This window comes from Micromonospora sp. DT201 (genome assembly GCF_049841575.1).
GTDB lineage: Bacteria > Actinomycetota > Actinomycetes > Mycobacteriales > Micromonosporaceae > Micromonospora.
The window spans coordinates 56,064-280,217 of sequence record NZ_JBNCKP010000002.1 but is presented as its reverse complement, the minus strand read 5'-3'; the positions used below and the strand labels follow the sequence as shown (position 1 = coordinate 280,217).

Here is a 224,154-nt window from a genome sequence, read left to right as displayed (position 1 = left end):
AAGGAACGCTCGGTGGAGTACACATCCGGCGCTACCTCCTGGCAGAAGGTCCTCCGACGGGCCGCCGCCGGGCTGCTGCCCCGGCGACCGCGTCAACGCCGACCGGGCTGGTCGATCGGGGTGCCCCTGATCGCTGCCGCGGCAGGCCTGCTGTTCACCACCAGCGCGACCACCGCCGACGGCACCGCTCTGCGCGAGGACCGACGGCCCCAGCTCAACCAGCTCATCGAGGACCGGCGCGAGCAGGTGGCGGCGAGCGAACGCCGCGCCGCCACGCTGCGCGGCGAGGTCGAGCAACGGACCAACACGCTGGCCGGCTCGGATGCCCCGATCAAGGATCAGCAGAATCGCGCCCAGGGCAGCGTCCAGGCCGCCGGGTTCACCGCCCTCGGCGGGCCGGGGGTCACGGTCGAACTGAACGACGCGCCACAACTCGACCAGACCCAGTCGGACGCCAGCAACGACGACCTGGTGGTGCACCAGGCGGACGTACAGGCGGTGGTCAACGCGCTCTGGGCGGGCGGCGCGGAGGCCATGTCAATCATGAACGTCCGCGTGCTCACGACCAGCGCGGTACGCTGCGTCGGTAACACCCTGCTGCTTCATGGCCGGGTGTACTCCCCACCGTTCAAGATCGTAGCAATCGGCGACCCCGCTGCCCTCCAGCAGGCCCTCGCCAGCTCTGAGGGAGTCCGGTTGTTCAAGGGCGCGGTCGACGACTATCAGCTCGGTTACGAGGAGACAGCTTCCACGGTGCGAGTTCCCGCATTCGAGGACTCGACCGCCCTGCGCTCCGCGACGGTGCTCAAGTGAGCGGCCCGGACGAGCGTCGCGACGGACGACACCGAGACCAGACCGACGATCCGACCACCTTCCTGCCCAAGGTCGACCGACCCGAGTCGGCACCTGGACGGCCCCCGGCCGGCAACTGGCCCGAGCCGGTGCTGCCCTCCCGGCCCGGTGCGTCGCGCCCACCAGCCACGCCTGCCACGCCTGCCACGCCTGAGCCTCCCGGCCCGGCCGACCCGACCCACACCCCGGGCCGCCCAGGTGCCGAAGCCCCGCCGCGCTGGCCGGGCAGCCCCGCCGTCGGGCCGGGCGCGCACGGAGGGTCCGGCCTTCCCCCCGCGGCCGCTCCCGGCCGGCCGACCGCGGCCAACCAGGGCCCGGTTCGGCCCGCTGTCCCCGGCAACGCCCCGACCCGACCCCCCACGCCCAACGGCCCGTCCACCCGACCGGCCGCGCCCGGGGCCGCGTCCACCCGACCAGCCGCGCCCGGGGCCGCGTCCACCCGACCGGCAGCGTCCGCCCGACCGCCGGCCGCCGGTGGCACGCCAGGAGCCTCCCCGACCCCTCCGGGTACGCCCGGTGGGATGCCGACCCGGCCGCCGACCTCCGGCACGTCGAACCAGCCCGCCCCGGCCGGCCCCTCGACGCCGCCGGTTGCCGACGCGCCGACCGCGTTCATCCCGAAGATCGCCGCCAGGCCCGCCCGGCCGACCGGCTCCCCGGCCGCTCCGATCTCACCGGCCGCCCCCGACCCCACCCCGCACTCCGGGCAGGACAGATTGTCGCTCGCCGGACCGGGCCGAGTCCCTCCCACCGGGCCGACCCGGGCCGCCGACCCCGCCGCTACCGCGTTGATTCCGGCTGTGCCCGCCACACCCACCACCCGACCGCCAACCATTGACACGACCGCGCTGATGGGTGCCGTCCCCCGCACATCGGTCCCCGACGAGCCGACCGGTGGCGGGGACAACCCCGCCGAGCCTCCCCGGCCGCGGCGCGGCGAGCGGGTGGTCCAGCTCCGGCCGCACCAGACGGGCGAGGGCTACAAGAGCGTCTACTCCGAGCTCACCCGCCCGTCGTTCGGCTCCCGGCTGCGCACCGGCGTCCGCGTCACCGGCGAGGTCCTGATCACCTTCGGCCTGGTGGTGCTGCTCTTCGCCGGCTACGAGGTCTGGGGCAAGTCGGCCATCGTCGACGCCCACCAGAACGACCTCAACACCCAGTTGAATCAGGCGTGGGGCCCGACCGACGACCCGACGGTCGCCCCGTCGGCCGGCCCGAGCGTCAAACCATCCCCTCCGGTACGCGGCAAGCCGCTCGCAAGCCTCTACATCCCCAAGCTCGACAAGAACTGGGTCGTGGTCGAGGGCGTCACCCAGGCCGACATCCGCTACGCCCCGGGCCACTACCCGGCCAGCGCACTGCCCGGCCAGGTGGGCAACTTCTCCGTCGCCGGCCACCGCAACCGGGCGACCTTCTGGCGGCTGGACGAGCTCGACGAGGGCGACGCGATCGTGGTCGAGAGCAAGACCGACTGGTACGTCTACCGGGTGTCGCGGTCGCGGATCGTCAAGCCGACCCAGGTCGAAGTGGTGGCGCCGGTGCCCGGCGAGCCCGACAAGAAGCCGACCAAGCGAATGCTCACCCTGACCACGTGTAACCCGAAGTTCGACAACTACCAGCGGCTGATCATCCACGCCGAGTTGGACCGCACCCAACCCAAGTCGGCGGGCCGCCCGGCCGAGCTGGGAGGCTGACCCGATGTACTCGTTCATCTGGCGCAAGCTGCCGTTCGGCGTGATCGGAAAGCTGGTCGGCTCCGTGCTGCTCGTGGCCGCCACGGTGGCCCTGCTCTGGTATGTCGCCTTCCCATGGGCCGAGCCTCTGCTGCCGTTCGACGATGTGCAGGTCGAGTCCGGCGTTCCCGCAGAATCGGGCGACGGCGGCCCGGTGACCGGGGACACCCCGGCGGGCGATGAGCACGAGCTGCCGTACGACACCGACCAGAACAATCCCGCGCCGTCCTCCCCGAGCAGGTGACCATGCGCGTCCTGGTGATCGACAACTACGACTCGTTCGTCTTCAACATCGTGCAATATCTTGGCCAACTCGGCGTGGACTGCGAGGTCCGCCGCAACGACGAGATCGACGTCGCCGACGTGGGCAAGGTGGACGCGGCCGGCATCCTGCTCTCGCCGGGGCCGGGCAGCCCCGACCGAGCCGGCATCTGCCTGGACGTCATTCGACAGTACGCGGGCGAGCTGCCGATCTTCGGCGTCTGCCTCGGCCACCAGGCGATCGGTGAGGCGTTCGGGGCGACCGTGACGCGCGCACCCGAGTTGCTGCATGGCAAGACCTCCGAGGTCCAGCACCACTCGGCCGGTGTGCTTGCCGGCCTGCCCGACCCGTTCACCGCCACCCGGTACCACTCGCTCGCGGTGTTGCCCGAGACACTCCCGAGCGAGCTGGAGGTCACCGGCTGGACCGGCTCCGGCGTGGTGATGGCGATGCGGCACCGGACGCTGCCCATCGAGGGCGTCCAGTTCCACCCGGAGTCGGTGCTGACCGAGGGCGGCCATCTGATGCTGGCGAACTGGCTGGCCAGTTGCGGTCACCAGGAGGCGCTGGAGCGTGCACCCGCGCTCGCCGCCGAGGTCGACGCCCGCCGCCGGGCCGCCTTCGCCACCACCTGAGGCTCCGCCGCTCAGTCACGCGCCCGGGACGGCACACCGGCCGGGTCAGCCCCGCAGCGCGTCCTGGACCGCCGGGTTTGCGGGCGAGCGGACCGCTGGCGCGCGGTCCCGGACCGCGTCCCACGCCGCTTTGCCACTGGCGAAGTAGTCCCGCACCGACTTCTCAGCGAGCAGGACGGGTCCGCAACCGTCGCACCGCGCGGTGACTCCGTCGACGTCGAGGCCGAGATGCCGGCACAGCGTCACCGCCCGGGACAGGTGGTAGGACTGGGTCACGATCAGGGCCCGCTCGACGCCGTACACCTCGCGCGCTCGGGCGCAACTGTCGTACGTGTCCAGGCCGAACGGGTCGGCCACCACACGGCGCGCGTCGACACCAAGCTCGGTGAGGTACGACGTCATCACCGTCGGCTCGTCACCCGAGGTGCCGCCACCATCGCCCGACACGAGCACGACCTTGGCCCGCCCGCTCGTCACCAACTCGGCGGCGGTCTCCAGGCGGCCGGCGAGCCGGTCCCCCGGCCGCTGCCGATCGGCCGCCACGGCGGTGCCGAGGACGATCACCACGTCGGCGGCCGGTGCCTCCGCCTCGGCGTACACGTGGTTGCGGGCGGCGAGTGTCGTCCACAACCACGGGAGACTGGCGAGCAGCAGCACGGCGGCTCCCAGAATGGCCACGCGCCTGAGGCGTCGAGGACGGCGGCGGCTTACCGCCGACTCGACACCGGAAGTTTCCGCGTCACGCATGCCGAAGCCCGGGACCGTGGTGTCTGCGCCTAGTCCTCAGGAAGCCTGGTCGGCTGGGGCGGGAACGGCAGACCGATGCCGCCCCCGGTGCCGGGCGTGGTTGGCGTCACCGTCGGCGTGCTGGTCGGCGTGCCGGTGGGCGTCGGGTCGACGACCTTCTCCGGGACGCCGATCTCGATGGTCACGGTCCTGCCCTTGGCCAGCTCGGTGTTCGGACCCGGACTCTGCTTCTGGACCCGGCCGGCCTGGTCGGCCGGCACCTCGTCACCGTCGCGGAACTCGACCTTGTAACCCGCCTCGCGAAGCTCCTGCTCGGCTTCCTCCTGCGTCGAGTTGATCACGTTGGGCACCTTGCTGATGTTGCCCCTGGAGACCTCGACGGTCACCTTGCTGTTCGGCGCGACGGTGGACCCCGACGGAGGGGTCAGCTTGAGGACGATGCCCTTCGGCGCAGCGTTGTCCACCTCCTTCAACTCAACCCTCAAGCCCTTCTCGTCAAGTTGGGGCTTGACGTTCGCGTACTGGGAGTTGATCAGGCCAGCGGGAATCTTCACGTCCGGCTTGCCAGCGCAGAGCTGGATGGTCACCGTGCTGGCCTGCTCCAGCTGAGCGTTCGGCAGAGGATCCTGCTTGGCGACAGTGCCTTCCGTACAGTCGTTGGCGAGGACGGGCTCGCCCACATTCGGCCTGAGCTCGGCGGCTTCGATCTCGGCGACCGCGACGGCCTGGCTCTTGCCGACGAGGGAGGGCACCCGCTTGTTGGCCTCGTCCTGCTGTTGCGCCCAGAGCAGAGCAGCGACCAGGGCGATCACCGCCAGCACGCCGACGGCGCTGAACGTCGCGATCAACCAGGAGGACGCCTTGCGCTGGCGCGGATCGCCCACCCGGGCCATCTGCCCGGTCTGCTGCCCAACGGTGGGCGCCGGGTAGCCGCCCCGGCCGCCGGCCGGGGCCATCGGCACCGTCTCCGCCTCACGCAGCACCGGGGTGGCCAACACCGGCCGGCCGGCGGCAGCGCGGAGCAGGTCGGCCCGCATCTCGCCAGCGCTCTGGTAGCGGTTGAGCGGGTTCTTCGACAGCGCCTTCAAGACGATCGCGTCGATGGCCGGGGTGACGTCCGGGTTGATGTCGCTCGGCGTCGGCGGCGTCTCCCGTACGTGCTGGTAGGCAACGCTGACCGGGCTGTCCCCAACGAACGGGGGGTGCCCGCAGACCAGCTCGAAGAGCACACAGCCGGCCGCGTACACGTCGGAGCGGGCGTCGACGGCCTCGCCGCGCGCCTGCTCCGGGGAGAGGTACTGGGCCGTACCGATCACCGCGCTGGTCTGCGTCATGGTGGTCGCACCACTGGCCAGCGCGCGGGCGATACCGAAGTCCATCACCTTGACCTGGCCGGTCTGGGTGAGCATCACGTTGCCGGGCTTGATGTCCCGGTGGATGATGCCGTGCCGGTGACTGAACTCCAGGGCAGCGCACATGTCGGCGCAGATCTCCAGAGCCCGGCGCGGCTGCAGCCGCCCCTCGGCGCCGAGGACCTCCTTCAAGGTCCGCCCGTTGACGAACTCCATCACGATGAACGGCAGCGTCTCGCCAGTCGGCGCTGTCTCCTCACCGGTGTCGTAGACCGCCACGATCGCCGGGTGGTTGAGTGAGGCGGCGTTCTGCGCCTCCCGACGGAACCGCATCTGGAACGTCGCGTCCCGGGCCAGGTCGGTACGGAGCATCTTGATCGCGACGTCCCGACCGAGCCGGAGATCGCGACCGCGGTGCACCTCGGCCATGCCGCCGTAGCCGAGCAGCTCGCCGACCTGGTACCTGCCACCGAGCAGGCGGGCCTGCGCTGTCATCGCGTCTGTCGTCCTTCGCTCGTCGTCGTCCCGCCGTCGCCCGGCTGGAGTCGTATCTCCCGACGGTACGACGTCCGGGTCGGATCGTCGCGTCTGTCGAGTTGCAGCGCGCTGGACGTCACGGCGCGCGGAGTCGGCCCAGCGGATTGACCGTCCTGCGACTGCTTCCGCAGGTTGTAGGAAATCACGCCGGAGCAGACCAGGACCAGCACAGCCAACAGGATGGCGAGAAGCACCATTCCGGGCCGGGACCGGCGGGGCTCGGTTACCGGCGCCGACGGGCCAGCCTGCCGGGCGTACGCCGACGGTTGAAGCTGGCGGGGTGGTGCCGACGGCACCGCTGCGGCACCGCGCGGGTATCCGTTCGGCGCAACCGGCGGCCGGGCGGACGGAACGGCCGGCGCGACGGCGGTGGGGCGCGGCTGCTGTGCCGGCGCGACCGCGGTCGGTCTCGGCCCGGCGGCCGGCGGGCGGGCACCTGGCGGACGCATTTGGTGCGCCTGCGGCACCTGGGCCCGGCCGGGCGCTGCGGGCGAGGCTGGCGCCGCGGAGACGGGCCCGGAGTTGCCACCAGCCCTGGCCTGCTGGGAGAGCGCGGCCTTGAGCTGGCGGGCGACCCCGGCGAGGGCAGCGGCACTCGGCCAGCGGGCGGTCGGGTCCTTGGCCAACGCCCGTTCCACCAACGCGCGCACCTGCGGGGGGATGTCTGAGGGAAGCGCCCGGGGAGTCTCCCGAACGTGCCGCATCGCAATGTCGAGCGGGTTGTCGCCCTCGAACGGGCGCCGGCCGGCGAGGCACTGGTAGGCGACCACGCCGAGGGCATACACGTCGGACGCCGGGGTGGCCACGCCGCCGGTGGCCTGCTCGGGCGAAATGTACGAGGCGGTGCCGAGCACCGAGCCGGCGGCGGTGAGCTGGCCGACCAGATCGGAGCGGGCGATGCCGAAGTCGGTAAGCACCAGCGTGCCGTTCGGCCGGACCAGCAGGTTGCCCGGCTTCACGTCGCGGTGCACGATGCCCTTCTCGTGCGCGGCGTGCAACGCGTCCGCAGCCTGCGCGACAAGGGCCATCGTCCGGGCCGGGGTGAGCCGGCCGACCCGGCTCAGCGTGGACGACAGGGCGTCGCCCTCGACGTACTCCATGACCAGGAACGCGATCTGCTGGTCGTTGCCGAAGTCGTAGACGTCCACCACGCCGGGGTGGTTGATCGTGGCCATGGTGCGGGCCTCGCCGCGGAACCGCTCGGCGAAGTCCGGGTCGTCGAGCAGCGCGGGGAGCAGGCTCTTCACCGCGACCGTCCGGCCGAGCACCTGGTCGGTGCCGCGCCAGACGTCGCCCATGCCGCCGCTGGCGATCCGCTCGTCGAGACGGTAGCGGTTGCCGAGCTGGACGCCGGGGCTGAGCATGTCAGCGACCCCCGGGGTCGGCGATCGCGGCCCGCATGATCTGGCCGGCGATCCGGGCTGCCTCGCCGCTGCCACCGGGTCCGGCTTGTTCGAGCATCACGCAGACCGCAGAGATCGGGGTGCCGTTCTTGTCCAACGCGAAGCCGATGAACCAGCCGTGGTCGGGCCGGTCCGGAGCGGACTGCGCGGTGCCGGTCTTGCCGCCGACCGTGTAGCCGCTGATCGCGGCCTTCTTGCCGGTGCCGTTCTGGACCACGCTGACCATCATGTCGCGCAGGTCGCCCGCGACCTGCGAGCTGACCGGCTGGCGCAGCTCCCGTGCCTTGGCGGTGTAGTAGCTGGTGGTCCGGTCCGGGGCGAGCAGCTGCCGCACCAGGTACGGCCGCATCTGGCTGCCGCTGTTGGCGACCGAGGCAGCGATCATGGCGCCTTCCAGCGGGGTCATCCGAACGTCCCGCTGCCCGATCGAGGACTGGGCGAGCGCGGCCGGGTCGTCCCCGCCGTCGGCGTTCTGGATGGTGCCGGTCCGGCTGGCCGCCGTGGGCAGGCCGCCCTCACCGAGCTCGCCGACGGTCAGGTCCTCCTGCTCGAAGCCGAACTGTCGGGCCTTCTCCTTGATGGCGTTGGCACCGAGCTGCACGCCGAGCTGGGCGAAGCCGGTGTTGCACGAATCGGTGACCGCTGTCAGCAGGGTGACCTTCGGCTGGGGGCAGATCGACGATTCGGCGTTGCGGATCGGGCTGCCCGAGGTGGGCGGGGTCCAACTGGGACCGGCCGGGATCTGGGTCGTCTTGGTGATGCCGGCCTCCAGGGCTGCCGCAGCCACCACGATCTTGAAGGTGGAGCCCGGGGGCAGCGTCTCGGAGAGCGCGCGGTTCTTCAGCGGACCGTCCGGGTCCTGTTCCAACTTGTTGAACGCCGCGGCCGCCTCGCTGGTGGTGTGGCTGGCCAGCGGGTTCGGGTCGAAGCTGGGCATGGAGACCAGCGCCTGCACCGCGCCGGTACGCGGGTCGATGGCGATCGCCGCGCCCTTCTTCGCCCCCACCTGGTTGTTGCGCAGCTGGTTGTACGCCGCGTCCTGAGCCTTCTTGGAGAGCGTGAGCAGCACGTTGCCACCACCGCTGTCGTCACCGGTGAACATGTCCTTCAACCGGTCGCCGATCAACTGGTCGCTGGTGCCGGCCAGGAAGTCGTCTTCCACCCGCTCGATGCCCTGGTCGGCCAGGTTGACCGGCTTGTAGCCGAGCACGTGGGCGTACTCGGCGCCGCCCGGGTAGGTGCGCAGGAACTTCAGCGTGCCGGTGGTCTCCTTGCTGGTGGCCACTGCCGTGCCGCCAGCCTCGATGTTGCCGCGCTTGCGCTTGTAGTCGGCAACCTGGACCCGGCCGTTGTAGTCGCTGGTGCGGTATTCGTCGGCCTTGTAGGCCTGGATCCAGTTGAGGTTCGCGAAGAGCAGGCCGAACAGGACCATGACGACGACGCCGACACGGCGCAGGGGTGCGTTCACGGCTTGATCACCTCCGTGGGAGCACCATGCAGCTGCTCGGGCGGGCCGGCGGAGGGCCGGGGAGCCTTACCACCGGCCCCGGTGACCGGCCGGTGGGCGCCGTCGGAGACCCGCAGCAACACCGCGATGAGCAGCCAGTTCGCCATCAGTGACGAACCACCGGCGGACAGGAACGGGGTGGTCTGACCGGTCAGCGGGATGAGCTTGCTGATCCCGCCGACGATCACGAAGACCTGCAGACCGAGGGTGAACGCGAGACCACCGGCGAGCAGCTTGCCAAACGAGTCCCGCACCGCGAGCGCGGCACGCAGCCCTCGCTCCACGATCAGCAGGTAGACGACCAGCAGCGCGGAGAGCCCGAAGAGGCCGAGCTCCTCACCGATGCCGGCGAAGATGAAGTCGTTCTGCACCTCGGGCAGGATCCCGGGCTGGCCGCCGCCCGGCCCGGCACCGAAGAGGCCGCCGGTGCCGAGCGCGAGCAGCCCCTGCACCAACTGGTAGCCCTTGTCGGTCGGATCGGCGAACGGGTCGAGCCAGATCTCGGCGCGCAGGTAGAAGTTGGCGAACGGGCCGCCGACCGTCTCGCCGAGAACGTAGGCGAGGTACGCGCCGCCGAAGAAGAGCACCAGACCGATCAGCAGCCAACTGACCCGTTCCGTGGCGATGTAGAGCGTCACCACGAACATGCCGAAGTAGAGCAGCGAGGTGCCCAGGTCCTTCTCGAAGACCAGCACCAGGACGCTGATCAGCCAGACCCCGACCACCGGGCCGAGGTCGCGGCCGCGCGGGAAGTCGATGCCGAGGAATCGCCGGCTGGCCAGCGACAGCACCTCGCGCTTGCGGACTAGGTAGTAGGCGAAGAAGACCAGCAGCGCCAACTTGGCGAACTCACCCGGCTGGATGGAGAAGCTCTCGCCGAACTGGATCCACAGCTTGGCGCCGTTGCGCTCGGAGATTTTCGACGGCAGCACCGCCGGGATCATCACCAGCACGATGCCGGCCAACCCCAGGGTGTACGCGTACCGGGAGATCGACCGGTGGTCGCGCATGAGGACGAGCAGGCCGGCGGCGAGGATCACCGCACCGAGCGTCCAGGCCAGCTGGCGCCCGCCCTGCCCCGCGAAGGTCGCCAGACCCTCCCGGTCGGCAACCGGGGCTTCGCCCAGGTCGATCCGGCGGAGGAAGCCCACCCCGAGCCCGTTGAGCAGGGCCACCGCCGGAAGCAGGGCCGGGTCGGCGAACGGGGCCAGGAACCGGATGACCAGGTGCAGACCGAGGAAGACCGCACCGAGCGCGGCGGCGGGCATCCAGAAATCCGGGGTGACAGTGTCCAGCAGGTTCGCCTCGACGGTCGCCCCGTACGCGGCCACCAACGCCATGGCGAGCAGCAGCAGAGATAGCTCGGCGTTCCGGCGCGACCGCGCCAGGCGTACGCCGGACTGCTCGCCCGCGGTTGCGGGCGAGGGTGCCGGTGTGGCCGCTACGGTCACGGGTGGAGTCCTCGGGATCTCAGCCGACGCTTACTCAGGAGACCGGCAACCGGCTGGGTCGAGCGCCGGCGGGGCCGAGTCGGAGGGCGTGACGTCGGGTGTGGTGGTCGGGCCGGTCGCACCGACAGCGGCGGTGGCACCGACAGTCGGGCTCGCGCTGACAACCCCGTTGGGGGTCGGCGGCACTTTGGCACTCGGGCTGCCGTTCGGGGTCGGCGTGGTGCCGGTCGGCGCGGTGCCGGTCGGCGTCGTGCCGGTCGGCGCGGTGCCGGTCGGCGTCGTGCCGGTCGGCGCGGTGCCGGTCGGCGCGGTGCCGGTCGGCGTGGGCGTGGGAGTGCCGCCCACCGCGGCGGTCGGGTCGAGCGGGCAGAGCGGCTTCAGGTTGGGGTTGCTCGGAGTGTCACTGGTCAGCTCGGCGAGCTGGCGCTCGGCGTCCGGCTCGCTCTTGGCCCGGATGCCGACCTTGACAGTGTCCTGCGCAGCGACCGTGAGGTCGTCCAGTCGGGTGCCGCTGCGGCGATGCACGGTGGAGAGATCCATCCCGGCGATCTGACCCTGGACGCCACGGAAGACGGCGACCTGCCCCTCCTCGGTGGCTCCCACGTAGTACTGCCGCTGCGTGTACGTCCAGCCCGCGAAGGACCCTCCGCCGACGATCACCAGCAGGGCCAGTGCCATGGCGGCGGTCCGCACCGGGCGGCGCTTCGGCCGGTCCGGTTCGTCGTCCGAGGCCGCTGGCTCCTCGGGCGCGGCCGGGCGTGGCGCGGCGAGCGCCGAGGCCCGGGCAGCCGGAGTCGAGTCGTCGGCGGAGGTCGCCATACCCCGGTCTCGTGCGGCGGCACCGCCGACGATCGGGCTCGCCTCGACGATGTCCTGATCCGTGGCATCGGCGATGATCACCGTGATGTTGTCCGGTCCACCGCCGCGCAGCGCGAGCTGCACCAGCCGCTCGACGCACTGCTGCGGGTCGGTGTACTCCCGCAGGGTGTCGCCGATGGTTTCGGCGCTGACCACACCCGACAGGCCGTCGCTGCAGATCAGGTACCGGTCGCCGGGCAGCACCTGGCGCACCGAGTACTCCGGGTCGATGTCCCGGCCGTCGAGGGCTCGGGTGAGCAGCGACCGCTGCGGGTGGCTGCTCGCCTCCTCGGCACTGATCCGGCCTTCGTCGACGAGCATCTGGACGTAGGTGTCGTCCTTGGTGATCTGCGCGAACTCGCCGTTGCGCAGCAGGTAGGCCCGCGAGTCGCCGATGTGGACCATCCCCAGCTTGCTGCCGGTGAAGAGGGTCGCCGTCAGCGTGGTGCCCATCCCCTCCAACTGCGGGTTGGCGTCCACCGTGTCGCGGAGTTGTTGGTTGGCGGTGCCCACGGCCGAACGCAACGCATCGACGAGAGCGTCCCCCGGGACGTCCTCGTCGAGCGGCGCCATGGCACCGATGACGATGTTGCTGGCGACGTCACCGGCGGCCATACCGCCCATGCCGTCGGCAACGGCGAGTAGCCGCGGCCCGGCGTAGACGGAGTCTTGATTGCCGTCACGGATCAGACCGCGGTCGCTGTGGGCCGCATAGCGCAGGGTCAGAGTCATGGCCGTAATTCGAGGGAAGTGCGGCCGATCCGGATCGGCACGCCGAGGGGGACGGGGGTTGGTCCGGTGACCTTAGCGCGATCGAGGTACGTGCCGTTAGTCGAGCCGAGGTCCTCGACGTACCACTGCCCGTCGCGCGGCACGAGCCGGGCGTGTCGCGCGGAGGCGTAGTCGTCGGTGATGACCAGGGTGGAGTCCTCAGCACGACCAATGGTGATCTGCGCTTCACCGAGAGTGATCCTGGTGCCGGCAAGCTGACCGGCTGTCACCACCATCTGGTGAGCCGCCCTGCCCCGCTTCACCTTCGCCGGCTTCGCCAACTGCCCGGTCGAGGCGCCCACCGCACGCGGCGCGGCTACCAGGCGACCGGACCGGGCGCCCGCGAAGAGGTCCCGGCGGATCACGCCGACCACCGTGAACACGAAGATCCACAGCAGGATCAGGAACCCGAACCGGGCAACGGTGATGACCAACTCCGGCAAGGCGGGTCAGCCGTCCACGCGGAAGGTCAGCGTCGTCGTGCCGAGCTGGACCATGTCACCAGGGTTGAGAGCGACGGCGGACACCCGCTGCCCGTTGACCATGGTGCCGTTGGTCGAACCCAGATCGGTCAGCACGACCTGCCCCCCGTCGAAATCCAGCCGGGCGTGTCGCCGGGAGATGCCGACGTCGGGCAGGCGCAGATTGGCCTGATCGCCGCGACCGATCACCGTCGACCCCATCTGGAGGGGGTAGGTGCGACCATCGCCGGAGACCAGCCGCACGTTGCGACCGCCACCGTGACCGGGCGGCGGGCCGTAGCCACCACCCTGGTCGTACGCAGGGTAGGCGGGCGGGCCGGCGTCGTAGCCGGGTGCCGACACCGGGGCGACCTCGCCGCCGGTGTAGACCTCGGCCGTGACACGGAACATGCCCGTGTCCAGGCCCTCGCCTCGCTCGATCTCGACGATCACGTCGCCATAGACCGTCCAGGCCTGCTCGCCGATGAACTCCGCCTGCGACTGGGCCAGTTCCTGGGCCAGCGCGGCGGCGTACGGCGCCAGCCGACTGTGGTCGAACGGCGAGAGATCGATCACGTAGCGGTTGGGCACCAACGTGCGCCCACCGGCCAGGATCGCCTTGTGCGCCTCGGCCTCCCGCTGCATGGCGTTGAGGATCTCCACGGGGTGGACCACCCCTTTGAAGACCTTGGCGAAGGCCCCTTCGACCAGGCCTTCCAGACGCTTCTCGAAGCGTTGCAGCACGCTCACCGGCTCCTCCTCGGGTCCCGAGGACATGATGGTATCCGGCCGGCGCGCGCGCAGCTCACACGCCGCTCGGCCGCCTGCTCTCGGCCCATTCGGAAGGGCCCGGACTGTCGTGCTAATCTTTCGTCCGCCACGAACGGTAATCGCTCGTGGCGAGCGGCTGGGACAGCGTAATATTCCCGAGGCCCGTTGGAGACAGCGGGGCCGGGGCGGCTACAGTGTTCCGGGTCGTGCCACGGGGATGTGGCGGAATGGCAGACGCGCACGGTTCAGGTCCGTGTGCCCGAAAGGGCGTGGGGGTTCAACTCCCCCCATCCCCACCAACGACGAGGGCTCCGCGTAATGCGGGGCCCTTCCGTCATATCGGGGCGGGCCGGGCGTCACGCTATGCTGCGATGGATTCTGCCTCCGATGGACCGGGAGTGGCGTGTGAGTGTCGCGTTGGTGACAGGGTCGGGTGGTCTGATCGGCTCCGAGGCGGTCCGGCACTTCGCCGGCCTCGGCCTGGACGTCGTCGGCATCGACAACGACATGCGCCGGTACTTCTTCGGCGAGGACGGCTCCACATCCTGGAGCCTTGAGCGGCTCGGCCGTGACCTGGGCAACGCCTACACCCATTTCGCGGTGGACATCCGGGACCGGGACGGCCTGGAGCAGGTGTTCAAGAAGTACGGCTCGGACATCGCCGTGGTGATCCACAGCGCGGCGCAGCCGAGCCACGACTGGGCGGCCAAGGAGCCCTACACGGACTTCGACGTGAACGCCGGCGGCACGCTCAACATCCTGGAGAACACGCGCCGGCATGCGATCGACGCGCCGTTCATCCACTGCTCGACCAACAAGGTCTACGGCGACCGGCCCAACAGTCTGCCGCTGCTCGAGCAGGAGACACGGTACGAGCTGCCCGAGGACCACCACTGGTACGAGGGCATCACCGAAGAGATGTCGATCGACCACTCGCTGCACTCGGTCTTCGGCGCCTCCAAGGTCGCGGCGGACGTGATGGTCCAGGAGTACGGGCGCTACTTCGACATGAAGACCGCCTGTTTCCGAGGCGGCACGCTGACCGGTCCGGCGCACTCCGCAGCCGAGCTGCACGGGTTCCTGGCCTACCTGATGCGCTGCGTGATGGAGGGCCGGACATACAACCTGTTCGGCTACAAGGGCAAGATGGTCCGGGACGCCATCCACTCACGCGACGTGCTGACCGCGTTCGAGGCGTTCTTCCGGGCCCCGCGATCCGCGGAGGTCTACAACCTCGGTGGCGGCCGGCACTCCAACACCTCCCACATCGAGGCGTTCCGGATCGCCGAGGAGATCACCGGCCGCGAGGCCCGGATCAACTACGTCGAGCAGAACCGCACCGGCGACCACCAGTGGTACGTCAGCAGCATGGCCCGGTTCGAGGCGCAGTACCCGGACTGGAAGATCACCTACGACGTGCCAATGATCTTGCAGGAGATCTACGAGGCTAACGTTGACAAATGGGTGCCCACCGCATGACCACACGGACCAAGCGCAATGTGCTCGGCGTCCTGGTCGACGCCACCGACTACGCGACGGCGACCGATGCGGTGGTGACCGCGGCACACGAGCGACGCCCGCTCGCGCTGACCGCGTTGGCGGTGCACGGTGTCATGACTGGTGTGTTGGACCCGGCGCACAACGCGCGCCTCAACTCCTTCGACGTGGTCACTCCGGATGGGCAGCCGGTGCGCTGGGCGCTCAACCTGCTGCACCACGCCGGGCTCACCGACCGGGTCTACGGGCCGACGCTGACCCTGCACGTGCTGTCGCGCTTCGCCGACGAGGGGCTGCCGGTCTACCTGTACGGCTCGACCGAGGAAACCCTCGCCAGGTTGATCCCGGCGCTGGAGCGGATGTTCCCCGCGCTGAAGATCGCCGGGGTGGAGCCGTCCAAGTTCCGTGCCGTCCAGCCCGGTGAGGACGCCGAGATCGCCGACCGGATCCGCTCCAGCGGTGCCCGGCTGGTCCTGGTCGGGCTCGGCTGCCCGCGCCAGGAGGTCTTCACGTACGCCATGCGACCGTTGCTCGACATGCCGCTGATGGCGGTCGGCGCTGCCTTCGACTATCACGCCGGGCTGCTGCGCCAGCCCCCGCCGTGGATGCAGCGCGCCGGCCTGGAGTGGTTCTGGCGTCTCGGTCTGGAGCCGAAGAGGCTCTGGCGCCGTTACGTCATCCTCAACCCGGCCTACCTGAGCCGGCTCTTCGCTCAGAAGGTCGGCCTGTGGAAGGCCCGTCCGCCAGCCCCGGCCACCGAGCGGCCGGCGACCTTCGCGGTCTGATCCCATTTCCGTACGACACGAGGCCCCACCCGGCGTGCCCGGGGTGGGGCCTCGGTCATGGGAGATCGGTCAGACGGTCAGGGTCCAGGTGTTGATGTAGCCGGTGTCAGCGCCGTACACGTCGCGCACCTGAAGCCGCCAGGTGCCGTTCGCCGCCTCACTGGAGAGGTTGGCCGTGTACGTGGTGTTGACGTTGTCCGCGCTGTCCGAGCTGCTGCTGTTCTTCAGCCGGTACGCGCTGCCATCCGGGGCGAGCAGGTCGATGACCAGGTCACCGCGGTAGGTGTGCACGATGTTCACCGCCACGGTGGAGGCCGACGAGGCGTTGCGGTTGCAGCCGGCGATGGTGATCGAGCTGGTCACCGCCGCGCCGGCGTCCGGGATCGACACGTCGGTGCCGTTGCTGCCGGAGCATCCGCCGCCACCCGAACCGGTCACGGTCAACGTGTAGGTGGCCGTGCGGGTGCCCGCCGCGCCACTGCCGGTGATCGTGACCGGGTAGCTGCCGGCGGGGGTGCTCGCCGAGGTGGCGATGGTGAGGGTGGATGAGCCGCCCGACGTCACCGTCGACGGGCTGAACGACGCGGTCGCGCCGGCCGGCAGGCCGCTGGCGGAGAGGCTTACCGACTGGGCTGAGCCGGCGGTGGTGGCCGTGCCGACGGTGGCCGTCACCGAGCCACCAGGTGCGGTGGAGCCGGAGGTCGGCGACACCGACACGGAGAAGTCGTTGGCCGGCGGCGTGCCGTTCACGACGTAGAGCAGCTTGTTCGGGGTGCCGGTGCCGACGTTTGTCACCACGTTCGGAGTGGAGTTGTTGACCAGGTAGTCCCGCACCTGCTGCGGGCTCCAGGACGGGTTCGCCGACAGCGCCAGCGCCGCCGCGCCAGCGACGTGCGGCGATGCCATCGAGGTGCCACTGATGGTGTTTGTCGCGCTGCTGCTGGTGTACCAGGCCGAGGTGATGTTGACGCCCGGGGCCAGGATGTCCACGCAGGTGCCGTAGTTGGAGAAACTCGCCGCGGCGTCGTTGTTCTGCGTCGCACCCACGGTGATCGCGGAGGCGACTCGCGCCGGGGAGTAGTTGCAGGCGTTCTGCCGGACGCCGAAGGCGTCGCCGTTGCCGGCGGCGACCGCATACGTGATGCCGGAGTTGATCGAGTTGCTGACGGCAGTGTCGATCGAACTGTTGGCGCCACCACCGAGGCTCATGTTCGCCACCGCCGGCTTGACCGCGTTCGCGGTCACCCAGTCGATGCCGGCCACCACCTGGGCGTTGGTGCCGCTGCCCTGGCAGTTGAGCACCCGGACGCCGACGATCTGGACGCCCTTGGCCACACCGTACGAGGAGCCGCCGACCGTGCCCGCCACGTGCGTGCCGTGGCCGTTGCAGTCGTCGGCGGAGCCGCCGTCCACCGCGTCGAAGCCCGAGACGGCCCGGCCGCCGAAGTCGTTGTGCCCGTAGAGCACGCCGGTGTCGATGATGTAGGCGCGGACGTTGGACGCCGTGTTCGGGTAGGTGTACGAGCTGTTCAGGGGCAGATTGCGCTGGTCGATCCGGTCCAGGCCCCAGGAGGGCGGGTTGGTCTGCGTTCCGGAGATGGACACGGTGTGGTTCTGCTCGACGTACGCAACCGCCGGGTCGGCAGCGATCCGCGCCGCCGCGCGCGCGCTCACCGTGACCTCGAAACCGCGCAGTGCCGCGCCGTAGGTGCGGGCCACCTTGCCGCCGTGTCGGCCGGAGAGCCGCTTCGCGGTGTCGACGACCTGGTCGCGGGCCACCGCGCTGTCCTTGAGTACGACGATGTAGCTGTCCGGCACGGCGGTGGCTCCGCCGGCGGCCCTGACCACACCTGTGGGTTCGGCGGCCAGGGCCGGGGTGCCGACGGCCAGCACGGTCGCCGTGACCACCCCGACCATTACGGACCTTCGTGGAAGACCCATTTCCTACCTCCCTCTGACCGGCGGCGGAACGCGTCCGCCAGTCCCAACATCAATCGACACTTGCCGATCTAGCTGAGGGTAAGTCAGCGGTCCGGCAATTGGACATGTCGAAACGTCCATAATCTCGGTGGGATGGCCCCCTACGGGCCTGGCGTCCGGGGCGAACGGGGGACCGGCCCCGATTCGCCCCGCCGCGATTCGGGAAAGACTCTCGAACATGGAGAGTCACCTCACCATCCTGATTCCGATCGCCGCCGTCTGGCTGGCCGCCGGAGTCGTAGCCGACGGGCTTCCCCGGCTGCACAACACCCGCATGCTGCGCCGGCGTACCGGATGGTTGCTGGTGCTGACCCTCACCGGCATGGCGCTCACCGCGGCCGTGCTCGGCGGCGGCCTCCTCAGTGCCGGCACCGCGCCGGTCGACCGCGCCGCAGCCGGGCTCACCCTGGCCGCCGGCCCGGCGCTCGTGACGACGGTCTGCTCCCTGCGGCGGATCCGCCGGTTGTGGGCCGGGGCGGGCGCGTTCGCCAGTGCCCCCACCACGCCTGCGCCGCACGGGCTGCGCGCGGCCGCGGCCCACCCACTCATCGGATTGCCACTGCAGGTGACCGCCTTGGCCACCGTGCCCGCGTTGATCGCGGCGGTCGGCACCGACCTCGGTGCCGAACCCGCTGTCACCGGGCCAGCGATCACCGTGGGTGCGCTCACGGTGCTCGCCATTGGTGTCCGGCACGCGCTACGGCACAACAGGTTCGCCGAGCGGGCCCAACCCGAGGCCCCACGATCAGCGCGGACGGCCAGCCCCCTGCACGTATAGCAACTCCAGGATCGCCCTGGTCGCCTCGAACCACCGGTCCAGCCAGCCTGGCGGTGGCACGCTGCCCCTCGGCGGCAACTCCATCAGCAGCCCGCGCAACAACGGGTGGTCGGCCAGCGACCCACTGGGCTCCATCGGCCAGCCGGTCGGCGGGAACGACGGCTCGACCAGCGGGTTCGGGTCCAGCGAAGGCAGCGAGAGCGGAAGGTCCGCCGACTCGGAGGCGGACGCGTCCCGCCCGCTCATCTCCTGGTCGTTCGACACCACCTCGGTCAGTACGGTGTCCCGACGCGCTCCGCGGTACTTGCCACCGAACCGCTCCGGTTTGCCCGGACCGTTGGTGAGATTGTCTGACCCGATCGTCGTCATCCGTCTCGCCTACCTCGCTCGGTTGCCGATCGGTGCGGCGGTCGTCGACCTGCGAAGCACCGACCAGTTCAACGAGACGGGCCCGCTGTGGCGACGGGAATCCCGGCGGAACCTCGCCGACCGCCGTCGCGGCGCGGGCGCTGAGCCGACCCTCCCCGGACACGGCAAGGTCCCCATCCGGGCTGACCCGGACGGGGATCTCACGTGACCACTCGGTCAGACCTCGCCGAACGCACCACCTCGGGTGCCGCCGACGAAGGCGTGCCAGTCACCTGGTGCGAAGACCAGGGCTGGGCCCGCCTTGTCCTTCGAGTCGCGCACTCCGACCGCCCCCGTCACGTACGCCACCTCGACGCAGTTGTCACAGTTCGGCCCGCTCTTCGAGCTCTTGAACCATGCTGCCTGCGTCAGGTCCACGGGGAACCTTTTGGTCGCCATTTCCACAACGGCTCCTCTGCCAGTTTTGCGATGTGTGCGACGGACTCCTCTGGACGTATGGCCGCAGCGCGGATGTGATCGAAGATGAAGCTGTACTTCTGCAGTTCGTCGCTCTTCTCGAGGAAAAGCCCACCCGTGGCGTTCTCCGCGTACACAACATCCGGATCACCGGGTTCAGGGAAGCTGAGGATCGTGAAAGTGCCGTCCATGCCGGCATGTGCACCTACCTCGAAGGGCAGGATCTGCAGCGTCACGTTCGGCAACTCGGCCACCTCGACCAACCGCTTGAGTTGGCCACGCATCACCTCGTCCCCGCCTACCGGCCGACGTACCACCGCCTCATCGAGTACCACCCACAGATCGACCGGATCGTCCTGGGTCAACAACGACTGACGGCCCAGACGGACACGCACCCTTTGGTGCACCTGATCGGCTGTGAAGTCCGGACGGGCGGCGCGGATCATCGCCCCGGCGTACTCCTCGGTCTCCAATAGGCCCGGCACGACCTGCTGTTCGTACGCCCGGATCGAACTCGCGGCCGCCTCCAGCCCGACGTACGCGCCGACGAGCACCGTGCTGTACGGATGCCACCAGCCCTTCTGCCGGGCCTCCCGGGCGATCTGCACGAGCTCGTCGCTCTCGGCACCGACCACGCCGTAGATCCGCAGCATGTCCCGCACGTCGCGAGGGGTGGCTGTGGTGTGCCCGGTCTCGATCCGGGAGACCTTCGACGCCGAGCACTCCAACTGCTCGGCGACCACTTCGATGGTGATCCCGGCAGACTCCCGCTGGCGGCGCAGCTCGGCACCGAGCCGCCGCCGTCTGATGGTGGGACTGCGCCGCTCACTCATCGCACAACCCGTGAGTCGCTGGTCTCCGCCGCTGGCTGCTCGACCCCACTCGGGCTACCTCCGGTTGACGCGCCACTGGGTGACACCCGCCGGAGGCGCGACCGTCGACCGGCGAGCGTTCGCGACGATGGGGGTGGTGCCGGTCCTCGGCCGGCCGCGACGGGCGAAACCGGCTCTCAGTGTGCCGTCCGTACGCGGAGGGCTTCAATAGGCCTTTCGCGCAACGCGCTCACGTATCGGCAAAAGTCGACATGCAACTTGCATGAAGCACGTCGCTGATGCACTCTGTCCGTATGGCTCGGATCACTCAGCGTCTCCGTCCGCTTCCTTGGAGTGGTGACCCCACCGAACCGGGGAAGCCGGGCAGGGCGCGGGCCCGGCCGACGACACCGAGACCTGCTCCGGGGTAAAGACCCCGCCGCTGGAAGCCGGCAAGCTGCGGCGGCGGGCGCGGTTCCCGGAAGCACCGGGTGGTGGTCGGGTGGCGGCACGCCACCAGCGGGGTACGGCCCGGCCACCACCATCCGCACCACCGGTTCACGAGGCACGACCCCGTCACCGGCCGAGACGTTCCCCCGTTCAGGCACCGCCGGCACAACTGCCGGCCGATCCTCCCCAGGAGCCCATGTGCTTCCCCGCACCGGTGACGTACTGCACGTGACTCGCGCGGCGAGTGTCCAGTTTCTTAGGCCCATCAAGTTCCGGGTGATCCGGGTGCTCGACTGGCCCACCTATGACGGCTGGCTCTGGCTCGACGGCTACGAGTTGAACGCCGCGGGCGACGCGGTCAACCGACGGTCGATCTTCGTCCAACGGGATGGGCTGCAGCAACTGCAGGCAGCCCCCGAACCCCGCCCGCACACCGTACGGGCCCGACGGCCAGTCGCCCGTACTCCGCTCCGCGTCGGCTGACCGACCCGATCCGCCGCCGGTGGGCGTGCCGTCGCCATAGAATTGGTACGCCCACCCCGGCACAGTTCCACCGCGCGTCCAGGACCCTGACCCTGGGATGGTCATGGTCAATCAGCCCGCCCTACGGCGGCACCACCGCTCCCTTATCGCCTACGCATTTGGACTGCTCGCCCTCCTCGGGGCGATGGCCACACTCCTGGTCCTCGTCCGCGACCCGGCGATGTCGTCCACCCGGCTGACCACACCGGTGCCCGCACCGGAGATCACCGTGGTCGACGCCGACCCACCGACGGACGACGGCCCATCGGTGCACGAGGAACCCAGCTGGATCGGCGCCGACGCCCCCAGTAACCACGCCGACGTCACCGACCCGACCGGGGCGGTGGCTGGGCGTGGCGCTGGCGGCCAGGCCGACGGCCGTCAGGAACTCACCGAAGCAGCTCCAGCCGGACACACTGCGACGGACGTCCGCCGCTCCCTGTTCTGGTCCGGCATCTTCGGGCTCGCCGTCGCGCTCGCCGGCCTCGGCCTGGTCGGCAACCGCCGTCGGATGTGGTGACCGCCGATCACGGTGTGCTCGTCGACGTCGGGATCGCCGTGGTCGGGCTCACCCCGGTCGAGGGCCGAGCCTGAGAGACGATCAACAGCACCTCGTCGTCGGTCGACACCGGCGTGCCCGTTCCCGGCTCGGTGCCCACCACAGTCCCCGGTGGCAACTCCGACGGGCGATACACCACCCGGTAGGCAATGCCGAGCCGGCCCAGTAACCCCTCGGCAGTGGCCTGCGGCAGGCCGGCGAGTGGTGGCACCGACACCTCGTCCGGCGTGCTGGTGGTCGCCGGGCTGCTCGGCGTCTCGCTCGGCGTCTCGCTGGTCGGCCCGGCCGTGGTGGGGGATGCGCTGGTCGGTGCGGCGCTGGTGGCGCTGGCCGGCGGGAGCGACGGGGTGGAACCCGGATCGTCCCGGTCGTCATCCCGCTTGGAGAGCCCCAACCAGAGCGCTCCCCCGAGCAGGCCGGCGAGCAGCAGTGCGAGAACACCCCAGAGGATCGGCAGCCACCATCGCCGGCCACCCTGCTCCTCGACGTACCACTCGCCAGCGGGTTCAGCCGGCCGGGAAGGTCGAACCTCGGCCCGCCCGGACCACGACGGCTCCGCTGGTATCCGCGCCGTTTTGTCCGGCTCGGCCGCGGATCGGGCCGGTTGGGTCGGCTCCGGCCGGCCGGCTGCGGGTGGCAGGGGGCGGGTCCGGTCATCGTCGTGCTCGCCGTCGGGTGGCTCCTGGCGGTCGTCGCTCATCGCACGTCCTTTCCCGAACCCGGACGGGCGTCATGGCCCTCGACCGTCAACCTAGCCGCCGACCGCACCATCGGTGGGGATCAGCGTGCCGAGCCGCGCCGGACGCAGTCGCGGACGTGGTGCACCGATCCCTGGCCGATCGCGCCGGCTCCTGCACCAGGCTTGGCCGCGGGGCCTTAAGATCAGGGAGTGGGTTTCGTGGTCGGCTGGTCCGGAGCGCCCGCCCCACACCAGATGCTGACCTCGTCGTTCCAACTGGCAGGGCCGTCCTCCTCCGGCTCCTGCCGGGCGACCTTGCCGCTGCGGCCGCTGATGTAACGCGGATACAGGCCCTCGTCGATCAAATCGTCGACGGCTTTGGCGCAGTCCTTCCCGACCACGTCCGGCACCTCGGCGGATGGCGCTGGCCCAGCCACGTGCAGTTGCACCGTCATACCCCGGGTAACCTCGCTGCCCACGGCCGGTGAGGTGCTCTCGACCGTACGACCGCCGCCGCTGCCGAACACCAGCCGCCAACCCAGCCGCTGCCTGCGCAACGCTTCCCGGGCCTGCTCGAAGTCCATGCCGATCACCGGAGGCACCGTCAGGCCGGCCGCCTTGGTCGCCGTGGCGGAGGTCCGGACGGCCGACGGCGTGGTCCGGCCGGTGCTCGGCCGAGGCGCGGTGGCCCGACCGGTCGGCGAACCGGCCGTGGTCGCGACCGCCAGCGGATCCCCCGAGGGTGTGCCGTCCTCGCCGGCCAGCAGCCAGCCGCCGGTCGCGCCGATCGCGGCGAGCAGCACAGCGGCCAACCCACCACCCAGCAGTACGCTGGCCCGACCTGCACGGCCGCCGTCCCCGCCACCGGCGGCATCCTGCCGACCCGTGTTCGTGTCCGTCATAGCGCCCACCGCCTCATCACCGGCGACCGTACCGCCCGTCGCCCAATCCACTGCGCCGGCGGTTCGAACCGGCGGGTCGTTGCGACTCGCCGCGCCGACGACGGGACGTTACGCTGCCCGGCATGGCCAGACAGGGCTGGGGAGTGTCGATCGTTACCGCGATCGGTGTCGCTGCCGGCGCGGGCGCCGCGCAACTGGGCTTCGGCTACGGGCTCGGCGTCATCACCTGGACGCCAACCGATGCCGGAGCCACCGACACCGCCTGGGCTGACGGCCTCGCCTGGGCCACCTGGCTTGCTGCCAGCTCGACGGTCCTCGGGGCGGTTTGCGCGCAGCGGCTACACAAACGGAACGCACCAGCGACGGCCGAGCCGCAGGCTGCGGAGGCTCCTGACCCCGCGACCTCGCTGGAGCAGGCCTCTCAAGATGGCGGGCGTCCGTCTGCCGCCGACACCACAGGCACCGAGGCGACGGAAACGCGGTCGGCACAGGTGGCCGAGGCCACGTCCCACGACCGCGGCAGCCTGCTGCAACGGGTGGCACTTGCACTCGGCGCCGGGTTCGGCGGGCTGGTCACAGTGCTGCTGATCGCCGTACCGGCGCGGGTTGCGGCCGGAGCCGACACCGACGCACCGCAACGGACCGCCGCGGTGCAGGCGACGCTGGGCATCCTGATTGGCGTGCTCGTCGCGATCTGGGCGCTTCGCTCCCGGGTCGCGGCGATCAACGTGACGGCGACCGCCGCCTGGCTCTGGCTGCTCGCGGTGGTCTCGGTGCTCGACGGGGTACGCGTCGGACGAGGGCTGATCGGCGCTCAACTCGGCACCTGGCAGCTCGACCCGGACCACCCGCACTACTGGATATCCGACCAGCTCTACTGGCCCGGCGCGCTGTTGGCACTCGTGCCCGCGCTGCTGATCGGCGTGCTGGCCGCCCGGCGGACCGCCCGATCGGCCGGGCACCGCGTTGGCGCGGCAGCCTCCGGTGCTGCCGGTCCGGTGCTCGTCGCACTCGCCTACCTGACCACCCTGCCGCACTGGTCGACGCTGGGCCCCGCGCAGTTGTCCACCCAACTGATCGCCCCGTACGCGGTGCTCGCCGGTATCGGCGGCTCGGTGCTGGCCGCCGCCCTCGCCGAGCGGGCCGACCGGAGTCGGGCAGCCGACCGAAATGCGGCTGTCTCGGGTACGAAGACCAACCCAGCCCCGGCAGCGCACGCCGACTCGAACCCGGCCACCGCCGGTGGGCCGACGCCGGCAGCGCACGCCGACTCGAACCCGGCCACCGCCGGTGGGCCGACCCCGACCGCTCGTCCCAACCCGGCTCCGGTCGCCCGGACCGACTCCGAGCCGTCGGCTCTCGGCTCGTCGATCGGCACCGCAGCCCGGCGCGGCAGGGCTGACGCCGCACCGCAGGCAACCAGGACGAGTTCCCTACCGGGCGGGGCCAGCGCCGTACCGCGGGTGCCCGCGCCGCGCACCGAGCCGAACCTCACCGGTCCAGCCCATCCTGGCGAAGCCGGAGCAGCAGAGGATCCGACGCAGAGCGGTCGACGCACCCGCGCATCCCGCCGATCCACCCGCCCCACCACCGACTAACCCATCCCATCCCACCCGCCCCACCCGGCGGTGAGGGTGCCCGGAGGGGGTGGGGGTGGGGTGGGGGTTAGTTGACTGGCCAGGTGTGGACGGGTTCGTTGGCTCGCTGGAGTTCGGCGTAGCGCTGGACCATGTGGTGCAGCGCGGCCGCCCGGTCCATGCCGTGGTGCCGCTCCGCCGCCCACACCGCCTCGGTCTGCCAGACGGCACCGTTACGGCCGGTTCGGCAGCGCTGCTCGATGATGCCGAGCAGCCGGTCCCGCTGCGCCGGGGCGACACCGAACCCGTCCAGGCCGGCCGCGGCGGTGGGCAGCAACTGCTCCAGCACCAGCCTGGTGACCGGCACGTCGCCGAGCCCGGGCCAGTGCAGCACGGCATCGAGGCCACGTCGAGCGGCGGCGTGGAAGTTTTCCTCGGCGGAGCTGAAGGTGAGTTGACTCCAGATCGGACGGTCCGCCTCGGCCAGACCCCGTGCCAGCCCGAAGTAGAAGGCCGCGTTGGCGAGCATGTCCACCACCGTCGGACCGGCCGGCAGCACCCGGTTTTCCACCCGCAGGTGAGGTCGGCCGTTCATGATGTCGTAGACCGGGCGGTTCCACCGGTAGACCGTGCCGTTGTGCAGCCTCAACTCTCCGAGCTGCGGCACCCCGCCGGCGTGCAGCACCTCCACGGGGTCCTCGTCCTCGCACATCGGCAGCAGCGGCGGGAAGTAACGGACGTTCTCCTCGAACAGGTCGAAGATCGAGGTGATCCACCGCTCGCCGAACCACACCCGTGGTCGTACGCCCTGGGCCTTGAGCTCGTCCGGGCGGGTGTCGGTGGCCTGCTGGAACAGGGCGATCCGAGTTTCGGCCCACAGTTGGCGTCCGTAGAGGAAGGGGCTGTTCGCCCCGACCGCCACCTGAACGCCAGCGATGGCCTGGGACGCGTTCCAGTAGTCGGCGAAGCTGTCCGGTGCCACCTGGAGGTGGAACTGGAGGCTGGTGCAGGCGGCCTCGGGGGCGATCGAGTCGGTGTGCGTCCGCAACTGCTCGACGCCACGGATGTCCAGCTCGATGTCCTCGCCTCGGGCGCCAACGATCTGGTCGTTGAGCACCCGGTAGCGCTCGCTGGTGGAGAGATTGTCCTCGACCAGATGCCCCTCGGTGAGGGTGGGCAGGATCCCGACCAGGACGATCTTCGCGTCGGACTTGGCCGCTCGCTCGTCGGCCCGGGACAGGCTGCCGCGCAGGTCGTGCTCGTAGTCGGCGAAGCCGGTGCCCTCGATCAGTCGGGGCTCGGCGTTGAGTTCGAGATTGAACTGCCCCAACTCGGTCTGGAACAGCGGGTCGGCGATGTCGGCGAGGATCTCCTCGTTGCGCATCGCCGGCTCGCCCGCCGAGTCGACCAGGTTGAGCTCGATCTCCAGGCCGGTCATCGGCCGGTCGGCGTCGAACCCGAAGTCGTCCAGCATCAGGGCGAAGACGTCCAGGCACCGCCGCACCTTCTGCCGGTAGCGGACGCGATCATCCCGGGTGAAGGCGCCCTGCGAGACGTCCCTGCCCATGTGTCCTCCCGACGGCCGGCGCGGTCGGGATCCTGCCGTCCCGGAATGCGCATTGTGAACCCTCCACGTTAAGAGCGCCCACCCGAGGGGGGCCAGAGGCCCGCAGCGGTGATCCGACGTCGACCGGAGTGGACGCCCTCGTGGTGCCTTCTGTACCCAATCGTCGACCGACTGGATCCGATGGCGGGCGAACAAGTCGTGACAATTACCACGACGTCGGCGTCGGGTGTGGAGACGACGCAGAGCCCGCGCCTACCTGCGGCGCGGGCTCTGCGTACTGGTGATCTGGGTAGATCAGGCCTGGCGGATGGCCTCGCCCTCGATCTCGATCTTGATCTTGCGGCTGACCAGCACACCCCCGGTCTCGAGGGCGACGTTCCAGGTCAGGCCGAACTCCTCACGGTCGATCTCGGTGCTCGCGGAGAAACCGAAGATGTCCTGGCCGAACGGGCTGCGGCCGACACCCTCGAACTCCACCTCCAGCTCGACCGGCCGGGTGACGCCCAGCATGCTCAGCTCACCGGTGAGCACGAACTCGCTGCCACGACGGGACTTGACCCCGGTGCTGCGGAACTCGATCGTCGGGAACTTCTCGGGGTTCAGGAACTCGGGGCCGCGCAGGTGTGCGTCCCGGTCGGCCTGGGCGGTGTCGATGCTGGCGGCCTGGATGGTGGCGACGACCGACGACTGCAGCGGGTCCTCGGCGACGGTGATGGTGGCGGTCGCCTCCTTGAACTCACCGCGGACCTTGCTGACCATCATGTGCCGGGCAACGAAGCCGACACGCTTGTGCGCCACGTCGAGCGCGTAGGTGCCGGCCGCCGGGATGGTGAGGCCGTCCCAGTCGCGGGTAACCGCATCGGTGCTGCTGGTCATGCTGCTGTCCTCCAGAGGAATGTTTAATAGCCCAACGACTGCTGAAGCAAATACAACTGCAACAACATTCCCCGTGTCAAGTACTGGTAGGGTGAACGAGTGACCAACGTGTTCGACGATCCCCGGATCACCGCCGTCGGCCTGCTCTTCGAGGCACACGCCGGTCTGTCAGCCCGGTTTACCGCTCAACTCGAGGAGCACGGCCTCTCCGCGGTCGAGTTCGAGGTCATCACCCGACTCGCCCGCTCGCCGGGCAACCAACTCCGCATGACCGACCTCGCGGCGCAGACCTCGTTGTCGACCAGCGGCGTGACGCGCGTGGTGGACCGGATGGAACGTGACGGGTTGCTCACCCGCCGGGCCTGCCCGAGCGACCGACGCAGCTCCTACGCGGTCGTCACCGCCGCCGGGATGCACCGACTCAACGAAACGCTACCCGGGCACCTGCAGATGATCGAGCAATGGTTCACCGGCCAACTCGACCCGGAAGCACTGGCGGCTCTTCTCGACGGGCTACGCCGGGTCCGCGATGCCGCGCATCCATGCGCCACCGCCGGCAGCGACGACGTCGGCCCTGAGCAGCAGACCGCCACCACCGGCAGCGGCACACAGCGCTGAGCAGCACCGGCAGAAAGACCGGCAGAACTGACCCAGCCAAGCCGGAGGATTCGGTCTAACCCGACTTCCTACCGCCTTGGCGGTGGCAGGCTTCCTGCACCGGGGATCACCGGGGGGTGACGGCGCGGGCGAAAAGCGAGGGGTAGCACCAAGGGGGCTCTTCGCCCGCGCCACTCTCCCCGACTACGACAGGCCGCGCTCAGGCCACCCAAGCTGTCGTGACTACCGTGCTTCCGGCCCACCCCGTGCGGTGGTCAACGCGTAGAGCAGACCCGACTCATGGGGCAGTAGCCGAATGCCGCTCTCCTGACAGACCCGCTCCAGCCGGTCGAGAACCGCCGGGTTCGAGGTGCTCGCTGCCAGTCCCACCAGCGCCTCCACCACGTCTCTGCGATCCTGACTCACGTCGTCGTCGGCGGCGGCGGCGAACCACTCGGCAGCCAACTCCCGGTCACCCCGGTGCAGGGCCAGATTCCCCTCGATCAGAGCACACAGCCCCGCCTCCGGCCCACCCGACGACAGCGCCGCATTCGCCGAGCGCGGCGGCGGTGCCACGGCCCGCCGAGCCGACGAACGCGCCGATCCGGCCGCCGCAGCCTCGGCGGCCCCCGTGCGCAGCTCAGCGAGCACCTCGGTCGCCTCGGCGCCACGCCCGTCCTGAGCGAGCGCCAACCCGAGTTTCCCGAGCACCCGGCGGCGAAGCCCCGGATCACCCAGCTCGGACAACGCGGTGATCACCCGTCGGCCATGGTCGATGGCGTCCGCGTACCAGCCCTCCAGGCGGGCGACCTCGGCCCGCTTGGCCCAGGTCAGCAACCGAAGTCGCTGCTCCCCACTCTCGGCGGCGAGCCGGTCCGCCGCAGCGAGCCGGCGGCGGGCCGCAGCCAGATCACCAGCCCGGATCTCGTGCCAGGCGAGACTGTTCTGGGCCACCGCCAGGTCCCTGGTCCGTCCGTTGCGGGCCGCCAACCGCAGCGCCGTCTCGGCCTGCTCGCGAGCCTCGTCCTGACGACCGACGGAGATCAGCAGGGTGCCGAGCACGTTCCGCGCCTCCAACTCGCCGGTGACATCGCCGGCCTGCCGGAAGGTGTCCAACGCCGCGCGCGCCGTCGGCAGTTCCTCGGCGCCCGCACGGTGCTCGGCGGAGAGCCGGGCAACCCCGACAGCGGCCCAGCCACGCAGGACCGGATCAGCGCCGGCGGTCCGAGGGTCCGCCAGCAACCGCCGTAGCCACTGCCGCCCGGCGACGTCGTGCCCACGGAACCGCCACCACCGGGTCAGGCAGGCCGCCAGCCGCAGCGCGGTCAGCGGGTCGTCCGTGGCCGCGTGGGCCAGCGACGAGCTGATGTCCCTGCTCACCTCGTCCAGCCGGTGCACCGCGTCCGACGACCGTGGGCCGACCAGGTCGGTTGCGGTCCGCGCCACCAAACGCGCGATCACCTCCGCGTGTCGACGTCGGATGCGGGTCAACTCACCCTCGCCGGTCGCCTGCTCGACGGCATAGTCGCGGACCGCGTCGAGCAGCCGGAACCGGAACGACCCGGTGCCGCGTACGCTCAGCAGCCCGAGCTCGACGAACCGGTCCAACAGCGGAACGGGGTCGATCGCCACCGTGCCGTCCCGGTCGGCCTCGTCGGCGAGCATCTCCTCGGCCAACTCCACCGACCAGCGGTTGCCGAACACGGCGAGCTGCCGCAGCGCTGCCCGCTCGTCCTCTGCCAGCAATCGATAGCTGGCCGCCACCGCGTCCCGCAGGGTGACCGTGCCCGCCACCGCCGCAGGCGTGGTGTCGATCGATCGTCGGGTGGGCGCATCCGGTGCGTCCCAGCCGGGCTGAACCACCGAGTCCGCAGGAGTGGCGAGGTCGAGCACCCGGTCGCCGTACCGGTCAAGCAGTTGGGTGAGGTCGAGCAGCCGGCCCCGGGCGGCCATCAGCTCGATGGCCAGCGGCAGCCCGCCCAGCCGGCGCACCAGCGCGGCAAGCGCTGGCAGCTCGTCCGGGGTCGGCGGCTCCCGACGGACCTGAGCGAGCCGGGAGGTGAACAACGCGACCGCCGGCCACGATTCGAGCGTTGCCGCTCCGGAACGTTCGGCGCCCGGTGGCGGCACGTCGAGCGGCGCGACCGGCCAGACCCTCTCCCCGGACAGCCCGACCGGGTGCCGTCCGGTGACCAACACCCGCAGCGAGGGCAGGGCACCGATCAGCCGGTGCAGCGTCGCGGCCACCGGGCCCGGGGCACGCTCCACGGCGTCCATCACCAGCAGCGCCGGCCGCCCGGCGAGCCGAGCCACGAGTTCCGGCAGGCGCGCCGAGCCGAGCACCGCCATCGAGGCGGCAAGCACGTCCGGCCCATCCAAGCCCTCGCCGACCAGCACCCCGGCCACCCCGGCCGGATGGGCGAAGGCCACCGCGTGCGCCACCGCCGTCGCCAAGGCGGTCTTGCCGACCCCGGCCAACCCGACCAGGCTCACCAGTCGAGGCCCGCGCTCCGCCGTCAGCATCCCGGCCAGCTCCGCGAGGTCGCGGTCCCGGCCGATCAGCGCGACCGGCGGTGGGAGGGCGACCGGCGGGTCGGCGGGCGCGGCCTCCGACGTCGCGCTGCCGTTGAACGCGAGCGCCTTCGAGGTGGCGTCCGGCCGCGACGACTCAGCGCCGGAGGAGCCCCGGGCCGCAGACAGGAACGCCGTCCGGCTGGTGCCGGTCAGCGCCAACGCTTCGGCGAGCAACTCGACAGTGGTGCGCTGCGGCCGGACCGACCGGCCACGCTCCAGGTCACGAACCGTCCGCACACCCACCCCGGCCCGGGACGCCAGCTCGGCCTGGGTCAGGCCCGCGGTGCGGCGATGCGCGCGGAGCAGCTCCGGCAGGGCGGTACGACCAGCCGGGCTCCGCGACCCATCATGATCCGGAGTCATGGGCACGAAGAGTACGGATCGACTACGACCGTCGGCAGCCGAACGTCGGGCTACCGACGCCTGCTCGCCGAAACCCGACAGCCGTACGGTCAGCCCGGCCGGGGCCGGTTGGTCAGCGCGCCCGACTGGGACCTTCAGAGACCCAGATCGCGAGCGATGATCATGCGCTGCACCTCGCTGGTGCCCTCGCCGATCTCCAGGATCTTGGAGTCCCGCCAGAACCGGGCCACCGGGTACTCGTTCATGAAGCCGTAGCCGCCGTGGATCTGGGTGGCCTCCCGGGCGTTGTCCACCGCGATCGTGCTGGCGTGCAGTTTGGCGATGGCGGCCTGCCGCTTGAACGGCTCGCCGGCCAACATCCGGGCGGCAGCGTCGTAGTAGGCCAGCCGGGCGGTGTGTGCCTTCAGCTCCATGTCAGCGATCTTGAACTGGATGGCCTGGTTGGCACCGATCGGCTGGCCGAAGGCGTGCCGCTCCTTCGCGTACTTGATCGACTCGTCGACACACCCTTGAGCGAGGCCGACGGCCAGCGCGGCGATGGCGATCCGGCCCTCGTCGAGGATCCGCAGGAACTGGGCGAAGCCCCGGCCCCGCTTGCCGAGCAGGTTGGCCGCCGGCACCCGGCAGTCGTCGAAGGTCAGCTCGTGGGTGTCCGAGGCGGTCCACCCCACCTTCGAGTAGCCCGGCGCCACGGTGAACCCGGGCGTGCCGGTCGGCACGATGATGGTCGACAACTCCTTGGAGCCGTCCGGGTTCGTGCCGGTCACCGCGGTGACGGTCACCATGACCGTGATGTCGGTCCCCGAGTTGGTGATGAAGGCCTTCGACCCGTTGATCACCCACTCGTCACCGTCGAGCACTGCCCGCGTCTGGGTGCCTGCGGCGTCCGAGCCGGTGCCCGGTTCGGTGAGACCGAAAGCGGCAAGTGCCTCGCCGCTGAGCAGCTTGGGCAGCCACGTCGCCTTCTGCTCCTCGGTGCCGAAGCGGTAGATCGGCATCGCGCCCAGCGAAACCGCCGCCTCCAGCGTGATGGCCACGCTGGAGTCGACCCGGGCCAACTCCTCCAGGGCCAGGCAGAGCGCGAAGTAGTCACCGCCCATGCCGCCGTGCTCCTCACCGAAGGGCAGGCCGAACAGGCCCATCTTGCCCATCTGCCGGATCACCTCGTACGGGAACGTGTGCTGCTCGTAGTGCCCGGCGATGACCGGGGCGACCACGTCACGCGCGAAATCCCGCACGCTCTCCCGCAGCGCCGCATGTTCGTCGGTGAGCCGGAAGTCCATCTCTTCCTCCTGTGTGGACGGTCCGCCAGGCGCTCGTGACGCCGAACGGGTCGCTCTGGCGGCCTGGGTCGAGGATCAGACCGGGGTGACGCCGTGCCGACGGCGGGAGAAGTGCCGATCCTTCGTACGCGCGGCCGCGAAGCGACGGACCAACTCGGTGCGCAGGTCGTGCGGCTCGACGATGGCGTCCACCACCAGCTCGCTGGCAAGCCGGACGACGTCGATGTCCTGCTCGTATTCGGCCCGCTTGGCCGCAACGAAGGCGGCCCGCTCGTCCTCGTCGCCGATTGCGGCGATCTTGTTGGCGTAGACCGCGTTCACGGCGGCCTCGGCCCCCATCACCGCGATCTTGGCGCTGGGCAGCGCGATTGTGGCGTCCGGCTCGAAGCCGGGGCCGGCCATCGCGTAGAGGCCGGCGCCGTACGCCTTGCGGACCACCACGCAGATCTTCGGCACTGTCGCCTCGGAGATCGCGGTGATCATCTTGGCGCCGTGCCGAATGATCCCCTGCTTCTCCACCACGCTGCCGACCATGAAACCGGGTACGTCGCTGAGGAACAGCAGCGGCACGTTGAACGCGTCGCACAGTTGCACGAACCTGGTCGCCTTGTCGGCCGAGTCGACGAAGAGCACGCCGCCCTTGAACATCGAGTTGTTGCCGACGACGCCGACGACCTGGCCGTCGAGGCGACCAAAACCGATTGTCAGCTCCTTGGCCCAGAGCGCCTGGATCTCGAAGAACGAACCCTCGTCGAGCAGGCCCTTGACGTACCGCCGCATGTCGAACGCCTGCCGCTCGCTGGCCGGCACCAGCGCGGCCAGGTCGGCCTTCGCGGGCGCGGCGACCGCCGGCGCGGTCGGCGGCTGCTGCGTCCAGTTCGCCGGCAGGTACGACAGGTAGGTCTTCACCACGTCGAGCGCGTCGGCTTCGGTCTTGCAGAGGAAGTGCCCGACACCGGACTCGGCGGTGTGCACCTTGGCCCCGCCCATGGCCTCCAGGGTGGTCTTCTCGCCGGTGACCATCTCGACCATCCGGTCGGAGCCGAGATACATGCTCGCGTTGCCGTCGACCAGCGCCACCACGTCGCAGAACGCCGGAATGTACGCCCCACCGGCGGCGCTCGGACCGAACAGCGCGCAGACCTGCGGGATCGAACCCGAGGCGCGCACCTGGTTCCAGAAGATCTTTCCGGCGCCACGCCGGCCGGGGAAGAGGTCGACCTGATCGGTGATCCGAGCGCCGGCCGAGTCGACCAGGTAGACCATCGGCACACCGGCGCCGTACGCCCGCTCGATGATGCGGATGATCTTTTCGACGGTGCGAGCGCCCCAGCTGCCGGCCTTGACGGTGGAGTCGTTGGCCATCAGGCAGACCTGGCGACCGTCGATCGTGGCGGTGCCGGTGACCACCCCATCGGCGGGCAGCCCGTCGGCCAGCGCGTTCGCGTAGAGGCCGTCCTCGACGAACGAGCCCTCGTCGACCAGGAGCGCGACCCGCTCACGGACGAAGAGCTTGCCCTTGGCCGCGTTGGCCGCGTGGTACTTGTCCGCGCCGCCGGACCGGGCCCGCTTGCGCAGCTGCTCCAGCGCTTCACCGTCGAGCGTCACGCCGACTCCCTCGCCATACTGACCTGAACGATCGTTAGGCTATCGCACCGACAGGGCTGTCGGCGACCCATGAGCGAACCAGGCGGCGGAACCCAGAGCAAGACATTGAAAAACATGAATGCTTATCGCTAGGCTCCTGGCACCCCCTCCTCCCGGATTGGAGTCAGCGATGACCTCACGACTCAGTCGGCTCGCGGTCACCCTGGTGGTGACGGCAGGTGCCACCCTCGGCGTCACGGTCGCCAACCCCTCGCCCGCGTCCGCCGCCATGACCATCTGCTACAACACCAGCCAGGCGGGAAGCTACGCCGGCACCGCCAACCAGGCCGCCTCGATCTGGAACAACGCCACGTCGAACCTGACGCTCTCCGCCAACTGCGGCTCCAACCTGCGGATCTACCGGATCACCGGCGGCGGCTCGTACGCCGTGCGGACCAGCCTCGGCAACGGCCGCGTCTACATCGACACCCAGCAGGCTGCGCAGTACAGCGTGCTGCGGATCATGACCCACGAAATCGGGCACATCCTCGGCCTGCCGGACAACTACAACGGAAACTGCTCGCTGCTGATGTCCGGTGGCAGCGCCGGCACCAGCTGCACCAACGCGTACCCGAGCACCGCCGAGGCGAACCGGGTGAGCAACCTGTTCGCCGGCACCCGCATCGCCACCGAGCGCAGCACGGACCGCGCCGGGGCTGACATCTTCCGCGACAGCTGGCCGAGCATGCTCACCACCGTGGGCTGATCTACCGGATAAGTCGGAGGGGCCGGCAGCGCGCCGGTCCCTCCCCGCGTTTTCCCCAGCGGTCAGCTCGGCAGCGGTGTCAGCCGGGTCCGCGGGCCCGCGCGCAACACGCCGGACGGGAGATTCTTGCCGAGCAACTCCTCGGCCAACTCCGCCACCTCGATGAGCGCCGCCAGGTCGATGCCGGTGTCGATACCCATGTCGTGCAGCATGTGCACGGCCTCCTCGGTGGCCAGGTTGCCGCTCGCCCCCGGCGCGTACGGGCAGCCGCCGAGGCCACCGACGCTGGCGTCGAACTCGGTCACCCCCAACTCCAGCGCTGTCAACAGGTTGGCCAGCGCCGTACCCCGCGTGTTGTGGAAGTGCAGCAGCACCGGGACGTGCGCGTTGCGGTCGCGTACCGCGCTCAGCAGCTCGCGGACCCGGCGCGGCGTGCCCATGCCTGTGGTGTCGCCGAACGCGACCCGATCCGCGCCGTCGCGGACCACCCGGTCCACGATCCCGGCCACCCGCTGCGGGGCGATGTCCCCCTCGTACGGGCAGCCGAAGCTGGTCGCCACGATCACCTCGACCTGCGCGGAGGCGCCGTGCAGCAGGTCGATCAGCTCGGCGATGTCATCCAGCGACTCGTCGGTGGACCTGTTGACGTTGCGCCGGTTGTGGGTGTCGCTGGCAGAGACGACCACCTCGATCTCGGTGAACCCGGCGGCGAGGGCCCGCTGGGCACCCCGGGTGTTCGGCACCAGCGCCGAGTAACGCACCCCGTCGGCCTGCACCGCTCGCTGCCACACGTCGTCGGCATCGGCCATCTGCGGAATCGCCAACGGATGCACGAACGACACCGCCTCGATCCGGCGTACGCCGGTGCCGGAGAGCGCGTCGAGCAGCCGCACCTTGGCGTCGGTCGGGATCGGGTCCTCGTTCTGCAACCCGTCTCGCGGCCCAACCTCGCGAATGGAGACGAAACTCGGCAGGTCCGCCATAAGGGGTCACCTCACTGTGACGTCACGTCATGGTTGTTTCAGCTCTACTCCGGCAACCGTAGCGGCACCCGCCGATGACCTGTCGCGCCCACTGTGCGGTGGACATCGTGTGCCGACGGTCACGTGTGACTGGCCCTTCTGGCCTACCTCGGGCCAACCTTCGGCGGATCAATCGGGCCGAAAGGGTCCGTTCGCCCTCGCTGCAATGGAATCACGGACACCAGGGTGGCTACGTTGGTGCCGGCATGACGACGGGGCCGGCCATCGGCTCGACCCCATCGTCAGCGCGCCTCCGGTGGTCAGCGCTGCGACGGTCCTTCCAAGAGCTCGGCAGCGCATCGGAGTGTGGTCGAGAGGGCGCCGGCGCACGCGGCGGCGTCCTCTCGACCCACGACCAGGGCCATCACCACGGCACCATCAGTGCCGAGGGACGCCTTTCGCAGAATGCGGACCATAAGCCGACCCTCGTTCGGCCAGCGCACACCATTGCCGATCATCTCTCATCCTCCCGGTAATCGGTCCGCAATAGCGATGGGCCCATCATCGATGGAAGTTCCACGACTTCTCCCGCGAAGAATCCGCATCAGCGCGGGTCATTCCCATCCCGCTACGACAACGACCCGATCCGGCGCACGAGACGATCTTGTGTCCGGGTTGCCGTCGGGCTACCCGGCCAATACAGCGAGCGGCGGCGGTACGGGCCAAAATCGTTGTGCCGTAAAGGTTGGCCAACCGGCCTCGGTGGTCCTACCCGGCCAGCCACCCGGCCAGAATCTGACTGGTGACACAGCCCGAATGCACGGATGCTTGATCAGGGGCGGTACAAATATTGGTCCACGTCATGCGCGCTCTTGGAAGGACCGGCATGACCCAGTTCGAAAGGAACCGAGATGACCACCGAAGCCGACGTGCCGCTTCCGGCGGAGGAGCGCACTCGAAGACACCGGCTGATCCACCGATCGGTGCTCGAAGCGCAATACCTGCAGCGTTATGGCAATCCTGCCGTATCGGTGTACGCGCTGGCGGTCCGCGACGTCGTTGAGCAGTGTCCCGAGATCGGGCCGATCGACACCTGGCAGAAGCTGGCTGACTGGATCTGCCGAGCCCGATCCGATCGCGACCAGGCCAAGCTGTCCCGCCTGCGCAAGAAGCTGTCGCGCCACTTCACCGCCGAGAGCAAGGGCCCACCCTGGCAGACGGTGATGCTCGTCTTGGACCACGTGCTGACGCCAGAATTCCGGCAACAGAAGCAGGCCGAGTTCACCAAGCTGTACAGGCTGGCCCGGGGCGAGGAACCGCCGACCGGACTCCCCGACGAACGAGCTGAGGGTAGGCCCGGGGCGCAGAGCGGCTCGCACATCGAAGACAAGCTTCGCCGGAGGATCGCGGAGTTGGAGCGGGAGGTGCTCGACGGCAGGGTGGAGGTCAGCCAGCTACGGGCCAACCTGTCCGCCCACTCGACCAGCTGCGGCCTGGTGCCAGACACACTTCCCCGACAACGTGAGCCGTTGGGCGACCTGCAGACCGGGACTCCCAACACCAGACCATTCCCGACGAGCCAAGCCAGAGATTCCGCCCAGGGCCACTACCGAGGACCGCGCCTGGACACCAAGTCGGTCGAAATACCTGGGCAGAGCAAGGGGGAGGCGCCTTATCTGGTCGGCGATTCCTGGCCCGGACGCAGGCCAAGCTTGCGTAACCGCCCCTAACTCGCACGCCCCTACCCGCAGCCCGCATGCCGGTCGCGTTGCGCGGTGATCGACTCCATGTCGCCTACTTTGGGGTATCCCAGTGCTGGGAGACCGCATTGTCGGCGATATGGAGTCGATCAAGGACTGCGACGGTTAGCGCATGCGGGGGACTATGCCTGTGTCGTAGGCGCCGGAGCGGAATTCGGCGTTGTCCAGCAGCTCGGCGAAGAAGGGGACGTTGTTCTTTGGACCCACGATCTCGAACTGGGCGACCGCCACCTTCGCGCGCTCGAGCACCTCGTCCCGGGTGGCGCCGCTGATGATCAGCTTGGCCAGCAGACTGTCGTAGAACTGGGTGACGGTGTTGCCCTCGGTGTAGCCGGAGTCCACCCGGACACCCTCACCCGTCGGTTCCACCCAGGTCCTGATCACGCCAGGGCCGGGAAGGAAGCGCTTCGGGTCCTCGGCGTTGATCCGCATCTCGATGGCGTGCCCACGCGGAACCAGCGCGTCCGGGTCGAAGGTCGGGGCCAACCCGGCCGCCACCCGCAACTGCTCCTCGACCAGGTCGACACCGTAGACGTACTCGGTCACCGGGTGCTCCACCTGCAGCCGCGTGTTCATCTCGAGGAAGAAGAACTCACCGGAGGCGGGGTCGAGCAGACACTCCACCGTGCCCGCGTTGCGGTAGCCGACCGCCTCGCCGGCGCGCACCGCCGCCGCCAGGAGGCGAGACCGCAGCTCCGGCGACACCGCCGGTGAAGGGGATTCCTCGACCAACTTCTGGTTGCGGCGCTGCACCGAGCACTCCCGCTCGCCGAGCGCCACCACCCGGCCGTCGGCCAGGCCGAGGATCTGCACCTCGACGTGACGCACCCGGGGGAAGTACCGCTCGATCAGCACCGAGCCGTCGCCGAACATCCGCTCGGCGAACGCGCGCACCTTGTCGTACTCGGTGCGCAGGGCGGCCTCGTCGACGGCCACGCCCATGCCCATGCCGCCGCCACCGGCAGCGGCCTTGACCATCACCGGGTAGCCGATCTCGGCAGCGGCCGTCACCGCCGCATCCAGGTCGGCGGCCGGGTCGGTGGTGCCGGGGGCGACCGGAACGCCGGCCGCTGCCATCAGGTTCCGGGCATTGATCTTGTCGCCCATCGCGGTGATCGCGTCCGCGCCGGGCCCGACCCAGATCAGGCCGCTCGACTCGACGGTACGCGCGAACTCGGCGTTCTCCGACAGGAAGCCGTAGCCGGGGTGGATGGCCTGCGCACCTGTCGACTTCGCGGCGGCGAGGATCGCCTCGGTGTTGCGGTAGCTCTGCGCCGGGTTCGGCGGGCCGATGAGGACCGCCTCGTCCGCCTCGGCGACGAACGGCAGGTCGGCGTCGGCCTCCGAGTACACCGCGATCGCGCGGATGCCGAGCCGCTTGGCGGTACGGATGATCCGGCGGGCGATCTCGCCCCGGTTGGCGACCAGCAGTGACTCGATCATGTTTCCTCCCGGCGTCCGGATGTTGGGACGATGGTTAGGGAATCACGACCGGAGGGCTTCTGACGAGTCGGGCTCAGGCGAGTAGCGCGGCCAGGGTGGCGTCGCGAAGCAACTCGGCTCGGCGTCGCCGGTCAACCTCGCCACCGAGGAACGGGGTCGAGTTCATCAGGCCGAACGCGGCGTGCGCGAGCACCCGCGCCTCGCCGTCGGGCATGCCCGGGTGCAGCGCGGTCAGCACGGTCACCCATTCCTCGACGTAGAGCCGTTGCAGACGACGGATCCGCCGCCGCGGCTCCTCCGGCAGGCGGTCCAACTCGTGCAGGTGCAACGCGATCACCGCCGGGTTGGCCAGTGCGAACTCGACGTGGAAGTCGATCAGCGACTCCAGCACGCCACGCGGGTCATCCGGGTGCCCGGCGGCGCGTTCCCGCCCGCCGGCCAGCAACCCCTCGCTCACCGGGATCAGCGCGGCGGCCAGCATCGCCTCTTTGCCGGCGAAGTGGTGGTAGAGCGCCGGGCCGGTGACGCCGGCCGCTGCGCCGATGTCATCCATCGACACGCCGTGATAACCGCGGGCGGCGAACAGCCCGACCGCGATCTCCAGGATTTCGTCCTTGCGGGACCTGCGCCGGCCCGCACCCGCTGCACCTCGTGCCTGCTGCTCCACCGTCACGGGGCAAGCGTAGACCGCGAACTGCCTGCCATGGAGTGCCGGCTTGACCCTCAACCCGGTCGAACCCGCACGGTCACCGGATGACCTCCTCCGCTCTCGGCCGGGACTATCGGCTGCTCTGGTCCGCCGCCGTCTCGTCGCGGTTCGGCGACACGCTGCGTACGCCGGCATTGGCACTGTTGGCCGCGACGGTGACCCACGATCCCCGGGTAATCGCGGCGATCACCGTGGCCGGCCAGCTGCCGCCGTTGCTCTTCGGACTGCTCGGCGGTGTGTACGCGGACCGCTGGGATCGTCGTCGGACGATGGCCCTGGTCGACGGGATCCGGGCCGCCGTCGTGGCGGCGCTGGCCGTGGCGGTCGCCCTGGACCGGGTCAGCGTCCTGGTGCTGCTGGCGGCGGCGTTTCTGCTCGCCACGCTGGGCACGCTCTTCGACTCCGCCTCGTTCGCACTGCTTCCCGCGTTGGTGCCCCCGGCCGCGCTGCCCCGGGCGAATGGTCGACTTCAGGCGGGGTCCGCGGTGGCGGGTGGCTTCCTCGGCGCGCCCGCCGCCGGTGTCCTCTTCGCCGTCGCCCCGGCTCTCCCGTTCGCCGTCGACGCCGTCACCTTCGCCGTGGCCGCCCTGCTCGTGCTGGCCTTGGCCCCGACTCCCCTCGCGAGCGCGAGCGCGCGGCCCCTCGCGAGCGCGAGCGCAGGGCCCCTCGCGAGCGCGAGCGCAGGGCCCCTCGCGAGCGCGAGCGCAGGGCCCCTCGCGAGCGCGAGCGCACGGCCCCTCGCGAGCGCGAGCGCACGGCCCCTCGCGAGCGCGAGCGCGCGGCCCGGCGTGCGGCGTGCGTCGGTGTGGAGCGAGATCTTCGAGGGGCTGCGCTGGTTGCGCGCGCACCGGACCCTGTGGCGGGTGACCCTGCTCGCCGCCGCGAGCAACCTGGCGATCAGCGGGATCATGGCGGTGCTGGTGCTCTACGCGCTGGACGTGCTGCGGGTGCCGCCCGCCGGGTACGGGCTGTTCGCGGCCGCTGCCATCGTCGGCGGCGTGGCGGGGGCTCTCGGCGCGGGTCGGCTCGCCGCCCGACTCGGCACGGTGCCGGCGCTGCGCGGCGTGCTCGCCGCGCAGACCGTGGCACTGGCTGGGTTCGCGCTTGCCCGGCATCCGGTGCCGGGCGGCTTCGCACTGGCCGTCTTCGCCGCGGGCACTGTGGTGTGGAACAGCCTGTGTGCGTCGTACGGGCAGCGGCACGTGCCGGCCGGGCTGCTCGGCCGGGTGGGTGCAGCCCAGCGGATGGTCGGTCTGCTCACCGCGCCGGTCGGGGCGGTGCTCGCCGGGCTTGCCGCTGCTGCGTACGGCACGGTGCCGGTGGCGGGCGCGGCGGCAGGCACGTTCGCGCTGGTCACCCTGGCCGCGTGGCGGACACTGCGGCCGGCTGCCCCCGGCGTGCTGAGCCCCACCGCGGCCTAGCTCGGTGTCCGTTCCCGATGGGACAGCCCGGACAGGCGCAGCGCGACCTTCCGGCGGGCTGGCGGCAGTGCGCCGAGCAGCCGGAGCAGCACGTCGCGAGCCGGACGGCGAGCCGGGGGGACGGCGGCCAGCCGGGTCAGCCCGGCGGCGAAGCTCAGCACGTCCTCGGCCATCGGCCGCTGCCGGGCGGTGTAGTCGTCGAGCAGCGATTCCGGACCTCCGTCGAGCACGTCCGCCACCGCGGTCCCGAGGGCAACCGCGTCGCAGATGCCGAGGTTCATGCCCTGCCCTCCGGCTGGGCTGTGCACGTGCCCGGCGTCGCCGGCCAGCAGCACCGGCCCGGCTCGGAAGGTGTCGGCGATCCGGTGGTGCACCCGGAACCGGGAGCCCCAGAGCACCTCGGTCACCCGGTCGGGGCGTCGCGCCGGGCCGCGCTCGTCGAGCAGCCTCTGGAGATACTCCACGTCCGGTTCGGCCGGGGCCGTTTCCACGGCGGCTACCAGCCGGACCACCCCGTCCGGGAGCGGCGCCCAGACCAGTGGCCCGGAGCGGGCGAGGAAGAGCGCCACCTCCTCGGTGGGCAGTGCGCTGTCCACCCGTACATCGGCGAGCACGAAGGACTCCGCGTCGCTGAGGCCGTTGAATCCGATGCCGGCCGCCTGCCGCACGGTGCTGTGCAAGCCGTCGGCACCGACCACGTACCTGGCGCGCAGCGGCGCCTCTCCGTCGATCTGTGCGAGCACCCCGTCAGCGGTCACCTCCAGCCCGGTCAGCCGACACGGCCGCCGCACCCGGACGCCGAGGTCGGTCAACCGCTCGGTGAGCACCGTCTCGGTGACCGCCTGGGAGACCAGCAGGGCGTAGGGGAAGCGGGATGGCAACTCGTGGAACGGCACCGACAGCAACAGCCGGTCCCGGTCGCGGACGGTGAAGCGCGGTGACCGCACTCCCTGGGCGACCAGCGGCGCCGCAGCGCCGATCCGGTCCAGCACCTCCAGGGTGTACGCGTGCACCACCGCCGCCCGGGAGGTCGTCGCTGGCTCGGCCTGCTGGTCCAGCACTGTCACGTCGATCCCGCGGCGGGCCAGTGTCAGCGCGGTGGCGAGACCGGTGGGGCCAGCGCCCACCACCAGGACGTCGGTACTCGTGGGCAGCATGCCAACCTCCAGACCTTTGCCAACACCTGTTGGCAAACACTTGTTGGCAACGTTAAGGCGCTGCTGATTGCATGTCAACAGTTGTTGGCATACGGTCGTGGGCATGACAGTGTCCGCTCAGCCGACCCACCCCCGCCGCTCCGATGCGACCCGGGCGGCGATCCTCCGAGCTGCCCGAGAACGATTCGCGGCGGACGGATACGAGCGCGCCACGATCCGGGCCATCGCCGCCGACGCCCAGATCGACCCGTCGATGGTCATGCGCTACTACGGCAGCAAAGAAGGGCTCTTCGCGGCGGCCGCCGAGTTCGACCTACGCCTGCCCGACCTGAGCGCGGTGCCGCCCGCTCGTCTCGGCGAGGTGCTGGTCCGGCATTTCCTCGCCCGCTGGGACGGCGACGAGACGCTCGTGGCGCTGCTTCGCGCCGCCAGCACCAATCCGGGCGCGGCCGAACGTATGCGCGGCATCTTCGCCGACCAGCTCACTGCCGCCGTGGCCGCGTTCGGCAGCGATCCGGCGCTGACCGCCCGACGTGCCGGCCTGGTGGCCAGTCAGATGCTCGGCCTCGCCTTCACCCGATACATCGTCCGCCTGCCACCCATGGTGGACACACCGCCCGAGGAGTTGGTCCCCTGGATCGCACCGACCCTCCAGCGCTACCTGACCGGGATGCCGCAGAACTGACCCAACCTTTTACCCCTACCCGTGCGTCTGCCAGTTGACGCGCAAACGCGACAGCCGGGAGGGGGGCGGATGGCACCGACGGGAAACGACGGCCGAGACGGCTACCTCGCCTTCGTGGAGACCCACCAACACCGGCTGCTCCGCGCGGCCTACCTGATCTGCGGCAATCGACACCAGGCCGAAGACCTTCTCCAGGACGCCCTGCTCAAGCTGGCGCTGCGCTGGACCTCGGTCCGCGACGGCGACCCCTCCGCGTACGTGCGGGCCATCCTCTACCGGGACGCGGTGTCGTGGTGGCGGCGCCGGCGGCGGGAATGGCTCAGCGCAACACCGCCGGAGCAGGTGGCCCACGACCGGGACGGCGCGTTGCGGCTGACGATGCACGACGCGCTGGGCCTGCTGCCGCCCCGACAGCGGGCTGTCCTGGTGCTGCGCTATTACGAGGACCTGACCGAGGTCGCCACCGCCGAGGCACTCGGGGTGACCGTCGGCACCGTGAAGAGCCAGTGTCATGCGGCACTGCGCCGGCTCCGCGAGGTGGCCCCGGATCTCGCCCGCGACGCCCGACCGGGCCAGGGCTCAGCCGATCTGACCGCCGGCGTGGAGGTGAACCCGTGAACGAGCAGGATCTGCGCCAACTGCTGACCGTCAGCGTCGAGGACGTCCTGCCCAGCCAACCGGCAACGGCCGGATGGGAGCGGGCTCGACGGACCCGGCGAACCCGACGGGCCGTCGGCGCGATCGCCCTGGCCGTGGCACTGGTCGGCGTTGGCACGGTGGCGGCTCTGCGACCGCCCGCCAGTTCATTCCCGGACAACCCGGTGGCACCGACCCCGACCGTCGAACCCACCCACGCCGATGCCGTGCAGCGACCCCCTACCGAGCTGACCTTCCCACCCGATCCGCTGGCCCGGCTCAGCAGCCCCGCGACCGTACGGCTGTCCGAGCGACCGGTCGAGCGGGCGCTGGCGCTGTTCCAGCCGATGGACGAGGAGTCCCACGCGAACGGACCAGTTCGCGTGCTCGGCAATGACGGCGTGGTGCGCAGTCTCGATGTGGTGACGCTCGCGCCCACCCAGGACGCGGGCGGCAACCAGGCGGCCGCGGTGAAGCCGGGAGTGCTGTCGCCGGACGGGCGGTCAGCCGCATTCGCGCAGACCAAAGAGCTGGTCATCGTCGACCTCACCACTGCGGCCGTGCGTCGGATCCCCCTCGACGGCTACCTGGAGCTGGTGGTCTGGGCGAACGACCGGGTGCTGGTCGGCGGCGACGATCGGACGTACGCGGTGGACCGGGTCACCGGGGGCGCCAGCACGATCGACGTGTCGACCTGGGCCGTGGTCGCACCCGACCCATCGGCCGGCCGCGAGGCAGCCCTGATCGAGATGGTCGGCGAGCGGAGCGGCCTGAAGCTGCGCAGTCGGGCCGCCCGGGAGGGCACGGTTCGCTCCGAACAACCGATCACCGCCTCGGCGCTGCCCTCGCCGTACCAGATCAACGAGTTCTACGGCCGCGGCTGGCTGCACGGCGGGCGGGTGGCCAGCGCGGCGTGGATCACCAGCAGCGAGATCGACGGTGCCGAAGGGGTGGCAGTGCTGGACGCCCGCACCGGCGCGGTGGCGCACGTGCTCGACCTGGGCCGGGACCGAAGCAAGGGCTGCTGTCCGGTGCTGGGCTGGGACAACAAGGGTGCCGTGCTGATCCAACTGCAACCGGCCGCCGTGGCCAGCTGGAACCCGGAGACTGGCGAGATCACCGGCGTGGTCCGCGACCTGGTCGGCGTGGTCGCGCTCGCCAGCTGAGCACCGTTCCCGCGCGGCCGTCCTGGTCGCGCGGGAACGGTTGGGACTGCTCAGGCGGCGAGGCCGCAGACCGCTCAGGCCGCGAGGCCGCCGGGCTGGTCGCCCTTGACGACGGGGGCCCGGACGAGATTGCCCCACTCGGTCCACGAGCCGTCGTAGTTACGCACCTGCGGGTAGCCCAGCAGGTGCCGCAGCACGAACCAGGTGTGGCTGGACCGCTCACCGATCCGGCAGTACGCGATCACGTCGTCGTCCGGGCTGAGCCCGAGCTGGTCGGCGTAGATCGCGCGCAGCTCGTCGAACGCCTTGAACGTGCCGTCCTCATTTGCGGCGGACTTCCACGGCTTGCTGACCGCACCCGGGATGTGCCCACCACGCAGCGCACCCTCCTGCGGGTAGTCCGGCATGTGCAGCATCTCGCCTGTGTACTCACCCAGCGACCGGACGTCGACCAACGGGCGACCGGCGGCGATGTGCGCCATGACCTGCTCACGGTAGGCGCGCAGCGGCGCGTCGTCCCGCAGTGGCACCGGGTAGTCGGCGCGGGGGCGAGCTGGCTTGTCGCGGGTCACCTCGCGCCCCTCGGCGATCCACTTCTGCCGGCCGCCGTCGAGCAGCCGCACGTCGGCGTGGCCGAAGAGCGAGAACACCCAGAGGGCGTACGCGGCCCACCAGTTGAAGTTGTCACCGTAGAAGACGACGGTGTCGCCCCGGCCGATGCCCTTGGCGGCGCACAGCTCGGCGAAGCTCTCGGCATCCAGGTAGTCCCGGGTCACCTGGTCGTTCAGCTCCAGGTGCCAGTCGACCTTGACAGCACCGGGGATGTGACCGGATTCGTAGAGCAGCACGTCCTCGTCTGACTCGACAACGACGAGGCCCTCGTCGCCCAGGTGCTCGGCCAGCCACTCGGTGGTGACCAGCCGCTGCGGGTCCGCGTACGACTGAAGGCGGGGATCAGGATCGTTCGGCACAGACATGATCCCCAACCTACGCCGCAACTCTGTCCGGTGACCGGCCATCGGGGTGCGACGGAGCGCACGCGAGATGCGCTCAGGCGCGGCGGTGGGCGATTCGACCGGCGACCACGGTCACCAGACATGCCCCGTCGACTCCGTGAACCGCAAGGTCGGCGCGCCCGCCCACAAGCAGCGTCGGCGGGACGGCAGCAGGCAGCACCAGCAGGTCACCCCTCTCGACGGCGGCCCGCAGCGCCGGGTCGACCAGGTGCTCCGCCAGCACCGCAGTCACCCCGTGCCGCAGCAGCGCGTGCACCCGCTCACGCGGGGTCGGCGCCGCCGGAAGCGGGCCGTCGTGCAGCAGACCCGGCCCCAGCGTGCCGGGCCAGCGGCGGACCCGCACACCCGCGTACGCCTCACCCAACTCGACCAACGGGCCGACGGCCTGGACCCGGTCGCCGCCAACCAGCACGGCGCGCTCCGGCAACGGCTCGCCGTCAGGGGTGTGTCGCAGCAGCGGCGCGGTGTGCAGCGTGAGCACGGTCAGTCGACGATCGGCCCGAGCAGCGGACGCTTCGCCGTCACCGTGTCACCGGACGATCGACCGGTCAGCCGCCGCTTCACCCAGGGTGCGAGGTGCTGACCAACCCAACGCACGTCGGCAGCGCGGGCGGCCAACCAGGGCGACGGCGCCGGGTGCGGCGGAACCATCAGCCACTCCTCGTCGCACCCGACCCCGAGGGCGTTCAACACCTGACCCGCGACCCGCCGGTGGCCGGCCGGGGACAGGTGCAACCGGTCGGTGCTCCACAGCATGGGGTTGAGGAACGTGTCGTCGGCGTACAGGTCGACCATGATGGCACCGTGCCGCTTTGCGGTCTCGCCGACCGCCTGGTTGAGCAACTCCACCCTGGGGGCGACGAGGCGCTGGCCGGGCAGTCGGGCCATCACGTCGGCGAAACGGAAGAGCAGCACGTCCGCTCCGCCCGAACGCAGTTGCCGGACCACCTCGTCGAAGCGGGCAACCAGCGCGTCCGGGTCGAAAGTGCGGCGCAACACGTCGTTGCCGCCGGCCGCGAAGCTGATCAGGTCGGGCTTCATCGCCACGGCCGCCGGCACCTGCTCGGCGACCACTCCGGGGAAGAGCCGGCCACGGATGGCCAGGTTCGCGTACCGGAAGTCGGGGCCTGCTTCAGCGGCGAGCCGGGTCGCCACCAGGTCCGCCCAGCCCCGGTAGGTGCCATCCGGGTACGCGTCATCCATGCCCTCGGTGAAACTGTCCCCGACCGCGACAAAACTGCGCCAGCCCACCCGCGCCCCCCTCACGCCGTTCGTTGCCTGCGGCGACCAGTCTGTCACCGTAGGCATCGCGGGCAGTGCCCCGAATGGGAGACGTGGCGGAGGTCATTGACCAGCCACCGAGTTGGCCCCCGCCGCCGGCCGAAGGACGGGTGCTGCGGTTTGGTCGATAGCCCCACAATGGAGGACCAGTCACCAGGTCACGCAGCGGGGAGGTCCCAGTTGAGTCAGGCGAACGAGCCCCGCCCTACCGGGCCAGACACGGCGGCAGTCACGCCATCGCGCACCACCCGAACCCGTCAGATCCGACTCGTGGGGCTGATTGTCGCGCTGGCCGTCCTGGCGGCAGCTTTGGTGCCGATCGTGCTCGCAATGGGTCCACCGACCCGCGACGAGTTGCTGGAACAGGCCGGCCTGAAGGGGAAACAGCAGCTCGTCATCGGGGTAAAGGACGACCAGCCGGGCATCTCCCAGCGATTCTCGAACAACGTCTGGAAGGGCTTCGACGTCGACATCGCCTACATGATCGCGGGCTTTCTCGGGTTCGACCACTCCCAGGTGCGGTTCCTGCCGATCGAGAGCGAGGACCGGGCCCGTCGACAGGCCCGGGACAACGACGGTTTCGTCACCGTCGACCTCGTCATCGCCTCGTACAGCATCAACAAGCAGCGCGAGGAAGAGGGAGCCGTCTTCTCCTCCGCGTACCTGCACACCGAGCAGTCGGTGGTGACGTTGAAGAGCTTCAAAGGGCAGGTCAGCAGCCTGGAAGATCTCGCCGGACGGACCGTCTGCTCCCTCACGACGTCGACGTCCATTCAGCGCCTGGGTCAGGTCGGCGCGAAGCCGGTGGGCCGGAACAGGATCAGCGAGTGCTTCCAGGAGCTGTACGACGGCAAGGCGGACGCCGTAACCACCGACGCGGCGATCCTGGCCGGTTTCGTCAGCGGCGACCAGCCGGACGACGACGGTCAGAGGTTCCCCGTCACCCTCCGCGGCGTCAAACCGCTGCAGCACTGGGACATCGGCTCGTCCCCCCAGGAGCGGTGGGGTGTCAACACCGGCCCCAACAAGGCGCTGCGTGACCTGGTCGATCTCGCTCTCTACGTCTCGGCCACGGACAAGGAGAACTCGACGTGGGAGGACGCGTACAACGCCAACCTCCGTTGGCAGCAGCAGTACAACCTCCCCCAGCCGGTCGCGGAACAGCAGCAACCCGAGGCGAGGAAGGTGGAGGTACGGCAGTGGCCATGGGAGAGGATCGCGCTACCAGCTCCGGCGCACCCCGGATCACCACCAGCCCCGGCGGGGCTGGGCGCCCGCGTCGGATGGCGGGGGCGCGGCAGGCGCAGCAGTGGCTGCTGACTCTTCTCCCCGCATTTCCCGTTCTTCTTCTGGTGCTGCGGCTGTGGCAGCTCAGCCGGCAGGACATGTCCACGATGCTGCTGCTGGTGCAGTACGTCAGCCCACTCGGCCTACTCAGCGCCCTGTTGATCGCACTGGTGTGGGCGTTTCCCGTTGTCGTGCTCACGTTCGGCGTGCTCGGCCGGCTGCTCCGGCTGAGTGCTCCTGATCGGTTCGACCTGGAACGGTCACTTCTCGCCTCCGGGACGGCGCGTACCCCCGGTTGGGTGCTCACCGCGGCGGTCGCGCTGGGGGCGCTCACCTGGCAGCTCCGCTTCCTGCCGTCGCTGTTGATGCTCGGCCTCTGGCTGCTCGCGCTGCGCACCCGCTATCTGCACCCGCACCAGCCGACCCGGATCCTGCTGGTCAGCGTGGCCCTGCCCCTGGCGGCGGCAGTCCTGTCCTACAGCATCCTGGGCCCGGCGATCTGGGCGGCGTTCCAGGAGGGTGAGCTGGCCTTGGCTGCGCTGCTGGCGGTGCCACCCGCCGCCACCGTGCTGCTCACCGGACCGATCCCCGGCTGGATCGCCCCGGCGCTGACCCACGGTTTGGCGTTCACGGTCGCCGCCGTGCTTCCGGTGGTGATGGGTGCGGTCTTCCTCCGGGTGCCGGTGCTGCCCACCGCCGCGATCGAGGTGGTCCCTCCGAAGTCAGCGGTCGAGACAGCCCCGGGAGGCGCGGCCCAGACAGCAGTGACCGACGACGTCACGGTGACTCCGGACGGCGGCGCCGCCCCGGCATCAACCCAGGAGGCCGGACGGGAGGTGGTGGTGGGCTCGCTCATCACGGTCACCGACACGTCGACGATCGTGCTGGACCAGGCTGCGGGTGTGCGGTTCCTGCCGAACGGTCAGGTCCGGTCGCAGGTCCTCTGCCCCCAGCCGGCAGAGGTGCCTTACAGCCTGGTGTCGGTGCGCGGCTGGCCAATCGAGGAGACCGCCCTGAACTGGATGATGCCCCGGCGGGTGGTGGTCGATCCGGACGTGCGCTGTGAGGGCCGATTCCCCGGGTCGGGGTGACCCGGCGAGCGGTGTGGAGACGGCGAAGGGCAGGCCACCCGAAGGTGACCCACCCTTCGCCCGTGCTGGTCGTCAGTCCACGACGGCCAGAATCTGCATGTCCTTCAGGCTCGATGGCTCGACGGTCTCGGAAACCTTCCTGCCGTCCTCATCCACCAGCAGCAGGGCGTATCCGCTGGCGTCCTGGACCCGCACGACCATCGACCCGTCGGCCTGGAAGAACACCTGCCGCAGCCCGCGTCCGCCGAGTGGCAGCCTGATCTCCTTACCTGTCTTTGTGTCCAGCACAACGTTGACCCGCAGGTCGCGAGCGACATCGCCGGCGTCCCCACCCGCCTTCTTCCGCAGCAGGGCGATCTGGGAGCCGTCCGGGGAGAGGCTGGCGACGTCGTTGCTGCGCCAACCGTCCAGGGAGAAGCCGGGGACGACTCGCCTCGTCGTGCCGTCCGTGCCGTAGAGCGTGACCCCGAGGTTGGTGTTCATGGCGATGGTCTGGCCGTCGGCCGACCAGAGGGCGTGGCAGGCGTCAGGTTCAGTGGTCCACCAACGCACAGTCTTCGCCGTCGAGCGCACGTCCAGCACGCCATATCGGCCGGGTCCACCCGCGTCGTTCGCCTTCGTCTCGCGGAACAGCAGTTGCCGCCCGTCCGGCGACCAGACCGCGGTGACGCAGTACGGATCGACATCCGAGCGCACCTTCTGCTTGTTGGAACCGTCGGCGTTGGCGACGAAGAGGTTGTTGCTGTTGCCGTCGCTGTCCACCCAGGCCACCCGTTGGCCGTCCGACGAGACGCTCGCGTTGCCCTTCAGCGCGAGTTCGGGCAGCGCCAGCAGGCGTACCGGAAGGTCGCCCGGACGCCAGGACCGCAGGTTCGCGGTTTTCGCGTTGGTCACCTCGGCGGGACCGTAGAAGAGCTTGCCGATCTTTGCGGTCGGCGTGTTCGCGCTGGATCCGCCACTGGGCGGGGTGCTGGGGGTGCTGGTGGACGGTGTCGGGCTGGGCGATTGCGTCGGCGTCGGCGTCGCGGTGACCGACGGGGTGTCGGCGGGTAGTGGGGGCGGTGACTGGTCCGGGCGGATGGCGAAGGCAGTGCCGGTCACCGCCGCGATCAGCACCAACGCGGCGGCCGACGTGGCCACCGCACGCTGGACACCGAGCCGGCGGGACGTACGCAGGGTCCGGTCCCGAAGGTCCACCACGGTGACCTCCTCAGCCAGGTCGGTCAGGTCGAGCCGAAGGCGCTGGTCGTTCATCGGGTGCTCCCTTCCAGGACGTACAGCTCGGCGAGTTCGGGCGCGACGGCACGCAACTTGGCCAGCGACTTGGCCGTCTGGCTCTTGACGGTGCCGACGGTGACGCCGAGCAGCTCGGCGGCCTCGGCCTCGGTGCGATCCTCGAAGAACCTCAGCACCAGCACGGCCCGTTGCTTCGGGGAGAGCTTCGCCAGCGCGGCCCGGAGGGTGAGTCGCAGGCTGGTCTGCTGCGCGTGGTCTGAGCCCGAGTCGCCTCCGCGTGGCTCGGGCAGGTCGCCCGGCATCGACTCGGGTACACGGCGCCGCCGCCACCAGGACACCTGTAGGTGGTACATGGTCTTACGGGTGTACGCCTCGGCATTGCCGCTGTGGTGCAGCCTGTTCCACGAGCGGTGAGTCCGGGCCAGGGCCGACTGGACCAGGTCCTCGGCCAGGTGCTGATCCCCGGTCAGCAGGTACGCGGAGCGCAGCAGCGCCGCGGTGCGGGTACGGACGAACGAGTCGAACTCACTCAGCGATGGGTCCACACGAGCCGATCCTTCGGGTAGTGGTGCGTGGAGAGCTTGATGCCTTCCCAGACGTCACCTCGGGCAACAGTGGTTGCCGCGAGACCGCTGATTTTCGGCGGCCCGTAGAGACCGCCGTCAACGGGCTGTGGGACGAATTGGTTCGCTCGTGCGCTCGAAGCGGCCCTACGCTGCACCCATGCTGCTGCGCATGTCGACCCTGTTGCTGCGAACCCTGCGCGAGGACCCGGCCGACGCGGAGGTGCCGAGCCACCGGCTCCTCCTGCGCGCCGGTTACATCCGTCGCGCCGCACCGGGCGGCTACACCTGGCTGCCGTTGGGCAAGCTGGTCCTGGACCGGATCACCGAGGTTGTGCGTGGTGAGCTGTTCGCGATCGGCGATCAGGAGGTGCATTTCCCGGCGCTGCTGCCGGCCGATCCCTACCGGACGAGCGGCCGGTGGACGGAGTACGGCGACGACATCTTCACCCTCGCCGACCGGCGTGGTGCCGAGCACCTGTTGGCGCCCACCCATGAGGAGATGGCGGCGCTGCTGGTCAAGGACCTGTTCACCTCTTACCGGGACTTCCCGGTGACGCTTTTCCAGGTGCAGACGAAGTTCCGCGATGAGGCGAGGCCGCGCGCCGGGCTGCTGCGGGGCCGGGAGTTCCTGATGAAGGACGCGTACTCCTTCGACCTGGACGAGGCTGGGCTGCGGGACGCGTACGCACGGCATCGAGCCGCGTACCGGCGGATCTTCGACCGGTTGGGCCTGGACTACACGGTGGTGCAGGCGATGTCCGGCGCGATGGGTGGCTCCGCGTCGGAGGAGTTCCTGGCGGCGACACCGGTCGGCGAGGACACCTTCGTCGGCTGTACCGCCTGCGACTATGCGGCCAACACGGAGGCGGTGGTCACCCGGGCGCCGGATGCCGGTGACCCGGCCACGCGGCCGGCTGCCGAGGTGCACGACACGCCCGAGACTCCGACGATCGCCAGCCTCGTGGAGCTGGCCAACGCCCGTCGTTTGGGCGGTCGGGACGGTTGGACCGCCGCCGACACCTTGAAGAACGTCGTGCTGTCCGTCCGGCAGCCGGGCGCGGACCGCGCCGAGCCTCTGGTGGTCGGGCTTCCGGGTGACCGGGAGGTCGACCTGAAGCGGGTCGGTGCCGCCCTGCACCCGGCCCAGGTGGCCGTCTTCGAGGAGTGGGCCGACCATCCGGAGCTGGTACGCGGGTACATCGGGCCGCAACTGCTCGACAAGCTGGGCATCCGTTACCTGGTCGATCCGCGGGTGGTGGCCGGATCGGCCTGGTTGACCGGGGCGAACGAGCCGGGCCGACACGCGACAGACGTGGTCTGCGGGCGAGACTTCACGCCCGACGGCACCATCGAGGCGGCCGACGTGCGCGCCGGCGACCCCTGCCCCGACTGCGAGGCGGGCGAGCTGACGATCCGGCGGGGCATCGAGATCGGGCACATCTTCCAACTCGGCCGCCGGTTCACCGACGCGTTCGCGGTCGACGTGCTGGGGCCGGCCGGGAAGCCGGTCCGCCCGACCATGGGCTGCTACGGCATCGGGGTGTCCCGGGCGGTGGCGGCGGTCGCCGAGCAGCACCACGACGACCGGGGGCTGATCTGGCCGGCGGCAATCGCGCCGTGCGACGTACACCTGGTGGTTGCGGGCAAGGGCCCGCAGCTCGACGCGGCCCTGGAACTCGGCGGGCGCCTCGACGCTGCCGGCCTGCGGGTGCTCGTCGACGACCGCACGCACGTGTCGGCCGGGGTCAAGTTCACCGACGCCGAGCTGATCGGCATCCCCCGGGCCGTCGTGGTCGGCCGCCGACTCGCCGACGGGTACGTCGAGCTGCGTGAGCGGGCCGGCGACGGGCGCACCGAGCTGCCGCTGGACGGTCTGGTGGACCGACTTGTCCAGGAGGTACGCCAGGAACGCGGAAACGTGGTGTAGTTGCCGCGTCACGGGGTAGTGCAGTCGGATCGACTGGAAACGTTCGCGGAGGGCCTCATGACCGGTTACCGGGTCAGTGACGTGATGACCAAGCAGGTCGTGTACCTGCCGGTGGAGACGACCCTGGACGAGGCGGCCAGGGTGATGAAGGAGGCGGACATCGGCGACGTGGTGGTCACCGACGGCGCCAGCCTCGCCGGCATGCTGACCGACCGAGACATCGTGGTGCGGGCCGTGGCGGAGAACAGCTCCCCTGCGGCCACCACCATCGGCTCGATCGTCACCCGTGAGGTGGTCATGATCGAGCAGCACTGCACGGCTGGTGAGGCGGCGGTGCTCATGCGGGACCGGGGCATCCGGCGGGTGCTGGTCTGTGACACTGACCGCAAGCTGGTCGGGATCGTCTCGCTCGGCGACCTGGCCATGCAGCTCGACCCCACCAGCGCCCTCAGCGAGATCAGCGAGCAGTCGCCCACCGTCTGAGGAGTCCCGAACAGCGGCGGTAGCCTCGACACATGGCTGACATGCCGGCCCGACTGGCCGAGATCGTCGACGAGTTCGCCGCCGCGCCACGCGACCTGGTGCTGGAGCTGCTCCTGGAGTACGCCGATGTCATTCCGGCCCTGCCGGGCGGTGCCGCGGAGCGCGAGGGCATGGAGCAGGTGCCGGAGTGTCAGACGGCGTTCTTCCTGCGCGCCCGGGTGACCCCGGAGGGCACCGTGGAGACGCTCTTCGACTGCCCGCCGGAGGCGCCCACCACCCGGGCGTTCGCCGGGATCCTCGCGGAAGGGCTGGCGGGCGCGAGCGCCGAACAGGTGCTGGCCGTGCCGGACGACCTCTACCAGCGGATGGGTCTGGCGCAGGCGATCAGCCCGCTGCGCGTACGCGGCGGCACGGCGATCCTGGGCCGCCTCAAGCGTCAGATCCGGGAACAACTCGACTGACCGCGAGGTTGGCACCGTTCATGGAGATCGAGATCTACGCGGACGTCATCTGCCCGTGGTGCTACATCGGTAAGCGCCGCCTGGACGAGGCCCTCGCCAACTATGCGGGCGACGTGACGGTCCGCTACCGGCCGTTCCAGCTCGACCCGTCGCCGGTGCCCGAGCCTCTCCCTCTGGTGGAGGCGCTGGCCGCCAAGTTCGGCGGCCCGGAGCGCGCCCGACAGATGGTCGCCCACGTGACCCAGGTCGCGGCGAATGACGGGCTGCGACTGGACTACGGCCGCGCGGTGATCGCCAACACCTTCGACGCGCACCGGCTGGTCTCCTACGCCACCGACCACGGCAAGGCGGCCGAGATGGTAGAGGCGCTGTATCAGGCGCACTTCGTCCAGGGCGTCGACGTCGGCTCCCGGGAAGCTCTGGCCACCCTGGCCGGCACGATCGGCCTGGACGCGGCCGACGCACGCCGATTCCTCGACTCGGACGAGCGCTCCGTCGACGTCGCCGCCCAGTTGGCCACCGCACGGGACCTGGGCATCACCAGCGTGCCGACCTTCATCCTGGCCGGGAAGTACGCGGTTTCCGGCGCACAGGAGACCGGGACGCTGCTCGCGGCGCTTGCCGAGGTCGAGCAGCGCGAGGCGGCAGCTCACTCACACTGAGTCAACGGCCAAACGGCGGCCGGCATCGACGACCACGATGTTTCACGTGCAACAGTATCGATGCCGGTGGTTGCCTATGCAGGCCTGGCCAGGCCTTCCACCACCTGCGCGCCGGGCAGAGCGCCCAACGCCGGCCCCGGCAGTGCGATCTTGCTGTGCCGTACGCCGGACCCGATGATCACGTGCGGTGTGGCGATGACCCGCGCGTCCACCAGGATCGGCCACTGCGCCGGCAGCCCGATCGGGGTGATGCCGCCGTACTCCATGCCGGTCAACTCGACCGCGTCGGTCATCGGGGCGAAGCTCGCCTTGCGTACGTCCAGCGCCCGGCGGGCCACCCCGTTCACGTCTGCCCGGGTGGTGGCCAAGATGATGCAGGCCGCGTAGCGGACCACACCCTCACGCTTGCCGGCGACCACGACACAGTTGGCCGACACGTCCAGCCCCACCTCGTACGCCGCGCAGAACGCCGCGGTGTCGGCAAGGTCGGCGTCGATCGGTGCGACCAGCACATCGTTGACGTCCACCGGCGCATCGGCGGGCCACTGCGCGATGGCTTCCGCCACCGGCGGGGCGAGCAGGTCGAGGCGGGCCCGGGCCGGTTCGGTCTTCAGCGTTCCCATCACGGGTGCGATCCTCGCATCCGCCACGCTGAACCGCCCAACAGCTCCCGGAGCACCCCGAGACGCCACCGGCCCCGGCCGGACCGATCCGGTGCTCAACTGCCTGCGAGGAAGGCGTTGTCGCGCATGAAGGAGCGGTCCCGGGAGGCAGCCACCTCCTCTTCGCGCTGGGCTTTGACCCGTTGCAACTCCAGGTCCTCCATCGCGTGCCGGACACCCAGCCGGATCACGCCATAGAGGAAGACGAAACCGAAGACGTAGAGGATCACCGTGGTGACGACAGCGAACATGGCGTCACCGTAAGACGAACGTGAACCGATGTTGCTCTCATCTCCGACCGGTTCCCCCGTACGTGTCGACGGCCAATCCGTGACGGAGTGTGCGGCGACGGCTCATCCTGAGCGCACCAGGTCCACCACGGTCAGCAGCGCGAAGAACGCGATCACGATCTCGTTGACGATCCAGGCGTGCCCCTCGGCCCATTGCCGCATCCGGGTCAACGCGCGCGCGGCCCGGTCCCCGAGGAGCAGCAACGCCAGCAGGGGCAGGGCAAGCAGGAACACGGTGAGCAGCACGAACGGCGCCAGATGCCACCACGGCAGGTTGTGTCGGGCCACGCTCGCACCGACGGCGGCCATGGTCAGGTCATCGGTGGGCGTCACCACGAAGAGCAGCGCACCCAGGCGCATTGCCTGACGCGGATCGGCGTGCTCGATGCTCCCCAGCCATCGTGGCGGTCCCGAGCGGTCCCGCCGTACCCAGATCAGCACGGCCAGAATCACCAGCAGGGCGAGCACCACCAGGTCGATGGCGGGCCCGCGATCGACCTTGCCCGCGACGGCTTTGGCATCGGCGACCAGGCCCCCCACCAACCGGGTCAGCAGCCAGCCCACCGTCACACCGGCGGCGACCACCAGTCCCGCGCCCGCGAGGAAGCCCAGCGACGCCGCCCGGGGCCGATCCGACGAGGCGAGGAAGACCGCCACCACCAACTGCGTCCCGGCGACCATGACCACGGCGAGCGGCAGGATGGTCAGGAAGTTCATCGCCCGCCATCCTCCCGGCCCAACCAGGTCGAACGCGGCCGAATCCCCGGATCACCCGCCCGGCCGCACCCTGCCGCCAACCGCAACGCTGCCGCCAACCACGACACGGCCGGCCAGCAGCACCCCCAGCAGCGCCAGGCCCGCAGCCACCACCAGAGTCGCCGCGTAGCTGGCCGGGCCAGGCGCGCTTCCCGCAGCCAGCACGGCACCGGTCAGCGCGAGCACGGTCGCCGCGAAGAGCGAGTCGCCCAGTTGCAGCGACGAGCTGTTGCGGCCCTGCTCACCGGGTGCGGACAACTCCAGGGTGAGCACCGACAACGACGGGTAGAGCAGCCCCATGCCGAGGCCTGCGACCGCCCAACCGACCACGGCGACGGTCACCGGCAACTCGGGTCGGATGGCCAGCGCCACCGTGGCGGTGCCCGCCGTGATGCAGCTCAGCCCGACGCGCGGCAGGGTGGCCCGGGAGGCCGGCACCGGAATCCGGCCCTGTACCCAGGAGCCCACCGACCAGGCCAGCGCCCCGACCGTGAGGACCAGCCCGGCAGCGGTCGGCGAGAGGCCCCGCTCCCGGGAGAGCATCAACGGGATGACCACCTCGGCGCCGACGAACGCCGCCGACGCCAGACCGCGCAGCCCGACCACGGTGGGCAGCCCTCGGGCCGCCCGCAGGAACCCGGCCGGCAGCAGGCGCGGGGCACAGACCAGCAGGCCAACCACGGCGAGCACGACCAGCACCAGGGCGGTGGCGCCACGCTGCTGTCCCCCGACGTGCAGCAGTGCGGCGCTCGCCGCGGCCCCGCACGCCCAACCGATCCGGCCTGCCGCGCCGGCTGCCAGCCGGGTCGCCGCGCTTTGCCCCAGCGACCGCAGGCCGGGATGGATCAGCAGCACCGCCGGCACGGCCACCGCCGGTACCGCGAGGAAAACCCACCGCCAGCCCAGGTGCTCCACGATCAGTCCGCCCACCGCCGGCCCGACCAGCGACGGTACGACCCACGCCGCCGCGAACGCCGCGAAGATCTTCCGATGCAGCTCCTGTGGGTACGCCTGCCCGACGATCACGTAGAGCGCCACCGAGAGCAGCCCGGAGCCGAATCCCTGCACCACCCGCCCGACGACCAGCGCACCCATCACCTGGGCCGTCCCGGCGATCAGCAACCCGACCACGAACCAGGCGACCCCGTGCCACATCGGCCCCCGAGGCCCCCGGGCGTCGCACCAGATACCCGAGACCACCATGGCCAGCACGCCCGTTGCGAACGGGCCACCGAATGCGATGCCGTACAGCGCGAGCCCATCCAGGTTCCGGGCGACGGTCGGCATCGCCGTACCGACCGCCAACGCCTCGAACGCGAGCAACGAGATCAGCGCGACGCTGCCCACCGTCATCGCCCGCAGTCGGGGCGCGAACAGACCTGGTGGAGCCGGTACGACGGCGGCGACTGTGCTCGGCATGGACCGAGCATGCGACCTCAACCCTGATTCATGTCAACCGCCCGGTGACCCGGTGCTCGTCAGGCGTCCTGGAGCGCCTGCCCGACCCCGCGCACCAGCCCCGAAAAATGTTGGTCTGCCAGCAGGTGACCGGCGGTGATCACCACAGCGATCGGCCACTCGATGACCTGAAGTGCGGCGAGCACCCCGAGCCCCGCGTAGTAGGCGATTTTGTCCGGTGGCGGCACCGCCACCTCGCCCAGCATCGGCAGCTCCACCCGCCGGCCGTACATCCGGACGTTCTCGTGCGAACCGTTGAGATGTCGCGTCAGTGTGCTCATGCCGGCCTCCCCATGTCCGGTGATGGTCGTCGGGTTCCACAGCTCACTCCGTCCATGCGCCCGCAACGACGGAAAGTTCCGCCAGTCAGGGGGCATAACGGACGGCAGGTCGGGAAGCCAGGCCGCCGGACGTGAAGCGGTGGGAGGGACGAGATGGCCAAGGTCAGGATCAGCAGCAACCGGGAGCCGGGCCAACGTCCGTCCAGCCGTACGCCTCGATGACGGCGGCGGGTCGCGCAGCCGGCCGTTTCCTGCCGTCCTTTGGTGTGAAGCACCTGGTCGGCGAGGCGTCCAAGACCGTCGGCTCGGCCGCGACCCGGCTGGCCCGGACGGCCGGGCTGACGCGGCGTCGGGTCTGGTCCCGACCAGGCCGGCACCACATCGAGGTACACGGCGTCTGCCAGGACGGCGGAAACCAGCTGGCACGTCAGGTGGAGGGCGCGCTGGAGCGAATGCCCGGGGTGGCCTGGGCCCGGGTCAACGCCCCATCCGGTCGGGTGGTGGTTGCCGTCCAGACCCCCGAGCCGCCGCTGCGCGACCTGATTGCCACGATCAGCCGCATCGAGGGGACCTGCGACCACGAACCTGACCCGGAGATCCCGCCGCCGCACCCACCGGAGGAGGGGCCGCGCACCCCGCGCACCCTCGGCGCGCTCGCCTCGGACGCGCTGGGCCTGACCATCTCGGCGGCCACCCGGCTCCTGCCGTTCGCGCCTCTACCCGGCGAGGTGGCCGGTGTGCTCTCGGCGGTGGACCTGCAACCGAAGCTGCACGAGTTCATCGGCAAAAGACTGCGCTCCGACCCACGCGCCGACATCCTCTTTCCCCTGGCCGAGGCGGTGGTGCAGGGCTTGACCGGCCGCTGGACCGGAATCGTCCTGGACGGTGCCCAACGGATCGTGCAGTGGGGCGAGGATCGTGCCCAACTCTCGGCGTGGGAGCGGGCCGAGCCACGGCTGACCGGCGACGCGGAACGAGCAACCGCCCGGTGGCCGGTGATCGAGCGTCCCCGGCCGAAGCCGGACGGCCCGGTCGAGCGGTACATCAACCGCATGCTCGCTGCGGGTGCGGCCGCTGGCGCGGCGGCGATGCCGTTCGCCGGGCCGAAGCGGGCCACCGCGCTGGGCTTGTCCGCGCTGCCCAAGGCTCCTGGAAGTGGACGCGAGGGGTACGCCGCCCAGCTCGGCCGGATGTTGGCCCGGCGCGGAGTGATCGCGATGGACCGCAGCGTGCTGCGGGAGCTGGACCGGATCGACACGCTCGTGCTGGACGCCGCCGTTCTCGGGTCGGACCGGGGCGTGTTGGCCGATCTGGCACCGGTGCCCGGAGCTGACGTCGACCAGGTGGCGGAGCGGGCCTTCGCGTTGTTCGACCCGGACGATCCGGCCGCCTCCCGCTCTGCGGACGGCTGGCAGGTCGGCCCGCTGGATCAGATGCCCGCGAACGACCCGGGCGCCATCCCGGACGGCGACCGGCTGCGGTCCGCCGGCGGCCAGCTACTCGGCCTCGCCCACGGCGACCGGCTCGCCGCACTGCTGCGGGTCGAGCCGGAACCCGCGCCCGGCGTCGATGGCCTGCCGGCCGCCGCCCGACACGCCGGTCTGCGGCTGGTCGTGGCCGGCGGTGACGAGCAGCGGTACGGCTTCGCCGATGCGATGCTGCCCGGTGGGGATCGGCTGGTCGAGTCGGTACGCGCGTTGCAGCACGAGGGCGCGGTGGTGATGCTGGTTTCCGCGGACCGGAAGGCGCTCGGCGCGTCCGACTGCGGTCTCGGGTTTGCCGCGGCGGAGGAACTGCCGCCGTGGGGGGCACATCTGCTGGTCGGTGCCGACCTGCGGGTGGTGGCCTTGGTGATCGAGGCGACCGGGGTTGCCCGGCGAACGGCCCAGCAGAACATCCGCCTGGCCATGGCGGGCACCGGTCTCGGGGCCTTGGGCGCGTTCACCGCCCCACCAACCCAGTTGCCCCACCGGTCGCTCGTCGCGGTCAACGGAGCGGCCGGGTTGGCCTTCGCGAACGGGGTCTGGCAGGCCCGCCGGCTGCACGACCAGTCGGACACTCCGGCACCCGTGGCGACCGCCTGGCACCTGATGCCCGTCAACACCGTGCTCGACCACCTGCGCACCACACCGGACGGTCTGGCCAGCGAGGAAGCGCAGCGCCGACACCACAGCTCCGGAGGGAACGGCGACGCCGGACCCGGACGTGGTGGTCTGCTGCGCGCCTTCGTGGACGAGTTGTCCAACCCGCTGACCCCGGTGCTGGCCGCCGGGGCGGTGCTCTCCGCGTCGTTCGGCTCACTTGTCGACGCCGCGCTGGTGGGCAGCGTGGTTGGTGGGTCCGCCCTGATCGGAGCAGTGCACGAGCGCAACACGGAAAGGTCCCTGGCGGAACTGTTGTCCCGTTCAGCGGTGACCGCGCGGGTCCGTCGGGACAGCGCCGAGCAGGTTCTCGCCGCCGAGGATCTGGTCCTCGGGGACGTCATCACCCTGGAATCAGGTGACTCGGTGCCCGCCGACTGCCGCGTCCTCGAGTCAGTGGGCCTGGAGGCGGACGAATCGTCGCTGACTGGTGAGTCGCTGCCGGTTGCCAAGTCCAACCGGCCGGTGGTGGCTTCCGCCATCGCCGACCGACATTCGATGTTGTACGAGGGCACCACCGTCGCCGCCGGGCATGGCACTGCCGTTGTGGTGGCGACCGGCAACGACACCGAGGCGGGACGCAGCCTTGCGCTGATCCGGCAGGCCCCACCGACAAGCGGGGTGGAAGCCCGGCTCGGTGCGTTGACCAGCGCCGCCATCCCGTTGGCCGCCGGTTCTGCGGTGGCGGTGGCCGGTGCGGGTCTGCTTCGGGGCGTACCCCTTGCCGAAACGGCGGCGACCGCCGCGAACCTCGCCGTGGCGTCGGTGCCGGAGGGGCTGCCGTTCCTGGTCAGCGCGGCGCAGCTGGCCGCCGCCCGGCGGCTGGCCGAGCACGGCGCGTTGGTCCGCAACCCGCGCACCATCGAGGCGCTTGGCCGGGTGGACGTGCTCTGCTTCGACAAGACGGGCACCCTCACCGAGGGAAAGTTGCTGCTCGCCGGAGTCGGCGACAGCATCGGCGACCGGTACGCCCCGGTGGACCGGCTGGACGACCGACTCCAGTTGACGCTGGCTGCCGCGCTGCGGGCCACCCCTGCCGCGGCGAACCCGGAGGAGTTGGCGTTGCAGACCGACCGGGCGGTCCGGCGGGGTGCCGGAGTGGCCGGGGTGGTGGAGCAGAACGGTGCCGCCGGTTGGCGGGCTGCCGGTGGGTTGCCGTTCGAGCCGTCCCGCGGCTATCACGCCAGCATCGGAGAGACCGACGGTCGCCTGTTGTTGAGTGTCAAGGGTGCTCCGGAGACGGTGCTGCCGCGCTGTTCGGCTCGGCGCACGGACGGCAGTCAGGAGCCACTGGACGACGCCGGCCGCGCGGAGTTGGAGCGGATGCTCTCCGACCGGGCCGGGGCAGGAAACCGGATCCTGGCCGTCGCCGAGTGCCAGGTGGACGACCCGAAGGTGACCGACTCCGACGTCCGAGGGCTGACCTTCGTGGGTTTCCTGGCCCTAGCGGACGGAGTCCGGGAGAGCGCCGCCCCAGCGGTACGCCGGATCCGGCAGGCCGGTGTACACACCATCATGATCACCGGCGATCATCCGGCGACTGCCGAGGCGATCGCGGCCACCATCAGCGAGCACGACGAACAGCGGGTGGTCACCGCCGCTCAACTCGACCAACTGGACGACGACGCGCTCGCCGAGCGGTTGGCCAACACCGATGTGGTGGCCCGCTGCACTCCGGCTCACAAGGTGCGGATCATCCAGGCGTTGCAGAAGTGCGGGCGAACCGTGGCGATGACCGGCGATGGTGCCAACGACGCCCCGGCGATCCGGCTGGCCGATGTCGGCATCGCACTCGGTCAACGGGGCACCCCGGCCGCACGCGCCGCAGCCGACCTGGTGGTCACCGACGACCGGTTGGAGACCATCATCGCGACCCTGATCGAAGGGCGGGCGATGTGGTCGTCGGTGCGGCACGCGCTCAGCATCCTGGTCGGCGGCAACCTCGGTGAGATCGCGTTCAGTGTGCTCACCGCCGCGGCGACCGGCCGCTCCGCACTCACCGGGCGGCAACTGCTGCTGGTCAACCTGCTCACCGATCTGGCGCCGGCACTGGCCATCGCGGTCCGGCCGCCCGCGTCGGACCGCGCCGACGGGCTGCTCCGGGAGGGCCCGGACTCGGCGCTCGGAGAAACCCTCACTCGGGAGATCGGGCTGCGGGCGGCAGCCACCACGCTGGGCGCGACCGCAGGCTGGACGTTGGCCCGATACACCGGACGCCGTCAGCGAGCCGGGACAGTCGCCCTGGTCTCCCTGGTCGGCACCCAACTCGGGCAGACCATCCTGGCCGGCGGCACCAGCCCGACCGTGCTGGCGTCCACGGCAGCGTCGCTGGGGGTGCTCGTCGTGGTGGTGCAGACGCCCGGCGTCAGCCAGTTCTTCGGCTGCACCCCGCTCGGGCCGGTCGGCTGGACCATCGGGGCCGGGTCAGCGCTCGGTGCCACCTTCGCCAACGGCGCGCTCACCAAGCTGATGGAACACCTCCCGGAAGCTCGACCCCACGCCGCGGGGTCCGAGGGTTGACGGGCAGCACAGTGCCGGAAGGACGCGGGGCAGTGTGGTGCAGTCCCGGCCGGCGGCGGGCTTACCAGAGAGCGCCCTATACCCCTGAGTCATATTTATACCTGTGAGTCATACCGCTCATGCGAAAGATGGCGTGCTGCGCGGTCTCTCGCTGCTGCGCCCTGTGGCTTGAACCAGTACGTCCCGAACCGTGATCATCGCAAGATGAGCCAATATTTCAACGTGGGCGACCTCGTCGACCGGCATCGGCCCCATGCGCGCCGACGACTATGAGATCGACCTCGACGTGTTCGTCGGCTTCGTGGATGCTCTGGTCGCGCAGTACCTGTCTTCAAGCCACACGATCCTCAGGTCCTTGCTGGAGGGCTTCATCGCCACCGCCCTCGTTATGGTTGACCGCGCCGGCCGAAACGTGGCCCCGCTCCAGACCACTGCCACGCTGGACCCGAGGGACGTCTCCGTAGGCCCAGGAGGGATCCGCCCGCTGGGCGACCCCGCGCGCCTGTACGGGCTCGCCAGCAAGCACGCCGCAGCCATGCCATGTTGACCACAAATGGCATGCCGTATCAGTGAGCTCGTGCTCAACGCCACCGACCGCGATCAGGACGCCGAGCTCGAGCGACTCCTGGCCGCCGGGGCGAAACTCGTCGACATCGGTCAGCCCGCGGAGGCGTCCTGGCACGTCCTCGCCGATCCAGAAGGCAACGAGTTCTGCCTGCTCAAGCGCCGCCTCGACCCACTCTGACGGCCCTCACCCAAACGATCGACGCAGCCGCCATCCCGCGCCGCCGGGCCACACGCTCACTGCCAGGTCGCGGTGTCGGGGTCGATGCTGTGGGCGCGCGCGCTGGCGTCGATGATTCGACGGAACCACGTGGCAAGGCCGGCGCGGATGCCCTCGTAGTGCGCAGCGAATGCCGGATCGGTCTCGAACCTACGGCCGAGACAGACCTGCATCTGCCTGGTGAGGGGAAAGTACGAAGAAGTGAACACTTCGCGGTGCCGCTCGACGAGTTGATTCGCTTCTGGGCTGCCAGCCGTGACGCCGGCGTCCATCGCGTCCCCGAGGGCGCGGTCGAGGGCGGCAATGGTGTCGGCGATGACCTGCCATTCCTCAGCACCGCGAGATGCTGAGCGTTCGGCGTACTGCTGCCATTGCGTCGTGTCTCCGTAGCGCTGACGGGCTTGGGCGTGCCGGTCCGGGTTCCACTCGGGGCCGAAGATCGCGGCCTGCTGCTCGATGGTCAGCAGCAGGCCGCGCTCATGGGCGTCGATCATCCGATCCAGTCCGGCACTGAGCTGCTGGAGGCGCTCGATCCGTTGGGCAACCTGGGTGCGCTGTGCGCGCAATGCGCCGCCCACGTCCACTTCGGAGTCGTTCAGGATGGCCCGAATCCGGTCCAGGCCGAGGCCGATCTCCCGGTAGACGACGATGCGGTGCAGGCGTTCGAGATCGCCAGCGGTGTAGAGCCGGTATCCGCCAGTGGTGCGCAGCGACGGTCGCGCCAGACCGATCTCATCCCAGTGGTGCAGCGCGCGGACTGTCACGCCCAGACGCGCCGAGACCTGACCGACGGTCAGGCCATCGGCGTCAGCGACATCAGGCATGCTCCTGATTGTCGCCACTACCGACACCCGGTGGGGTGATCCCGACGGCTTCAAGGTTCCGCGCCTCCTGACTGGCCGGACCCCAGGGCTTCGCCGCGGTGAAAACGATCCGTGCGTTTTCAGGGGTGATCACTTCCACATCCCGGGTGTTCCAGGGAGTGTCCCGTGGGCCATCGGCAGAGTTCGGGTTCAACGCACGACAGGCCGCGACAAGAGAATCGATCTGGCTGAGCACGCACGCGAAACTGACGCTCATCGCCGGTGTCTGCGCCGGAACGCTCGCCGCCGCGACGAGGAGTACGTCCTGGAACGCCCAACGGCGCATATGCACAAGCGTGCCGGGGATGCTGAACAGCTCGAAGAACCCGAGCCCACGAGTCCAGAAGTCCACCGACGCCGCCAGATCGCTCGTGGGGATCGTCGCGAACGCCGGCATTCCATAGATGCCCCGGAACAACTCCGGCGCAACCGCATCCGCGCCGGGAGCGGGCACGGGGCTCATCTCGAAAGCGTTGTAGTGATCGCTCATACATCCCACCCTCCGGCCTAACGCGGCGTGAGGGTCAAGTCGGGTTCGTGGACCTTGCTCTATCCCAACGATGCGACAAGCGCTGCGACCAGCTACAGCTAGGACACGCTGGAGGTCCAGGCACCGCGCTCGCGCCTCGGTATGGCTCGGCGCGGAGCATCGCGGCGAACCGGTTGAGCCGGTTCTTGATCCAGGAGATTTGGCGGTCCGCTCCAGCGGTTCCCTCGTCGCCATCTTCAACGGGGAGGCTGAGCTGCTCGATCGTCCCAGCCACCGGACCTGGCTGTATTAGCGACCGGGGTCAACCGGGGAAATGCTGGTGGGCCGGAGGTACCACCATGCGAACCACACCGCCACGATCGCGGGCAAACCGTTACCGCTGACTTTGCCCAGCTCACGAACCTCGGACGATGCCCGATGAGCCCGACCCGGCTCGCCCGGTAGCGCAGCATGCCCTGGCTGGGTGGTCGTTCAGGGCGTTGTTCCGCCCGCTCTGCATGGCTCCTGTGGCCCGGTTGTCCAGCTGGCGAGCATGGGCAGAACCTGTGCCGTGGGTGAGTCGGGTTCGACGGTGTAGACAACCAGACGCTGCTCAGGATCGTGCGGCCCGACGACGGACTCGATGCCGAAGCTGAGCGGTCCGGCCGTCGGGTGGACCACGTGCTTGGTCACCGAGGTACGGAAGGTGACCCTCTGGTCGTCCCACCACCGCGCGACCTCGGGGTCGCCGCGGCGCAGTTCCCGCACCAGGTCGACGAGCCGGCGATCGTCGGGGTGGCGTCCCATCTCGTAGCGCAGCGCGCCGACCGCGGCGGCGGCGAAGTCGGCCCAGTTCACAATCCGCGCCCGTGCGCCGGGGTCCAGGAACAGCCAACGCGCGAACGACGACCCTGGCTCCATCGCGTGCCCCAGCACCGCACTGAGCAGCCCGTTGCGGGCCAGCACCTGCGTACGGCGTCCCAGCAGCAGCACCGGGACGTGGCTCAGCACCCCCATCAGGCGCAGCATCCCCGGGTCGGGTCGTTGAGCGACCTCCGGCCCCGCCCACCGCCGGTGCGAGGTCGGGGCGGCCAGATCCCGCAGGTGGGCGCGTTCGATCTCGTCCAACTGAAGCGCCCGCGACAACGCCTGCACCCGTTTGAGGCGGCGTTGACACTCCTATCAAGTCACGACGCCTGGCCGGTGACATGCAGCTCGCGGGGCTACCAGGCCGGCCGACGAATCGGTCATTCTGCGGCGGCCCACCGGGCTTTCCCGCTGTCCGCGCCAGCCGCCCGGGCATCGGGCGTGACGGCCGCAGAGCGACAGCGGCAGCGGCCGGCACGCGCCCAGGCGGCGGCGCGTGCGGCCCATTGCGGGCCGCCTTGATAGATGTACAGAAAGACGTCCGCACCGTCGCACTCGACCGCCGCCGCGCGCCGCCCAGACCACCGCCCGGGACGCAGCCGGTCCGGCCTGGCAGCCCTCCGACCTGATCTTCACCACCCGCTATGGCCGGCCGATGGCCAGCCCCGCTAACGCGCGCCGTCTGAGTGAAGCCGTCGAAGAGCTGCGCAACGGGGGTGGGGAGACGCACGACCTGATCGACCCCGACTCCAGCTCAGGCGAGGCGTCGGCAGCACGAAGGTCCAGCTCGCCGGCCGTGGCTGGGCGGACTACCTGCCCTGGCAACGAGATCGCCAGATGCTCGAACGAGTGAACACCTTGATCGAGGACATCCGACGCAACGGCTATCAAGGCATTGGCAAACCGGAGCAGCTCCGCGGCAACTGGGCGGGATTCTGGTCGAGACGCATCGATCAAGAACACCGCCTTGTATACCGGATCACGGACGACACAGTGCAGATCGCGCAGTGCCGCTATCACTACGAATGAGGTAACCCGGCCGCTGCGGCCATGACCCTGGACGTGCACGCGGACCTGTTCGAGGGCGACCTGGACTAGTCAGACTCTCCGGCTCGGAGGGCGGCGAGCATAAGCGGGTGCAGCTTTGGCCCGGCCACCAAGATGCTCGTCGCTCCCAGGCGCCACGGCGCTCCGGCGGCATCGGTGACCGTCGCGCCGGACTCGCGGGCGAGCAGAACGCCCGGCAGGAGGTTGGCATCGTCGCGTCCGTACTCCCAGAAGGCGTCGATCCGGCCCGCCGCCACGTCGGCCAACTGCCACGACGTCGGGCCGAGATTGCGGACCGCTCCGGCCACGAGCAGGACCGCCGTCAGCGACCGGCCGGCCTCGCGGAGGGCCTCAGGCTGCGCGGCAGCGAACGGCGGCTGGCTGGTAGCCACGAGGGCGGCCTGAGGCTCGGCCTTGGCCGACGGGGTGATCCTCTCGCCGTTGCGGAAGGCCCCGGCCCCTGCCTCCGCGGTGTAAGTCTCCTTGAGCAGGGGGTTGTGCAGGACCACGGCAACCGGTTCGCCGTCGCGGACCAGGGTGAGCGTCACGCACCACTGAGGCAGGCCCTGCAGGTACTGCACGGCTCCGTCGGTCGCGTCGCAGACCCACGCCTCGCCTGCTGCCGATGAAGAATCGTCGAATTCGTCCACCCAGGCCGCCTCCGGGCGTAGCGGCAGGAGACGCTCGCGGAGCAACGCGGCCACCGGAGCATCGATGGCATCGAATCTCGTACGGAAATCTGCGAGGGTCGTAGCGGGCGCGCGGCGTGGCAGTTCGAGTAGGTACTGGCCCGCGCCGTGGGCGGCTTCGGTCATCGCGTCGATCAATTCGGTCATGCGCCAAGTTTCAGCCCTGCGGCGGTCTTCGACCCATCCCGACGGAGGAAGTGAGCGATACTGACCGACGTGACGCCGAAAACGACGGATCTCTTGCTCGATGATGTCGACAGACGGCTGGTGGCCGCCCTGCAGTGCGACGGCCGGGCAAGCGTTGAACAGATCGCCGGCGTGCTTCGACTGACCAGCCGAGTGGTGCGCCGTCGGCTGGCCCGGCTGCTCGGTGACGGCACCGTCCGGGTAGTCATCGCACCGCAGCTCGACCCGTACGAGGCGGTGATGCTGCTGCGGATCCGCGTACTGCGCGGCTCCCTGGATGCGGTCACCAAGGCACTCGCCGAGCGAGACGACATACCGTTCATCGACTTGACCGCCGGCGGAGACGAGATCCTGGCGGTGCTCGCCAGCGGCAAGGACCCGCGGAACAGACTGATCTTCCGGCAACTACCCGCCACCCGTGCCGTGACCTCGGTCGAGGCGCAGACCGCGATGCACGTGTACGCGGACGCCTCCGCGTGGAGACTGGATGCGCTGAGCGCCGCCGAGCGCCGAGAGTTGACGGCACCCGTACGGTCCCACGCTCCTGACGGCCTGGACCGGGAAATTCTGGCCGCGTTGGCCCCGGACGCGCGGCAGTCGGCCGCGGCCCTGGCAGCGAAGCTCGGTCGGCCGGAGTCAACCGTGCGGCGCAGGCTGACGGCAATGCCGCCGGTCACGCAGACCTACGTCGATCCGCACCGGCTCGGACTGCTGGTCGACGCGAACCTCTACCTGCGGCTGCCTCCGGCGGAACTGGACCGGGTCGGTGCAGCCCTGGCCGCCCACCCGTCCGTGCACGGGGTCTTGAGCACCACTGGCCGCGCCAACCTGCACGTGGCGGTCTGGCTGCCGGACCTCGAAGGGCTCCACCGGTTCATCACCGGGGAGCTCGCGGCCCTCGGCGTGACCGACGTCGAGACCGTGTTGGTCGGACGAGCGACCAAACGCCCTGGCCAACCGATTGGCAGCGTGATCCCACGCTCCGGCAGTCTGGCGGCCACCGTCAGGACGCCCGCGCATACCGGCTGAGGGTCGCCACCTCGTCGGCGTCCAGGTCGCCGTTCTCGATCTGGCTCACCCGGCCGGGCGTGACCCCCATCAGCTCGGCCACCTGACGCTGAGTGAGCCCGAGACGCTTCCGCTCCTCGGCGAGGTGCCACGCGCTGACCCACGCCTCCGTCCGAGCACACTCCACATCGAACGCGTCGTCGTCCCCGTCGTGCAGCTCCGCGCGGATGTCGTCCCAGTCATGAGAGTCGCCCACCAGATCGCCCTCCGTTTCCCCTCGAAGGCGAGCCGGCCTCGTCTGCAACCTCGGCGACCGGGACCGCACTCGTATCACCGTGTCCAGTCGCCGGCCTTGTTGCCGGTGACGAAACAGTCCCGGTCATGCGAACCACGAAAGCACAGGTCAACAACGAGATCACGTCATGGAGTGGAGCCCAGGGGACTCGAACCCCTAACCCCTGCCTTGCAAAGATCAAGACTGCTGTCGGCTGGCGTCGGCTACTGCCGCTGACCTGCTCGTCGTGCCGGCTAGCGCCGCTGGCCATCTGTGTCCGTCCGCCGGCTTGGCTGTACGGACGGCTGTACAGCCGTCGTCCCCGCTTCTCATACTCGACCGGTGACTGCTGCGGATCTTCCAGCCCGGTTCCGACTAATCATCGAGCAGGTGGTCGAACGGATTGCCGCCGGTGATTTCGACGGCCTAGCGCGGGACTACTCGCGATCGGACCACGACCTGGGCGTCTGGGCGCGCGAGTACCCGGCAACGTTCATTCCACTGCCGCCCGAGGCATGGCACCACGTCGACGCCTACTTCCTTGCTGACCACGACGCCTGGAAGGTCGACGTCGACCTCTGGTCTCGCGAGGAGGGCAGAAGCGACATGACCTTGCAGGTAACGGTCTGGGAAGAGGCCGGCGCAACCAAGCTGACCATCGATGACCTGCACGCTCTCTAGTTGCGCTTACCCCACGGCACCGCCAGTTTGGAAGAGCGCGCTCAACCGGCCGTGATGCCCGAAACGTCCGCGGGCAGCGGCCAGCCCGGTTGCGTCTCGTGCCCGCTGTGCGCCACGGTTACTGGCCCACGGATGGCCCATGCCGGCCCGGGGGGTAGAAGAAGATCGCGGAAGGCTGGTCGGGTGGCTGCGCACCTGGTCAGCCGTCCGTCGTTGTCAGGTGGCGTCGGTGTCAGCCGGGGGTCTTGGCTGTACGACTGGCTGTACGGCCAAGCCTGGAACCTCAACCCGTACCGTAAAGACGATCTACAGCTCCTCAGGTGCGGGCCGAAGTAGACCTAGCTGCGGGTCGAAGCAGACAAGGTCATGGTCAGCGGCAATTCGTGCGGCACCGGCCGACACCTCCTGACAGCGGCTATACACCATCGGGAAGTAAATGACTGGTCCCGATGCCTCGTTGATCAGTGGCCCCGTCGACCAGGGGCTCCGCTCCTCGTCGTCGTCCTCAGTGAGGTCGATCCACCGTTCAAGAAGGGCCTCGACGTAGGCTCGGATACGCGGCGTCGGCGGTATCTGGCCTTCAGCGATATACCTCTCGTAGAGCGCCTTGAAAGTGGTCAGCGCTGCGGCGTTGTCAGCGGGCCTGTCACCTTCCCACACCGCCAAGTCGTAACTCATGCGCCGGAGTGTGCCAGTCAGCAACGACATGTCGTGCAGCGGCTATGCGGTGAGTGGAAAAGCGGATCTCCTCGTCGGGCAGTCGCCAGACCGTCCAGCCTCCCCGGACGGGGCCAAGGTCGTTCGTCCGGTAGGGCGCTCCACCTTGGCCCCGTCCGGGGAGGCTGGTAGCCCTTGTGGTGCCCGGTGAGGTGATCTGCGGCGGCATCTCTGAGGAGGGTCGGGGTTCGGGGCGGAGCCCCGAGGTCTTCAAGGTCCTAGTGTCCGTCAGTGTGGCCGGCCGGCCCGGCCGATGCCGGCCGGAGGTCGCCAGCAGGCCGGGGCCGGGCCGGCGCGGCCCGCTTGCGGGCCGCCTTGATTCTGTAGAGGGCAATTCGGCAACGAGCTATGCCCAGCATCGTGCCCAGCTATGCCCAGCATCTGTCCCCCGTCGGCTGACGTGCGACAGTCGTCCGCCAACTGATCAGCGACGTCCGCGCGGATCGCGGCATGTCAGTGCGTTCAGCCGAGGGTGGGCCGGCCCTCGGCGATCTGTTCTTCCACCGGCCGACCGGACCAGGACAGCCATGGGTCCGCGCCGGACTTGGGCACAACCACAGGCCCGTTGCCGGCCAACGCGTCGGAGATGCGGCCTGACTCGACGAAGGCGCGGGACTGGTAGCCCACGGACCACGCGGTCTCGTGCTCCCACGCACCGGTGACCACCCATTCACCGGTGCGGATCTCGTCAATGCGCTCAGCGAGGAACGCAGATGCGATCTCGCGAGCCTCTTCATCGGTCATGCTCGCGACCCTAACGCCGGGACGACATGCAGGACCGAGCCGAGGCGCTGTCATGGGGATCACGGGTTGGTGTTCGTGCCACCGAAGACGCACCGATCGGCCCGTCGCTGCCGCTGTCGGCTCTGGCCGTCCGGGCGTTGGAGGCACAGCGTGTGCGCCAGGCCAAGGAACGGCTCGCGGCCGGGGAGGTGTGGTCGGATCTGGGCCTGGTCTTCGCCAGCACCATCGGCACGGCGATGGAACCTCGGAACGTCAACCGGCGCTTCGAGCAGCTCCGCGCGGCGGCCGGGCTGGACTGGCTGCACCTGCACGACCTGCGGCACGCCTTCGCCACGTTCATGCTCGACCAGGGCGAGGAACTGCGGACGGTGATGGAGCTGCTTGGGCACTCCACCATCCGGATGACGGCCGACACTTACGGCCACGTCCTGCCGGCGCGGGCTCGTCAGGCTGCCTCGGCCATTGACCGGATTCTCGGCCAGGAGGGGACGGCGTGACCGGCTTGGCTGTACGGATGGCTGTACTCGGACCGAGATCAACCAAGGAAAGTGCTGGTGGAGCCCAGGGGACTCGAACCCCTAACCCCTGCCTTGCAAAGGCAGTGCTCTGCCAGTTGAGCTAGGGCCCCGTTGGTGGCCGTGGCGTCGATCGCTCGTCGCCGGGCCGGAACGTCAGCGCAGGTCGGGCGCGGTGGTCGCCTCGTGCCACAGGGCACGCTCGTCGTTCGAGGCCTTGATCTTGTTGAACACGACGGCGGCCACACCGACGACGCCAGCCAGAATCAGCAGCTTCTTGAACATGCGGCGACCCCTTGCGCTCGACCAGCGTCGGACGACTTGCGGTGGGGCTAGATGGAATCGAACCATCGACCTCAGAGTTATCAGCTCTGCGCTCTAACCGACTGAGCTATAGCCCCGCGTTGCGACGAGCAAGATTAACCCATCCGCTCTGCCGACCCCAAATCGGGGTCCGGACTCACGGGCCGGGCCGTCGACGCCTGCAAAACCTATCTGAGTACGGGACGCCGGAGCGACCGTTTTTCACGGTGCCCCGGCGTCCCGGTCGTTCAGTCCCGCTCGGCGAGGGTCAGCTCGATCCCGCCGACCAGGTCGGCGCAGACGTTGTAGACGAACGCTCCCAGCGTGGCCAGCGCGGTGAACAGCACCACGTTGACCAGGCCGATGAGCGCCGAGCTGAGGATCACGCCCTTGGCGGTGATCTGGAAGCCGCTGGTGCTCTGCCCACCGCCGGCGTTGACCAGGTCACTCAGGCTTCCGTTGACGCTCTCGAACACACCCATCGCGTCCAGCGCCAGGTAGAGCACCGAGGTGGCGACCACCAGGACGATGAAGAGCACCACCGAGACGGCGAACGCGAACTTCATCACAGACCACGGGTCGATCCGCTTCAGGTTCAGCCGCGCCCGGCGTGGTCCGCGGGACGCGGCCGAGCTGACCGAGGTACGCGCCGCACGTACCGCGTCACCGACGCGGGCAGCCCCGACGGCGGACGCGTTGCCGATGCCCGGCGGTAGGCCACCGCCGCTGGCCGGGCGGCCGGCAGCGGAGGTACGCGCCGCATCCGGCTGCTGCTGGGTCATGCCGGGTGTGATCCGTGGCTGGGTGCCGGTGGTCCCAGTCGACGCCGCCTGGCCAGGCCGGACGGTGATCGGCTGGGTGGTCGCCGGACGGGACGAGGGTGCCGCCGCCGAACCCGGAGGCGTGGCAGCGGCGGACGTCGGCGCCTCGGCGGCGGACGCCTCGGTCTTGTCGCCCTTGTCAGCATCACCGCCGGAGGGCTCCGGCGGGGGTGTCATGCCCGGGGCCCTCGTGAATTTCGGGGCAGGCGCGTCAGCGGGGACCGTCGCCCGGCCCACGGCCGCGCGGCCGGTCGATGGTGTGCCGCCCTTGGCGGCCTCCTCGTCGACCGGGTTGGCCGAGGTCCCCGTGTTCCCCGACTTCGCCTGTGTCTCCGTCATTCAACTAGTCCTGTTCGTCAGGCTCGTCGGCATTGCGAGCAATCGCCACGATAGTCACGCCGTCCGGGAGGTCCATCAGCTTGACCCCCATTGTGTTCCGGTCACGCGTACGCCGTACAGGCTTCACCGGAGTCCGAATGACACCACCGTTGCTGGTGATCGCGAACAGCTCGTCGTCCGGATCGATCACCACCGCGCCAACCAGACCACCGCGCCGTTCGGTGATCTTCGCAGTCAACACGCCCTTACCTCCCCGGCCTTGCACCGGGTATTCCTCGATCGGGGTCCGCTTCGCGTATCCCCCGTTCGTCGCCACCAGAACGTCCAGACCCTCCCGAACGACCTCCATGGCGAGCAGGACATCGTCGTCCGTGAAGCGCATGCCGATCACGCCCGAGGTTGCCCGACCCATCGGCCGCAGCGCCTCGTCCGAGGCGTTGAACCGGATCGCCTGTGCCTTCTCGGAGACCAACAGCAGGTCGTTCTCCGGCGCAACCAGCGCAGCACCGACCAGCTCGTCCTCATCGCGCAAGTTGATCGCGATGATGCCGCCGGAACGGTTGGAGTCGAACTCCTCGAGCCGCGTCTTCTTCACCAGGCCGTTCTTCGTGGCCAGTACCAGATAGGGGGCTACCTGGTAGTTCGGGATTTCGATGATCTGCGCGATCTGCTCGTCAGGTTGGAAGGCGAGCAGGTTGGCCACATGTTGGCCTTTGGCTACCCTACTGGCCTCCGGCAACTCGTACGCCTTGGCCCGGTAGACCCGGCCCTTGTTCGTCAGGAACAAGATCCAGTCGTGGGTCGAGCAGACAAAGAAGTGGCTGACGATGTCGTCCTGCCGCAGCGTAGCGCCACTGACGCCCTTACCGCCGCGCCGCTGCGAGCGGTAGAGATCGACCTTGGTCCGCTTGGCGTACCCCGTCCGGGTGATCGTGACGACCACATCCTCGCGGGCGATGAGGTCCTCCATCGAGACCTCGCCGTCGAACGGGATGATCTGCGTGCGCCGATCGTCGCCCCACTTGGCGACGATCTCACCGAGCTCCTCGGAGACGATCTTCCGCTGCCGCTCCGGCTTGGCCAGGATGTCCTTGAGATCGGCGATCTCGATCTCAAGCTTGGCCAGATCGTCCACGATCCGCTGCCGCTCCAACGCGGCGAGGCGGCGCAGCTGCATGTCCAGGATCGCGGTCGCCTGGATCTCGTCGATCTCCAGCAGCCGGATCAGGCCCTGCCGGGCGTCGTCGACGGTCGGCGAACGCCGGATCAGCGCGATCACCTCGTCCAGCGCGTCCAGGGCCTTACCCAGACCGCGCAGGATGTGCGCCCGCTCCTCGGCCTTGCGCAGCCGGAACGCGGTCCGCCGGCGGATCACGTCGATCTGGTGCTCGACGTAGTAGCGGATGAACTGCGCCAGGTTGAGCGTGCGCGGCACCCCGTCGACCAGGGCCAGCATGTTGGCGCCGAAAGTCTCCTGGAGCTGGGTGTGCTTGTAGAGGTTGTTCAGCACGACCTTCGCGACCGCGTCGCGCTTGAGCACAAGCACGATCCGCATGCCGGTACGCCCGGAGGACTCGTCGCGGATGTCGGCGATCCCGGCGAGCTTGCCCTCCTTGATCAGCTCGGCGATCCGCTCGGCGAGGTTGTCCGGGTTGACCTGGTAGGGCAGCTCGCTGACGACCAGGCAGGGGCGACCCCGCTTGTCCTCCTCGACCTCCACCACGGCGCGCATCCGGATCGAGCCGCGACCCGTGCGGTACGCGTCCTGGATCGCGGTCGTGCCGACGATCAGGCCGTGGGTCGGGAAGTCCGGGCCCTTGACGATGCCGAGCAGCGCCTCAAGGGTGGTCTCCTCGTCCTCTTCCGGGTGCTCCAGGCACCACTGCACCGCCGCGCCGATCTCGCGCAGGTTGTGCGGCGGGATCTTGGTGGCCATGCCGACCGCGATGCCCTCGGAGCCATTCACCAGCAGGTTGGGGATTCGCGACGGCAGGATCGTGGGCTCCTTGGCCCGACCGTCGTAGTTGTCCTGCAGGTCGACGGTGTCCTCGTCGATGTCCCGCAGCATCTCCATGGCCAGCGGGTCGAGCTTGCACTCGGTGTTGTGGCTGACGAAGCCGTCGGAGACGAACGAGTGGTCGTCGGTGTCGACTCGAACGCTGTACACCGACTGGACACCGGCGTCAGTGATCTGCGTCACCTCGGCGTAGTAGAACCGCCCGTCGACCAACGGCTCGACCACGTCGAGCACCTCGGTGTTGGTGATCCGGGCGGCGATCTCGTCGCGGTCCCGCTCCCAGCGCTCCACCCGATCCACGTTGTGCCGGCGCAGCCAGTCCCGCTCGGTCCAGCGCTGTGCGCCGTGCTCGCGAATGAACTCACCGACCAGCGGCACGTGGTCGCTGGACAGCGCGGTGCTGCTCGCCGGCACCTCAGCCAGCTCCGCCTCCAGCTTGGCCTGCTTGCGGCCGAGGAAGCCGACCTGCGCGGCGAAGATCCGGGCGTCGCGGCGGTTGGTCACCACGACCTTGATCTCGCCGTTGTCGTAGCGGGTCTGCCGGCTGATCACGCCGAACTCCAGCAGCAACTGCTGGACCTCGCGGGCCAACCGCTCACTGCGGGTCGAGTACGAGACCTGGATGGTGTTGCGCGGCAGCAGCGACGACGAGCCGTCGCCCTCGAAGAGCGCCTGGAGGAACGCCCGCTTGACCGCGGCCGACCCCTGCCAGACGAACTCGGGAACGAACTTCGCGGCGCTGCGCGCCCCCACCATGTCACCGAGGAGGCTCTTGTTCAGCGTGGTGAGGTCCTGCACGTCGAGTTCGTGCAGGGTGCTGCCGGAGGCGATGACCCGCTCGCTGACGTAGCGGGGCCCGCCGACGGCAAGGTCGTAGGCCGCGAGCACTCGTACGAAGAAGTCGCGGTCGACGTTGTTGAACCCGGCACGGCCCGCAGAGACCCAACCTTCGCTGACGAAGGCACCCGCGAGGACGGCGGCCTCGACGTGCTCCAGCATCGGGTAGCCGATCTCGTCCGGCACTGAGCGCTGGAGAACGACCCGGTCGCCGGGGGAGATCTCGGCGAGCAGCTTCCACAGCAGGGTCGGCACGCCGGCGACGTCCACCAGGCAGAGCACCGGGTGGTTGTGGGTGCCGGTCAGCTCGTACCCCTCGCGGGTGCGCAGCCGCAGCGTGGGGTGCTCACCGGAGTGGAAGAACTTGGAGGCGCGGACGAGGTCGCCGTTGCGGTCGCGGACCTTGAGGTCGATGTCGGTCTCGCTGCTCGCCGCCGCGTCGGGCACGATGTCGCCGATACGGACGCTGCCCTCGGCGGTACGAATCCGGACATCTGCCGTAAGGCAGTACCTCATGGCCGCAGCCGGATCGTTACCGGGCGAGCCGAAGTTGCCGTTGCCGTCGACCAGCGGGTACCGCAGCGACCAGGGCTGCGCCATCCGGACGAGCGCGTCGTAGATCGCCGAGTCACCGTGTGGGTGGAACTGACCCATCACGTCGCCGACGACTCGGGAGCACTTCACGTAGCCGCGGTCCGGCCGGTAGCCAGAGTCGAACATGGCGTAGAGGATCTTGCGGTGGACCGGCTTGAGCCCGTCCCGGACGTCCGGCAGCGCACGCCCGACGATGACGCTCATCGCGTAGTCGAGGTAGGAGCGCTGCATCTCCACCTCAAGCCCGACCGGTTCGATCCGGTCGTGTGCGACCACGGCGGCGATGGCCTCGGCGGGGACCTCAGACTCGTTCGGTGTGGACTCGGGAGAATCGGTCACTGTATACCCTTATCAGACTCAGAGTCGTTTTTGTGCTGTGGATAACGGCTGTGGATACCGGCCAAGCTGTGGATAACTCTGTGGACCGTTGGAGCGGTCGAGCGCTACCCGACCGCTCCAACGCAGTCCGTCAGATGTCCAGGAACCGCACGTCCTTGGCGTTGCGCTGGATGAACGACCGGCGCGCCTCGACGTCCTCACCCATCAGCACACTGAACAACTCGTCGGCGGTCGCCGCGTCGTCGAGAGTGACCTGACGCAGGGTACGCGTCGCCGGGTTCATCGTGGTTTCCCACAGCTCGGGGTAGTTCATCTCGCCGAGGCCCTTGAAGCGCTGAATGTCGTCCGGCTTGGCGTTCGGCTTCTTCTGCTGGCGCAGCGCGATCAGCCCGTCCCGCTCGCGGTCGGAGTACGCGTACTGCGCGTCGTCGCCCTTCTTGTTCCACTTGATCTTGTAAAGAGGCGGGGCGGCCAGGTAGACGTTGCCCATCTCGACAAGCGGACGCATGAAGCGGAACAGCAGGGTGAGCAGAAGCGTCTGGATGTGCTGGCCGTCGACGTCCGCGTCGGCCATCAGCACCACCTTGTGGTACCGCAGCTTCTCCATGTCGAAGTCGTCGTGGATGCCGGTGCCCAGCGCGGTGATCAGCGCCTGGACCTCGTTGTTCTTCAGAACCCGGTCGATCCGGGCCTTCTCCACGTTGAGGATCTTGCCGCGAATCGGCAGGATCGCCTGGGTCCGTGGGTCGCGGCCCTGCTTGGCCGAGCCACCTGCCGAGTCGCCCTCGACGATGAACACCTCAGACTCGCGCGGGTCGGTAGACTGGCAGTCGGCCAGCTTGCCCGGCATCGAGCCGGACTCCAGCAGCGACTTGCGCCGGGCCAGCTTGCGCGCCTGCTGCGCGGCGATCCGGGCCCGGGCTGCCTGCGATGCCTTCGTGATGATCATCTTGGCCTCGGCCGGGTTCCGGTCGAACCAGTCGACCAGCCGGTCGTTGCAGACCCGCTGCACGAAGCTCTTCACCGGGGTGTTTCCGAGCTTGGTCTTGGTCTGGCCCTCGAACTGCGGGTTGGCCAGCTTGACCGAGATGATCGCCGCGAGCCCTTCGCGGATGTCCTCGCCGGAGAGCTTCTCGTCGCCCTTGAGCAGCTTCTTGTCGGTGCCGTACCGGTTGACGACGCTGGTCAGCGCGGACCGGAAGCCCTCCTCGTGGGTGCCACCCTCATGCGTGTTGATCGTGTTGGCGAAGGTGTAGACCGACTCGCCGTACGACTCGTTCCACTGCATGGCGATCTCGAGCGACATGCCCTCTTCCTCGGCCTCGAACTCGACCACGGTCTTGTGGATCGGGCTCTTCGAGGCGTTGAGGTGCCGGACGAAGTCGGCGATGCCACCCTCGTAGTAGAAGGTCACCTCGCGCTGCCGGCCGTCCTCCTCCTCGGCCACCCGCTCGTCGAGCAGGTGGATACGCAGGGCGCGGTTGAGGAAGGCCATCTCCTGAAGGCGTCGGTAGATGGTCTGGAAGTCGAAGTCGACGGTCTCGAAGACCTCGGGGTCGGGCCAGAAGGAGACCGCCGAGCCGGTGCGGTCGGTGGCCTCGCCCTTCTCCAGCGAGCTCGGCTTGGAGTTGGTGTAGTGCTGCCGCCACACGGAGCCGGACTTGTGGATCTCGACGAACATCTTGGTGGAGAGCGCGTTCACCACGGAGACACCGACGCCGTGCAGACCGCCGGAGACCGCGTACGCCTTGCCGTCGAACTTGCCACCCGCGTGCAGGATGGTCAACGCGACCTCGACGCCCGGCTTCTTGAGCTTCGGGTGGAGGTCGACCGGGAAACCACGGCCGTTGTCGGTGACCCGGACGCCACCGTCGGCGAGCAGCACCACGTCGATGGTGTCGCAGTATCCGGCGAGCGCCTCGTCCACCGCGTTGTCGACGACCTCCCAGACGAGGTGGTGCAGACCGCGCTCGCCGGTGGACCCGATGTACATACCGGGCCGCTTGCGGACCGCCTCCAGCCCCTCGAGAACGGTGATCGACTCTGCGCCGTACTCCTGCTTGTCCTGCGCTGCCACCCTCGGCCACTTTCTCGCGTCAACCGCGCCGGTAGGGCGCGGCGGGCGCGGGTTCGGCGGACAGGACGCGACGTCGGCGCGCGGACCGGTGCCGGAGACCTCCGGACAACGGGTCGAACGCGCCGGTCGCCGCGGTTGCCCGCGGATCGCGATCGGCTCGACCCGACGGGGAGAATGAACCTGGGGCCACCGGCCCCGTCCCTCTCCCGCACCCGGGTCTTCGTCTCGCTGTCAATCCTACTGTGCGCGGAGGACAGAACCACCACTCGGCACCCTCAGAGAGGCGGCTGAGAAGTCCGTAGCCGGCAGAACCACATTGCCCGCGACTCCCCCCACACGCCAGGCTCCGATCGCACGCGCCGTCCCCAAACGGGTTGACCCAAGGCCGGGCGGGTCGGGGGTCGCGGCCGGAGCGTCCGTGCCGTACGTTTGCGGCGCCCCGGAACCCGCCTTGATCTTTACCGGCTGGAACCGGGACGATCGACCCGATCGACCCGACACGTGCTCTCGAAGAGGTGGACAGATGGGGCTGGACAACGTCGCGGTGCACTGGCCGCGGACCGGCCGCTTCTACGACCCGGTCGCGCCAGCCGAGTTCGTCGACTTCGGCGAGATCGTCGACTTGCCGCGAATCTCCGCGCCGACCGCGGCGCTGGCTGAGCTCATCGCGAAGACCGGCACCATCCGAGCGACCGCCTACACCGAGTTGGTGGATCTGCTCCTCGGCCTCGAAGGTGTGTTGTACGCCACAGACGCCGCAGCCGAGGATGAGGACCCGGTGATCGATCCGGACGGCTGTTCCTGGATCGCCAGCGGCATCGAGAGGTTCGTGGCCGGGCACCGGCCGCACGGCGAGTCGGTCACCTTCGACTCGGTGAGCACCGTGCTGCGCTCACTGCTCGGCGACGGCAGATTGGCCGAGCAGCAGTTGCGGTGGCTGGAGACTCGGCTTGACGCGCTGCGCGACGAGCGCGGCGACCCGCCGCAGTGGAACTTCACCTGTGCCGAGTTGGGCGTGCTGGCCGCGTTCTACCGCCGCTGCGCCGAGCGCGGTTTCGCCGTCTACGCCGACGCCTGAGCCGACGCGCTGGCCTCCGACGCGCTGGCCTCCGGAGCGCTGGCCTCCGGAGCGGTCTGGTCGCCGCCCGGTCGGTTTGCCGCCGCGATGAGGTGCGTGAGCACCGCGTGCAGGTGTTGCAGGTCCTCGACGGGCAGCCCGAGTCGCTGCACGATCGCGGCCGGGATCAACTCTGCCTGGCTCCGCAGGGCGGCACCGCTGGCGGTGAGGGTGACGGCGAGGCTGCGCTCGTCGCTGGGGTCGCGCTCCCGGCGCAGGTAGCCGGCCGCTTCGAGCCGCTTGAGCAGGGGTGACAGTGTGCCCGGGTCGAGCTGCAACAGGCGGCTGAGGTCGCGACCGGACAACGGCGCGTGCTGCCAGAGCGCCAGCATGACCAGATACTGCGGATGGGTCAGCCCCATCGGTTCCAGGAGTGGCCGGTAGACGGCCACCACGCTGCGCGCGGCCACCGAGAGCGCGAAGCAGACCTGCTGCTCCAGCGCCAGCGGGTCGACGCCATCCGGTTGTTCGCTCATCGGTTGCCCTTCCCCAGCACGGTGACTATCGTACCGATCATTGGTGCACCAACCATTGGTGCACCAATCAACGCCCATGCGACGGGCACAACGGTGGAGAGGGCGACAGATGAGCGAGGACGGCGCGGCCACCAGGGCCCCAGGCGAAGGCGGCCGACTCCTGCGCTGGGCCTTCCGGCACCTCGCCGGGCCGGCCGAGGGTGTCCAGGGTGCGGTGCAGGGCGGCTCGGCCGAAGCCCGCGAGGCGTGGAAACGCGACCTGGCCGAGCGCAAGCGCTACACCCAGGAACAGCGCGAACGGAAGCGGGCGGCCCGCAAGGCCGACGGGCGGAGCTGACTAACCAGCTCAGCCGTACGTGTCGCGTGGGCCCCGACCGCGTACCCGGCGTGGCCCCTTCCCCCAGGAAGGCGCGGCCGGGCCGTGGATGTGCAGCTTGCGCACCACGTTGTGGCCAACCTCGCTGGCGATCTGCTTGAGCAGCGATCCGGCGAGCAGGCGCAGCTGGGTCGCCCAGGCGGTCGAGCGCGCCTCCACGGTCAACTCGCCGTTCTCCAACTTGACCGGGCGACTGTGCTGGGCGACCTCCGCGCCGACGACCCGCTCCCAGGCACCGAACACGGTGGCCTCGGCCGCCGGCTGCTGCCAACCACGCGCCTTCACCAACCGGTTCAGCACGGCGCTGAGCGGCTGCGGGTCGCGCGGGTCGGGGCCCGGGCCGGAGTAGCCACGCAACCGCCGCCCCGAGCCGCCGGCACCGTCGCCGCCTGCACCGCCAGGAGTACGCCGGGCACGTGCCGCCGCCTGCCGCCGGGACAGCGCCGCATCGAGCACCGCCCGGGCCAACTCCGGCCCGCTGGCGGCCGCCGCCGGCTCGCCGCCTGCCGCTTGCACCCCAGGGGTACGCGCAGCCGCGGCGTCACCTGCGGCCTTCTCGGGCCGTTTGGGGCGTGGCTCATCCGACACGGCGTACCGTCCCTTCGCCAACCTGGTAGCGGGTGCCGCGCAGAGCCGCCGGCACGTCGTCGTCCACCGCACAGGTGACGAGCAACTGACTCGCCCCGCCGACAAGCTCCGCCAACCGTTCCCGGCGGCCGGTGTCCAACTCCGCGAAGACGTCGTCGAGCGCCAGCACCGGCTCGATGCCGTCGGCGCGTAACAGGTCGTACCCGGCCAGCCGCAGCGCGAGCGCGAACGACCACGACTCGCCGTGGCTGGCGTACCCCTTGGCGGGCAGTGCGCCGAGGGTCAGTGCCAGCTCGTCACGGTGTGGGCCGACCAGGGTGGTGCCCCGTTCGATCTCGGCGGAGCGGGACGCGGCCAGGGCTGCGGTCAGCGCGTCGGCCAGCGCCGCCCGGTCGGTGGTCGGCTCGGCCAACTCGATCGAGGGCCGGTAGGCGATGCTCGCCGCACCCCGACCGGCAGCCACCGCGTCGTACGCCTTCGCGACGTGCGGAGTGAGCGCGGCGACGAGTTCGAGTCGGCCGGCAAGCAACTCCGCGCCGTGCTGGGCCAGGTGGGTGTCCCAGACGGCGAGGGTACCGAGGTCGCCGCCCCGGGATCCTCCGGTCTTACGTGCCAGGTACGCGGTGCGCAGCAGCGCGTTGCGTTGCTTGACCACCCGCTCGTAGTCGGCCCGCACGCCCGCGAATCGGGGCTGCCGGTTGACCAGCAGGTCGTCCAGGTAGCGGCGGCGCTCGGCCGGATCGCCCCGGACCAACTCAAGGTCCTCCGGGGCGAAGAGCACGAGTCGTAGCGCGCCGAGCACGTCCCGGGCCCGCCGGGCCGGTGATCGGCCCAGCCGGGCTCGGTTGGCCTTGCCGGGCACGATCTCCAGCTCGACCAGGAGCTCCCGCTCGTCGTGGACCACGGCGCAGCGGATCACCGCGGAGCCGGCGCCCATCCGGACCAGAGGTGCGTCGGTGGCGACCCGGTGCGAGCCCAGGGTCGCCACGTAGCCCAGCGCCTCGACGAGGTTGGTCTTGCCGACGCCGTTGGCGCCGATCAGGACGTTCGCCCCCGGCTGGAGGTCGACGGCCACCCGCTCGTACGAGCGGAAGTCGACCAGTTCCAGCCGGTGGACATACACAGGTTGTGGATACCGCTCAGCGCTTGTGGACGGCGTGGCCGCCGAACTGCTGACGCAGCGCGGCAACGGCCTTCATGGCGGGCGAGTCGTCCTGCCGCGAGGCAAACCGTGCGAACAGCGAAGCGGTGATGACGTTCAGCGGCACGGCCAGCCGGACCGCCTCGTCGACGGTCCACCGGCCCTCACCGGTGTCCTCGGTGTAGCCGCTCAGATCGGCCAGCTCCGGGTCCTCGTCGAGCGCCCGGTCCAGCAGGTCGAGCAGCCAGGAACGGACGACGGTGCCCTCCCGCCAGGACTTGATGACACCCGGCACGTTGGTCACCAACTCGGAGGCGGCCATCAGCTCGTAGCCCTCGGCGTAGGCGTGCATCAGGCCGTACTCGATGCCGTTGTGCACCATCTTCGAGTAGTGCCCGGCGCCGACCGGCCCGGCGTGCACGAAGCCGAACTCGCCCTCCGGCTTGAGAGCGCTGAAGATCGGCATCAGCCGGTCGACGTGCTCCTGGGCACCGCCGACCATCAGGCCGTAGCCGTTCTGCCGGCCCCAGACGCCGCCGGAGACGCCGACGTCGAGGTAGCCGATGCCCAGCTCGTTGAGCCGTTCGGCCCGGGGGGCGTCATCGCTGAAGCGGGAGTTGCCGCCGTCGATGATGATGTCGCCCTCGCCGAGCACCTCGGCGAGCTCGTCGATGGTGGCGTCGGTGACACCGGCGGGCACCATGACCCAGACCGCACGCGGCGACTCAAGCTTCTCTGCCAGGCCCGCGAGGGTAGCAACGTCGCTCAGCTGCGCGTTGTAGTCGAACCCGACAACCTCGTGACCAGCGGCACGCAACCGCTCCCGCATGTTGCCGCCCATACGGCCGAGTCCTACAAGGCCGAGCTGCATGTGTTTCTACCTCCGTGGATCTGGGTGTTGCTGGGCGCGATCAGCGGGAAACGCGGATCGGCATGATGAGGTACCGGTACCCCGGAATGACCTCGCCATCCTCGCCGGCGGGGGAGATCACCGCGGGCTTGAAGGCGTCGACGAACGAGAGTACGGCGGTCTGGGAGCCCAGGTTGGCCAGGCCGTCGATGAGGTACTGCGGGTTGAACCCGATGGTCAGCGCATCGCCGGTGAAGGTGGCCTCCATCGCCTCGCTGGCCCGCGCCTCCTCGGAACCGCCGGCCTCGACCACCAGGCCGTCGGCGCTGAAGCTGAGCAGCACCGGAGTGGCCCGCTCGGCGACCAACGCGACCCGCTTGACCACCTCGATCAGGGTGCTGACCGGCACCCGAGCCGCGGCGTTGTGGGTGGCCGGGAAGAGCGAACGCACCGGCGGGTAGTTGGCGCCGTCGAGCAGGCGGCTGGTGGTGCGTCGGGTGCCGCCGGCCAGGCCGACCATGCCCTCGCCAGCGGCGCCCTGCGCGAGGGCGAGCGTGACCTCGCCGCCCAGCGGGCCGAGGGCCTTGGCGGTGTCGTTCAGGGTGCGGGCCGGCACCAGGGCGTTGATGCTGACCTCGGGGTCGTCCGGCTGCCACTGGATCTCGCGCAGCGCCAGCCGGTAACGGTCGGTGGCGAGCATCGACAGCGTGTTGCCGGAGAGCTCGACACGGACGCCGGTCATCATCGGCAGTGTCTCGTCCCGGCCGGCCGCGATGGCCACCTGGGAGACCGCGGTGGCGAACGCGGCCGCGTCGACCGTGCCGGCACTCTGCGGCATCTCGGGCAGTGCGGGGTAGTCCTCCACCGGCATGGTGGGCAGGGTGAACCGTGCGCTGCCGCAGACCAGCTCGAGGTGGGCGCCGACCGCGGCGATGTCGACCGGCTTGGCCGGCAACGCCTTGGTGATCTCGGCGAGCAGGCGGCCGGAGACGAGCGCGGCGCCGTCGGCGTCACCCTGCACCTCAACGGTCACCTGGCTGGAGACCTCGTAGTCGAACCCGGACACCCGCAGGTTGCCATCGGTGACCCGGAGCATCACCCCGGCGAGCACCGGTACGGATGGCCGGTTGGGCAGGCTCTTCGCGGTCCACGCCACGGCCTCGGCGAGCGCGTCGCGCTCCACTCGGAACTTCATCAATGCCTCCGCGTCGACGTCAGCGACAACTCTCTCATGCCGACCGCTGCCTACCGTCCCGCCCGACCGTGCGGGTACCCATCGCACCTTAGGGCGCGGGGGTATCGGCTGTGCGCCCGACCCCATGGTTCGTGTCGGTGCTGACGGGCTGATCCGGCAGCGTTCGGCACGATCCACAGAAAGCCCAACGGTGATGATTGGTTTTTGTTCTCTTAGAAGAGATAACTCATCGTCTTCATCGCACCTGTGCAAACTGTGGAAAACTCGGGTCTGCGCAGCTCAGACAGGTTATCCACCGGTGATTTAGCTGTGGAGAACCGGGGGTACAACCGGCTTGCGTGTCCACAGGCCGATCTCGGCGGCCGGTTGTCCACCGTTGTCCACCGGTTGTCCACCGGTAATCCACCGACTTTCTCCCCAAGACTGTGGATGACGGTGAAGATCACCATTGGCGTCATCCCCAGAACCTTCAACAGCTCGTACACAGGTCGACGGTCATCGGTGGATAACGTGACGGTTGTCCCCAGGCGTCCACAGCCTCGTACACAGGGTTTCTCCACAGGCTGTGGGTAACCGGCGGAGGACGGACCGTAGTTATCCACTGCCGGTGGATAACAAGCTGTGGACAACGAGTGGGAGTCGAGGCGGTCACGGCCTCGATGATGTGGCCTACACCATGTCGAGAGTCCAGCTGCGGACGAGAAAAAGAACGCCCGGCCGGAGATCCGGCCGGGCGTGTCCCGAGTTGTGTGCCGTCGCGACGGCTGGCGTACGCCTCAGCTGTTCTGCTTGATCCGGTTGGTCAGCTCGGCGATCTGGTTGTAGAGCGAGCGGCGCTCGGCCATCTGCTGACGGATCTTCCGGTCGGCGTGCATCACAGTGGTGTGGTCCCGTCCACCGAAGGCCTGCCCGATCCGGGGCAGCGACAGCTCGGTCAACTCCCGGCACAGGTACATGGCCACCTGTCGGGCGTTGACCAGCACCCGGGACCTGGACTGACCGCGCAGGTCCTCCAGACTCACCCCGAAATAGTCGGCGGTCGAGGCCATGATCTGGTCTGCGTTGATTTCCGGACCGGCGCCGTCGGGCATGAAGTCCCGGAGCACCTCCTCGGCCAGCGACAGCTCGACTGTCGACCGGGTCAGGCTGGCGAACGCCGTCACCCGGATCAGCGCACCCTCCAGTTCCCGGATCGAGTTCGACACCCGGGAGGCGATGAACTCCAACACGTCCGGTGGGGCGTACATCCGCTCCTGCGCTGCCTTCTTCTGCAGAATCGCGATCCGGGTCTCCAGGTCCGGAGGCTGGATGTCGGCCAGCAGCCCCCACTCGAACCGGGTTCGCATCCGGTCCTCGAGAGTCGCGAGCTGGCGCGGCGACCGGTCGGAGGTGATCACGATCTGCTTGTTGGCGTTGTGCAGGGTGTTGAAGGTGTGGAAGAACTCCTCCTGCGTGCGCTCGCGGTTCTCCAGGAACTGGATGTCGTCGATCAGCAGGATGTCGACGTCGCGGTAGCGCCGCTGGAACGCACTGGTCTTGTCGTCCCGGAGCGAGTTGATGAAGTCGTTGGTGAACTCCTCGGTCGAGACGTACCGGACCGAGCGGGCGTTTCCGAGTGTCGTGGCGTAGTGCCCGATGGCATGCAGCAGGTGGGTCTTGCCCAGCCCGGAGTGACCGTAGATGAACAGCGGGTTGTACGCCTTCGCCGGTGACTCCGCCACCGCCACGCTCGCCGCGTGCGCGAACCGGTTGGACGAGCCGATGACGAACGTCTCGAACATGTACTTCGGGTTGAGCCGGTTACCGCCGGTGTCGGCACCGGGCAGCCGGCGGTCGTCGCGGCCACCGGCACGGTGGTCAACCCCGCTGCGGCCCGGGCCGCTGTCGGTTCCGTTGTCCCGGGGCAGCGCGCGGATCACGTGCTGGTCGCGCGGTGACGCCGAGTCGTCCCGGTAACGCGGCTCGTAGGGCCGGGTGTCCGGGCCGGGCTGCTCCAAGCGGGCGGCCTGCTCGTCGTAGCCGCGCCGGTCCGGTCCTGGTCGGGACGGCCGCATCGGCTCCGCGAAAGCGGCGCTGAACAGCGCCTCCTGCCCGTCCCTGCTGGCCGGGATCAGCCCGGAACGATGCCCGTCAACGGGCGGCGCGAGCGGCGGACCCGTCGGTGCGGGCGGCGCGAAATGCTCGGGCGTACGTGCCTCGTGTGACTGCTCCGGGATCAGCGCGTCGGTAGCCGGCCGAACACCAAGGTCGTCGCCAAATGGTGCGGCGGCCGGGCCTTCGACGTCGAGCGGCCCGGTCTCCGGGGCACTGCGGTAGACGGTGCCGGCCGGTCGGCCCGTGGCGTCCTCGGCCACCCGAACGGTGACTGCGACCTGGATCGGCCGGCCCAGCCGGCGGGTGAGCGCCTCGGTGATCGCCGGGCGTAGCCGTGACTCGATCACGTCGCGGGTGAACGCGTCCGGTACGGAGAGCAGCGCGGTGTCCTCGACGATCGCCCGCAGCCGGGTCAGTCGGAGATAGGCACGCTGCTGAGCAGAGATGATCTCGTCGGCGAGCTCGTCGGTCGCCGCTAACCACACTGCGGCAAGGTCGGTCGTACCGGCCACCGTCGTGCCACCCCCTCGCCTCTGCTCCCGGCCGCCGCTGTCTGCCAGCCGGCCGTCCCGGGCCCGCCGCGTTCGCGGGGTGGAACAACACCCACCCGGACGGTCGACCGGTGGTCATCCACAGGTTATCCACAACCTGTGTACCGAGCGATTGTGGCCACCGCCGGACGCGGGTGGCACCTGCCCCCTGCCTGACCGGGCGCTGAAGCGGGTTCACCGTGCCGAACGATTCACTGCCTTGTCCGGTCTTGCCTGCGCGACGACCGGAGGTTGGAGACGCTTACCGCAATCGGGCACGGTAACAGCGTTGTCCCTGCGCCATCAACCGGCGACGCGGCGACACCCTTGTCGACATCAGCGAAAACCGCCTCGCGGCCTCGGGCGCGTCCTGTTGTCCGCTACTCGGGGTGTTTGACGGTCATTGCCCCCCTGCGTAGGCTGGAACGGTTGCTTTCTCGCCCTCTGCTAGGGTGATGGGTGCTTGCTGTCCGCGGTCGCATCCCCGCATTGCCGAGGTCCCGCACCATCGGACAGCACCGATCGGGGGCCACCGTCGCGGTGGCCTGGACCACCCCACGACCCCGGCGATCCCGTCGCGCGGGGCGCGTACGAAAACGGAGAGCCTGACGTGAGCAAGCGCACCTACCAGCCGAACAACCGCCGGCGCGCGAAGACCCACGGCTTCCGGCTGCGCATGCGCACCCGTGCCGGCCGTGCCATCCTCTCGAGCCGTCGCGCCAAGGGTCGCACCACCCTGTCGGCCTGAGCCGATCGGGCTGGTCCAGGGGACGTGGGCAGTCGTGCTGGCCGCCGCGCAGCGACTGCGGCGCAGCACTGACTTCGCCGCAGCGGTTCGTGGTGGCCGACGCGCCGGACGTGGCGCCGTCGTGGTTCACCTGACCGTGCCGGTGACCGCCGACCCCAGCCAACTGACCTCGCCGGAGCCGGTGCGAGACAGCAGTGCGGAGCAGTCATCCGTGCCGTCCCGCGCCGGCTTCGTCGTGTCCAAAGCTGTCGGCAACGCCGTAATCCGTAACAAGGTCCGGCGCCGACTGCGGGCACTGGTCCGGGACCGGATGACCGCCCTGCCTGGCGGCAGCACCCTGGTCGTCCGGGCGCTCCCCGCAGCGGCGCAGGCGCCGTACCTTCGGCTCGCCGCCGACCTGGACGCCGCCATCGCGGTCGCCAGGTCGCCCCGCGAGCGGCGGTCCCGATGACCGGCACCGAACAGACCAGCCCGCGCCCGTCGACAACCACCGGTGCCAAGGTGCTGATCGCGCCTATCATCGCGTACCGTCGGTGGATAAGTCCGGCGCTGCCGGCCCGCTGTCGGTTCTACCCGTCGTGCAGTGCGTACGCCCAGGAGGCGCTCGCTCGGCACGGCGCGCTCCGCGGAGCCGCGCTGGCGGTCCGGCGGCTGTTGCGCTGCCACCCCTTTCACCCTGGTGGATATGACCCGGTGCCGGAGCCGGGCGGCCGCCGCCGTGCTGATGTGACTGGAGCCCCGAATTGAAGCTGAGTCTTGACTGGATCTACTACGCGATTTCGTGGATCCTGCTGACCTGGCACTCTGCTTGGGACGCCATCGGGGTGCCGGTCGGCGCGGTGCTCGGCACCAACTTCGCCTGGATCCTGTCGATCATCTTCCTGGTGGTCACCGTCCGGGTGATCCTGTTCCCGGTCTTCGTCAAGCAGATCAAGTCGCAGCGGGCCATGCAGGCGCTCCAGCCCAAGGTCAAGGAGCTGCAGGAGAAGCACAAGGGTGACCGGGAGACGCTCCAGAAAGAAATGATGGAGCTCTACAAGAAGGAGAAGGCCAACCCGCTGATGGGTTGCCTTCCGATGTTCCTTCAGATCCCGGTCTTCCTCGGCCTCTTCCACGTGCTGAAGCGGCTGGACCCGGCCAACCTGGGCAAGACGAAGTACGGCTGGCTTGTTGACCAGTTCACCAGCGCCTCGCAGGCGAAGCTCTTCACCGCCCCGATCGCCGGCAAGTTCGGGTCGACCGCTGACGAGCTGTCCCGCCTCAACGCCAGCGGGAACACTACGAAGATCGTCGCGGGCCTCCTGGTCCTGGTCATGATCAGCACCACCTACCTGACCAGCCGTCAGATGATCCTCAAGACCGGCTGGGCGGAAGACCCGCAGCAGCGGATGATCCAGCGACTGATGCTCTACGGCATCCCGGCATCGCTGCTGATCTCCGGCTCGATCTTCCCCATCGGCGTCATCATCTACTGGGTTACCAACAACCTCTTCACCCTCGGCCAGCAGCAGTGGGTGCTGCGGAAGTTCCCGCCGCCGGTGACCGCCAAGAAGGCCGTCGCCCCCGCCGCCACTCGCAGCCCGGTGCAGCCGGCCAAGTCCGGTGGCCTGTTCGGTCGAGGCAAGTCGGCCCCGCCTGCGCCGGTCAAGGCGACCGCCCCCAAGGTGGCCGGGCCGAAGCCGGGCGCCAAGCCGACGAACAACCCGAAGAAGAGCCGCCCCGCCAAGCGGCAGGGCTGACATCCAAGGGCCGTCGCCGGGTGACCGGCGGCGGCCCGTTCCGCACCGCGCAGCCGCCGTATGGCCGGCGCCGGGGCGGAACCGACCGCGCATCGCGCGGCCACGGGCGACACTGCCCGTACAGACGTGCCCGTGGGCACCGGCGACCTCCCGCCGGCTACGGGAAACCAGTCGGACCCCGACGGTCCGGCCGAGCGAGTACGGAGATGAGACCGTGACCGAGACCAGCATCCCCCGCGCCGAGCAGTCCCTGGACGAGGAGGAAACCGCGACGCTCGCGGTGGACGGCGACGACACCGAGGCCGAGGCCGGCGACGACACCGACGCCGAGGCCGACGGCGACACCGATACGGCCCCTGCCGGCCGGGTGAAGAAGGCGGTAAGCGAGGGCGACCTCTTCCGGCAGAGCGAGATCGCGGCCGACTACGTCGAGGGACTGCTCGACATCCTCGACTACGACGGCGACATCGACGAGCTGGTCGCTGCCGGCCGCCCGATGGTCGAGGTGGTTGGCGAGCGGCTGCAGAATCTGGTCGGTCAGCGAGGCGCGACCCTGGAGGCGCTGCAGGAGCTGACCCGCCTCGCCGTCTTCCGGCAGACCGGGACCCCGAGCCGCCTGCTGCTCGACGTCGGTGGCTACCGGGCGAACCGCCGCAAGGAACTCGCCGCGGTCGCCAAGAACGCCGTCGAGAAGGTCAAGGAGTACGGCGAGCCGGTCCGACTGGACGCGATGTCCGCGTTCGAGCGCAAGTGCGTGCACGACGTGGTCAACGCCATGTCTGGTGTGGCTAGCGAGTCCGAGGGTGTGGAGCCGAACCGGCGCATCGTCGTACGGCCGGCGGACTGACCGAGTGACTCACGACGACATCACGGCCGACGCCGTGACGGGCCCGGGCGGCACGCCGCCCGGGCCGTCCGCTGTCCGGCCCGCTACGCCCGAGGTCGACGATGATTCGACTCGGCGCGACACTGCCCCGTCGCCAGAAGACGCGGCGCTGCCGCCCGAGCTGGCCCCGGCCGCACTGACCCTCTTCGGTGACCGTCTCGACCTGGCCGCCGCGTACGCCGAGCTGTTGGCCACCGACGGCGTTGTCCGCGGCCTGATCGGCCCCCGAGAGGCACCTCGCATCTGGGACCGGCACCTGCTCAACTGTGCTGCGATCGCCGAGCGGATACCGTCCGGCGCGACTGTGCTCGACGTCGGGTCCGGTGCCGGTCTGCCGGGTCTGGTCCTGGCCATCGCGCGCCCCGACCTCACGGTCACCCTGATCGAACCCCTCGCTCGACGTACGTCGTTCCTGATCGAGGTCGTCGAGCGACTCGGCCTGGCCAAGTCGGTGCGGGTGTTCCGTGGTCGGGCCGACGAGGCTGCCACCGGGTCGAGCGGCCGGGAACCCATCAGCGGAGATGTGGTGACTGCCCGCGCGGTCGCCCCACTGGATCGTCTGGCGGGCTGGAGTCTGCCTTTGGCGGTCCGTGGTGGCCGTCTGCTGGCGCTCAAAGGCTCGTCCGCGGCAGCGGAGATCGAGGAGCACGCCAAGGTTGTGACGCGACTTGGTGGCGGGGAGCCGGCCGTGCACCTCTGCGGCGTCGGGGTGATTGACCCACCGACCACTGTCGTGGAGATCGTGCGCGAGCGAATGATCGGTCCTCCGCGCGTGGCGGCCACCAAGCGGTCCCGGGGCGGACGCTCCCAGCGACGTTGAGAGTTCGCGCCACCGGGCTTCCGGCCGGTGGGTTGCCTCGTTGTACCGGTACGGATGGACGAGGGGATGAGAACCCGACGTGGACCGGCCGCGCCCGTCCGCCGTAGGCTGACCGCGCGTCGATAGTGTGGAGTGGGCGACGGGCGTCGCGGGTCTCCGACCGCTCCCGAGAGCCGTACGCTCCGGGTTGCGAGCGTGGGTGCGGCGAAGTTGACCGGGGCGCGGACCGACCATCCGAAGCGGGCAGGGATGACAGGTGCATGACGACGGCAGGTACGACGATCCACGCGTGACCGGGTCAACCAGCGATCCCGTTTCACGTGAAACCGACTACCCGAGCTGGTCGCCCGGCGCGACCCCCCCAACGACCCGCCCTCCGGACAGCGATCCGCCGCCGAGGCGCGGAGAGCCGGCAGATCAGTCGACCGGGCCGGAAATCGCGGACCCGTCGGTTGTTCGACGGACACCGGAAGGGCCGACCCGACCGGCCAATGCCGCTGAGGTGCGGCAGACGTCCGGTCGGCGGAACACCGCCGCAGCGGTTCGCTTCGAACCGGTGGTCCCGCACCAACCCAGCGCGGCGGTTGTTCGGGACGCCGTGGCGGTGATCGCCGACGCTCCGGTCGCTTCGACCGAGTCGTTGGCTGCCGTGGCGGCCGATCCCACGTACGTTTCACGTGAAACCCCGACGCGCGAAGAGGATGACCCACCGTTGGCTATGGAGGCGATGCGCGCCGTGCAGATCCTGAATCCCAGTGGCGAGGTGACCATGCCTCGGCCAGACCGGACCCGGGTCATGTGCGTCGCCAACCAGAAGGGCGGCGTGGGCAAGACCACGACCACCGTCAACCTTGCGGTGGCGCTTGCCCTGCACGGCAACCGGGTGCTCGTGGTGGACCTCGACCCGCAGGGCAATGCCTCGACCGGGCTCAACGTCCCGCACCACACCGGGATCCCTGACGTCTACGACTGCCTGATCAACAGCGTGCCGCTGGCCGAGGTGGCGCAGGCGGTCGAGGGCATCCCCAACCTCTGGTGCGTACCCGCGACCATCGACCTGGCCGGCGCGGAGATCGAGCTGGTGTCGGTGGTGGCGCGGGAGTCGCGCTTGGACCGGGCGATCGCCGCCTACCCCGGCGAGTTCGACTACGTCTTCATCGACTGCCCGCCCTCGCTCGGTCTGCTCACGGTCAACGCCCTGGTTGCCGCGCAGGAGGTGCTGATCCCGATCCAGTGCGAGTACTACGCCCTGGAAGGGCTCAACCAGCTGATCAACAACATCAACCTGGTGCGCCAACACCTCAACCCGAAGCTCGACGTCTCCACCATCCTGCTGACGATGTACGACCGGCGTACCCGGTTGGCCGACGCCGTCGAGCAGGACGTCCGGAACCACTTCGGCGACAAGGTTCTCCAGGCGGTCATCCCCCGCAACGTCCGGGTTTCCGAGGCACCCAGCTACGGCCAGTCGGTGATGACCTACGATCCCGGTTCGCGGGGGGCCACGAGTTACTTCGAAGCTGCCCAGGAGATCGCCGAACGAGGCGTCAAGGAGCCGGTGGGCCGGAATGCGTAGTGCGCACGAGTCGCTGGGAGGCGAGGCATGAAGAACCGTCCTCGGGGCGGTCTGGGTAGGGGCCTGGGGGCACTGATCCCGACCGGGCCGGCGCCCAGTGCCGCCGGCACCGTGACGGCCGAGCCGGAGAACGAGCACGCGGACGATGCGGATGCCGTAGCCGTCCCCGCGGTGTCTGCCGGGGCGCAAGTTCACGAGCCGGAGCAGCCCACGCTCAGCCCGGTACCCGGAGCTCGATTCGCCGAGATCCCGGTCGACGCGATCCTGCCCAACCCGAAGCAGCCCCGCCAGGTCTTCGATGAGGATGCACTGGAGGAGCTCAAGACCTCGATCCAGGAGGTCGGCTTCCTCCAGCCCATCGTGGTCCGGCAGCTCGACGACGAGAAGTACGAACTCGTAATGGGCGAGCGGCGCTGGCGGGCCGCTCAGGCGGTTGGGCGGGAGAACATCCCGGCGATCGTCCGGGACACCCGTGATGACGCCATGCTCCGTGACGCCCTCCTGGAGAACATCCACCGGGCCAACCTGAACCCTCTGGAAGAGGCCGCCGCCTACCAGCAACTGCTGGAGGAGTTCGGGGCCACCCACGAGGAGCTGGCCCGCCGGATTGGCCGAAGCCGGCCGCAGATCTCCAACACGATTCGGCTGCTGAACCTTCCGGCCCAAGTGCAAAAGCGGGTTGCTGCGGGGATCCTGTCGGCGGGTCACGCCCGCGCTCTGCTGAGCCTCGACGAGACCGAGGCACAAGAGCAGCTGGCATTGCGGATCGTGGCCGAGGGCCTGTCGGTTCGGGCGACCGAGGAGATCGTGGCCTTGGCGCTGAACGACGGGCCGGCGAAGGGCCAAGCCGCGAAACGGCGACCGAAGGCGCACGCGCCGGCCCTGACCGATCTCGCCGATCGGCTGTCCGACCGGTTCGACACCCGGGTGAAGGTGGACATCGGCCGGAGCAAGGGCAAGATCACCATCGAGTTCGCGACGGTGGACGACCTTGAGCGGATCGTCGGGATCATCGGAGTGCAGCAGGAGGAGAGCGGGGACGGGGACTGAGTCCGCCCCTCTCGCTCGCGGCCGCGCCACCCCAAGGGGTGCGCGGCCGTTCTGCATCCGGCTCACCGCGTTTCACGTGAAACAGTCCGCCGCGTCCCGGGCCTCTGGCGGGTGGAGGCTCGGTGCTCGGTGCTCGGGGCTCGGTGCCCGGCGCTCGGTGCCCGGTGCCTGCGGCTCGCTGCCTGTCGCCCGCTGCCCGGTTGGGCCAGTCGCGCCCGCCCTGACGGCCAGCGCCCGTACCGGAACGCCGACGAGCACGCCTTAGCTCTGTTTCACGTGAAACGGCGGCCTCTGCGGGTGGTTGGGCGTCTCGCGGCTCACGGGAGTGACCATGCAGCGCCCTTGCGGGCCGCTGAGTGGCCCGCTGCCGCGTTGCTTGCCACTGGGGGTGGCTCTGGGTGTCCGAGCTGTCCACGGTGATCTCAGTGCTCGCCTGGCGGCGAACTGGGCACCGCACGCGCCCCGGGCCCCGGGCCTTGCTCCCTGGGTCTTGCGCCGCGCGCCTTGCTCCCCGGGTCCTGCATCCCGGGCCTCGGGCCTCGGGCCTCGCGTCCCGGGCCTCGGGCCTCGCGTCCCGGGCCTCGGGCCTCGCGTCCCGGGCCTCGGGCCTCGGGCCTCGCGTCCCGGGCCTCGGGCCTCGGGCCTCGCGTCTCGCGTCTCGGGTCTCGCGTCCCGGGTCTCGGGCCTCGCGCCTCGGGTGTCGGGGCGTTGGGCGTCGCGGGCGTTGGGTGCCGGGGCGCTGGGCGTCGCGGGCGGTGCGTCGCGGGCGGTGCGTCGCGGGCGGTGCGTCGCGCTTCGCGCGACCCGACGCATGATCGACTCCACATCCGCGACATTGCGGTATCCGAGCGGCCGGACACCGCTAGATCGGCGATATGAAGTCGATCATGCGTCGGACCGGACCGGACCGGACCGGACCGGACCGGACCGGACCGGACCGGACCGTGCCCATTGCCTCGCGTGGCGGGTCGTGCGTGTCTTGCGCCTCGCGTCTGACCCGTCGGTCCTTCACCGTCCACAGCCCGCCGTAGTAGCTCGCCGTCCAACGCCGCTCGCGGCCGCACGTCGTCCACCGGCTGGCGCCTCTCGACGGTCTGCGCCTGACGCCGCCCGTCGCCTCTCGGTGGCTGCGCCACGCCGCTCGCCGCCTCTCGGTGGCTGCGCCACGCCGCCCGCCACTTTTTTGGGAGGTCCGCGCCCGACGTCCTCTGCCACCGGACCCACACAGCGCCGCCGACGTCTCTTAGGACGCCCGTTGGAGCCCATGCGCATCGCGCCCCTGTCCGGAGGTGTCAGCGATCGCGCTGGCGTGGGCGCGCGCGGTCCCAACGGCGACTCGGTAGGTGGCCGGTCGGTGCGGGCCCCTCGTCCCACTCGGAGGGGCAATCTCTGAGGAAGAGCAAGGTCAGGGCCGCACCGTTCCGGCGGCGGTACCGAGTGGTCATCGCCGGGCGGTTCAGCGGTCCGCGGACAACGACTGCCGGGCCGAAAAGTTATCCACACCCGTTGTCCACAGGCACCCCCCGTTTCACGTGAAACAGCGCGTGGGAGCGGGTGCGAGCCTGTGGACGACGGCCTGTGTTCAGGATCTCGGCAGCCTGTGGATATCGCTCCGAGGTGCTAGTGGTGAGCCGGCATACCTGGTCGACGGACGGCTTTGATGCGGTCAGTCGGGACCGATCAAACAGGTAGGGACAGCGCTGCCAGACTCCGTTAGGGTCAGCGTCGTGCACGACACCCCTCCCTCAGTTCCGGACTTCACCCAGTGGCCGTCATTCCCCTTCGAGGGAGACCTCCACGTGAAGCATCTCGATGATCCGGTCCCGGTCGAACCGCCCCGGAAGGGCGAGGGTCTCCGGGAATGCACCGCCTGCAACGCACCCGACGACGCCTATATCTGGGTGGGAGAGCGGTGGCGCGTACGTGCCATGGACCGGCCCACTGGCCTGCCCATGGTGCTCATCCTGGAATCGCGGACCCACCTCGATCTCGGTGACCTGCCGAACCTGCTTGCCGCCGAGTTGGGTGTGATGACCGTACGGCTGGAGCGAGCCATTCGGTCTCTCGACGGTGTGGCACGGGTGCACGTCAACCGGTGGGGCGACGGCTCAGCCCACCTGCACATGTGGTTTCTCGCCCGGCCGTACGGCCGCCTTCAGTTGCGGGGCACCTTCCTGTCACTGTGGGACTCGATCCTGCCGCCGATCTCTGAGGCGCAATGGCGGGAGAATCTGGCGCTCGTCGCCGCCTGGCTTGCCGAATTCGGTGGCCGCCCGCTCGCCGAGCCACCCCGCATCCAGTGGCAGGCGCCGTCCAGCCTTCTGGCCCAGTCCGCCGCTGCGGATGCCGCTGCCGCGGCGGAGGCAGCCGCAGCAGCCGCCGAGGCAGCCTCGGTCATCGAGGCTGCAGAAGAGATTCCGGAACCAGGGAGTGAGCTAACTTCCGGCGCCGAACAGACCGACGACGACGGGGCGCCCTCAGCTGATCCCGTCTTCCTGGACACGGACACCGACGCTGGCTCCGCGGCCGCCGTCACCGATCGGCCGGGTGAACCCACTCGGCCGGACTCTGCCACGAATATGTCGACAAACGCGTCCCCCGCGTCAGCGCCCGGGACGTCAGCGCTCGGGACGTCAGCGCCCGGGACGTCAGCGCCCGCCGCTCAAGCCCTCGGCACCGTCGACGCGGCGGAACCGCCAACCGGCGGCCCCGCAGCCCTTCATGACCCGGCGGGCGAAACCGATGACGAGGCCGCCCCTGTCGCGGCCAACGAGTCCGGCAAACAGGCCGCTCCCGACGACAGCACGGACGGCAGCACGGACGGCACGGACGGCAGCACGGACGGCACGGACGGCACGGACGGCACGGACGGCAGCACTACAGATGCGGCACCTGCACCAACCTCACACGCCAACGGTGCCGACACACCCGACGTACGCACCACCCGCTGATGGTGGACCGACCATGAGGGTGGCGACGGCAACTCCCGGTCCCCGCGCCAACCTCATGGTCGACCCGTGGGCAGCACCGCGCGCAGCCGGCGCGCTGGCGGACAGTTCAGTCAGGGAGCGGTGAGGCGGGCCGCTGCTCGGGCGACCAGGGTGCCGAGGAGTCGGCCAAAGTCCAGCCCTGCCGCCTGCACGGCCAGCGGCAGCAACGACGTCTCCGTCATGCCCGGCGAGACGTTGACCTCCAGCACGTGCGGCTGGCCGGCAGCGTCCACGATCACGTCGACGCGAGAGAGATCCCGCAGACCGAGCGCGGTGTGCGCGGCGAGGGCCACGTCAGCGACAGTGGCTGCCACCTCCGGGGCCAGCCGGGCCGGAGCGTGCCAGGTGGTCCGTCCCGCCGTGTAGCGGGCGGCGTAGTCGTACACACCGTTACGCGGCACGATCTCCACCGGCGGTAGCGCCTGTGGTCCGTCGCCGAGATCGACCACGGAGACCGCCACGTCCATGCCGGGTACGTACCGCTCCACGAGGGCGGTGGAGTCGTACGCGAAGCAGCCGACCATCGCGGCGGGCAACGCTGCGGCGTCCCGGACCACCGCGCCACCCAGCCCTGACCCGCCCTGTGCCGGCTTGACCATCAGGGGTAGGCCCAGTCGGTCGACGATCCGGTCCAACACGGCGACCGCGCCAAGCTCGGAGAAGCGATCGTGTGGGAGGGCCACCCAGTCCGGGGTGGGGATGCCGGCCTCGCGGAGCACCGCCTTGGCCGAGGGCTTGTCCCAGGCGACCCGGGAGGCTCGGGCGTCGCAGCCGACGTACGGGATGTCGCACAGGTCCAACACGCCGCGCAGTGAGCCGTCCTCACCGGTGGCACCGTGCAGTGCGATTACCACGGCGTCCGGCGGGTCGGCAGCCAGCGCCGGCAGCAGGGCCACGTCGGCGTCCCGCAGCTCGGCTTCCACCCCAACGGCGCGCAGCGCATCGAGCACCCGGCGACCGGAGCGCAGCGAGACGTCCCGTTCATAGGAGAGCCCACCCGCGAGCACCACAACATGCAGGTCGGCCGAGATGGCGGAATCGGTCACGATGAGGCGCTCGGCGGCGGTCGTACCCATGCCGGCATCATGCCAAGTCGGGCCCGGGCGCGTCGGAGCCGGCCTGGCCGCGCCGGCCGGTGGCGCCGCCCACGGCACCGAAGACCCGGCGCATTGCGATGTCCTGCTCCATCACACCGGCGAGCCGGCGGACGCCCTCGCGGATCCGCTCCGGCGGCGGGAAGCTGAAATTCAACCGCATGGCGTCGGTGCCGGTGCCGTCGGCGTAGAAACCGGTGCCGGGCACGTAGGCGACCCGGGCGGCGATCGCCCTCGGCATCATGGCCTTCGAGTCGAGCCCGTCGGGCAGGGTGGCCCACACGAAGAGACCGCCGGCCGGCGTGGTCCAGTTGGTGCCCTCGGGCATCAGGTCGGCCATTGCGTCGAGGAGGGCGTCCCGGCGTTCCCGGTAGACCTCGCGATAGACCTTGAGCTGCTGCCGCCACGGCATGGTGCCCAGATAGGTGGCCACGGCGGCCTGGGCGTAACCACTGGGGCAGAGGATCTGCGCCTCGCTGGCGATGACCAGCTTGTCGCGGACCGCGTGCGGCGCCAGGATCCAGCCGACCCGCAGCCCTGGCGCGAAGGTCTTGGAGAAGGTGCTGAGGTAGAAGACCCCGTCCCGGCGACGGGCCCGCAACGGCGCCGGCGCTTCACCCTCGAACCCCAGCTGACCGTACGGGTCGTCCTCGACGACGAGCAGGCCCGCGCGCTCGCAGATGTCGAGCACTCGTTCCCGCCGCTCCTCGCTCAGCGTCACACCGGTCGGGTTCTGGTAGGTGGGGATCGTGTAGAGGAACTTGACCCGTCGGCCCGCGCGGGCCAGGTCGGCGATGGCCGTCTCCAGCGCCTCCGGGATCAGCCCGTCCGCATCCATCGGTACGTGCACAACCTGCGCCTGGGCGGCCTGGAAAACTCCGAGCGCACCGACGTACGTCGGCCCCTCGGCGAGCACCACGTCACCCGGATCGAGGAAGAGTCGGGCCACCAGGTCCAGTGCCTGCTGCCCGCCGACGGTGACCACGACATCCTCCGGGGAGGCACCACACGCGGCGTCGATCCCGGAGAGCGACATCACCTCGCAGATCCGCTCGCGCAGCTCGAGGGTGCCCTGACCGATGCCGTACTGCAGGGTGGTCACGCCGTGTTCGGAGCCGAGCCGGCCGAGCATCTCACCGACCGCGTCCAGCGGAAGAGCTGCGATGTATGGTGCGCCACCAGCGAGCGAGACGACCTCCGGGCGACTGGCCACCGCGAACAATGCTCGAATCTCGGAGGCGGTCATTCCGCGTACCCGCCGGGCGTACCGGTCGGTGTAGTCGTCGAGAGTCGTGCCGGTCATGACCTCACCTCGATCGCTGCTCGGGCTCCCGCCCCGGATACCCCATACACCGGTGACCATGGCGGCGGGCGGGACACCGATTGTCGATCCTAGTCCGCCAGAGCCACGCTGCCGGCCTGCCGAGACGGATCGACCACATGGCGGACCGTCCTCGACGCCCCCGGTGTGGCGGGCATCTGCGCGTCCCCTCCCGAATCGCCGATCGGCGGCGTACGATCGCTCGTCGGGGGCAGGAAGGCGGCGCTGTCGTTCCATGCCGGTCTTACCACCGAGCCTATTGTGGGGATGCGCCATATGTCGCGACGTCTGGTCAGCCTGACCCTCGACACGTTGGAAGACCTTCCTAACCCGTGCCGGCAGTGCGTCTACTGGGAGCTTGATCCGGTCTCCGCGGACCGGGCCTGCGCCGCTGGTGATCCAGGTCTGGAGAAGGAGGCGTGGGTCTCCCAGACGTTGCTGGAGTGGGGCTCCTGCGGCAAGCTCGCGTACGTCGACGGCATGCCGGCGGGCTTCGTGATGTACGCCCCGCCCGCCTACGTGCCCCGCTCGATGGCGTTCCCGACCTCGCCTGTCTCCGCTGACGCGGCATTGCTGATGACGGCGAACGTGGTCGCCGCGTTCGCCGGTGGCGGGCTGGGCCGGATGCTGGTGCAGGGCGTCGCTCGGGACCTGACCAAGCGGGGGATCAAAGCCATCGAGGCCTTCGGCGATGCCAAGTTCGGCGACGCGGACGACCCTGCGGGCGGTTGCGTGGCGCCTGTCGACTTCTTTCTCTCCGTAGGCTTCAAAACGGTACGTCCGCATCCGCGTTTCCCACGGTTGCGCCTTGAGTTGCGTACGGCATTGAGCTGGAAGTCCGACGTCGAGTACGCGCTGGAAAAGTTGCTCGGCTCGATGAGCCCGGAGACCCTGCTCCGCCCGGTCCGTCCCGCCCCGGCCACGCGCTCCACCAGCGGCTGACGACGGAGAACGCAGCGGTTCAGTCGATCACCGTGCCGGCGGTGACGACGGCCCGCAGTTCGCTGACATCCAGTGAGCCGGTTGGAACGTCCAGCTCGATCGGGTAGTACATCCGTTGCACCGCGGCGACGATCGCCTCCACCACCCGGTCCCGGAAGCGGGGGTCGACGAGGTGGGCGCGGTCCGTGGGCGAGGTGAGGTAGCCGACCTCGATCCGGACGGCGGGCATCCGCGTCAGTCGCAGCAGGTCCCAGGTCTTGGCGTGGGTACGGCAGTCCCGTAGCCCGGTCCGGGCGACGATCTCCCGCTGTACCAGCCCGGCCAGACGTTCACCGGTCGCCGACGTCACCCCGTTGTCGGTGCCGTAGTGGTAGGTCGCCACGCCCTCCGCATCCGGGTTCGGGTGGCCGTCCAGGTGCAACGAGATGAACACGTCAGCGCCCAGCGAGTTGGCCAGCAGGGCCCGGTCGGTGTCCGGCAGGCATCTGTCCGGCGACGGGCCCCGGGTGAGCTGCACCCGCACCCCGGTCGCGGCGAGTCGCCCCTCCAGTCGGCTGGCCAGGTCGTGCACCAGGTCGGCCTCCGTCCAGCGCAGCGACCCGTCGGGCACCACCATCCCGGGGTCGGTGCCCCCGTGCCCTGGGTCGATGACCACCGTCTTGCCGACCAACGCCGGCCCGGACTGCCGGATCGCGTCAGATTCGCGCAGCCACTGCGGACGGCCACCGACCACCTTGCGGCCGATCCGGCGCAGTGCGTTCATGGTGTGGGGGCCGCAGGAGCCGTCGGGAGTGAGGCCGACCTCCCGCTGGAACTGGGCCACCGCCCGCGAGGTCCGGATGCCGTAGATGGCGTCCGCCCGGCCCACGTCGTACCCCATCTCCAGCAGTCGCTCCTGCAGTGACCGAACGTCTTCGCCGCTGAGCGGATCGGGGACCGCGTGGTAGAGAGTGCGGGCGCCGAGCCGCCAGCGGGCGGCGTCCAAGGCACGCCAGGTTTCCGCACCGACCCGACCGTCGACGCTGAGCCCTCGGGACTGTTGGAACGCGCGGACCGCTCGTTCGGTGTCGAGGTCGAACTCGTCGGTGTGTGGGCCGGCGACGGTGAGCAGGTCGAGGCCGGTCAGGATGCTGCGGATCTCCGTGACCGCGGGTCCCCGGTCACCGGGTCGGATCGGACGCACGCACGACCCCCTCTGCACGACGCTGGCTGGCCGGGCGGCCCAGGCTTGAGGCTATGCGTTCCGGGGCGGCGAGGTGGCTGGGCCGGGAAATAGGTCGACGGTGCGGCCGGGAAAAAACCGAACCCCGCACCCGGCGAGCGGGTACGGGGTTCGGTGTGCGTTTCTGCCGGTCAGAGAGCCGATTCGATGAGCCGGACCAGCTCGCCCTTCGGCTTGGCACCGGCGATCGACTGCACGGGCTGACCGTTCTTGAAGACGGTGAGCGTCGGCACCGACATCACCCGGTAGGCCCGGGCGGTCTCGGGGTTCTCGTCGATGTTGAGCTTGACGATGGTGACCTGGTCACCCATCTCCCGGGCGATCTCCTCGAGCAGCGGCGACACCTTGCGGCACGGCCCGCACCACTCGGCCCAGAAGTCCACCAGAACCGGCTTGTCGGCCTGCAGCACGTCAGCGACGAAGCTCTTGTCCGTGACCGCCTTGGTTGTTCCCACTATGGCCCCTCCTCCGGGATGTGTTCCTTGTTTCAGCTGAGCGTCGCGATGAACCGCTCGGCGTCGAGCGCGGCGGCACAGCCGGTGCCGGCCGCGGTGATCGCCTGACGGTAGGTGTGGTCGACCACGTCGCCGGCGGCGAAGACGCCGGGCACGCTGGTGCGGGTGCCGGGGGCCTGGACCTTCACGTAGCCCTCGTCGTCCATCTCGACCTGACCACGGAAGAGCTCGCTGCGGGGGTCGTGACCGATCGCCACGAAGACGCCGGTGACGTCCAGCACCTTGGTTTCGCCGGTGTGCACGTTGCGGACCCGTACGCCGGTGACCTTGCCGTCGTCGCCGAGGATCTCCTCGACGGCGCTGTTCCACTCGACCTTGATCTTCTCGTTGCTCAACGCCCGCTCGGCCATGATCTTGCTGGCCCGGAACGAGTCGCGCCGGTGGATGATGGTGACCGACTCGGCGAAGCGGGTGAGGAAGCTGGCCTCCTCCATCGCCGAGTCGCCGCCGCCGACGACCACGATGTGCTGATTGCGGAAGAAGAAGCCGTCGCAGGTGGCGCAGGAGGAGACGCCGTGGCCGAGGAATTCCTGCTCACCGGGCACGCCCAGCGGACGCCAGGCCGAACCGGTGGAAAGGATGATGGATCGGGCCCGGTAGGCGGTCTCGCCGACCCAGACGGTGCTCACCGCGCCGGAGCCGGCGTCGCCGGTGTCCACCAGCTCGACGCGGGTCACGTCGTCGGTGAGGAACTCGGCGCCGAACCGCTCGGCCTGCTTGCGCATGTTGTCCATCAGCTCGGGGCCGAGGATGCCATCAGCGAAGCCGGGGAAGTTTTCCACCTCGGTCGTGGTCATTAGCGCACCACCGGACTGCACGCCCTCAATGATCAGCGGCTTCAGGTTGGCGCGTGCGGCGTAGACCGCCGCCGTGTAGCCGGCCGGCCCGGAGCCGATGATGATCAGGTTGCGGACCTCGTCCACTGCCGTCTCCCGAGTTGTGTGTGTTCGGCGTCGGCGCGAGCACCGATGCTGATCCGAGTTGCCGACGCCTGGGTGGGGCCGGCAGCTGACTTCCAGAACGTCATCGTACGAACCGGGGATTCCCGAGCCGGGCATCCGGTGGGTCACGTCACGCGTGCGGTCATCGCGCCGTTGGCCGTGGATTCACCCTACCCGCGCGGAATACCGGCTGTCCGAGGCGGACCCGGGCACCCCGCACTCCGGGCCGCTCACCCAGGCCCAGCGGGCCCCGCTGGCGTCGGTGAAACGGATGATCAGCGCCTGCTCGCCCTGGAACCGCGCGTAGTCGATCACCTCGACCACGAGTGGTGCGGATCCGTGCTCCGCCGCCACGTCGGCCAGGCAGGCGGTCAACCCGGCCTCGTCGGTCAGCCGGGCCAGCTGATCCAGCCCGTCGGGCGAAGGACGTCGATCCTCCTCGGCGGCCACCTCCGGCGGAGTGCCGCGCGTGTCGCTGGTCGCCCGGCTGGGGGCTGGTCGGCTCTGCGCGTCGACGCCCTGCGCGTCGTCGAGGGTCTGGGGGGTGTAGTTCGTACCGCTGTGTAGTGCCGGCCCGGTGGTGCGGACCGCGCCCGCCGCCGCCCCGGCAACCTCGGGCGCGTTGACCGGGTGGTTCAGGGCGCTGCCGGCGGTGTCCGCGGCGTTCATCGAGAGCTGGTTGAGGCCCAGCGCGACCGCGACGACGGCGATCGCCGCAGCGGCCACCGGGACGCCCCGGCGGACCCAGCCGCGCCTGCGTCGACCCGGGCCCGTGGGCAACTGGCGACCCGACCCGGCCGGCGTGGGGACGGCTGGCCGGCGACCAGCCCCGCCCTGCACCGGCACGACCAACGGCGTCGCGTGGACGCCCTGCCGGTCGACCTCGGGAGCGGCGGCGTCCTCGTCCGCCGAGATGCCTTCCGGCAGCGGCCCCGCAGCGGCGAGCGCGGCGATGAGGCGGTCGGCGATCGCCTGCGGCATCTCCGGCGCAGGCTCGGCCCAACGGGCCAGGTCCGCACGGACCTCCGTCAGCGCGGGGGCCAACAGCGCGTACGTCTCGGCCCAAGCCGGGTCCGCGGACACCAGCTGGGCGACCTCCTCCTGCTGCGGGGTGCCGTCCAACGCCCCGCCGAGGTAGTCAGCGAGCAGGTCGTTGTCGACCTCCCGGAACCCCTCGGTCGTCACGTGTCCTCCTGGTTGGCGTCCAGCCGGTACCGGCCCGACCCAGATCCGACGCCCTCGGCCAAGCTTGGGTTCCCTGGCGTGACGCCCGGCACCTCCCTGGTCGGGCCGGTCGGGTCCGGTCGGGTCGAAGGCGTTGCGGCGACGGTAGGGCGAAGATGCCCGAGTAGCACCGCCAGCCGGGCCCGTCCCCGGGCGCATCGGCTCTTCACCGTCCCCTCGGCGACACCGAGGATGCGGGCGACCTCGGCGACCGGGTAGCCCTGAACGTCCACCAGCACCAGCGCGGCCCGTTGCTCGAGGGGCAGCGCGGCGAGCGCCTCGCGGACCACCAGCGCCGTGTCGTGGTCCTGCGTCGGTGCGGCCGGCTCGATCCCGCCGATGCCTGAGCCGTCCTCCGCACGGTTGCCGTCCGGCAGTGGCACGGTCGGGTGCGCCTGCCGGCGACGGATTCGGTCCAGGCAGGCGTTTACCACGATGCGGTGCAGCCAGGTGGTGACGGCGGAGTCACCCCGGAACCGGGCCGCCGCCCGGTGCGCGGAGAGCAGCGCGTCCTGGAGTGCGTCGGCGGCCTCCTCACGGTCACCGAGCGTACGCACCGCGACCGCCCAGAGCCGGTCGCGGTGCCTCTGGAACAGCTCGGCGAAAGCGCGCCGGTCGCCATCGGCGTGGGCACGCAGCAGCTCCAGATCCGAAGCGGCGGCGTGCCCGTCCATCACCACGTCCCGCGGATGCGGTGCCACGGCGGAGATGCCAGGATCACGACCCCTGGACCGTGATCTCCTCGACGTCGACCTGGAAGCCCCGCTCACTGGCCGGCAACTCGGTGATCCAGAAGAGCAGGTACCGGTATTTCGCGTCGGCGTCGAAGCCATCGAACGCCATGGTGGTGCCGTCGTGGTCCTCGAACGGCTGCCCGATGGCCTTTGCGGTCTTGTAGTTGGCCATCAGCTGCTTGTCGCCATCGGTGGTCGACGGCGGGTTGATGGTGCCGGTGAGGAGTTGGGCGGAGGCGCCGCGGGCCGAGAGCACCACCTGCACCGACTTGACGGTGTGCGGTTCGCCGAGATCCAGCCAGATCCCCATGCCCGACTTCTGGTTACCGAACTTGGCAGCCTTGTAGGTGTCGGTGCCCCAGCCCTTGTCCGGGTCGCCGTCGATCACCTGTTTGGCGCCCTTCAGCTCGTCGCGCTTCTGGCTGTCCGGGTCGATGATCCGGACGTCCTTCACGGGTAGCTTGCGCACCGTGGCGGTGGCCGGGGTGGCATCGCCGGCGGGGGCGCTCGACGACGGAGTGGGGCCCTGGCTGGCCTGCGGGTCCTTGTCGCCAAGCGTGCTGATCCCGATCAGCAGACCGACAAGGGCGACCGCCAGCAGACCGGCGATGCCCACGGCGACCTTGCGACCACCGGCCGCGGCCAACGGCGACGGCTCTTCTCCGGTCTCGCCGGAGAACCGCAGTGGGCCGCTGTTTTCGAGGTAGTGCTCCTCCTCGGCCGGCACGTCCAGTCGGGCCAGCTCGGCGGCGAGCACATCGGAGGACGGCGGCGCGATCTCGGCGTCGAGCAGATCCATGGTCAGGTCGTCCAGGTACGCGGGCACGCCCGCCCGGACCTGACGGGGTGCCGCGAGGGCACCCCCGGCGTCCCGAACAGCGTCCGGGATGGCGGCACGGCCGTGGCCAGCGGTGGCGCCGTGCAGCGGGGCCTCAGCGTGCGGCCAGTAGCCGGTCAAAGCGAAGTAGAGGACGCCGCCGACCGCCCGGATGTCGTTCTCCTGGCTGTCGGCACCATCGGTGCGCGCGTCGGCCAGGACCACGCGGCCCTCGTCACTGATCATGACGGTGCCGGGGTGGACGTTGCCGTGCACCATTCCGGTGGCGTGCACTGCCGCGAGTGCGCTCGCGACGGCGTTGCCGATAGCGGTGGCGCGGGCCGGGTCCAACGGGCCGTCGGTGGCGAGGTCGCGCAGGGACTGCCCGTCGACCCACTCGCGCACCACGTAGGCCCGGTCGGCCTCGTCGATCGCGTCGTAGACGCCGACCAGGTTGGGGTGGATGACTCGGCTGGCCGCGACGGCGGCCTGAAGCATCTCGGTGGCGGAGTCGCCACCCGGGTAGCGCAGCACCACCGCGACGGGACGGCGCAGGATGACATCGACCCCGCGCCAGACCAGCCGACCAGCGCTGTCGTTGTTGATGTGCTCAACCAGCTCGTACCGCTCGGCGAGGACTTCACCGGCCGTGGGAGCACCGAAGGTCATGACCGGAGGAGCGCTTTCGTCCGCCTCCTGACCCTCGCCGACCTGGGTCACCCGTCCTCCCTCGGTGATCGTGTCGATCGATGGACCCGCACTGCTGGGCATGTGGCTTCCCGCTCTGCCGTTGAAGGAACCGGCCGACCGGTGTCGACGCGCAGCGTCGGCCCCTGCCGTACCCGTCGAGAGCGACCTTACCCGGGTTGCCCGTCTCCCCGACATGTCATCTTCCTGCCGTACCCGGCGGGCTTCCGGCAGTCGGAGAACTCGTCCGGTTACGACCGTTGTCAGCCACGTTGCTGGCACATGTACTAGCTAATCTACGGCTTCACCGCAAGTGACCGACGCCGGGGCTGGGCTGGTGAGGCACTCTCGCCAACAGGCATGTTCCCGCCGATCGGCTTGCCACGCTCAGCCGTACGGTTGGTTATCCACAGGCCGATGCGGTGGTTGACCGGCGAATCGCGGAGTTATCCACAGGTGTGTCCCCAGCCTGGTGATCCGTGGTCACGTTCCGTAGGTGTGGCAACTTCTCGTGCCGAATGTTGACGGTCAGCGACCGAGGCGGCGGCGGACCATACCGACCACCTCGGTGATCTCGCCGATCCGCAGCAGCATGGCCAGAGCCAGGTAGGTCCCGCCGATAACCGCGCCGCCGATGGCGAGTTGCACGATGGCCTCGAGGCGGGTCGGCGTGGCGTCGCCTGGGAGCAGCTTGACCACGAGCAGGCCGACCAGCGCCGCGCCGAGCGCCGCGAGCAGGACCCGGCCGGCGGTGCGGGTGATCTCGCCGAGGCCGATGCGCCCGACCCGGGGGCGGAGCAGCCAGGCCGACCCGATTGCCGCCGCCAGATAGGAGACCGCGTTACCGATCATCATCCCGGCGCCGGCGAAGGTCGCCGAGAAGGCCACGAAGAGCACGATCTGTACGCCGATCCGCAGCGCCACCACCGGGATGTTGATCAGCGCGGGGGTGCGGGTGTCCGGCAGCGCGTAGAAGGCGAAGGTGAAGAGCTGACTCACCGCGAACGGAACCAGCGCCACCGCCGCGGCGAGCAGCACGACGGAGGTGGCGGTGGCGTTGTCCTCGTTGAAGGCGCCGAACCGGAACAGGGTGAACGCGATCGGCGTGGCGAGGACGGCGTAACAGACCGCGATCGGCGCGAGCACCGCGGTGACCGTGCGGGTGCCCCGGGAAAGGTCGGCGGCGAGGTCGGCGTACCGACCGTCGGCGGCGGCCGCGCTCATCCGGGGCATCAGCGCCGTGATGATCGAGACGGCGATGATGCCGTGTGCGGTCATCAGCAGCAGGAAGACGTTGTTGTAGATCAATGGCCCGGCGGCGTTCTCCTCGCGCACCCGGTTCAGCAGGTTGAAGAGCACGATCAGGCCGACCTGGCTCACCGCGACGTAGCAGATCATCCACGTCCCGAGCCGGCCCAGCTCCCGCAGGCCGAGCGCCCGGAAGTCGAAGCGCAGCTTCCAGCGGAACCCAACCTTGCGCAGCGCCGGCAGCAGACCGATTGCCTGGACCGCGACGCCGAGGAGTGTGCCGCCACCGATGAGGAAGACCCGCCCGGGAGTCATGTCATCCGGCCGGACGATCTTCGCCCCGAACACAGCGATGTAGAGGCCGGCGGTGCCGATGACCACCAGGTTGTTGAGGATCGGCGCCCACATCGGCGCGGCGAAGTGACCCCGGGTGTTGAGCACCGCGCTGATGAGCGCGCTCAACCCGGAGAAGAAGATCATTGGCAGTGTCAGGTACGACAGTTTGGTGACCAGGCCGGAGTACCCATTGGTCGACTCGTGGCCGCCGTACAACCAGGTCAGCGGTATCGCCAGGGCCACCGCCAGGACGGCCGCCGCGCCGAGCGCCAGCACCGCGAGGGTCAGCAGCCGCTGGGCGTACGCCTGGCCACCGTCGGCATCGATCTTGCGTCGGCGCACGAGCACCGGGATCAGCACGCTGGTGAGGACGCCGCCCAGCAGGAACTCGTAGACCATCCCGGGCAGGATCTGCGCCGTGGTGTACGCGTTGCCGACGAACCCGCCACCGAGCGCCGCCCCGATCACCAGGTTGCGCAGGAAGCCCGTACCTCGGCTGACCAGGCTGCCGACCGCCATCACCGCGCTGTTGGTCGCGGCGCTGGCCTCGCCCACCTGTTCCTGCGGAGGCGCGGTCGACTCCATCGACGGCTGGTTGAGCGGCTCCGCGGAGATGAAGGTGGCACCGTCGCCGGGCCGGAAGCCAGCGCCCGCACCACCCTCCGCGGCGTTGGCGCTGCGGTAGAGCCCGCCGCTCATCTCCAGCCTCCCAGGGGTACGTCGAGCCGGACACCGACCCGCACGCCACAGACCTTAGTCAACCGCCACCCGTTACCCACGCCCGGCGGATCGGATCACACCCCGGCCCGATAGGCTGGCGATCCCATGTCCGAAGCCTCCGATCCCCACGCCGCCGACCGCCGCGAACTCACCGCCGCGCAGCGCAACGCCGTTGCCGAACTGCTCCGGGTCTCCCCGGTCGCCGACGAGTTGGGCCGCCGGTTCGTCCGTGCCGGCTACGAGTTGCACCTGGTGGGTGGTTCGGTCCGGGATGCCCTGCTCGGCCGACTCGGTGACGACCTCGACTTCTGCACCGACGCGCACCCGGACGAGACCCTGCGGATCCTCAAGGGCTGGGCCGAGTCGATCTGGGAGACCGGTCGCGAGTTCGGCACCATCGGCGCTCAGCGCGGGGGCCTCCAGTTGGAGATCACCACCTTCCGCGCGGAGTCGTACGACCAGGTCAGCCGCAACCCCGTGGTGGTGTACGGCACCAGCCTCGACGAAGACCTCAAGAGGCGCGACTTCACGATCAACGCGATGGCGGTCAGCCTGCCGGAGCATCGGTTCACCGACCCGCACGGCGGGCTGGACGACATCTCGGCCAAGGTGATCCGCACCCCGAGCACCCCGGGTGAGTCGTTCGGCGACGACCCGTTGCGGATGCTGCGGGCCGCCCGGTTCGCCGCGCAGTTGCGCTTCGCCGTGCACCCGGACGTGCACAGGGCGATGACCGAGATGGCTGCCGACCTGGACCGGATCACCGCCGAGCGGATCCGCGACGAGTTCACCAAGCTGCTCTGCGGCGCTGACCCGATCACTGGGCTGCGGCTGCTTGTCGACACCGGGCTGGCCGAGCGGTTCCTGCCGGAGCTGACCGGTCTGAAGCTGGAGATCGACGAGCACGCCCAGCACAAGGACGTCTACGAGCACACGCTGACTGTCGTCGAGAACGCGGTCTCGTACGAGGAGGCGGGCTGCGACTTCATCCTGCGGATGGCCGCCCTCCTGCACGACGCGGGCAAGCCGGCGACGAAGGCGGTCGGGTCCGACGGCCGGGTCAGCTTCCACCACCACGAGGTGGTCGGCGCCCGGCTGACCAAGGCTCGGATGAAGGCGATGCGCTACCCGAAGGAGGTCACCGCGAAGGTGACCGCGCTGGTCGCGCTGCACCTGCGCTTCTACGGGTACGGGCGGGGCGAGTGGACCGACTCGGCGGTGCGCCGCTATGTCGCCGATGCCGGTGACCTGCTGCCCCGACTGCACAAGCTGACCCGTTCGGACTGCACGACCCGCAACCGTCGCAAGGCCGCCCAGCTCGCGGCCGACTACGACGCGTTGGAGGATCGGATCGCCCGGATCGAGGCCGAGGAGGACCTGGCCCGGGTCCGTCCCGACCTGGACGGCAACGCGATCATGGAGTTGCTCGGCGTACCGCCGGGGCCTGTGGTCGGGCGGGCCTGGAAGCACCTCAAGGAGCAGCGCCTCGAGCACGGCCCGCTGGACCGCGACGCCGCCGAGGTGGAGTTGCTGCGCTGGGCCCGTGCCGAGGGCCTGATCGAGTAGCCGCCGGGCCGACAGGCCGAGCCGCTGTCCGACGGGTGGCGGCCGGCACGACTGTCCTGCGGGTCGCCGCCGGCGGAAAGCCATGATCGACTCCATGTCGCCGATATGGGGGTATCTCGCCGCTGGGAAACCCCGATATCGGCGATGTCGTGTCGATCATTTGCCCACCGACCACGAAACCCTGACGGACGCCACCCCCGGTCCCCGGGAGTGACGCCCGTCGGCGTACGGCGCGTCAGCGGGTCTCGACGGCCGTTCCGTCCACGGCGGTGGTGCCCTTGCCGCCCGGGGTGCCGTTGCCGGCCGAGGTGGACGCCGAACCGAGCCGGCCCAGCAGACCGGCCAGGTCAATCCCGGTCAGGTCACTGCCAAGTTGGAGCCCCTGGGCGACGTTGCCGGCCACCGACTTCGTCAGCGACGAGGCGCCATCGGTGGAGATGACTGTCATCTTGTCGATCGCCCCGATCGGCGCGCTGGCCGCCTCGACCACCTTCGGCAGCACCTTGACCAGCAGGTCCAGCACCGCAGCCTCCCCGTACGCGGCGAACGCCTCGGCCTTGCGCGCCATCGCGTCGGCCTCGGCCTCACCCTTGGCCAGGATGGCTGCGGCCTCGGCCTGGCCCTCCCGCTCCACGGCCTCGGCGATCGAGGAACGCCGACGCTGCTCGGCCTCACCTTCTTTGGCGCCCTCGATCGCGTTCGCCTCGGCGAGAGCGGCCCGCCGGGCCCGCTCGCCCTCACCGGTCAGCCGGGCCTGCTCGGCGGAGGCCTGTGCGGCGGCGATGACCGCCTGCCGCTGTGCGTCGGCGTGCAGCACCGCCGCAGCGCGGGACGCCTCGGCCTCCTGCTCCACCTTGTACCGGGCCGCGTCGGCCGGCTTGCGCACCTCCGTGTCCAATTGGCGCTGCTTGAGTTCGGCGTTGCGCTCGGCGACCTTCTGCTGCTCGGAGAGGATCGCCTGGTCCCGCTCCGCCTGAGCGAGCGGGCCGGCCGCGGCGGACTTCGCCTTCGCCGCGTCGATCTCGGCCTGGATGCCGGCCTGCTTGAGGGCCAGGTTTCGGTTCGCCTCCGCGATGGCCTCCTCGGCGAGCAGCCGTTCCTGCTCGGCCTGCTGCCGGGCCCGTGCCTCGGCGATGGCCGCGTCCTTGAGCACCCGAGCGGCCTCGGGTCGGCCCAGATCCTGCAGGTAGGACCCTTCGGCGAGGATGTCCTGGAGCTGGAAGGTGTCCAGCACCAGACCCTGGTTGGTCATCGAGTGCTCGGCCTCCTCGGCCACGGCGCTGGCGAACGCCGCCCGGTCCCGGATGACCTCCTCCACGGTGAGCCGACCGACGATCGAGCGCAGCGCGCCGGCGAGCACCTCCCGAGTGAAGTTGTCGATCTCGTCCTGCTGGTGCAGGAACCGCTGGGCGGCGGCCCGGATCGCGTCCTCGGTACCGCCGACCTTGACGATCGCCACACCGTGCAGGTCGGCGCGGATGCCCTGCTTGCTCACCGCGCCCCGGATGCCTACGTCGATCCGCCGACTGGACAGGTCGAGCGACTGGAGCTTTTGCACCACTGGCAGCACGAAGACCGAGGCGCCCAGCACGACCTTCTGCCCGGAGTTGTCGGTCGACCGGCCGCCGTCGGCCGTCTGGGTGGTGCGGCCTTTGCGGCCGGTGACGATGAACGCCTCGTTCGGCCCGGCGACCTTGATCCGAGAGAGGACGAAGAGCACCAGGATGAGCACGAGGAGGACCACGCCACCGATGGCGATCAGCAGGGCCATGAAGGAGTCCCGTCTACGAAGGAGAGGTCAGTAGGCCTCGACGTGCACGCTGGTCTCGCTCAGCGCCTGCACGACGAAGACCTGGGTGCCGATCGGAATCGGCTCATCAGCGCGGGCGCTGAGCTTGACCGGTTGGCCGGCGAGGCGTACCCGAACCTCGCCGTAGCCGTTGAGCGGCACCGGGGTGACGACCAGGCCGATCGCACCGACCATGTCGTCGCGGGTGGGGGTGGGGTCGGTGCGCATGTTCCGTGCCGCCCGGCTCAGCCGGGACGCCAACCAGCCGGTGGGCGCGGCCGCGAGCACGCCGCCGGCCGCCGCGCCGACGATCATGCCCGGTGTACGAGCACCGAGCAGCTCGTTGACGATGGCCCCGCCGAACCCGAACGCCCCGGCGAAACCAGCGACCGTCTCGACGGAGATCGGACCGTCCACGTCGGCGTGCGCGAACTGGAACAGCTCGGTGCCGAGCAGAGCGAGCGCGAGCACCCCGATGCCGGCTGCGCCGATGATCAAAAAGACGAGCGTCCCCGTTGCCACGACCTGCACGGTATCGACGCCGTGCAACGCTGATCGGCTTCCACGGGCGGGCCCAAGCAGGGTCACCGGGTCGGGGAGAATGGGGCGATGCGTTGGACCGTGCTCGACTCACCGATCGGCGAGTTCTCCGTGGCCACCGACGGCGCGAGCGTGTGCGGCACGCACTTCGGCCGGACGGACACCGCGACCGACGAGCACGACGACTTGTTGTCCCGGCAGGCCGCCGCCGAGCTGCGGGCGTACTTCGCCGGCGAGCTGACCGCGTTCACCGTCCCGGTGGCGATGCCGCGTGGCTCGGACTTCGAGCGCGCCGTGTGGCGGGAGATGACTCACATTCCGTACGGCGAGACACTGACGTACGGCGAGGTGGCGCGAGCGGTTGGCGATCCCGGGGCGGCCCGGGCGGTGGGCGTGGCCTGCAACCGCAACCCGGTACCGGTGATCGTGCCGTGTCACCGGATCGTCGGCGCCGGCGGCAAGCTCGTCGGCTTCGGCGGGGGCCTGCCCCGCAAGGTAAAGCTGCTGGAACTGGAGGCCGGGGTCGCCCTACGACGCGCCTGGTCCTGACCCCGCGCCTGCCCTGCGCCTGCCCTGCCCTGCTCTTCGCATGATCGACTCCACATCGCCGATGTTGCGGTGTCAGGTCGCTCAGATGCCGCCATGTCGGCGATACGGAGTCGATCACCCTCACCGCCTGGAGACGTCGAGTTGGACGCGGCGAGGGCCGGGTCCAACTCGGACCCGGCCCTCGGCCGTGCTTACTGCTCAGCGGGTCAGCGCTCGACCTCGCCGGCGATGAACTCCTCGACAGCCTGGTGGGCGTCGTGGTCGGCGTACTGCACCGGCGGGGACTTCATGAAGTACGACGAGGCCGACAGGATCGGGCCGCCGATCTTCCGGTCCAGCGCGATCTTCGCGGCGCGGACCGCGTCGATGATGACGCCGGCCGAGTTCGGAGAGTCCCACACCTCGAGCTTGAGCTCGGCGTTGAGGGGGGTGTCACCGAACGAGCGGCCCTCCAGGCGGATGTACGCCCACTTGCGGTCGTCCAGCCACGGCACGTGGTCCGACGGGCCGATGTGCACGTCGCTCTTGCTCATCTCGTGCGGGATCTGCGAGGTGACCGACTGGGTCTTCGAGATCTTCTTCGAGACCAGCCGCTTGCGCTCCAGCATGTTCATGAAGTCCATGTTGCCGCCGAAGTTGAGCTGGTAGGTGCGCAGCAGCTCGACACCGCGGTCCTCGAAGAGCTTCGCGAGCGCGCGGTGCACGATGGTGGCACCGACCTGGCTCTTGATGTCGTCACCGACGATCGGCAGGCCAGCGTCCTCGAACTTCTTCGCCCACTCGGGGTTGGAGGCGATGAAGACCGGCAGGGCGTTCACGAACGCGCAGCCGGCGTCGATCGCAGCCTGGGCGTAGAACTTGGCGGCCTGCTCGGAACCGACCGGCAGGTAGCAGACGACAACGTCGACCTGCGCGTCGCGCAGCGTCTGCGCCACGTCGACCGGGGTGGCGTCGGACTCCTCGACGATCTCGCGGTAGTACTCACCCAGACCATCGAAGGTCGGGCCGCGCTGCACGGACACGCCGGTCGGCGGCACGTCGCAGAGCTTGATGGTGTTGTTCTCGCTGGCGACGATCGCCTCCGAGAGGTCCATGCCGACCTTCTTGGCGTCCACGTCGAACGCCGCGACGAACTCCACGTCAGAAACGTGGTAGTCGCCGAAGGCGACGTGCATCAGACCCGGGACGCGGTCGTTCGGGTCGGCGTTCCGGTAGTACTCGACGCCCTGAACCAGGGACGAGGCGCAGTTACCCACACCGACGATGGCGACGCGGACGGAGCCCATAGCGTCTGCCTCCTTCTTTTCTGTCACGGCCGCTCATTCCTGGTCTCTCCAGGCGGAGGCGGGCTGTTGTCTTCTCGTCGGCCGCCGGCTGTCCCGATGTTCGGGACCGTCGGGGCTCGGCCGGAGCGCTCGTTGGCGATGAGCTCCTCCAGCCAGCGGACCTCGCGCTCACAGGCGTCAAGGCCGTGGCGCTGCAGTTCCAAGGTGTAAGCGTCGAGGCGCTCGGCCGCTCGGCCCAGCACGTCACGAAGTCCTTCGCGACGCTCCTCGATCTTGCGGCGGCGACCCTCCAGAATGCGCAGTCGGGTCGCCTGGTCGGTCCGGGCGAAGAACGCGAAGTGCACCCCGAAGCCCGTGTCGTCATACGTCTCGGGTCCGGCCTGTGCGATCAACTGGCCGAAGCGTTCCTTGCCTTCCGCGGTGATTTTGTAGACCACCCGACCTCGTCGGCTGGTCAGCGCGGGAACCTCCTCGACGGTGACGGGTGTCTCAGCAGCTTCGGTGATCCATCCCGCCGCCTGCAGCCTGCGTAGGGTCGGGTAGAGCGAGCCGTAGCTGATTGCCGCCCGGATCGCGCCGAGTTTGGCGGTCAACTCCTTGCGCAGCTCATAGCCGTGCATCGGAGACTCCTGCAGGAGGCCGAGGATGGCGAACTCAAGCACTGGCCACCCTCTCTTTACCCTCCGGCTCGAAGTGGTAACCGCCGCGATGTATCGGACCGATACATCGCACGTTAGCGGGTCGCGCGGGCCAGGGCAAACCCCCGTTCCGAGATGCTCTCGTCACGGATCGTGAGCGTGGTCGCCTGCTCGGGCCGGACCGCGTACCCTTCTCCGCATGCGTACGCAGCGCCAGGTCGTCGACTACTCGCTTCAGAAGCGAGCAGTGCTGCGTGAGCTCCTGGCCGGCCGGGTCGGCACGTACGACGTCTGCGACGCGTCGCCCTACCTGAAGAACGCTGCCCGCTTCCACGGTGAGCCGACCGACCGGCGCTGCCCGATCTGCCGCAGTGAGAACCTGACCCTCGTCCATTACATTTACGGTGACGAGCTCAAGCAGTCCGCCGGGCAGGCCCGGACACTGACCGAGCTGCCCGTGCTGGCGATGACGCTGCGTGAGTTCCAGGTCTTCGTGGTGGAGGTGTGCCTCGGTTGTGACTGGAACCATCTCGTCGAGCAGTACCTGCTCGGCCGGGACGGTCTGATCGGCGACAGCGACGGCACCGGCGAGCAGGACGTGGCTGCCGCCGAAGGTGCGGGTCGGCGGAGGCGAGAGGCGCAACGGTGATCACAGCTGGTTGGACCGGCCCGGGGGCCATCGACAAGACCCGGGACGGCCGACCGCTCGGTGGTCCGATTAGCCCGATTGATGCAGCAATAACCTCGGCGAAACGGCACCCCCGTGCCGGTGTCCCGGGTGAAGCAACTCACGGCAACCCGGTGGCGGCGCAGTCGCGCCCCACCGCGACCGGCAGGGTGTGAGGAATGAACTCGTACGGCGATCCCAGTTCTGCGCGCGGAAGGGCCCAGTACCCGGGCCCGAACGGCGACCCCGGGCCGGGCGCGGACGACGCGTACCGCCGACCTGGCGTTGACTCCCCCGGGAGCGGCTGGTCGGCCTCGGAAGGCGGCGCGGCAACCCCGGGTCGCGCCTCGGTGACGCCTCGGGCCGCCGGCGGGCGGGCCACAGTGGGCGGTTCAGCCTCGGTGCCGCCGCGTGGCGCCGCAGCGGCCGGATCCGCCTCGGTGGGTTCGGCAGCGCCGGGCCGACCAGGGCGGGCCTCGGTGCCGGTGTCGCCGGCACCGGGTGGGGCACCCGGACGCGCTGGCGCGGGCCGGGCCTCGGTGCCCGTGTCCCCGGCGCCCGGTGCACCGGCAGGTCGGGCCGCAGTCGGTGCCGCAGCCGTGGGTGCCGCCTCTGTCGGCACCGCCTCGGCGGGCCGGGCCAGTGTCGGCTCCGCGTCGGTGGGTGGCCGTGCCGCGGTCGCCCGGGCGAGCGTCTCACCGGTCTCCGGTGGGCCGGGCGGGCCGGGTGGGCCGGGTGGGCCCAACGGTCCGGGTGGACCCAACGGGCCAGGTCGGGGCGGTCGTGGTGCGGGTGGCTCGGGCCCCGCAGGTCGGGCGAAGAAGCGCAAGCGGATGAACCTGCTGATCGCCGCGTTCGCGACCTTCATCATGCTCGCCGGCATCGGCGTGGTCGGGTTCACCTACTACTCGACAAAAGTGGTGTTGCCCGACGAGATCATTCCGCCGCAGGCGACCACGCTGTACGCCTTCGACAACAAGACGATCATCGCCAAGGTAGGCGATCAGAACCGAACGCTGGTCACCATCGACCAGATCCCGGAGTACGTGCAGCACGCGGTGGCCGCAGCCGAGGACCGGAACTTCTACCGACACTCCGGCGTGGACTACAAGGGCATCGCTCGGGCTGGTTGGAACAACCTCTCCGGCGGTGACAAGCAGGGTGCCTCCACCATCACCCAGCAGTACGCGCGCAACGCCTACGACAACCTGAAGGACGACACGTACGCGCGGAAGGTGAAGGAGGCGATCCTCGCCTCCAAGCTCAACGACGAGTACTCGAAGCCGCAGATCATGCAGCACTACCTCAACGTGATCTACTTCGGCCGAGGCGCCTACGGCATCGAGGCAGCGGCGCAGACCTACTTCGGCAAGTCGGTGAGCAAGCTCCAGCCGGATGAGGGCGCCGTGCTCGCGGCCCTGATCAAGCAACCGGAGCCCAGCTCCACCCACCAGGGGTACGACCCGGCGATCAACCCGACCGACGCCCAGGATCGCTGGAACTACGTGATCGACGGCATGGTCAAGGAAGGCTGGCTGGGTGTGCCCGGCAAGCCGGAGCGGCCGGCCGCCTACCCGAAGACCATCAAGGCCCCGAAGAAGGGCGGCATCGGCGTCGACTTCGGCGTCGACACGCCGTACGGCAATGTCATCAACTACGTCCGGGAAGAGATGCGGGACAAGGGCATCTGCGTCGAGAAGGACGCGCAGGTGACGGACGCCAAGCCGCTGTGCTCCCAGGCGCTGATGGCTGGCGGTTACCGAATCCGCACCACCGTCGACACCAAGATGCAGGCGGCGGCGGTCGCGACGGCCCAGCGCAAGTCCAAGGGCTCCGAGTTGGCCGGTCAGCCGAGCAACATGATGGCCGCGGTGGTCTCGATCGACCCCACCAACGGTCGGGTGGTCGCCTACTACGGCGGTGACAACGGCACCGGCACCGATTACGCCGGCAAGAACACCGACTCCACCGGGGCGATCAGCGGTGGTCACTCGCCCGGCTCCAGCTTCAAGATCTACACACTGGCGGCCGCGCTCAAGGCGAATAAGGCGCTCGAGTCTCGGTGGAAGGGTAAGGCGTTCACTCCGAAGGACACCGAGTTCAAGGTCAGCAACGCCGGTGACGACAACCCCGACTGCGGCAACTCCTGCACACTCAGGGTGTCCACGCTCAAGTCCCTGAACGTGCCGTTCTACTACGTCACCGAGGAGATCGGCGCGGACAAGGTCGTCGACATGGCCAAGCAGGCGGGCGTCACCACCATGTGGCGTACCGACACCATCCCGGCGAAGTCCTACGACCTGACCAAGACCGACCCGAAGGACATCACGCCGGAGCCGTTCTTCAACGTGGTCGGCTACGGCCAGTACCCGATCACGGTGCTGGACCACGCCAACGGCGTCGCCACCTTCGCGAACGGGGGCGTCTACAACAAGGCGCACTTCCTCTACTCGGTGGAGAAGCAGAACCCGAACACCGGTAAGTGGGACAAGGTCTACAGCGAGAAGCTCGACTCGAAGCGGAGAATCGACAAGAGTGTGGTGGACGATGTCACGTCGGTGCTGAAGGACTATCCGGCCTCCGTCCACCACACGCTCGACGACGGTCGCAAGGCGGCCTCCAAGACCGGCACCTGGGAACTCAAGGGCGGCAGCGAGGACAACGGCGACGCCTGGATGATCGGTTACACGCCACAGTTGGCCACCGCGGTGTGGGTGGGCAACGTGAAGGACCGCAAGCCACTCATCCTCAAGGACGGCCGCAGGATCAGCGGTGGCAACCTCCCCGGTGACATCTGGGAACGCTTCATGAACGAGGCGCTGAAGGGCAAACCGAAGGTCGACTTCCCGCCAGCGGCGAACATCGGCGACAAGGACTCCGGTAACGGTGACGTCCCGCCCCCGCCGTCGCCGGTGACGATCTTCCCGAACCAGCAGAACCAGCCGAACCAGCAGAACCAGCAGAACCAGCCCGGTTGTAACCCGCTGACCGACCCGCTGTGCCCGCGTGTTGGCGATAACCCCGGCCGTAACCAGAATGGCAACAACCCGGACAATCCCGGCGGACCCGGGACAGGTGGCTGACCCGCACCACAGCATGACGCCGCCGCCGGCCGGACGACAGGTTCCGGCCGGCGGCGGCGTTTTCCTACCCGGATCTCGGCGCTGGGACGGGACGGACACCCCTGTCGTACGGCAGGATGCCTCTTCATGAGCACCCAGTCGACGCCCGGCATCGACGACGCCGGAACCACCGACCACCCGTCCCGCTCCGATGGGTTCGTCCGCGGCATTTCCGGCGCGATCGGCGGCCCGCTGGGCGACCACGCGACCGCGCTGGACCGGCCCGCCGGCCAGGAGCGGCGCTTTTGGACTGCCGTCCGAATCGTGCTGGCCCTGGCCTGCCTCACGCTGGCGCTGCACTGGGTGCAGAAGTCGCCCTGCCAGGACGGCGCCTGGCAGAACAACGTCCAGTACACCCGGTTCTGCTACACCGACGTCCTGGCCCTCTACTACGCCGAAGGGCTCAACGAGGGCAAGGTGCCCTACCGCGACCACCCGGTCGAGTACCCGGTGCTGACCGGCTACTTCATGGGCGCGCTGGGCCTGCCGGTGCACGCCGTCGGTGACGGCGACCCGAGCATCAACCAGGGTCAGTGGTTCTACAACCTCAACGCGCTGGTGCTGGGCGCACTCGCGGTGGCCACTGTGGCGGTGATCCTGGCGCTGCGTCGCCGACGACCCTGGGACGCCGCGTTGTTCGCGCTCGCCCCGGCGTTGGTGCTCACCGCCACCGTCAACTGGGACCTGCTCGCCATCGGGCTGGGTGCCTTCGGCCTGCTGGCCTGGGCCCGAAAACGACCGGCGACAGCCGGCGTGCTGCTCGGGCTGGCCGGTGCGGCGAAGCTGTGGCCGTTGTTCCTGCTCGGGCCGATCCTCGTACTGGCGCTGCGCGCCGATCGGCTTCGTGCCGCGCTCGTCGCCACGGGTACGGCGATCGCTGCGGTGGTGCTGGTGAACCTGCCTGCCGCACGGGCATACCCGGACAACTGGGACCGGTTCTTCGAGCTGAACACCACCCGGCCAATCGACTGGGGCACGCTCTGGTACATCGGGCGTTACCTGGACGGCAAGGTGGGCAACGACCCCACCCGGCTCGGCCCGTTCGAGTGGCTGAACGCCAACATTCCGACCCTCAACACCCTCTCGTACGCGCTGTTCGGGTTGGCTTGTCTCGGTGTGGCCGTGCTGGCGTTGCGGGCGCCGCGCCGACCGCGACTGGGTCAGCTCGCCTTCCTGGTGGTCGCGGCGTTCCTCATCTTCAGCAAGGTCTGGTCGCAGCAGTTCGTGCTGTGGCTGCTGCCGCTGGTGGTGCTCGCCCGACCGAAGTGGGGTGCGTTCCTGGCCTGGCAGATCGCCGAGGTCTGCTACTTCGTCGCCTTCTACGGTGAGCTGCTCGGCGCGGCGACGAGCCGCCCGGTCTTCCCGGAGGGGGTGTTCGTGCTGGCCTCGACGCTGCGGCTGACCACGGTGGTGGTGCTCTGCGTGTTTGTCGTCAAGGAGATCCTGCACCCCGAGCGGGACGCGGTGCGGGCCACCTATTCGGACGACCCGGACGGCGGCGTGCTCGACGGCGCCCCCGACGCCCCCTGGCTGGACCGCTGGCGCCGCAAAGCACCGACCGTCGAACCCTCACCCGAACCCGCCACCACCTGATCCGTAAGGATTCGCGCGGCTTGCTGTCGTCAGGGTTTGCGGGGGAGCCCGCCCGGCGCAGGGTTCAGGCCTTGATCCGTAAGGATTCGCGCGGCTTGCTGTCGTCAGGGTTTGCGGGGGAGCCCGCCCGGCGCAGGGATCAAGCCTGACCGCCCGGAGCCGGGTGGGCTCCCCCGCAAACCCGCCCTAAACAGCAACCACGTCACAACCGGTAAACCACGGCGGAGCCGACTTCCTGACGGGTGATGCCGAGCGAATCGACCGGCTGGTCGATGCTGATCTCCCAAGGGGTGCCCGCCACCTGCCCGCGCAGCAACACCACCGTGCGCACGCCGAGCGTGCGCAGGTAGTCGACGCTGGTCTGGTTGGGGAACGACTGGCTCACCCGACGGACGTCGTCGAGTTGGCGCGGAGTGAAGCCGCTGCCGCCATTGACCACATCGGGGAACCCGCTGGTCGACCAGAGCATCACGTGCTGGTCCAGGCTCTGTTCGCTGGGCAGCACCAGCAGGGGCCCCTCCGCCGTACGCATCGCGGCCGGTTGGGTCGGCACCACCGGGTGCGGTGTGGTGTTCAGGCCCTCGACGGTGACCAGCAGCAGCGGCAGCAGGGTGGCCGTCCGCAGCCACGGCCCCGGCCACGACGGGATCCGCTGCGCGGTCAACTCGCGGACCCGGTCGGTGAGCGCGGTGACCGCGCCCGCCGCGAGCAGGCCGAGCAACAACGTGGTCCAGAGCATCAACCGACCGGGGGTACGCAGCGCATTCCAGCCCGGCACATGATCGAAGAGCGGCACGTAGGTGAAGGTGCCGTCGAAGAAGCGCGTGCCCATCGCGAAGGCCATCGTCACGAGCACCCCGGCGAGCAGCAGCAGTCGGTGCCGCAGCCGCCAGACCGAGAAGAACAGCCCACCCAGGGCGAGCGCGTAGAGCACGAAGCCGGGTAGCAGGGTCATCTCCGGGTGCCACGGCAGCGCCGCGCGGGCACCTTCGTGCAGTCCACCCCAGATCCGCGACTCGGGGGGTGCCGTCACGAAACCCGACGCCGGTGGCGAGAACGCGCTGATGTCACCGATGGTGCGCTCGGCGTACGGGTGCAGCTCGGTCACCTTGAAGAACGGGAATGCCATCAGCAGACCCACACCGGCGAACAACAACCCGCCGAGCAGGTCGGCGACGAGCAACCGGCGACCGAAAGGCACGGCCTGGCCGGTGCGCAGCCGCCGCGCGTAGAAGAGGACGACGGCGACCACGACCGCACCACCCAGGAGGTACGCGAACGGCAGCCCGATGCCGAAGCCGAGACTGAGCTGCCAGGCCGCCACCAGCCAACCGGCGTAGATCCAACCGTCGTGCCGGCGCTCGGGTCGGTAACCGTGCCGCAGTGACCAACCGTGTCCGCGTGCCAACATCGCCAGCGCCAGCGGAATCCCGCCGTTGGAGAGCACGTGCAGGTGCCCGGCCTGGGCCAGCAACCACGGCGCGTAGGTGTAGCTGACCCCAGCGACGGCAGCGCCGATTCGGCCCGCACCAAGCTGTCGCGCCAGCGCGTACGCGCCGAGCGTGGCGAGCGCGTGCGCCAGCACGAACATGATGTTGTAGCGCAGCACCGCGTCCTCGGGGCCGCTGCCGAGCATCCCAGCCGGGGCGTACCCGAGCAGTGTGTCGGAGAACGCGAAGCTCCACAGCTCGGGGAAGAACGTGTTGGACTGCCACAGGTGCGCCGGGTCGGTCAGCAGGATGTGCCCGGACCAGGCCATCTGCCAGGCCTGCAGGCTCGGGTCCCAGTAGTCCTGCGGGAGTGTGTAGCGCGGGTAGCGCAGCGTCGGCCAGGTCATCAGCACGGCCAGCGCCAGCGCACCGAGGCTGGCCAGGGTCCACTCGTGGACCAGGAACCGGCCGACGGCCCGGCCTGCCCGGCTGAAGATGGACGGCTTCGGCTCCGGAGCGGAAGCGAACGCTTCCCAACGATCCGGGCCGGCCGGCTTCGCCTCGCCGTCGGCCTTCACCCGAGCGTCGTCGTCAGCCTTCTCATTCTTGGCCGCGTCACCGTCCTTGGCGGTGTCGTCCTTCGTGCCGGCCTTGGCGGTGGCGTCCTTCGTGTTGTCCTTGGCCGCGTCGCCGTCTTTGGCCGTGTCGCCGTCTTTGGCCGTGTCGCCGTCTTTGGCCGTGTCGCCGTCTTTGGCCGCGTCGTCCTTGGCTGCGCCACCCTTGGCCCACCACCGCCGTGCTCGCCCACGACCTCGGTCACGCCGGCCGATAGCTGTGTCGCCGTCCTTGACCACATCGTTCTTCGCGGGGTCGCGCTCGTTGTCGCCAGTTGTGGCGTTGGTGCCCTTGGGGCTGCCGTTCGTGGCGGCTCCGGTCGTCGTACCGTCGGCCGATCGCAGGCGGTGCGCTGCGCTCTCCGCGGTCGGCGCGGCGGGTGCCTTGTCGGAGGCGGTGTCGGAGGTGCGAGCCGGCGGGGCGGGGGTGCCCGCTGCGGCTGCGGTGGCGGGCCGGATCTCGGCGCCCGCGCCGGTTGGAGCGGGCCGGGCCTTACCGGTCCCGGACTGTCCGGTCGTCATGCTGGCCGGCTCTCCGTCCCGAGCTGCTGACGGAGAAAGTCGATGTCGTCGGCCTGTCCGGCCACACCTCCGGGTGTCTCGACGACCACCGGTGCCCCGGCCGCCCGAATCACCGCCACCACCAGCTCCGGGTCGATCGTCCCGCCGCCCAGGTTGTCGTGCCGGTCCTGGCCGGAGTTGAACGCGCCCTTGGAGTTGTTGGCGTGCACCAGGTCGATCCGTCCGGTGATCGCCTTGACCCGGTCGACGAGGCCGAGCAGTTCCTCGCCACCCGCGAACGCATGGCAGGTGTCCAGGCAGAAGCCGACCTCGTAGTCGCCAACGGCGTCCCAGAGTCGGGCGAGCGCGTCCAGTCGACGGGCGCACGCGTTGTCGCCACCGGCAGTGTTCTCGATCAGGACCGGCACGCCGAAGCCGCCGGAGTCGGCTGCGTACGCGAAGGTCTTGCGCCAGTTGTCGAAGCCGACGGCCAGGTCGTCCCCGGCGTTGACGTGCCCACCGTGAACGATGACGCCCTTCGCGCCGATGGCTGCGGCCGCGTTGGCGTGCCCCAGCAGCAGCTTTCGGCTGGGGATCCGGATGCGGTTGTTGAGGGTCGCCACGTTGATGACGTACGGCGCGTGCACGTAGAGGTCGACCTCGGACGCGCGCAGCCGCTCGGCGTCTTCCCGAGGCTTGGGCGCCTTCCACCCTTGTGGGTCGGAGAGGAAGAACTGCACGGTGTCGGCGGACCGGGCGGCCGCCTCCGCCAGCGGGTCGGTCGAATCGACGTGGGCTCCGATACGCATGCGAGCGAGCCTACGTCGCGACCTTGACCGGCGGAGCGACGGCCGGGGCGATGTCGCGTGCGATTCGTTACCGGACGAACCGACGATCGTTGATGGGTTTGGACCGGCGACCAGCTCCCGGTAAAGCCGGCGGCGCGAGCGCCGCGTACGGCGACCGGTGGTCGACGGCCGACAGCGAGGTCACCCCCGCCACGCGGCCCGGCGCGGCGGGGGCGACCCCCTCGCACACCGGATCCCGACCGATGAAGAATCTCGGAAATTTGTGCTTTTTCCCCCAACAAGGTACGAGTGCCGTTGTATCGTCAGATAACAACACGATAAAGCTCCGCGGGGCGTCTTCGGTCCAACCTCATCGGTGTGGTCGTTCCTCCCCAGGTCCCACCCAAGGAATGCGGACGGGACGCCCCGCGGCCTCGTAGACGGGGGTCCACCATCGGCCGGTTCACGGTCGGACGGTGGACCCCCGTCAGCGCGTTCCTGTGCTGACCCGACCAGCCCCGGGCATGATCGTTCGGACCGGGTATCCTGGTCAGGTTGTCCGCGTCCGGCCGGGTTCCCCCGGCACGTGCGGGCAGCGACGCACGACCTCCTGCCACGGAAGGACCGTGGCCGCATAGCCCACAGGAGGTGAGCACGTCTTGCGTCATTACGAGATCATGGTGATCCTTGATCCCAGCCTCGAGGAACGCACTGTCGCCCCGTCGCTCGACACGTACCTGAACGTGATTCGGACTGCGGGTGGCTCGGTTGAGAAGACCGATGTGTGGGGCCGCCGGCGCCTCGCGTACGAGATCAACAAGAAGGCCGAGGGCATCTACGCCGTCGTCGACCTTCAGGCTACGCCTGCTGCCGTGGCCGAGCTGGACCGTCAGCTCCGGCTGAACGAGTCCGTGCTGCGCACCAAGGTCATCCGGCCGGAGATGCGCTAAGCATTTCAGTCCGGCAATCAACCCGGTTCGCCCGGATCAGCCTCCGCGACTCTGTCGTACGGCTCTGCGAGCCTGTACGACGAGACGCTGAGTGCGCGAGGAGATGGTCATGGCAGGAGACACCACCATCACGGTCATCGGCAATCTGACCGATGACCCCGAGTTGCGGTTCACCCCCTCCGGGGCTGCGGTCGCCAAGTTCCGTGTCGCTTCGACGCCCCGTTTCATGGACAAGGCGTCGAACGAATGGAAGGACGGCGAGCCGCTGTTCCTCGCATGCACCGTGTGGCGGCAGGCCGCCGAGCACGTCGCCGAGTCGCTGCAGCGTGGCGCTCGGGTGATCGTGTCGGGCCGGCTGCGTCAGCGGTCTTACGAGACCCGCGAGGGTGAGAAGCGCACAGTCATCGAGCTTGAGGTCGACGAGATCGGCCCGTCGCTGCGCTACGCCACGGCGAAGGTGCAGAAGATGTCCCGCTCCGGCGGCGCTGGCGGCGGCTTCGGTGGCGGCGGTGGCGGTGGCAGCCAGGGTGGCGGCGGAGGCAACTTCGACGACCCCTGGGCTTCGGCCGCTCCCTCTCCCGCGCGTGCCGGTTCGGGCGCCAATTTTGACGAGGAGCCACCTTTCTAATGGCGCCGAGCGCCCGCGATCGCAAACCAGGTGCACGTGCAACGGCCAAGGCTGCGGCACTGCGCAAGCCCAAGAAGAAGGTGAACCCGCTCGACAAGGACGGGATCGCCTACATCGACTACAAGGACACCGCGCTGCTGCGCAAGTTCATCTCCGATCGCGGCAAGATCCGCGCTCGGCGGGTGACCGGCGTTACTTCGCAGCAGCAGCGGCAGATCGCCCGTGCGGTCAAGAACGCCCGTGAGATGGCGCTCCTGCCGTACACGGCCACCACCCGCTGAGAGGAGGCACCGATATGAAGATCATCCTGACTCAGGAAGTGTCCGGCCTCGGTGCCCCGGGCGACATCGTCGAGGTCAAGAACGGCTACGGCCGTAACTACCTGCTGCCGCAGGGCTTCGCGATCGCCTGGACCAAGGGCGCGGAAAAGCAGGTCACGGTCATCAAGCGGGCCCGTGGGGCCCGTGAGATCCGCGACCTCGACCACGCCAACGAGGTCAAGGCTCAGCTCGAGGGTCTCAAGGTCAACCTGAAGGTCCGCGCCGGCGACGGCGGACGGCTCTTCGGCTCGGTCACTCCGGCCGAGATCGTCGACGCCGTCAAGGCGGCCACCGGCCCGGTCCTCGACCGGCGGCGGCTGGAGGTGCCCGGTCACATCAAGTCGATCGGCACCTACCCGGTGAAGATCAAGCTGCACCCTGAGGTGACCGCGTCGTTCAACCTGAACGTCGTTCAGGGCTGACGTCCGCAACACCACCACGAGGGCCCGCACCGAGCGATCGGTGCGGGCCTTCGTGCGTACACCGTCTGGGCAAGGTCAAAGAGCCTGGGCTGGCCCTGGGTTGATCCACTCCAGTTCGGCGATGTGGGGGTGTCGCGTCGGGTGCGATACCGCAATGTCGCCGACCCGGTGTCGATCAACAGCGCGCAGGATCGCCGCCGGCCACCGCGCCGGAGGCCCAGGACCACGCGCCGGTCAGCCGATCGGCTGGCCGGTCACCGCGCTGATCAGCACCGTGGAGAGCCCGCCGCCCACCACCGCAGCGGCGAGCGCGATGGTGGCCGAGCGCCACGTCGTGCCCACCCGACGCAGCAGCGCCGCCACCACCAGACTGCTCACCAGCGCCAACCCGAAGCGCGGCGAGCCGGCGAGTAACGACTCCAGCGCGCGTGCCCGGGGCGAGTCGCACCCACCCCCGCTGATGTCGGTCACACAACCAGCCGGCGCCTGACTGTCCAACGTCAACAGCCAGACGAAGATCAGCACCGCCGGCGTCAGATAACACGCGGCCGTGTACAGCAACGGCCGGAACGGCCCACCCGGATCCGGGTCGAGCAGATCATCCTCCAGGCGCCGCGCCCAGGCCCCCGAGGCCGCCGACTCGACCCGCCGACGCACCGACGCCGCCCCAACCGTCGGCTGGTCAACCCGACGCAGTGACGCACCCCCACGCGGCACAGGCGCACTTCGCGGTCGCGGAGCCGTGTAGCCCACCACCGGTGAGCGGGGCGCCGACGTCGGCGGATCCGTCCATCTCGGGTCATCGTCGGCGAGCCGAGTGCCGGACCAGAACCCGTCGTCCCGGGTCGGCCAACCCTCCGCCGCAACAGATCGGTCGGAGCGCGGCGGAATCGTCCGGTCCCACTGGTCGTCCTCGACCGCGGACCGCTCCCACTGGCCGGTGCGGTCGGACCGCTCCCAGCCACCGACACCTTCCAACGCCGACCACTGCCCGCTCAGATCCGTGCCGTCCGCACCGGGACCGGGCGGCCACGCGTGCACCCCCGAAGCGTCCCACGGATCCACTGCGGGCGGGTACGACGGCTCAGGCTCAGCCACCCGATCGGACCCGCGTACCCACGGGTCCGCCGCCGGGCGGGACCAGGACTCCTCCGCCGCACGGCGGCTGCGCCGGGTGGGACGGCTCACGTCCTGCCCAGGTGCCGGATCGCTCGGAGTGGGCTCCAGATCCCCGCCCGACCAGATCACCTGCGGACGGCCAGCGGGCGCACGGCGGGGACGGCGGTCCGGGGCAGCGCCGGAGACCGGCTCGTCCTCCCCGGCGTTAGCGCGTCGGCGGCCGGCGTACCCCTGCTCCTGCGGGCGGTCGAGCGTCCACTCCCGGGTGTGGTCCGATTCGGGGGCCGCGCCGATCGCCGCTTGCTCCCGCCAACTCGTCTCACTGCCTCGACGCCGGCCGCCCGGCGACTCGATGGACCGCCGGCCGGCAGCGGAACTGGGCCGCTCGGGCTCGCGTTCGGGGTCGTCCCCGTCCTCGTCCGGTGCCGCGTGGCGACCGCCGCCGTCAGCGTGCCGGACCCCCGACTCCAGCGCCCACCGGGGCAGGTAGGCATCGACGGGCTCGTCCTGGCCGCGGTCCAGCGCACGCCGCCGGCTGGACGTGCGGTAGCGACCGTCCTCGTCGTACGGGTCAACTGGAAGAGACGCTGCGCGCTCACCCCACGAAGCGGTCGGCTGGCGCTCGCGCGGGCTGCCATCCCCGCGTCCCCAGTCCCGGTAACTCACGGCCGGAGTGTGACCCTTCTGAACCGAAAGCGGAATCCGCTGTCCAGGTGTAGCCGTTCGCTGGAGATAGTACGGGACGATCGTGTCACAGGCCCGACCGAAATATTCTCCTCCACAGGCTGGGGAGCATGTTTCCGCAGGTCAGAGGCCTAGAGCCAAGAATTCCCCAACAGTTATCCACAGGCTGTGCACACACTGCGCACATGATGCCCGCCGGCATCCACAGGTTGTCCCGAGGCTCGTCCACCGGCGTTGTTGAGTCTCTGACCTCGGGGTCCGTATGGTTGGCCCTCGACCGCCGGCGCGATGGCCCCCGATCGACCGGCCCGGTCGGACGGAAGTGTCGTACCACCAGCGCTTGAGCTGGGTTCGGATCTGGCGCAGTGGAGGGGGGACCCGTGTCGGTTACCGACGACGGGCGGGCAGAGCCACGCTCCGGTGGCGGCCAGCCCCCCGCGCAACGGGACGGCCATTTCGACAAGACCCCGCCCCAAGACGTGGCCGCCGAGCAGTGCGTCCTCGGCGGCATGCTGCTCTCCAAGGACGCCATCGCCGACGTCGTCGAGATCCTCAAGACCAACGACTTCTACCGGCCGGTGCACGCCACCATCTTCGACATCATCCTCGACATCTACGGCCGGGGAGAACCCGCCGACTCGATCACGGTCGCTGCGGCGCTCGCCGACTCGGGCGACCTGGTACGCATCGGTGGCGCGCCTTACCTGCACACCCTCATCGCCAGCGTGCCCACCGCGGCGAACGCGGCCTACTACGCGCGAATCGTCAGCGAACGGGCGGTGCTGCGCCGGTTGGTCGAGGCCGGCACCAAGATCGTGCAGTTGGGCTACGGCACCGCCAGCGGCGGCAGCCGCGACGTCGACGATGTCGTGGACCTCGCCCAGCAGGCCGTCTACGACGTCACCGAACGCCGGGTCAGCGAGGATTTCGCGATCCTGGCCGACATGTTGCAGCCCACGCTGGACGAGATCGAGGCGGTGGGGGCGACCGGCGGCATGATGACCGGCGTGCCGACCGGCTTCAGCGACCTGGACCGACTGCTCAACGGCCTGCACGCCGGACAGTTGATCATCGTGGCGGGCAGGCCCGGTTTGGGCAAGGCGCTCGCGCTCGACACCCCACTGCCGACGCCGGACGGCTGGACCACCATGGGTGAGGTCCGCGTAGGTGATTACCTACTAGCGGCGGACGGCAGCCCCACCGTTGTCACCCACGCCTTCGACGTGATGCACGACCGTCCCTGTTACGAAGTGGAGTTCTCCGACGGCACGGTCATCGTGGCGGACGCGGAGCACCTGTGGAAGACGACCAGCCGGGCGAGTCGGCGGCAGGAGCCGGCGCGGAAAAGGCGGCACTGGCCCGAGTCGTCGCTGGCCAACGTGCGCGCGGCACACAAGAGGCTCAGCGCCGTGCACAACCAGCCGATCACACTCTTCGACACGATCGCGCAGGTTGGGCCGGAGTTCCGGCATGTCCTGCACGCCGTCGCCCGTGAGGTTGGGCCGATCGGCCGGATCAGCCGCCCCGTCGTCCGCGGCGGCAAGACGCGGAACTGGACTGCGCCCGGCTATCCGGCCGGTCCCCTTCTGACCGCACTTCTTGAGCGGGCCGAGCGGGAGGTCAACGCTGATAGCCGGGCCGACCACGACGGTGTCGTCACCACTGCTGAGATTGCGGCCACACTGCGTACTGACACCGCCGATCGACGGCTCAACCACGCCGTAAGAAACAGCGCCCCCCTTCACCTTCCGGATCGGGAGCTGGTGGTCCCGCCCTACACGTTGGGAGCGTGGCTTGGTGACGGCCATGCCGGGGCCAGCCGCTTCACCACCGCAGATCCAGAGATGATCACCTACGTCGAGGCAGACGGCTTTGTCGTCCGGCCCAGCGGGCCAATGGTCTACAGCATTCTGCTGCAGTCCAGACCCGTTGTTTCGGGCAACGGCGTCTGCGTGGACTGCGGCGCTTCCACCCGGGCGTTACGCGAGAATCCGGCGACCAGGAAGTGCGCCGGCTGCCACAACCAGAACGGTTCCCTCATCGGGCTGCTGCGTAAGATTGGGGTGGCAGGGAACAAGCACATCCCGACCGTCTATCTGCGCGCCTCCGAGGTTCAGCGCCGGGCGTTGCTGGCTGGACTGATGGACACCGACGGCACCGTCGCCCCCGCCGGCAACCTGCAGTACACGTCCACCTCTCGGCGGCTGGCTGATGACGTGCGCGAGCTTGTCGTCAGCCTCGGCTACCGCTGCACCGTCAACGCGAAGCCGGTACGCGGCCGCACCCCTGAGTCGTCAATCGCGTACACGCTGAACTTCTCCACCCCGGATGTCATCTTCCAGCTCAAGCGGAAGCAGGAAGCGCACGCCGAGCGCCGCCGTACCGCCTCTGCTGTTCGAACGAACTCGCGGTTCATCGTCGATGTTCGTGCGGTGCCGAGCGTGCCGGTCCGGTGCGTCACGGTAGACAACCCCGAGCATCTTTACCTGGCCAGCCGGGCGATGATTCCTACTCACAACAGCACGGCAAGCATGGACTTTGCTCGAAATGCTGCTATTCGCGCCAACCAGGCCGCCGCGATCTTCTCGCTGGAAATGAGCAAGGTCGAGATCGTCATGCGACTGCTCTCCGCCGAGGCGCGGGTGCCGCTGCACGTGCTGCGCAGCGGTCAGCTCTCCGACGACGACTGGACCAAGCTGGCCCGGTGCATGGGTGAAATCAGCGAGGCGCCGCTCTTTGTCGACGACACCCCGAGCATGAACCTGATGGAGATCCGGGCGAAGGCTCGGCGGCTCAAGCAGCGGCACGATCTCAAGATGATCGTCGTCGACTATCTCCAGCTGATGACCTCGCCGAAGCGCACCGAGAGCCGCCAGCAGGAGGTCGCCGACCTGTCCCGTGGCCTGAAGCTGCTGGCCAAGGAGGTCGAGTGCCCGGTCATCGCGGTCAGCCAGCTGAACCGTGGCCCCGAGCAGCGCACCGACAAGCGGCCCCAGTTGTCCGATTTGCGCGAGTCTGGCTCAATTGAGCAAGATGCCGATGTTGTCATCCTTTTGCACCGCGACGACTACTACGACAAGGAGTCGCCGCGCGCGGGCGAGGCGGATTTTATAATTGCCAAGCATCGAAATGGTCCGACCGACACCGTGACCGTCGCGGCCCAACTGCACCTGTCCCGCTTCGTCGACATGGCCATCGGCTGACCGACGCGACACCCGCCAACGACCGCCTCGGTGGGCAGGGTGGCGAGGAAATCGGGTACGCGCAGCACGTGCCCTTGCGTGGTCACGTACCCCTCGGGGTTGGCTGACGCGGCAGCGCGGACCGCGGCCGGTGCGGTCTGGATCCACAGCCGGACGATCCCGATCGGACGGTTGAACGCGGCGGCCGACCGGCGGACCCACCAGGCGTGCCGGCTGGCATCTTCGCCACCGGCGGGGAAGTCGCGCCAGTAGCTGACGTCGTCGGTGTCGGCGGGGCCGTCGACGACGTGCAAAATGTGCCCGGGTCGATGCGTGGATCGACCCGGGCACGGTGTCCAGCTGAACTCAGCCGAACATCTCGTCGAGGAAGCCCTTGCGCTTCTTCTGCCGGTAGTGCCCGTGGTAGCCGTGGTGCTGTTGCTGCTGGTGGCCGTACGCCGGCTGCGGCGGGTAGCCGTGGGCGGGCGGGGGCGGCGGCGGGACGGCACCATAACCAGGCTGGTGCGGGGGTGGGTAGCCGGCCGGCTGCTGAGCGGGTTGCGGCGGCGCGCCGCCGGTCTGTTGGCGGCTCCAGTTGGCCTCCGCCTCGAACAGCTTCTCCAGCTCGCCGCGGTCCAGGAAGATGCCTCGGCACTCCCCACACTGGTCGATGACGACACCGCTGCGCTCGTATTGGCGCATTTCTCCGTGACACTTGGGACAGGTGAGACTACTCATCGCCCGACGGTACCTGGTCGACCTATGCAGTTGCTGTGAGCGCCTCGGTGACCTCATCGTCGGACACCTCGTGGAAGTCCTCGTAGTAGACGCTCACCGCGCCGAAGTCCGGTGGGCGTTGGGCACAGATGACCTGGTCGGCCTCGGCGGCGAGCAGTTCAAAGGCCTCTTGCGCGCCGACTGGGACCGCGACCACGACCCGGTGTGCCCCGAGTTGGCGGACGACCTCCACGGCTGCGCGGGCGGTCGCGCCGGTGGCCAGGCCGTCGTCGACGATCACCGCGGTCCGTCCGGTGAGGTCCAACTGTGCGCGACCGCCCCGGTAGAGCCGTTCCCGGCGTTCCAGCTCGGTCTGCTCTCGCCGGCTGACTTCGGCGATGTCGTCGCTGCTGAGTCGGCTGGCTACCGCGTCGTTGAGCACTTGGACACCGCCCGGCCCGAGTGCGCCGAAGGCGACCTCCCGGGCCCACGGCATGCCGAGTTTGCGGACGACCAGCACGTCCAGGGGCGCGCCGAGCCGTTCGGCGACGACCCGGGCGACCGGCACACCGCCACGGACGAGGCCGAGGATGATGACGTTCGGTTCGCCGATGAGTGCGGTGAGTCGCTCGGAGAGCGCTCGGCCCGCCTCGGCCCGGTCACGGTACGTCGTCATGCCTTCAGGTCTACGCCCTGGCGCGCCGTTCCGCCCGGCAGTTACGCCGAAGTGGTCCGACCGGACAGCTCATCGGGAACCGGGGCGGTCGGCGTGTCGACCGGGCGGTGCAGGGCGGGAGCCCAGGTGAGCAGGGCCAACGGATACAGCAGGTAGCCGAAGCGGGTCGAGGGCATCAGGGCGATGGCGGCGAGGAGCCCGTACCCGCAGATCAGCGCGGTGGCGACAGCGGTGCGAGGCGGGCGGCGGGCGAGCCGGACGGCGATGGCCACGCCGGCAGCGACCAGCAGCGCGGCGGCGATGAACCGGCCGGCGGGCATCGCGTTGGCGATCAGGTAGCCGGGGAACGGGGACTGCGCGGGGCTGGTGACCAGACCGTGACCGAGGGGGAAGCGCAGCACGTTCTCGGTCAGCGCGTCGTGGTCGACAAGCATCGCCGGTAGGAGGGCCGCGACGGGCAGGCCTATCGCGCCAGCGGCGACCCGGGTGCCTGCACGTCGGGTCAGGCCCCAGACGATCAGGACCAGCGCAACCGGCCAGGCGAACAGCTTCAGCGCGCCGGCGAGCCCGACCGCGAGGCCGGCTCGGCCGGGCCGGTCGGCGGCGGCGAGCGCGAGGGCCAGCAGGCAGAGCGCGAGTACGGGTAGGTCGTCGCCGCCGGTGGCGAGGGTGAGGGCGCAGATTGGCAGTACGGTCGCGGCCTGCACGCCGCGCAGCAGCGCGGAGTCTCGTCGGTGACCTGTCGCGGCGGTGGTCGGTTTCTTGCGCAGGACGGCCACGGCCAGGGCGAGCGCCAGTGCGGTGCCCACTGCGAACCAGACGCGGGAGTCGGTCCACCAGGTGTCGACAAGTGCTCTGGGCAGGCCGAACATCGCCATCCCGGGCTGGTACGGGGTGTAGCCGAGCAGTTGCTCCCCAGGGGGTAGGGCGGCTATCGCGTCGGGTCCGAGGTATGGCGTGCCGTGCTCCAGGAGGCGGGTGCCGGCGTGCTCGACGACAAGCACTTCCTCCTGGGCCCGGTCGGTGCGTCCGCTGGCTCGCTCGATGCTCTGCCAGAGCAGGGGCAGCAGTGTGGTGCCGACCCAGGCGAGACCGGTGACCGCCCAGCGGGCTGGCAGGCCGGCCAGCCGTGCGGCCGGGAAGCGCCGGCGCAGCAGAAGTTGGGTGATCACCATCAGTGCGGCGACCAGGTATCCGATGGTGGCGACCGCGCCCCAGGCCCGGTGCGGCAGCAGGGTCGACGTGACCGCGGTGATCGCGGCGAAGATGGCCGAGACGGCGTAGAGGCCGAGGTCGAGGGCGAGTCCGCCAGCGGCGGTGTCGAACGTCCGCCAGTGCCAGCGACGGCGGCGGGCGGTCGGGGCGTCGGCGATCACGCCGGCCAGTCTGGCAGACCGGGCTGGACCTGCACCGGACCGCGTCGCGCCAGGGGTCGGTGCCCGGTCAGGCGGGCAGGTGTGGGAGGCGGGGACGGCCGGGTTGGCGGCGGTTCTGGCTCAACCGGATCACCGCACCGGTGTCGTGCAGTGGCGCGGCGAGGGTGCCGGGTCGGCCGCCCGAGCCGCGCTGCATCGCCGCGAGCAGGGTGCCGGCCGGCACTGGCCGCGCGAACAGGTGCCCCTGGCCGGCGGCGCAGCCCAACTCCCAGAGGGCCCGCCGCTGCGGCTCGCTCTCCACCCCTTCGGCCACCACGGTCAAGTTGAGGCTGCGGCCCAGATCGAGGGTGGAGCGGATGACGGCGGCGGCCTCCGCCGAACTCTCCATCGTCGTCACGAAGCTCCGGTCGATCTTCAGCTCGTGCACCGGGATCCGGGAGAGCAGGGAGAGCGAGGAGTAGCCGGTGCCGAAGTCGTCCAACGCCAGCCGGACACCCTCGTCGCGCAGCCGGCTGAGCACCCGGTCGACCACGTCGAGTTGGCTGAGTGTGAGCGTCTCGGTCAGCTCCAGCACCAGCCGGTCCGCTGGTAGGTCGTGGGCGCGTAGGCGGGCAAGCACCGAGCCTGGGAACCGCGCGTCGAGCAGGCTGCGCGGGGACACGTTTACCGCGACCGGTATGTCGAAGCCGGCGTCACGCCAATTGGTTGCTGCGATGAGTGCCTGGTCGAGGATCGCTTCGGCAAAGGCTGGCAGCAGGCCTGACCGCTCCACCGCCTCCAGGAAACGTAGGGGGTCGATCATGCCGTGGGTGGGGTGGCGCCAGCGGGCCAGTGCCTCAGCGCTTGTCACCTCGCCCGTGACCAGGTCGACGATGGGTTGGAAGTTGACGACGAACTCGTGGTCGGCGACCGCACGGGGCAGATCACCACCGAGGGTGAGGCGGCCGAGGTCGGCGGTGTCCCGGGTAGTGGCGTAGGTGGAGATCCTCTGCCCGGCACGCTTCGCCTGGTACATGGCCACGTCGGCGCGGCGCAACAACTCGGCCATGCCGCCGCTCGACGGGGCGGCGGAGATGCCGCCGCTGGCCTCGACGCTGATCCGCATGCCGTCCAGCTCGAACGGCTCGTGGAGGGCGGCGAGCAGCATCTCGGCTCGGTGCGCGGCGACCGCCGGGGCCGGCAGCCCGCGCAGGAGTACGGCGAACTCGTCGCCGCCGAGGCGGGCCACCAGGTCGCTCGCTTGGGCCGCACCGCGCAACCGATCGGCGACCTGCACCAGCACCTGGTCGCCGGCGGCGTGCCCCAGCGTGTCGTTGACCTCCTTGAAGTGGTTGAGGTCGATCAGCACCAGTGCGGTAACTCCGTCGGCGTGGCGGGCGCTCAGCTGCTCGGTGCCCTCGTCAAGGAGGTGTCGGCGGTTGGCCAGGCCGGTCAGCGCGTCGTGCGCGGCGGCGTAGGCGTGTTCGTTGGCCACCCGGGCCAGTTCGGCGTACGCCTGGGCGTTGCGCACGGCGGTGCAGAGCGCGGAGGCGAAGGTGCGCAGGGTGTACTGCTCCCGCTCGGAGAGTTGCACGGGGCCGCGGAAGCGCAGTCGCAGTATGCCGACATCGACGGTGCGGTCGTGGCCTTCGAGCGGGGTGGGGACGATGGTGCCGTGCACGTCGGTGGGCTTGCCGGTGGGGCCGTCGAAGGTGATGCCGCCGGTGCCGCCGCGAACGGCGCGGTCGCCGTCGCGCAGCTCGATCTCGACCTCGTCGGCGGAGAACAGCTCGGCGGCCTGGGTGACGGCGGTGGTGAGGACGGTGTCGAGGTCGACCACGTTGAGCGCGTCGGTGGTGCGGGCGAGGCGCTGCCACGCCTGCTGCTCGGTGCGACCCCGTATGCGTGCGGAGTAGGCCAGGTGCAGGCTCAGGACCAGGGGTGGGACGGCGAGCAGTAGCCGGGGGTCTATCCGGATGATCACCAGTGTGCAGGCCGCAACGGCGAACCGCACGGCGAAGCCAGCGAGTCGAAGGTCGAGATTGCTGCGGAAGTGCTTCGCGATCCTGGTCTGGGAGGCGAGCGCGATGACTGGGATGGCGAGCAGGTCGTCCAGGAGCGCCGCGACAAGGTAGGCGAACGCCAACGGCCCCAGCAGCATCAGGGGTGCCGTCCCCGTGGGCGGCCAGGTCCAGGGCGTCATCGCGAGTGCCGTGCCGGCGCCCCAGGCCACGATGACGTTCTTGCCGATACCGAAGGCCAGCTTGATCGGTGTGAGGCGAAGCGAGGCGAGTGCGATCCCGACTGCGGTACAGAGCACGACCACCGAGGTCGGAGCAATGGCCGCACCGACGATGATCGCTGTCTCGTTCCAGCTGATCGACTGGGTCGTCGACCGGATTCGTACGCGGGCCTTGACCAGCGTGCCCAACGCGATCATGAGCGTGAGCATGACGAGGACCGCAGCGTCGTTCACCGTCTCCGGCTTCGCCGAACGCAATGCGGCCGGAAACGATGTGGCGACGATGATCGCGGCAACAACGACGACGAGACCGACGAGCAGCAGCAGCCGCCGATCGGTCTCAATCTCTCGTCGCTGAGGAAGGGTCATGCCGCTCCCGGAAGGCTGCCTGCGCGTTCTCGCAGCCTACTGCCCAGGCCCTCAGAAGTCCTGTGTCGAGCTTGTCAGTTCCAGTCGGTGCCACGCATCGCGTTGCCCCCTTCTCCCGCTGCGCCAATTGGAGTACCTGTCCCTTGATGGGGAGGTCTTCCACTGAAAGGCAGCTTAAGAGAAGGAAGGGCAGGCTAGGAGAAATAAATGTCGGTATGCGCAACATTAGCCAAGTTGAAGCCCGTTTATCACTTTCTGTCCATCGCTACTGAACGGAGTGCGGTCGAGCTTGCCGGCGCTGGATTCAAGTGGCACCTTGCAACTGCGGACGGTATCTGACGAGGTTATGGACGCGTTATTCCTCGAGTCTGAGGCTTCTTCAGGAGCTGCCTCATCCGGAGTTTGGTCAGGCGTAAGGGCGGCATGGGCAGAGTTGGCGCCGCTTCGCCGAGCGTCGTTGGAGACGGCGGGTGGATAATCGCGTTTCGGTAGGCGGCGATGCAACTTGCTGTCGGCACCGTGCGGTCCTGGACTGGTATTCGCGTAGCTCCTCGTGCCTCGCTCCTGGACACCCAGCGCGGTTCGTATCGCTCCGGCTGGCGGGGACGGGCGGAGATTCAGGTTCTGGGCTGCCTTTCGGTGCACCGTCTACCCGCACGCTGCGCCTTGGTATACCCAAGCAGCAGGCAATCTTCGCAATGCTCGCCGTTCAGCCCGGGCGGCTGGTGACAGTGGACGACCTCGTCGATGAGTTATGGGTTGATCGCCCACCGCGATCGGCCGTAGCTAATGTGCGGACCTATGCTGCCAATCTGCACCGGACTTTCGAGGCTTTCCCGGCCGGTCACGGTGCCATCGAACGCCAACGCAACGGCTATCGAGTCGTTGTGGACCCCGAACGGAACGATGTCTTTGCTTCGGGCTGGAACGGAACGCGGGTCGGGAAGCGCTGACGGCAGGCGGTGCGCCCTCAGCACCAGGCACGGCGGTCAGCGCGACGCCGCGCCTTCCGAACGCCGTCGTACCGCACCGATAGGCTCACGACCGTGACCGAACCCGCACAGCTCAGCCACGTCGACCGTGCTGGCGCGGCCCGCATGGTCGACGTCTCCGCCAAGGCGGTGACGGGCCGGCTGGCCGTCGCGGCCGGCCGTCTGCGGACCACACCCGAGGTCATCGACCTGCTGCATCGTGACGGGTTGCCCAAGGGGGACGCGTTGGCGGTCGGTCGTTTGGCCGGGATCATGGGGGCGAAGCGCACCCCCGATCTGATCCCGCTGTGCCACCCGATCGCCCTGCACGGCGTCACTGTCGACCTGCAATTGACCGCCGACACCGTGGAGATCACGGCCACCGCCCGCACGGCGGACCGCACGGGGGTGGAGATGGAAGCGCTGACGGCGGTTGCCGTCGCCGGTCTCGCTCTGATCGACATGGTCAAGGCGGTCGACCCGGCGGCCTCGGTGGATGCGGTCCGGGTGCTGCGCAAGGAAGGCGGCAAGACCGGCGAGTGGGTCCGGCCGGAGGACCGGCCGTGATCCGTGCCCGGGTGATCGTCGCGTCCAACCGGGCAGCGGCCGGTGTCTACGCCGACACCAGCGGTCCGCTGCTCGTCGCCGGCCTGCGTGAGCTGGGGTGCCAGGTCGACGAGCCGGTTGTGGTGCCCGACGGCGAGCCGGTCGGCGTGGCCCTGCAGGCAGCCCGCGCCGACGGTGTCGACGTGGTGCTGACCAGTGGTGGCACCGGGGTGACCCCGACGGATCGCACCCCGGAGGTGACCCGGGGTCTGCTGGACTACGAGATTCCCGGCATCGCCGAGGCGATCCGCGCGCACAGCCGCGATCGGGTGCCCACGTCGGTGTTGTCCCGTGGCCTGGTCGGGGTTTTCGGTCGGATGCTGGTGGTCAACCTGCCCGGCTCGACCGGCGGCGCCCGGGACGGGCTGGCGGTGCTCGGGCCGATCCTCGGGCACACCGTCGACCAGTTGCGCGGTGGCGACCACTGACCGCTTCGCGGTGGGGACCACTGACCGGTCCAGGCCAGGCCCCGACGGGTGTCGGTCCGTGCCGATAGGCTCGGCCGGTGAGCACGGAAACCGCACCCACAGCGGATCGGGTCGCCGCCTCCCCGCCTGCCGGGTGGGAGGAAGCGCGGTCACGGGTCTACGCGGTCGGTCTCGCCGCCGCGCTGCCCGTCGTCGCCCGACCACTTGTCGACACCGACGGGTCGACCCTGGCCGAGCCGTTGACCACCCGCACCGACCTGCCCGCCTTCCCCACCTCCAGCGTGGACGGCTGGGCGGTGCGTGGCGGCGGCCCGTGGCGGGTCGTCGGCCGGGTGTTGGCGGGCAGCACCCCCGCGCCGCTCACCGAGGACGACACGACCGTTGAGATCGCAACCGGGGCCATGGTCCCGGAGGGTGCCACCGCCGTGCTGCGTGTGGAGGAGTCCACGACCGTCGACGGTCTGGTCAGTGGCGTTCCCCGGAAGACGCCGGAGTGGCGGAAGCCCGGTGAGGAGGCGTACGCCGACGAGGAGCTGTTGCCCGCCGGCACGCCGGTCGACCCGGCGGTGATCGGCTTGGCGGCCTCCTGCGGGCACGACACGCTGCGGGTCCGGCGGGCGCCGCGTGCCGCGCTGCTGGTCTTCGGCGACGAGCTGCTGACCGCGGGTCCGCCCGCGGCCGGTCGGGTCCGGGACGCGCTCGGTCCTGCGGTGCCGGCGTGGCTGCGGCGATACGGCTGCCAGGTTCGCCCATCCGACGTGGTCGGCCCGGTGGCCGACACGCTGCCCGCGCATGTGGCGGCTCTGCGCTCGGCGCTGGCCAACGCCGACCTGGTGTGCACCACCGGCGGCACGATGAACGGCCCGGTCGACCACCTGCACCCGACCCTGGAGGCGCTCGGCGCCGACTACGTGGTCAACACGGTGGCGGTCCGCCCGGGGTTCCCGATGCTGCTGGCCCAAGTGGCCGGCGACGACGGGCGGATCCGGTTCGTGGCAGGGCTGCCGGGCAACCCGCAGTCCGCCATCGTCGCGCTGGTGTCGCTCGTCGCCCCGCTGCTCGCCGGCCTGCAGGGCCGCACGATGCCGGTGCTGCCGCAGGCCACGTTGGCCGAGGCGGTGCCCGGCCGAGGTGACCACACCCACCTGGCGTTGGTCCGGCTGGACCGGGTCGCCGGCACCGCGTTTCCGGTGCGACACGTCGGCTCGGCGATGCTGCGCGGCCTGGCCGGCGCGGACGGGTTCGCCGTCATCCGGCCCGGCACCAGCGGCGAGCCGGGCGACCGGGTGCCGATCGTGCCGTTGCCGTTGCTTCCCGGGGAGCGTGCGTCATGACCGCACCGGCCATCACCTTCGGCGAGGTCACCGACCAGCCGCTCGACCTTGCCACGCACGAGGCGGCGGTCGCCGACCGCCGGGCCGGCGCGGTGGTCTCCTTCCAGGGCGTGGTCCGCGACCACGACCACGGCCGTCAGGTCACGAGCCTGGAGTACGAAGGGCATCCGAGCGCCGCGCAGGTGCTGCGTGAGGTGGCCGCCGAGATCGCCGCGGAGCCCGACGTCTACGCGGTGGCGGTCTCGCACCGGGTCGGCCCCCTGGCGATCGGTGACGTGGCGCTGGTCGCCGCGGTGAGCACCGCGCACCGGGCGGCGGCCTTCGCGGCTTGCGCCCGGCTCGTCGACGAGGTCAAGGCCCGCCTGCCGATCTGGAAGCGGCAGGTCTTCAGCGATGGCACCGAGGAATGGGTCAACTGCCCCTGACCGTGCTCAGCGGCGGCCGTTGACCGCCACAGCCCTGGTCAGCCGATCGCCGTAGAACGCTGGCTCCGCACCTGGGCGCCAAGGCAGTGCGGCGACCAGCACGATCAGGGCGAGGGCGAGCGAGTTTTCCATCAGGGCTCCGAAGAGACCGTCCTGGTAGTGCGACATCTCGGGCAGTTGGTGCTCGTACGGCCAGATCGGGGAAACCAGGAAGAGCAGGTAGAGCCCGATCGCGGCGACGCCGTGGCGGAGCCCGGTCAGCGTGGGGTACCAGATCGGCGGGCGGAGCCCGTTGACCCCGGGCAGCCCGCCGAACGTCGGGCCCTGGCCGGTGCGCTGTGGGATGCCCCGGCTCGCCTCCCGACGGCGCACGGCGGCGTCGGCCAACACGATGATCGCCGGGATCACCCAGACGAGGTGGTGCGTCCAGGAGATCGGGCTGATCACGTTGGCGGTCAGACCGACAAGTGTGAACGCGGTCAACTCGTCACCGTCGGCCCGGGCACTGGCCGCTCGGGACAGGCCCAGCGCCAGGAGCAGCACCGAGAAGGCGAGCCAGAGCAGCCCGGGGGTCTCGATGGAGTCGTACAGGCGGGCGAGCAGGCCAGCCAGTGACTGGTTGGGAGTCATGTCCGCCGCGCCGACCCGCTCGGTCTGCCAGAGCACGCTGCCGAAGTACGTCCGTGACTCGTCCCCGACGATCACCCAGGTCGCCACCGTCACGCCGATGGTGGTGCCGATGGCGGTGGCCGCCACGCGCCATTGACGGGTGATCAGCAGGTAGGCGATGAACAGTGCCGGGGTGAGCTTGACCGCGGTGGCCAGGCCGATGCCGGCTCCGGCCCAGGCTCCGCCGTAGAGGAAGCGCAGCAGGGGGCCGTCGGTCGCGGCGTAGTGGGTGCCCCGGCGGGAGCGCCAGCGAAGGCCGATCAGGTCAGCCATGATCAGCGCGAACAGCAGGATGTTGACCTGGCCGTAGCCGAGAGTCTCCCGACCTGGCTCGATGGCGACCGCGAGCGGCACCGCCACCGCCACCGTGAACCACAGTGGCCACCCCAGCCGGTCCACGATCGGTCGGAGCAGCCCGGCCAGGACCAGCGCCAGCGCGGCGATGCTGGCGGCAGCGTTGACCAGGCCGGCCATAGCGATCGGGAGCTGCGCCATCGGCAACATGACCAGCCCGCCGAACGGCGGGTAGGTGAAACCGAGGGTGGTCCCGGGCGCGATGAACTCGTAGAGCTCATGACCGCTCGCCCACCACACCACGGCACCGTGGTAGATCTTCATGTCGAAGAAGTTGTACGGCCGCCCGAAGGCACCGATGGCGAGCCATGCGGCGTAGGCGACGGCGGCCACGATGGCACCCCGTACGACGTTCCTGCGATCGATCCGACGCGTCACACGTTGGATTTGGGCGAGGCGGTCCGCCCGACTACCGACAGCCGTCGGCATGGCGTGGCCACCCCCATACCAAGGTCGTCCTACCCGTCCAGGTCCTGCACGGAGCCTAGAGCGGCGCCTCACGTCAGTGCCTCCCGCGTTATGCGACCGTGTCCGATCCCACACAAGTTTTTGACATTTCCACCGCGTTAACGCCTACCGGGTGGTTCAGGTAATTCGCGGCCTTAGCGGGGGGTGGGGATGGCACAGAGATGCATCGACGCAGTTCAGCCGGGGAGTCGACGTGCGGTGGACGCGGATCGGACGGCGATGCGGGCCTCGCGACGTGCGGTACGGACGGCGCGCTCCACGGAACGTCGAGAGTGGCCGATGCGATGGCCGGTGCGCCAACGCAGACCCGGCTTGCCGCCGGTGTCGGTTGCGGCCAACAGCAGACCGCCGAGCAGGCCGAGGTTCTTCAACGCGTGGATCTGGTTGTTGTTCTTGGCGATCGGGTCGTCGTTCTTCCAGAAGGGATGCCCAGCGACGGTCACCGGCACCAGCGTGCCGGCGAGGACCAGCGCGGCGGGTCGGCTGAACCGCCCGGTGGCCAACATCAACCCGGCGGTGACCTGCACCGCCGCGTTGAGCCGGATCAACGTCTCGGTCTCGGTGGGGAAGCTCGGATGAGCCTTCTTCAGGATTGGTGCGACCTTGTCGGTCACCGGCTTGGCGGCCACCGCCAGCCGAGCCGGGCTGCGGAAGTTGCGATACCCGCTGACCACGAAAATGCCGCTCAGCATGGCGCGGGCGAGGGAACGTACGGGCGTCATGGATCAGTCATACCCCGTCGCGGCGTTTGCTACCCCGGCAACCGCCGGATCCGGATTGGTGATCGTGCACCTGCGCCACGCCGATTCGAGTGACCGTCACGGATGCGCGGGCCGTGGCGGGTAAGGTCGCGCGGGTGACCACGCTCCGGCTACGCCCCGAGGACCCGGCCGACGCCGGCCCGGTACGCCGCGTACTGGCCGCCGCTTTCGCCCGCCCGGACGTGGCGACGCCGCCGGAGGTGAGCCTGGTCGACGAGTTGCGCAGCACCGCCGCCTGGCTGCCGGAGCTGGCCATGGTCGCCGAGTACGGCGGCGAGGTGGTCGGGTACGCGCTGCTCACCCGGGTGCGCGTGCGGCCGGAGCGGGGCTCGGACGTGCCCGTCCTGGCACTTGGCCCAGTGGCGGTCGCGCCGCACCGACAGCGCGTCGGGCACGGCACAGCGGTCGTACAGGCTTCCCTGGACGCCTCCGCCGAGCTCGGTGAGCGGCTGGTCGTGGTCCTCGGTGACCCGGCCTTCTACCGTCGATTCGGCTTCAGCCCTGCCGCTGAGCTGGGCTTGACCGGCCCGTGGGCCGGTCTCGGTGAGCCCTGGCAGGCGTTGGTGCTGCCGCCGTCCACCAGCGAGGAGGGGCCCCCGCCTCGTGGCGAGGTGCTCTTTCCGGCGCCCTGGTCGAAGGTCTGACCGCGCCGACGCGATGGGTGCCGGCTCAGGCCGGTTGGGTGCGCAGGTAACGGCCGAAGTGCGGGACGGTGAAGGCGACCGTGCCCCGCTCACCGGAGTAGATCAGCCCCTTTTTGATCAGCGCGTCCCGGGCCGGGGAGAGGCTGGCGGGTTTGCGGCCGAGGGCGCGGGCGATTTCCGCGGTGGGCACTGCGGCGTCCATGTCGTCGCGGGCCACCGCTCCGGATTCGTCCTCGACCGCGGACATCGTGGCCATCGCCCGCATGTACTCGCGTTCGGCGGGGGTGGCCCGTTCGAACCGGGAGCCGAAGAACCCGACCGCCAGCTCGGCTTCCGCCTCGGGCGCGGCTACCCGCACGTCGGCGGCGGTGATCGGCGAGCGCGGCGCGTGGTCCCAGGTCGCCTTGCCGTACGCCTGGACGAAGTAGGGATAGCCGCCGGACTTCTCGTAGAGCAGGTCGAGCGCCTTCTGCTCGTACTCGACCTCCTCGCGCTCGGCAGGCGCGCAGAGGGCCTGGTCGGCGGCGATCCGGTCCAGCCGGTCGATGCGTTGGTAGCGGAACAACCGTTCGGAGTACGACTTGGCGGCGCTGAGCACCGCCGGCAGGTGCGGAAGGCCTGCGCCGACGACGATCAGCGGGGCACCGAGCTGGGACAGCTCATGGCAGGCGGCGCAGAGGGCCGACACGTCCTCCGGGCCGAGATCCTGCATCTCGTCGATGAAGATGGCGATGCCGGTGCCGACGTCACTTGCCACTGCGGCGGCGTCACTGAACAGCTCGACCAGGTCGATCTCGATGTCGCCGGAGTCGGCCCGGCCGCTGGCCGCGGGCACGTCGATGCCGGGCTGCCAGCGGTCGCGCAGCTTCGGGGCGGCACCGCCCCGGCCGGCCGGGGCGGACCGTTGGGCGAACGCCTTGAGGACGCCGAGGAACGCGTCGATCCGATCGGGCGCGCGGTGTCGGGGCGCGAGCTCCCGGACCGCCATGTGCAGTGCGGCGGCGACCGGGCGGCGCAACGACTGGTCCGGTCGTGCCTCGATCTTGCCGCTGCCCCAGAGGCGGTTGATCGCCTGTGACCGGAGGGTGTTGAGCAGAACCGTCTTGCCGACGCCGCGCAGCCCGGTGAGCATCAGACTTCGTTCGGGTCGCCCCCGTGCGATGCGTTCGAGCACGATGTCGAAGACGTCCAGCTCCCGCCCCCGCCCGGCGAGTTCGGGCGGACGCTGGCCGGCGCCCGGAGCGTACGGGTTGCGGACCGGATCCACGCATCGCAGAGTATCGGGCCATCTAGCTGCGAGGCTAGACATGGATAGATGGGGCTACTGGCGTGTCGGGGCTGTCGATAAAAAACTAGGGCTGTCTAGCGTCCACGCTAGACAGCCCTAGTTTTGGCAATCGGAGCTACCGCTCCTTCAGGCAGAGCACGTAGTCGAGCAGGTCGATCGAGTTGTCGTGCACGTAGTTCGCCGTTGCCTCCGGTGCGAGTCGCTCGCACCGATCCCCGTCGGTGGTCGCCGGAATCCGCAGCAGCACCTGATAGGTGTTCGGGCCGCACGGCACCTTGCGCAGTTCGGCCTCGTCCTCGGTTCCCTCGTTCACCAGGCAGTCGCCCGTGGCGAACTCCTCGTCCGGGGTCGGCGCGGCCGACCTCGGCACCTCCCTGGGCAGGGCGCGCGGAGCGACCGGCGCGCTCGTCGACGGCGTACGCGCCGCGTCGCCGATGTCGGCGGCCTCCCAGACCGCCCAACCGGCCAGGCCGAGGCACGGGCAGAGCACGAGCAGCACCACCAGCGCGATGATCAGAGCGACCTTGCGGCCGTTCTTCTGCACCGGCGCGACGGGCGGCATCCCGTAGCCGCCAAGAGGCGGCTGGCCCCACGGTGTGGGCGGCTGACCCGGCACCGGCCCGGGCGGCGGCATTGGCCCGGCGGGCGGGAACGGCCCGGCCTGCGGCATCGACCCGGGCGGCGGCACCGGCCCGGCGGGCGGGAACGGCCCGGGCGGCGGGTAACCCGGGCCCGAAGTGGGCGGCGGCGCCCACATTGGTGCAGTCGGTGGCTCGGCATCGCTCGGCGGTGGTGCCCACATCGGCGCGGTCGGCGGCTCGGCATCGCTCGGCGGCGGGCCCCACTGCTGCCGGGTCGGATCCTCGGCGGGCGGGCGCTGGTTCGGGTCATCCGGTTGGCCGGAACCCGCAGGTCCATAGGTAGTCATGTCATCCCCGGGGGTGGGTGGTCTCAGCGCTGCTTGAGGCAGAGGACGAAGTCGAGAGTGTCGAGATCACTATCGAAGAAGTACCAGTTGGTGTAGCTCTCGACCTTGCCGCACTTGGCCTCGGCGTCGCGCTCGCCGCTGGTCGCGCCGTCGATCCGGCTCAGCACCTCGTACGACTTCGCGGCGCAACTGCTGATCAGCAACTTGGGCTTGCCGCCCGCCGCGCCGTCATTGCGGACGCACTGGCCGACCTTGGCGAACCGGGGATCGGCCGACGACTCCGGTGCGGCGGCGCTCGGTGCGGGCTCGGCCGCGTCCGCGTCCGCGTCCACGTCCGCGCTGGGCTCACCGGTAACGGCGGAACCGGACGGCGCGGCCACCGGTGCTGGGTCGTCGTCCTGCCCGCCTAGGAGCCAGAACGCGCCGCCGGCAGCCACCACCAGTAGGACGACGGACACTACCGCGATCAGCGGTCCCCGACCGCGCCGGCCCGGTGCCGGTGCGGGGTCCTCGCCGTACGGGTCGCCGTCGGGCCGGTACGGCTGCCCGCCGTACGCCGGGTTCGCCCCGGTCGGCTGGTACGCGCCACCGTAGGGTGCCCCGGGCTCGCGGCCGTAGGGCGTCTCCGTCCCGCCGCCATACGGCACCCCAGGGGCACCGCCGTAGGACGACCTTGCACCGCCGCCGTAGGGCGCGGTGGGTGGACCGCCGTACGTCCCCGGTCGGCCCTGGGGTGCGGGCGGGTAGGACGGGGCCGCCGCCGGCGGGTAGGGCTCGGGCGCTGGCGGGTAGGGCTGCTGCACCGGCCGCCCGGGCGTCTCGTCAGGTCGTTGCCCACGCCACGGTCCCGGGTTGCCGCCCCCGGGTGGTCCGTAGTTCGTCATGCCACCCTCCTGCACAAGTGGTGAGAGGCCGGCCACGAATGCGCGACGCCGACTCCGACGTCACCGTAGCGTGGCCCACCTGATGAGCTCACCTCCACCGAGCGCCGTGGCCGTCGTCGGCCGCCGCGCAAACGTCACGCCGACCCTGATCTGGACCGCGTTGATCGTGGTCTACCTGCTCTGGGGGTCCACCTATCTGGCCATCCGGATCGCGGTGGAGACGCTGCCTTCGCTGCTGTCGGCCGCCCTGCGGTTCGCCGTTGCCGGCCTGATCCTGGCGATGGTGCTGCGGCTGCGCCGTGGCCCCGGGGCCTTGCGGGTGGATCGGCGGCAGCTCGGCTCCGCCGCGCTGGTCGGGGTGCTTCTGCTCGCCGGTGGCAATGGCCTGGTGGTGCTCGCCGAGTCGGGGCCGCCCGGAGTGGCGCTCCCGTCCGGGATCGCCGCGCTGCTGGTGGCGACCGTGCCGTTGCTCGTGGTGTTGTTGCGCGCCGTCACCGGGGACCGCCCGCCGATCTGGACGTTCGCCGGGGTCACCCTGGGCTTCGTCGGCCTGGTCCTGCTGGTGCTGCCCGCGGGCAGTTCGGACGCGGTACCGCTGGTCGGGGCGTTGACCGTGGTGGCGGGGGCAATCTGCTGGTCGGTCGGGTCGTTCCTGTCCGGCCGGATCCGGATGCCCGCCGACCCGTTCGTGGCCACGGTGTACGAGATGCTGGCCGGCGCGCTGGTGCTGGCCGTCGTCGCCGCCGGTCGGGGCGAGCTGAGTGATTTCCACCCAGCGGCAGTCAGCACCCGGTCGTGGCTGGCGTTGGGCTACCTCATGGTGGCGGGCTCGCTGGTGGCCTTCACCGCGTACGTCTGGCTCCTGCACAACGCGCCCATCTCGCTGGTGTCGACGTACGCCTACGTCAACCCGGCGGTAGCGGTGGCGCTCGGCGCGCTGCTGGTGGCTGAGCCGATCACTCCGCAGGTGCTGTTCGGTGGCGCGGTCATCGTCGCCGGAGTCGCTCTGGTGGTGACCACCGAACGGCCCCGCCGGGCGGGCGCCAGATCACGGTCGGGGGCCGCGCCGATAGGCGACCGCCGGTAACGTCCGGCCCATGTCGGCCGTCGCGCTGGTGCCGGTCGCGCTGCTCGGCGCGTTGGTCGGCCTCGTCGTACCCAGGTTGGCCCGGCGCTTCGCCGCCGCGTCGACCCGGCCCCGACCTCGGCGCGAAGCCGGGGTGTTGCTCAGTCCGCTGCTGGCGGCTGGCGTCTTTGCCGGTCTCGCCGTCACCGTGGGTGACGATCCGGCGCTGCCGGTCTTCCTCGCGGTCGCGGCCGTCGGTCTGGTGCTGGCCCGGGTCGATCTCGTCTGTTTGCGGCTGCCCGACCCGCTGGTCCTCGCGGCGGGGGTGGCGGGGCTCGGCGGCCTGACCGGTGCGGCGCTGCTGTCCGACACTCCCGGCCGGCTGGTCGGTGCGCTTGGTGGTGCGGCGGTCGCGGGCGCGGCGCACGTGCTGCTGGCCCTGCTGCCCGGCTCACGACTGGGCTTCGGTGACGTGAAACTCGCCGCTGTCCTCGGCCTGCCGCTCGGCTGGCTGGGCCGGGATGCCCTGCTCACTGGGCTGCTCCTGCCGCATGTGCTGCACGGCGGCCTGGTGCTCGCTCTGCTCGTCACCCGGCAGGTGCGCCGCGACACCCTGCTGCCCCTCGGACCGGCCCTGCTAGCCGGCGCCTGGCTCGGTGTTCTCCTCGGCTGACGCGGCCGGGAGCCGCTGCCCATCGTCACTGAGCGTGCCACCGTCGGTGGCCATGGCTCATCGAGATGTCTAGGCCGGAGCGCGCCACGCCGACGGCGTGCGGGCACCGGGAGGCTCAGATCAACCGGAGCTGGCGGTCCTTCGGGCGGCGCGGCTCCGTCTCGCCGAACCGCTCGAACAGGCCCGGGTCGATGACGCCGAGGAACGGCGACGGGGCGCAGTCCCGTTCCACGCCATGCCGGGTGCGACGGGCGGCGTGACTGACGTACAGCCGGTCCTGGGCTCGGGTCAGGCCGACGAAGAAGAGCCGGCGCTCCTCGGCGACCGCGTCCTCGTCCGGCGTCGAACCCGGCCAGCGCAACGGCAGCAACCCGTCCTCGACACCGACCAGGAAGACCACCGGGAACTCCAGGCCCTTCGCGGCGTGCAGGGTGAGCAGCGTGACCGCCTCCGCGCGTGGATCGAGCGCGTCCACCTCCGCACCGGTGGCCAGTTGCGACAGGAACGCCTCCAGGTCGTCGCCGCAACGTCGGGCCAGCGGGGTCAGCAGGTCCACGGCCGAGCGGACGTCCTCGGGACGTACGGTGCCGGTGCCATCCAGGGTGGGCACGGCGAACCGCTCCGCGGCCACCTGGCCGGCCAGCCGCACCCGGGCGGCCAACGAACCGGCCAACCCGTCGGCATGGCGCAACTCGCGGGCGATGGCCGCCACCCCCGGGCGATCCCGCAGCCGGTCGTGTGAACGCTTCTGCACCGGAATGTTGGCCCGGGTCAGGGCGTCCACCACCGGCGCGGCCTGCGCGTCGGTGCGGTACAACACGGCGATGTCGGAGAACGACAGCGAGGTCGACCGGCCGTCGATCCGGCCCGAGTCCAGCGAACGGTGGGACAGCCCGCCGACCAACTCGTCGACGGTCCGGACCACGAAGTCGGCCTCCTCGGCGACGGACGCCGCCGGATAGCGCCCGACCAGCGGGGCCTCCGGGTCGAGCCGGGCCGGATCCAGCCGCCGGCCACGAACCAGCGAGGACGGTGCGATGGCCTGCACGGCGGCGGCCAGGATCGGCGCCGACGAGCGATAGTTGCGGTTGAGCCGGACCAACCGGGCGTCCGTGAAGTCCTCGGAGAAGCGCAGGAAGTAGCCGACGTCGGCGCCCCGGAACGAGTAGATCGCCTGATCCGGGTCGCCGATCGCGCACAGGTTGCCGTCCGCCGGGCTGAGCAGCCGCAACAGCTCGTACTGCATCGCGTCGACGTCCTGGTACTCGTCGACGAAGATCCACCGCCAGCGGTCCCGGTAGCGTTCGACCAGCTTGCGGTCGGCCCGCAGCAGCCCCACTGGCAGGGTGACCAACTCGTCCAGGTCGACCAGGTCCTGCTTGCGAAGCAGCGCGGTATAGCTGGCGATGTCATCGCCGGCCTCGGACCGGGCCGCCGCCCGTTCGGCGTCGTCCGCGATGCGGAAGTCGGCCGGCAGGCCCGCCGCGTCGGCGTTCTCTCGCAGGATGGTCAGCCCCAGCGCGTGGAACGTCCCCACGGTGACGTCCTCGGCGACCGGGCCGAGCAGGCCATCGAGGCGGTGTCGCAACTCCTCCGCGGCCCGGCGGGTGAACGTGATCGCGAGGCAGTGCTCGGGAAAGACGTTCAGCTCCGCGCAGAGGTACGCGATCCGGTGCGTAAGTGTCCTGGTCTTGCCGGTGCCCGGGCCCGCCACGATCAGCAGCGGGCCGCCGGGTGCGGACGCGGCCACTCGTTGCATCGCGTCCAGCCGGTCCAGCAGACCGGTGCCGACCTCCTCCATGCCGGAGAGCATCGGCTCGAACGGCTCGTGCGGAGACGGCGGCGACGCGATCGGCGGTGCGGGAGCCGGGGTCGGCTTACGCTTCGGCTCCGCCTTCGCCGCCGCCGGGCGCTTGGCCGCCGAGCGGGCCGACGGCTCCGCGGGTCGGCGCTGCGCCGGCACCGGTACGTCGAACAGCGTCTCCTGTGCCGTCCCGGAGTTGCCGCCCAACTCCGCCGGGTCGAAGAGTGTGATCACCCCGTACTCGCCGTCATAACCCGGCACCCGGTGCACCTCGCCTCGTCGCAGCCGCCCGATGCCCTCCGCGAGCAGCTCACCGCCGGCCTGCGCGATGTCGGTCAACGGCGTGGTGGTCAGGATCTCCAGCTCAGGGCCGAGCGTGGCGAGCAGCTCGTTGAGTCTTCCCTCGACCTTCTTCGACCGGGCGCCCACTTTGTTGATCTCGCCCAGGATCTCGGCCAGCGGGACCAGGTGGGTGACGTCCCGGGCGTGTGCCGGCCGGTGCCCAGCCGGGCGGTCGGCCAGTTCCTCGACCCGGCTGAGAACGCCCACGGTGAGCGGCTTCCCGCACTCGGGGCAGCAACCTCCGGCGGCCCTGGTCCGCTCCGGGGACCAGTTGACCCCACAGAGTCGGTGCCCGTCCGCGTGGTACTTGCCCTCCTCCGGGAAGAACTCGATGGTGCCGGCGAGGCCGTCACCGGTCCGCAGCGCCTCCCGGACGGCGAAGTAGTCCCGTTCGGCGGTCAGCACGGTCGCCTCCCGGCCCAGGGCCGGCGGCGAGTGCGCATCCGAGTTGGAGACCAACTGGTAGCCGTCCAGGCTGCCGACCCGCCAGTTCATCGCGGGGTCGGACGAGAGCCCGGTCTCCACAGCGAAGATGTGGTCGGCCAGATCGGCGTAGCAGTCCGCGATCGCGTCGAAGCCCGATTTCGAGCCCAGCGCGGAGAACCACGGTGTCCAGATGTGCGCCGGCACCAGGTAGCCGTCCGGGCTGGCCTCCAGGGTGATCTCCAGCAGGTCGCGGGAGTCCAGGCCGAGGATCGGCCGGCCGTCCGAGCCGAGATTGCCGATTCGGCCGAGGGCGGTGTTGAACCGGGCCACCGCGTCGAGATCCGGCAGGTAGATCAGGTGGTGCACCTTGCGGGTCCGGTCATCCCGCTTGTAGATGGTGGAGATCTCGACGCTCAGCATGAACCGGACCGGGTCCGCCTCCGCCGTCCCGGCGAGTCGGGGCGGCAGCCGGCGGGCGATGTCCCGTTCCGCCTCGGCGTCGAGCCGGTACAGCCCCGGCTCGGCCGGGCGCAGGGTCTCCCGCAGGTGGTCGTACCAGGCGGGGTGCGTGAAGTCGCCGGTGCCGAGCAGGCCGATGCCCTTGCGACGGGCCCACCACGCGAGGTTCGGCAGGGTGAGGTCGCGGCTGCACGCGCGCGAGTATTTCGAGTGGATGTGCAGGTCCGCGACGAATGGCGGGAGGCCACCGGGGGGTACGGCGCTGAACGGGGGCACGCCGCATCCTGTCACGCCCGCCGCGCCGGCCGCCGGCCGCCACGCGCGGACGTGACGTCCGCTATGCCGAGCGCAACTCGACCAGACTGATCTGCGGCTCCGCACCGACCCGGACCGGCGGGCCCCAGAAGCCGGCGCCGTTGGTCACGTAGACCTTGGTGCCGTCGACCTCGCCGAGGCCACTGACCACCGGCTGTTCCAGCCGGACGGCCAGGTTGAACGGCACCATCTGCCCACCGTGGGTGTGCCCGGACAGTTGCAGGTCGACGCCGTACCTGGCCGCCTCCACCGCCGCCAGCGGCTGGTGGGCGAGCAGCACCACTGGGCGGCTCGGGTCGCGGTCACCGAGGGTGGCGGCGAAGTCGGGCCCGGCGGCGAGGCCGGTGCCTGCGCCGTCCAGGTCGTTCACGCCGGCCAGGTCGAGCACGCCGCCGCGCGCCCGGATCTCCTGCCGCTGGTTCTGCAACACCCGCAGGCCGAGCCGGTCGACCTCCTGGACCCACTCCTCCACCCCGGAGTAGTACTCGTGGTTGCCCGTGACGAAGAAGCTGCCGTACCGGGAGCGCAGGTCACGCAACGGTGCGGCGGCCGAGCCGAGCTCGGCGACCGAACCGTCGACCAGGTCCCCGACTACCGCGACCAGGTCCGCGTCGAGCCGGTTGATCGCGGCGACGATCCGCTCGGTGTGTGCCCGGCCGCGCAACGGGCCGAGGTGGATGTCGGAGACGGTTGCGATGCGCAGGCCGTCCATGCTGCGGGGGAGCTTGGCGAGCGGGATCTGCACCCGGTCGAGGTGTGGCGGGCCGAGTGCGGTGCGGACGCCGTACCCCGTTATGCCGGCGGCGGTGAGGCCGGCGAAGATGGCCGCCCCGCGGGCCAGCAGCAACCGGCGGCCTGGGTCGTGATCCGGGGCCGCGACGGCACCGGCGGCCGGCGGCTCGGGCGGCCCGGCGGCACCGACCAGCACCGGCTCGGGCGCGGCGGTGGTCGGCTCGACGGCGGCCAGCCGGCGGCGCAGCACCAACCGGGTGACCAGCATCGGCACTTCGAGCACGACCAGCACGACAAGCAGGTAGAACATCAGCGCGAGCCACAGGTAACCCGGCCAGGCGAGCCAGTAGTGCCCGGCCTGCGTCCCGGCGAGGGTGACCGGCACGAGCAGCGCCAGCACCGCTGCGGCGGTCGCGCCGACCCGTCGCCAGCGACCCGGGGTGGTGGTGTCCCGAACGAGCCGCTTCCACAGGTAGAGGTGGATGAGGCCGGTGATCAGCGCCAGGACGGCCACGAACCCCAGAACCGCCAACATGTGCGCCCCCCTCAGCCGCCCGCGAACGGGGGCAGGACATCGATCGTGGCCCCGGCTGGTAGGGGTGCGTGTCGATCATGACAGGTGACGCCGTCCACCAGGAAACTCGCCACTCGCAGCACGGCACCGAGTCGGTCGCCGTGTCGCTGCACCAACTCGGCGGTGAGGTCGTCGAGTGACCGCCCGGCGGGCAGGACCTCCTCGGCGTGACCGGCGGCGGCGCGGGCACCGGCGAAGTAGCGGACGGTCAGCGCTGTCGGGGCCACGTCTCAACCCCCGATCGCGGACATCGGCCGGGTCGGCTGGAGGAAGGTCGGGTCGTCGATGCCGTGCCCGGCGCGCTTGCCCCACATCGCGGTGCGCCAGCGCCGGGCCAACTCGTCGTCATCCGTGCCGGCGCGTAGTGCGGCGCGCAGGTCGGACTCCTCCGTGGCGAAGAGGCAGGCGCGGACCTGGCCGTCCGCGGTCAGTCGGGTGCGGTCGCAGTCCCCGCAGAAAGGGCGGGTGACGCTGGCGATCACACCGACCCGCGCGGGGCCGCCGTCCACCAGCCAGGTCTCCGCCGGTGCGGCGCCGCGCTCAGCCGGGTCAGGGCTGAGATCGAAGACGGTACGCAGGGAGGCCAGGATCTCCTCGGCGGTGACCATCGTGGTGCGGTCCCAGCCGTGCTGAGCGTCCAGGGGCATCTGCTCGATGATCCGCAGTTGGTAGTCGTGGTCGACGGCGAAGCGGAGCAGAGCAGGCGCCTCGTCCTCGTTGACACCGCGCATGAGCACCGAATTGATCTTGACGGGACTGAGCCCGGCGGCTGCCGCCCCGGCGAGCCCGGCCAGCACCGCGTCGAGGCGGGGACGGCGGGTGAGCTTGGTGAACCGGGCCGGATCCAGGGTGTCCAGCGAGACGTTCACCCGGTCCAGGCCGGCCTCTCGCAACGCGGGTGCCAGCCGATCCAGGCCGATGCCGTTCGTGGTGAGCGAGATGCGTGGGCGGGGTTCGAGCGCGGCGACCGCGGCCACGATGCCGAGCAGCCCGGGCCGGATCAGCGGCTCACCGCCGGTGAACCGCACCTCGGTCACGCCGAGCCGCTCGACGGCCACCCGGACCAACCGGACGATTTCCTCGTCAGTCAGCAACTCGGGGCCGGCCAGCCAGGGCAGCCCTTCCGCCGGCATGCAGTAGGTGCAGCGCAGGTTGCACTTGTCAGTGAGGGACACACGCAGGTCCCGAGCGACGCGGCCGTACCGGTCGACGAGGACGCCGTCGGTCCCCGGGGCGACGCTCACCTGTCGACCGTAGCGCGCTCGACCCGGCCCAGGACGGCCCGGGCAGTCTGGACGACCGCATCTCGGTAGCCGCCGCCGAAGAGCGCGGTGTGCACGAGCAGCAGATGCAGCTGATGCAGTGGCACCCGGTCGCGCCAGCCCTCCGGCAGCGGCCAACTTTCCTGATAGGCAGCCAGGACCCGATCGAGGTAGGGGACGCCGCCGAAGAGAGCGAGCTGGGCCAGATCTGTCTCCCGGTGCCCGCCGTGCGCGGCCGGGTCGACCAGCCAGGCCCGATCGTCGGCACCCCACAGCACGTTGCCCGGCCACAGGTCGCCGTGGATGCGTGCGGGCGGCTCGTCGCCGCCAAGCCCGCCGATCTGACCGATCACCTGCTCGACCAGCATGGCGTCGGCGCTGGTCAACGCACCGCCGTCGACCGAGTGGCGGAGGTAGGGGGCGAGGCGTCGTTCGGTGAACCACGTCGACCAGGGCCCGTCGGCGGGGGTGTTGTCCTGCGGAAGCGACCCGATGAAACCCGGCCAGGTCGCACCGAAGACGGCTGAACCCGCCCGGTGCAGGCCGGCCAACTCCCGGCCGAAGCGTTCTGCGGCCTCCGGCGTCGGCTCGCCGGGCTCCACCCAGTCGAGCGCCAGCAGGTCTGGCAACGCCACGATCACCTCGGGTACGCCGACCGCGCCGGCCTCCCGCAGCCAGCGCAACCCGGCGGCCTCGGCGGCGAAGAAGCCCTCCGGCGCCGGTCGGTCGGCGGCCTCCGGCCAGGACTTGGCGAAGACGGAGTGACCGTCGTCGAGGGTGAGCCGGGCGGCGGCGCAGATGTTTCCACCGGCGACCGGCGTCTCCCGGAGCCGCTGATGGGTCCGAAAGGTCGGGAGATGTGCCGGATGCGCGCGCAGGTACGCCAGGTCCATCAGCGCACGGTAACCGCTCCTTACGACAGTCAGGTGTCGCCCGACGACATCAGCGCGCTTTCCGCACCCGTAGGTGTGGCATGAGCAGGAAAAACACGTTCAGTAACTGTGGATAAGCCGCGTGTCGTCCACAGGGGTAGAGGAGCCTGGGACCCCCGCCGCAGGCTTCCGACATGACCTCGACCGAACGCCCTCAGCTCGCCGTCCGCTCGCCCGCCGACCTGATCGCCGCCGTGCCGTACCTGCTCGGCTTCCATCCCTCCGACAGTGTGGTCGCCGTGGCCCTGCTCGGCCGGCAGATCATCTTCGCTGCCCGCGCAGACCTGCCTGACCCGTCGACCGATCTCATCGAGCGGGCCCGGCACCTGGCCGGCGTGATCCGCCGGCAGGGCGCGGAGGCCGCCACCGTGGTCGGTTACGGGCAACCCGACCGGGTCACTCCTGCGGTGGACGCGGTACGCGCCGCACTGAGCACGGCCGGGATGGACGTGCTCGACGCGCTGCGGGTGACCGACGGCCGGTGGTGGTCCTATCTCTGCACCGAGCCCGACTGCTGCCCGCCCGAAGGCCGGCGCTACGACCCGGCCGCCAACCCGGTGACCGCTTCCGCGGTCTTCGCTGGCCAGGTCGCGCTCCCCGACCGGGCCGCTCTCGTGGCACAGGTGTCGCCGGTGGACGGCCCGGCCCGGGACGCGATGCGCGCGGCCACCGCCCGCGCAGACCTGCGACTGGCCGAGTTGCTCGAGCAGGCGCCAGCGAGCGACCTGCTCGGCAGCCGGACGATGCGCTCCGCCGGGGTCGCGGCGGTCCGCGAGGCCCAGCGCCGGCAGCGCCGCGGTGAGCGGCTGGACGACGACGAGGTGGCGTGGTTGAGCCTGTTGATGACCCACCTGCCGATCCGCGATCATGCCTGGGAACGCACCGACGGTCGGGACCGGGACATCGCCCTCTGGACCGACGTGCTGCGCCGGGCCGAGCCGGAGGTGGCCGCCGCTCCCGGTGCGCTGCTGGCGTTCGCCGCTTGGCGCGCTGGGCAGGGGGCGTTGGCGGCGGTCGCACTGGAGCGCACGCTGAGCCTGCACCCTGACTACTCCCTGGCCGTGCTGCTGGACGACCTGCTCCGGCGCGGTGTGCCCCCGGCTGAGCTGGACGGGTGGCCGTCGGCGGGGATGCCAGGGGTCATCCGTCCGCGCAAGCGGAGTCGACGTGGCCGCCGCTGACCGGCCCCGCCAGTTGCCCGGTAATACCGTGGGTGCTACCGGAATTGATAGGCTGGCGGGCATGACCGTGAAGCGCTCCGTGAGTCTCCCCGACGACGTCGCGGAGTGGCTCGACCAGCAGCCCAACGTCTCGGCCGCGATCACCGAGGCGGTGCGGGCCCAGATGGCCGCCGTGCACCTCCAGGAGGTGCTGCGGCGAGCTGGCATCGAGGTGACCGAGGCGGGGAGGGCGCGGTGGCGGGAGCGGCTGGCGACGCCCATTCCGGCGGACGCCCTGGCCGAGGGGCGCCGGATGTTGGGCCGTGCCGGATGAGCGATCGGATCGCGGCGGTCTTCGACGCGTCGGCGTTGACGGCCTACACCGAGGGCAACGTCTCGGTGGGGGAGTTGATGCTGGAGGTCGCCGACGAGGGCCGGCAGGTGGCCGTTCCGGCCGCCTGTCTGGCGGTCGCCATCGCGGGCGCGGGCGACGAGGTTGGCGCCGCGCTGCTGGCCCTGATGGTGAGCGCCCCGATGATCTGCGTGCTGCCGCTCGATGCCGACGACGTGCGGGACACGGGCACGCTGGCCCGCGCCGTCGGCGGGGACATCTCGCTCGGTCAGGCCGCCAGTGCGGCGCTCACCCACGAGGCGCACTACGCGACCGCGCAGCCCAAGTTGGCGGCGAAGATGCTGCCGACCAACTGGAGCATCCTCGCCCTGGACTGACGTGCGACAGGGCGGTCGGCGCCGACACCGCCACCTGTCGCACGGCCCACCCGCTGATCGGACTGGCAAGGCCGTAGGTTCCGGCGCCGACCTGCTCGCCGTACACGGCCTCGACATCGCGGTGCGCCTTGCCGAATCCGGTCGACTGCGAATTCCCGTCGCGGCTACGGTCCCGCTGGCCGAGGCGGCGGCCGCACACGAGCTGAGCGAGGCACGCCATGCACCCGGAAGGATCGTTCTGGTCAACTGACTCACCGAGGCCCTCCGTCGAAGGATGTACGCGTTTCTCCTGATCGCGGCCGACTCGATGGCGCAGTCGTGGCCGGACACTGATTGCGTGTCCGCTCTTCGAACCGGTACGACATGACCATCGCGTTGCTGTTGTCGCTGGCCGGGCTGGCGTTGATCGACAGCACCAGCATCGGCACCCTCTTCATCCCGGTCTGGTTGTTACTCGCCCCCGGGCCGGTCAACGCCCGGCGGATCCTGGGCTACCTCGCCACGATCGCGGCGTTCTATCTCGCGGTGGGGCTGTTGCTGGTCTGGGGCGGCAGCAGGTTGGCGGACGCGCTCGGTGGCGCCCTGGACAACCCAGGTGTGCTCTGGGCGCAACTCGTCCTGGGCGTCGCGATGCTGGCGCTGAGCTTCCGCTACGACGGCAAACGGCGTCCCCACACCGGTGGTGTGCTGCGCTGGCGGGACCGGGCCACCGCCGGCGACTCCTCGGCCCGCTGGTTGGTCGGGCTCGCGTTGCTCGCCGCGCTTGCCGAGGTGGCGACCATGCTTCCGTACCTCGGCGCGGTTGGTTTGTTGGCAACCTCGGGGGTGGGTTCGGCGACCGTGGTGGGGCTGCTCGCCGGATACTGCCTGGTCATGGTGTTGCCGGCGGTGCTGTTGTTGGGTGCCAGGGTGGCCCGACCGACGCTGGTCGAGCCGGTGCTGGCCCGCCTGAACAATTGGATCGTCACGAAGGCGGGCAGCGCGTTGAGTTGGGTCCTCGGCATCGCTGGCTTTCTGATCGCCCGTGACGCCGCTGCGCGGCTGGAGCTGATCGACCTGATCGGTCGCTGAGGGTGGTTTCCCGCGTCAGGCCGGCTGCTCCATCGTGATCCGGTGCGGCCCGGTGTAGACGTTCATGGTCCGGCCGCGCAGGAAGCCGACAAGCGTCATCCCCGCCTCGTCGGCGAGTTCGGCGGCGAGGGTGCTCGGGGCGGACACCGCGGCCAGCAGCGGCACCCCGGCCATCCACGCCTTCTGGGTCAGCTCGAAGCTGGCCCGGCCGGAGACCAGCAGCAGGTGCCCGGCCAGTGGCAGCCGACGGTCCCGCACCGCCCAGCCGATCACCTTGTCCACCGCGTTGTGCCGGCCGACGTCCTCCCGGAGCACCACCAGTTCACCGTCGGAGGTGAACAGCCCTGCCGCGTGCAGCCCACCGGTCCGATCGAAGCCGCGCTGTGCGGCGCGCAGCCGGTCGGGCAGTTCGGTGAGGAGCGCGGCCGGCACGCTGAGCGGGTCGGCCGAGACCGGAAACAGTGACCGGGTGCGCACCGCGTCGATGCTGGCCTTGCCGCACACTCCGCAGGAACTGGTTGTGTAGAAGTTGCGGGACGGGTCGGTGGTCGGTTCGGGCACCCCGGGGGCGAGCACCACGTCCACCACGTTGTAGGTGTTCGGTGTCTCCGCGCCGGCACAGAGCTGCGCGGTCAGCACGTCGTCGGTCGACCGGATCAGCCCTTCGGTCAGCAGGAACCCGATGGCCAGGTCCAGGTCGTCCCCGGGGGTTCGCATGGTGACGGCGAGCGGCCGTCGCCGGCCGGGACCGGCCGCGCCGACCCGGATCTCCAGCGGCTCTTCCACCGCCAGGGTGTCCGGCCGACGGATGGACCCGCGCCCGGCGGTCGCAGCGTCCAGGTCGATCCGGAGTACGCCCCGTCGATCAGTTGCCCGTCCCATCCCGCCATCCTCCACCTCGCGCCGGCACGCCCGCACGGCCACCTTCGCATCGGGCATCCGGCAGTGACCGTCATCGAGCGTCGACACGGCTACCGTGGCCGGGTGGAGACGTACGCCGCCGTGGTGCTCGCAGGTGGGTCTGCCCGACGGATGGGTGGGGTGGACAAGCCCGCGCTTCCGGTCGGTGGCCGGCCGATGCGTGACCGGGTGCTGGCTGCGGTCAGCGATGCGACGCCACGGGTGCTGGTCGGTCCGGCCGACGCCGTTCCGCAGGGTGTGCGGGTCACCCGGGAGGACCCGCCCGGTGGTGGCCCGGTCGCCGCGGCGGCTGCCGGGCTGGCGCTGCTCGATCCGGACACGGCCTTTGTCGCGCTGCTCGCCGCTGACCTGCCGCTGCTCACCCGCGTGGCGGTCGGCGAGTTGCTGACCCACCTCGCCCCGGAGGGCCACCCAGCGGCTACGACGTCGGAGCAGCCACCAGATGGTGCGTGCTTCGTCGACGGGGACGGGCGGCGGCAGTCGCTCTGCGGTGTCTGGCGGTTGGCGGCGCTGCGGGCCGAGTTGGACCGGTTGACGGTCGAGCGGGGTGGAAGCCTGGCCGGGGCTTCGGTCCGGGCGCTGCTGGCCAACCTCGTGGTGCGGGAGGTGCCCTGGTCCGGCGACGGCCCGCCGCCCTGGTTCGACTGCGACACTGACGAGGACGTACGCCGGGCGGAGGAGTGGGCGCGATGACTGTGCTGGACGACTGGGTCACGGCGGTGTGTGCCGAGCTGGATCTGGACCCGGCCGGGGTGCCCGTGCCGGCGGTGCTGGATTTGGCCCGCGACGTCGCCCACCAGGTGCTTCGGCCGGGCGCGCCGGTCACCGCGTACCTGCTCGGGCTGGCGGTCGGCCGGGGGGCCGACCCGGCGGACGCCGCGGCCCGGCTCAGCGCCCTGGCGGGGACCTGGCCGGTTGAGCTGGGCGCGGATCCCGGGGAGCCGACGGCTCCCTGACCGCCGTTGTCTGATCCCGGTCCGGATTGATCGGGCCCGTGGGCGGCGTGGGTAGGGTGACCGTGACGGACGGAGGCGATCATGACGGCTGACCACCCCTCGGCGCCGCACGATGAGCTGCCCGGCGCTACGGCTGAGCCGGCAGAATCGATCCTGCTCGACGAACCGAGCACCACCGACCTGCGGGCGAAGGTGACCGTGGCGTGGCAGGAGTTCGCTCGGGCGCTCGCCGTACGGCTGCGGGAGTTTCCCGTCGGCACGCACCTGGAAGTGACCCTGGACCCCACCGCCTCCGGCACGGGGGACGCCGTCTACTCGATCAGCGTGGATGTGAACGAGGGCGGCGTGCTGTCCGCCCGGGCGGTCGGCAACGCCACCCTGCCGGCGGGCTACCGGCTGGACCGCAACGCGGTGGCGGACATGATCGCGCTCGGCTGGTCTCCGCCCGGGGTGGTCGCCGGCTCCGGCGGTTTCTTCGGGTTGGACGGTTCGACGACCGAGTCGACCCGGATCGCCGCGCTGCTCTCCCGGACGCTTCGTGACGTCTACGGTGCCCCGCACCCGGCGTTCCTCGTCTACCTGGTGCAGGACACCGAAGGTGAGCCGCTGGCGGTTGACCCGCTGGGCACCGCGCGCAGCGAGTTCGGTCCGGATGCTGACGTCGAGGCCGACCTGGAGGAGGCGCTGGCTGAGGCGGCTGCCGCGCAGGTCGAACGGGACGACGTGCTCGACCTGGCGGATCGGGTCCGGACCGTGGTCTCCACGATGCTGAAGTCGGACACCGACCGGTTGCAGATCGACTCGGACGGCGACATCAACATCCGCGCCGGCTCGGCGATGGTCTTCGTGCGGGTGCGGGACAACCCGCCCCTGGTGGACGTCTCCTCCCCGGTGCTCACGGAGGTGGAGCCGACCGAACGGCTCTACGTCAAGCTTTCCGAACTGACGAACCGGATGCCGATCGGGCGTCTCTACTGCGCCGACGACACGGTCTGGGCGTCCATTCCGGTCTTCGGCCGCAACTTCCAGGCCACGCACCTGATGCTGGCGGTGCAGGTGATGACCGGTCTCGCCGACGAGTTGGACGACCGTCTGCACGGCGAGTTCGGTGGCAAGCGGTTCTTTGGCGAGGGCGACAAGCCGGTTCGGCGCGACGAGTCGCAGCACCGCACCGGCATGTATCTCTAGGCGACGTCGAGCAGGGTCTTGCCGACCGTCGCGCGCGCCTCGATGGCGGCGTGCGCGTCGGCGGCACGTTCCAGGGGGAATCGCTGGCCGATGAGCGGTCGCAGGCGGCCGGCTGCCGCGTCCGCCAGGGCCTGCTGGGTGTACGCCCGCAGCTGCGTGGGCGCGACGTCCGGTCGGATCAGGGTGACCTGCCGCGCCGTGGCTGCCTCCGCCGACACGGAGGACCACTGCCCGCTCGCCAACCCGAAGCTGACCATGCGGCCACCTGGTTCCAGCAGGTCGAAAGCCGCCCGGGCCACCGCTCCGCCGACCCCGTCGAGCACCACGTCGATCCCGCCCATCGCAGACTGGACGCGGTCGGCCCAGTCGGGAAGGAGATAGTCGACCGCCAGGTCGGCACCCAGGCCGGGTAGCAGGTCCACCTTGCGCGGCCCACCGGCGACGCCGACCACCTTGGCACCGGCCCGAGTCGCGAGCTGCACCAACAGGCTGCCCACGCCGCCCGCAGCGGCTTCCACCAGCACCCGGTCACCGGGGCGGATGCCGACCGCCTCGACCAGCATGGTGGCGGTCCGCCCATCGGCCAGCAGCGCCACCGCCTCGTCCACGGCCAACCCGTCGGGCACCTCGATCGGGGCGGCAGCGTCCACAGCTGCGCGTTCGGCGTATCCGCCGGAGCCGCCGGTGGCGCTGACCACTCGCCGCCCGATCAGTGCCGGGTCGACGTCCGGCCCGACGGCGGCGATCAGCCCGCCCACGCCGTTGCCGGGGATCAGCGGTGGGGTGACCTGGAACGGCCCGGGGCGACCGGAACGCTGCTGCGTCTCGACGAAGGTGATGTTGGCGTGCGCGACGTCGATCAGCACCTGGCCGGGGCCGGGCGTCGGATCGGGCGCTGGGCCGGGCACCAGCACGTCGGGCCCACCGAACTCACGTAACCAGACCGCCCGCATGAGATCCCCCTCTGCCGTGGTGGGCGGCGCGCCCACGCTCCTGGTCAGTCCATCTCCTCAACCGGGGTTGAGGTCAAGGGGTGCGGGGGGACGGGCCGACGCCGGGTGACTCGACCAGCCGGGACAGCACGATCGTGCTGCGGGTGGAGGTCACGAAGGACTCGCCGCGAAGCCGTTCCAACGCCGCCTCCAGGTGGGCGATGTCGGCGGCGCGCAGGTGCACGAGCGCGTCGGCCTCCCCGGAGACGGTGTACGCGCCGACCACCTCCGGGTGGCGCCGGGTGGCCACGCCGATCTGCGCCGGGGTGGTCCGGCCGGCGCAGAACAGCTCGACGAACGCCTCGGTGGTCCAGCCGACGGCGGCCGGATCAACCACGGCCGTGAATCCCCTGATCACGCCGGTGGCGCGCAGCCGGTCGACGCGACGCTTGACGGCCGGGGCGGAGAGTGACACCCGGGTGCCGATGTCGGCGTACGACGCACGGGCGTCCGCAACGAGCAACGCAATGATCCGCTGGTCTACCGCGTCTATCTGCAACGTTCCGCCTCTGGGAAGCAACGGTTGTGGCTGTTACCAAAGTTCAACGGTACCTACTCTTGGTGACCGTGAACCAGCAGCGAGTCTCGCGAAAGCGGACATATCTCATGTGCTCGCCCGAGCATTTCGCGGTGGAGTACGCGATCAACCCGTGGATGGACGTGACCACCCCGGTCGACCGGGACCTGGCCGTCAAGCAGTGGGACCGGCTGCGCGAGACGCTGGTCGGCCTCGGCCACGAGGTGCACCTGCTCACCCCCGAGCCGGGCCTGCCCGACATGGTCTACGCCGCCAACGGTGCCTTCGTGGTGGACGGCAGCGTGTACGGCGCACGGTTCAAGCACGAGCAGCGGGCCGCCGAGGCTGCCGCCCACCACGCCTTCTACGAGTCGCAGGGCTGGCGCTTCATCGCGCCGAGCGAGACCAACGAGGGCGAGGGCGACTTCGCGTACGTGCCGGAGGCGCACGGCGGGCTCATCCTGGCCGGCCACGGTTTCCGCACCGAGATCCCGGCGCACGCCGAGGCGCAGGAGGCGTTGGGGCGGCCGGTGGTGTCGCTGCGGCTGGTCGACCCCCGCTTCTACCACCTGGACGTGGCGCTCGCGGCCATCGACGACTCGAACGTCGTCTACTTCCCGGGCGCGTTCTCCGCGGCCAGCCAGCGGGTGCTCACCCAACTCTTCCCGGACGCGGTGATCGCCGACGACGAGGACGCACTTGCCTTCGGGCTCAACCTGGTCAGCGACGGAGCGAACGTGGTGCTCAACAGCGAGGCCACCCGGTTGGCCGGCAAGCTCAAGGTCGCCGGCTACACCCCGGTCTTCGTGGAGCTGGCCGAGCTGAAGAAGGGCGGCGGCAGCGTGAAGTGCTGCATCGCCGAACTGCGGCACTGACCCTTCACCGCTGGGTACGTCAGGGGCCGGTCACCCGTTCGGGAGACCGGCCCCTGGTGTGTTCTCGGTGGGCGTTCAGCCCAGCGTGGCCAGCTCGTTGATCAGCACGTTCGACATGACCTGACCGTCGCGCTGCACCTCCCGCAGGTACCACTTCTGCTGAGGGGTGCGCGGCTGGTTGAACTGCCAGATGCCGCGCGGGCTGTCGATCTGGCCGATCTTGCCAAGTGCCAGGTTGACCTGCTGCGGGTTGGGCGCGCCGCCGGTCAGCTGGATCGCCTGGTCGAGCACCTGCGCCGCGTCGTACGACGCCATCGCGTAGGTGGTGGGCGTGACCTGGTATTTCTTGCGGTAGGCCGAGGCGAAGACCCGGTTGGACGTGTTGTTCAGGTCGGCCGAGTAGTTCAGGGCGGTCTGGATGCCCAGCGCGTTTTCCTTCAGGCTCTCCAGCACCGTGCCCTCGGTGAGGAAGCCGGGTGCGTAGACCGGCCCGGAGAACTTCTCCCGCAACTGCTTGATGAACTCCACCCCGGCCGCTCCGGCAAAGAAGCAGAAGACCGCCGTGGGCTTCTTGGCCAGTGCCTTGCTGATGTCCGCGGAGAAAGTCGTCTTGCCGGGGGTGAGGGTGGCGCTGGTGTAGGTCACCGGGTCGGCAATTCGCGAGTCGGTCGCGCCGAAATCCTGCCGGAAGCCGCGGACCACGTCCGAGCTGCCCAGATTCTCCGGCATGATGATCGCCACGCGGCCGTTCGCCGGCAGTTGGTCACGCAGGTAGCGGCCCAGCGCCCGGCCGGCCTCGTCCAGCACGTACGACGTCCGCCAGATGTAGAAGACGCTCTGCAGGCTGCTCGGTGAGGCGTTGGAGCCGATCAGCGGGACCCGGGCCTGCTCCACGGTGTCCCGGATGCCGACCATCGCCGCCGAGTTGACCACCCCGGTGAGCGCCAGCACGCCCTGCTTGAGCAGGCCGTCGACGGCGGCCTTGCCGGTCTTTGCGGTGTCACCCTCGTCGGCGGTCAGCAGCTCCACCGGGTGGCCGCCCAGCCGCTTGTCGTGCAGGTCGAGGAAGAGCTGAAAACCGTTGGTGATGTCGTCGCCGATGCTCTTGAGACCACCGGCCTGCGGCGTGATCAGCCCGATCTTGACCGGGCTGCGATTGACGGTCGGTTGGGGGTCGGTGTCGGAGCCACATCCGGCGACGAACCCGGTGGTACCGAGCGCGGCCAACAGTTGGAGCGCCCGCCTGCGATTCATCTGCGACACCGAGTTCCTTCCAGGAGCGTTGCAGGGCTGAACACCGCCCCTCCGGCGTTCTACCTGGTCCGCGACGCTGCGTCAATGGCTAGTGATCATCGTGCATGGACCGCAACACATCGAGGACTTGGGGCCAGGCGGCGGACTCTGGGTCGATCAGCCCGAAATGCTCGCACTCGGGCAGTTCAACAAGGGAGATATCGGATCCTGCGGCACTCGACGCCGCGACGAAGTCCCGGCTCATCCCTGCCGGAACCTGCTGATCCTCCGAGCCATGCAAAACTACTGTCCGTGTCTGCATCGGCACCAAGCTCCGTGGATCCGATGCCGCGTAGCGATCCGGGACCTCTGCCGGGCCGCCGCCGAGCAGAGCGGCCACCGCGCCCGAGTCCAAATTCCGCCGGTACGCCTCAACCAGGTCGGCCACCGGGGCCAGAGCGAGCACCCCGCCCACCGTCGCCGGGGCGGTGGCCGCCACGTACAGCGCTAGATGGCCGCCAGCGGAATGCCCGATGAGAATCGGCGGGGCCAGGGTCACCCGGCCGGGCAGCGCCTCGGCGGCCAGCGCGGGCAACTCGGCCACCCCGGTCAGTACGTCGGTCAACGTGCCCGGCCAGCCACCTCCCGGCTGCCCGGTCCGCCGGTATTCCAGCTGCGCCACCGGGTAGCCACCTGCGGCGAGTGCGGCAGCCAGCGAGTCGGTGTGCCGCCGGTCGTACTCGACCCGCCAGAAACCGCCGTGCACGACGACGACCAGCGGCCGCGCCGGGCCAGTCCCCGCCGGGCACCGCAGGTCGGCCACCTGATCAGGGTGGTCGCCGTACGCCACGGTCCGGTCAGGCTCCGGTGCGGGCCGGGTCAACACGGCGCGCGGGTCGGCAGACATGGCGCGACGGTAGCGCGCTCGCCTGAGTGGTTCGGTCCCGGTAGTCGGTCCCGGGCGCCACGGGTCGAGCCCGCTGGGTAAAGATGGACCCCATGACCGAAGCGCGCTCAGCTGGACAGACCGACGAGCCCGGCCCCGACGACTCCGGCCACCCCGGGACCGTCGTGGTGGTCGGCCCCGACGGCCGGCCGATCGGGACGATGCAGACCGACGAGGGCCAGGGTGAAGACCCGACCCGCCTGGTCGAACAGCCGGCCAAGGTGATGCGGATCGGCAGCATGATCAAGCAGTTGCTGGAGGAGGTGAAGGCGGCACCTCTCGACGACGCGAGCCGCAACCGGATGCGGGAGATCCACGAGCGGTCGATAGTCGAGCTCAAGGAGGGCCTCGCCCCGGAGCTGCGCGACGAGCTGGAGCGCATCTCGCTGCCCTTCGCCGAGGACAAGGCCCCCAGCGAGGGCGAGTTGCGGATCGCGCACGCTCAGCTCGTCGGCTGGCTTGAGGGCCTGTTCCACGGCATCCAGGCGGCCCTGGTCGCTCAGCAGATGGCCGCCCGGGTTCAGTTGGAGCAGATGCGTGGCGGCCGGCAGGCGCTGCCCAGCGGTCCCGGTGGGATGATCCCGGAGATGCCGGGCATCGGCCAGCCGGGCGCTGGCGAGGGCCACAACACCGGTCAGTACCTCTGACCGTCGGCTCAGCCCACTCCGAAAACCTTCTCCAGGTACGCCGCCACGCCGTCCTCGGAGTTTGCCGTCGTCACCTCGTCGGCGACCGCCAGGACGGCGCGGTGCGCGTTGGCTACCGCCACACCGCGCCCGGCCCAGCTCAACATCGGCACGTCGTTGGGCATGTCGCCGAAGGCCAGCACGTCCGCCGCGCTGACCCCGAGCCGGTCGCAGTACCAGGCCAGCCCCGCCGCCTTGGTCACCCCGGCTGCCGAGATCTCCACCAGACCGGAGGAGGACGAGTGCGTGGCCTCGGCCAGCCCCACCACCGCTGCGGCGATCAGCTCGACGAAGGCATCCGGGTCCTGCTGGCCGGCCCGCGCGAGTAGCTTCACCGCCGGCACCGAGAGCAACTCCTCCGGAGTCTCGATCGGTCGGATGCCGTCGGGGTCGACGTCCCAGCGCAGCGGGTAGTGCGCCTCGTGCCGCATCTCCCGGCTGTCCAGGATCTCCACGGCGAAGCTGATGCCGGGCACCTCGGCGCGCAGCCTCCGGGCCACCTCGGCCAGATGGTGTGGTGCGAGCGGGTCGGCCCGCAGCACTTCATCGTGGACCGGGTCGTAGACGACGGCGCCGTTGGCGCAGACGGCCGGCAGCGGCTCGGCCAGTTGGTCGTACACCATTTTGAGCCAGCGGACCGGACGGCCGGTGACCAGGACAACCGGCGTGCCTTGCGCGGAGATCCGCGCGAGCACGTCGGCGGTGCGCGGGCTGACGGTGCGGTCGTCGCGGATCAGCGTGCCGTCGATGTCGGTGGCGATCAGGCGGGGCGTCTCTCCCATCATCGGGACAGTAGCCGGTCCAGATACACCGCCACTCCGTCGTCGTCGTTGCGCAGGGTCACCTCGTCGGCGGCGGCGCGAAGGGCGGGGTGCGCATTGGCAACCGCCACCCGGGACCAGCCGGCCCACTCGAACATCGGCAGGTCGTTGGGCATGTCACCGAAGACCAGGACGTCGGCAGGGTCCACACCGAGGCGCTGCGCCACCACCGTCAGCCCGGTCGCCTTGTCCACACCTGGCGGGCAGATCTCGATGAAGCCGAGCCCGGCCTGGGTGAGGGTGGCGACCTGCGGCGGGACGATCCGGCGGGCCACCGCCAGCAACTCGTCAACGTGGTGGTCGGCGGTCCGGGCGAACGCCTTGATCACGTCGCAGGAGAGACACTCCGCGCGGCTGCGCGCCTCGAACCGGTCCTGGTAGGGCCAGCTCTCGTGGTAGTCGCCCCAGAGCGGGGCATCATGCTCGTCGGACGCCTCGACCATCACGGTCAGCGGGCCGACTTCGGCTTCCAGGTCGGCCAGTAGCCGGGCCAGCACCTCGGCGGGCAACCGCTCGTCGCGGAGCACCAGCGGGCCGGTCGGGTCGCTCTGGTCGACCACCCGTCCGCCGCCAGCCATCACCAAGAAGTCGGCGGCGCGGATGTCGTTGCGGGTCAACTCGGTCAGCCGAGGGCCGCGACCGGTCGCGCCGACGACCGGAATTCCAGCGGCCCGCACCCGGTCGAGCACCCCATGGGTGTACGCGGAGACGGTGTCATCGCTGCGGACCAGCGTCCCGTCGAGGTCGGTCGCGATCAGCTTGGGCAGTCCCGGGCGGGTCATCGTTCCTCCTTCGCCCGCCGCCGTCGCACCGCCAGGATCAATGAAACTGAGACCCGGCGTGACGGCGGGCAGCAACCGTACCTCGCGAAACGGGCCCCAACCATGGCTTCCAGGCGAATCAGGCGCACTTCAACCCCCGCGCGATCTTGCACTTTCGGTCGCCGTTATGCGTGGGATGCGCCTGATGTCGGGGCAGGAAGTGCAAGATCGGCGCAGAGGGCGGGCGTGCCGCTCAGGCGGGGTGTTCGGGGCGGGCGAACGGGGCGGCCGGGGTGACGGTCAGGTCGGCCGGCGCGGGTAGGCCGTCATCCTGGGCCGGGTCGGTGTCTCGGCGGCGGCGCCACGGCCGTGTCGCCGGCACACCCCCGGGCCCGTCGTCCTCCGGTGGCCCGACCAGTGCGCCGGGCGGCGCGGAAGGTGCCAGCCACAGAGCCGCGCCGAGCAGCACGCAGGCGGCGAACGCCATCACCAGTCCGCGACCGTATTCGGCCCGGAAGCCGTCCTGAGTCGAGTAGAAGTAGTTTCGCTCACCGGCCTCGTTGAGGGTGGCCGTGGCGGCGACCAGCAGCCCCAACAGGGCACCGGCCAGGGTGAGACCGACCAGCCGGGCGTTCGGCCGCACGACCGCCGTGCCCCGCAGCGCCAACGCCACGATGCAGACGAAGCCGAGCAGCCCGACCAGGTAGCCAACCCCGAAACCCCCGACGTCGGACACCCCGGCGGGCACCTCGATCGTGCCCCCCTCCGGCCCGGCGTTCGGCACGGTCATCACCAGCCACTCACCGAACAGCGAGGCGACCCCGGCCACCGCACCCAGGCCGGCGAGCAGCAGGGGCAGCCGAGGGTCCTGTGTGAAACCGGCCAGGGACATGCCGAACCGGCGTCGCGGGGCCGGGTCGACAGAACCCCACTCGATCACGGCCGGCCCCTCGGACCCGTCGCCCTGCCGTGGGATTGGAAGCTCCTCGGACATCGGCCATCCTTCCGCCGGTCACGGACCTGGGTCGCATCATGGCACAGCTGGCTGGTGGTGACAGGGATCGCAGAGCGCGCGTCCGTGCCGGTCGGTCGCTCGGCGGTCACCTTTCCGCTAGCGTTCTCCTCATGCCTATCCGTACCGCTTCAGCACAATGGCAGGGCAATCTCACCGAGGGCGCCGGCACGGTCCGCACCGGTAAGGGCGGCCTGTCCGGCAACTACTCCTTCAAGTCGCGCTTCGAGGAGGGCGAGGGCACCAACCCCGAGGAGCTGATCGCCGCCGCGCACGCTGGCTGCTTCTCGATGGCGTTCTCGAAGGCGCTTGCCGACTCTGGCTCGACGGCCACCTCGGTCGAGACCACCGCCAAGGTCCACCTCGACAAGACCGATGCCGGGATGACCGTGACCCGGATCGACCTGGAGACCGTCGGCCAGGTCCCGGGGATCGACGACGCGGAGTTCCAGAAGCTCGCCGAGGCCGCCAAGGCCAACTGCCCGATCTCCCGCCTGCTCTCGCCGGGAGCCGAGATCACCCTCAGCGCGCGCCTGGCTTCCTGAGCCGGTCGACCTACAACCGCTCGTTCACGGACAGAGTTTCCGCCCGACCCTGGGCGGTCACTCTCTCCGTGAACTCGCGCTGCTCCGGCCAGCGGCACGCCGCCACGGGCCAACGGCTCCGGTCAGCGGCACGCCGCGACCGGACCAACGGGTTGTCCGGCATCGGGCAGAATGGTTGAGGTGCCGGTGGAGATGACCCGCGAGCGCTTCGAGGAGTTGGTCGGCGACGCGCTCGACGAGGTGCCCGAGGAGCTGCTCGGCCTGATGAGCAACGTGGTGATCCTCGTCGAGGACGACCCGCCGCAGGGCGAGCCCGACCTGCTCGGCCTCTACGAAGGCCACGCGCTCACCGACCGCGGTTGGGACTACTCGGGCGTGCTACCGGACCGGATCTTCATCTACCGACGCCCGATCCTGCGGATCTGCGACAACGACGACGACGTCGTCGATGAGGTGGCGGTGACCGTCGTGCACGAGATCGCCCACCACTTCGGCATCGACGACGAGCGGCTGCACTCGCTGGGCTGGGGCTGAGCCCCACCTGCCCCGTTGTTGCCCTGGTCGCCTACCTTCGGTGCAGCGACCGCAAACCCTGTCAGGAGGCACCCTTTCATGCGCAGTGAGCTGTTCTCCTCCGAGAATCTGGAGAAGGAGTCCGCGCAGCCCGGCATGCGGCTGCAAAACTCCAAGATGTTGAAGATCGAGCTCAACGGCGAGGCGATGGCCCGGGTCGGGTCGATGGTCGCCTACCAGGGGAATGTGCAGTTCCAGGCGCTGGGTTCGGGCGGGCTCGGCAAGTTTCTCAAGCAGAAGCTCACCGGCGAGGGTGTCCCGCTGATGAAGGTCTCCGGCCAGGGTGACGTTTTCCTCGCCGAGTTGGCCAAGGACGTGCACATCATCGACCTCGAGCCGGGCGACGCCCTCTCCATCAACGGCTCCAGCGTGCTCGCCTTCGACTCGACCCTCCAGTACGACATCAGGATGGTCGGCGGTGCCGGGATGGCCTCCTCGTCCGGCCTGTTCAACTGTGTTTTCAGCGGCTACGGACGGATCGCCATCACCACCAAGGGCACCCCGGTCGTGCTCAACGTGGACGCCCCGACGTACGTCGACCCGCAAGCCGCGGTCTGCTGGTCGGCAAACCTCCAGACCGGCTACCACCGGGCCGAGCAGATGGGCCTCGGCACGCTGCTGGGTCGGCGCACCGGTGAGTCGTTCACGATGAGCTTCGCCGGCCAGGGCTTCGTGGTGGTGCAGCCGTCCGAGGAGCCGCCGGTCATGGGCAGCGGCCAGCAACAGCAGGAGGGTGGTCTGCTCGGCGGTCTGTTGAGCTGACGACCTCGGTGCGGGCGCCCCCGGTCTGTTGAGTTGATCTGGAGCGGCGCGGGCGCTCCCGATCTTTGGGGGCGCCCCGCCCGGTCAGGTCAACTCACCCGTGCGCAGTCGAGCCAGCCAGGCCGCAGCGTCGACATAGTCGGCGTCAGAGAGGCCGGCCGGTGCGGGCACCGGCAGGGCGCTCCCTGCCTCGGCCCACCGGTGCCGGGGGTACGAGCCCAGGAAGCGGACGTCGGCGCAGACCCGGCGCAGCCCCTGCAACGCCTCACCCAGCCGTACGTCGGCCACATGCCCGGTGCAGTCGAGGAAGAAGACGTACCTGCCCAGCGCCTCGCCGGTCGGACGGGACTCGATCCGGGTCAGATTGACCCCGCGGACGGCCAGCTCCATCAGCACGGACAGCAGCGCGCCGACCCGGTCGTGGGCGATGTAGACCGCGAGTGAGGTGAGGTCGTCGCCGGTCGACGGCGGGGGTGGCCCGGGGCGGGACACCAACACGAACCGGGTCACCGCGTCCGGGTGATCGGCGATCTTTTCCGCGAGTCTCGTGAGTCGGTGTCGGGTCGCCCCGAGCGGCGCGCAGATCGCGGCATCGTAGTCGCCGGCACCGGCACCCGCTGCGGCCGCGCCGTTGGAGAGCACGTCGACCACCACGGCGTCGGGCAGATTGTTGCGCAGCCAACCCCGGCACTGGGTGGACGCCTGCGGATGCGCCCCCACGGTGCGGATCGAGGTCAGCGGAATGTCGTGCCGGGCGCCGAGCACGAAGTCCACCGGCAGGATCACCTCTCGGGTGATCACCAACGGGTCGCCTTCGGCCATCTCGTCCAGCGTGACGCCCACAGCGCCGCCGATCGAGTTTTCCAGCGGCACCAGCGCGGCGTCAGCGTCCCCGGCTCGGACGCTGTCCAGAGCCTCCCCAACGCTGCGGGCAGGCGTACAGGTGCCGCGCTCGGCGGCGGGGACGGAGCGCAGGGCCTGTTCGGCGAAGGTGCCTTCCGGCCCGAGGTAGACGAAACGTGTCGGCGGTGTTCCGGGCATGCCGGTCAGCCTACGCAACCGGCCGGTTGGCCGGACCGGCGTCGCAGGCGAGGGCTCGGATCCCGGCCGGGGCGGTGGCGCGTACCTCGATGGTGCAGACGTCGGTGCCGGCGGTGACCAGCACCGGCGCGGTGGGCTGGCCGCGGGTGACCACCTGGAGTTCCTCGTGCCCGGTCACCTCGACGAGGGTGAACTGCCAGTCAGCGGCGCAGAGTGGCCCGGTGTGGACCTGGACGCGGACGTTGGCCGGGAGCACTCCTGCCCGGCCGCGCAGCAGTTGCACCACCCGCTCGCCGGTCGGCCCGTTCCGACAGGCCGTCGCGACCAGCCCGGCGTCCGGAGTGGGCGTGACCGCACCGAGTGGCGGTGCGGTTGCCAGCGGGGTGGCGGTGGCGGTGCTCGGGCCGGGTGTCGTCGGGGCTGCGGTGTGGGTGGGCACGTCGGTCGGCTCCCGCAGCTCGGGTGGGGCGCCACAGCCGGCCAGCGTCGCGCCGGTGAGCATCGCGAGCGCGACCGGCAGGATCCGGGACGTGGTCCGCGTAGGAACGCGGTCGGCCGCCCGCCCGGGGACCGCCGGTGGGATGTGGACCGTCGCCCGCGGTGGAGGAGTCGCGGGGCGGGGTGGGGTGAACGGCACGGGCCGATCCTCGGGACATCGGAGATTTCGTCGCGGCCGGGATGGCCGAGCCCATCGTAGGGTGAGCGGCCGATCGGGTGAAGCTCAGCCGGTGACGCGGTGCCCGGCGCGCTGCAGGGCGGCCGTGCCCTCGGTCAGCCGGACGGCCGGGACCAGCAGGTAGTCGGTGTCGAAGGTGGAGAACGTGACCACGTTGACCCGTGCCTCGGCGAGCGGGTCGACGAGCGCGGCGAGGCTGCCGGTGCTGGCCAACGCCACCGAGGTGGTGACCCGTAGACAGCGCCAAGCGGTCTCCACCACGGCCTGCACCGGGGCCCGGTCCGCCGGGCAGATCACGGAGATCCCGTCGGAGGTCCAGCTCACCGTCACCACGTCGGTGCCCCTCAGCCCGCTCGACAGCGCGTACGGCAGGGCGGCGCCGGCGGCCAACCGCCACACAGCGTATTCGCCTGGCAGCAGAGCTATATCGAGCATGAGGGCACCCTACGGCCTACCCACGTAGGCCCACCCCAGCAACGCCGTATGTGGCTCCGCCGCAGGTCAGACCTCGGAGAAAAAAGTGAGTGAGCCGGCGACGGCGCCGTCGGTGAGCACCGGGGTGGAGATCGCGTCGACGGTCGCGTCGGAGCTGTTCGCCGATGCGGCCTGAACGCGGAGTAGCCCGCGGGCGAGTCGGCCGGAAGAGAGTGCCAGCAGGGGCGGAATCTTGTCGATCTCGGCCTCGGTCAGCTCGCCCCGGTTGGCGGTGAAGTCGAGGAGGCGCAGCCCTCCGTCGAGCAGCGGGCGCCCGATCAGGCCGTCCGGCTCGCCCAGGCAGAGCAGTTCGCAGCCGGCGGTGGAGATCGCCACCACCCGGGTGTCGGCATCGATCAGCACGCAGGGCTCATCAGCCCGGGAGACCGTCGAGGACCATTGGCCGACGTTGTCGGACTCCGGCTCTGTCGAGGCCCGTGCCGCCGGCACGAACGCTTCCGAGAGCGAAAGTTCGACGTGGGCCACCGCGCCTCCTATGTGCACCGATCGACTGTCCACGCTAGCGGGTCGCCGACGGAATCACCGAGCGCACCGGGCCACCGGCCGCACAGCCTGAAGCGAGGCGGCCGGCGACGGCGCGGAAAACCGGTGAGGTGGTCGGGGGGACCGGAGCCGCGTGGCGTCGCTGGTGACGTTACCGGCGGTGGGCCGGCTTGTCAGCGGCCGTTCGGCCCTCGTCATACCACCGGTAGTCGGCGGTTGGACGGTACGTGCCGTTCAGCCAGGTGCCAGGGTGCTGCGCGACCCGGGAAAGCTTCTCGGCGGTAGCGGGGCTGATCCGGCTGCCACCGGCCACGAGAAGCCGATCCAACTCCCGATGGGTGGCCATCAGGCAGTCCTTTGGAAGGCCGTAGACGCTGATCACGCCGGACCCGACGAAGGTCAGCACCGGCGTCACCGGGACGGTCAGCCCCACCGCGTCGGAGAGGGCCTTGCTGGCCCGCTTGGCGTCCCGGCGGGACTCGGCCACGTACGGCGGACGCTTGCCGTTGATCTGCACGACGTCCCCGGCGACGAGCACCCTGGCCCGACCATGGTCGGCGATTGTCACGGCGAAGAGGCCGCTGGGCCCGATGGCGAGGAACCCGGCGCGTTCGTCCTGACCGCGGTCGAGGACGTCCATCACATCGGTGCGCGGCCACTCGATGACGTGCCAGGCAGGCCCGAGGTGGTCGAGTTGGCCCAGGGCCCGCGCTCCGGCAGCCTCCAGTCGGCGTGCACCCCGCTCGGCCCGACGGCGGCGCGCCCATTCGAGCGGTGTCGGACGGACCGGCTCGAGCACCCCCGGCGACTCCACGCGGGGGTGTGGCACCGCGACGGGCGGCAGTGCCCGAGCGGACTGAACGGCTCGTCTTGCGGGAAAGACAGTCATCGCGACCTCCGGCAAAAGGTCCCTCGAAGTTATGTCCTCACTACCCTACGTTGCCACTACGGGTGTTCTGCAAGCCGGAGCGCCGGAGTGACTGTGGATGAATGCCGTATTCATCCACAGTTCTTTTCTCGGATGCCGCCAAACCCTGCCCTACGCTGCGGTAGTGACCCACTACGTCGACAGTGAAGTCGGCCGGCTCGGCACCGTGCTGCTGCACCGGCCCGGGCCCGAACTCGCCCGGCTCACCCCACGCAACAACGACTCGCTCCTGTTCGACGCCATCCCCTGGGTCGGGCGCGCCCAGGAGGAGCACGACGCGTTCGCCGCCGCCCTGCGCGAGCGCGGGGTCGAGGTGCTCTACCTGGCCACCCTGCTGACCGAGACGCTCGCCGTCGCGGACGCCCGCGCCGAGCTGACCGAGGAGGTGCTGCGCTCCCGGCGGCTCGGTGACACCCTGCGCGCCCGCGTTGCCGACCACCTCTCCTACCTGGACCCGGCTGCCCTCGCCGACGTGCTCACCGCCGGGCTGGCCCACGAGGAACTGCGGATCAGCTCGGAGCGGCCCGGCGGGCTGGTCTACACACTGATGGACCGGCACGACTTCGTCATCGACCCGCTGCCCAACCTGCTGTTCACCCGCGACTCGTCGCTCTGGATCGGCGATCGGGTCGGTGTCACCAGCCTGGCCATGCCGGCCCGCAGCCGGGAAACGACCCTCACCGACGCCATCTACCGCCACCACCCACGCTTCGCCGGCACCGAGTTCGTCTACCGCCCCGACCTTGAGCACCTGGAAGGTGGGGACGTGCTGCTGCTCGCACCCGGGGTGCTGGCGGTCGGGGTGGGCGAACGGACGACACCGGCCGGTGCCGAACGCCTCGGCCGGCAGGTCTTCGCCGCCGGCCTGGCCCACACCATCCTGGTGGTGCCGATCGCCCAGAAGCGCGCCACCATGCACCTCGACACGGTCTGCACGATGGTCGACGTGGACGCCGTACTGATGTACCCCAACATCGCGAGCACGCTGTCCGCGTACACGGTGATCGCCGGCGCGGACGGCGAGGACCCGCGGGTGGACGGGCCCGCGCCGTTCCTGCGGGCCGCCGCCGACGCGATGGACCTCGACCTGCTCCGGGTCATCGACACTGGGCTGGACCCGGTCACCGCGGAACGCGAGCAGTGGGACGACGGCAACAACACGCTCGCGCTGGCACCCCGGCTCTGCGTCGGCTACGAGCGCAACACCGAGACCAACGCCCAGCTGGAACGAGCCGGCATCGAGGTGATCCCGATCGCCGGCTCCGAGTTGGGCTCCGGCCGCGGCGGGCCGCGCTGCATGTCCTGCCCGATCGCCCGCGACCCGTTGTGAGAATGGGTGCCTTCTCCGGGAGAAGGCGCCCAAACGCGGCTCAGCGGAGGGTGAGCTGGCGGCCGAGCAGGCCCTGTCGGGAGCGCCGGCCGGCGGCGTCGAGCGGGTCGGTGGAGGTGAGCGCCTCGGCGTACCGCTTGGCGAACTGCGCCACCGGCTCCTCCCACTCGGTCGCCGGAGTCTCCTCCGGCAGGTCCCAGACGGGCACCAGCCGACCGTGTGCGCGGAACATGCCGGCGAACCGGGTCTGCTCGCCGAGCGGCAGCAGGCCGGCCGCACCGAGGCGGGCCAGCGCGTCCAGGGCGGCGTCCTCGTCCTCCGGCAGCACCCAGCGCACGTGTGCCTTCTCCGGGACCTGGCACCAGTACGCGGCCTTCGCCGCGGTCAGCCGCACCGTCGGGTAGATGGCCGCGTTCGCCCGCTCCAGCGACGCCTGGACGGTCGGATCGTCGGCGGCCCCGGGGTCGAGCCAGAACTCGAACCCCTCGTGCATGGTGATGTCCAGCGGGCCGTCAACGAGGATGTCCTGCAGGCGAGGGCCGGGGCCGGGCAGCGGCGGCACGCCCACCTGGCCACCCGGCTCGGTCCGCAGCGCGCAGAGCAGCGCCTCGGCCAGATCCCGGGAAACATCACCGGACTGCTGGTGGCGCTGGAGGCCGATGAGCACCCGGCCGTCCGCCTTGCTGATCGCCGGGGCGGCCATCGGCAGCACCGTGGCGAGCGTCACCGCCCGGTCCCCGAATTCCTCGACGAGGGCGGGTGCCAGCTGCAGCGGCGCGGACGCGGCGGGCACCAACTCGCGCAGCGCGATCCACTCGGGCTCGTCGACCAGCCCGTCGAACGGACGCGGCACGAAGACGTCCCGCACCTTGTCTCGGCGGGGGGTGGTGTCGGCGGCGGGGCGCTGGCTCTTTCGACGCTTACTCACGGCGTCACAGCCTAGTGCAGTGCCGCGCTGGTTCTTCGGCGGTTGGAGCAGGCGACATCGGCGGAGCAGGCGGACCAGGCAGAGCCGGGTGCCCTTGATGGGGTGGGCGCGCCCGTAATAAGGTCAGCTACCTTATCGACGGATTCGCATGGAGTGTGTCGGTGTCGCGCAAAACCGGGAAGCCCTCGTACGTGCGTCAGGCCCAGGCGGAGCAGACCCGCCGGATACCGCTGACCGTCGTCATCGTGCTCGTCGTCGTGGCCGTGTTCGCGGGTGGCCTCAGCGGCTTCCTCATCGGCCGGCCCGACAGCACCACCCGCGCGGTTGAGGAGCTGCGGGCACAGGAGGCCGTGCGCGACAAGCAGCAGATCCAGGAGCTGACCGCCGTCGTCGGCGATTCGCAGAAGGCGCTCGACACCCTGCTGACCGCGTTCGACGGGGCACTGGAGAAGGGCCAGCCCGCCGACGCCGCCACGGTCCAGGGCTGGCAGACGACGATCACACAACTCGTCGCCAAGCACGCCGAGAGCCCGTCCGGGACGACGGCGACAAATGTGGCCCGTGGTGCGTTCCGTGGCGCGGTCAGCGACTTCGCCCTCACCGTCGACCTGTTCGCCGCCGCGCAGGCCGGCCCGGAGGCGCAGCGCCCGGGCCTGATCGAGATCGTGAAGCGGTCCCGGACCGCCGCCGCGGCCGCGTGGTCGGTGGCGGCGGACCAACTGGACCAGATCAACGTCGACGCCGGCCTCGGGCACCAGCACGTCTACCTCACCGGCCAGAGCGGCGGCGAGGGCCACACCGACTGAGCGCCCCTAGGACGAGCCGACTTTCTCGGCACCGGCCGAGGCGCACTCAGCCCGCCGGCACCAGGTCGGGTCGGTGTGTCGGCACCGGATCGAACTCGGCCCAGACTCGCTGCCCCAAGCCGTCCTGCTCGACGCCCCAGCGGGTGGCCAGACCGGCCACGATGTGCAGCCCTCGCCCGTCCGCAGCGTCGGCGCCGGCCGTCCGAATCCGGGGCCCGGTGCTCGCGCCGCCGTCGGTGACCCCCAACTGGATCAGTGTGCCCTCGACGGAGGGCCGCAACCTCCAGGCCACCCGGACCACTCCGCCAGGCAGCGGTCGGGCGTGCCGCACCGCATTGCCCACCAGTTCCGCGAGCACCGCGATCAGATCCGCCAAGAGCGTCGGGGGTACGACGTCCGCCAGCTCACCGGCGAGCCGGTGCCGGGCCAGCCGCGCCCCGGTCGGGTGGTGGGGAACCACCACGCACCACGCCCGATCCGTCGCTGTCGCTGCCGCTGCCACCGTCGCCTCCACGTCGCGTCACCCCTCGGTCAACCGCGCGGTAGCCGCACCTCTGCGACCGTACCGCCGCCGGTCCTTGGACGTAGGGATACCCATCCATTCTGCTGTTCAACGATTCGGCGGACGAGATAGAGGCCGAGCCCTGCCCCCGGGTAGCCGCGCCGGTCGCCCGACTCGCCCTGCCAGAACCGGTCGAACGCCCGCTCCACGTGCTCCGGTCGGATGCCGATGCCCTGGTCGCTGACCCGGAACGCCACCAGTTGACCGTCGACCGAGGCGGTGATCTCGATCGGCGAATCCGGTGGGGAGTATTTGCCGGCGTTTGTCGTCAACTCGGTCAACACGGTAGCCAGGCTGGGCCGGTGACCGAGCGCCTTGGGCAGGTCGGCCGGGAGGACGAGCGCCAGCCGGCGACGCAGCTCCGCCGGCAGGTCCGCGACGGCGGAACGCAACGCATCGCCGAGGTCGAACAGGGTGGGTGGCTCGTCCCCCGGCCCTGCCTCGGCCGCCGAGCTGAGGAGACGGTCGACCAGCCGGGCCAACTCGTTGGCGCGTTGCCCGATCACCCGGGCAGCCTGCCGTCGGTCGACCTCGGTCAGCGACTCCCAGTGGTCGGTGAGGGTGTCCGCGTAACCCTTGATCACGGTGACCGGGGTGCGCAGTTCGTGGCTGGTCACCGCGACGAACAGCTCCCGGTCGTGGTCGCGGCGCTGCTGGTCGGTGATGTCGCGGAAGGTGACCACCCGCAGCGTGCCTGGACCGGGCAGGTCGCCGGAGGTGATCCGCAGCCAGCGGCCGTCCGGCATCCGGTGGTCTCTGACCTGGCCGGAGGGCGGCAGCGGAAACGGCAGTGGGCGGCTCAGCGCCTGCTCGACCGACCGGCCGGTGACCTGGGCTGCGGCCGGGTTCCAGAGTCGGACGTGCCCGTCGCGGTCGACGACGGCCAGCCCGTCGGCGAGTGCCGCGACCACCGGCCCGTCGCCGTGCACCGGCAGCCCAGTCTGGTCGCCGTACATGTGCCCGATGCAGGACGCGAGGTAGGCGATCACCCCCCGCCCCTCGGTGCCCGGCTCGTCATCGCCCGAATAGAGCGCGTGCAGACTGCCGACGGTGTCGCCGCCGATCTCGGCCCGGGAGACCACCATCTGGCGCAGGCCACTGCCGGCCAGTTCGTCGGCCAACTTGCCGTTCAGGTGGCTCACCGACACCTGTTGCACCCGTGGCCCGGAGAGCAGGCAGACGGTGTCCGGGTCGTCGGCCGCGAGCGGACGGCCGAGGGCCCATTCCGCTGCGCCGGTCGCGGCGATCACGCGGCCGCCGGTCGGACCGAACTCGACGAACGCCATACCGGACGCGCCGAGGGCCGGCTGGGCCACCCGGAGCAGCTGGGTGAGGACCGGAAGGCCAGCGTCCCCAGAGTTGATCATCTCGATCACGGCGGTGTGGCCAGCGAGGAGAGCAGGGAAATCGATACGCTCCGGCATATGCCGAGTCTGCCCCGCCGACCCGGATTTGGGCACCCCCGCCCGGTCAGCGGTCCAGCCGCGCGAGGGCGTACGCGGGCCGATCAGTGATGATCCCGTCCGCCCCGGCGGCCAGCACCAGCTCCAGATCGGTTGGTTCGTTGACCGTCCAGACGTACACCTGGTTGCCGGCCGCGCGAAGTGTGGGCAGCAGCTGCGGGCGGGCCCGGACCAGGCCGATGCCCGGCCCAGCGATGCGGGCGCCGAACGGCAGACGACCCAACCGCAGCCAGCGCGGCAACACCTCCAGCAACAGCACCGTGGGCAGCGTCGGAGCGAGCTCGCGTACGCGACGGACCGCCAGCGGGGAGAACGACATGACGGTGATCTGCACAGGGTCGTCCGGTGCCGGGTCGGCCAGCCCGTACCGGCGCAGCAGGCTGACCAGTCGCCGTTCCACGTTCGAGCCGTAGCGGGACGGGTGCTTCGTCTCCACCAGCAGCCGGACCGGCCGGCCGGCGGCGAGCACCGCGTCCAGCAGCCGGGCCAGGGTCAGCAGCCGGGTGTGCGACTCGTCCGGCGGTAGGTCCCCGCTCGGCGCGCTGCCCGGATGCCACGAGCCGAAGTCCAGCGCGTCCAGCTCGGCGAGCGTACGCGCGCTGACCAGACCGCGACCGTTGCTGGTGCGGTCGAGCCGTCGGTCGTGCACGCAGACGAGGTGCCCGTCCCGGGTCAGCCGGACGTCGCACTCCAGGCCGTCGGCACCCTCGTCGAGAGCGCGCAGGTACGCGGCGAGGGTGTGCTCGGGCAGGTCGTACGAAGCGCCGCGGTGTGCGAAGACCAGTGGCCCACCCATCCCGGCCGCCTCAGATGACCTGGCCGGGCTGCCCGTTTGCGTCGACCACCGGTCGGCCGACCGCGGCCCACTGGCGCATCCCGCCGTCGGCGTTACGCACCTGCTCCCAGCCATTGTTGATCAGGTAGGCGACGACCTGGGCGGAGCGCCCCCCGGAGCGGCAGACGACCGCCACGTCCCGGTCGGTGGGCACCTCTGCGAGCCGAGCCGGCAGCTCCATCATCGGCAGGTGGTGGGCGTTGGGAGCATGGCCGGCCGCCCATTCGTCGTCCTCCCGCACATCCAGCAGGTAGGTCTCGTCGGCGATCTCGGTCACGGGCACGGTGGGAACCTGGGGTCCGAACACAGGAAGCAACACTAGATCCTCGGAGACCGGTTCGGCACCGACCTGGCCGTCGATACCATCACAACCGGGTCACCCAGCGGGGGTTGGCCTGCGCCCACGTCGGCATCTGCCGGCCGCGAACCGCCTCGAACAGGCCGTTTCCTCCGTTGTCCAGCACCACGTACGAGACCTCGTCGATGGTCTGTGGGGACGACGGCACCTGGACGCCGCGCATCCCGTCGGGCGGCAGCGCGCGCAGCGCGAGGAGCAGATCCTCCAGGGGTACGCCGTTGGTGTCCACGGTCAACGAGCTGCCCACCGCCCGGAGCACCTGATCCAACTTGACCGGGTTGCTCCGCAGGTCCGCCTTGCCGGCGCTGTCCAGCATTGCCCGGAGCAACTGCTGCTGGTGGTGCTGCCGGTCGTAGTCGCCGCCGGGCAGGTCGTAGCGCTGGCGTACGTAGTCCAGCGCCTGCGCCCCGTCCATCTGTTGGCATCCGACGGGAAAGGCCCGGTTCGTGTGGATCGAGCGGACCGGGGTGTCCACGCACATCTCCACCCCGCCGAGCAGGTCGATGACCTTTCGGAAGCCCGAGAAGTCGATCAGCGCGGCACCGTCGAACCGGATTCCGGTGAGCCGGTTCAGGGTGGCGGAGAGTAGTTGGGCACCTGCCTGCCCGCCACCGCCGTGCTCGTACGCCGAATTGATCTTGTCTTGACCGCCACCGAAGCCGTTCGTGGGCGGAATGGCGACCAGCAGGTCGCGCGGAATGGAGACCAGGTATGCCTCCCGCTGCCCGGCGGGGACGTGCACGATGAGGATGGTGTCCGAGCGTTGGTCCGGGCCGCTGTCGCCGGGGCGGCGGTCGGAGCCGACCAGGAGGTAGTTGAGCGGCCCGTCCAGGTCGGTCCGGTCGGTGCGGGCGTCGGGGTCGAGCAGTTGCTCCTTGGCCACCGTGCGGTCGTACCGGTGGCTGAGCGTCTTGAGCCCGACCACGGCGAGCCCGGCCAGCAGGACGAGGGCCAGGCCGATGCCGAGCAGGATCCGCGACCCACGGGCGCGGCGTGGTCGGGCGGTCGGGGGCACTCCGGCCCGGCCCGCCGCATTCCGTCCCGACCTGGACGTGACAGCCTCCCCGCGGCCGATACGTGAAACCTGCTCACGTCAGGCTACGGGCGGTGAGGGTGCCGTCACCGGCTTTCCGTGACTTTCACTTACGGGAGGAGATCACCTCGGGGTGGGTGAAGACGAACTCGGCGAGCTTGTCCTGTTTGACCGCTCGGAACATGGCAAGCGTTTCTTCGCTCAACGCCTCGTTGCCATTGCCATTGCCGTTGAAGGTGCCGTTGTTGGTCTTGAGCATGGTCAGCTCGTTCGCGGTGACCCCGCGCATGGTGAAGATGAAGTTCTCGATCGGCACACCGCCGGTGTCCAGCACGAGGGCCTTACCTGCCGTCTTGACCAGCTGCTGGAGCTTGGCGGGCTTGGTCAGCATGCCGCCGTCGGTCGCCTTCCGGGCCATCGCCTTGATCAGCTGCTGCTGGTTCTGCTGCCGGTCGTAGTCGCCGCCGGGCAATCCATAGCGCTGCCGGGAGTAGTCCAGGGCCTCCCAGCCCTCCATCTCCTGGCAGCCCTTCTTGTGCAGCACCGGGGTCATCTTCTTGCCGGTCTTCTTGGCGTCGGCGTTCCACATCGGCTGGCCGTCGACGAATGACATGTGCTTCGACTTGACCTCGTGGCTCACGCAGATCTTCACCGTGCCGAGGGTGTCGATGACGTTCTTGAAGCCGCCGAAGTTGATGATCGCCGCGCCGTCGAAGCTGATGCCGGTGAGTTTCTTGATCGTCTCGGCCATCAGCTGTGCGCCGCCCTCCCAGCCACCGCCGTTGCGGGCGCCGGCCTCGAAGGCTGAATTGATCTTCCCAGTGCCGCCGGCCCAACCGCTCTTCGAGAATGCCGGGATCTGCGCCTCGGTGTCCCGGGGGATGGAGATCAGGTACGCCTGGTCGTGCGTGGCCGGGATGTGCAGGATGATGATGCTGTCCGAGCGGACGTTGTCGGCTGCCCAGCGCTCGCGTGCGTCCACGCCGAGCAGCAGCATGTCGATCGGCCCGTCCAGGCTCGCCCCACCCTCGGCGTCGGACTTGCCGGCCCCGCCCAGCAGGTTGCGCTGGGCAATGTCACCGGTCGCCTGACCGATCATCACCTTGCTGCCGATGACGACCGCCCCGCTGCTGAGCATCAGCACCGCCCCGAACACCAGGGTCAGGCGAGCCCAGAGGGGATCCTTGCGCTTGGTCCGCTTCTTCGCCGACCCACCGCCGTCCGCCCGCCCGCCATCGCCGCTGCCGGGCGGACGACCGCCCGGCCCGCCAAGCGAGGGGCGGGCCTGCACGGGTATGGCTGCGGCGAGATGGCCGCTGGGGGCGGCGGACCCGGGGGACGAAGGGCGACGACTGGCCTGAACCGGCATGCGTGCTCCAGCTCGTGATCAGGAGGGGGCGGCACCACTGTACGTACATCAATTCGACTTGGCGAGTTCATCCCGGGTCAATCCGGACGTCCAATTCTTCGAACTCAGTCGATCGTCGCCGTTCGATGAGCCGAACGGTGGGGTGGCCGCCGGGCCACCGACAGCCGTACCGAAAGGCCGCCCCCGGACGCGGTCAGCCGCCGTCGTTGCTCTTCGGCGGGTTGGCCTTGACCCAGTCCGCCATGGTGTCCGCCGACATGGCCTGGTACATGGCGAGAGCCTTCTCCCGGTCCGAGACCACCACAGACTCGCCGTTGATCGTGTCGCTGCCCGAGTTCGGGCTGGTCACAAAGGTGAGGTTCTGCCCGCGCAGGTTGCGGAACTGCAGCGCCATGTCTGTAACCGAGAAACCCTGGTCGACGGTTACGGCCGCGGTGACCGACTTGAGGAAGTTGTTGAGCTTCCCCGGGTTCGCCAACGTGCCGGTGCTCGCCGCCTTGTCCATCAACGCCCGGAGGAACTCCTGCTGGTGCCGCATCCGGGCGAAGTCCCCGTCCGGGAACTGCTTGCGCTGACGGATCCAGTCCAGCGCCTCCGCGCCGTCCATGTGGTTCGTGCCCTTGGTGAACGTCCGGTACGGCTTGTGGATCGAGGTGATGGTCCGCTCCACCTTGAGGTCCACCCCGTCGAGGGCGTCGGTGACCTCCTTGAAGCCGCCGAAGTCGATCGCCATCACGTGGTCGATCCGGACGTCGCTGAAGCACTCCACCGTGCGTACCGCCAGCGGCAGCCCGCCGAACGCGAACGCCGCGTTGATCTTCGCGCGCTTACCGGAGTCGCAGTCCGCGCCGGCGCTCTCCGGGATCGGCACGTAGAGATCCCGCGGGATGGAGACCAGGTACGCCTCCTGGTGGTCGGCCGGGATGTGCATCACGATGATCGTGTCGGCGCGCCACTGACTCTTGCTGTCGACCGGCGCGTCCGGGTCCCGCGAGTCGCTACCGACCAGCAGGATGTTCAGAGCGCCATCAACGGTCTTGGTCGGCCTGCCACCGGTGATCTCCGCGAACGGGTCGGTGCGGGCCAGATCGCCATTGAGGTTGCGGGCGTACAGCCAGGCACCCACACTGCCGAGCAGCGCCAGCACCAGCACCGCGACCCCAGCCACGAGGGCGATCCGACCCCAGCGCGGTCGCGGGCCACGCCGCCCCGATCCGCCGATGCCACCCGGTCCGCCAGGCCCTCTCGGCCCCGCCGGGCCACCGGGCCTGGGCTGCTCCTCGTCGTACGACGGGTAGAAGCGCGCCTCGGTCGGACGGGCACGCCCAGAGGCGCCCCGATCGGGCCCGGGTACCGATGCGCGCCCGGCGCTGCGGTGCAGGTGCGGATGCGGGACGCCGGCAGGCGAAGTCGCAGACATGTAACTCAGGGTACGTAGCGGGAGCCACCGCCGCCTTCAGGCGACACTCAGAGACAGTCGCTACCCAACGAACCGGTTACCCTTGCCGCGCCCGGAAGTGCTCGATCGTGCGTCGAAGGCCATCTTCGGGCGTCACCGTCGGCTCGTATCCGAGCAATTCGCGGGCGAGCGTGAGATCGGGCCGACGCATCTCCGGGTCGTCAGAGCTTCGGGTGACGTAGATCACCTCGGAGTTGCTGCCGGACAGCGACACGATCAACTCAGCGAGTTGCCGCATGGACAGCTCGTGCTCGGTGCCGCAGTTGACCGGGCCCGTCTCGGTCGAGTCGAGCAGCAGCAGGATGCCCCGCACCAGGTCCTCGACGAAACAGATGGACCGGGTCTGGTTGCCGGTGCCGTGCACGGTGATCGGCTCGCCGCGCAGCGCCTGGGAGATGAAGGTGGGGATGGCGCGGCCGTCGTCCGGGCGCATTCGCGGGCCGTACGTGTTGAAGATCCGGACGATCGCCGCGTCGAGCCCCCGGTAGCGGTGGTACGCCATGGTGGCCGCCTCGGAGAAGCGCTTCGCCTCGTCGTAGACGCTGCGAACCCCGACGGGGTTGACGTTGCCCCAGTAGGTCTCGCGCTGCGGGTGCTCCTTCGGGTCCCCGTACGCCTCGGAGGTGGAGGCCATCAGGAACCGGGCACCGTCGGCGACCGCCCGCTCCAGCAGGTGCAGGGTGCCCACCGAGCCGACCCGGAGGATCTCCACCGGCAGTTGGGCGAAGTCGGTGGGGCTCGCCGGTGAGGCCATGTGCAGGATCGCGTCGAACCGCTCGGCCAGTGCTGGGTGGTGGGTCGGCAGGCCGTCGGAGAGGTCCGCCTCGACCAGGGTGAAGGTTGGCTGGTCCAGCAGGTGGGCCACGTTTTCCTTGGAACCGGTGACGAAGTTGTCGAGCGCCACCACCGTGCAACCACGGGCGATCAGGACGTCCACCAGGTGCGACGGGACGAAACCAGCTCCACCGGTGACGAGGACACGGTGACCGGACCCGAAGCGCTCAGCAACCTTCATAAGGCTCAGCCTACCGACCCCCATCTGCGAGAAAGGGACCCCTGCTGACGCGCGGCGTCAACAGGAGTCCCTTCCTGAGAGGGTGCGGCGATCAGTGGGCGCCAGCGCCGGTGAGGGCGCGCACCTCCAGCTCCGCGTACTTGTCCTCGTCGTGCTCCTTGGAGATGACAGTGCCGATCCACCCGCACAGGAAACCGAACGGGATGGACAGAATGCCCGGGTTGGACAGCGGGAACCACTGCCAGTCGTGATCGGGGAACATCGAGGTCGCCGCACCGGAGACCACTGGCGAGAAGAACACCAGCAGTACGGCCGAGAGCAGGCCACCGTAGATCGCCCAGACCGCGCCGGAGGTGTTGAATCGCCTCCAGAACAGGCTGTAGAGGATCGCCGGCAGGTTGCCCGAGGCCGCGACCGCGAAGGCCAGTGCCACCAGGAACGCCACGTTGAGGTTCTGCGCGTAGATCGACAACAGGATGGAGATCGCGCCGATCACCAGGGCGGAGATCCGGGCGACCTTCACCTCCTGACGCTCCGACGCCTCCCCCTTCTTCATGACGTTCGCGTAGAAGTCATGGGCGAGGCTGGACGACGAGGCCAGGGTCAACCCGGCGACCACCGCCAGGATGGTGGCGAAGGCGACCGCCGCGATGATCGCGAGCAGGGCTGCCCCGCCCAGTTCACCGCCGAAGAACTCAAGGCCGAGCGCCTCCGCCAGCTGTGGTGCGGCGGTGTTGCCTGCCTTGTCCTGTGCGGTGATGGCCTCGCTGCCCACCAGCGCCGCCGCGCCGAAGCCGAGGGCCAGGGTGAGCAGGTAGAAGGTGCCGATGATGCCGATGGCCCAGAGTACGCTCTTGCGGGCTGCCTTGGCGGTCGGCACGGTGTAGAAGCGGATCAGGATGTGCGGCAGGCCGGCCGTGCCGAGCACCAGGGCGATGCCGAGCGAGAGCAGATCCATCTTGTTGTAGAAGGTCTGCGTGGCGTTTCCGGCGACCTCCACGCCGTACCGCAACCCCGGGTTCAGGAGGGCGTCGCCCTTGCCGGAGGCCGCGGCGGCGGCGCCGAGCAGCTCCGACAGGTTGAAGTTGTACTTCGCCAGCACCAGGATGGTCATCAGCAGCGCGCCGCTCATCAGCAAGAACGCCTTGACGATCTGCACGTAGGTGGTGCCCTTCATCCCACCCACCGTGACGTAGATGATCATTAGGGCGCCGACCATGACGATGGTGGCCACCTTCGCGGTGCCCGCGTCCATGCCGAGGAACGTCGTCCCCGGCCGGATGCCGAGCAGCAGCGCGACGAGCGCGCCCGCACCCACCATCTGGGCGAGCAGGTAGAAGATCGACACCGTGATGGTGGAGACCGCCGCCGCCGTACGCACCGGACGCTGACGCATCCGGAAGGCCAGCACGTCGGCCATCGTGTACCGGCCCGAGTTCCGCAGCAGCTCCGCGACCAGCAGCAGGGCCACCAGCCACGCGACCAGGAAGCCGATCGAGTAGAGGAAGCCGTCGTAACCGTAGAGCGCGATGATGCCGGCGATGCCGAGGAACGAGGCGGCCGACATGTAGTCGCCACCGATCGCCATGCCGTTCTGGAATCCGCTGAAGGACCGGCCGCCGGCGTAGAAGTCGGTCGCCGTCTTGGTCTGCCGGCTGGCCCAGATCGTGATGGCCAGGGTCACCGCCACGAAGACCAGGAACAGCGTGATGGTCAGATTGCGGGCGGTGTGGTTGCCCGCCTCAGCCGCGAGGACCGTCTCAACCGCGTGGACCGTCTTCACGGGTCACCTCCCCCATCTCTTCGCGGATCCGGTCGGCGATGGGGTCGATCTTCCGGTCCGCGTACCGGGAGTAGAGCCAGGCGATCAGGAACGTGGAGACGAACTGGAGCAGGCCGAAGACGAGCGCGACGTTGATGTTGCTGCCGAACAGCTTCGTGCCCATGAAGTCCCGGGCATACGCGGAGAGAATGACGTAGAGCGCATACCACAGGAAGAACGCGACGGTCATCGGGAAGACGAAGCCGCGCAGCGCACGCCGCAGCCCGGCGAACTCGTCCGAGCGTTGTACGGCCAGATACTTGTCCGACTGGGAAGCGGCCGGAGCGGGTGTGTCCGTGGACATCTGTGGATCACCACCTTCACAGGCGTCAGAGGAGTTTCGCGCACCGTAAAGAGCGCACTCCCCGCCAGGGAAGGCTGAGATCGACACCGGTAGACGAGTGCGCCGAGCGGTTGGTTGCCTGCGCCAAGTGACCCAGGTCACTCCGGTGAGTGGTCGGTCCGGGTGAGCGGCTCGTTCAGCCCGGCAGCTCGTGATAGCGACCGCGGTAATGCAGCAGCGGAGAAGCCTCCCCGGTCAGGTCGACCGTCTCGATGGTGGCCTCCACCAGCAGGCCCCAGCCGTACTCCCGGGCGCTGTCCAGCCGGCAGCCGGCCCAGCCGCCGCCGTCCGCCGGGATCGGCCCGTACGGCGTTTCCGTCCACGCTCCGGTGGCGAAGAGCCCGCCCGGGGCGGGAAAGAGGCCGGCGAACCGATCGGCGAGCTGCCGGTGCGGCGGGCCGAGCGGCGTAACCGCGAACCGGCCCGCCTCGTCTGCTGCTGCCCACAGATCGGACTCCGGGTCGATCAGCCCGAGCAGTCGATCCGGCTCCCCTTCGGCGACCAGCGTGGACGACACCGTCAGCCCGGCCGGCCCGGGTGCCGTCCAGAGAGTCACCGGGGCGGCGAGTCGACCGCGTAGTCGGCGTACCGGCGACCGCTGCCCGCTCGGCACCGCGAACGGATCGCTGTGGTGGATCTCGGCGCCCGGCTCTTGATTCACGTGAAACATTGTGCCGCCCCGGACCCTCGCCCAACCAAGGAAGCGCTCGTGCAGGTCGGCGGGGCGCCCGTTGAGCCGGGCGAGTTGATCGCCCGCCTCCGCCACAGCGGCCGCATCGGCAGGTGCGGCCGGCTCACCACGTTCCTCCGATGGACCGCGTCGGCCGGCAACTCCAGATTGAGTGATATGACTCAGAGGTATATCTATGACTCTGAGTCATATCACTCGTGGGGACACTGGGGTCCCACCGCGATCCACCCGGGTCGCAGGTGTCACCAGTGGCCGCCGTTCGCGCGCCAGGTCTGCGCGGGGGACAGCCGACCGCCCCGATCCGGTCGCGCCCGGCACGGCCGCCGGTGCCGCTCCCTTCCTTTCCAGCCCCCGGTCAGCGCGCCGGCTAGCGGCGCGGAGTGACGGTGGCCAGCAGCTCCGGCTGACGCCGGTCCAGCACGTCACCGGCCAGGTACGCGCCCAACAGGGCCGCGCCCAGCCCGTACGCGATGCCCACGGGCAGGGCCAGCCAGAGCCAGGCGTCGCCGAGCAGCCCTGCGGCCACCACCATCGGCACCGCGACGACCGCAGAGATGACCATGGACAGCAGGGTGAGCAGCCCTTTCGCCATGCCGGCACCGCTGTTCATCGCGAACGGGTTGCTCGTCTCCGGCAGCGAGTACGCCCCGAGCACCGAGACGAAGCTGTTCACCGCCAGCCCCGCGCCGTAGGTGGCGGCCAGGCTGCCCGCCGTCAGCCCGATCCATTCGGGACGGCCGAGCAGCAGCGACAGCACCACAGCGACGATCGCCAGCATCGGCAGCACATACAGCGAGAAGGCCGTCATCCGTGCGCGCAGCTCCACCCGGCCCGGCACGCCGGCCACCACGTTCGCGGCGTACGCGCTGCCGTCGAAACCGAACTGGTTGGCGAGGGTGACCGAGGCGAGCACGCCCACGAAGAGCATCGAGAGGGTGACCAACACCGGTGAGCTGCCGCCGGTGCCCGTCGTCAAGCCATCTTCGCCGGTCGACCCGAAACCCGCGCCACCAAGGTTGACCATCACCGGCACGAAGATGCCGACCACCGCGATCGTGATCAGGTTCGCCCGTCGGCGGGCGTCCCGCCACCAGTAGCGGGCCTCCCGGGCGACCAACGTGCCGAACCGGTCCCGACGTGCCCAGCCAGCGATCCGGGGGAACAGTTGGCTGACCGCGCCGCCGGTGGCACCGCGCTGTGCCGGAGCCTTACCGGCACTCACCGCGCCCACCATCGCCGACTCCAGCGACCGTGACCACCACGCCAACAGGGCACCGAGTGCCGCCACCGTGATCAGCAGCTTGATCGGCGCGGCCCAGACCCGCCCCTGCGCCACGTCGATGCCGGCGGTCCAGGGTGCACCGAACGGCGTCCAGCCGAGCACTGTCGCCGCCCCGGTCATCCCGGCCCAGTCCGCGTCGCGCAACGCGGCGAGGCCGAACACCTGCAGGGGCCCGAGCAGCGCGGCGGTCACCGCCAGCAGGACGGCCGCCAGGTCGCGCACCCGGCGCGAGCGCAGCATGGTGGCGAAGGCGCTGGTCACCGCCCGGCTCGCGGCCACACAGAGCAACAGCCCACTCAGTACGCCGACGACGGCCACCAGGCCCGCAGACCAACCGCCCAACGCCCACGCGGTGAGCACCAGCCCGAACGACGCAACCAGCACCGCCAGCACGGGCACGCTGATCAGGGCCGCCGCGAACAGGCCGGTGACCATGGTGCGCCGGGACAGCGGCAGCAGCGCGAACCGGGCCGGATCCAGTGTCTCGTCCACGCCGAAGAAGACCAGCGGCAGCAGCAGCCAACCGAGCACCAGCAGCCCACCGCCGCCCGCGGCGATCAGCACTGCGTACTGGCCGTCGCCTGCCAGACCGGGCGCGGCGAAGAGGAAGAAGCCACTGATGGCGAACCAGAGCCCGAGCACCGCGCCACCGATGAACATGGCGATCCGCCAGCCCTGGCCCCGGAAGCTGTTGCCCATCACCCGCAGCTTGAGCCGCATGAAGTGCCGAGCGGTGACACCGCGTACGGGCGCGGTGGGCGTGGCATCCATGCTCACTGGGAGAGCCACGACAGCTCCTCACCAGTCGCGGTGCGCCCGCCGACCACCTCGACGAAGACCTGCTCCAGCGAGCGTTCCCCGCGTACCTCGTCCAGAGTGCCGAACCGCTTGATGGTGCCCCCGGCGAGGATCGCCACATGTGAGCAGAGGCGTTCGACGACCTCCATCACGTGACTGGAGAAGACCACTGTGCCGCCGCCCGCCGCATAGCGGGTGAGGATGTCCCGGATCAGCGCGGCGGAGACCGGGTCGACCGCCTCGAACGGCTCGTCCAGCACCAACAGTCGGGGGCCGTGCAGCAGCGCGCAGGCCAGGCCGATCTTCTTCTTCATGCCCGCCGAGTAGTCCACCACCAGCGTCCGGCCGGCGTCGCCGAGCGCCAACACGTCGAGCAACTCCGCGGCCCGCTGGTCGACCACCGCCGGGTCCATCCCGCGCAACAACCCGTTGTACGCCAGCAGTTCGGCCCCGGTCAGCCGGTCGAACAGCCGTGCCCCGTCGGGCATCACACCGAGCAGTTGCTTCGCGGTGAGCGGGTCCTGCCACACGTCGTGCCCGAGCACCCAGGCCGAACCGGCGTCCGGCCGCAACAGACCGACCGCCATCGACAGGGTGGTGGTCTTGCCGGCGCCGTTCGGGCCGAGGAGGCCGTAGAAGGACCCGGCGGGGACGTCGAGGTCGACGCCGGCCACCGCGATCGTCCCGTCGAACCGCTTGGCCAGGCTACGCAGTGCGAGCGCGGAGTGCTCAACAGTCATGGGCCGACGTTATCCCTCGGTCGCGAGTTGCGCCGTCCGGCGGCGGGTGGATTCACGATCATCCCCAAGGCGGACGAGCCCTCAAAGCCCCTGGTAGGGGTGCTGGCGACAGTTGTCTCTCTCCCACTCGGCCACCGCCCGAGTGCGGTCCGGGTCCTCTGCCAGCAACCGCCAGTACTGCGCCACCACTCGGCGGGTCTCCGCGAGCGGATAGCGGGCCTTGAGCACGTCTCGCCAGAGATTCTGCAGATCGACGCCCTCGGCGCTGAGCTCGGCGGCCCAGGCGTTGCCCTCCCAGCTCTCGCTCTCCTTGCGCCCCGCCGCTATGTCCTCCAGGTCCGCCAGCAGGTCAAGGCAGAGTTCGTGGACGCTCTGGATGTCGTCGGTCAACCACATCCCCAGGCAGGCGAACCGCCGGTCCGTGGAGTGGTACTCCGCGATCCGCTCCTCCGACCAGTGGAACTCAATGCTCAAGGAGTGCCTCCAGGAAGAAGGTGCTGCCACCGCGCTTCTCCCGCCACTCACCGTTGCGCCAGCCGCTAGAACGGTAGTGATCATGGGAGAAGCCATTGCGTCAGCTGTGCTCACTACAGGCGGAGGGCTTCGGGGGTGTGCAGGCGGAGCATGGTGGCCGCGACGTCGGCCGGCGCCCGGCGACGGGTGGCGATCGACACCGCGACCATCACGGTGAAGGCCAGCGGCACCGTCCAGGCGGCCGGCTGCGTGGTGAGCGTGGCCGGCCAGCCGGACAGCGGTGGACCGAGCACGGTGACCAACACCGCGCCGATCGCCGCCCCGCCACCGACCACCACACCCGCGGCGGCGCCCACGTCGGTCAGCCCACGCCACCAGATGCCGAGCACCAGCAGCGGGCAGAAGCTCGACGCGGCGACCGCGAAGGCCAACCCGACGACCTGCGAGACGTCCAGTCCGGAGACGTGCAGCGCCAACACCGTCGGCACAGCTCCGGCGATCACCGTGGCGAGCCGGAAGCCGCGTACTGAGCCCCGCCCGAGCACATCCGTCGAAATCACGCCGGCGACGCTGGTCAGCAGCCCGGACGAGGTGGAGAGGAAGGCCGCGAAGGCACCCGCCGAGACCAGCGCCGCGAGGAGTCGCCCAACTGCCCCGTCGCCGAGAGCCGCACCGGGCAGCAACACCACCACCGCATCGGTCTGCCCGCTGACCAGCAGCTGCGGGGTGTAGATCCGGCCGAGCACCCCGTACAGGGTGGGCAGCAGATAGAAGGCGCCGACCAGGGCCAACACGACCAGGGTGGTCCGGCGGGCCGCCGCGCCGTCCGGGTTGGTGTAGAAGCGAACAAGCACGTGCGGCAGGCCCATGGTGCCCAGGAACGTGGCCAGGATCAGCGAGTACGTGGCGAACAGCCCGCGGTCGTCGTTGCCCGCGGCGCTGGGCAGGAGCCAGTCGCCGGCGTCGGTGGCCACTCCGGACACCGCCGGCACCGGGTCGCCGGCCGCGAAAATCAATTCGTCGCCGGGGCGTACCTCCCGGATCTCGCCGTCGGGCAGGGTGAGGGTCGCGCGGTGCTGGACCACGACGGTGGTCGCGGCCCGGAACGTCGGCCCGTCGGGCGGGGTCACCGCCGGGCGGCCGTCGGCCTGCCACTGCAGCGCCAGGAAGATCACCGGTACGGCGAGCGCGGTCAGCTTGAGCCAGTACTGGAACGCCTGCACGAAGGTGATGGCCCGCATCCCACCCAGCGCCACGTTCGCGGTGACCACGGCCGCCACCAGCAGGGCACCCAGCGGGTACGGGGAGCCGGCCACCGTGGCCAGGGTGAGCCCGGCACCCTGGAGTTGCGGCACCAGATACAACCAACCGATGAAGATCACGAATGTGGTGGCCAGGATACGCAGCCGGCGGGACCCCAGCCGCAGCTCGCAGAAGTCGGGCAGGGTGAACGCGCCGGAGCGGCGCAGCGGTGCGGCCACGAAGAGCAGCAGGGCCAGGTAGCCGGCGGCGAACCCGACCGGATACCAGAGCACGTCCACGCCGTACTTGAGGACCAGCCCGGCGATGCCGAGGAAGCTCGCTGCTGACAGGTACTCCCCGCCGATGGCAGCGGCGTTCCACGTCGGACTGATCGCCCGGGACGCGACCAGGAAGTCGGACGTGGTCCGGGCCAGCCGCAGCCCGTAGAAGCCGATCCCGACGGTGACCAGAGTGACCGCGACGATGGCCGGAACCACGAAGTCGTTGCCCACCTCAGCGCTCCGGCCGCTGCACCAGATCGGTGAAGTCCTGCTCGTTGCGCTCGGCCAGCCGCACGTACGCCCAGCCCACCCCGATCAGGAACGGGAAGGAGGCCACACCGAGCAGCAGCCACGGCAGGTTGACGCCGGCCACGGTGGTCCGGCCCAGCGACGGGGCGATGGCGAACAACCAGGGCAGCCCGCCCAACCCGGTGGCCACCACCAACGAGAGCCGCAGCGCCAGCGCGAGTTGGGCCCGGACCAGGCCACGGACCAGCGCCTCGCCCACCTGCGTCTGCTGGGCCAACTCGGCGCGGGTCCGCTCGGCGCGCGTGTCCTGCCGGGTGATCTCGGCCAGCACGATCCGGGCCCGCCGGGGCGGCGGTACCGCACCGCCCGACCCCACGTCAGGGAGTTGCTTGGCCACCCCGGCAGTCTTGCCCGCCGTGCGGGATTGTCAAGCGTTTCTGCTTGGCCAAGGTCAACTGGGGAGCGACGATGCGGGGCAGCGATCGTACAACGCCCCTTTCGCCGTACGGGGACGTAAACGCTGCCAGGCGCGCCCGCCTCACACTCACCATTCCCGCACACCGAGACAGTCGGTCGCGCTGCCGCTCGCCGGGATCGTGTCGAGCTTCCGTCGGGCCCGCTCCCGGCCCAGGTTCGTCGCCCAGAGGCCGTCGCGGGGCAGCTCGGCGGCGATCTGACCCAGCGCGCAGACGCGCATCGGCTCGGGCAGCCGGGCCAGGGCCGGTACGGCGTCAGCCGACAGCCCGGACAGGTAGCTGACGTCCAGCCGGCCGGTCTCCAGGTATCGGTCGACGTTCCGGTCGGCGATCAACCGGTCCGGGTTGACCAGGGCCAACCCGAGCAGCGCCAACACCGCCGTGCCGACCACGAGCCGGGGCAGCCAGGCGGCCCGCAGCCGCACCACGGCCACCCCGACCAGGACGAAGAGCAGCCCGAGCCACAGCTCGACGGTCGTCACGAAAAGCCTGAGGCGGGTGGCGCCGTACGCGTCGGTGTAGACCTGCATCCGGTAGAGCGCGGAGGCGACGACCACCAGGCTGAGCGCGGCGAGCGTGCCGAGCAGCGCACGGACCAGCAGCCGGTCGGCCCGGGTGGCCCTCGGTGCCCGGCGGGCGGCGACCGCGATCACCAGCAGAGTGAGCGCGGTGACGGCGAGCAGCTGCCAGAACCCGCCGCGGGCGTATTGGGCGTAGGTGAGCCCGGCCGTGCGCAGCACGTGCCCCGAGCCGCCGAACAGCACCGTCAACTGGACCAGCACGAACGCGGCGAACAGCGCATTGAGCAACACCAGTGGAAGGGTCCACTCCAGTCGGTGAACCGGGCGGGACGGCCCTGGGCGCAGACCCTCCAGGTCGGGTGGACGGCTGACCAGGTACGCGGCACCGAGCAGGCCACCGCCGATCAGCAGCAGACGCATGAGCCAGCCGATCACACTGGGCGGTGAGATGTCGGGCAGCAGGCCCGTGACCAGATCGGCGAAGACCGCGTCGGCGGAAGAGAAGAGCAGACCGAACAACATCAGCAGGCCGGCGGAGAGCGCCACGCTGGTCAGGATGCGCCCGAGCCCGATCCCCGACCCGGCCGGGCGGGTGTCGCGTAGTCCGCGTACCGCCCAGGGGAGCGCCCGTACCGTCGCGGCCGGCGGCAACGTCGCGGCGACAAGCATCCCGAGCGGGCTTCGCCCACCGGTCACCGCGAGCGTCCCGGTCACCGCCGCCGCGATCAGGCAGAGGGCGAAGAGCCAGCCAGCGGCCCGGACCGTGCCGACGGCGACCAACGCGATGGTCGCGACGGCCCAGGCGACCTGTGCCGCCCGCCCCGGTGCCCCCGTGGCACCGGGACGGACGGCCGCCACAGTTGGCGGTGCTGGCGTGGTCGCGGTCGCCGCCGGCGTGGTGGTTGGCGTCGTCGGCCCGGCCGCCGCGGCGCTGGGCGCGGCCGGCGCGCTGACGCCCGTCGGCGGGGGCGATGGCCTGGAACGGACGACGCCAGCGGTGACCACGGCAGCCGCGCCGGCCAGCGTGGCCACCAACCAACCGAGGCCGGGACGCACCATCGTGAGCGTGGCCGCGCCGACGACCGCCGCCGCCGTCAACGCCGCCAGGACCAGCGGACGGGCGGAGCCGGACGGCCCCGGCCAGCGCCGCGCGATCGCCGACGGAGGTCTGGGTACGGCCGGCGCACCCGGCCACGCCTGGGGAGGACCGGCGGCCGGACCCGGTCTGACGCTCGGGAGGACCTGCGGCCCGGTCGGCCCGGTCGGCCCGGTCGGCCCGGTCGGCCCGGTCGGCCCGGTCGGCCCGGCCGCCGGAAGCGGGGTGGTGCCGGGGCTGGTCATGCGACCTCTTTCCGATGTGGCCCGTCGCTCGGGATGGTGACCTGGATGCGGCAGCCGGGCCGATCGACCCGGTGCGGTTTGACGGGGTCGAGGACAGCGATCCGGCCACCGTGCAGTTCGACGACCCAGCGGGCGATGGCCAGGCCGAGCCCCGTCCCGCCACCGGCGGACCGATCGCCGCGGGTGAACCGTTCGAAGACCATGGACCGCTCGCCGGGTGAAATGCCCTGACCCTCGTCGCTGACCTCGAAGCGGAGCTGGTCGGCGTGTTCCTCGGCGCTCAGGCGCACCGTGCCGCCGGGTGGGCTGTGCCGTGCCGCGTTGTCGAGCAGGTTCGCGAAGACCTGGTGCAGCCGCCACGGGTCCGCGTGGACGGTCAGCGGTGCCGGCAGTTCGCGGAGCTCGAAGCGCACGTCAAGCGCCGCCCCGGACGCGCTGGCGGTGGCGTGTTCCACCGCCTCGTCGAGGAAGTCGTTTACGTCGATGCGTACCCGGCGCAGCGGCACCACCCCGGCGTCGAGGCGGGACAGGTCGAGCAGGTCGGCGACGAGGTGCCCGAGCCGTTCGGTCTGGGCCAGCGCCGAGCGCAGTGCCGCCGGTTCGGCATCGGCCACCCCGTCCACCATGTTCTCCAACACGCCCTGCAAGGCGGTGATCGGTGTCCGCAGTTCGTGCGAGACGTTGGCGATCAACTCACGTCGGCGCTGGTCCGCGGCGTGCAGATCCTCGGCCATCTTGTTGAACGCCTGAGCCAGCTCGCCGACCTCGTCCCGGGAGGTGGCGCGTACGCGCCGGGTGTAGTCGCCACGGGCCATCGCGCCGGCGGCCGCCGTCATCTCGCGCAGCGGCGAGGTCATCCCGTGGGCGAGCACCTGCGAGGTGACAAGCGCGATGCAGATCGCTGTGATCGACGTACCGGTGGGAAGCCAACCGATGCCGTACCAGAAGTAGCCGAAGGCCACGGCCCAGGAGGCGACGAGCAGCACGCCGAGCTTCATCTTGATCGAGCGGACCGGGTCCAGTGGACGCGGTAACGCCCGATCCAGCCAGTCCAACAGCCGGCCGGTCACGCGGGCACCTCCAGGGCGTACCCGACGCCGTGGACGGTCCGGATCAGGTCGGCGCCGAGCTTGCGGCGCAGTGCCTTGATGTGGCTGTCCACCGTGCGGGTGCCACTCCCGTCGGCCCATCCCCACACGTCGGCGAGCAGCCGCTCCCGGGGAAGCACCGTGCGGGGCCGCCCGGCGAGGTGGATGAGGAGGTCGAACTCCGTCGGCGTGAGGTGCACGTCGGTGCCGGCCCGGCGGACCCGCCGCTCGGCCTCGTTGATCTCGATGTCGCCGAGGTGGATCGCGGGCGGCGTCGGTGCCGCGGCCCGCTCCACCCGGCGCAGCAGGACGTGCACCCGGGCGGCCAGCTCGCGCATCGAGAAGGGCTTGGTGAGGTAGTCGTCCGCGCCGACCGCGAGCCCCACCAGCAAATCGGTCTCGTCGTCCCGGGCCGTGAGCATCAGCACCGGCACCGGCCGGTCGGCCTGGATCCGGCGGCACACCTCCAGGCCGTCGAAGCCGGGCAGCATCACGTCGAGGACGACGAGATCCGGCTGGCCGGTGCGGAACCGGTCGACGGCGCTGGGCCCGTCCGCCGCGACCTGCACCGTGAAACCCTCGGCCCGCAGGCGGGCGGCGATGGAATCGGCGATGGTCCGTTCGTCCTCGACGACCAGTATCCGGCGTTCCCTCATGGATCACGACTGTAGGGAGGAGCCGTGGAGATCAGTGGGTCGCGTTGTGAACAACCTGTGGAGAACCGTTCACGCCTGTGGATAACTCCACCACCAAGCCCGCTGGCGAGCGGGAACTCCCGAGGCTCGTTGTGGACGACCGACCGAGCTGTCAGGGTGGTTCGGTAGAGAGGAGGTGTGACGGTGACGAACCCTGCCCGGCCCGGCTGGGGCGACGCCTGGACGGTGGACGACCTCCAGAGCCTCCCCGCGGACGACCAGGTCTATGAGATCTTCGACGGGAGTCTGCTTGTGTCCCCCCATGCGGACGTCTTCCACGGCGCCGTCGCCAACCGCCTCCGCCGGATCCTCGACCGGCAGGCCCCGGCCGGTGTGCTCGTCGGTCAGGACATCGGTGTCAGTGCCAAGCGCTCGTCGTACTTCGTCCCGGATCTCTTCGTGGCAAGCGAGAGCGCCCTGGACAGCGGCGGTGCCGCGCTCGACCCGGCCGACGTGCTCCTCGTCGTCGAGGTGATCTCACCGAGCAACGCGGGCCGAGACCTGGTGTTGAAACGCCACGAGTACGCGGCCGCCGGCATTCCGCTCTACTGGCTGGTCGAGCCCCGTAAGCAGACTCTGACCGTGCTGGCGAACGGCGTGGGTGGTTACCGCGAGCAGGCCGTTCTCCCGGTCGGCGAGGTCTACCGCGCCGAGCAGCCGTTCCCTCTCGCCCTGCCGCTGGCCGACATCTTCTGACCGTCGCCCGGAACCTTTCCCTCCGCCCAGGAGTGGGACAGGTGAAGAGGGGTGGTGAGGGTGTCCGACGCTGATCTGATTGCCGAGCTCTACGCGGGCTGTTTCCGACGACTCGTGGTGCAGCTCTACGCGGTGACCGGCGATCTGTGCGAGGCGCAGGAGGCGGTCCAGGAGGCGTTCACCAAGGCGCTGACGGCACCCGGCCGGCTCGCCCGCCTCGACAACCCGGAGGCGTGGCTGCGCCGGGTCGCGGTGAACGTCGCGCGTAGTCGTCACCGGCGGCGACGGGTGCTGGACGGGCTGCTGCGTCGGATCGGCCCGCCTCCGACGGTTGCCGACCGCTCGCCCGAGCACCTGGCGCTGCTCGCCGCGTTGCGCGAACTGCCTGCGGGGCAGCGGCACGCGCTGGCTCTGCACTACCTGGTCGACCTGCCGATCGACGAGGTGGCGGCAACGCTCGGCGTTTCCGCCGGCACCGTCAAGTCCCGCCTCTCCCGGGGTCGGCACGCGCTGGCGGCGCTGCTCACCGACTCAGAGAACAGCGAGACCATGACCATCGGGAGGATCGATGTCCACACCTGAGTTCACCGGATTCGACGTCGACACCGTCGCCGACGCGGTCCGCCAGCCACCCCTGGACGACATGCGGACGGCAGCCCGGGGCCGACGTCGGCGGCGTACCAGCGGGGTGGCGCTTGTTCTGGTTGTCGCCGTGGCCGGCGTGGCGATGCTGCCGCTATTCGGCAACACCGGCCGGGGTGGGTGGACCGGTCCAGACCAGCCGCCGGTCAAGCCGGACCGCGGCGGCCAGCTCTTCCTGACCGGGCCGGAGTCGGCAGTCGTCGCGGGGGTGTGGGACGCCGACGGCGGTTGCTTCACGGTGCGGTTCCGGCACACCGACGACGGCGGGCGGAGCTGGACCGATGACGAGATGACCCGATACCGCACCAGCTTCTGCGGAAAGGACGCAGAGGGAAATCCGCTGAGCAACCCGGAGTTCTCGGTGCTGGGCCAGCGCTCCTACCTGGTCCGGGATGGTGACCAGCTCCGGCTCTCCACCGACTACGGCCGCACCTGGCGGGACGCCGAGCAGGCCATGGTGACGGTGCCGTCCTTTCCGGCGAGGGCGCAGCCGGTCTTCTGCCAGTGGAGCCAGGGCTGCGGGGCGCTTCGTGAACCGGTGGCGGTCTCGCCGACGGGAACTGTCTACCGGCTCGGAGGTAAGCCGCCGTCGCCCTATCCACCCGCGAACATCTATCCGAGTGCGGACGGAACCATCTGGGCGACCTACTGGCCGGGTTACGTCGGCGTCTTGGTGGTGGCTCGAAGCGTGGACCGGGGGGCCACCTGGACAACCTGGCAGTCGGCCCAGGGGGCGAACGTGATCGCGATAGCCGGGGTCAGCGCGCAGGAGGCGTACCTGTTGATCGCGCTGCCACCACCGGGTGGGCCCCAGCCGGCGGAGGTCGAGGGCACGTCGCAGTTGCTGCGTACCACGGACGGGGGGCGAACCTGGGCCGACGTGGGCACCAGCCTGCCCCACTCATTGGAGAACCGGTGCCTGGTCGTCGGTTCGGACGGGTCCCTGCTGCTCGTCGAGACGGGAAACAGGGAGCCCTCCAACAACAGGTCCACAGCCATGATCAGTTTCGATGACGGACGACACTTCAAGACCGTCCGCGAGTACGACCGACGCGACGGGCGCGTCGGTGCCGCGCCCGGATACGCCTGGCTCTACGGCCGGGACGACCTGGCGGTAGGCGGTGCGGACCACGTGCAGTTGACTCGCGACGGCACCGCCTGGACGCGCTTCCCGCTCCCGGACTGAACGCGGGTACGCGGCGGGGCCGGTGGCGTCGTGCCACCGGCCCCGCTGTGTCGAAACGTCAGATGGTCGGTACGACCAGATCCACGGACATGCTGCCGCTGGCCGGGACGGTGAACCGCCCGTCGGTTACCGAGCCGACGCCCGCGTTGTCGCCGATGTCGACGCTGCGGGCGACGACGAACCCACTAAGGAAGGGGGTGCCGTCGGGCGTGCGGAAGGTGCCGGTCAGCTCGACGCCCTGGTCGAGTTGGACGTTGTGGGTGGTTGCGGTCTGACCGTCGCCCGGAACCTTTCCCTCCGACATCGCGGCGGCGAATCCTGGTCTGCTCAGGGCCGAAAGCTGGCCCGGTACTCCGTTGGCGTGCGGCCAGTCAGCTCCCTGAATGCGGCGTTGAACGCCGACAGTGAGGTGTATCCGACCATGAATGCGATCTTGGTTACCGGGGTGTCACCCGCAGCGAGTTCCTCGATCGCGCTCAACACCCGCATTCGGCGCAGGACCGCCCGCCAGGTCATGCCGGTCTCCTCCGCAAAGCGCCGCGCCAGCGACCGCGGCGCGAGGCCAACTTCGACTGCCACGTCCTCGAAGCGGACCTCACCGCCGAGCCGCTGCTCGGTCAGCTCAAGGGCCCGGCGCAGTTCCGGTGATCGCCCCGCCGGCACGACGACCGGGCTCGGCTGCTGGGCGAGCCGCCAGGTCACCGCGGCGAGGGCGGCGAACAGCGTCTCGGCGTACGCCGTGAGGGGTTCGTCGCACTCGCCCCAGGTGCGGCACTCGGTCAGCAATGCGCGTGCCAGCGGGTTGAGGTCGAATACGGTCAAGGGTGCTGGCGGCGCTGGAGCGAATCCGGTATCGAACAGGACCGACGCGGTAGTGACCGGCCGCGGGATGCTCACCCGGATCGGCCGGCCTGCCTCGATCAGGGCGGCCCGCGCCGGTGGCAGCAACCACGCCTGACCCTGCGCCTCCAGCCGGAGGGTCCCGGCGGAGGCGCAGAGCAGGTAGTGGCGGTCCACACACAGGTCGCGAGCGAACTCCGGCGCGACTGTGCGGACGAAGCTGTACGCCCTGCGGGTCATCGACGGCCTCGCACAGGCCGATCCTAGAAGTCCGTCGCGACGCCGGTCAGGCCACCGTCTCCAGCAAGTCGGCGCGAAAGCGCCGGCTCACCGGTGCTCCGATCATCATCGGCCGGATCACCTCGCCGAATCGTGCAAAGGAGTCCGACCTCAGGTAGCCAGCGAGCGAAGCCTCGTCGTCCCACTCGTGGACCACGGCGACTGCGCTGTCGTCCTCACGCGCGGCGTAGACCCGGAATGCGATGTTGCCCGGCATGGCGCGTACCCGATCACTCTCCCCGTCGAATTGGGCGAGGGCAGCGGGCCGGTCGGTGGCAGCAGTCTTGAAGTCGATGATCGCGATGATCACGAGAACCTCCTGAACGAGGCGGCGACGCCGCCGGATTGGATGCCTCGATCCTCCGGCAGAACGCGCCCAGCCCGCCGCTGTCAGCCGGACGCGTTCACGCTCCCAGCGGACACGCCCGCTCTTCTGACATCTTCGGACCGGACATGCTGCCGCTGGCCGACACGCTCCGGCCGGGCCGAGGCGGAGCCGAGCCAGGTGTGCGGACTCAGCGACTCCAGTCCTGCTTCGCGGCCCGGACCAGCTTGTCCTTCAGCTCGCGGGTGTGCCGCCGGCTCACCGGCAGCTCGGTGCCGTCGATCACCACGACATAACCGGAGTTGACCAGCCGCAGCTCCGCTATCAACTTCAACTGCACCAGGTACGACCGGTGCACCCGGACGAAACCGGCATCAGCCCACCGCTCCGCGAGCGTGGCCAGCGAGACCCGCACCAGGTGTGACCCCTCTGCGGTGTGCAACCGGGCGTAGTCCCCCTGCGCCTCCACCCACCGCACCGCCGAGCGCGGCAGCATCCGGGTGGTGCCAGCCAACTCGATGGGGATGGTCGGGTCCTCCTCCGCGCGGGCCAGCGCCGCCGGGTGCGACGGCACCACCCGGGAGCCGATCACCCGGCGCAACGACTCGGCCAGCCGGTCGGCGCGGACCGGTTTGCGTACGTAGTCGGTGGCGCCCAGATCGAAGGCGTCCACCGCGCCGTCGTCGTACGCGGTGACGAAGACGATCGCCGGTGGCCGGGCGAACCGCCGCAGCACCCGGGCCAGCTCCATCCCGTCCAGCCCGGGCATCCGAATGTCCAGGAAGACCACGTCCACGTCACCGTCACGGAGCAGCCGCAGCGCCTCGGTCGCGTCCCCGGCGGTGTTCAGCCGGGCCACCCGGGGGTCGGCCCGCAGGTGGTACGCCAGCTCGTCGAGCGCGGGCGGCTCATCGTCCACCGCCAACACCCGGAGAAAACCGGACGCATTCACCGCGCCGCCCCGCGCCCGCTCACGACCCTGCCCGCACGCCAGCGTGGAACTTCGGAATCCGCATGCTCACCTTCGTGCCCGAACCCAGCCCGGTCTCCACGACCAGGCCGAACCGGTCCCCGAAGACCGACCGCAGGCGCTCGTCGACGTTCGACAGGCCGACGTGCTGGCCGGTGTCGTCGCCCGGATCGCCGGTGCCGCGGGCCAGCTCGGCGATGCCGGCGGTCAGCGTCGTCGGGTCCATTCCCACCCCGTCGTCCTCCACCGTGATGTGGCATTCGGCGCCCGCGTCCCGGGCTTCGATGCTCACCATGCCTGTGCCCGGCTTGCGGGACAACCCGTGGCGGACGGCGTTCTCCACCAATGGCTGCAGGCAGAGGAACGGAAGCATCACCGGCAGCACCTCCGGGGCGATCTGCAACCGCACCTGCAACCGGTCGCCGAACCGGGCCCGTTCGATGGTCAGGTAGCGGTCGATCGACCGCAGCTCCTCGGCGAGGGTGGTGAACTCCCCATGCGCCCGGAACGAGTACCGGGTGAATTCGGCGAACTCCAGGATCAGCTCCCGGGCCCGCTCCGGATCGGTGCGGACGAACGAGCCGATCGCGGTCAGCGCGTTGTAGATGAAGTGCGGGCTGATCTGCGCCCGCAACGCCCGGACCTCGGCACGGGCCAGCCGCTCCCGCGACGAGTCCAGCTCGGCCAGGGCGAGCTGGTTGCCGGCCCAGTGCGCGGTCTCCAGGGTGGCCTGCACCAAGCCTGGGGCCGGCGGGCCGTCGGCGATGGCCACGAGCGCGCCAACCACCCGGCCGTCCGCCCCCTGCAACGGCGCGACCACCGCCCCCCGGATCGGGCAGTCGACCCGGTCGCAGTGCAGCTCCTGCTCACCGAGCACCGTCGAGCGGCCGGTCTCCACCGTCCGCCGGGCCGCCGCGAGCAACTGCTCGCCGTGGTGCGTGCCGCGCCCGTCGAGGGCCAGCACCCGGTCGGCGTCGGTGAGCGCCAGCCCGGCCGCGCCTACCAGGGCCCGCAGATGACGTACGGCCTTCGCCGCGCCGGCTTCACTCAGCCCCGCCCGCAGCGGCTCGGCGGCCAGGCCGGCGGCGTGCAGCACCTCGTAGGTGGCCCGTTGCGTGGCGGTGGCGATGCCACGACGAGCCCGCAGTCGCAGTACCGCCAACAGGGCAGCGGTCAGCGCGGTGACGAGCGACACGACGCCGACCACGGCGGTCAGGTTGGCACCCACGCAGTGATCCTTGCCCCTGCGAGCCGGCGCGCCAACCCCCTAGTAGGCGCCCTTGCGGGCGAGCACCACCCCGACGGTGCGCCAGAGGATGCTCAGGTCGTACGCCAACGACCAGTTGTCGACGTAGTAGAGGTCCAGGCGGACGGACTCATCCCAGGACAGGTCGGAGCGGCCGGAAACCTGCCACAGACCGGTCATGCCGGGGCGAACGAGCAGACGGCGGCGCACGTCACCCAGGAAGTCGCCGTCGTCGGCCGGCAGCGGGCGTGGCCCGACCAGCGACATCTCACCCCAGAGCACGTTGATCAGCTGCGGTAGCTCGTCCAGCGACGAGGCCCGCAGGAAGCCGCCCACCGGGAAGACCCGGGGGTCCTGCTTCATCTTGAACAGCATGCCGTCGGTCTCGTTCCGGTCGACCAGGCTGGCCAGTCGATCCTCGGCGTCGACGTACATGGTCCGGAACTTCCACACCCGGAACGTGCGCCCCTCGTGCCCCACGCGCGGCTGGCGGAAGAAGACCGGCCCGCGGTCGGAGAGCTGGATCGCCACGGCGATGACCACGAAGAGCGGGATCAGCAGCAGCAGGCCGAGGCCGGCGGCGACCCGGTCCATCAGGTTCTTGGCCAGCAGCGCCGGCCCGGAGAGGGTCGGCTCCTCGACGTACAGCAGCGGCAGGCCCTCGATCGGCCGGATGTGCACCCGGGGGCCGGCGATGTCGGTGAGCTGCGGGGCGACCACCAGGTCGACGCCGGAGCCTTCGAGCTGCCAGGCCAGCCGGCGCAGCTCGCCGGGCTCGGCGCTGGCCGACCCGCAGACGGCGATGGTGTCCCCGCCCACCTCGCGGACCAGGGCCAGGACGTCCCGCCCGGCGTACACCGGCACCGGGGTCGGCATTCCCCGGGCCGCCGCGTAGCCGTCGGTGATGTGGATGGCGACGGGCACCAGCCCGGCGTTCGGGTTGCGGGTGACCGCCGCGTAGACCTCCAGGCACTCCGGCAGGGTGCCGACCAGCACCATCCGATGCGCGGCCTGACCGGCCCGCCGACGGATGTAGTGCAACGCCCAACGGGCCACGAACCGGCACCAGAGGATCAGCAGAAGCGCCCCGAGCAGCGCCGTGCCCACCGTCCACCGCGACGGCGCGGTCTTGGTGGAGAAGACGAGGAAGGAGAGGGTGGCGGTGACTGTCACCGCGCCCCGGATCACGCGTTTGAACTCGTCAGGTCCGAGGCCCAGGTAGCGGCGGTCGTAGGCCCGGTTGCTCCAGAGGATGACCACCCACCCGAGCGGGAGCAGCAGGTACGAGATCGTGTGGAACCAGGTGAGGTCCTTGTGCGTGCCGGAGAAGCCGGACGGCGCCTGGTCGAAGAGCTGGATCGCGATCCAGCTGGCGAACGCCGCCGCAGCGAAGTCGAGCAGCAGCAGGGTCGCAATGTAGGGGCGGTGCCAGCGGGAAACACGACGACGCGCCCTGGTCCACGCCGACCGAGGGACGCCGTTGTGTGACGGCGGCGTCGGCGGCTGGATTTCGAAGCTGTCCACGTGCCGCACGAGTCTGCTCCGGCCTTCGTTGGATACCGGGCGCTGGAGGCTTGCCGTCACCTCACCCATGTCCTCCCGCATGACACGGGCCGCTCACTCGGCGTGAGGGCCCGGGTCGCCCACCGTCCCAGTCTCCCACGCGTGCTCCGACCGGTCGCCACCCCGAAGGAGATTGGCGAGCGATGGTGCCTGCGGGATCTGGCCGGCTCCGCACCATTTCAGAAGCCGGGGACCGGGCCACTATACCGATGGATGCGCGCGAGGCGAGAGTGGCGGACCGGAGCTTCCGCTCACTCGGGGCGATTCCGCTCCGTAGTCGCCGAGTGGAATTACTCACCGTACGAGGCGGGACAACCGTCGGTCAGCGAGCGGCTTTCCGCCGGTCTGGCACGTCGGGCAGTACTGGAGGCTGGAATCGGCGAACGAAACCTCGCGCACCGTATCCCCGCAGACCGGGCAGGGCAGCCCGGTGCGGGCGTGCACCTTCAACCCGGAGCGCTTCTCGCCCTTCAGTTCTGCGGCCCGCTGACCGAGGGACCGCTCGACGGCGTCGCCGAGGACCTGCCGGGTGGCCGCGTGCAGGGTGGCCATCTGGGCGTCGGTGAGCCGATCGGTGATCGCGAACGGGGACAGCTTCGCGAAGTGCAAGATCTCGTCGGAGTAGGCGTTGCCCACCCCGGACAGCACCGACTGATCAGTCAGCACCCCCTTGACCTGCCCTCGCCGGCCACGCAGCCGCTCGGCGAAGGTGGGCAGGTCGGCCGCGAGCGCGTCCGGGCCCAGCTTGGCCACCCCGGGCACCGTCGCCAGGTCGGTGACCAGGTACGCGGCCAGCTTCTTCTGGGTGCCGGCCTCGGTGAGGTCGAAGCCGGAGCTGTCGTCCAGGCGTACGCGCACCGCGATCGGGCCCTTGCCCGGACGCAGCGGGGTGGTGGCCGGGAACGCCTCCCGGTAGTGCAGCCAGCCCGCCCGGGCCAGGTGCACCACCAGGTGCAGGTCGCCCTCGAAGAGCACGTCGAGGAACTTGCCGTGCCGGCTGGCATCGACCACCGCCCGACCGACGGCTGCGGTCGGTGCCGGTTCGTACGTCTTCAGGGCGCTGATCGCGGCGATCTCCAGTCGATCGACGCGCCGCCCCACCGCGCGCTGTCGCAGGTAACCCGCGAGCGCCTCAACCTCCGGTAGTTCGGGCACCAGCCAACGGTAGCCTTCTTTCCCGTGAGCGTGAGGAATGAGCTTGCGAGTCCCGCAATCGCGAACGAAGGGCAAGCTCCGTGAGAGTCGTCGTGGCGCACAACCGGTACCGGGAAGCCCAGCCCTCCGGCGAGAACATCATCGTCGACGCGGAGATCGCGCAGCTCAGCGCCGCTGGCATCGAGGTGCTGCCCTTCATCCGAAGCTCGGACGAGATCCCTTCCATGTCGAAGGTGGCGAAGGCGTTGCTGCCGATCTCGCCGATCTGGGCGCCGCGCGCCCAGCACGACCTGAGCCGGCTGCTCACCGAGCACCGACCGGACGTCTTGCACCTGCACAACCCGTACCCTCTGCTGTCGCCCTGGGTGGTGCGGACCGCGCACCGCCACGGCGTGCCGGTGGTGCAGACGGTGCACAACTATCGGCAGGTCTGCTCGTCGGGGATCTACTTCCGGGACGGCGTGATCTGTCAGGACTGCAAGGGTCGGGCGCTGGGCGTGCCGGCGATCAAGCACCGCTGCTACCGCGACTCGGCGGCGCAGAGCGCGTTGATGGCGACCACCCTGGCCGTGCACAGGGGCACCTGGCGCTCGGTGGATCGGTACATCGCACTCACCTCGGCAATCGCCGATCACCTCCGCGATTACGGCATTCCGGATGAACGGGTCGTGGTGAAGCCGAATTCGATGCCCGACCCGGGTCGGCCGACGCCGCTCGGTGACGGGTTCCTCTACATGGCCCGGCTCTCTCCCGAGAAGGGCGTCGACCTGCTGCTGGACGCCTGGCGCCGACACCCGGTGGGTGCGTTGGGCACGTTGCGCGTGGCGGGCGACGGCGAGCTGCGCCCGCTCGTCGAGGCGGCCGCCGCCGAGCGACCCGACGTGGTCTACCTCGGTCAGCTCGACCGGGCCGGTGTGCAGGCGGCGGTCGAGGCGAGCGCGGTCGTGATCGTCGCCTCCATGTGGCACGACGTGCTGCCGACCGCGATCATCGAGGCGTTGGCGAGCGGCCGGCCGGTGCTCGGCACGGCGTTGGGCGGCATTCCGTACCTGGTGGGTGCCGATGCCCCGCACGAGCCCGCCGGCACCGGCCCGGCGGAAGTTGCCTCGGCCGTCGCCGGGGGTGGCGGGCCGGCGATGCCGGCTGGGATCGGTCTGGGCGAGGCCGGCTGGGTGGTTGCCCCGGAGCCGGCCGCGTTGGCCGCAGCCCTGCCGTTGGCCCGGGCCGGTGCGGCCGGGCTGGCTCTGGCCGCCCGCGCCCGCTACGAGCGCATGTTCCACCCTGACGTCGTCACCAAGCAGCTCATCGACATCTACGCGGGCGTGGCCCGCACCTCCAACCGCGTCTGACCCGCCCGCCGGGCACGGTCCACGTGCCGCCCCGCCCCGCAGGCGTCCCTTTTTGGGGCGCCCGGCGGCCGGCGGGGCCGGCTTACGTGCGGTGGCAGGGGTGTTCGGGTCGTCCTTTGCTCTGCTTCAGCGGAGGCAACACCCGGTGTCCGGATATCGGACGCGTGGTGTTGCCTGGGTGGAAGCAGAGCAAAGGACGCGATGCGTAGGTGCCTGCCTCCGACCGACCCTCAGGTCAGGCAGCCAGCGGAAGCGACGGACTGCAGAGGGGTCAGCGGAGCGAGGCGCGGGCGGAGAAGGCGACGCTGGCGAGCAGGAAGCCGCCGTTGACGATGGTGAACGCGACAATCACCCAGAGGACCAGCGCGGGGGCCACGGCCAGCACCAGGGCGGCCACGAAGATCACCGCGCCGTAGTCGCGGATCAGCTTCACCAGGCGTACCGGCAGCGAGGTCGAGGTGACCATGCTGGCCGCGTTCGGGCCGGCCTGCATCACCGAGGTGACCAGGTTGACCATCCAGGTGCCCGCGAAGGTCGCCACCAGCCAGGTCGGCGTCGACGGCTCCTGCGCCACGGCCGTGGCGGCCAGCGCGGCCACCAGGGCGATCTGCGCGGCCACGTCGCAGAGCACGTCGACGCGGGCGCCGGCCGCGCTGCCCTGGCCGGTCACCCGGGCCAGCTGCCCATCCGCGCAGTCCAGGGAGTACGCAACCTGCCAGCCGACCAGGGCGAGCAGACCGACCACCCAGGCCGGTACGTCGCCAGCGGCAACCGGGTCGGCGAGCATCACCACGGTGACCGAGGTGGCCAGCCCGAGCACCAGGTTGGTGATGGTCAACGCCGTCGGGCGCAGCCCGAGCCGCTGGGCGACAAGCGCGAAGACAGCACCCACCCACTGGCTGATCGACTCGCTGAACAGGCCGCCGCCCCGGTTCACCCGGTGGAAGTCGGCGACGGTGGGACGGGGGTCAGCCAAGCTGGTCGCGGATTGCACCGGCGTAGTCTGCCAGCCGCTCCCGCGTCTCGGTAGGCGACAGCGCCAGGTGCTCGAGGATCGTGTAGCGGTCCGGTCGGGTACGCGGCGCGAACTGCACCGCCTCCACGAACTGGTCGTCGCTGAGCGCCACCTCGGCGGGGAGCCGGGGCAGACCGTGCCGGGTCAGGCAGGCCGACATCTCCCCGAAGCGGCGCAGATCCCCGCGCAACCAGGTGCAGAACAGCGCACCGAGCCCGGCCAGCTCACCGTGTGAGGCGGTGCCGGGGAAGAGCGCGTCGATGGCGTGCATGATCTCGTGACAGCCGCCACTGCACGGGCGGCTGGTGCCCTCGATGGCCATGGCCAGGCCGCTGGAGATCAACGCCTCGGCCAGCACGGTGACGAAGGCGTCGTCGGCCATGTCGCCCGGGTGGTTGAGCACCGCTTCGGCGCCTGCCCGGGACAGCGAGGCGGCGAGCCCGTCGAACGGTTCGACGCGTACCCGGCGGGCCAGCTCCCAGTCGGCGAGCGCGCTGATGTTGCTGATCACGTCGCCGATGCCGGCCCGGTTGTGCCGGTCCGGGCCGCTCTCCACGAAGTCCAGGTCGACGATCACCGCGATCGGAATGTGCACGCCGTAGGAGCCCTTGAGCCCGTCGGTGATGAGGCTGGCCACCGGGGAGGCGATCCCGTCGTTGGCGAGGCTGGTCGCCACCGACACCATCGGCAGCCCTCGGCGGGTCGCCGCGTACTTGGCCACGTCGATGGTCTTGCCGCCACCGATTCCGACGACCGCGTCGTACGACCGGGCGCGCAGCTTGCCGCCCAGGTCGTCGGCGGCGTCCAGGGTCCCCCCGACGACGGTGAACACGTCGGCGGTCCGCAGTGACGGTCGGATCAGCTCCGCGATCTGGGCACCCTGACCGGGGCCGACCACCACGGCGACGTCACCGCCGGCGGAGATCCGCCCGTCGGCCAGGATCGCGCCCAGGTCGGCGACCGCCCCGCGCCGCACGTCGATGTGCAACGGAGTGAGGACACTCCGAGCTAGTAGCGGCACGCGATCTCCCGCGCGCGGGCCAGGTCGGCGTGGTTGTCGACCTCGACCCACGGGACGTCACCGATCGGCGCCGCCCGCACCTCCCCGCCCCGGTCGGAGAACTCCTGGTAGCCGTCCTCGTAGTAGAGGTTCGGGTCGCGCCGCCACGTCGCCTCCAACGCGTCGGCGAGGGCGTCGGCGACCTGCGGCTCGATAAGCGTGGCGCCGATGTACTCCCCGTACGCCTCGCCCGGGTCCATGATCTTGGTGATCCGGGTGAGCTGACCGGCTGCGTCGAAGGTGGTCTTCATCTCCTCCTCGGCCAGCGGCTTGAGGGTGTCCACCGCGAGCAGGATGCCCGGCCCGCGCTCGGCGAGCAGGGTCTTCTCCACGCTCACCGGGTGCACGGTGTCCCCGTTGACCAGCAGCACCCCGCGTGCGAAGTACTCCCGGGCCAGCCAGAGCGAGTAGGCGTTGTTCCACTCCTCGGCCTTGTCGTTGTGGACCAGGGTGAGCGTGACCCCGTACCGCTTCTCCAGGTCGGCCTGCCGTTCGCGGACCGCATCCGCCGCGTAGCCGACCACGATCACGATGTCGGTGAGCCCGACCTCGGCGAGGTTGCCCAGCGCGATGTCCAGGATCGTGGTCTCGCCGTCCACCGGTATTAACGCCTTGGGCAGGGTGTCGGTGTACGGGCGCAGTCGACGCCCCGCTCCGGCCGCGAGCACCATTCCGATCATCGCGACATCCTCCCTAGTCCTGCTCCCCGTCACCGCTGGAGGATAGCGCCGGTTGGCCGGGCCGCTCCGGTCAACCGGGTCAGCCGGGGAGGGCGGCCAGGTCGGCGAGCATGGTCAGCCGCTCGTCCGCGCCGAGCACGGCGTACGGGCCGGCCGCCCGGCGGTCGGTCTCCAGCTCGATGGCGACCCGCTCGGGGCCGGGCGGCAGGGCGGCGATGCTCGACGCGGTGTGCCCGGCGGCGGTCCAGGCGGCGGCATGCGCGTCGGCCCGGTGGTATCGCAGCGTGCCGAGACGGTTGAGCAGCAACACGCCCGATCCGATGCCGTCCGGCTCGTACGGGGGTGCCATCGCGGCGAACGCGGAGCTGGCCTGGGTGCCCTCCTCGTCGGCCAGCACCAGGGCGTACGCCAGCACCCGGCCGAGCGCCGCCAGCAGCCGCAGCACCCGCTCGTCCTGCCCGGCCCACAACTCCTCGGTGACCTCGGCGTGCACCTGGTACAGCTCGGTGAGGAAGGCGGCACCCCGCTCGGTGGCGGAGAGCCCACCGTCCGGGCGGCGGTGGAGCATGCCGTGCGCCACCTGTTTGTCCACCACCCGGCGGGTGACGACCGGATCGCCGTACCGGGTGATCGCCGCGAAGCCCGGTCCGTCGACCGTGCCGCCCGGTGCGGCCAGCCGGGTGCGTAGGTCCACCAGGAAGCCGGTTGCTGCCACTCCGCCGTACCTCTGGCTCAGTTCGGCGCCGCCACCGTCGCGGCCGGCCAGCATGCCGGCGTGAAAGACCCGGTCCACAGCCGGGGCGAGCAGCCCGGCGATGCGGTGCGGCACCAGCTCGACGGTGTGCACGGACCGGTCGGCAATCAGCACGCCGGCGCAGCGCAGAGGCTCGGTGGACACCGTCCGACAGTAGCGAGCGTCCGCTGCAGCTGCGATGCCGCGCTTGTCCCGGAAACATCCACGGACCACCATGTCCGTACCGGATGCCACCGTCCCGAAGGAGTGATGGGTGATGCAGGTACGGGATGCGATGTCCAGCGAGGTCCTCGTCGTCGGCCCGGAGCACACGCTCCGTCAGGCGGCCCGGATGATGTCGGCCCGCGGTGTCGGGTCGGCGGTCGTGATCGACCCGGACTCCGAGGGGGTCGGGATCATGACCGAACGCGACGTGTTGAAGGCGATCGGCGCTGGCCTGGACTGCGACGTGGAACGCACCGGTGCCCACCTGACCTGGGAAGTCGTCTACGCGGGCCCGGAGTGGACGGTGGCCGAGGCTGCCGCCGCGATGGCTCGGGGCGGGTTCCGGCACCTGGTGGTGCTGGACGGCCGGGAAGTGGCCGGGGTGATCTCCGTACGGGACATCATGCGGGTCTGGGCGGAGAGCCAGGCGGTCGCCACGACCTGACCGGCGATGGTGTGCCGGGCCCGATCGATGGGTAAGCATTCCTTGCGGGCGCGGACGTGCCGCGGCCCGCGAGGGAGGGCCCGATGCGTGACGCGGAGCGCCTGGTCGAGCAGCAGTACGCCATGCTCCTGAGTCGGGACGTGGCCCGTCTACCGGATCTCTACGCCCCCGAGGCGTTCTACGCCATGCCGGGCGTGACGGTCCGTCCAATCGAGCTGCCCGCGCTCCTGCGGACCTGGACCGGCGCCTTTGGGGATCTGCGAGTCGACCCGATCGGTGCGGTCCGCACGGGTGGTGGTGCGGCCGTCGAGCTGCGCCTGAGCGGCACCCACACCGGCACGTTGCATTCGCCGTACGGCACCGTCGCGCCCACCGGCCGGACGGTGACCTGGGAGGTGGCCGACGTGGTCCGGGCCCGCAAGGGTCGGATCGTCGCGTGGCGCTCCTACTTCGACTGGAGCCAGCTCCTCGACGCGCTCGGCGTGCAGCTGGAGGGACTTTCCCGCGCGGCGCATCACGACGCGCTCGCCCTTCCGGTCTGATCTGTCGCCGTCCGGTGGAGTCGGGTCACCCGACCCGGTGGCTCAGGATGCGGACATCGCCGTGCCGTCCGCGCGTCCCCCGCAGCCGCCCGTACGCTCAACAGCCATGACCGCCGAGCAGTTGATCTCCTTTGCCCGTGGGGCTCCCTCGCTGGACATCGTCGATGTCGAGGGGCTCAAGGCCGCCGCTGTCCGTGCCTTCGACGCCGACCCTGCGGGGGTCACGGCGTATGGCACCTCCGTCGGTTACCTTCCGCTGCGAAAGTGGATCGCCGAGAAGCACGGCGTCCAGGCCGACCAGGTGCTGGTCACCAACGGGTCGCTCCAGGCCGACGCGTTCCTCTTCGACCACCTGGTCCGCCCCGGCGACGCGGTCGTGGTGGAACGCCCGACGTACGACCGGACGCTGCTCAACCTTCAGCGGATGGGCAGTGAGCTGCACGGCATCTCGGTCCAGCCGGATGGCCTCGACACCGCTGAGCTGCGCAAGCTGCTGGAGTCCGGGGTTCGGCCCAGGCTCGCGCACGTCATCCCGAACTACCAGAACCCGGCCGGCATGACGCTCTCCCTGGAGAAGCGTCGGGAGCTGCTCGATCTGGCTGCCGAGTACGAGTTCATCATCTTCGAGGACGACCCGTACGCGGACATCCGCTTCCGCGGTGAAGCGCTGCCGTCGATGCTCTCGCTGGACACCCGCAACGTGGTGGTGCACGCGTCGAGCTTCACCAAGACGGTCTGCCCGGGCGTGCGGGTCGGGTATCTGGTCGGCTCGGCGGATCTGATCGCCGACATCGCCAAGAACGCGACAAGCCTCTACATCTCGCCTGGAATGGTGTCGCAGGCGATCGTGCACCAGTTCTGCGTCTCCGGTGACATCGACCGCTCGATCGAGACGGTACGCGCGGCGCTGGGCGAGCGGGCCCGGGTGCTCGCCGAGTCGTTGCGCCGGCATCTGCCGCAGGCCCGGTTCGTGGAGCCCGACGGCGGCTATTTCCTCTGGGTGGAGTTCCCGGAGGACGTGCTGGTCGACCGGCTCGCCCCGGCGGCCGCCGAGCGCGGGGTCGCCGTGGTCAAGGGCAGCGACTTCGTGCTGGACGGTGGGCAGCACGCCCTGCGACTGGCCTTCTCGGCGGTGACCGTCGATCGGATCGACGAGGGCGTTCGTCGTCTCGCGGAGGCCGTCGAGGCCGTCCGGAGCTGAATCAACTGTCGGGTTCCTGACAGAACGACGTTGCCGGCCGCCCCGGGACTCCCGTCGGGGCGGCGGGCGGCTCACAATGCTGCGAGCGTCACCCGCCAGCTGTAGCCGAGATCACCGCAGGCCTCCGGGCCGGCCGCGACCTGGGTGACGCGACAGCACAACCTCCCGCCCCCACTGGCGCCGGGTGTCGTCCCGGCACCCCCCGATGCGGCCCGGCTCGCCCGGCACCGCCCCCCGCACCCCGGGGAACGCGGCCCGGCCCGCCCGGCGTCGCCCACGCGACAGCCGTCACACGTCTGGCCGACCGCGGTCGGCGTAGCCTGCAAGCCGCAGCTGAGCGTGGGAGGTGTGACGCGATGACGGATCGGACAGAGCGGGACCGGACGGCACCGTCTGCCACCGGTCGGGTGCTGCGGCAGCGGGCGTGGCCGTCCCCGGTCCGGGCGATGACCCGGATCCTCAACGCCGACGGCTCGCCGCCCGTGCCGGCCCCCACCGGCACCGGCCGCAGCGGGGTGGTCGACTGCGCGCTCTACGTCGACGGCAAGCGGCAACCCGGCGAGTGGACGTACGCGGACGCACTGACCGCGGCCCGTCGCGAGGAGCACGGCTTCGTCTGGATCGGTCTGCACGAGCCGGAGCTGGCCGAAATGACCGCCATCGCGGAGACGTACGGCCTGCACGAGCTCGCCGTAGAGGACGCGGTGAAGGCCGAGCAGCGCCCCAAGTTGGAGCGGTTCGGCGACGTCGTCTTCCTGGTGCTGCGCACCGCGCGCTACTGCGAGCACGCCGAGCTGACCGAGAACTCCGAGGTCGTGGAGACCGGGCAGGTGATGCTCTTCATCGGCCCGAACTTCGTGATCAGCGTCCGACACGGGGATGCCTGCCGACTCGCCCCGATTCGTGCCGACCTGGAGACCAAGCAGGACTTGCTGCTCCAGGGCCCGTGGGCGGTGGCGTACGGGGTGACCGACCGGGTGGTCGACCTCTACCTGGAGGTTGCCGAGCAGATCGAGGACGACCTGGACGTGCTGGAGGCCGAGGTCTTCGACCGCCACGGCCACGGGCGGATCCAGCGGATCTACCAGATGAAGCGGGAGTTGGTGGAGTTCAAGCGGGCGGTGGTGCCGCTGCAACGGCCGCTGATGACGCTGACTTCTCAGGTCAACCGCGAGGTGCCCAAGGAGATCCGCCGCTACTTCCGGGACGTCCAGGATCACCTGAGCCGCACCGTGGAGCAGGTGAACTCCTACGACGACCTGCTGAACTCGATCCTCCAGGCGCGGTTGGCCCAGGTCACCGTCGACCAGAACAACGACATGCGCAAGATCGCCGCTTGGGCGGCCATCGCCGCGGTCTGGACCTCCATCGCCGGCGTCGAGGGCATGAACTTCGACAACATGCCCGAGCTGAAGATGACGTACGGCTATCCCGTGGCCCTCGCGCTCATGCTCGGCGTCTCGCTGGCCCTCTACCGCTGGTTCCGCCGCAACGGCTGGCTCTGACCGCGAAGCGAGGGTGCGGGCACGCCGGGGGCACCGGCGTGCGGAAGCGCCGACGAGCGGGGTGAACCCGCGTCGTCGGCGCTCGCTGCGCTGTCGTTGGGTCAGCGGCGGCCGTTGGTGCGGGCCGTGTTCTTGCTCAGCGCATTGGTGAGGTCGTCGGTCGGCCGACCGGAGACATCGGTGGCGCCCTCGGCGACCGAGGGGACCTTGTCGGTCGGGCGGATACCGGTCTGCTTGGCCGTGCCGGTGGTGCTCGCGCTGGTGCCGCTGGCCGCCGCCGAACTGCCGGCACCGGTCATCCCCGCCGCGCCAGTCATGGCGGCCCCGTCGGTCCCCTTGGTCGAGGACGGCGTCCGTACCTCGATCGAGTCGACGTCGTCGCGCATCGGGTCGAGGCTGCGGGCCGGGTCGTACTCGGCCCACTCCTGCTGCTCCCGGCGGCGGCGCAGGGCCACTGCGCCGGCCAGGCCGGCGACGACACCTGCTGCCAGCAGGCCGGTCATCATCGAGCCGCGACGGCGCGGCTGCTTCTTCTTACCGGAGATCCGCATGGTCTTCGACTTGGCCTTCCTGGTCAGCGGCCCTGCCTGCGCGGCGCCGTCACGGGCCGCCGCGGCCAGCGGTGCCAGCGTGGTGAGTGTCGTCCCCCAGCCGGTCGACGCCTGGTCGCGAACCTTCGCCGCAGCCGGCCCGACGTAGCCCCGGGCCACCTGGACCCGCGGACCGACGGTCGCACCGGCGCCCCTCGCGGCGTGGTTGGCTGCCTGCATCAGGTGGCTGATGCTCTGGTTCAGCTCGGCCATCGCCTGCTGCCCCTGGGACTTACGCCGCCCGAATCCAAACACGGTCCTACCTCCTGGGAGTTGTTCCTTCGTCATCCTCCACCAACGGATGCCTCCGCGATGCCAGATCGGGCACATGGGAGGATCCGCATGGAACTGACCAACAAGTGAGGAGTACCCGTGGCCGAGGCTGTCTACGCCACCCTGCACACCAACGCCGGCCCGATCCGGCTGGAGCTCTTCCCCAACCACGCGCCGAAGACCGTCCGTAACTTCGTCGACCTGGCCGAGGGCAACCGGGAGTACACCGACCCGCGCACCGGTCAGCCGGGCAGTGGTCCGTACTACGACGGCACCATCTCGCACCGGGTCATCAGCGGCTTCATGGTCCAGATGGGCGACCCGACCGGCACCGGTCGGGGCGGGCCGGGCTACAAGTTCGCCGACGAGTTCCACCCGGAGCTGCGGTTCGACCGGCCTTACCTGCTGGCGATGGCGAACGCCGGACCGGGCACCAACGGTTCGCAGTTCTTCATCACCGTGTCTCCGACGCCGCACCTCAACAACCGGCACACGATCTTCGGCCAGGTTGCCGACGAGCAGTCGGTGAAGATCGTCGACTCGATCGCCAACACCCCGACCGGCCCGAGCGACCGTCCGCTGCAGGACGTCGTCATCGAGCGGGTCGAGATCGAGCGGTCTGCTGCCTGACCGACCGGCGAGGTACCTTTGCTCGCATGATTGAGCGCTCCGGAGCACCGCACCGGCCGGTGCCGGTGGATCGCGTCGCGGTGGACGGAGGGTCGGCCCGGTGAGCGAATCTCCGCCGACCGCCCCGGTCTGCTACCGGCACCCCGGTCGGGAGACCTACGTCCGGTGCACCCGCTGCGACCGGCCGATCTGTCCGGAGTGCATGCGGGAGGCGTCCGTCGGGCACCAGTGCCCGGAGTGCGTCAACGAGGGACGTCGCAGTGTCCGGCCGGCGCGTACCGCCTTTGGTGGCGGTGCCGCCGGCCGGCAGGGCTACGTCACCAAGGCGCTGATCGCTCTGAATCTGCTGCTCATGGTGCTCTCCATCGCCTCCGACCGGGGTGGGGACGCGGCGGTGGGCGGCTCCGGCTTCGGCGGGCTGATGGGCGGCAGTACGCCGCTGACCAACTGGGGGTCGGTGCTCGGGCTGGCGGTCCTCCCCGACGGCACGCTCGGAGGGATCGCCGAGGGTCAGTGGTACAGGCTGGTCACCGCGATGTTCCTGCACTACGGCGTGATTCACCTGCTGCTCAACATGTGGGCCCTGTGGGTGCTCGGCCGATCGCTGGAGGCCAACCTCGGGCGGGCGCGTTTCGCCGCGCTCTACCTGATCGCGGGCTTTGGCGGCAACGTGGCGGCCTACCTGTTCAGTGCCCAGAACGCGACCACCGCCGGCGCGTCCACCGCGATCTTCGGGCTCTTCGCCGCGCTGCTCATCATCGAGCGCAAGATGGGCCGCGACATCTCCCAGATCATTCCGATCCTGGTGATCAACCTGGTGTTCACGCTGGCCGTGCCGGGCATCTCGATCCCCGGGCACCTTGGCGGTCTGGTGGTTGGTGCGCTGATGGCGCTTGTGCTCGCGTACGCGCCGCGTGGCCGGCGCACGTTGGTGCAGGTCGCCGGCGGTGCGATCATCCTGCTGATCCTGCTTGCCCTGGCCTTCTTCCGCAGCACCGCCCTGCTCGGCTGAGCGGTCGGGGCTATCCGGCGGTGTCCGGGTGGGCGGCACGCAACTCGGCGGCCACCTCCTCCGGGCTGGCGCCCAGGTCGTACCGGCCGAACAGGTGCAGCGAGTTGCCCGCGTCGATCTCCAGGGTTTCGCTTGTCAGCCCCAACCGTGGCCGACGGTCCACGGCGATCGCCTCGACCGTCGACCAGGGCAGCAGCCGCCGGCCCGCGAACCCGTGGATGACGGTGAGGCCTGCGGCGTCCACCGCCAGTCGGACCGGCGCGACCAGGTCGCGTACCGCCCAGCCGGCCAACGCGGCGGCGGCCAGGAGGGCCACCACCAGGCGGACCGGGTCGCCGTCGGCGAAGAGCAGCCCGAGCGCGACCAGCAGGACCGCGCCGACCAGCTTCACCGCGGGCAGGCTTGCCGGCACCCGCCACTGCCGCACCGGAGCAATCTCATCCACCCGCCCAGCATGCCAGCGACTGTCGGATGACGGGGTACGGCACCTCGACGCCGGGGCCGACGACCGGTCCACGACGACGTAGGATCGGGGCAGCCCAAGTTACCGGGGAGTAAACATGAGTGACGCGGTCATCGTCGGCGCGGTACGCACCCCGGTCGGGCGGCGCAAGGGCAGCCTCGCCAGCGTGCACCCGGTCGACCTGTCGGCGCACGTGCTGCGCGCCCTCGCCGAGCGCACCGGGCTCGACCCGACGCAGGTCGACGACGTCTTCTGGGGCTGCGTGTCCCAGGTCGGCGAGCAATCGTGGAACATCGCCCGCAACGGTGTGCTCGCCGCCGGCTGGCCCGAGACAGTGCCCGGCACGACCCTCGACCGGCAGTGCGGCTCCAGCCAGCAGGCACTGCACTTCGCCGCCGCGACCGTGCTCTCCGGCCAGGCCGACCTGGTGGTCGCCGGTGGCGTGGAGTCGATGACCCGGGTGCCGATGGGCTCCAGTGTGGCCGGCGGCATGCCTTTCAGCGACCAGTTGCGCGCCCGCTATCGGGGTGTCGAGGGCTTCGCCGACGACGCGCCGCTGCCGTTCAACCAGGGCGTCGGGGCCGAGCTGATCGCCCAGCGGTGGCGGCTCTCGCGTGCGCAGCTCGACGAGTTCGCGCTGGCCAGCCACGAGAAGGCGGCCGCCGCACAGGACGCCGGCGCGTTCGACCCGGAGTTGGCGCCGGTGCCGCTCGGCGACGGCGGCAAGTTCGCCGCCGACGAGGGCATCCGCCGGGAGACGTCGCTGGCCAAGCTCGGCGAGCTGGCCACCCCGTTCCGTGCAGACGGGGTGGTGACCGCCGGTTCCGCATCCCAGATCTCCGACGGCGCCGCGGCCCTCGCGGTGACCACGTCCGAGTGGGCCAGCCGGCACGGCCTGCGGCCGCTAGCCCGGATCCACACCGCCGTGGTCGCCGCCGACGACCCGGTCACCATGCTCACCGCGCCCATTCCGGCAACCGCGAAGGCGCTGCGCCGCGCGGGGCTGGGCATTGAGGAGATCGGGGTGTACGAGGTCAACGAGGCCTTCGCCCCGGTGCCGCTGGCCTGGCTGGCGGAGACCGAGGCGGACCCGGAGCGGCTCAACCCGCGCGGTGGGGCGATCGCCCTCGGTCACCCGCTCGGTGGCTCCGGTGCCCGGATCATGACCACGATGCTCCAGCACATGCGGGACAACGGGATCCGCTACGGGCTGCAGACCATGTGTGAGGGCGGCGGCATGGCCAACGCCACAATCGTCGAGCTGGTCTGACGTTCGGCCACGAAAACGTCTCGCCGGGCGCGGGAGGGCCGCTTATGGTGCCCAGCGTGACGACGAACGCTGATGGATGCGTCCCCGACTGGTCCAGTGAGCAGTGGCAGGTGCGGGCCCGGTCCTGGGTCGAGTCGCAGCTGAGCCGGAACGGCCGGCGGGTGACCGGGCCGGTGGAGCCTCGGCTGCGCCCCTGGTCGCTGGTGTGGCGCGTGCCCACCGACGACGGCCCGGTCTGGTTCAAGGCCAACAACCGGGGCACGGTGCACGAGGCCGTCCTGATCGCGACGCTGGCCCAGTTGACGCCCGAACGCCGACGCGGTGCCCGGCTGGCTGGAGGAGCTGTTCGCTGCCAGTCCGCTTCAGCCCGACTCCTGACCATGATCCGTCCTAGTCGGAAATCGGACAGGCAGTGCGACCGGCGGCGTGGAACTTCCAAAAAACCCGCGTGACCCACGTCACCCCGCTAAGGGAGGTCGTTGGGCAGGTCATGGACGTCTTCTCCCGAACGTTCCTCCCGGCCGCCGCTGAAGCCGGCCTGGCCGTGCAGACCGTGAGCCGGCACATGCCGGTCTTCCGGCGCTGCGTCGGCTCCGGTGACGCCACGATCCTGGTCACCCGTTGTAGCCGCCCTGACCGCCCGGTCACCGGCGACTACCTGATCCTGCTCACCCATCGTCGGCTGGTGGTGACCCAGCAGACCCGGCTGCTGCACCGACTGCGTCTGCACCTCAACACCGAGTTGCGCGAGCTGAGCAACGTGACCTGGAGCCCGGACCCGCGGCTGCACTCGGTCGAGTTGGCGGCAACCGCGATCGACGGGATCCGTGAGCGATTCCTGATCCGCACCAGTCAACCGAAGCGGGTGTGGCAGCTCGACGCGCTGCTCAACCACGCATTCCGGACCCGCCTGCGGGCGCCCCGTGAGCGGATCGTCGCCACCATCGGTGACGCACCCGCCGCCTCACGTTCCAGCGTGTTCCGCCCCGCCGTGGTGAGCTGACGCCCTCCCGGCTTTGCGTCGCCTTTACCGAACTCGAACACGCATCGATCGCGCCGAGCCCACCGGGTCGGCAATCATGGGCCGGTGACCGTCGAACCGCCGCACCGCGGGCTCGTCCTCGTGGTCGAGGATGAGCCGGCCATCGCCGACCTGGTCCGGCTCTACCTCACCCGTGACGGGTTCGGCGTCCACCTGGAACGGGACGGCACGGCAGGCCTGAGTGCCGCCCGCCGATTGCGCCCGGTGGCCTGCGTCCTGGACATCGCGCTGCCGGGCCTGCCCGGCACTGAGATCTGCCGCCGACTGCGTGAGGACGGGGACTGGACCCCGGTCATCTTCCTCACCGCCCGAGACGACGAGGTGGATCGGATCGTCGGCTTGGAGTTGGGTGCCGACGACTACGTCACCAAGCCGTTCAGCCCTCGGGAGTTGGTCGCCCGGGTACGCGCGGTGCTGCGCCGTTCCGCCGGCGGCCCGGAGGGCGCGGACCGGCCGCGCGTCGTCGGCCCGGTGACGCTCGACCCGGCCCGCCGAACGGTGACCGTCGCGGGCGCCCCGGTGCAGCTCACCTCCACCGAGTTCGACCTGCTGGCCCACCTGATGGCCCGGCCGGGTCGGGTCTTCACCCGGGAGGAGTTGCTGGCCGGGGTCTGGGGTTACGCGGCGCACGCCGGCACCCGCACGGTGGACGTGCACGTCGCCCAGGTGCGGGCGAAGCTCGGGCCGGTCAGCGTGATCCGGACCCATCGCGGGGTGGGGTACGCGGTCGATGCCTGACCATGCCGGGCGCGCGGAGTCGCCGACCATGGCCCTGCCGGTGGTCGGCGCCGGCGGGCCGGTTGCACCTCGACGTAGCCGGTTCGGCCGGACGCTGACCGCCCGGGCGGTGCTGGTCACCTGTGCGGTGGCGCTGGTGTCGGTGCTGGTCACCGCGATCGTCGCCGTGCCGTTGGCGATCCGCGGCGCGGAGCGACGCGATCAGGAGGCGCTCGCCGCGCAGGCCCGGCTCGCCGCCGAGGTGCTGCGGACCCGCCTGGACCGGGGTCGGAGCGCCGACGAGGAGCGGCTCATCCAGCAACTGCGCAACCAGGGCATCGACGCGTACCTGATCCGGCGCGGGACGGTCGACCGGCCGGGCCTGCCGTCCCGGGTGGTGCAGCGGATCGAGCAGGGCGGCAACGTGTCGGTTCGCCGCCCGGTCAACGGCGAACGTGCCCTGGTCGAGGGTCGGGCCCTTCCCAACGGCAACGGGGTGGTGCTCTCCCGTCCCGCAGCGAACGGGCTGTGGGCCAAGGTGTTGCTTAGTCTGTGGCTGCCGCTGCTGGCCGGGTTGACCGCCGGCGTGGTGGCCGGGCTGCTGCTGGCCCGTCGGCTGGCCCGGCCGATCCGCGTCGCGGCCACCGCCGCCGCCCGGCTGCGCGCTGGCGACCGTGCGGTCCGGGTGCCGGTCGAGCCGCCGGGTGAGGTCGCCGACCTGGCCGAGGCGTTGAACGGGTTGGCCGCCGCGCTGGCCACCAGCGAGGGTCGGCAACGGGAGTTCCTCCTGTCCGTCTCGCACGAGCTGCGCACTCCGCTGACCGCGATCCGGGGGTACGCCGAGGCGCTCGCCGACGGGGTGCTCGGCGCGGACGACACGGTCGACACCGGCCGGACGGTGCTTGCCGAAGCCAAACACCTGGACCGGCTGATCGGTGACCTGCTGGCGCTGGCCCGACTGGAGGCTGCCGACTTCCCACTCGAACCGGTGCCGGTGGACCTGACCCAGTTGGCCATGGACGCAGAGCCGACCTGGTCCGGTCGGTGCGCGGCGGTGGGCGTGCCGTTTCGGGTGGAGACGCCTGGTCAGCCGGTGCCGGCGTACACCGATCCGGGGCGCATTCGGCAGGTGCTGGACGGGCTGTTGGAGAACGCGCTGCGGGTCGTACCCCCGGGGTCGCCGGTGGTGCTCGCGGTCCGGCCGGCCGAGACGGACCCGGCCTCCGGCGGTGTGCTGGAGGTCCGGGACGGCGGGCCGGGCTTCACCGACGACGACCTTGCGGTGGCGTTCGAGCGCGGTGCGCTGCACCAGCGTTACCGGGGAGTGCGCAAGGTGGGCAGCGGTCTGGGGTTGGCGCTGGCCGCCGGGCTGGTCCGTCGACTGGGCGGGGAGATCGCCGCAGGGCACGCACCGGAGGGCGGTGCCGCCTTCACGGTCCGGCTGCCCGGTGATCCTTACCTGACCCGAACATCGGCCTGACGCTCCGCTCGTCGTCGGAGGTGATGCTGAGGGCTCCACGGACGAGAGGAAAAGCCATGCCACGTTGGGGATTCGCCACCGGCACCACGGCACTGCTCGCGGCGGTCGCGCTCGGTCTCAGCGGCTGCGGTGCGGCCGAGGTGGCCAGTCAGCCCGCCCGGGAGGCCGCGGTCGAGGTCGCCGCCGCGATGGGTGTGGAGGGCCAGGCGCTGGCCGCGATGGGCTTCGACGCCGACGACCTGGACGTGCAGACCGTCGCCGCCCCGGCCACCCCGACGCCGGGCGCCTCCCCCACAGCGCAGGAGAAGGCCCGAGAGAAGCGCGGCGAGGAGTTGCGCAAGCGCCACCAGGCCCGCGTGCAGCTACGCAAGAACACCCTGCACGGTGAAGCGGTGGTGCAGACGAAGGACAGCGGTACGCAGACCGTCGTCGTGCAGCGCGGCGAGGTGACCGCGATCGACGGCAACTCGATGACCGTCAAGTCCACCGACGGCTTCACCATGACCTGGAGCTTCGGCGACGACCTGCGGGTCGTCGAGCGGCGCGCCACCGTGCAGCCGAGCGAGGTCAAGGTCGGCGCGACGCTCGGCGTCGCCGGCGCGAAGGACGGCGACAAGGGCGTAGCCCGCCTCATCCTCATTCCTCGCGCCAAGTGAGAGGAAGGGCCCCTTGTGAAGAGGGGCCCTTCCTCGCCGGGTCAGCGACCCGGCGGCAGCGCGTAGCCGACGTAGCCGCGGAACTCCAACCGCCAGCCCGCCGGGACAAAATCGGCGCAGTCCGGCTTGCTGCCTGTGCACACGATCGCGTCGACAGATGAGGGGTCTGCCGGCGGTCGTTCCGGCAGCACCGACTGAAGCGACACCAGCTCCGGCGAGCGTCCGTTCGGCTGCCGCAACAGAAGCCACCACGGGTATTCCCAGTTGTCGTTCTGCTGCACCAGCCCGATCCGTCGGGCACCGCTGTCGCGGACCGCCGCCGCAGCCCACTGGAACTCGTCGGCCCACTGCGGGCGACGCACGAACCGGGTGTCCCAGTCCGAGGTGGTGAAGACCGAGCCGGAGCCGACCAGCCGTCGTGGGAAGCCGTACGACACCGCGAGCACCCCGGCCAGCGCCGAGGCGGCCAGCACGGTGACGGCCGCCAGCGTGGCCACCGACCGCCGCGCCCCCGTCCTGGCCGGGTACGCGTGGCGGCGGAGGAGCGCCTCGAGCCAGAGCCCGGCCAGCGGCACCGCGAGCACCAGGGCGTAGAGGATCAGACGGTTTCCCCACGGCTGCCACTTGATCATTGAGGTGTGCAGCAGGACGGTGGTCAGCACCACCACCGCGTACGCGCGCAGCGGCCCGGTCCGCTCGGGGTCGATCCGGCGCGGACGGGCGAGCGCGACGACCGCACCGATCACCACCAGTGCCCCGGCCAGGGGAAACGCCACCCGGTCCTCGTCCGGATACCAGGCCGGCTCCGGGAAGATCTCCCGACCGAAGGTGATCGCGCGGTCCTGCGGGTCGACCCCGATCGCGTCCGCGCCGTCGATGATCGCCTCAGCTCCGGCCCGGCGCAGGGGCGCCAGCGGTGTGTCGAACGCGGTGTGCCCGATCCGCAGAGCGTTGACCAGGATCGACGGCGGATCGTGCCGTTCCATCGGGATCGATTCGCGTAGCCGGGGTGGCCCCAGCGGGTGCCCGAACTCGGCGGTCACGCGGGCCAGGAACGGGCCGACCACCACGGCCGCGACCAGCATGATCAGCACCGAACCGCTGACCGTGCGGGCCATCTGACCGACCGGCCGGGGCCGGCGACCCCCGCCAGCCGCCGTCGGGCCAGCGGATGCC

216 protein-coding genes, 3 tRNA genes and 5 pseudogenes (1 of these 224 cut by a window edge) are annotated in these 224,154 nt (G+C 70.3%); 94 read left to right on the top strand and 130 right to left on the bottom strand.

The annotated features are described in order from the left end of the window. Positions 1-12: 12 nt before the first annotated feature. Genes ACLQ28_RS05070 through ACLQ28_RS05055 form a run of 4 tightly spaced genes read left to right on the top strand, consistent with a single transcriptional unit; the run spans position 13 to position 3,482 of the window. A complete protein-coding gene (locus ACLQ28_RS05070) occupies positions 13-813 on the top strand; it encodes a DUF881 domain-containing protein (protein ID WP_425685013.1) in 801 nt (266 codons plus the stop codon). Beyond that, positions 810-2,546 (top strand): class E sortase, encoded by a 1,737-nt coding sequence (locus tag ACLQ28_RS05065; RefSeq protein ID WP_425685012.1) that lies wholly within the window; start codon positions 810-812, stop codon positions 2,544-2,546. Before ACLQ28_RS05070 ends, ACLQ28_RS05065 begins: the two co-directional genes overlap by 4 nt. A gap of 4 nt (positions 2,547-2,550) precedes the next feature. After that, complete coding sequence (locus tag ACLQ28_RS05060) at positions 2,551-2,829, top strand: hypothetical protein (protein WP_425685011.1); 279 nt, start codon at positions 2,551-2,553, stop codon at positions 2,827-2,829. 2 nt (positions 2,830-2,831) lie between these two features. Further along, entirely contained in the window at positions 2,832-3,482 is a 651-nt protein-coding gene (locus ACLQ28_RS05055; protein WP_425685010.1) for an aminodeoxychorismate/anthranilate synthase component II, read from the top strand. A gap of 45 nt (positions 3,483-3,527) precedes the next feature. On the opposite strand, the gene ACLQ28_RS05050 is transcribed toward ACLQ28_RS05055, so the two are convergent. The 8 genes from ACLQ28_RS05050 to ACLQ28_RS05015 form a co-directional block, all read right to left on the bottom strand. Next, on the bottom strand, positions 3,528-4,160 hold the full coding sequence (locus tag ACLQ28_RS05050; protein ID WP_425685009.1) for a SanA/YdcF family protein: 633 nt from the start codon (positions 4,158-4,160) through the stop codon (positions 3,528-3,530). 98 nt (positions 4,161-4,258) lie between these two features. Then, positions 4,259-6,076 (bottom strand): Stk1 family PASTA domain-containing Ser/Thr kinase, encoded by a 1,818-nt coding sequence (gene pknB / locus ACLQ28_RS05045; RefSeq protein ID WP_425685008.1) that lies wholly within the window; start codon positions 6,074-6,076, stop codon positions 4,259-4,261. Then, positions 6,073-7,482 carry a protein kinase domain-containing protein gene (locus ACLQ28_RS05040; RefSeq protein ID WP_425685007.1) on the bottom strand — a complete coding sequence of 470 codons (1,410 nt, stop codon included), beginning with the start codon at positions 7,480-7,482 and terminating at the stop codon, positions 6,073-6,075. The genes pknB and ACLQ28_RS05040 overlap by 4 nt, the downstream gene beginning before the upstream one ends. Before the next feature lies 1 nt (position 7,483). Continuing rightward, positions 7,484-8,989: a peptidoglycan D,D-transpeptidase FtsI family protein gene (locus ACLQ28_RS05035; RefSeq protein WP_425685006.1), complete on the bottom strand. Its 1,506-nt coding sequence runs from the start codon at positions 8,987-8,989 to the stop codon at positions 7,484-7,486. After that, positions 8,986-10,479: an FtsW/RodA/SpoVE family cell cycle protein gene (locus ACLQ28_RS05030; protein WP_425685005.1), complete on the bottom strand. Its 1,494-nt coding sequence runs from the start codon at positions 10,477-10,479 to the stop codon at positions 8,986-8,988. Before ACLQ28_RS05030 ends, ACLQ28_RS05035 begins: the two co-directional genes overlap by 4 nt. Before the next feature lie 30 nt (positions 10,480-10,509). Continuing rightward, positions 10,510-12,069, bottom strand: coding sequence for a PP2C family protein-serine/threonine phosphatase (locus ACLQ28_RS05025; RefSeq protein ID WP_425685004.1), 1,560 nt, complete (start codon positions 12,067-12,069; stop codon positions 10,510-10,512). Further along, a complete protein-coding gene (locus tag ACLQ28_RS05020) occupies positions 12,066-12,551 on the bottom strand; it encodes an FHA domain-containing protein FhaB/FipA (RefSeq protein WP_425685003.1) in 486 nt (161 codons plus the stop codon). The genes ACLQ28_RS05025 and ACLQ28_RS05020 overlap by 4 nt, the downstream gene beginning before the upstream one ends. Positions 12,552-12,557: 6 nt before the next feature. Then, positions 12,558-13,346 (bottom strand): FhaA domain-containing protein, encoded by a 789-nt coding sequence (locus ACLQ28_RS05015; RefSeq protein ID WP_007454122.1) that lies wholly within the window; start codon positions 13,344-13,346, stop codon positions 12,558-12,560. Between the two features lie 207 nt (positions 13,347-13,553). On the opposite strand from ACLQ28_RS05015, the gene ACLQ28_RS05010 reads away from it, so the two are divergent. From ACLQ28_RS05010 to ACLQ28_RS05000, 3 genes are all read left to right on the top strand, one after another. After that, positions 13,554-13,639 (top strand) — tRNA-Leu (locus ACLQ28_RS05010). Between the two features lie 64 nt (positions 13,640-13,703). Continuing rightward, a complete protein-coding gene (locus ACLQ28_RS05005; protein ID WP_425685002.1) occupies positions 13,704-14,819 on the top strand; it encodes an NAD-dependent epimerase/dehydratase family protein in 1,116 nt (371 codons plus the stop codon). Continuing rightward, positions 14,801-15,622: a WecB/TagA/CpsF family glycosyltransferase gene (locus ACLQ28_RS05000; protein WP_425685001.1), complete on the top strand. Its 822-nt coding sequence runs from the start codon at positions 14,801-14,803 to the stop codon at positions 15,620-15,622. Before ACLQ28_RS05005 ends, ACLQ28_RS05000 begins: the two co-directional genes overlap by 19 nt. 69 nt (positions 15,623-15,691) lie before the next feature. Here ACLQ28_RS05000 and ACLQ28_RS04995 read toward each other — a convergent pair whose 3' ends face one another. After that, positions 15,692-17,563 (bottom strand): S8 family peptidase, encoded by a 1,872-nt coding sequence (locus ACLQ28_RS04995; RefSeq protein WP_425685000.1) that lies wholly within the window; start codon positions 17,561-17,563, stop codon positions 15,692-15,694. A gap of 217 nt (positions 17,564-17,780) precedes the next feature. On the opposite strand from ACLQ28_RS04995, the gene ACLQ28_RS04990 reads away from it, so the two are divergent. Beyond that, on the top strand, positions 17,781-18,380 hold the full coding sequence (locus ACLQ28_RS04990; protein WP_425684999.1) for a hypothetical protein: 600 nt from the start codon (positions 17,781-17,783) through the stop codon (positions 18,378-18,380). Here ACLQ28_RS04990 and ACLQ28_RS04985 read toward each other — a convergent pair. Beyond that, positions 18,348-18,749 carry a hypothetical protein gene (locus ACLQ28_RS04985; RefSeq protein WP_425684998.1) on the bottom strand — a complete coding sequence of 134 codons (402 nt, stop codon included), beginning with the start codon at positions 18,747-18,749 and terminating at the stop codon, positions 18,348-18,350. The genes ACLQ28_RS04990 and ACLQ28_RS04985 overlap by 33 nt on opposite strands. Between ACLQ28_RS04985 and ACLQ28_RS04980 the strand changes: the two genes are divergently transcribed. Then, a complete protein-coding gene (locus ACLQ28_RS04980; RefSeq protein ID WP_425684997.1) occupies positions 18,727-18,957 on the top strand; it encodes a hypothetical protein in 231 nt (76 codons plus the stop codon). The two genes, ACLQ28_RS04985 and ACLQ28_RS04980, sit on opposite strands and share 23 nt — an antisense overlap. A gap of 8 nt (positions 18,958-18,965) precedes the next feature. Here the strand turns inward: ACLQ28_RS04980 and ACLQ28_RS04975 are convergent, their stop codons facing one another. Together ACLQ28_RS04975 and ACLQ28_RS04970 are read right to left on the bottom strand one after the other, a co-directional pair. Further along, the gene (locus ACLQ28_RS04975; protein WP_425684996.1) at positions 18,966-19,187 is read right to left on the bottom strand and encodes a DUF397 domain-containing protein; all 222 of its coding nucleotides are present in this window, start codon (positions 19,185-19,187) and stop codon (positions 18,966-18,968) included. Further along, entirely contained in the window at positions 19,157-20,038 is an 882-nt protein-coding gene (locus ACLQ28_RS04970) for a helix-turn-helix domain-containing protein (RefSeq protein ID WP_110562910.1), read from the bottom strand. The genes ACLQ28_RS04975 and ACLQ28_RS04970 overlap by 31 nt, the downstream gene beginning before the upstream one ends. 627 nt (positions 20,039-20,665) lie before the next feature. Here ACLQ28_RS04970 and ACLQ28_RS04965 point away from each other — a divergent pair. Then, positions 20,666-20,950 (top strand): hypothetical protein, encoded by a 285-nt coding sequence (locus ACLQ28_RS04965; RefSeq protein WP_425684995.1) that lies wholly within the window; start codon positions 20,666-20,668, stop codon positions 20,948-20,950. A gap of 103 nt (positions 20,951-21,053) precedes the next feature. Then, on the top strand, positions 21,054-21,509 hold the full coding sequence (locus ACLQ28_RS04960) for a hypothetical protein (protein WP_425684994.1): 456 nt from the start codon (positions 21,054-21,056) through the stop codon (positions 21,507-21,509). A gap of 7 nt (positions 21,510-21,516) precedes the next feature. Here ACLQ28_RS04960 and ACLQ28_RS04955 read toward each other — a convergent pair whose 3' ends face one another. Both ACLQ28_RS04955 and ACLQ28_RS04950 read right to left on the bottom strand, forming a co-directional pair. Continuing rightward, positions 21,517-22,248, bottom strand: coding sequence for a PASTA domain-containing protein (locus ACLQ28_RS04955; RefSeq protein WP_425684993.1), 732 nt, complete (start codon positions 22,246-22,248; stop codon positions 21,517-21,519). Positions 22,249-22,430: 182 nt separating this feature from the next. Continuing rightward, positions 22,431-23,129 (bottom strand): PASTA domain-containing protein, encoded by a 699-nt coding sequence (locus tag ACLQ28_RS04950; RefSeq protein ID WP_425684992.1) that lies wholly within the window; start codon positions 23,127-23,129, stop codon positions 22,431-22,433. Between the two features lie 122 nt (positions 23,130-23,251). On the opposite strand from ACLQ28_RS04950, the gene ACLQ28_RS04945 reads away from it, so the two are divergent. Continuing rightward, entirely contained in the window at positions 23,252-24,727 is a 1,476-nt protein-coding gene (locus tag ACLQ28_RS04945; RefSeq protein ID WP_425684991.1) for a hypothetical protein, read from the top strand. 67 nt (positions 24,728-24,794) lie between these two features. Here the strand turns inward: ACLQ28_RS04945 and ACLQ28_RS04940 are convergent, their stop codons facing one another. Further along, a complete protein-coding gene (locus tag ACLQ28_RS04940; RefSeq protein WP_425684990.1) occupies positions 24,795-26,273 on the bottom strand; it encodes a glutamate--cysteine ligase in 1,479 nt (492 codons plus the stop codon). A 294-nt stretch (positions 26,274-26,567) separates the two neighbouring features. Next, positions 26,568-27,149 carry a YceI family protein gene (locus ACLQ28_RS04935; protein WP_425684989.1) on the bottom strand — a complete coding sequence of 194 codons (582 nt, stop codon included), beginning with the start codon at positions 27,147-27,149 and terminating at the stop codon, positions 26,568-26,570. 99 nt (positions 27,150-27,248) lie between these two features. Between ACLQ28_RS04935 and ACLQ28_RS04930 the strand changes: the two genes are divergently transcribed. After that, positions 27,249-27,767 (top strand): MarR family winged helix-turn-helix transcriptional regulator, encoded by a 519-nt coding sequence (locus tag ACLQ28_RS04930; RefSeq protein WP_425684988.1) that lies wholly within the window; start codon positions 27,249-27,251, stop codon positions 27,765-27,767. Between the two features lie 222 nt (positions 27,768-27,989). Here the strand turns inward: ACLQ28_RS04930 and ACLQ28_RS04925 are convergent, their stop codons facing one another. The 3 genes from ACLQ28_RS04925 to ACLQ28_RS04915 form a co-directional block, all read right to left on the bottom strand. Continuing rightward, the gene (locus ACLQ28_RS04925) at positions 27,990-30,683 is read right to left on the bottom strand and encodes an ATP-binding protein (RefSeq protein WP_425684987.1); all 2,694 of its coding nucleotides are present in this window, start codon (positions 30,681-30,683) and stop codon (positions 27,990-27,992) included. A 134-nt stretch (positions 30,684-30,817) separates the two neighbouring features. Further along, positions 30,818-31,966: an acyl-CoA dehydrogenase family protein gene (locus ACLQ28_RS04920; protein ID WP_425684986.1), complete on the bottom strand. Its 1,149-nt coding sequence runs from the start codon at positions 31,964-31,966 to the stop codon at positions 30,818-30,820. A gap of 75 nt (positions 31,967-32,041) precedes the next feature. Next, positions 32,042-33,574: an acyl-CoA carboxylase subunit beta gene (locus ACLQ28_RS04915; protein WP_425684985.1), complete on the bottom strand. Its 1,533-nt coding sequence runs from the start codon at positions 33,572-33,574 to the stop codon at positions 32,042-32,044. Positions 33,575-33,743: 169 nt separating this feature from the next. On the opposite strand from ACLQ28_RS04915, the gene ACLQ28_RS04910 reads away from it, so the two are divergent. After that, positions 33,744-34,319 carry a snapalysin family zinc-dependent metalloprotease gene (locus tag ACLQ28_RS04910; RefSeq protein WP_425684984.1) on the top strand — a complete coding sequence of 192 codons (576 nt, stop codon included), beginning with the start codon at positions 33,744-33,746 and terminating at the stop codon, positions 34,317-34,319. 62 nt (positions 34,320-34,381) lie between these two features. Here ACLQ28_RS04910 and ACLQ28_RS04905 read toward each other — a convergent pair whose 3' ends face one another. Continuing rightward, positions 34,382-35,302, bottom strand: coding sequence for a hydroxymethylglutaryl-CoA lyase (locus ACLQ28_RS04905; protein WP_425684983.1), 921 nt, complete (start codon positions 35,300-35,302; stop codon positions 34,382-34,384). Between the two features lie 890 nt (positions 35,303-36,192). Here ACLQ28_RS04905 and ACLQ28_RS04900 point away from each other — a divergent pair. Beyond that, a complete protein-coding gene (locus tag ACLQ28_RS04900; protein WP_425684982.1) occupies positions 36,193-37,011 on the top strand; it encodes a hypothetical protein in 819 nt (272 codons plus the stop codon). 135 nt (positions 37,012-37,146) lie between these two features. Here the strand turns inward: ACLQ28_RS04900 and ACLQ28_RS04895 are convergent, their stop codons facing one another. Both ACLQ28_RS04895 and ACLQ28_RS04890 read right to left on the bottom strand, forming a co-directional pair. Continuing rightward, a complete protein-coding gene (locus ACLQ28_RS04895; protein WP_425684981.1) occupies positions 37,147-38,484 on the bottom strand; it encodes an acetyl-CoA carboxylase biotin carboxylase subunit in 1,338 nt (445 codons plus the stop codon). 73 nt (positions 38,485-38,557) lie between these two features. Beyond that, positions 38,558-39,157 carry a TetR/AcrR family transcriptional regulator gene (locus ACLQ28_RS04890; RefSeq protein ID WP_184180135.1) on the bottom strand — a complete coding sequence of 200 codons (600 nt, stop codon included), beginning with the start codon at positions 39,155-39,157 and terminating at the stop codon, positions 38,558-38,560. Between the two features lie 80 nt (positions 39,158-39,237). Between ACLQ28_RS04890 and ACLQ28_RS04885 the strand changes: the two genes are divergently transcribed. Further along, positions 39,238-40,614, top strand: coding sequence for an MFS transporter (locus tag ACLQ28_RS04885; protein ID WP_425684980.1), 1,377 nt, complete (start codon positions 39,238-39,240; stop codon positions 40,612-40,614). Here the strand turns inward: ACLQ28_RS04885 and ACLQ28_RS04880 are convergent. Further along, complete coding sequence (locus tag ACLQ28_RS04880; protein WP_425684979.1) at positions 40,611-41,771, bottom strand: FAD-dependent oxidoreductase; 1,161 nt, start codon at positions 41,769-41,771, stop codon at positions 40,611-40,613. The genes ACLQ28_RS04885 and ACLQ28_RS04880 overlap by 4 nt on opposite strands. 103 nt (positions 41,772-41,874) lie before the next feature. Between ACLQ28_RS04880 and ACLQ28_RS04875 the strand changes: the two genes are divergently transcribed. The 3 genes from ACLQ28_RS04875 to ACLQ28_RS04865 all read left to right on the top strand — a co-directional run bounded on the left by ACLQ28_RS04875 (position 41,875) and on the right by ACLQ28_RS04865 (position 44,258). After that, entirely contained in the window at positions 41,875-42,456 is a 582-nt protein-coding gene (locus ACLQ28_RS04875; RefSeq protein WP_425684978.1) for a TetR family transcriptional regulator, read from the top strand. A 69-nt stretch (positions 42,457-42,525) separates the two neighbouring features. Beyond that, entirely contained in the window at positions 42,526-43,074 is a 549-nt protein-coding gene (locus ACLQ28_RS04870; RefSeq protein WP_425684977.1) for a SigE family RNA polymerase sigma factor, read from the top strand. After that, the gene (locus ACLQ28_RS04865; protein ID WP_425684976.1) at positions 43,071-44,258 is read left to right on the top strand and encodes a hypothetical protein; all 1,188 of its coding nucleotides are present in this window, start codon (positions 43,071-43,073) and stop codon (positions 44,256-44,258) included. Before ACLQ28_RS04870 ends, ACLQ28_RS04865 begins: the two co-directional genes overlap by 4 nt. A gap of 74 nt (positions 44,259-44,332) precedes the next feature. Here ACLQ28_RS04865 and ACLQ28_RS04860 read toward each other — a convergent pair whose 3' ends face one another. From ACLQ28_RS04860 to ACLQ28_RS04850, 3 genes are all read right to left on the bottom strand, one after another. Further along, positions 44,333-45,235 carry a sulfurtransferase gene (locus ACLQ28_RS04860; protein WP_425684975.1) on the bottom strand — a complete coding sequence of 301 codons (903 nt, stop codon included), beginning with the start codon at positions 45,233-45,235 and terminating at the stop codon, positions 44,333-44,335. 73 nt (positions 45,236-45,308) lie between these two features. Further along, positions 45,309-45,755, bottom strand: coding sequence for a hypothetical protein (locus ACLQ28_RS04855; RefSeq protein WP_425684974.1), 447 nt, complete (start codon positions 45,753-45,755; stop codon positions 45,309-45,311). A 2-nt stretch (positions 45,756-45,757) separates the two neighbouring features. Continuing rightward, positions 45,758-46,525, bottom strand: a complete 768-nt coding sequence (locus tag ACLQ28_RS04850; RefSeq protein ID WP_425684973.1) for an SGNH/GDSL hydrolase family protein — start codon at positions 46,523-46,525, stop codon at positions 45,758-45,760. 300 nt (positions 46,526-46,825) lie between these two features. Between ACLQ28_RS04850 and ACLQ28_RS04845 the strand changes: the two genes are divergently transcribed. Continuing rightward, positions 46,826-47,875 (top strand): transporter substrate-binding domain-containing protein, encoded by a 1,050-nt coding sequence (locus ACLQ28_RS04845; protein WP_425684972.1) that lies wholly within the window; start codon positions 46,826-46,828, stop codon positions 47,873-47,875. After that, a complete protein-coding gene (locus tag ACLQ28_RS04840) occupies positions 47,839-48,933 on the top strand; it encodes a hypothetical protein (protein WP_425684971.1) in 1,095 nt (364 codons plus the stop codon). Before ACLQ28_RS04845 ends, ACLQ28_RS04840 begins: the two co-directional genes overlap by 37 nt. Before the next feature lie 72 nt (positions 48,934-49,005). On the opposite strand, the gene ACLQ28_RS04835 is transcribed toward ACLQ28_RS04840, so the two are convergent. Both ACLQ28_RS04835 and ACLQ28_RS04830 read right to left on the bottom strand, forming a co-directional pair. Beyond that, complete coding sequence (locus ACLQ28_RS04835; protein ID WP_425684970.1) at positions 49,006-50,187, bottom strand: TolB family protein; 1,182 nt, start codon at positions 50,185-50,187, stop codon at positions 49,006-49,008. Next, positions 50,184-50,714: a SigE family RNA polymerase sigma factor gene (locus ACLQ28_RS04830; RefSeq protein ID WP_425684969.1), complete on the bottom strand. Its 531-nt coding sequence runs from the start codon at positions 50,712-50,714 to the stop codon at positions 50,184-50,186. The genes ACLQ28_RS04835 and ACLQ28_RS04830 overlap by 4 nt, the downstream gene beginning before the upstream one ends. Positions 50,715-50,892: 178 nt before the next feature. Here ACLQ28_RS04830 and ACLQ28_RS04825 point away from each other — a divergent pair, with 178 nt between their 5' ends. The 4 genes from ACLQ28_RS04825 to ACLQ28_RS04810 are packed head-to-tail and all read left to right on the top strand — an operon-like array spanning position 50,893 to position 54,268. After that, on the top strand, positions 50,893-52,662 hold the full coding sequence (locus tag ACLQ28_RS04825) for a proline--tRNA ligase (RefSeq protein WP_425684968.1): 1,770 nt from the start codon (positions 50,893-50,895) through the stop codon (positions 52,660-52,662). Positions 52,663-52,719: 57 nt separating this feature from the next. Beyond that, a complete protein-coding gene (locus ACLQ28_RS04820; RefSeq protein WP_425684967.1) occupies positions 52,720-53,145 on the top strand; it encodes a CBS domain-containing protein in 426 nt (141 codons plus the stop codon). Positions 53,146-53,177: 32 nt separating this feature from the next. Further along, entirely contained in the window at positions 53,178-53,606 is a 429-nt protein-coding gene (locus ACLQ28_RS04815; protein ID WP_425684966.1) for a SufE family protein, read from the top strand. 20 nt (positions 53,607-53,626) lie between these two features. Then, complete coding sequence (locus ACLQ28_RS04810) at positions 53,627-54,268, top strand: DsbA family oxidoreductase (protein WP_425684965.1); 642 nt, start codon at positions 53,627-53,629, stop codon at positions 54,266-54,268. A gap of 74 nt (positions 54,269-54,342) precedes the next feature. Here the strand turns inward: ACLQ28_RS04810 and ACLQ28_RS04805 are convergent, their stop codons facing one another. The 5 genes from ACLQ28_RS04805 to ACLQ28_RS04785 form a co-directional block, all read right to left on the bottom strand. Beyond that, on the bottom strand, positions 54,343-54,891 hold the full coding sequence (locus ACLQ28_RS04805; RefSeq protein ID WP_425684964.1) for a YbaK/EbsC family protein: 549 nt from the start codon (positions 54,889-54,891) through the stop codon (positions 54,343-54,345). 95 nt (positions 54,892-54,986) lie between these two features. Continuing rightward, positions 54,987-55,181, bottom strand: coding sequence for a hypothetical protein (locus ACLQ28_RS04800; RefSeq protein WP_425684963.1), 195 nt, complete (start codon positions 55,179-55,181; stop codon positions 54,987-54,989). A 102-nt stretch (positions 55,182-55,283) separates the two neighbouring features. Beyond that, the gene (locus ACLQ28_RS04795) at positions 55,284-55,937 is read right to left on the bottom strand and encodes a GAP family protein (protein WP_425684962.1); all 654 of its coding nucleotides are present in this window, start codon (positions 55,935-55,937) and stop codon (positions 55,284-55,286) included. Positions 55,938-55,988: 51 nt separating this feature from the next. After that, on the bottom strand, positions 55,989-57,395 hold the full coding sequence (locus ACLQ28_RS04790) for an MFS transporter (protein ID WP_425684961.1): 1,407 nt from the start codon (positions 57,393-57,395) through the stop codon (positions 55,989-55,991). Positions 57,396-57,454: 59 nt separating this feature from the next. Next, positions 57,455-57,715, bottom strand: a complete 261-nt coding sequence (locus ACLQ28_RS04785; protein ID WP_425684960.1) for a hypothetical protein — start codon at positions 57,713-57,715, stop codon at positions 57,455-57,457. Positions 57,716-57,933: 218 nt separating this feature from the next. On the opposite strand from ACLQ28_RS04785, the gene ACLQ28_RS04780 reads away from it, so the two are divergent. The 3 genes from ACLQ28_RS04780 (at position 57,934) to ACLQ28_RS04770 (ending at position 63,121) form a co-directional block, all read left to right on the top strand. Continuing rightward, positions 57,934-62,376: an HAD-IC family P-type ATPase gene (locus tag ACLQ28_RS04780; protein ID WP_425684959.1), complete on the top strand. Its 4,443-nt coding sequence runs from the start codon at positions 57,934-57,936 to the stop codon at positions 62,374-62,376. A 214-nt stretch (positions 62,377-62,590) separates the two neighbouring features. Next, complete coding sequence (locus ACLQ28_RS04775) at positions 62,591-62,923, top strand: DUF6086 family protein (RefSeq protein WP_425685339.1); 333 nt, start codon at positions 62,591-62,593, stop codon at positions 62,921-62,923. Positions 62,924-62,929: 6 nt separating this feature from the next. After that, entirely contained in the window at positions 62,930-63,121 is a 192-nt protein-coding gene (locus tag ACLQ28_RS04770) for a VOC family protein (protein WP_425684958.1), read from the top strand. Positions 63,122-63,177: 56 nt separating this feature from the next. Here the strand turns inward: ACLQ28_RS04770 and ACLQ28_RS04765 are convergent, their stop codons facing one another. From ACLQ28_RS04765 to ACLQ28_RS04755, 3 genes are all read right to left on the bottom strand, one after another. Next, a complete protein-coding gene (locus ACLQ28_RS04765; RefSeq protein WP_425684957.1) occupies positions 63,178-63,984 on the bottom strand; it encodes a MerR family transcriptional regulator in 807 nt (268 codons plus the stop codon). Next, on the bottom strand, positions 63,977-64,513 hold the full coding sequence (locus ACLQ28_RS04760) for a VOC family protein (RefSeq protein ID WP_425684956.1): 537 nt from the start codon (positions 64,511-64,513) through the stop codon (positions 63,977-63,979). The genes ACLQ28_RS04765 and ACLQ28_RS04760 overlap by 8 nt, the downstream gene beginning before the upstream one ends. A 471-nt stretch (positions 64,514-64,984) precedes the next feature. Then, positions 64,985-65,638, bottom strand: a complete 654-nt coding sequence (locus ACLQ28_RS04755; RefSeq protein WP_425684955.1) for a transcriptional regulator — start codon at positions 65,636-65,638, stop codon at positions 64,985-64,987. Positions 65,639-66,014: 376 nt separating this feature from the next. On the opposite strand from ACLQ28_RS04755, the pseudogene ACLQ28_RS04750 reads away from it, so the two are divergent. Next, positions 66,015-66,134: pseudogene (locus ACLQ28_RS04750) on the top strand (type II toxin-antitoxin system prevent-host-death family antitoxin); the annotation flags it as partial. A gap of 2 nt (positions 66,135-66,136) precedes the next feature. Further along, positions 66,137-66,388, top strand: a pseudogene (locus tag ACLQ28_RS04745) (Txe/YoeB family addiction module toxin); the annotation flags it as partial. Positions 66,389-66,453: 65 nt separating this feature from the next. Here ACLQ28_RS04745 and ACLQ28_RS04740 read toward each other — a convergent pair. Further along, a complete protein-coding gene (locus ACLQ28_RS04740; RefSeq protein ID WP_425684954.1) occupies positions 66,454-67,242 on the bottom strand; it encodes an inositol monophosphatase family protein in 789 nt (262 codons plus the stop codon). A gap of 69 nt (positions 67,243-67,311) precedes the next feature. Here ACLQ28_RS04740 and ACLQ28_RS04735 point away from each other — a divergent pair, with 69 nt between their 5' ends. Further along, on the top strand, positions 67,312-68,310 hold the full coding sequence (locus tag ACLQ28_RS04735; RefSeq protein ID WP_425684953.1) for an Lrp/AsnC family transcriptional regulator: 999 nt from the start codon (positions 67,312-67,314) through the stop codon (positions 68,308-68,310). On the opposite strand, the gene ACLQ28_RS04730 is transcribed toward ACLQ28_RS04735, so the two are convergent. After that, complete coding sequence (locus ACLQ28_RS04730) at positions 68,285-68,545, bottom strand: helix-turn-helix domain-containing protein (protein ID WP_425684952.1); 261 nt, start codon at positions 68,543-68,545, stop codon at positions 68,285-68,287. The two genes, ACLQ28_RS04735 and ACLQ28_RS04730, sit on opposite strands and share 26 nt — an antisense overlap. 360 nt (positions 68,546-68,905) lie before the next feature. Between ACLQ28_RS04730 and ACLQ28_RS04725 the strand changes: the two genes are divergently transcribed. Continuing rightward, positions 68,906-69,244: a DUF7668 domain-containing protein gene (locus ACLQ28_RS04725; protein WP_425684951.1), complete on the top strand. Its 339-nt coding sequence runs from the start codon at positions 68,906-68,908 to the stop codon at positions 69,242-69,244. Positions 69,245-69,550: 306 nt separating this feature from the next. Here the strand turns inward: ACLQ28_RS04725 and ACLQ28_RS04720 are convergent, their stop codons facing one another. Both ACLQ28_RS04720 and ACLQ28_RS04715 read right to left on the bottom strand, forming a co-directional pair. Further along, positions 69,551-69,922, bottom strand: a complete 372-nt coding sequence (locus tag ACLQ28_RS04720; RefSeq protein WP_425684950.1) for a hypothetical protein — start codon at positions 69,920-69,922, stop codon at positions 69,551-69,553. Between the two features lie 501 nt (positions 69,923-70,423). Next, entirely contained in the window at positions 70,424-70,705 is a 282-nt protein-coding gene (locus ACLQ28_RS04715) for a YrhB domain-containing protein (RefSeq protein WP_425684949.1), read from the bottom strand. A gap of 26 nt (positions 70,706-70,731) precedes the next feature. Between ACLQ28_RS04715 and ACLQ28_RS04710 the strand changes: the two genes are divergently transcribed. Further along, a complete protein-coding gene (locus ACLQ28_RS04710; RefSeq protein WP_425684948.1) occupies positions 70,732-71,202 on the top strand; it encodes a tyrosine-type recombinase/integrase in 471 nt (156 codons plus the stop codon). A 55-nt stretch (positions 71,203-71,257) separates the two neighbouring features. On the opposite strand, the gene ACLQ28_RS04705 is transcribed toward ACLQ28_RS04710, so the two are convergent. From ACLQ28_RS04705 to gyrB, 6 genes are all read right to left on the bottom strand, one after another. After that, positions 71,258-71,333: transfer RNA gene (locus ACLQ28_RS04705), tRNA-Ala, on the bottom strand. Between the two features lie 43 nt (positions 71,334-71,376). Further along, positions 71,377-71,505 (bottom strand): DLW-39 family protein, encoded by a 129-nt coding sequence (locus tag ACLQ28_RS04700; protein WP_209444550.1) that lies wholly within the window; start codon positions 71,503-71,505, stop codon positions 71,377-71,379. A 42-nt stretch (positions 71,506-71,547) separates the two neighbouring features. Further along, positions 71,548-71,621: transfer RNA gene (locus tag ACLQ28_RS04695), tRNA-Ile, on the bottom strand. A gap of 150 nt (positions 71,622-71,771) precedes the next feature. Then, on the bottom strand, positions 71,772-72,683 hold the full coding sequence (locus ACLQ28_RS04690) for a DUF3566 domain-containing protein (RefSeq protein ID WP_425684947.1): 912 nt from the start codon (positions 72,681-72,683) through the stop codon (positions 71,772-71,774). Between the two features lie 4 nt (positions 72,684-72,687). Beyond that, on the bottom strand, positions 72,688-76,470 hold the full coding sequence (gyrA, locus tag ACLQ28_RS04685) for an intein-containing DNA gyrase subunit A (RefSeq protein ID WP_425684946.1): 3,783 nt from the start codon (positions 76,468-76,470) through the stop codon (positions 72,688-72,690). A 130-nt stretch (positions 76,471-76,600) separates the two neighbouring features. Continuing rightward, positions 76,601-78,547, bottom strand: coding sequence for a DNA topoisomerase (ATP-hydrolyzing) subunit B (gyrB, locus tag ACLQ28_RS04680; protein WP_425684945.1), 1,947 nt, complete (start codon positions 78,545-78,547; stop codon positions 76,601-76,603). 523 nt (positions 78,548-79,070) lie between these two features. On the opposite strand from gyrB, the gene ACLQ28_RS04675 reads away from it, so the two are divergent. Beyond that, positions 79,071-79,625, top strand: a complete 555-nt coding sequence (locus ACLQ28_RS04675) for a hypothetical protein (protein WP_425684944.1) — start codon at positions 79,071-79,073, stop codon at positions 79,623-79,625. On the opposite strand, the gene ACLQ28_RS04670 is transcribed toward ACLQ28_RS04675, so the two are convergent. Continuing rightward, entirely contained in the window at positions 79,610-80,140 is a 531-nt protein-coding gene (locus tag ACLQ28_RS04670) for a MarR family winged helix-turn-helix transcriptional regulator (RefSeq protein ID WP_425684943.1), read from the bottom strand. The genes ACLQ28_RS04675 and ACLQ28_RS04670 overlap by 16 nt on opposite strands. A gap of 109 nt (positions 80,141-80,249) precedes the next feature. Here ACLQ28_RS04670 and ACLQ28_RS04665 point away from each other — a divergent pair, with 109 nt between their 5' ends. Then, positions 80,250-80,477 (top strand): hypothetical protein, encoded by a 228-nt coding sequence (locus tag ACLQ28_RS04665; protein WP_425684942.1) that lies wholly within the window; start codon positions 80,250-80,252, stop codon positions 80,475-80,477. A 9-nt stretch (positions 80,478-80,486) separates the two neighbouring features. Here the strand turns inward: ACLQ28_RS04665 and ACLQ28_RS04660 are convergent, their stop codons facing one another. The 5 genes from ACLQ28_RS04660 to dnaA form a co-directional block, all read right to left on the bottom strand. Then, positions 80,487-81,104, bottom strand: coding sequence for a DUF721 domain-containing protein (locus ACLQ28_RS04660; protein ID WP_425684941.1), 618 nt, complete (start codon positions 81,102-81,104; stop codon positions 80,487-80,489). Continuing rightward, positions 81,094-82,227: a DNA replication/repair protein RecF gene (gene recF, locus ACLQ28_RS04655; protein WP_425684940.1), complete on the bottom strand. Its 1,134-nt coding sequence runs from the start codon at positions 82,225-82,227 to the stop codon at positions 81,094-81,096. Before recF ends, ACLQ28_RS04660 begins: the two co-directional genes overlap by 11 nt. A gap of 16 nt (positions 82,228-82,243) precedes the next feature. Further along, on the bottom strand, positions 82,244-83,116 hold the full coding sequence (gene gnd / locus ACLQ28_RS04650) for a phosphogluconate dehydrogenase (NAD(+)-dependent, decarboxylating) (protein WP_425684939.1): 873 nt from the start codon (positions 83,114-83,116) through the stop codon (positions 82,244-82,246). Positions 83,117-83,156: 40 nt separating this feature from the next. Then, positions 83,157-84,290: a DNA polymerase III subunit beta gene (dnaN, locus tag ACLQ28_RS04645; protein WP_110564842.1), complete on the bottom strand. Its 1,134-nt coding sequence runs from the start codon at positions 84,288-84,290 to the stop codon at positions 83,157-83,159. A 776-nt stretch (positions 84,291-85,066) separates the two neighbouring features. Further along, complete coding sequence (gene dnaA / locus ACLQ28_RS04640; RefSeq protein ID WP_425685338.1) at positions 85,067-86,869, bottom strand: chromosomal replication initiator protein DnaA; 1,803 nt, start codon at positions 86,867-86,869, stop codon at positions 85,067-85,069. 655 nt (positions 86,870-87,524) lie between these two features. Here dnaA and rpmH point away from each other — a divergent pair. The 9 genes and pseudogenes from rpmH to ACLQ28_RS04595 all read left to right on the top strand — a co-directional run. Beyond that, on the top strand, positions 87,525-87,662 hold the full coding sequence (rpmH, locus tag ACLQ28_RS04635; RefSeq protein ID WP_007453904.1) for a 50S ribosomal protein L34: 138 nt from the start codon (positions 87,525-87,527) through the stop codon (positions 87,660-87,662). Positions 87,663-87,696: 34 nt separating this feature from the next. Beyond that, entirely contained in the window at positions 87,697-88,113 is a 417-nt protein-coding gene (gene rnpA / locus ACLQ28_RS04630) for a ribonuclease P protein component (protein WP_425684938.1), read from the top strand. Beyond that, on the top strand, positions 88,110-88,409 hold the full coding sequence (yidD, locus tag ACLQ28_RS04625; RefSeq protein ID WP_425684937.1) for a membrane protein insertion efficiency factor YidD: 300 nt from the start codon (positions 88,110-88,112) through the stop codon (positions 88,407-88,409). Before rnpA ends, yidD begins: the two co-directional genes overlap by 4 nt. Positions 88,410-88,411: 2 nt before the next feature. After that, positions 88,412-89,401, top strand: coding sequence for a membrane protein insertase YidC (gene yidC / locus ACLQ28_RS04620; protein ID WP_425685337.1), 990 nt, complete (start codon positions 88,412-88,414; stop codon positions 89,399-89,401). Between the two features lie 214 nt (positions 89,402-89,615). Further along, positions 89,616-90,248 (top strand): protein jag, encoded by a 633-nt coding sequence (locus ACLQ28_RS04615; RefSeq protein WP_425684936.1) that lies wholly within the window; start codon positions 89,616-89,618, stop codon positions 90,246-90,248. A 4-nt stretch (positions 90,249-90,252) separates the two neighbouring features. Further along, positions 90,253-91,107, top strand: coding sequence for a 16S rRNA (guanine(527)-N(7))-methyltransferase RsmG (gene rsmG, locus ACLQ28_RS04610; RefSeq protein ID WP_425684935.1), 855 nt, complete (start codon positions 90,253-90,255; stop codon positions 91,105-91,107). Between the two features lie 256 nt (positions 91,108-91,363). Further along, the gene (locus tag ACLQ28_RS04605; protein ID WP_425684934.1) at positions 91,364-92,683 is read left to right on the top strand and encodes a ParA family protein; all 1,320 of its coding nucleotides are present in this window, start codon (positions 91,364-91,366) and stop codon (positions 92,681-92,683) included. Positions 92,684-92,710: 27 nt separating this feature from the next. After that, the gene (locus ACLQ28_RS04600; RefSeq protein ID WP_425684933.1) at positions 92,711-93,733 is read left to right on the top strand and encodes a ParB/RepB/Spo0J family partition protein; all 1,023 of its coding nucleotides are present in this window, start codon (positions 92,711-92,713) and stop codon (positions 93,731-93,733) included. A 1,952-nt stretch (positions 93,734-95,685) separates the two neighbouring features. Further along, positions 95,686-96,052: pseudogene (locus tag ACLQ28_RS04595) on the top strand (hypothetical protein); the annotation flags it as partial. Positions 96,053-96,794: 742 nt separating this feature from the next. Here the strand turns inward: ACLQ28_RS04595 and ACLQ28_RS04590 are convergent. Together ACLQ28_RS04590 and ACLQ28_RS04585 are read right to left on the bottom strand one after the other, a co-directional pair. Further along, complete coding sequence (locus ACLQ28_RS04590) at positions 96,795-97,799, bottom strand: D-alanine--D-alanine ligase family protein (protein ID WP_425684932.1); 1,005 nt, start codon at positions 97,797-97,799, stop codon at positions 96,795-96,797. A 7-nt stretch (positions 97,800-97,806) separates the two neighbouring features. Beyond that, the gene (locus ACLQ28_RS04585; RefSeq protein ID WP_425684931.1) at positions 97,807-99,120 is read right to left on the bottom strand and encodes a PLP-dependent aminotransferase family protein; all 1,314 of its coding nucleotides are present in this window, start codon (positions 99,118-99,120) and stop codon (positions 97,807-97,809) included. A 294-nt stretch (positions 99,121-99,414) separates the two neighbouring features. Between ACLQ28_RS04585 and ACLQ28_RS04580 the strand changes: the two genes are divergently transcribed. Continuing rightward, entirely contained in the window at positions 99,415-100,080 is a 666-nt protein-coding gene (locus ACLQ28_RS04580; RefSeq protein ID WP_425684930.1) for a GNAT family N-acetyltransferase, read from the top strand. 19 nt (positions 100,081-100,099) lie between these two features. Here ACLQ28_RS04580 and ACLQ28_RS04575 read toward each other — a convergent pair whose 3' ends face one another. From ACLQ28_RS04575 to murJ, 7 genes are all read right to left on the bottom strand, one after another. Then, entirely contained in the window at positions 100,100-101,263 is a 1,164-nt protein-coding gene (locus tag ACLQ28_RS04575) for an N-acetylmuramoyl-L-alanine amidase (RefSeq protein WP_425684929.1), read from the bottom strand. A 170-nt stretch (positions 101,264-101,433) separates the two neighbouring features. Next, entirely contained in the window at positions 101,434-101,757 is a 324-nt protein-coding gene (trxA, locus tag ACLQ28_RS04570; protein ID WP_030331849.1) for a thioredoxin, read from the bottom strand. Positions 101,758-101,789: 32 nt separating this feature from the next. Next, on the bottom strand, positions 101,790-102,740 hold the full coding sequence (gene trxB / locus ACLQ28_RS04565) for a thioredoxin-disulfide reductase (RefSeq protein WP_425684928.1): 951 nt from the start codon (positions 102,738-102,740) through the stop codon (positions 101,790-101,792). Positions 102,741-102,923: 183 nt separating this feature from the next. Next, complete coding sequence (locus tag ACLQ28_RS04560; RefSeq protein WP_425684927.1) at positions 102,924-103,943, bottom strand: hypothetical protein; 1,020 nt, start codon at positions 103,941-103,943, stop codon at positions 102,924-102,926. Then, positions 103,940-104,656 carry an RNA polymerase sigma factor SigM gene (gene sigM / locus ACLQ28_RS04555; RefSeq protein ID WP_425685336.1) on the bottom strand — a complete coding sequence of 239 codons (717 nt, stop codon included), beginning with the start codon at positions 104,654-104,656 and terminating at the stop codon, positions 103,940-103,942. Before sigM ends, ACLQ28_RS04560 begins: the two co-directional genes overlap by 4 nt. 43 nt (positions 104,657-104,699) lie before the next feature. After that, positions 104,700-106,304, bottom strand: coding sequence for a protein kinase family protein (locus tag ACLQ28_RS04550; RefSeq protein WP_425684926.1), 1,605 nt, complete (start codon positions 106,302-106,304; stop codon positions 104,700-104,702). A 444-nt stretch (positions 106,305-106,748) separates the two neighbouring features. Continuing rightward, complete coding sequence (gene murJ / locus ACLQ28_RS04545; protein WP_425684925.1) at positions 106,749-108,503, bottom strand: murein biosynthesis integral membrane protein MurJ; 1,755 nt, start codon at positions 108,501-108,503, stop codon at positions 106,749-106,751. Positions 108,504-108,629: 126 nt separating this feature from the next. Between murJ and ACLQ28_RS04540 the strand changes: the two genes are divergently transcribed. Next, entirely contained in the window at positions 108,630-110,090 is a 1,461-nt protein-coding gene (locus ACLQ28_RS04540) for a CCA tRNA nucleotidyltransferase (protein ID WP_425684924.1), read from the top strand. Positions 110,091-110,325: 235 nt separating this feature from the next. On the opposite strand, the gene ACLQ28_RS04535 is transcribed toward ACLQ28_RS04540, so the two are convergent. Together ACLQ28_RS04535 and ACLQ28_RS04530 are read right to left on the bottom strand one after the other, a co-directional pair. Continuing rightward, the gene (locus tag ACLQ28_RS04535; protein ID WP_425684923.1) at positions 110,326-111,861 is read right to left on the bottom strand and encodes a flotillin family protein; all 1,536 of its coding nucleotides are present in this window, start codon (positions 111,859-111,861) and stop codon (positions 110,326-110,328) included. Positions 111,862-111,888: 27 nt separating this feature from the next. Beyond that, the gene (locus ACLQ28_RS04530; protein WP_425684922.1) at positions 111,889-112,410 is read right to left on the bottom strand and encodes a hypothetical protein; all 522 of its coding nucleotides are present in this window, start codon (positions 112,408-112,410) and stop codon (positions 111,889-111,891) included. A 78-nt stretch (positions 112,411-112,488) separates the two neighbouring features. Here ACLQ28_RS04530 and ACLQ28_RS04525 point away from each other — a divergent pair, with 78 nt between their 5' ends. Further along, positions 112,489-112,968, top strand: coding sequence for a methylated-DNA--[protein]-cysteine S-methyltransferase (locus tag ACLQ28_RS04525; RefSeq protein WP_425684921.1), 480 nt, complete (start codon positions 112,489-112,491; stop codon positions 112,966-112,968). 206 nt (positions 112,969-113,174) lie between these two features. Here the strand turns inward: ACLQ28_RS04525 and ACLQ28_RS04520 are convergent, their stop codons facing one another. Next, on the bottom strand, positions 113,175-114,254 hold the full coding sequence (locus ACLQ28_RS04520; RefSeq protein ID WP_110564822.1) for an inositol-3-phosphate synthase: 1,080 nt from the start codon (positions 114,252-114,254) through the stop codon (positions 113,175-113,177). A gap of 23 nt (positions 114,255-114,277) precedes the next feature. Beyond that, on the bottom strand, positions 114,278-114,916 hold the full coding sequence (locus ACLQ28_RS04515) for a PadR family transcriptional regulator (protein WP_425684920.1): 639 nt from the start codon (positions 114,914-114,916) through the stop codon (positions 114,278-114,280). A 175-nt stretch (positions 114,917-115,091) separates the two neighbouring features. Between ACLQ28_RS04515 and ACLQ28_RS04510 the strand changes: the two genes are divergently transcribed. Continuing rightward, positions 115,092-115,541 (top strand): DUF5318 domain-containing protein, encoded by a 450-nt coding sequence (locus tag ACLQ28_RS04510; protein WP_425684919.1) that lies wholly within the window; start codon positions 115,092-115,094, stop codon positions 115,539-115,541. 139 nt (positions 115,542-115,680) lie between these two features. Here ACLQ28_RS04510 and ACLQ28_RS04505 read toward each other — a convergent pair whose 3' ends face one another. Further along, complete coding sequence (locus tag ACLQ28_RS04505) at positions 115,681-116,322, bottom strand: hypothetical protein (protein ID WP_425684918.1); 642 nt, start codon at positions 116,320-116,322, stop codon at positions 115,681-115,683. 70 nt (positions 116,323-116,392) lie between these two features. On the opposite strand from ACLQ28_RS04505, the gene ACLQ28_RS04500 reads away from it, so the two are divergent. Next, positions 116,393-118,642: a transglycosylase domain-containing protein gene (locus ACLQ28_RS04500; protein ID WP_425684917.1), complete on the top strand. Its 2,250-nt coding sequence runs from the start codon at positions 116,393-116,395 to the stop codon at positions 118,640-118,642. A gap of 126 nt (positions 118,643-118,768) precedes the next feature. Beyond that, the gene (locus ACLQ28_RS04495; protein ID WP_425684916.1) at positions 118,769-120,274 is read left to right on the top strand and encodes a glycosyltransferase family 87 protein; all 1,506 of its coding nucleotides are present in this window, start codon (positions 118,769-118,771) and stop codon (positions 120,272-120,274) included. Positions 120,275-120,476: 202 nt separating this feature from the next. On the opposite strand, the gene ACLQ28_RS04490 is transcribed toward ACLQ28_RS04495, so the two are convergent. Together ACLQ28_RS04490 and ACLQ28_RS04485 are read right to left on the bottom strand one after the other, a co-directional pair. After that, positions 120,477-122,840, bottom strand: a complete 2,364-nt coding sequence (locus ACLQ28_RS04490) for a hypothetical protein (protein ID WP_425684915.1) — start codon at positions 122,838-122,840, stop codon at positions 120,477-120,479. Further along, entirely contained in the window at positions 122,837-123,628 is a 792-nt protein-coding gene (locus tag ACLQ28_RS04485; protein ID WP_425684914.1) for a deoxyribonuclease IV, read from the bottom strand. Before ACLQ28_RS04485 ends, ACLQ28_RS04490 begins: the two co-directional genes overlap by 4 nt. A gap of 638 nt (positions 123,629-124,266) precedes the next feature. Between ACLQ28_RS04485 and rpsF the strand changes: the two genes are divergently transcribed. From rpsF to rplI, 4 genes are all read left to right on the top strand, one after another. Next, on the top strand, positions 124,267-124,557 hold the full coding sequence (gene rpsF / locus ACLQ28_RS04480; protein WP_007073791.1) for a 30S ribosomal protein S6: 291 nt from the start codon (positions 124,267-124,269) through the stop codon (positions 124,555-124,557). 91 nt (positions 124,558-124,648) lie between these two features. After that, entirely contained in the window at positions 124,649-125,185 is a 537-nt protein-coding gene (locus ACLQ28_RS04475) for a single-stranded DNA-binding protein (RefSeq protein WP_184179965.1), read from the top strand. Further along, the gene (gene rpsR / locus ACLQ28_RS04470) at positions 125,185-125,466 is read left to right on the top strand and encodes a 30S ribosomal protein S18 (protein WP_051723758.1); all 282 of its coding nucleotides are present in this window, start codon (positions 125,185-125,187) and stop codon (positions 125,464-125,466) included. Before ACLQ28_RS04475 ends, rpsR begins: the two co-directional genes overlap by 1 nt. A 14-nt stretch (positions 125,467-125,480) precedes the next feature. Continuing rightward, positions 125,481-125,927, top strand: a complete 447-nt coding sequence (gene rplI / locus ACLQ28_RS04465) for a 50S ribosomal protein L9 (RefSeq protein ID WP_425684913.1) — start codon at positions 125,481-125,483, stop codon at positions 125,925-125,927. 234 nt (positions 125,928-126,161) lie between these two features. On the opposite strand, the gene ACLQ28_RS04460 is transcribed toward rplI, so the two are convergent. Continuing rightward, positions 126,162-127,712, bottom strand: coding sequence for a hypothetical protein (locus ACLQ28_RS04460; RefSeq protein WP_425684912.1), 1,551 nt, complete (start codon positions 127,710-127,712; stop codon positions 126,162-126,164). Positions 127,713-128,110: 398 nt separating this feature from the next. On the opposite strand from ACLQ28_RS04460, the gene dnaB reads away from it, so the two are divergent. After that, on the top strand, positions 128,111-130,933 hold the full coding sequence (dnaB, locus tag ACLQ28_RS04455; protein WP_425684911.1) for a replicative DNA helicase: 2,823 nt from the start codon (positions 128,111-128,113) through the stop codon (positions 130,931-130,933). Between the two features lie 345 nt (positions 130,934-131,278). On the opposite strand, the gene ACLQ28_RS04450 is transcribed toward dnaB, so the two are convergent. The 4 genes from ACLQ28_RS04450 to ACLQ28_RS04435 form a co-directional block, all read right to left on the bottom strand. Further along, a complete protein-coding gene (locus tag ACLQ28_RS04450) occupies positions 131,279-131,650 on the bottom strand; it encodes a zf-TFIIB domain-containing protein (RefSeq protein ID WP_425684910.1) in 372 nt (123 codons plus the stop codon). Between the two features lie 22 nt (positions 131,651-131,672). Continuing rightward, positions 131,673-132,305: a phosphoribosyltransferase gene (locus ACLQ28_RS04445; protein WP_425684909.1), complete on the bottom strand. Its 633-nt coding sequence runs from the start codon at positions 132,303-132,305 to the stop codon at positions 131,673-131,675. 41 nt (positions 132,306-132,346) lie between these two features. Beyond that, positions 132,347-133,681 (bottom strand): glycosyltransferase 87 family protein, encoded by a 1,335-nt coding sequence (locus ACLQ28_RS04440; protein ID WP_425684908.1) that lies wholly within the window; start codon positions 133,679-133,681, stop codon positions 132,347-132,349. 67 nt (positions 133,682-133,748) lie between these two features. Next, a complete protein-coding gene (locus ACLQ28_RS04435; RefSeq protein WP_425684907.1) occupies positions 133,749-136,271 on the bottom strand; it encodes a putative bifunctional diguanylate cyclase/phosphodiesterase in 2,523 nt (840 codons plus the stop codon). Between the two features lie 1,046 nt (positions 136,272-137,317). On the opposite strand from ACLQ28_RS04435, the gene moaC reads away from it, so the two are divergent. The 4 genes from moaC to ACLQ28_RS04415 all read left to right on the top strand — a co-directional run bounded on the left by moaC (position 137,318) and on the right by ACLQ28_RS04415 (position 140,035). Next, a complete protein-coding gene (gene moaC, locus ACLQ28_RS04430) occupies positions 137,318-137,809 on the top strand; it encodes a cyclic pyranopterin monophosphate synthase MoaC (RefSeq protein WP_425684906.1) in 492 nt (163 codons plus the stop codon). Next, positions 137,806-138,276 carry a MogA/MoaB family molybdenum cofactor biosynthesis protein gene (locus ACLQ28_RS04425; protein ID WP_425684905.1) on the top strand — a complete coding sequence of 157 codons (471 nt, stop codon included), beginning with the start codon at positions 137,806-137,808 and terminating at the stop codon, positions 138,274-138,276. The genes moaC and ACLQ28_RS04425 overlap by 4 nt, the downstream gene beginning before the upstream one ends. A 77-nt stretch (positions 138,277-138,353) precedes the next feature. Next, positions 138,354-139,610, top strand: coding sequence for a molybdopterin molybdotransferase MoeA (locus ACLQ28_RS04420; protein WP_425684904.1), 1,257 nt, complete (start codon positions 138,354-138,356; stop codon positions 139,608-139,610). After that, entirely contained in the window at positions 139,607-140,035 is a 429-nt protein-coding gene (locus ACLQ28_RS04415; protein WP_425684903.1) for a molybdenum cofactor biosynthesis protein MoaE, read from the top strand. The genes ACLQ28_RS04420 and ACLQ28_RS04415 overlap by 4 nt, the downstream gene beginning before the upstream one ends. 6 nt (positions 140,036-140,041) lie before the next feature. Here the strand turns inward: ACLQ28_RS04415 and ACLQ28_RS04410 are convergent, their stop codons facing one another. Further along, complete coding sequence (locus ACLQ28_RS04410) at positions 140,042-141,487, bottom strand: glycosyltransferase 87 family protein (protein WP_425684902.1); 1,446 nt, start codon at positions 141,485-141,487, stop codon at positions 140,042-140,044. A gap of 215 nt (positions 141,488-141,702) precedes the next feature. Continuing rightward, positions 141,703-142,248, bottom strand: a complete 546-nt coding sequence (locus ACLQ28_RS04405; RefSeq protein WP_425684901.1) for a DoxX family protein — start codon at positions 142,246-142,248, stop codon at positions 141,703-141,705. Between the two features lie 134 nt (positions 142,249-142,382). Here ACLQ28_RS04405 and ACLQ28_RS04400 point away from each other — a divergent pair, with 134 nt between their 5' ends. Further along, the gene (locus ACLQ28_RS04400) at positions 142,383-142,931 is read left to right on the top strand and encodes a GNAT family N-acetyltransferase (RefSeq protein ID WP_425684900.1); all 549 of its coding nucleotides are present in this window, start codon (positions 142,383-142,385) and stop codon (positions 142,929-142,931) included. 25 nt (positions 142,932-142,956) lie between these two features. Here the strand turns inward: ACLQ28_RS04400 and ACLQ28_RS04395 are convergent, their stop codons facing one another. The 3 genes and pseudogenes from ACLQ28_RS04395 to ACLQ28_RS04385 form a co-directional block, all read right to left on the bottom strand. Beyond that, positions 142,957-144,198: an AAA family ATPase gene (locus tag ACLQ28_RS04395; RefSeq protein ID WP_425684899.1), complete on the bottom strand. Its 1,242-nt coding sequence runs from the start codon at positions 144,196-144,198 to the stop codon at positions 142,957-142,959. A 136-nt stretch (positions 144,199-144,334) separates the two neighbouring features. Then, positions 144,335-144,781, bottom strand: a complete 447-nt coding sequence (locus tag ACLQ28_RS04390) for an LppU/SCO3897 family protein (RefSeq protein ID WP_425685335.1) — start codon at positions 144,779-144,781, stop codon at positions 144,335-144,337. 389 nt (positions 144,782-145,170) lie between these two features. Continuing rightward, a pseudogene (locus ACLQ28_RS04385) lies at positions 145,171-145,680 on the bottom strand (LppU/SCO3897 family protein); the annotation flags it as partial. Between the two features lie 433 nt (positions 145,681-146,113). Here ACLQ28_RS04385 and ACLQ28_RS04380 point away from each other — a divergent pair. After that, entirely contained in the window at positions 146,114-147,118 is a 1,005-nt protein-coding gene (locus ACLQ28_RS04380; RefSeq protein ID WP_425684898.1) for an EamA family transporter, read from the top strand. A gap of 10 nt (positions 147,119-147,128) precedes the next feature. Then, complete coding sequence (locus ACLQ28_RS04375) at positions 147,129-147,770, top strand: prepilin peptidase (RefSeq protein WP_425684897.1); 642 nt, start codon at positions 147,129-147,131, stop codon at positions 147,768-147,770. Positions 147,771-147,885: 115 nt separating this feature from the next. On the opposite strand, the gene ACLQ28_RS04370 is transcribed toward ACLQ28_RS04375, so the two are convergent. The 5 genes from ACLQ28_RS04370 to ACLQ28_RS04350 all read right to left on the bottom strand — a co-directional run bounded on the left by ACLQ28_RS04370 (position 147,886) and on the right by ACLQ28_RS04350 (position 154,577). After that, positions 147,886-151,077, bottom strand: a complete 3,192-nt coding sequence (locus ACLQ28_RS04370) for a UvrD-helicase domain-containing protein (protein WP_425684896.1) — start codon at positions 151,075-151,077, stop codon at positions 147,886-147,888. Between the two features lie 61 nt (positions 151,078-151,138). Continuing rightward, on the bottom strand, positions 151,139-152,383 hold the full coding sequence (locus ACLQ28_RS04365) for a metallophosphoesterase (RefSeq protein ID WP_425684895.1): 1,245 nt from the start codon (positions 152,381-152,383) through the stop codon (positions 151,139-151,141). A gap of 11 nt (positions 152,384-152,394) precedes the next feature. Then, a complete protein-coding gene (locus ACLQ28_RS04360) occupies positions 152,395-152,649 on the bottom strand; it encodes a MoaD/ThiS family protein (RefSeq protein WP_425684894.1) in 255 nt (84 codons plus the stop codon). Positions 152,650-152,652: 3 nt separating this feature from the next. Beyond that, positions 152,653-153,666, bottom strand: coding sequence for a GTP 3',8-cyclase MoaA (moaA, locus tag ACLQ28_RS04355; protein ID WP_425684893.1), 1,014 nt, complete (start codon positions 153,664-153,666; stop codon positions 152,653-152,655). Continuing rightward, positions 153,663-154,577 carry a fructosamine kinase family protein gene (locus ACLQ28_RS04350; protein WP_425684892.1) on the bottom strand — a complete coding sequence of 305 codons (915 nt, stop codon included), beginning with the start codon at positions 154,575-154,577 and terminating at the stop codon, positions 153,663-153,665. Before ACLQ28_RS04350 ends, moaA begins: the two co-directional genes overlap by 4 nt. 173 nt (positions 154,578-154,750) lie before the next feature. On the opposite strand from ACLQ28_RS04350, the gene ACLQ28_RS04345 reads away from it, so the two are divergent. The 5 genes and pseudogenes from ACLQ28_RS04345 (at position 154,751) to ACLQ28_RS04325 (ending at position 157,576) form a co-directional block, all read left to right on the top strand. Continuing rightward, on the top strand, positions 154,751-155,797 hold the full coding sequence (locus ACLQ28_RS04345) for a DUF4192 domain-containing protein (RefSeq protein WP_425684891.1): 1,047 nt from the start codon (positions 154,751-154,753) through the stop codon (positions 155,795-155,797). 61 nt (positions 155,798-155,858) lie between these two features. After that, positions 155,859-156,110: a hypothetical protein gene (locus ACLQ28_RS04340; RefSeq protein ID WP_204942635.1), complete on the top strand. Its 252-nt coding sequence runs from the start codon at positions 155,859-155,861 to the stop codon at positions 156,108-156,110. Then, a complete protein-coding gene (locus ACLQ28_RS04335) occupies positions 156,107-156,505 on the top strand; it encodes a hypothetical protein (protein ID WP_425684890.1) in 399 nt (132 codons plus the stop codon). Before ACLQ28_RS04340 ends, ACLQ28_RS04335 begins: the two co-directional genes overlap by 4 nt. 31 nt (positions 156,506-156,536) lie before the next feature. After that, positions 156,537-156,755: pseudogene (locus ACLQ28_RS04330) on the top strand (zinc-binding dehydrogenase); the annotation flags it as partial. A 113-nt stretch (positions 156,756-156,868) separates the two neighbouring features. Continuing rightward, on the top strand, positions 156,869-157,576 hold the full coding sequence (locus tag ACLQ28_RS04325; protein WP_425684889.1) for a GAP family protein: 708 nt from the start codon (positions 156,869-156,871) through the stop codon (positions 157,574-157,576). Positions 157,577-157,591: 15 nt separating this feature from the next. On the opposite strand, the gene fdhD is transcribed toward ACLQ28_RS04325, so the two are convergent. Next, the gene (gene fdhD / locus ACLQ28_RS04320; protein WP_425685334.1) at positions 157,592-158,458 is read right to left on the bottom strand and encodes a formate dehydrogenase accessory sulfurtransferase FdhD; all 867 of its coding nucleotides are present in this window, start codon (positions 158,456-158,458) and stop codon (positions 157,592-157,594) included. Between the two features lie 150 nt (positions 158,459-158,608). On the opposite strand from fdhD, the gene mobA reads away from it, so the two are divergent. From mobA to ACLQ28_RS04305, 3 genes are all read left to right on the top strand, one after another. Beyond that, on the top strand, positions 158,609-159,190 hold the full coding sequence (gene mobA, locus ACLQ28_RS04315; protein WP_425685333.1) for a molybdenum cofactor guanylyltransferase: 582 nt from the start codon (positions 158,609-158,611) through the stop codon (positions 159,188-159,190). Next, positions 159,187-159,453, top strand: coding sequence for a DUF6457 domain-containing protein (locus tag ACLQ28_RS04310; RefSeq protein WP_425684888.1), 267 nt, complete (start codon positions 159,187-159,189; stop codon positions 159,451-159,453). The genes mobA and ACLQ28_RS04310 overlap by 4 nt, the downstream gene beginning before the upstream one ends. An 81-nt stretch (positions 159,454-159,534) precedes the next feature. Beyond that, positions 159,535-160,641, top strand: a complete 1,107-nt coding sequence (locus ACLQ28_RS04305; protein WP_425684887.1) for a T3SS (YopN, CesT) and YbjN peptide-binding chaperone 1 — start codon at positions 159,535-159,537, stop codon at positions 160,639-160,641. Here ACLQ28_RS04305 and ACLQ28_RS04300 read toward each other — a convergent pair. Continuing rightward, positions 160,638-161,594 (bottom strand): zinc-binding dehydrogenase, encoded by a 957-nt coding sequence (locus tag ACLQ28_RS04300; protein ID WP_425684886.1) that lies wholly within the window; start codon positions 161,592-161,594, stop codon positions 160,638-160,640. The two genes, ACLQ28_RS04305 and ACLQ28_RS04300, sit on opposite strands and share 4 nt — an antisense overlap. A gap of 73 nt (positions 161,595-161,667) precedes the next feature. Continuing rightward, positions 161,668-162,132 (bottom strand): Lrp/AsnC family transcriptional regulator, encoded by a 465-nt coding sequence (locus tag ACLQ28_RS04295; protein WP_184179859.1) that lies wholly within the window; start codon positions 162,130-162,132, stop codon positions 161,668-161,670. A gap of 59 nt (positions 162,133-162,191) precedes the next feature. Between ACLQ28_RS04295 and ddaH the strand changes: the two genes are divergently transcribed. Continuing rightward, entirely contained in the window at positions 162,192-163,025 is an 834-nt protein-coding gene (gene ddaH, locus ACLQ28_RS04290) for a dimethylargininase (protein ID WP_425684885.1), read from the top strand. A 75-nt stretch (positions 163,026-163,100) separates the two neighbouring features. Here ddaH and ACLQ28_RS04285 read toward each other — a convergent pair whose 3' ends face one another. Next, positions 163,101-164,288: an ABC transporter substrate-binding protein gene (locus ACLQ28_RS04285; RefSeq protein ID WP_425684884.1), complete on the bottom strand. Its 1,188-nt coding sequence runs from the start codon at positions 164,286-164,288 to the stop codon at positions 163,101-163,103. A gap of 79 nt (positions 164,289-164,367) precedes the next feature. Beyond that, positions 164,368-165,165 carry an alpha/beta hydrolase family protein gene (locus ACLQ28_RS04280; protein WP_425684883.1) on the bottom strand — a complete coding sequence of 266 codons (798 nt, stop codon included), beginning with the start codon at positions 165,163-165,165 and terminating at the stop codon, positions 164,368-164,370. Between the two features lie 83 nt (positions 165,166-165,248). Here ACLQ28_RS04280 and ACLQ28_RS04275 point away from each other — a divergent pair, with 83 nt between their 5' ends. Further along, the gene (locus ACLQ28_RS04275; protein ID WP_425684882.1) at positions 165,249-165,851 is read left to right on the top strand and encodes a bacterial proteasome activator family protein; all 603 of its coding nucleotides are present in this window, start codon (positions 165,249-165,251) and stop codon (positions 165,849-165,851) included. An 8-nt stretch (positions 165,852-165,859) separates the two neighbouring features. Here the strand turns inward: ACLQ28_RS04275 and ACLQ28_RS04270 are convergent, their stop codons facing one another. The 3 genes from ACLQ28_RS04270 to ACLQ28_RS04260 all read right to left on the bottom strand — a co-directional run bounded on the left by ACLQ28_RS04270 (position 165,860) and on the right by ACLQ28_RS04260 (position 168,466). Continuing rightward, a complete protein-coding gene (locus tag ACLQ28_RS04270; protein WP_425684881.1) occupies positions 165,860-166,672 on the bottom strand; it encodes an HAD family hydrolase in 813 nt (270 codons plus the stop codon). After that, on the bottom strand, positions 166,672-167,493 hold the full coding sequence (locus tag ACLQ28_RS04265) for an HAD family hydrolase (protein ID WP_425684880.1): 822 nt from the start codon (positions 167,491-167,493) through the stop codon (positions 166,672-166,674). The genes ACLQ28_RS04270 and ACLQ28_RS04265 overlap by 1 nt, the downstream gene beginning before the upstream one ends. Positions 167,494-167,725: 232 nt before the next feature. Then, a complete protein-coding gene (locus tag ACLQ28_RS04260; protein WP_425684879.1) occupies positions 167,726-168,466 on the bottom strand; it encodes a hypothetical protein in 741 nt (246 codons plus the stop codon). A gap of 131 nt (positions 168,467-168,597) precedes the next feature. Between ACLQ28_RS04260 and ACLQ28_RS04255 the strand changes: the two genes are divergently transcribed. The 3 genes from ACLQ28_RS04255 (at position 168,598) to ACLQ28_RS04245 (ending at position 170,364) form a co-directional block, all read left to right on the top strand. After that, positions 168,598-169,029: an OsmC family protein gene (locus tag ACLQ28_RS04255; protein WP_425684878.1), complete on the top strand. Its 432-nt coding sequence runs from the start codon at positions 168,598-168,600 to the stop codon at positions 169,027-169,029. 186 nt (positions 169,030-169,215) lie between these two features. Further along, positions 169,216-169,563, top strand: a complete 348-nt coding sequence (locus tag ACLQ28_RS04250; protein WP_425685332.1) for a metallopeptidase family protein — start codon at positions 169,216-169,218, stop codon at positions 169,561-169,563. A gap of 78 nt (positions 169,564-169,641) precedes the next feature. After that, complete coding sequence (locus ACLQ28_RS04245; protein WP_184179839.1) at positions 169,642-170,364, top strand: AIM24 family protein; 723 nt, start codon at positions 169,642-169,644, stop codon at positions 170,362-170,364. Between the two features lie 84 nt (positions 170,365-170,448). Here the strand turns inward: ACLQ28_RS04245 and pheA are convergent, their stop codons facing one another. The 5 genes from pheA to ACLQ28_RS04220 all read right to left on the bottom strand — a co-directional run bounded on the left by pheA (position 170,449) and on the right by ACLQ28_RS04220 (position 173,948). Then, positions 170,449-171,405 (bottom strand): prephenate dehydratase, encoded by a 957-nt coding sequence (gene pheA, locus ACLQ28_RS04240; protein ID WP_425684877.1) that lies wholly within the window; start codon positions 171,403-171,405, stop codon positions 170,449-170,451. A gap of 10 nt (positions 171,406-171,415) precedes the next feature. After that, a complete protein-coding gene (locus ACLQ28_RS04235) occupies positions 171,416-171,907 on the bottom strand; it encodes a hypothetical protein (RefSeq protein ID WP_425685331.1) in 492 nt (163 codons plus the stop codon). Between the two features lie 219 nt (positions 171,908-172,126). After that, entirely contained in the window at positions 172,127-172,516 is a 390-nt protein-coding gene (locus ACLQ28_RS04230; protein WP_425684876.1) for an ACT domain-containing protein, read from the bottom strand. Between the two features lie 66 nt (positions 172,517-172,582). Beyond that, a complete protein-coding gene (locus ACLQ28_RS04225) occupies positions 172,583-173,041 on the bottom strand; it encodes a hypothetical protein (RefSeq protein WP_425684875.1) in 459 nt (152 codons plus the stop codon). 169 nt (positions 173,042-173,210) lie between these two features. Then, complete coding sequence (locus ACLQ28_RS04220) at positions 173,211-173,948, bottom strand: hypothetical protein (protein WP_425684874.1); 738 nt, start codon at positions 173,946-173,948, stop codon at positions 173,211-173,213. 163 nt (positions 173,949-174,111) lie between these two features. Between ACLQ28_RS04220 and ACLQ28_RS04215 the strand changes: the two genes are divergently transcribed. Continuing rightward, positions 174,112-175,317 carry an arginine deiminase gene (locus ACLQ28_RS04215; RefSeq protein WP_425684873.1) on the top strand — a complete coding sequence of 402 codons (1,206 nt, stop codon included), beginning with the start codon at positions 174,112-174,114 and terminating at the stop codon, positions 175,315-175,317. 40 nt (positions 175,318-175,357) lie between these two features. Here ACLQ28_RS04215 and ACLQ28_RS04210 read toward each other — a convergent pair whose 3' ends face one another. Beyond that, complete coding sequence (locus tag ACLQ28_RS04210; RefSeq protein WP_425684872.1) at positions 175,358-176,245, bottom strand: DUF5926 family protein; 888 nt, start codon at positions 176,243-176,245, stop codon at positions 175,358-175,360. A gap of 161 nt (positions 176,246-176,406) precedes the next feature. Between ACLQ28_RS04210 and ACLQ28_RS04205 the strand changes: the two genes are divergently transcribed. Next, a complete protein-coding gene (locus tag ACLQ28_RS04205; protein ID WP_425684871.1) occupies positions 176,407-177,051 on the top strand; it encodes a hypothetical protein in 645 nt (214 codons plus the stop codon). A 46-nt stretch (positions 177,052-177,097) separates the two neighbouring features. Here ACLQ28_RS04205 and ACLQ28_RS04200 read toward each other — a convergent pair whose 3' ends face one another. The 17 genes from ACLQ28_RS04200 to ACLQ28_RS04120 form a co-directional block, all read right to left on the bottom strand. Further along, on the bottom strand, positions 177,098-177,514 hold the full coding sequence (locus ACLQ28_RS04200; protein ID WP_425685330.1) for an ATP-binding protein: 417 nt from the start codon (positions 177,512-177,514) through the stop codon (positions 177,098-177,100). 68 nt (positions 177,515-177,582) lie between these two features. Next, positions 177,583-179,037, bottom strand: a complete 1,455-nt coding sequence (locus tag ACLQ28_RS04195) for a PAS domain-containing sensor histidine kinase (RefSeq protein WP_425684870.1) — start codon at positions 179,035-179,037, stop codon at positions 177,583-177,585. A 46-nt stretch (positions 179,038-179,083) separates the two neighbouring features. Further along, complete coding sequence (locus ACLQ28_RS04190; RefSeq protein ID WP_425684869.1) at positions 179,084-179,872, bottom strand: glycerophosphodiester phosphodiesterase; 789 nt, start codon at positions 179,870-179,872, stop codon at positions 179,084-179,086. Between the two features lie 10 nt (positions 179,873-179,882). Beyond that, a complete protein-coding gene (locus ACLQ28_RS04185; protein ID WP_354993067.1) occupies positions 179,883-180,218 on the bottom strand; it encodes a rhodanese-like domain-containing protein in 336 nt (111 codons plus the stop codon). Between the two features lie 58 nt (positions 180,219-180,276). Further along, the gene (locus ACLQ28_RS04180) at positions 180,277-181,239 is read right to left on the bottom strand and encodes an LCP family protein (protein ID WP_425685329.1); all 963 of its coding nucleotides are present in this window, start codon (positions 181,237-181,239) and stop codon (positions 180,277-180,279) included. Positions 181,240-181,408: 169 nt separating this feature from the next. Continuing rightward, on the bottom strand, positions 181,409-182,671 hold the full coding sequence (locus ACLQ28_RS04175) for an LCP family protein (RefSeq protein WP_425684868.1): 1,263 nt from the start codon (positions 182,669-182,671) through the stop codon (positions 181,409-181,411). A 193-nt stretch (positions 182,672-182,864) separates the two neighbouring features. Continuing rightward, entirely contained in the window at positions 182,865-184,091 is a 1,227-nt protein-coding gene (locus ACLQ28_RS04170) for an LCP family protein (protein ID WP_425684867.1), read from the bottom strand. A 76-nt stretch (positions 184,092-184,167) separates the two neighbouring features. Beyond that, entirely contained in the window at positions 184,168-185,145 is a 978-nt protein-coding gene (locus ACLQ28_RS04165; protein WP_425684866.1) for an NAD-dependent epimerase/dehydratase family protein, read from the bottom strand. 91 nt (positions 185,146-185,236) lie between these two features. Beyond that, entirely contained in the window at positions 185,237-186,928 is a 1,692-nt protein-coding gene (locus tag ACLQ28_RS04160) for a solute symporter family protein (protein WP_425684865.1), read from the bottom strand. Continuing rightward, entirely contained in the window at positions 186,906-187,271 is a 366-nt protein-coding gene (locus ACLQ28_RS04155; protein WP_393364845.1) for a DUF485 domain-containing protein, read from the bottom strand. The genes ACLQ28_RS04160 and ACLQ28_RS04155 overlap by 23 nt, the downstream gene beginning before the upstream one ends. A gap of 175 nt (positions 187,272-187,446) precedes the next feature. Further along, entirely contained in the window at positions 187,447-188,076 is a 630-nt protein-coding gene (locus ACLQ28_RS04150) for a flavin reductase family protein (protein ID WP_425684864.1), read from the bottom strand. 292 nt (positions 188,077-188,368) lie between these two features. Then, positions 188,369-190,054: an ABC transporter permease gene (locus ACLQ28_RS04145; protein ID WP_425685328.1), complete on the bottom strand. Its 1,686-nt coding sequence runs from the start codon at positions 190,052-190,054 to the stop codon at positions 188,369-188,371. 2 nt (positions 190,055-190,056) lie between these two features. Then, entirely contained in the window at positions 190,057-190,821 is a 765-nt protein-coding gene (locus ACLQ28_RS04140; protein ID WP_425684863.1) for an ABC transporter ATP-binding protein, read from the bottom strand. An 81-nt stretch (positions 190,822-190,902) separates the two neighbouring features. After that, entirely contained in the window at positions 190,903-191,295 is a 393-nt protein-coding gene (locus ACLQ28_RS04135) for a hypothetical protein (RefSeq protein WP_425684862.1), read from the bottom strand. Positions 191,296-191,408: 113 nt separating this feature from the next. Beyond that, positions 191,409-193,049 (bottom strand): cation acetate symporter, encoded by a 1,641-nt coding sequence (locus ACLQ28_RS04130; RefSeq protein WP_425684861.1) that lies wholly within the window; start codon positions 193,047-193,049, stop codon positions 191,409-191,411. 1 nt (position 193,050) lies between these two features. After that, entirely contained in the window at positions 193,051-193,464 is a 414-nt protein-coding gene (locus tag ACLQ28_RS04125) for a hypothetical protein (RefSeq protein ID WP_425684860.1), read from the bottom strand. Between the two features lie 147 nt (positions 193,465-193,611). Continuing rightward, positions 193,612-194,922 (bottom strand): DUF4153 domain-containing protein, encoded by a 1,311-nt coding sequence (locus ACLQ28_RS04120; protein WP_425684859.1) that lies wholly within the window; start codon positions 194,920-194,922, stop codon positions 193,612-193,614. A gap of 16 nt (positions 194,923-194,938) precedes the next feature. Between ACLQ28_RS04120 and ACLQ28_RS04115 the strand changes: the two genes are divergently transcribed. Next, positions 194,939-195,445 carry a hypothetical protein gene (locus ACLQ28_RS04115; RefSeq protein WP_425684858.1) on the top strand — a complete coding sequence of 169 codons (507 nt, stop codon included), beginning with the start codon at positions 194,939-194,941 and terminating at the stop codon, positions 195,443-195,445. Here the strand turns inward: ACLQ28_RS04115 and ACLQ28_RS04110 are convergent. Both ACLQ28_RS04110 and ACLQ28_RS04105 read right to left on the bottom strand, forming a co-directional pair. Further along, positions 195,402-196,475 carry a HAMP domain-containing sensor histidine kinase gene (locus tag ACLQ28_RS04110; protein WP_425684857.1) on the bottom strand — a complete coding sequence of 358 codons (1,074 nt, stop codon included), beginning with the start codon at positions 196,473-196,475 and terminating at the stop codon, positions 195,402-195,404. The two genes, ACLQ28_RS04115 and ACLQ28_RS04110, sit on opposite strands and share 44 nt — an antisense overlap. After that, positions 196,472-197,149 carry a response regulator transcription factor gene (locus ACLQ28_RS04105; protein WP_425684856.1) on the bottom strand — a complete coding sequence of 226 codons (678 nt, stop codon included), beginning with the start codon at positions 197,147-197,149 and terminating at the stop codon, positions 196,472-196,474. The genes ACLQ28_RS04110 and ACLQ28_RS04105 overlap by 4 nt, the downstream gene beginning before the upstream one ends. A gap of 183 nt (positions 197,150-197,332) precedes the next feature. Here ACLQ28_RS04105 and ACLQ28_RS04100 point away from each other — a divergent pair, with 183 nt between their 5' ends. The 3 genes from ACLQ28_RS04100 to ACLQ28_RS04090 are packed head-to-tail and all read left to right on the top strand — an operon-like array spanning position 197,333 to position 199,712. After that, positions 197,333-197,884, top strand: a complete 552-nt coding sequence (locus ACLQ28_RS04100) for a Uma2 family endonuclease (protein WP_425684855.1) — start codon at positions 197,333-197,335, stop codon at positions 197,882-197,884. A gap of 60 nt (positions 197,885-197,944) precedes the next feature. Then, entirely contained in the window at positions 197,945-198,466 is a 522-nt protein-coding gene (locus ACLQ28_RS04095; RefSeq protein ID WP_425684854.1) for an RNA polymerase sigma factor, read from the top strand. Next, complete coding sequence (locus ACLQ28_RS04090; protein WP_425684853.1) at positions 198,453-199,712, top strand: WD40/YVTN/BNR-like repeat-containing protein; 1,260 nt, start codon at positions 198,453-198,455, stop codon at positions 199,710-199,712. Before ACLQ28_RS04095 ends, ACLQ28_RS04090 begins: the two co-directional genes overlap by 14 nt. Positions 199,713-199,770: 58 nt before the next feature. Here the strand turns inward: ACLQ28_RS04090 and ACLQ28_RS04085 are convergent, their stop codons facing one another. The 7 genes from ACLQ28_RS04085 to ACLQ28_RS04055 form a co-directional block, all read right to left on the bottom strand. After that, positions 199,771-200,016: a hypothetical protein gene (locus tag ACLQ28_RS04085; protein ID WP_425684852.1), complete on the bottom strand. Its 246-nt coding sequence runs from the start codon at positions 200,014-200,016 to the stop codon at positions 199,771-199,773. Positions 200,017-200,039: 23 nt separating this feature from the next. Further along, positions 200,040-200,792, bottom strand: a complete 753-nt coding sequence (locus ACLQ28_RS04080; RefSeq protein ID WP_425684851.1) for an AraC family transcriptional regulator — start codon at positions 200,790-200,792, stop codon at positions 200,040-200,042. A gap of 46 nt (positions 200,793-200,838) precedes the next feature. Continuing rightward, positions 200,839-201,141, bottom strand: a complete 303-nt coding sequence (locus ACLQ28_RS04075; RefSeq protein ID WP_425684850.1) for a putative quinol monooxygenase — start codon at positions 201,139-201,141, stop codon at positions 200,839-200,841. Between the two features lie 205 nt (positions 201,142-201,346). Then, complete coding sequence (locus ACLQ28_RS04070; protein WP_110564743.1) at positions 201,347-202,108, bottom strand: LytR/AlgR family response regulator transcription factor; 762 nt, start codon at positions 202,106-202,108, stop codon at positions 201,347-201,349. Between the two features lie 19 nt (positions 202,109-202,127). After that, positions 202,128-203,354, bottom strand: a complete 1,227-nt coding sequence (locus ACLQ28_RS04065) for a sensor histidine kinase (protein ID WP_425684849.1) — start codon at positions 203,352-203,354, stop codon at positions 202,128-202,130. Positions 203,355-203,393: 39 nt separating this feature from the next. Beyond that, entirely contained in the window at positions 203,394-204,965 is a 1,572-nt protein-coding gene (locus ACLQ28_RS04060; protein WP_425685327.1) for a sugar transferase, read from the bottom strand. Between the two features lie 264 nt (positions 204,966-205,229). Further along, the gene (locus ACLQ28_RS04055) at positions 205,230-206,090 is read right to left on the bottom strand and encodes an Fpg/Nei family DNA glycosylase (RefSeq protein ID WP_425684848.1); all 861 of its coding nucleotides are present in this window, start codon (positions 206,088-206,090) and stop codon (positions 205,230-205,232) included. A gap of 80 nt (positions 206,091-206,170) precedes the next feature. On the opposite strand from ACLQ28_RS04055, the gene ACLQ28_RS04050 reads away from it, so the two are divergent. After that, positions 206,171-207,439 (top strand): glycosyltransferase, encoded by a 1,269-nt coding sequence (locus ACLQ28_RS04050; protein WP_425684847.1) that lies wholly within the window; start codon positions 206,171-206,173, stop codon positions 207,437-207,439. Positions 207,440-207,710: 271 nt separating this feature from the next. Here ACLQ28_RS04050 and ACLQ28_RS04045 read toward each other — a convergent pair whose 3' ends face one another. From ACLQ28_RS04045 to ACLQ28_RS04030, 4 genes are all read right to left on the bottom strand, one after another. Next, positions 207,711-208,433: a CDP-alcohol phosphatidyltransferase family protein gene (locus tag ACLQ28_RS04045; RefSeq protein WP_425684846.1), complete on the bottom strand. Its 723-nt coding sequence runs from the start codon at positions 208,431-208,433 to the stop codon at positions 207,711-207,713. After that, on the bottom strand, positions 208,408-209,475 hold the full coding sequence (locus ACLQ28_RS04040) for an iron-containing alcohol dehydrogenase family protein (RefSeq protein ID WP_425684845.1): 1,068 nt from the start codon (positions 209,473-209,475) through the stop codon (positions 208,408-208,410). The genes ACLQ28_RS04045 and ACLQ28_RS04040 overlap by 26 nt, the downstream gene beginning before the upstream one ends. Further along, positions 209,463-210,194, bottom strand: a complete 732-nt coding sequence (locus tag ACLQ28_RS04035) for a sugar phosphate nucleotidyltransferase (protein ID WP_425684844.1) — start codon at positions 210,192-210,194, stop codon at positions 209,463-209,465. The genes ACLQ28_RS04040 and ACLQ28_RS04035 overlap by 13 nt, the downstream gene beginning before the upstream one ends. 79 nt (positions 210,195-210,273) lie before the next feature. Beyond that, positions 210,274-211,092: a hypothetical protein gene (locus ACLQ28_RS04030; protein WP_425684843.1), complete on the bottom strand. Its 819-nt coding sequence runs from the start codon at positions 211,090-211,092 to the stop codon at positions 210,274-210,276. Between the two features lie 112 nt (positions 211,093-211,204). Between ACLQ28_RS04030 and ACLQ28_RS04025 the strand changes: the two genes are divergently transcribed. The 4 genes from ACLQ28_RS04025 to corA all read left to right on the top strand — a co-directional run bounded on the left by ACLQ28_RS04025 (position 211,205) and on the right by corA (position 214,845). Continuing rightward, positions 211,205-211,597 (top strand): cyclic nucleotide-binding/CBS domain-containing protein, encoded by a 393-nt coding sequence (locus tag ACLQ28_RS04025; protein WP_425684842.1) that lies wholly within the window; start codon positions 211,205-211,207, stop codon positions 211,595-211,597. Between the two features lie 83 nt (positions 211,598-211,680). Next, positions 211,681-212,139: an ester cyclase gene (locus ACLQ28_RS04020; RefSeq protein ID WP_425684841.1), complete on the top strand. Its 459-nt coding sequence runs from the start codon at positions 211,681-211,683 to the stop codon at positions 212,137-212,139. 106 nt (positions 212,140-212,245) lie between these two features. Further along, positions 212,246-213,340, top strand: coding sequence for a PLP-dependent aminotransferase family protein (locus ACLQ28_RS04015; protein WP_425684840.1), 1,095 nt, complete (start codon positions 212,246-212,248; stop codon positions 213,338-213,340). Positions 213,341-213,696: 356 nt separating this feature from the next. Beyond that, positions 213,697-214,845, top strand: a complete 1,149-nt coding sequence (gene corA, locus ACLQ28_RS04010; RefSeq protein WP_425684839.1) for a magnesium/cobalt transporter CorA — start codon at positions 213,697-213,699, stop codon at positions 214,843-214,845. Positions 214,846-214,946: 101 nt separating this feature from the next. On the opposite strand, the gene ACLQ28_RS04005 is transcribed toward corA, so the two are convergent. Further along, positions 214,947-215,690, bottom strand: coding sequence for a hypothetical protein (locus ACLQ28_RS04005; RefSeq protein WP_425684838.1), 744 nt, complete (start codon positions 215,688-215,690; stop codon positions 214,947-214,949). A gap of 117 nt (positions 215,691-215,807) precedes the next feature. On the opposite strand from ACLQ28_RS04005, the gene ACLQ28_RS04000 reads away from it, so the two are divergent. Further along, positions 215,808-216,338 carry a peptidylprolyl isomerase gene (locus ACLQ28_RS04000; protein WP_110564731.1) on the top strand — a complete coding sequence of 177 codons (531 nt, stop codon included), beginning with the start codon at positions 215,808-215,810 and terminating at the stop codon, positions 216,336-216,338. 100 nt (positions 216,339-216,438) lie between these two features. Next, positions 216,439-217,350, top strand: a complete 912-nt coding sequence (locus ACLQ28_RS03995; RefSeq protein WP_425684837.1) for a rhomboid family intramembrane serine protease — start codon at positions 216,439-216,441, stop codon at positions 217,348-217,350. A gap of 10 nt (positions 217,351-217,360) precedes the next feature. On the opposite strand, the gene ACLQ28_RS03990 is transcribed toward ACLQ28_RS03995, so the two are convergent. Next, positions 217,361-217,795 carry a PH domain-containing protein gene (locus tag ACLQ28_RS03990; RefSeq protein ID WP_425684836.1) on the bottom strand — a complete coding sequence of 145 codons (435 nt, stop codon included), beginning with the start codon at positions 217,793-217,795 and terminating at the stop codon, positions 217,361-217,363. A 115-nt stretch (positions 217,796-217,910) separates the two neighbouring features. Here ACLQ28_RS03990 and ACLQ28_RS03985 point away from each other — a divergent pair, with 115 nt between their 5' ends. The 6 genes from ACLQ28_RS03985 (at position 217,911) to ACLQ28_RS03960 (ending at position 222,978) form a co-directional block, all read left to right on the top strand. After that, positions 217,911-219,083 (top strand): thiolase family protein, encoded by a 1,173-nt coding sequence (locus tag ACLQ28_RS03985; protein ID WP_425684835.1) that lies wholly within the window; start codon positions 217,911-217,913, stop codon positions 219,081-219,083. A 56-nt stretch (positions 219,084-219,139) separates the two neighbouring features. Beyond that, positions 219,140-219,535, top strand: coding sequence for a hypothetical protein (locus tag ACLQ28_RS03980; RefSeq protein WP_425684834.1), 396 nt, complete (start codon positions 219,140-219,142; stop codon positions 219,533-219,535). A gap of 38 nt (positions 219,536-219,573) precedes the next feature. After that, positions 219,574-220,086 carry a hypothetical protein gene (locus tag ACLQ28_RS03975; protein ID WP_425685326.1) on the top strand — a complete coding sequence of 171 codons (513 nt, stop codon included), beginning with the start codon at positions 219,574-219,576 and terminating at the stop codon, positions 220,084-220,086. An 84-nt stretch (positions 220,087-220,170) separates the two neighbouring features. Continuing rightward, positions 220,171-220,863, top strand: a complete 693-nt coding sequence (locus ACLQ28_RS03970; protein ID WP_425684833.1) for a response regulator transcription factor — start codon at positions 220,171-220,173, stop codon at positions 220,861-220,863. Further along, positions 220,856-222,322 (top strand): sensor histidine kinase, encoded by a 1,467-nt coding sequence (locus ACLQ28_RS03965; protein WP_425684832.1) that lies wholly within the window; start codon positions 220,856-220,858, stop codon positions 222,320-222,322. The genes ACLQ28_RS03970 and ACLQ28_RS03965 overlap by 8 nt, the downstream gene beginning before the upstream one ends. Positions 222,323-222,378: 56 nt before the next feature. Beyond that, a complete protein-coding gene (locus ACLQ28_RS03960) occupies positions 222,379-222,978 on the top strand; it encodes a hypothetical protein (protein ID WP_425684831.1) in 600 nt (199 codons plus the stop codon). A 41-nt stretch (positions 222,979-223,019) separates the two neighbouring features. Here ACLQ28_RS03960 and ACLQ28_RS03955 read toward each other — a convergent pair whose 3' ends face one another. Then, positions 223,020-224,154: the 3' portion of a glycosyltransferase family 39 protein gene (locus ACLQ28_RS03955; RefSeq protein WP_425684830.1), read on the bottom strand. It continues 1,067 nt past the right edge of the window; 1,135 of the gene's 2,202 nt are visible here — the last part of the coding sequence; its start codon lies beyond the right edge, outside the window; its stop codon occupies positions 223,020-223,022.

What these genes read in the sequence shown, in the direction of transcription:
- yidD (WP_425684937.1), top strand. Translation starts at nt 88,110, where the DNA reads ATGACCGGCACCGAACAGACCAGCCCGCGCCCGTCGACAACCACCGGT.
- ACLQ28_RS04770 (WP_425684958.1), top strand. Translation starts at nt 62,930, where the DNA reads ATGGCATGCCGTATCAGTGAGCTCGTGCTCAACGCCACCGACCGCGAT.
- ACLQ28_RS04520 (WP_110564822.1), bottom strand. Translation starts at nt 114,254, where the DNA reads ATGGGCTCCGTCCGCGTCGCCATCGTCGGTGTGGGTAACTGCGCCTCG.
- ACLQ28_RS04970 (WP_110562910.1), bottom strand. Translation starts at nt 20,038, where the DNA reads ATGAGTGAGCGGCGCAGTCCCACCATCAGACGGCGGCGGCTCGGTGCC.
- ACLQ28_RS04535 (WP_425684923.1), bottom strand. Translation starts at nt 111,861, where the DNA reads ATGGCCCTGCTGATCGCCATCGGTGGCGTGGTCCTCCTCGTGCTCATC.
- gnd (WP_425684939.1), bottom strand. Translation starts at nt 83,116, where the DNA reads ATGCAGCTCGGCCTTGTAGGACTCGGCCGTATGGGCGGCAACATGCGG.
- ACLQ28_RS04275 (WP_425684882.1), top strand. Translation starts at nt 165,249, where the DNA reads ATGGACCCCATGACCGAAGCGCGCTCAGCTGGACAGACCGACGAGCCC.
- ACLQ28_RS04665 (WP_425684942.1), top strand. Translation starts at nt 80,250, where the DNA reads ATGAGCGAGGACGGCGCGGCCACCAGGGCCCCAGGCGAAGGCGGCCGA.
- ACLQ28_RS03965 (WP_425684832.1), top strand. Translation starts at nt 220,856, where the DNA reads ATGCCTGACCATGCCGGGCGCGCGGAGTCGCCGACCATGGCCCTGCCG.
- ACLQ28_RS04720 (WP_425684950.1), bottom strand. Translation starts at nt 69,922, where the DNA reads ATGAGTTACGACTTGGCGGTGTGGGAAGGTGACAGGCCCGCTGACAAC.
- ACLQ28_RS04175 (WP_425684868.1), bottom strand. Translation starts at nt 182,671, where the DNA reads ATGCCGGTTCAGGCCAGTCGTCGCCCTTCGTCCCCCGGGTCCGCCGCC.
- ACLQ28_RS04900 (WP_425684982.1), top strand. Translation starts at nt 36,193, where the DNA reads ATGACCACCGAAGCCGACGTGCCGCTTCCGGCGGAGGAGCGCACTCGA.
- pheA (WP_425684877.1), bottom strand. Translation starts at nt 171,405, where the DNA reads ATGCCCGGAACACCGCCGACACGTTTCGTCTACCTCGGGCCGGAAGGC.
- ACLQ28_RS04220 (WP_425684874.1), bottom strand. Translation starts at nt 173,948, where the DNA reads ATGACTGTCTTTCCCGCAAGACGAGCCGTTCAGTCCGCTCGGGCACTG.
- ACLQ28_RS04035 (WP_425684844.1), bottom strand. Translation starts at nt 210,194, where the DNA reads ATGATCGGAATGGTGCTCGCGGCCGGAGCGGGGCGTCGACTGCGCCCG.
- ACLQ28_RS04015 (WP_425684840.1), top strand. Translation starts at nt 212,246, where the DNA reads ATGACCGCCGAGCAGTTGATCTCCTTTGCCCGTGGGGCTCCCTCGCTG.
- ACLQ28_RS05025 (WP_425685004.1), bottom strand. Translation starts at nt 12,069, where the DNA reads ATGACTCTGACCCTGCGCTATGCGGCCCACAGCGACCGCGGTCTGATC.
- ACLQ28_RS04905 (WP_425684983.1), bottom strand. Translation starts at nt 35,302, where the DNA reads ATGGCGGACCTGCCGAGTTTCGTCTCCATTCGCGAGGTTGGGCCGCGA.
- ACLQ28_RS05040 (WP_425685007.1), bottom strand. Translation starts at nt 7,482, where the DNA reads ATGCTCAGCCCCGGCGTCCAGCTCGGCAACCGCTACCGTCTCGACGAG.
- ACLQ28_RS04815 (WP_425684966.1), top strand. Translation starts at nt 53,178, where the DNA reads ATGGCTGACATGCCGGCCCGACTGGCCGAGATCGTCGACGAGTTCGCC.
- ACLQ28_RS04235 (WP_425685331.1), bottom strand. Translation starts at nt 171,907, where the DNA reads ATGCTCACCGGCGCGACGCTGGCCGGCTGTGGCGCCCCACCCGAGCTG.
- rplI (WP_425684913.1), top strand. Translation starts at nt 125,481, where the DNA reads ATGAAGATCATCCTGACTCAGGAAGTGTCCGGCCTCGGTGCCCCGGGC.
- ACLQ28_RS04195 (WP_425684870.1), bottom strand. Translation starts at nt 179,037, where the DNA reads ATGCCGGAGCGTATCGATTTCCCTGCTCTCCTCGCTGGCCACACCGCC.
- ACLQ28_RS04450 (WP_425684910.1), bottom strand. Translation starts at nt 131,650, where the DNA reads ATGAGTAGTCTCACCTGTCCCAAGTGTCACGGAGAAATGCGCCAATAC.
- ACLQ28_RS04510 (WP_425684919.1), top strand. Translation starts at nt 115,092, where the DNA reads ATGCGTACGCAGCGCCAGGTCGTCGACTACTCGCTTCAGAAGCGAGCA.
- ACLQ28_RS04060 (WP_425685327.1), bottom strand. Translation starts at nt 204,965, where the DNA reads ATGGGTGAGGTGACGGCAAGCCTCCAGCGCCCGGTATCCAACGAAGGC.
- ACLQ28_RS04020 (WP_425684841.1), top strand. Translation starts at nt 211,681, where the DNA reads ATGCGTGACGCGGAGCGCCTGGTCGAGCAGCAGTACGCCATGCTCCTG.
- sigM (WP_425685336.1), bottom strand. Translation starts at nt 104,656, where the DNA reads ATGGACGGGCACGCCGCCGCTTCGGATCTGGAGCTGCTGCGTGCCCAC.
- ACLQ28_RS04230 (WP_425684876.1), bottom strand. Translation starts at nt 172,516, where the DNA reads ATGCTCGATATAGCTCTGCTGCCAGGCGAATACGCTGTGTGGCGGTTG.
- ACLQ28_RS04485 (WP_425684914.1), bottom strand. Translation starts at nt 123,628, where the DNA reads ATGCGTATCGGAGCCCACGTCGATTCGACCGACCCGCTGGCGGAGGCG.
- ACLQ28_RS04670 (WP_425684943.1), bottom strand. Translation starts at nt 80,140, where the DNA reads ATGAGCGAACAACCGGATGGCGTCGACCCGCTGGCGCTGGAGCAGCAG.
- ACLQ28_RS04280 (WP_425684883.1), bottom strand. Translation starts at nt 165,165, where the DNA reads ATGTCTGCCGACCCGCGCGCCGTGTTGACCCGGCCCGCACCGGAGCCT.
- ACLQ28_RS04590 (WP_425684932.1), bottom strand. Translation starts at nt 97,799, where the DNA reads ATGGGTACGACCGCCGCCGAGCGCCTCATCGTGACCGATTCCGCCATC.
- ACLQ28_RS04760 (WP_425684956.1), bottom strand. Translation starts at nt 64,513, where the DNA reads ATGAGCGATCACTACAACGCTTTCGAGATGAGCCCCGTGCCCGCTCCC.
- dnaN (WP_110564842.1), bottom strand. Translation starts at nt 84,290, where the DNA reads ATGAAGTTCCGAGTGGAGCGCGACGCGCTCGCCGAGGCCGTGGCGTGG.
- ACLQ28_RS04600 (WP_425684933.1), top strand. Translation starts at nt 92,711, where the DNA reads ATGAAGAACCGTCCTCGGGGCGGTCTGGGTAGGGGCCTGGGGGCACTG.
- ACLQ28_RS04935 (WP_425684989.1), bottom strand. Translation starts at nt 27,149, where the DNA reads ATGACCAGCAGCACCGATGCGGTTACCCGCGACTGGGACGGCCTCACC.
- fdhD (WP_425685334.1), bottom strand. Translation starts at nt 158,458, where the DNA reads ATGGGACGGGCAACTGATCGACGGGGCGTACTCCGGATCGACCTGGAC.
- ACLQ28_RS04365 (WP_425684895.1), bottom strand. Translation starts at nt 152,383, where the DNA reads ATGTTGGCGGTTCTGGGGTTCGTGGCCGTCCTGGCGCTGATCACCGGC.
- ACLQ28_RS04265 (WP_425684880.1), bottom strand. Translation starts at nt 167,493, where the DNA reads ATGACCCGCCCGGGACTGCCCAAGCTGATCGCGACCGACCTCGACGGG.
- ACLQ28_RS04435 (WP_425684907.1), bottom strand. Translation starts at nt 136,271, where the DNA reads ATGACCCTTCCTCAGCGACGAGAGATTGAGACCGATCGGCGGCTGCTG.
- ACLQ28_RS04810 (WP_425684965.1), top strand. Translation starts at nt 53,627, where the DNA reads ATGGAGATCGAGATCTACGCGGACGTCATCTGCCCGTGGTGCTACATC.
- ACLQ28_RS04860 (WP_425684975.1), bottom strand. Translation starts at nt 45,235, where the DNA reads ATGTCTGTGCCGAACGATCCTGATCCCCGCCTTCAGTCGTACGCGGAC.
- ACLQ28_RS04170 (WP_425684867.1), bottom strand. Translation starts at nt 184,091, where the DNA reads ATGTCTGCGACTTCGCCTGCCGGCGTCCCGCATCCGCACCTGCACCGC.
- ACLQ28_RS04895 (WP_425684981.1), bottom strand. Translation starts at nt 38,484, where the DNA reads ATGATCGAGTCACTGCTGGTCGCCAACCGGGGCGAGATCGCCCGCCGG.
- ACLQ28_RS04165 (WP_425684866.1), bottom strand. Translation starts at nt 185,145, where the DNA reads ATGAAGGTTGCTGAGCGCTTCGGGTCCGGTCACCGTGTCCTCGTCACC.
- ACLQ28_RS04960 (WP_425684994.1), top strand. Translation starts at nt 21,054, where the DNA reads ATGGTCAATCAGCCCGCCCTACGGCGGCACCACCGCTCCCTTATCGCC.
- ACLQ28_RS04245 (WP_184179839.1), top strand. Translation starts at nt 169,642, where the DNA reads ATGCGCAGTGAGCTGTTCTCCTCCGAGAATCTGGAGAAGGAGTCCGCG.
- ACLQ28_RS04790 (WP_425684961.1), bottom strand. Translation starts at nt 57,395, where the DNA reads ATGCCGAGCACAGTCGCCGCCGTCGTACCGGCTCCACCAGGTCTGTTC.
- ACLQ28_RS04340 (WP_204942635.1), top strand. Translation starts at nt 155,859, where the DNA reads ATGACCGTGAAGCGCTCCGTGAGTCTCCCCGACGACGTCGCGGAGTGG.
- rpsR (WP_051723758.1), top strand. Translation starts at nt 125,185, where the DNA reads ATGGCGCCGAGCGCCCGCGATCGCAAACCAGGTGCACGTGCAACGGCC.
- ACLQ28_RS04925 (WP_425684987.1), bottom strand. Translation starts at nt 30,683, where the DNA reads ATGACTCCGGATCATGATGGGTCGCGGAGCCCGGCTGGTCGTACCGCC.
- ACLQ28_RS04825 (WP_425684968.1), top strand. Translation starts at nt 50,893, where the DNA reads ATGCTGCTGCGCATGTCGACCCTGTTGCTGCGAACCCTGCGCGAGGAC.
- ACLQ28_RS04325 (WP_425684889.1), top strand. Translation starts at nt 156,869, where the DNA reads ATGACCATCGCGTTGCTGTTGTCGCTGGCCGGGCTGGCGTTGATCGAC.
- ACLQ28_RS04765 (WP_425684957.1), bottom strand. Translation starts at nt 63,984, where the DNA reads ATGCCTGATGTCGCTGACGCCGATGGCCTGACCGTCGGTCAGGTCTCG.
- ACLQ28_RS04310 (WP_425684888.1), top strand. Translation starts at nt 159,187, where the DNA reads ATGACTGTGCTGGACGACTGGGTCACGGCGGTGTGTGCCGAGCTGGAT.
- ACLQ28_RS05060 (WP_425685011.1), top strand. Translation starts at nt 2,551, where the DNA reads ATGTACTCGTTCATCTGGCGCAAGCTGCCGTTCGGCGTGATCGGAAAG.
- ACLQ28_RS04880 (WP_425684979.1), bottom strand. Translation starts at nt 41,771, where the DNA reads ATGCTGCCCACGAGTACCGACGTCCTGGTGGTGGGCGCTGGCCCCACC.
- ACLQ28_RS03985 (WP_425684835.1), top strand. Translation starts at nt 217,911, where the DNA reads ATGAGTGACGCGGTCATCGTCGGCGCGGTACGCACCCCGGTCGGGCGG.
- ACLQ28_RS04995 (WP_425685000.1), bottom strand. Translation starts at nt 17,563, where the DNA reads ATGGGTCTTCCACGAAGGTCCGTAATGGTCGGGGTGGTCACGGCGACC.
- ACLQ28_RS04155 (WP_393364845.1), bottom strand. Translation starts at nt 187,271, where the DNA reads ATGTCCACGGACACACCCGCTCCGGCCGCTTCCCAGTCGGACAAGTAT.
- ACLQ28_RS04025 (WP_425684842.1), top strand. Translation starts at nt 211,205, where the DNA reads ATGCAGGTACGGGATGCGATGTCCAGCGAGGTCCTCGTCGTCGGCCCG.
- ACLQ28_RS04495 (WP_425684916.1), top strand. Translation starts at nt 118,769, where the DNA reads ATGAGCACCCAGTCGACGCCCGGCATCGACGACGCCGGAACCACCGAC.
- ACLQ28_RS04945 (WP_425684991.1), top strand. Translation starts at nt 23,252, where the DNA reads ATGGCCAGACAGGGCTGGGGAGTGTCGATCGTTACCGCGATCGGTGTC.
- ACLQ28_RS04350 (WP_425684892.1), bottom strand. Translation starts at nt 154,577, where the DNA reads ATGGACCTGGCGTACCTGCGCGCGCATCCGGCACATCTCCCGACCTTT.
- ACLQ28_RS04795 (WP_425684962.1), bottom strand. Translation starts at nt 55,937, where the DNA reads ATGAACTTCCTGACCATCCTGCCGCTCGCCGTGGTCATGGTCGCCGGG.
- mobA (WP_425685333.1), top strand. Translation starts at nt 158,609, where the DNA reads ATGGGTGGGGTGGACAAGCCCGCGCTTCCGGTCGGTGGCCGGCCGATG.
- ACLQ28_RS04690 (WP_425684947.1), bottom strand. Translation starts at nt 72,683, where the DNA reads ATGACGGAGACACAGGCGAAGTCGGGGAACACGGGGACCTCGGCCAAC.
- ACLQ28_RS04390 (WP_425685335.1), bottom strand. Translation starts at nt 144,781, where the DNA reads ATGCCGCCCGTCGCGCCGGTGCAGAAGAACGGCCGCAAGGTCGCTCTG.
- ACLQ28_RS04885 (WP_425684980.1), top strand. Translation starts at nt 39,238, where the DNA reads ATGACCTCCTCCGCTCTCGGCCGGGACTATCGGCTGCTCTGGTCCGCC.
- corA (WP_425684839.1), top strand. Translation starts at nt 213,697, where the DNA reads ATGACGGATCGGACAGAGCGGGACCGGACGGCACCGTCTGCCACCGGT.
- ACLQ28_RS05055 (WP_425685010.1), top strand. Translation starts at nt 2,832, where the DNA reads ATGCGCGTCCTGGTGATCGACAACTACGACTCGTTCGTCTTCAACATC.
- ACLQ28_RS04985 (WP_425684998.1), bottom strand. Translation starts at nt 18,749, where the DNA reads ATGACGACGATCGGGTCAGACAATCTCACCAACGGTCCGGGCAAACCG.
- ACLQ28_RS04550 (WP_425684926.1), bottom strand. Translation starts at nt 106,304, where the DNA reads ATGCCCAGCAGTGCGGGTCCATCGATCGACACGATCACCGAGGGAGGA.
- murJ (WP_425684925.1), bottom strand. Translation starts at nt 108,503, where the DNA reads ATGAGCGGCGGGCTCTACCGCAGCGCCAACGCCGCGGAGGGTGGTGCG.
- ACLQ28_RS05000 (WP_425685001.1), top strand. Translation starts at nt 14,801, where the DNA reads ATGGGTGCCCACCGCATGACCACACGGACCAAGCGCAATGTGCTCGGC.
- ACLQ28_RS04490 (WP_425684915.1), bottom strand. Translation starts at nt 122,840, where the DNA reads ATGACGACCGGACAGTCCGGGACCGGTAAGGCCCGGCCCGCTCCAACC.
- ACLQ28_RS04260 (WP_425684879.1), bottom strand. Translation starts at nt 168,466, where the DNA reads ATGTCCGAGGAGCTTCCAATCCCACGGCAGGGCGACGGGTCCGAGGGG.
- ACLQ28_RS05005 (WP_425685002.1), top strand. Translation starts at nt 13,704, where the DNA reads ATGCTGCGATGGATTCTGCCTCCGATGGACCGGGAGTGGCGTGTGAGT.
- ACLQ28_RS04875 (WP_425684978.1), top strand. Translation starts at nt 41,875, where the DNA reads ATGACAGTGTCCGCTCAGCCGACCCACCCCCGCCGCTCCGATGCGACC.
- ACLQ28_RS04715 (WP_425684949.1), bottom strand. Translation starts at nt 70,705, where the DNA reads ATGACCGATGAAGAGGCTCGCGAGATCGCATCTGCGTTCCTCGCTGAG.
- ACLQ28_RS04955 (WP_425684993.1), bottom strand. Translation starts at nt 22,248, where the DNA reads ATGAGCGACGACCGCCAGGAGCCACCCGACGGCGAGCACGACGATGAC.
- ACLQ28_RS04305 (WP_425684887.1), top strand. Translation starts at nt 159,535, where the DNA reads ATGACGGCTGACCACCCCTCGGCGCCGCACGATGAGCTGCCCGGCGCT.
- ACLQ28_RS04940 (WP_425684990.1), bottom strand. Translation starts at nt 26,273, where the DNA reads ATGGGCAGGGACGTCTCGCAGGGCGCCTTCACCCGGGATGATCGCGTC.
- ACLQ28_RS04835 (WP_425684970.1), bottom strand. Translation starts at nt 50,187, where the DNA reads ATGAACGACCAGCGCCTTCGGCTCGACCTGACCGACCTGGCTGAGGAG.
- ACLQ28_RS04415 (WP_425684903.1), top strand. Translation starts at nt 139,607, where the DNA reads ATGACCGCACCGGCCATCACCTTCGGCGAGGTCACCGACCAGCCGCTC.
- ACLQ28_RS04870 (WP_425684977.1), top strand. Translation starts at nt 42,526, where the DNA reads ATGGCACCGACGGGAAACGACGGCCGAGACGGCTACCTCGCCTTCGTG.
- ACLQ28_RS04190 (WP_425684869.1), bottom strand. Translation starts at nt 179,872, where the DNA reads ATGGGTGGGCCACTGGTCTTCGCACACCGCGGCGCTTCGTACGACCTG.
- ACLQ28_RS04910 (WP_425684984.1), top strand. Translation starts at nt 33,744, where the DNA reads ATGACCTCACGACTCAGTCGGCTCGCGGTCACCCTGGTGGTGACGGCA.
- ACLQ28_RS05015 (WP_007454122.1), bottom strand. Translation starts at nt 13,346, where the DNA reads ATGTCCTCGGGACCCGAGGAGGAGCCGGTGAGCGTGCTGCAACGCTTC.
- ACLQ28_RS04090 (WP_425684853.1), top strand. Translation starts at nt 198,453, where the DNA reads ATGTCCACACCTGAGTTCACCGGATTCGACGTCGACACCGTCGCCGAC.
- ACLQ28_RS03960 (WP_425684831.1), top strand. Translation starts at nt 222,379, where the DNA reads ATGCCACGTTGGGGATTCGCCACCGGCACCACGGCACTGCTCGCGGCG.
- ACLQ28_RS04085 (WP_425684852.1), bottom strand. Translation starts at nt 200,016, where the DNA reads ATGTCGGAGGGAAAGGTTCCGGGCGACGGTCAGACCGCAACCACCCAC.
- ACLQ28_RS04950 (WP_425684992.1), bottom strand. Translation starts at nt 23,129, where the DNA reads ATGACGGACACGAACACGGGTCGGCAGGATGCCGCCGGTGGCGGGGAC.
- ACLQ28_RS04580 (WP_425684930.1), top strand. Translation starts at nt 99,415, where the DNA reads ATGTCGCGACGTCTGGTCAGCCTGACCCTCGACACGTTGGAAGACCTT.
- ACLQ28_RS04335 (WP_425684890.1), top strand. Translation starts at nt 156,107, where the DNA reads ATGAGCGATCGGATCGCGGCGGTCTTCGACGCGTCGGCGTTGACGGCC.
- ACLQ28_RS04380 (WP_425684898.1), top strand. Translation starts at nt 146,114, where the DNA reads ATGAGCTCACCTCCACCGAGCGCCGTGGCCGTCGTCGGCCGCCGCGCA.
- ACLQ28_RS04410 (WP_425684902.1), bottom strand. Translation starts at nt 141,487, where the DNA reads ATGCCGACGGCTGTCGGTAGTCGGGCGGACCGCCTCGCCCAAATCCAA.
- ACLQ28_RS04500 (WP_425684917.1), top strand. Translation starts at nt 116,393, where the DNA reads ATGAACCTGCTGATCGCCGCGTTCGCGACCTTCATCATGCTCGCCGGC.
- ACLQ28_RS04525 (WP_425684921.1), top strand. Translation starts at nt 112,489, where the DNA reads ATGCGTTGGACCGTGCTCGACTCACCGATCGGCGAGTTCTCCGTGGCC.
- ACLQ28_RS04105 (WP_425684856.1), bottom strand. Translation starts at nt 197,149, where the DNA reads ATGAGGGAACGCCGGATACTGGTCGTCGAGGACGAACGGACCATCGCC.
- ACLQ28_RS04975 (WP_425684996.1), bottom strand. Translation starts at nt 19,187, where the DNA reads ATGGCGACCAAAAGGTTCCCCGTGGACCTGACGCAGGCAGCATGGTTC.
- ACLQ28_RS04740 (WP_425684954.1), bottom strand. Translation starts at nt 67,242, where the DNA reads ATGACCGAATTGATCGACGCGATGACCGAAGCCGCCCACGGCGCGGGC.
- ACLQ28_RS04800 (WP_425684963.1), bottom strand. Translation starts at nt 55,181, where the DNA reads ATGTTCGCTGTCGTCACCACGGTGATCCTCTACGTCTTCGGTTTCGTC.
- ACLQ28_RS04445 (WP_425684909.1), bottom strand. Translation starts at nt 132,305, where the DNA reads ATGACGACGTACCGTGACCGGGCCGAGGCGGGCCGAGCGCTCTCCGAG.
- ACLQ28_RS04820 (WP_425684967.1), top strand. Translation starts at nt 52,720, where the DNA reads ATGACCGGTTACCGGGTCAGTGACGTGATGACCAAGCAGGTCGTGTAC.
- ACLQ28_RS04785 (WP_425684960.1), bottom strand. Translation starts at nt 57,715, where the DNA reads ATGAGCACACTGACGCGACATCTCAACGGTTCGCACGAGAACGTCCGG.
- ACLQ28_RS04700 (WP_209444550.1), bottom strand. Translation starts at nt 71,505, where the DNA reads ATGTTCAAGAAGCTGCTGATTCTGGCTGGCGTCGTCGGTGTGGCCGCC.
- ACLQ28_RS04920 (WP_425684986.1), bottom strand. Translation starts at nt 31,966, where the DNA reads ATGGACTTCCGGCTCACCGACGAACATGCGGCGCTGCGGGAGAGCGTG.
- ACLQ28_RS04375 (WP_425684897.1), top strand. Translation starts at nt 147,129, where the DNA reads ATGTCGGCCGTCGCGCTGGTGCCGGTCGCGCTGCTCGGCGCGTTGGTC.
- pknB (WP_425685008.1), bottom strand. Translation starts at nt 6,076, where the DNA reads ATGACAGCGCAGGCCCGCCTGCTCGGTGGCAGGTACCAGGTCGGCGAG.
- ACLQ28_RS04805 (WP_425684964.1), bottom strand. Translation starts at nt 54,891, where the DNA reads ATGGGAACGCTGAAGACCGAACCGGCCCGGGCCCGCCTCGACCTGCTC.
- ACLQ28_RS04840 (WP_425684971.1), top strand. Translation starts at nt 47,839, where the DNA reads ATGGCGGGGGCGCGGCAGGCGCAGCAGTGGCTGCTGACTCTTCTCCCC.
- ACLQ28_RS03975 (WP_425685326.1), top strand. Translation starts at nt 219,574, where the DNA reads ATGGACGTCTTCTCCCGAACGTTCCTCCCGGCCGCCGCTGAAGCCGGC.
- ACLQ28_RS04585 (WP_425684931.1), bottom strand. Translation starts at nt 99,120, where the DNA reads ATGACCGGCACGACTCTCGACGACTACACCGACCGGTACGCCCGGCGG.
- ACLQ28_RS04270 (WP_425684881.1), bottom strand. Translation starts at nt 166,672, where the DNA reads ATGGGAGAGACGCCCCGCCTGATCGCCACCGACATCGACGGCACGCTG.
- ACLQ28_RS04780 (WP_425684959.1), top strand. Translation starts at nt 57,934, where the DNA reads ATGACGGCGGCGGGTCGCGCAGCCGGCCGTTTCCTGCCGTCCTTTGGT.
- ACLQ28_RS04345 (WP_425684891.1), top strand. Translation starts at nt 154,751, where the DNA reads ATGACCTCGACCGAACGCCCTCAGCTCGCCGTCCGCTCGCCCGCCGAC.
- ACLQ28_RS04255 (WP_425684878.1), top strand. Translation starts at nt 168,598, where the DNA reads ATGCCTATCCGTACCGCTTCAGCACAATGGCAGGGCAATCTCACCGAG.
- ACLQ28_RS04990 (WP_425684999.1), top strand. Translation starts at nt 17,781, where the DNA reads ATGGAGAGTCACCTCACCATCCTGATTCCGATCGCCGCCGTCTGGCTG.
- ACLQ28_RS04540 (WP_425684924.1), top strand. Translation starts at nt 108,630, where the DNA reads ATGTCCGAAGCCTCCGATCCCCACGCCGCCGACCGCCGCGAACTCACC.
- ACLQ28_RS04710 (WP_425684948.1), top strand. Translation starts at nt 70,732, where the DNA reads ATGCAGGACCGAGCCGAGGCGCTGTCATGGGGATCACGGGTTGGTGTT.
- ACLQ28_RS04140 (WP_425684863.1), bottom strand. Translation starts at nt 190,821, where the DNA reads ATGACTGTTGAGCACTCCGCGCTCGCACTGCGTAGCCTGGCCAAGCGG.
- ACLQ28_RS04675 (WP_425684944.1), top strand. Translation starts at nt 79,071, where the DNA reads ATGGGGCTGGACAACGTCGCGGTGCACTGGCCGCGGACCGGCCGCTTC.
- ACLQ28_RS04300 (WP_425684886.1), bottom strand. Translation starts at nt 161,594, where the DNA reads ATGCGGGCGGTCTGGTTACGTGAGTTCGGTGGGCCCGACGTGCTGGTG.
- ACLQ28_RS04080 (WP_425684851.1), bottom strand. Translation starts at nt 200,792, where the DNA reads ATGACCCGCAGGGCGTACAGCTTCGTCCGCACAGTCGCGCCGGAGTTC.
- ACLQ28_RS04405 (WP_425684901.1), bottom strand. Translation starts at nt 142,248, where the DNA reads ATGACGCCCGTACGTTCCCTCGCCCGCGCCATGCTGAGCGGCATTTTC.
- ACLQ28_RS04145 (WP_425685328.1), bottom strand. Translation starts at nt 190,054, where the DNA reads ATGGATGCCACGCCCACCGCGCCCGTACGCGGTGTCACCGCTCGGCAC.